Origin of the sequence: Pseudomonas sp. SWI7 (assembly GCF_006351945.1) — a bacterium.
In the GTDB taxonomy this organism is placed as follows: domain Bacteria; phylum Pseudomonadota; class Gammaproteobacteria; order Pseudomonadales; family Pseudomonadaceae; genus Aquipseudomonas; species Aquipseudomonas fulva.
This window is the reverse complement of the sequence record NZ_CP040930.1, coordinates 2,745,722-2,973,217: the sequence shown is the minus strand read 5'-3', so window position 1 is coordinate 2,973,217 and position 227,496 is coordinate 2,745,722. Positions and strand designations below refer to the sequence as shown.

Here is a 227,496-nt window from a genome sequence, read left to right as displayed (position 1 = left end):
CCTTGCGTAGCGGCCGGGACACACTCATTTGGCTTTCGTTGTGCTGCAGATCATGCAAGGACTGGGTCCAGCCATGACGCAGGCCATGCTCGCAGGCCGCTTCGCGAAAATGCGGTGCCTCGCGGTAGACCTCGTCGCTCCATACCACAGGGTTGGTCGAGTTGTGGCTGAGCGCAGCCGCGGCGTCCTGCTTGTAGAACTCTTCGTGCTGGTAGCGTTCGATCCAGGCCTTGGGATAATTGCTGTACAAGTAATGGCGAGGTGTCTGGGTGGCGATCTGGATGCGAAGCTTGAGGCCCAAAAATTCGAAATCCATGTCCTGAGCGAGATGCACCGCGATGTCGAACAGCTTCCGAGGACTACGCTCGCTCACCAGGGCGTGCAGGTGCTCGGGGTTCCAGTGAAACATGCCAATCTCCAAGGGCGACGCGGCCCAGTCCATATGGGTACGTGACCAGTGTAGATAGATCCAGATCACTGTGTTCATCTTTTTCGCTATAACTGTGCTGTATTTCTGATTACCTTTGTACAGCTCTTGAAGCCGCAAAAACCCAGTGGTTTTTATCCCGGGCGCTTTGCGCGACACTGTGGGGACCCAAGACATGGAGCCCGACATGACCGCCAGCGACGAAAAATTCACCCGCCAGACCTTGCTCGATGTTCAGCCGCTCACGCCGAACCTCTTCAGCCTGCGGGTTACCCGGGATGCGGGTTTTCGCTTTCGCTCCGGTCAATTTGCACGCCTGGGCGTGGCCAAGGCGGATGGCAGTGTGGTTTGGCGCGCCTATTCCATGGTCAGCGCACCCCACGATGAATACCTGGATTTCTTTTCAATCGTAGTGCCGGGCGGTGAGTTCACCAGTGAGCTTAGCCGACTGGGTGAGGGCGATACGCTATTGGTGGAGCGTCAGGCCTTCGGCTTTCTCACCCTTGACCGCTTTGTCGACGGACGCGACCTGTGGTTGCTGGCCACGGGTACAGGCATTGCGCCTTTCATGTCGATTCTGCAGGACTTCGAAGCCTGGGAACGCTTCGACAACATCAAACTGGTGTATTCGGTGCGAGAGGCCAGGGAGTTGGCCTATCTGAATGAAATCGCTGGCTTGGAACAGCGTGAGTACCTGGCCGAGCATGCCGGCAAGTTGCAGTTCATCCCGGTCGTGACGCGTGAGCGACATCCAGGCGCCCTGAATCAGCGCATCACCACATTGATCGAAAACGGCGAGCTGGAAAAAGCCGCGGGGCTTGAGCTGTCACCCGAGCACTCGCGAATCATGCTGTGCGGCAACCCTGAGATGATCGATGAAACGCGCAAGGTGCTCAAGGCCCGCGACCTGCAGTTGAGCCTTAGCAAACGGCCGGGCCAGGTGGCCGTCGAGACGTACTGGTAGCCGACGTGCCGCTACAGGCTACAGGGGTGAAGCGGTGCATGGAGGTTCGCCGCTTCCTGCAGCCTGTAACGGTGAGCTTCAGGGCCGGTTCTGAGCCTTGAGCAGGTCGCGGATCTCGGTGAGCAGGGTCTGCTCGGGCGACGGCGCCGGCGGCACGCTTGGCGCCACGGCCTCTTCGCGCTTGAGCCGATTGATGGCTTTGACGCCCATGAAGATCGCAAAGGCGATGATCACGAAATCGATCACGGTCTGGATGAACTTGCCATAGGCCAGCACCACGGCCGGGACGTCGCCTTGCGCCGCCTTCAAGGTGATGGCCAGGTCGCTGAAGTCAACGCCGCCGATCAGCAGGCCCAGTGGTGGCATGACCACGTCGCCGACGAAGGACGAGACGATCTTGCCGAAGGCCGCGCCGATGATGATACCTACCGCCATGTCGACGACATTGCCTTTGACCGCGAAGGCCTTGAACTCACTGATCATGCCCATGTTTCGATTCCTTTGTAACAAATGGTGAGGTAAACGCAGTGTAAGCCACTTAAACGCTTCATGCGCTGCATTCAGGGGTAGTGACTTCTGTCGCACCGAATAGTTTTGTCGCATCCCAAGGCATTCGGGACACGGTCAGGCTCGGGTATCATGCAGGTTTTGCCCGGAGGCACTCACCCATGGCCAAGGCCAAGCGCTTGTATGGCTGCACCGAGTGCGGCGCGACTTTTCCGAAATGGGCTGGCCAGTGTGGCGAGTGTGGCGCCTGGAACACGCTGGTCGAAACCATGATCGAGAGCGGCGGCGCCGCAGCCCCCAGCACGGGCCGCGCCGGCTGGACGGGGCAGCAGGCGCAGATCAAGACCCTGGCTGAGGTCAGCGTCGAGGAGATACCGCGCTTCACCACCAGCAGCACCGAGCTCGACCGTGTGCTGGGCGGTGGCCTGGTCGATGGCTCCGTGGTCTTGATCGGTGGCGACCCTGGGATCGGCAAATCGACGATTCTGCTGCAGACCCTGTGCAATATCGCCGTCGGCATGCCGGCGTTGTACGTCACTGGCGAGGAATCCCAGCAGCAGGTGGCCATGCGCTCCCGGCGTCTGGGCCTTCCCCAGGACCAGCTCAAGGTCATGACCGAAACCTGCATCGAAACCATCATCGCCACCGCCCGTCAGGAAAAGCCACGGGTAATGGTGATCGACTCCATCCAGACCATCTTCACCGAACAGTTGCAATCCGCCCCGGGCGGGGTGGCGCAGGTGCGTGAAAGTACGGCGCTGCTGGTGCGTTATGCCAAGCAAAGTGGCACAGCGATCTTCCTGGTGGGCCACGTGACCAAGGAGGGCTCGCTGGCAGGCCCGCGGGTGCTGGAGCACATGGTCGATACCGTGTTGTATTTCGAGGGCGAATCCGACGGTCGCCTGCGGCTGCTGCGAGCGGTGAAGAACCGCTTCGGCGCGGTAAACGAGCTGGGCGTGTTCGGCATGACCGACCGGGGTTTGAAAGAGGTCTCCAACCCCTCGGCGATCTTTCTCAATCGCACCCAGGAAGAAGTCCCTGGCAGCGTCGTGATGGCCACTTGGGAAGGTACCCGGCCGATGCTGGTCGAGGTCCAGGCCCTGGTCGATGACAGCCACCTGGCCAACCCGCGCCGCGTCACCCTGGGCCTGGATCAGAACCGTCTGGCCATGCTGCTGGCCGTTCTGCACCGGCATGGGGGCATCCCGACCCACGATCAGGATGTGTTCCTGAACGTGGTGGGCGGTGTGAAAGTGCTGGAAACGGCTTCGGACCTGGCGTTACTCGCTGCGGTCATGTCCAGCCTGCGCAATCGGCCGCTGGCCCATGGCCTGCTGGTGTTCGGGGAAATCGGCCTGTCGGGTGAGGTGCGGCCTGTACCCAGTGGCCAGGAGCGGCTCAAGGAGGCTGCCAAGCACGGCTTCAAGCGTGCCATCGTGCCCAAGGGCAATGCACCCAAGGAGGCGCCTGCAGGGTTGCAGGTCATCGCTGTGACGCGCCTTGAGCAGGCGCTGGATGCCTTGTTCGAATAGTTCACAGGCGAAAAAAAGGGCCGACGATGCGCATCGGCCCGGTACAACACCCACGTGATAGGTCAGTGCTCGGCGACTGCTGCGCGCTTGACCGGCTCACTGCCATGCTCGTCCTGGCCCCTCATCGGCACCTCGTGGCCTTCGGCATCGAACAGCCTGCCATCCTTGAAATAGTCACCGTCGCGCAGTGCGGAGATATCCGAATAGCGAATGGTGCGTTCGTAGCCGGCAGCGAACACCGACTGCTGGTCCGAATTGCCTGCCGTGAAATGGTTGAAGATCAGGTTCAGCAGGATGGCCATGATCGCCGCCGAACTGATGCCTGAGTGGAAGATGGTTTCGAACCAGGTGGGGAACTGGTGATAGAAGGCCGGTGCGGCGATCGGAATCATGCCAAAGCCCAGGGAAGCGGCAACGATGATCAGGTTGACATTGTTCTGGTAGCTGACCTTGGACAAGGTGCGGATGCCGCTGGCTGCCACCGTGCCGAACAACACGATGCCCGCGCCGCCCAGCACGGGGGTAGGCACTGCGGCGATGATGCGCCCCATGATTGGCAGCAAGCCCAGTACGACCAGGATCAGACCGCCGGTGGCCACCACGTAACGGCTGCGCACGCCAGTAACCGCCACCAGGCCGACGTTTTGGGCGAACGCACTTTGCGTGAACGAGCCGAACACCGGTGCCAGGATGCTTGAGGCCATGTCGGCGCGCAGGCCATTGCCCAGGCGCTTGGAGTCGACCTTGGTACCGATGATCTCACCCACGGCCAGGATGTCGGCCGAGGTTTCGACCAGCGTCACCATGATGACGATGCACATCGACAGGATGGCCGCGATGTGGAACTCCGGCATGCCGAAGTGAAAGGGCGTGGGGAAGGCGAAAACAGGGCCTTCGGTAACCTTGCTGAAGTCGGTCATGCCCAGTGCCCAGGCGATCAGCGTACCGACCACCATCGCCAGCAGGATGGACAACCGGGATATCGTCGCGCTACCCAGTTTGCTCAGCAGCAGCACGATGGCAAAGGTAAGCGCCGCCAAGCCGATGTTGGCCATGCTGCCGAAATCAGGTGAGGCACTGTTGCCACCCATTACCCAGCGCGCGGCCACCGGCATCAGCGTCAGGCCGATGGTGGTGATCACGATGCCGGTTACCAGCGGTGGGAAGAACTTGGTGATGCGCGAGAATACCGGGGTGATCAGCAGCCCTATCAGCGAGGCGGCCATTACCGCGCCGAGCACCCCCGGCAGCCCGCCCCCACTTTCACTGCTGAGAATGGCGCCCATGGTGGCGACGCCGGCAAACGACACCCCCTGTACCAAAGGGAGCTGGCAGCCGAAAAATGGCAGACCCAGGGTCTGAAGCAAGGTCGCCAAGCCACCTGCAAACAGCGAAGCGGCGATAAGCATGCCGATTTCTGCGCCATTGAGGCCTGCGGCCTGCCCCAGAATCAAGGGTACGGCGACAATTCCCCCATACATGGTCAACACATGCTGCAGGCCATAGGCCAGGTTGGCACCCAGGCCGAGGTTTTCGTCCTCTGGTCGCTGGGCGGGAGACGTGCTTGTGGACGTAGTCATGGCGCAGGCTCTCTGTTTATTGTTGTGGAGCTACTGTAGTCAGTTATTGCCTACAGGTACTACACAAATTGTATACAATATTTTGATCCAAGCGCCGCAGGGTAAAGCCTCAGGGCGTATGCATCCTTGTTGCAGGAGGCATACCAACCCGAAGCGCTTATGAGAAAAGGGTGTATACAACGATGCCTGCACTAGGCAGGAAGCTGTCTAGATGGACAGGAAAGGACTAACGGTCAAGAAGATAGCCAGCTAATAGATCCTGTTATTCGATCAGTTCGCGCAGCTCACGCATCATTTCGGTGCTGTCAGCAATGTTCAGTTCCACAAGACGGTGCAGGTGGCTCATGGAGTCGATGTCGATGTACAGGCACACGAAGCCCAGCCGCGTGGGTTCTTCATGGCGCAGTTCGACCTGCATTTTCACCCAGGTATCGGCGTCGAGCTGAATAACGGCCTCGTAGTTCTGGGTAGGGTCCGGGGTCCAGTCGGTCGGGCGCTCGACCAACAGGCCTTTGAGGGAGAGATCGATGAGTCTGGCAGGCCAGCGCTGTTCGCCTTGGCGAAGTTCGGCAGGTGCGTCGAAATCGATGCGTTGGAAGCGGCGGCGTTCGGAAGGTGGCGGGGTCATGGCGAGTCCTCATCTGATGTTCAGACTATAGACCAGCCATGATCCCCGGATTCGTCCCTACGTTACTTGACGATATTCACGTCGCTGCAGTTGTAGAAACCCTCACCTGCAGCGTCATCGCGTTGCCAGCGGGTGTAGACCACGCGTCGGCCAGTGTGCTCCTTGAGATCGACGTCGAACTCGTAGTAGCCATTGACAGGCTGGACATCTCCGATTTCCTGTACCAGCTCCAAGTCATCCCATTTCAAAGGCTGCTGGGTGGGGTTGTAGTCCGGCTTGGACACATAGATTTCCCAGTAGCTAGGGTTGTGCGGCGCCATGATTTTGTAGCGCATGTGGGCTTTGTTGTCGTCATCTTTTTTCCAGTCCTGGACGTGCCAATCGGCAGGGACGTCCAGGCCGCTCTTGTCATTGACCTGCGCAGCCTTCGTTTTCGTGTCCGTCAGGCTATTGCCTGCCGAGCACAGCTGACCATCTGGAATGGCTTTTTTGACAGCCTCCTTATTGCGGAAATCAACGACGTTCTTCGACACCTCATGCCATTGATTGAACTGGTAAACAGCCTGTTGCGCATTGTTGCCAAACTTTTTATAGACATGTTGGTAAGCAGCCTTGCACCCAGCGCTCTTGATGTTGGAACCGTCGACTGGCCAGTTGTAGTCACCTTGTTGATAACAGTAGTACTGCCTGGAAATAGGCACCTCCACGGCGCCATGCATCGGCTCTACAGGTGCGGCATTGACGTGCATACTGCCTGCCGCAAGGCTGGCTGCGATGATGAGATGAAGTGAGTTCATGGCGACTTCCTTGCTCTGAGTTGGAAGTTCAAAGGTCGGCCAATCGGCCCTGGCGGGACAACTGGCAGAACTACCAGGTATTCGGCAGTGCAGTACCGCTCTACCACGTGGCGTTGCGCTGTAGATCGGCATGCAATTGGAGATGGTAAAGGCGACCAGCAGGCCCTAGACTCAGTGTGCTGACCATTCCAACCTCTCAGCTGGAAGCCAACTATGAACAATAACAACAGCCTGCTACGCCACCTCCCGTGGCTGGTGCTGGCAGTCCTGGGAGCCTGCGCGCTGGGTGTCGTCGCCCTGCGCCGTGGCGAAGCGATCAATGCCTTGTGGATCGTGGTCGCGGCAGTGGCCATTTACCTGGTCGCCTACCGCTATTACAGCCTGTTCATCGCCACCAAGGTGATGCAACTCGATCCGCGCCGCGCCACCCCTGCGGTGCTCAACAATGACGGTCTGGACTATGTTCCAACCAACAAGCACATCCTCTTCGGCCACCACTTCGCGGCCATCGCCGGCGCAGGTCCCTTGGTCGGGCCAGTACTGGCGGCGCAGATGGGCTACCTGCCCGGCACCCTGTGGCTGATTGCCGGTGTGGTACTGGCAGGTGCCGTCCAGGACTTCATGGTCCTGTTCCTGTCCACCCGCCGCAACGGCCGTTCACTGGGCGACATGGTGCGTGAAGAGATGGGCCGCATACCGGGCACCATCGCCCTGTTCGGCTGTTTCCTGATCATGATCATCATCCTCGCGGTGCTGGCGCTGATCGTGGTCAAGGCCTTGGCCGAGAGCCCCTGGGGCATGTTCACGGTGATGGCGACCATCCCGATCGCCATGTTCATGGGCGTCTACATGCGCTATATCCGCCCCGGCCGCATCGGTGAGATTTCCATCATCGGCGTAGTGCTGCTGCTTGCTTCCATCTGGCTGGGCGGCCAGATTGCTGCGGATCCGGTCTGGGGCCCAGCTTTCACCTTTACCGGTGTACAGATCACCTGGATGCTGGTGGGCTACGGCTTCGTCGCCGCCGTGCTGCCGGTCTGGCTGGTGTTGGCCCCGCGTGACTACCTGTCGACCTTCCTCAAGATCGGCACCATCGTGGGCCTTGCCATCGGCATCCTGATCATCGCCCCTGAGCTCAAGATGCCAGCGTTGACCCAGTTCACCGATGGCACCGGCCCGGTCTGGAAGGGCACGCTGTTCCCGTTCCTGTTCATCACCATCGCTTGTGGCGCGGTATCGGGGTTCCATGCCCTGATCTCGTCGGGCACCACGCCCAAGCTGCTGGATAACGAAACCAACGCCCGCTACATCGGCTACGGTGGCATGCTGATGGAATCGTTCGTGGCGATCATGGCCATGGTCGCGGCTTCGGTGATCGAGCCGGGCGTGTATTTCGCCATGAACAGCCCGGCTGCCGTGGTAGGTGCAGACACGGTTTCGGTGGCGCAGACGGTCAGCAGCTGGGGCTTCTTGATTACGCCTGAGCAGCTTGAGGCGGTTGCCCGTGACATTGGCGAGCACACCATTCTGGCCCGCGCCGGCGGTGCGCCGACATTGGCCGTGGGTATCGCGCAGATTCTTCACCAAGTGTTGCCAGGCGAGAACACCATGGCGTTCTGGTACCACTTCGCCATTTTGTTCGAGGCCTTGTTCATCCTCACCGCCGTGGACGCCGGTACTCGTGCCGGGCGCTTCATGTTGCAGGATTTGCTGGGCAGTTTCGTGCCGGCGCTCAAGCGCACCGAGTCGTGGGGCGCGAACCTGCTGGCTACTGCCGGTTGCGTGGCCATGTGGGGCTACTTGCTCTATCAAGGCGTGATCGACCCACTCGGGGGTATCAACACCCTGTGGCCGCTGTTCGGCATTTCCAACCAGATGCTGGCCGGTATCGCATTGATGCTGGGCACCGTGGTGCTGATCAAGATGAAGCGCCAGCGCTACATCTGGGTCACCCTGCTGCCAGCCACCTGGTTGCTGATCTGCACCACGGCGGCCGGCCTGATCAAGCTGTTCGATCCCAACCCAGCCGTGGGTTTCCTGGCCTTGGCCAAGAAATACAGCACCGCGCTGGACGCTGGGCAGGTACTGGCACCGGCCAAGGACATCGGGCAGATGCAGCACGTGATCTACAACGCTTATACCAACGCCGGGCTAACCATCCTGTTCCTGCTGGTGGTGTTCAGCATTCTGTTCTTCGCGATCAAGGTGGGTTACGCCGCCTGGGGTCGCAAAGAGCGGACCGACAAGGAAACCCCGTTCCAGGCACTGCCTGACGCTTGAGAGGACTGCTGCGATGTTCAATGACCTGGGTCGGCTGGGCAAATACCTGGGGCAGGCTGCACGCTTGATGGTGGGCATGCCTGATTACGACAATTACGTCGAACACATGAACAAAACGCATCCGGACAAACCGGTCATGACGTACGAAGCGTTCTTCCGAGAGCGCCAGGAAGCGCGTTATGGTGGCAAGTCCGGGCCCAAATGCTGTTAAGCCACAAGCGTTGAGCTGTACCGGCCTCACCGTCGGCAGCCTGCGTTCATCGACCAGCCTGCTCCCCTTGGGGGCAGCCACTGGCGGTCAACGCAGGCCTGTCGCGGTGGGGCCTGTGTTTTTTCCGAACAGGAGATGTTCTGCGTGCAGACCCCGATTCCCGTAACCGTACTGACCGGCTTTCTCGGTGCCGGCAAGACCACGCTGCTCAAGCACATGCTCAAGGCCGAGCATGGCCTGAGGCTGGCCGTGATCGAAAACGAGTTCAGCGAAGCAGGCATCGACAGCCAGTTGCTCGGCGACGAGCCGGTGCAGGTCATGACCCTGGCCAACGGCTGTGTGTGCTGCAGCATTCATGGCGACCTTACCCGTGCTCTGTTCCTGCTGCTGGAGCGGCTCGACGCCGGCGAAATCGCCTTTGATCGGCTGGTGATTGAGTGCACAGGGTTGGCCGACCCTGCGCCAGTGGCACAAACGTTCTTCATCGACGAAGAGCTGCGCGAGCGGTACATCCTGGACGGCATCATCACCCTGGTCGACGCCGCCCATGCCGACGTCCATCTGACCCAGACCATCGCCCAGGCCCAGGTGGGCTTTGCCGATCGCCTGCTGCTGAGCAAGACCGACCTGGTGGAGCCGGCCACCGTGCAAGCCCTGCGCGAGCGCCTGGCCCGCATCAATGGGCGGGCAGCCCTGCATGTGGTCGAACAAGGCTGCATCGACCTGGGTGCACTGCTCGATGTACGCGGCTTCAACCTCAACCCAGACCTGGGCGTCAACCTCAAACCCACCCTGCGTCCAGTGCTCAAACCCGCCACCCCGGACCGTATCGCCACCTTGGTGTTGCGCACCGACAAGGCGCTGGATATCGACCGCCTCAGCGACTTCATGAATGGCCTGTTGGAAAACCATGGCACGCAGTTGTTGCGTTACAAGGGCGTGCTCAATATCGCGGGCGAGGACCGCAAGCTGGTGTTCCAGGGCGTGCTCAAGCTCTACGGGTTCGACTGGGACGCTGAATGGGCAGAGGCCGAACCGCGCGAGAGCGTCATGGTGTTCATTGCCGACGACCTTCCCGAAGCTACGATTCGGGCCGGCTTCGAGGCGCTGACGGCCGAGTGACGGGCTGAGCCTGGGCGCCGAACCAACCCGGCCAGGAGCTTCGATGGCGGGTGTGCTGCTCCACGCAAGGGATCAGGCGCTGGGCCAGCACGTCGGTTTGCCGCACCGCCTTGGCCGTGCGGTACTTGGCACTGTGGATGCACTCACGATCGCCAAACTCGCACCGGTTCAACGTGGTACCGCCGCAGGGCCCGTTCGCCAGGCCCTTGGGGCAGGTCTCGGGGCAGGTGTACAAGGTGTCTTCAAGGCGGCAACGACCGCAGGTGTCGCAGCCAAGCAGGGGCCGCTTTACGGCCCGCTCCAGGCTGTGCAGCACCTGGGCGCCCAGGCCTGTCGTCCACATCGGCTGGCGAACCGCCCACCCGAACAGCTGACTCACCGGATTGCTACGGCTGAACAGCAGGCCATGCATGCCATGCATGGCGTGGTAGCGGGCTTTCTGCGCAAACGAGGCCACGACACGTGACTCTCCCTCGCGCCACGCCGCCTGCGGTGGATGAAACGTCACCGCCGGTAGGCCAGGCATTTGCCAGCTGGCCTGCCAGGCAGGCGCCCATTGCTCCAGCGTGGTCACGTGCGCCTGCCAGTGCTCAAGGCGTGCCTCCAAGGCAAGCAGCTGGCTGGGCTCATGAATGCCCGACAGGTGCACGCCGGCGTAGCCCATCAGCTTCACCCCAATGACCTGCAGGGCCAGGCGGTCGATGCTGCGCGCCTGGGCAAAGGCCTTGGATTGCGCCGTCTCGGCTTCCAGCATTTGCCGCATCGACGGGGTGACGGTCACGCCTGCGACATGATCGAGCATGCCCGCGCGGCCTTGGGTAAGGCTCATGAGACAGGCCAGCAGGGGTTTAGGCGCGCGTTGGCGGCGCATCCAGTGCATGGCCTCCTGATGCTTGGCGGCATCGAAACCTAGCTGCAGGATGAAAAAGTCGGCACCGGCTGCCAATTTCTTTTCAGCCTTCAGGTACTGAGCGGCACCTTCCTCCTCTCGGTACTTGAACGGGTTGAGTGCTGCGCCCAGCCACCAGTGTGGATAGGCCTGACGGGCGATCTGCAACGCTGCGACCGATTCCAGGTACCGCACCGGGCGCTCGCCTGGCGTATGGCCTGGCAGGCGATCCCCTGTCAGCATCAGCAGCTGGTGCTGGCCTGCAGCGTCCATGCGCCGCATCTGGGCGAGCAAATGGTGGCGCTCCCGGTCCTTGCCGGAGAAGTGAGGCAGGGCGGGCACCGGGTGCTCGAAACAGGCCAAGGCGTCCAGGGGAGACATGTCAAGCGGGCTGCTCACTCGGTCACCGATGGCAAGTGTCATCGGCCAGCCACACACTTGCCCACGGGCCATTATTGCGTCCATCGCCGCAAAACGCTCTGCTGACGGTTTGGGGACGAACTCCATGACGCAAGCGAATTGCTGCTCTTGCAGGGCGGTTTTGAGCACGCTCATGACGGACACCGGGTGTTGGCAGGCTGGCATTGTGCGCCAGCCCTGCGAGCGGGTCATGCCCGGGTGCGCAGGGCACTGATCTGATCAAGACATGGCAATGAGCCGCGGGCGCGCCCAATGTGAGTGAACATGAGAAAAACTTGGGTTGATCTCAAATTTATTGAGTTTGTTTCAAACGCCAATCGATCTGAAAATGCCGCCATCATTTCTGCACACTGGGGAACACACATGGCACTGGCGCACAACCTGGGCTTTCCACGCACGGGCAACGACCACGCGCTGCGCGCACGTCATTGGCAAATGCAGAAAGACGCCGGGATCGAGCTGTTGCCTGTGGGCGATGTGGACTGGCAGGGTGGGGCCGTGCGCGACCCTCGCACGCCAGTGACGCAGCCTTTCACCCAGCTTGCCGATCAGCTGCTGAAGGAAGTGGCCCAGGCCAGTGCGCTTGGCCACACCGTCAAACCTGTTCTTGTCGGCCCTTTGACCTATTTGTGGCAAAGCGCGGCGCAAGACGGGCACAGCCTGGTGCTGGAATGTGTAGACGAACTGCTTCCGCACTATGACGACGTTCTCAATCGTCTGGCCGAACTAGGCGTGCAGTGGGTGCAGATCGATGAGCCGATCCTTGCCCAGGCGCTGCCGCAGGACTGGAAAAACGCCTACGAGCGGGTTTACAACATTCTGCAGCGTGCCCCGTTGAAGAAGCTGATCGCGACATGGGCCGGTGGCTTGCAGGGCAACCTTGGCCTGGCCGCGAACTTGCCGGTGGACGGCTTGCACATCGACCTGGTGAGTGACCCTGAACAGCTGACGACCACCCTGGACCGTCTGCCTGCCTACAAGGTGCTGTCGCTGGGCCTGGTCGATGCAGAAAACGATGCCCAGCATGCCCTGGACAGCAAGTGGCACTGGCTGTGTGAAGCCAATGAGCGTCTGGGGGAGCGACTGTGGATCGGTACGGCCTGTTCACTGCTGCACAGCCCGCTGGGCGTCGCCGTGCAGGCCTGTGAGGATGTCGCCCGGCTGGCCAAGGCGCTCAATGACCCGATCAAGGCGACGCCACCCACGTTCGATGCCCTGCAGGTGGCCAGCGCCTGATCGTGCATGGCAGGTGCCGCTGCGCACTGGCGTGCTTAGCGGCCCCCGGGTGCCCGTGGCTCGGTTGTTCAGCGCTCGATCGCCAGGGCCACGCCTTGTCCACCACCGATACACAGCGTGGCCAGGCCTTTCTTGGCATCGCGCTTGATCATCTCGTGCAGCAAGGTGACCAGCACGCGGCATCCGGATGCACCGATGGGATGACCCAGCGCAATCGCCCCACCGTTCACGTTGACCCGCGAAGCATCCCACGCAAGCGCCTTGCCAACCGCCAGCGCCTGGGCCGCAAACGCCTCGTTGGCTTCGATCAGATCCAGGTCGGCCAAGTGCCAGCCTGCCTTGCCCAGGCAGCGTTCAGTCGCAGAGACAGGGGCGATCCCCATTACGGCAGGGTCGACTCCAGCGCTGGCATAGGCCGTGATCCTGGCCAGCACGGGCAAGCCCAATGCCTGGGCCTTTTCAGCGTTCATCAGCAGCACTGCCGCAGCCCCATCGTTGAGGCTGGAGGCATTCCCTGCCGTCACGCTGCCATCCTTCTTGAAGGCAGGACGCAGTTTGGCGAGGGATTCGACCGTGGTGTCCGAGCGTGGCTGTTCGTCTTGAGCGAAAACCTTGGGCTCGCCTTTTTTCTGGGGCAGCAAGATCGGGGTGATTTCAGCCTCGAAGCGGCCAGCGGCGATGGCTGCCACCGCCTTGCGCTGCGACTCGGCCGCAAAAGCGTCCTGCTGTTCGCGGCTCAGCCCGTACTCTTGCACCAGGTTTTCGGCAGTGATGCCCATGTGGTAATCGTTGAACGCGTCCCACAGGCCGTCGCTGATCATGCTGTCGATCAACTGACCATGGCCCATGCGCTGGCCGGTGCGGGCAGAAGGCATGACATAAGGGGCGAGGCTCATGTTTTCCTGGCCGCCGGCGATCACCACCTCGGCATCGCCGCAGCGAATGGCCTGGGCGCCCAGGTGCAGTGCCTTGAGCCCCGAGCCGCAGACCTTGTTCAGGGTCAAGGCAGGCACGCTGAACGGCAGGCCTGCCTTGATGGCTGCCTGACGAGCAGGGTTCTGCCCGACGCCGGCCGTCAGCACCTGGCCCATGATCACCTCGTCGACCTGCGCCGGATCCAGCCCGGTTTGCTCCAACAGACGCTTGATCACGGCTGCCCCCAGGTCGACGGCCGGGACGCCAGCCAGGGCGCCCTGGAAGCTGCCGATGGCGGTGCGGGTCGCGGCGACGATCACCACTTCGTTCATGTTGTTGTTCTCCGTCTGAAGGTGAGGGCACCCAGCATCGGCCCATTTTGCTCATTTGTTAAGTTTGTTTTTGTTGCCTATTGATAGGAAAACCGAATCAATGCCTAGGCGCAGGAAGAGGGCGTCCGGACAGGGCGCTCCGTCGCCAGTCGGCCACCGATTTTGCATCGCTGCGCTCAACCCTTAAGATGTGTCGCCTGACCTGCGGGGTGAGTCTTACCCCTCAGTCCACTTTTGAAAACGCCCTGCGTGGCGTTATCGTGCATAAACCAGACGAGGTACAGACATTGGCCATCATTCATCCTAAGGTCCGCGGTTTCATCTGCACCACGACTCATCCCAAGGGCTGCGAGCTCAACGTCCGTGACCAGATCGAAGCCACCCGCAAACGGGGCGTACGCGAGGATGGTCCGAAGAAGGTGTTGGTCATCGGTGCCTCCAGTGGCTACGGCCTGGCGGCGCGCATCACTGCCGCCTTCGGTTTCAAGGCCGACACCCTGGGCGTGTTCTTCGAAAAGCCAGGCACCGAAACCAAAGCCGGCACCGCCGGCTGGTACAACGCGGCGGCGTTCGACAAGTTCGCCAAGGCCGAGGGCCTGTACAGCAAGTCGATCAACGGTGACGCCTTCTCCGACGAAGCGCGGGCCAAGGTCATCGAGCTGATCAAGAACGACATGGGCGGCAAGGTCGACCTGGTCATCTATTCGCTCGCCTCACCGGTGCGCAAGCTGCCACAGACAGGCGAACTGGTGCGCTCGGCGCTCAAGCCGATTGGCCAGCCGTACAAGTCGACGGCCATCGACACCAACAAGGACGCCATCATCGAGGCCAGCATCGAGCCGGCCACCGAGCAGGAAATCGCCGACACCGTGACCGTCATGGGTGGCCAGGACTGGCAGCTGTGGATCGATGCCCTGGCCGGTGCCGATGTGCTGGCCGAAGGCGCCCGCACCGTCGCCTTCAGCTACATCGGCACCGAAATCACCTGGCCCATCTACTGGCACGGCGCCCTGGGCAAGGCCAAGCAGGACTTGGACGACACTGCTCTGCGCCTGGACCAGAAGCTGGCGGCTGACGTAAAGGGCGGCGCCAATGTGGCTGTGCTCAAGTCGGTCGTGACCCAGGCCAGCTCGGCCATCCCGGTGATGCCGCTGTACCTGTCGATGGTGTTCAAGATCATGCAGGAGAAGGGCGTCCACGAAGGTACCCAGGATCAGCTCGATCGCATGTTCCGTGACCGTATGTATCGCACCGACGGCGCGCCAGCGCAGGTCGACGAGAAAGGCCGTCTGCGCCTGGACGACTGGGAACTGCGCGATGACGTGCAGGACGCCTGCAAGGCCATGTGGCCACAGGTGACTACCGAGAACCTGTTCGAGCTGACCGACTATGCCGGTTACAAGAAGCAGTTCCTGAACCTGTTCGGCTTCGAGCGCACTGACGTCGACTACGACGCAGATGTGGCGACCGAAGTGCAGTTCGATTGCGTCCAGCTGTAATCGAGCGCTCTGGGTTCAGATTACCGGGGCTGCCAGGCAGCCCCGGTATTCATGCTGCGATGCCGACCTCCAGGGCGCAGTCCACTGGATGGCAGCCCCTCATCAAGCCTTGCGCGACAGCGGCAGTGTCTCGAACTTGACGCCTGCCAGGCCATACGCGATCAGCGCACGGATATTCCCATGGTCTTGGCCCTCGGGTGTGGCCTGCACATCTCGATAATGCTCGCCAAAAGCCAGCAGCGCTTCACGATCACTCAATCCCTCGAGCAACGCCAGGCCCAAGGTCTTGCATGAACCTTCGTTCTGCCCGGCTGCGTTTTCGACGTCACCGTTGCTGAAGGCCCGGGGCTGATAGGCATAGTGTTCGGCAATGAATGCCAGGGTGTCGGCGAACACATGTTCACCACTGTCCAGGCTGGCGCGCAGGGTAGTCAGATCAGTCACGGGGTTTTCCTTGTTCGAATGCGGCCTGCTGCTGGGGGCTGGCCTCTTTCTGGTACTGGGCCTTCCACTCGCCGTAAGGCATGCCGTAGACGGCTTCGCGCGCCTCGTCCAGGCTCAGGTCCAGCTGGCGCTCGTCGGCTGCCGCCTTGTACCACTTGGACAGGCAGTTGCGGCAGAACCCGGACAGGTTCATCAGGTCGATGTTCTGCACGTCGGTGCGTGAACGCAGGTGTTCCACGAGCCGGCGGAAAGCGGCGGCCTCCAGTTCAAGCTGTTGCTGTGGGGTCATGGGCTTCTCTCAAATGATGCGGTTTTTCAGGTGGCGGCCACCATTGATGACCACTTGGCTGCCGGTGCTGTACTGACTGGCAAGCAGGTACTTGACCGTCTCGATCAGCGGCCCGGCGCCCGGTTCGAATTCCAGCAGTGCCTTCTTCAGTGTCTGTTGGCGATAGGCTTCGTCGCCGCCCTCCTTGAGGATCAGCAGCCCAGGCAGAATACCGTTGACGTGCACCGTGGGCGCGTACTTTTCGGCGAACGACAACACCATGTTCTGCAGCGCGGCCTTGGTGGCGGCATAGCCGATGTGGCTTTTGCTGCCGCGCGAGGATGTCTCGTCGCAGACGTGGATGATGTCAGCCTTGTCGACCTTGGCCAACAGCTCGCCCAAGGCCAGGTTGAGATGATAGGGCGCTTCGACATGAAGGCGGAACATGGTCTCGAGGTTGGCCAGGCCATCGTCGAGCCACAGCGAAGCGTTGTGGATGACGGCGCGCAGGCCATCGTAATGGCTGTAGAGGTAGTCGACCAATGCCTGGCGATCGGCCACCTGGCACAAGTCTGCCGTGAACGGGATGATGTTGGGGTGTGGCGATTGCGGCTGGACGCTGCGGCTGGCACTGACCACCGTATGGCCGGCCTGGGCCAGTTCCATGGCCAGGGCCAGCCCGACGCGTTGGCTGGCTCCGGTTATCAGGATAGGGCTGTTCATGTTCGGGGCGGTCAACTGTATCTGTCGAGGGTTGCCGCCCAGCATACCCCAACTGCCCAGCGCGTGTGAGGCCTGCGCCTACCGGCTACGCCAGGCGTGTTCACGTGTTGACGAACCCTGCAGCCAGCCCGCCAGCAGGTGCGTTGAAAGGGGGATGAACAGGTACACCATCAGGGGGGTGAGCGCCAGGGTGCTCACAAGCACGCGTGGCAACAGGTCCATGCCTGCCAACCAGTGACCGAACAGCATATTGAAAGCCAGTGACACCGGAAAGAACGCCAGCCAGATCGCCGTGGCCTGCTTCCAACGGGGTGGTTTACGCACCAAGGCAGTGCCGAACCAGTCGTTTATGCCACTGACCCGTGCCTCTCTGGGGCGCTCGAACAGCCCGTTGCCCCGCTTGAGCCAGGCGCGCCGGGAAGCCGAATGTTCCCAGGCATGCAGGGTCGGCTCGTCACTGAAGCGGAAGATGATCTGAAACTCATCGCCGTCGCGCGGCGGTGCGAGAATCCCTGAGCCCAGGTAGCCGGGGAAGTCGGTGGCCAGCTGTTCGCCCTCATGGAGCCAGGCCAGCAATTCTTCGTAGCGGCCGTCGGCGGCGCGCCGCGACACCATCAAGGTGACGGGGGATCTAGACATCGTGTATCTCCTGACGACGAGGCTGGCGGGTAGCTGGCCCCTTGGCTGTGTCGGCCGGGGTGGTGGTCGACTCAGTTAGGCATGCAAGAAGTGGGCGCGGATTATGGCGTATCGCCCGGGCAGGCGTAAGTCATAGGGTGGGTAAACACGGCGCGTTCGTCGGGTGTGGGCTTCAGCCGGGCATTTGCGTATGCAACTCAGGGTGAGCCAGCCGGTGCTTGTGGAGAATGAAATCGCGCAGGCGTTCGATGTCTTCCTGGGCAGTGCCACTCAGGTCATAAGCGGCCTTCGATCCGTCGATACGCCGGCCGAGCTTGCCGTGAAGCTCGATCGGGCAGACCCCGTCCGGGGCGAATCGGAGTGTGAAGACATCAGGGGCGTCAGGTAGGTCGCGCACTTGCACAAGCACACCTTTGACAGAAATGTCACACACCCAGAGCCCGCTGTCGTCACCATGGGCGTCGAGCAGCGCACAGGGCGGATCAAGGGTCAGTCGCCAGGGTCGCAGCCTGGGGCCTATCTCGAAAATGTCAGGCGCGCCCAGTTGCAATTGCAGCGTATGGAACTCGTCTTCGATCAGCTGCAGCGGAATGCTGATCTGCTGGTTGTCGACATGGGCCTGCAAGGTGACTTGCTCATGCGCGACCAGGCGCGTCAACAGCCCCTGGATGCGGCTGTCCCCATTGACCAGGAGGCTCGTCATGGCTTCGGCCATGTCGAACTGCGGGGAGTGCTGGACATCCTGGATATAGTCCAGCTCATCCTGGGTCAAAAGCGTGTCGGGGGGCATCTTGAAACTCGATGTGGAGGGTTCTACAACCCAGTTGACTCCAAAAAACAACCGGGGTTCAGGTCTGGTCACCGGCTTTCTGACGAACGCGCAGCTCGGCCAGTTCGCGTTCCATTTCCACTTGCCGGGTAACGTCCTTCTGAACGCCGATAAAATACAGACGCTGGTCAGCCGCATGCCTTAACGGGGTAATCGAAAGCTCGTTCCAGAACCCGGTGCCATCCTTGCGGTAGTTACGCAGCACTTCACGGCAGGCCCGGCCCTCTGCCAACGCCTTGCGGATGCGCGCGCGGCCCAGTTGGTCGCGGTCGTCTCCCTGCAGGAATCGGCAGTCCTGGTACAGGATTTCATCTCGGCTGTAGCCGGTTAGGCGCTCGAAAGCCGCGTTCACGTAGATGAGGATGGTGTCGTCGCCTTCCTGTTCGGCGACCACGATACCGTCGTCCGAGGCATCGACCATCGATTGCAGCAACTGCGCAGTGATCATGTGTAGGTCATGCAGTGAAGGGATGAGGGCCACGGGCATTACCACGGCCTTGTGCCAGCGCTGGGTGCTAGTATCCTACGATTTCACTCAGTATCGGAAACCTTTTCCCTGATGAAAGTCGTCATTATTTCCGGATCGGTGTACGGCACCGCCGAAGAAGTCGCCCGTCACGCCGAATCGCTGCTCAAGGCTGCTGGCCTGGAGGCCTGGCACGCCAACCGAGCCTCTTTGCCCGACCTGCAGGCGTTCGGCCCGCAGGCAGTGCTGGCGGTGACCTCCACCACCGGCATGGGCGAGCTGCCCGACAACCTCATGCCCCTCTATAGCGCCATTCGCGACACCCTACCGGCCGCCTGGCGTGGCCTGCCGGGTGCAGTCATCGCCTTGGGCGATTCCAGTTATGGCGATACGTATTGCGGCGGCGGCGAACAGATGCGCGAACTGTTTGCCGAACTTGGCGTGCACGAGGTGCTGCCCATGCTGCGGCTCGATGCCAGCGAGAGCGTGACACCGGAAACCGATGCCGAGCCGTGGCTGGCTGAACTGGCCCAGGCACTGAATGCCTGACGTTTTGCAGGACGGGAACGCAGCCGGCAACCAGGCAGGCTGCGCCTACCGCTGGTGCAGGTGACTCGCTCAGTCATCAAGCTGGCTGGCAACGCAAGTTCAAGCGCCTCGGCCGCTGGCTAGACTGTGTCTCGACATAGAGAGCACATGCAAGTGCCGAGGTGACATGCAATGACAGCAGCCTTGCCCTATCGCGTCCATATTCCTTAACCCGGTGCCTTCCGATGCCCATGGCCGAAATTCCATTGTGCGTCTGGCGTACCCGGGGACAGAGTTTCACATTCCGGGGCCAGAGCATCCGCTACTGGACCGCAGGGCAAGGAACGCCCCTGCTTTTGCTACATGGTTTTCCTACAGGGAGCTGGGACTGGCATTACCTGTGGGGGCCTCTGGCCCAGCGCTATCGGGTGGTGGCCTGCGACATGCTAGGGTTCGGCGATTCGGCCAAACCGGTTGATCACGTCTATAGCCTGATGGAGCAGGCCGACTTGCAGCAGGCCTTGCTGGCTCACCTGCAGATCGAGCAGCCGGTGGATGTGCTGGCTCATGACTACGGCGGTAACGTGGCTCAGGAACTGCTGGCTCGGCATCATGAACAGCGTGCCAGTATCGCCAGCTGCGTCTTTCTCAACAGCGGCCTGTTTCCTGAAGGCTGTCGCATGCTGCTGCTGCAGAAGCTGCTGCTAAGCCACCTGGGGTGGTTGGTGGCGCGTTCGTTCAGCCGTGATGACTTGGTGCGTCACCTGACCCGTGTCTACGGGCCGTGTACCCACCCGAGCGAAAGCGTGCTCGACGACTTCTGGAGCATGCTGGCTGCCAATCGCGGCACGCGCGTGCTGCACAGGCTTGCCGGTTACGTGCCTGAACGCATGCGCCACCGTGATCGCTGGACACAGGCGCTGCAAGGGACGGTGCCGTTGCGTCTGATCGCTGGCGCAGTCGATCCCCTTTATGGCGCGCACATGGTCGAACACTACCGTCGGCACGTACCGACCGCCGATGCCGTGCTGTTGCAGGGTATTGGTCATCATCCGCATACCGAAGCGCCGCAACAGGTGTTGCGTCATTACCTGGCGTTCAGGGAGCCCGCCCAGGCGTTCGGCTTGCTCAAGGTGGCCCAGTCCTGACCCGTTGAAGCGGCAACCAGGCCCTTGAGCACTAAATCGCAGGCAAAAAAAACCGCTGCCTTTCGCAGCGGTCAATCGAGACGTCAGATCAAGGAGCTTCAAAATCTACGTCGATACACCTGGCTGACACCGCGAGCGGGGGGAGAGCCCTCGGTGGCAGCCAGTGATCCGATAATAAGCAATTGAATCCGCTGGAAAAACCGCATACGGCGACATTCACCGTTACATACCAGGCAACAGTCTGCAGTACTCAAGGCGCTGGGCAGTGCCCCATGCGCCAGCTTGTCTCGCGCGTGGCAGCCAGTAGCCGCTGCGCCGCAGGGCCTTGTTCATCGGCCTGGAACATCGACGTGGGCCCCACCACCGTCATCACCGCAGCGATCTGCCCCATGGCGTTGAAGATCGGTGCTGACAGCGCATCCACACCCGGCATCAGCAGCCCGTGGATGTGGTGCAGGCCGCGTTCACGTATACCTGCCAGTACCTGCTGATAATCATCAGGCCGCTGCTTGAGCTGGGTCAGCTCGCGCGCCATCAGGTCCACGGTTTCCCGCTCAGGCAAATGGGCCGCGAACACCAGCCCGGTGGACGAGGTCAGCAGCGGCAATACCGAGCCGATCTGCGTCACCACGGTGACGGCGCGCACGGCCGGTTCGATGCTTACCACGGTCGCCCCCTGGTTGCCCCACACCGCAATGAAGCAACTCTCGTTCAATTCATCACGCAGCTGGGAGAGCGGCAACGCGGCGACTTTCAGTACATCGATGCTGCCCAGCGCGGCCATGCCCACGCGCAATGCTTCGCGCCCCAGACCGTAATGATTGGTGGCCGCATTCTGTTCGGCGAACCCGCTGGCAATCAAGGCTTGCAGGTAACGATGCACCTTGCTCGCCGGCATCTGGACATGCTCTGCGAGCCTGGACAGTGACGTAGAAGGCGAGAGTTCGGCCAATGCCTTGAGGATGTCGGTGCCCACCTCGGCTGAGCGGACCTTCTGCTTGCCGTTGTCGGTAGGGGAGCTGGCTTTGGCCATCGGTAGGATCATCCGCGAGTCATCGAGTCGCGCCTTTATAGCTTGACGCCTGGCGCAGAGCAAATTACGTTATTCGTAATCTGATTACGATAAAAACAATGCAGATGCGCCGCCGTTCCCTCGGGCAGCAGCAACTGCTCCCACAGGCCGCCCCGGCCCGGAGGCATCGATGAATCGCGACCCTGCACCTGACCTTCACTACCTCAGCGGTTTCGGCAACGAATTCACCAGCGAAGCGTTGCCAGGCGCATTGCCGGTCGGGCAGAACTCGCCTCAGAAAACTCCCTATGGGCTCTATGCCGAGCTGCTCTCCGGCACAGCGTTCACCATGGCCCGTCATGAGCTGCGCCGCACCTGGATGTACCGCATCCGGCCGTCGGCCGCTCACCCGCGTTTCGAGCGCCTTGCGCGCCAGCCTCTGAGCGAGGCGTTGGGTACGATCACGCCCAACCGCCTGCGCTGGAACCCGCAGCCCATCCCGCAAACGCCGACCGACTTCATCGAGGGTTGGGTGCCCATGGCGGCCAATGGCCCTGCTCATGCGCCTAGCGGTGTGAGCATCTACATCTACTGCACCAACCGCTCCATGGAGCGCGTGTTCTTCAACGCCGACGGCGAGCTGTTGCTGGTGCCTGAGCAAGGTCGCCTGCGCATCGCCACCGAGCTGGGTGTCATGCAGGTCGGCCCGCTTGAAATTGCAGTGATTCCCCGCGGCATGAAATTTCGCGTCGAGCTGGTCGATGCCCAGGCGCGTGGCTACCTTGCCGAAAACCACGGCGCGCCCCTGCGCCTGCCGGACCTGGGGCCCATCGGCAGCAATGGCCTGGCCAACCCTCGCGATTTCGAAACGCCGGTGGCCGCTTATGAACAAACCACCGGGCCGGTGCAGCTGGTACAGAAATTCCTGGGGGAGCACTGGGCATGTGAACTCCAGCATTCGCCGCTGGACGTGGTGGCCTGGCACGGCAGCAACGTGCCTTACAAATACGACCTGCGCCGCTTCAATACTTTGGGCACCGTCAGCTTCGACCACCCGGACCCCTCGATCTTCACCGTGCTCACCTCACCGACCAGTGTGCACGGCCTTGCCAACATGGACTTCGTGATCTTCCCGCCGCGCTGGATGGTGGCCGAGAACACCTTCCGTCCACCGTGGTTCCACCGCAATCTGATGAACGAGTTCATGGGGCTGATCGACGGTGCCTACGATGCCAAGGCCGAAGGCTTCGTGCCCGGTGGCGCCTCCCTGCACAGCGTCATGAGCGCCCATGGCCCGGATGCCGAGACGTGCGACAGGGCCATCGCCGCCGAGCTTGCCCCGCACAAGATCGAGAACACCATGGCGTTCATGTTCGAGACCAGCCAGGTGCTGCGCCCGAGCCAGTACGCCATGGCCTGCCCGCAGTTGCAGACCGACTACGACAGCTGCTGGGCCACCTTGCCCAGCACCTTCAACCCGAACCGGAGATAACCCATGAACCAACACGCTATCGCCCGCAGTTGGGTGAGCCATGCCAATGGGCACAGTGACTTCCCGCTGCAGAACCTGCCCTTGGGTATCTTCAGTCGTGGCAGCGAGGCCAGACGCTGTGGCGTGGCCATCGGCGATGCCATCCTCGACCTTGAGGCGGTGCTGGGCTTGGGTTTGTTCGAAGGTCAGGCCAAGGCGGCGGTACTCGCTACGCAGGGCGGCACCTTGAATGGGTTCTTCGCACTGGGGCGCGGAGCGCGCGTGGCGCTGCGTGAACGGCTGCTCGAGTTGCTCGGTGAGCAGTCCGAGCACCAGGCAATGCTGGAAGGGGCGCTTTACCCCGCCAGCACTTGCCAGATGCACGTGCCGGCCCAGATCGGCGATTACACCGACTTCTACGTGGGCATCGAGCACGCCCGCAACATCGGCAAGTTATTCCGCCCCGACAACCCCTTGCTTCCCAACTACAAGTACGTGCCCATCGGCTATCACGGCCGTGCATCGACCATTCGCCCCTCCGGGACGGATGTTCGCCGGCCCAAGGGCCAGACATTGCCCGCCGGGCAGAGCGAACCGAGCTTCGGCCCGTGTGCGCGGCTGGACTACGAGCTGGAGCTGGGCATCTGGATCGGGCAGGGCAATGACATGGGCCAGGCCATCCCCATCGGCGATGCCGCCGAGCACATCGCGGGCCTGTGCCTGCTCAACGACTGGTCGGCGCGAGACATCCAGGCGTGGGAATACCAGCCACTGGGGCCGTTCCTGTCCAAAAGCTTCGTGACCACGATTTCGCCCTGGGTCGTCACGGCCGAGGCGCTGGCGCCCCTGCGCTGCGCTCAGCCGGCCAGGCCGCAAGGGGATCCCCAGCCGCTGTCCTACCTGCTCGACAAGCGTGATCAGGCAGCCGGTGCATTCGACATCGAACTGGAGGTGCTGCTGCTCACCGAACGCATGCGGGAGGAGGGGGCTACGCCGCACCGCCTGGCCCTGAGCAACACCCGCAGCATGTACTGGACGGTGGCCCAGCTGGTGGCGCACCACAGTGTCAACGGTTGCCAGTTGCAACCCGGCGACCTGTTCGGTTCCGGCACCCTGTCAGGTGCCACCCCAGGGTCCTATGGCAGCTTGCTGGAAATCACCGAGGGCGGTAAGCACCCGGTGGAGTTGCCCAATGGCGAAGTGCGCAAGTTTCTGGAGGACGGCGACGAAGTCATCCTGCGGGCACGGGGTGTGTGCGACGGTGAGGTGAGCATCGGGTTCGGCGAGTGCCGTGGCCGGGTCATCGCGGCCAACTGAGGAGCGCAGGCATGGAGCTGTATACCTATTACCGTTCCACCTCGTCCTACCGGGTGCGGATTGCCTTGGCCCTCAAAGGGCTGACCTTCCGTGCACTGCCCGTCAATCTGCTGCAAGGCGAGCATCGGCAAGCCGGTTACCTGGGTATCAATCCCCAGGGCCGGGTACCCACCCTGCGTACAGACGGTGGCGAGCTGCTGGTGCAATCCCCAGCGATCATCGAGTACCTGGAAGAGGCCTACCCGCAGCCCGCCCTGCTACCGGAAGGTGCAGCGCAGCGCGCCCAGGCCCGCGGGGTGGCGGCGATCATCGGCTGCGACATCCACCCCCTGCACAACGTCAGCGTGCTCAACCGCTTGCGTGAAGCGGGCCAGGATGAAGTGCAGATCAACCAATGGATCGGTCATTGGATAAGCCAGGGGCTGGGGGCTGTCGAGCAGGTGATCGGCGAGGGTGGGTATTGCCTGGGCGATACCCCTGGCCTGGCGGATGTCTACCTGATACCGCAGCTTTATGCCGCCGAGCGATTCGGGATCGACCTAGGGCGTTACCCGCGCATCCGCAGAGTGGCGGCGTTGGCGGAGCAGCATCCGGCGTTCATGCAGGCTCATCCTTCGCGTCAGTCCGATACACCGCGGTGAGCCGCGTTCGATTGGTGATCAATGAAGGGAGCGGCTTGTCGAGGGCAATTGCTCCAGACGCTCGTTCAATACGAGTCGCTGCACAGGGTCTTCCGTGAGCAGCAACGCATGTTCCAGGTCGAAGCGTTCGGCGTGCGGGCAATCGAGTTGCCTGTACAGGCTTGCCCGGGCCAGGTAGTCGCCAACCTGGGCGGGCCCCAGTTGCATGACGCGCTCGGCATCGATCAGCGCCGCGAGTGGGGCATCATTACTGGTGTGCAGGTGGCGCAAGTTGCGTGACAGCCGTTGCAGCATCTGCATCGCGCTGGCCGGGCGCAGGTGCTCGGCGCTCAACGCGGTGCCAGGGCCGTACTGGCGGATCAGCAGCTCCCGGCAATCATTGGGGTAAAGACGCCGACCGCCGCAGGGGTCGAGCAAATGGTCGGCACCCGGCACGCGCAATAGGAAGTGCCCCGGGAAGCTGACTCCTTCGAGTGGAATGGACAAACGTTGCGCAAACTCCAGTGCCAGGATGGCCAAGGCCAACGGTTGGCCGCGTCGCCTTGTCAGCACATGGTTCATCAAGGCAGCGTGCGGACGCAGCGGCAGGTATTCATCCTGTTGGAAACCTAACGCGTTGAGCTGGCGCAAAAGCGGCTGGGCAAGTTCAGTGGCCGCCACCATGGGCAGGTGAATGCTGATGGTGTGCTGCATGTTCTGGCAGACGGCCTGGCAGGCATCAGGGTCGACGCTTGGGTCATGTTCGGCGGCGATCCACAGCGCAGCTTGCAGCAGGGCGGCAGGCTTGTTTTCAAGGCAGGCCAGGCAGGCTTGACGTGGCTTCATGGGCTTCTCCACTCACCCTTGAGTAATAGCCGGCCAGAGCGGTTTCGTCCAGTTGTCCGGTAGCCCGGCCTGCCCGGTTCAGGTGCCTATACTGGATGCTGCACCTCATGGGGGAGCCAGGCCATGTTCGCACTGATGCAAAGCACCCGTACTCAGTCACTGCATGTGTTCAACGATCCGCAGACAGGCCTTGAAGCCGTCGTGGTCATTCACAGCGAGCGGTTCGGGCCGGCCATGGGCGGTTGTCGCTACCTGGCCTACACCGATCATGAGAGTGCCATCACCGATGCAGTCACCCTGGCCCAGGGCATGAGCTACAAAGCGGCAATGGCGGGCCTGCCGTTCGGGGGCGGCATGGCGGTCATTTTGCGCAGTCCGCATGTGAACGACCGCGCCGCCCTGTTCGAGGCACTCGGCCGCTGCATCGATAGCTTGCAAGGGCGACTGCTCATTGCCCTGGACAGCGGCACCTCGACGCTGGACATGGATTGCCTGGCGCAGGGCACCCCCCATGTTGTCAGCACGACGGCGCTGGGTGACCCTGCCCCACATGCGGCGATGGGGGTATTCGCGGGCCTGCGCGCCACCGCCCATGCACGGCTGGGCAGCCACAACCTGGAAGGGCTGCGTGTTGCCGTTCAGGGACTGGGGAGCGTGGGGTATGCGCTGGCCGAACATCTGCATGCATCCGGTGCAGACCTGCTGGTCAGCGACCTGGAGCCAGGCCGGGTGCGACTTGCAGTGGAGCAGTTCGACGCACAACCGATTGCCCACGATGCGCTACCCAGTACACCGTGCGACATCTTCGCCCCGTGCGGCGTAGGCCCGGGATTGAATGGGCAAAGTGTGATGCAGTTGAGGTGCGCGGCGGTGGCAGGCGCTGCGAATAACCAGCTGGCATCGCTGCATGTTGCCGATCAGTTGGAGGGGCGAGGAATTCTCTATGCGCCTGATTACGTGATCAACGCAGGCGCCCTGATCTACTCGGCGTTGGCTCATAAGGGCGAAAGAGCGGAGGCGATCACCGCCCATATTGCCCGTATACCTGCCCGACTCACCGAAGTGTTCGGCCATGCCCAGGCTGAAAAGCGTTCACCTGCACGTGTGGCGCAGGCGCTGGCGGAACGTTTGCTGTACGCGTGATTTCCGCGCCCTTAGGCAATCAAGGCACCAGCGATCGCTATTGAGCAGCATCGCTCTCGAGCAGTTCACCCAGCGCGTCAGGCTGGCTCTTGAACGCCCTGGCAAACACGTCGCGGTTCTTCGCCATGTAGATACCAGTTTCTTCTACCTGCTGCTCGCTCAATGATGGCACGGCCTTGTGCAGCACCTCTGCCAGGCGCTCAGCCAGTTCGAGCATCTTGTCGTGACGGTCTGCTTCGGCTTTATCCATGAACAAGCGCTCCGGGTCGCGGCTGCTGCGATACACCACTTCGACGGCCATTCATCACCTCTATGCCTTTTTGCTGTTAACAATTTACTGTATCTATATACAGTAATGGCATTCTCCGAATCGCGCAACCCTGAATTTCCCGGGTGCTGCGCGTGTCCTGCGTCACTCGACCACCTTCCAAGCCCCTGTGCCTGGCCCTTTAACTGCATGGCACAAGCGTCATACGGGTAGCGCATCATTTTTTGGATAGCTTTGGGGAGTCGTTGATCGTGAACATCAAATGGGCAGAAAAACTGCGCAAAGGCTTGCATGGTTCAGCCGATTCGCTGGGCAACCTGTGCGTCGAAGGCTTTCACTACCTGGCCTTATTCGGCATCGGTGCGATAACCGCCTATGCCGCTGTGGTGACCTTCCTGGACATGCTCGGCAAGGGTGGGATCAGTGTGGATGACATCCTGCTGCTGTTCATCTACCTGGAGTTGGGCGCCATGGTAGGCATCTATTTCAAGACCAACCACATGCCCATCCGCTTTCTACTGTACGTGGCCATCACGGCGCTCACCCGCCTGTTGATTGGCGACGTGTCGCACCACAAGGCGCCGGATGTAGGCTTGCTGTACGTGTGCGGGGGCATTCTGCTGCTGGCATTGGCCATTCTGGTGGTGCGCTACGCGTCGTATCGCTATCCGTCGACCAAGGCCCTGGATGCCAGCGGCAAGGATGTGGAAGAGGGCAAGTAACCCTCAGTTGGCCACGACGTTGCGTGCTTGGCCGCCACCGGGGCGCGTGAGGGCGGCGAGCACTTGCATGGGGTTCTGGCTGCGGTCTATCGCCAGACCCAGGCGGATGCTGTCGATGACCCGTTGCAAACGAGCAGGGTCGTTGCGTTGCGCCTGGCTGATCAAGCGTTTGGCGGCAATGCCCGCCTCGTCAGACAAGGTGAGCATGATGCTCCCGTCTAGCGCCTCGATGCTCAGGTTGACCCGGTACTGGGGGCTGAACGCTGCACTGATCTGATCGAATGGGTTGGTCATGATGGCGCTTCTGCAACGTGATGATGCAGAAATTGACTGGCGGGGGCAGGAGCAGGTTCCAACCGTTTATCGGTCGTGACAGGCGCAGTAGTGCAAAGCTGAGCCCCTGCGGCTGGATAAGGCAAGGGCCGCTGCGCGGCCCTATTCTGGTCAGGTGATCAAGCCTCCGGATCGCTCAGCTCCAGCACGCCACGCTTGCTGCGCAACTTGCCGTACAGATGCTCCAGCGCGTGGGTCAGCTTAATAGCCGCGCCTTCCACCGCCTGGTCAAGCGAATTGGCCGTATGGGTCACCGAGATCGGCTGATGGCCTTTGGGGCGAGCCTCCATCTGGCAGCGCTTGTCCTGTGGTCCGGGTTTGCCGCCGTTTTCATCGCGCAGGTGCACCTCGATACGGGTGAGGTCTTCCTCGTAGCGCTCCAGCGTGTCTTGCACCGTGTTGCGGACCCACTCGTCGAGCCGGGCATTGCCATCGATGTGGTTGCTGCTGTTGACCTGGATTTGCATGATTCAATCCTTATTCAGCTTGCTCGCGTGGAGACGCCAGGCCCTTGAGACCCTTGGAATTTCTGCGCCTCTTGACTCTAAGGTCAGGCAAGCGAACAGCGAATTCAACCCCCGCGAAAAAATAAATGTCTTGTAGCAAAGCCGATTGCTCACTTTTGCCCGGCATGCTGTCGGCCAAGCTTTGCATATGAGAATCCATATCATTATTATTGCTGGCCTGACCCTTTCCGGACTTCGTCATGACCCGTAAACCCGCCAGCCTCACGCCCAGCTATCGTCTGGCCGTGGCTTCACGCAGCCTGGCGGCGTTGCTCGGCGGTTACCTGTTGGCGTCTACGGCCAGTTTCTGCGTGGCAGTGTCGCTGCCCGTGGCGCCGGTCGACGCCACGCTGATCGGCCTGATGCTGTCGTTCGTGTTCTACGTGCTGGCATTCATCGGTTGCTTTGCCTGCCGTGATGCCTGGCGAGCGTGGCTGGGCGTGTTGATACCGAGCCTGGTGCTCGGGCTGCTTGGCGCACTGGTCCATTGGATGAAATTGCCATGAAAGAAGGCTTCCGCCAGGCGATGGCCTGGCTGCACACCTGGACGTGCCTGCTGTTCGGCTGGCTGCTCTTTGCCATCTTCCTCACCGGCACCCTGTCGTACTTCAAGGAAGAAATCACCCACTGGATGCAGCCTGAGATAAGCCATCACGCCGCCAGCCCGCAGGCCGCACTGGAGGCGGCGCAGCGCTACCTGCAACGTCAGGCGCCCGCTTCGCAAAGCTGGTTCATTCGCCTGCCCAATGAGCGTGAAGCAGGGGTGAAGGTCGGGTATCGGGATGCGAACGGCGGGCCGCGCGGTTTCGTCACCCAGACCCTCGATGCCAAGACCGGCGAGCCCGTCACGGCGCGCGACAGTCGCGGCGGTGAGTTCTTCTACCGGTTCCACTTCCAACTGCAGATGCCTTATCCGTATGGCCGCTGGCTGTCGACATTCTGCGCCCTGATCATGCTGCTGGGCCTGGTCACCGGCATCATCACCCACAAGAAGCTCTTCAAGGAATTCTTCACCTTTCGTCCTGGCAAAGGCCAGCGTTCCTGGCTGGACGGTCACAACGCCATTGGCGTGCTGGTGCTGCCGTTTCACCTCATGATCAGCTACAGCAGCCTGGTGCTGTTCATGTACCTGGTCATGCCCGCAGGGCTGATGGCGCATTACGGCGATGACACCTCGAAGTATTTCAATGATCTGTTTGGGGGAGGGGAGGCGCCCAAGGCAGCCCAGGTCGCCGCGCCGCTTGCACCACTGCCGGGTCTGTATGCCCAGGTCCAGGCGCTGCAACCAGGGGCGCGGGTGGGCAACATTCGGGTCGAGAACCCGGGCGACAGCAACGCCCGGGTCACCTTCACTCAATCTGCCGCCGACCACGTTGCCTATCGTCGCAGTGCCAACTGGACCTTCGACGGCGCCACAGGCGCGCTGCTCGAACAAGGCAAGCCCGAAAGTGGCGCCATGCTGACGGCATTCAGTTTCGCCGGGTTGCACATGGGCAATTTTGCTGGCCCTTGGCTGCGATGGCTGTATTTCTGCTTCGGGCTGGCGGGCACCGCTGTAATCGGGACCGGCCTGGTGATGTGGTTGGACAAGCGCCAGCTCAAGCATGCCAAAGCCCCACGCGTTCCACGTGAGCTGCGTCTGGTGGAAGTGCTCAATATCGTCAGCATGAGTGGGCTGCTGTTGGCAGTGGCCAGCTTTTTCTGGGCTAACCGGCTGCTGCCGGTGGCGCTTGAAGCCCGTGCCGACTGGGAGGTCAACGCGTTTTTCATCACGTGGGGCCTGGCGCTGGCGCATGCCATTGCGCGTAGCGGTCGCCGGGCCTGGGGTGAGCAATTGGCACTCGGGGCGCTGGCCTTCATGCTGTTGCCCCTGCTCAACGCGCTGACCACGGCGCACGGGCTCGACCACGCCATCATCGATGGCGACTGGAGTATGGCGGGGTTCGACCTCACCGCACTGGGCTGCGGCGTATTCCTGGCCTGGCTGGCAAGCAAGAAGCTGCGCCCTGCGGTGGCCTCGGCCAAGCTTTCCCGTTCACGCGCCAGCCAGGTTGGCCATGAAACGGCGCAGGCCCGATGATGTTCGGTATCGCCTTGATCGCCTTTGCGGGTTTCGCCGCCTTGTGCCTGGCCATGTCCAAGCACTTCGAAACGCTGTTGGGGCGCACGCCTGGTCCAGGACAACCGCAGCTATTACGCGTGACCGGCTGGCTCATGCTGCTGGTCTCGTTGGTCCTTGCTGTGCAGTCGCGGGGCTGGGCTCACGGCCTGGTGGAGTGGACGGCCGTGGTGATGGCAGGTGTGACCTTGTGGGTGTTCGCGTTGCCGTATCTGCCGCGCTTGCTGGTCGGCATGGCCGCCGTCAGCGCATTGCTGGGGCCGTTGCTGGTCCTGTCAGCCGGGTGATGCCATGAGCCCCACGACGCAGAACGATGGCTCGGACGGTGAATCGAGCGCTCGTGCCCGCTTTATCCAGGTCTTCATGGCCCAGCGCGCGCGCATGGAGGCGCTGGTCAGTCGCCGGGTAGGCTGCCGGGCCACCGCGTCCGACCTGGTCCAGGAACTGTTCTTGCGCTTCTGGGGGCGTGCGCAGGTCAAGGTCGAAGCCCTGGACACCTACTTGATGCGCTGCGCCGGCAACCTGGCCATCGATCACTTGCGCAGCGAGAGCAGCCGACAGCGTGCTGTCGCTGATGCTTCACAGGACAGCGCGCACCTTGTGAGCCAGACGCTGGAGCAGACCCTGGAGGTGGATGACGATCTGCAACGTATCGAAAACGCCTTGCGTGCGTTACCCGAGCGTACCCGGCAGATCTTTCTGCTCAACCGTGTCCACGGTTGCACGTACAGCGAAATAGCACTCGCCATGCAACTGTCCCAAAGCGCCGTGGAAAAACATATGATGCGTGCCCTGCAAGCCTGCAAGGCCAGTGTCGCCCTGGCCGCGCCCTTTCCACGACGACCACGGGGCACGCCGTGACGACCACGTTAGCTGCTGTCACCCAGGCACAATCCGATGCCGCCCTGCAGTGGCTTGTACGCATCAACGGGCAGCCCGAGCAGGCCCGCTGCGCGGCGTTCAGGCGTTGGCTGCTGGCCGATCCCCGGCACCCGGTTGCGTACGAGCAGGCGCAGGCGCTGTGGAACCACAGTGCTTCCGCTGCCGCGACCCTGGCCGATGAAGACCGGCTGGCCCTGCAACACTACCTCGACCGGATGACGCCGCCTGCTACGAGGCGCCCCAGGCGTTGGCGTGCAGGGGCGCTGGCCATGGCCGCTTGCCTGATCATGGCCATTGGCATGCTCCTTGGGTGGCAGCCCGGGCACTGGCTGCTGGATCTGCGCGCCGACTACAGTACGTCGGCCGAACGGCGCGAAGTGACCTTGCCGGACCACTCGGCGGTCACGCTGGACGCCCACAGTGCAATTGCCGTGCATTTCGACAAAGGCCAGCGACGCGTGCGGTTGCTGCACGGCGCCGCGTTCTTCAAGGTCACCCACACTGGCGAGCCTTTTGTGGTGCAGGCCGCGGATGGGCAGGTGCGAGTGCTGGGCACCGAGTTCGAAGTACGCGAGCAGGGCGCCGCCACCCAGGTCACCGTACGCGCCGGTCGCGTAGCGGTCCGCCCATCCAAGGGAGCCGTGGCCCGTGAGCTGATTGCCAACCAGCAGGTGAGCTACAGCGCGGGGCAGGTCAGCCACACGTTGTCGGTCGACAGCGAGCAGCGTCTGGCATGGCGCGAGGGTTGGCTGACCTATTCCCAGGCGCCGCTGGCGCAAGTGGTCGAGGAGCTGGGTCGCTATTACCCCGGTCACATCGTGCTGCTCAACGAAGCATTGGGACACCGTGAAGTCAGTGGTAGTTTCCCCATTGCCGAACCGCTGCAGGCGCTGGACTCACTGGGTGCAGTGTTGGGCTTTTCGCGTCAGACGGTGCTTGGGCGGTTCACGGTTATCCGTTGAATGCTGGTCGTTATGCACCTGATGCCATGCTCTCAAAAAAACTTCATCCCGCAGGTGAGGTATCACCACCCCTCAACCGTGTAGTGCGTGGAAGTGCGATTCATTCGCACTCAACACCCTCTCTCAGGTCAGCGTCCATGAAGTCTACCTTGCGTTGCGTTCCCCTCTGGCTCGGTCTTGCAGTACTCCCGCCGTTCGTCTACACCCCAGCGGTGAGTGCGGCGCAACGCGCGCAAGCTTACACCTTCGACCAACCCGCCCAGCCACTGCTCCAGGCCCTGGACGCCTTCAGCCGCGTCACCGGGCAGAGCGTGGTCCATACCCTGACGCTGCCTGCCGTGCAGGCGCCTGCGCTGCGCGGGGCCTTGAGCGCCGAGCGAGCGTTGCAACGCTTGTTGGGTAATGCCGGGCTGATCTGGCGACGGGTCGATGCCCATACCTTCACCCTGGAGGCGCTGGACACCGCAGGTGCCTTGAACCTGCAGGCCACCACCGTGACTTCGCAGCTCGACAGCTCAAGCTATCAGCCGCCGGCCACCACCTCGATCATGCGTGGCCAGGGCCCCACTCAGGACATCCCCCAGGCGATCAACGTGGTGCCTGCCCAAGTGCTGCGCGACCAGGCGCCGCGCAACCTTGACGATGCCCTGGCCAATGTCAGCGGCATTACCCAAGGCAACAATTTCGGCGGTACCTCCGACACCGTCATGAAGCGCGGCTTTGGCGACAACCGCGACGGCTCGATCATGCGCGATGGCATGCCGTTGGTGCAGGGCCGCAGCCTCAGTGCCAGCACTGAGCGGGTCGAGGTGCTCAAGGGGCCGGCTTCGCTGCTGTACGGCATCCAGGATCCAGGCGGCGTGATCAACGTGGTCAGCAAGCGGCCGCAGTTGCAGGCCTACAACGCCCTGACTGCACGCGGCTCGACCTATGGCGATGGCAAGAACGGCAGCGGTGGCGGGTTCGATAGCACCGGCGCGCTGGGGGACAGCAACATGGCCTACCGCCTGATTGCCGACCATACGGACGAAGACTACTGGCGCAACTATGGCGTGCGCCGCGAGACGCTGCTGGCCCCCTCGCTGGCCTGGCTGGGCGAGGATACCCAAGTGGTGGTGGCCTACGAGCACCGTGAGTTTCTCTACCCGTTCGACCGCGGCACGGCCTTCGGTAACGACGGTCATCCGCTTGACATCCCAGCCACTCGGCGCCTGGATGAGCCGTTCAACGATATGCAGGGCCGCTCCGACCTCTACAGCCTGCAACTGGACCATCAGCTTGCCGACGACTGGAAACTGCACCTGGGCTACAGCTTCAACCGGGAAACCTATGACGCCAGCCAGGTACGCGTGACCGGGGTCAACCCGCGCACCGGCACACTGTCGCGCAGCATCGATGGCACGCGCGGTGCCATGAGCCGGGACCAGTTCGTCACGGCGAGCCTGGCTGGCACGGTCCAGTTGGCAGGCCTGCAGCATGACCTGCTGGTGGGCCTGGACCATGAAGACCGCAAGGTGTACCGCGCCGACCTGATCCGCCAGACGCCGCGCACCTCCTTCAGCTACCTGAACCCCGTGTACGGGCGTGAAGTGGAAGGCAGCACGGTACGCGCCTCCGACAGTGACCAGACCGACAAGCTGCGCACCGACGCCCTGTTCATGCAGGATGCGCTGCACCTGGACGATCACTGGATCCTGGTGGCCGGTGGGCGCTTCCAGCAATATGACCAGTACGCCGGTCGCGGGCGCCCGTTCAATGCCAACACCGACATCAGTGGGCAAACCTGGGTCCCCCATGCGGGGGTGGTGTACAAGGTCGATGAGCAACTCTCGTTCTACGGCAGCTACAGCGAGTCGTTCAAGCCCAACTCGACCATCGCGCCACTGGCCGGCAACGTGGTGCTCGACGGCGCCATCGCCCCGGAAGAGGGTAAGTCGTGGGAGCTTGGGGCCAAGCTCGACGTGCCGGGGCGTATCACGGGTACCCTGGCCTTGTTCGACATCACCAAGCGCAACGTTCTGGTGTCCAACTTCGATTCGAGTACCCGCGAGACGGTTTACAGCAATGCCGGTGAAGTGAACTCCCGGGGCGTCGAGCTGGACCTGACCGGCCAGTTGAGCGAGCGCTGGAGCCTGATCGGCAGCTACGCCTTCACCGATGCCAAGGTCACCCAGGACCCGGCCCTCAAGGGCAACCGCCTGCAGAACGTGGCGCGGCACGGCGCTTCGTTGTCCGCCGTCTACGATTTCGGCAGCCTGTTCGGTGGCGACAGCCTGCGCGCCGGTGCCGGGGCTCGTTATGTGGGCGAGCGTACCGGCAATGCGACCAACACCTTCGACCTGCCGTCCTACACAGTGGCCGACGCCTTCGCCAGCTACGAGACCCAGCTGGACGAGCACACCGTTCGCCTGCAACTGAACGTCAAGAACCTGTTCGACAAGGTGTACTACAGCTCGTCGGTGAACCAGTACTTCGTGGCGGTGGGCGATGCGCGGCAGGTGAGCGTATCGGGCACCTTCGAATTCTAGCGACCGGCCCTTCGGCCCAGGGCTTGGCGATACTCCCCAGGCGTGGCCGCCAGCACCTGGCGGAAGCGATTGCTGAAATGGCTGGCACTGGCGAACCCGCAGGCCAGGGCCACCTCGCCCAAGGGCGCATGGCCCAGCCGCAGCAGCAGGCACGCCCGGTGCAGGCGCCGGGCCAGCAGGTATTGATGGGGTGGCAAGCCGAAGCTCACGCGAAACATGCGTGCGAAATGGTACTCGGACAGGTTGCACCGCACGGCCAGCTCGCCAAGGGTAAGGGCATGCTCCAGGTGTGCCTCGATGTAGTCGATCAACTGGCGGCGCTGGCTGGGCGCCAGCCCACCCTTCAGGCGCAGACCTTGGCGCAGGCCCACCTGGCTGAGCACGGCATGGTCGACGATCTCGTGCGCCAGGCTGCTGGCCAGCAAACGCTCGGCCGGCTCGTTCCAGTCAAGGCCTGACAACTGGCGAAAGCGCAGGGCCTGCCCGGGGTCGTCCAGGAAGGTCGCCTCCTGCAGTTGCAGCGCCCGCGGTTCCCGGTCGAGCAGGCGTACGCACCCCAGCGCAAACTGCGCTGGGCTCACATACAAGTGGGCCATGCGGATGGCCCCGTTGATCACCCAGTTCGACTCGTGCTCGGCCGGCAATACGCACAGCTTGTCCGGAGCACCTTTGTCGGCCGGGCGTTGGCGTCGAAAGGTGCCGGTACCGTCGGCCAGGTAGCAGGACAGGGTGTGGTGGCTGGGTGCCTGGTAGTCGCGGGCATCGTCGCGGTTGCGCCACAGCGCAGCCGCCAGCCCATCGCCCAGGTGCGCGCTGAGCTCCAGCCGGGCGTTGGGTGATGCATGCATGACATTGAACACTTGCAGCTGGGTGAATGGCGTCATCGGGGCCTACCTCTGCTGCACATGCTACTGCGGCCAAGGACTGGTGACAGCGCCCTGATGCGCAAAAGCGCAAGTTTATGCAAGCAGGGCAGGGACACCGAGCGAAATACTGGCGATGCCCGGTACCCAGGCATGCCTGCCTTGGCCGGGACACCCGTGGACGGCCCAAAGGAAACACACCATGAACCTGTCGCTCTACCTGCTCACCGTGCTGATCTGGGGTACGACCTGGATTGCCCTGAAATTCCAGCTGGGTGGGGTCGCCATCCCGGTATCCATCGTCTATCGCTTTGCCTTGGCAGCGCTGATCCTGTTTGCCGTGCTGTTGCTCACCCGGCGCCTGCAGCCCATGGGGCGGCGCGGCCACCAGATTTGCCTGGCCCAGGGGTTGTGCCTGTTCTGCATCAACTTCATCTGCTTTCTCAGCGCCAGCCAATGGATCGCCAGCGGCCTCATTGCCGTGGTGTTCTCCACCGCCACCTTGTGGAACGCGATCAATGCCCGGCTGTTTTTTGGCCGGCAGGTAGCCCCGCATGTACTTGGCGGTGGGGCCCTGGGTTTGCTGGGCCTGGGCCTGCTCTTCTGGCCGGAGCTGTCGCACCATGCGGCCAGCCGCCAGACCCTCTATGGCCTTGGCCTGGCACTGCTCGGCACCTTGTGTTTTTCGGCAGGCAACATGCTCTCGAGCGTGCAGCAGGCGGCCGGGCTCAAGCCCATGACCACCAACGCCTGGGGCATGGCGTATGGGGCAGGCATGCTGGCGATCGCCTGCCTGTTGGGTGGGATTCCCTTCGAGATGGAGTGGAGCACACGCTACGTGGGCTCACTGCTCTACCTGGCGGTGCCGGGCTCGGTGATCGCGTTCACGGCGTATCTGACCTTGGTCGGTCGCATGGGGCCGGAACGCGCGGCCTACTGCACGGTGCTTTTCCCGCTGGTGGCCCTGAACGTGTCGGCGGCCGTCGAAGGCTATCAATGGACGCCCACCGCCTTGCTTGGCCTGGTGGCGGTGATGGCGGGCAATGTGCTGGTGTTTCGCAAACCCAAGGCTGCGCGTAGTTCCGAGGTGCCACGGCCTGCCTAGGCCTGGTCATGAAGCCGGGCCGCACTGGTGGCGGCCCGTGCGCTCAGCAACGCCCGTGCTCAGCCTTTCCACACCTGAGGGTTGACCAGGTCCCTCGGCCGCTCGCCCAGCAGCGCCGCGCGCAAGTTGTCGATGGCGCGGTTGGCCATCGCCTCGCGCGTCTCGGCGGTCGCCGAACCAATGTGGGGCAGGGTCAGGGCATTGGGCAGGCTGAACAGCGGGGAGTCGGCCAGGGGTTCCTTTTCATACACGTCCAAGCCGGCACCTCGGATCGTGCCGTCCTGCAGGGCCTGGATCAATGCTGCTTCGTCCACCACTGGCCCGCGGGCGATGTTGATCAGAAACGCCGAGGGCTTCATCAGCTTCAGCTCGCGGGCGCCGATCAACTGGCGCGTGGCATCGGACAGCGGCACCACGATGCAGACGAAGTCGGCTTCGCCCAGCAGTTGCTCGAGGCTGCGCATCTGCGCACCCAGTTCCTGCTCCAGAGCCGTCTTGCGGCTGTTGCCGCTGTAGATGACCGACATGTTGAAGCCCAGACGACCCCGCCGCGCAATGGCGGCGCCGATGTTGCCCATGCCGACGATGCCCAGGGTCTTGCCATGTACGTCACTGCCGAACAGCGCAGGCCCTACGCTGGCCTGCCAATGGCCGGCCTTGGTCCAGGCGTCGAGCTCTGCGGTCCGCCTGGCGCAGCCCATGATCAAGGAAAAGCCCAGGTCGGCCGTACTTTCAGTGAGCACGTCCGGTGTATTGGTGAGGGCGATGCCCCGTTCGTTGAAGTAGTCCAGGTCGTAGTTGTCGTAGCCCACTGACACGCTGGACACCACTTCGAGCTTGCCAGCCCCTTCGAGCTGGGCACGCCCCAGCTTGCGGCCCACCCCAATCAGGCCGTGGGCATGCGGCAGGGCTTCGTTGAACTGCGCGTTGACGTCACCGCGTTTGGGATCGGGCATGATCACGGTGAAATCGTGCTGCAAGCGCTCGGCCATGGCCGGGGTGATCCGGCTGAAGGCAAGGACGGTCTTTTTCATCGTTCACCTGAAGGCAAAACCCTGAAGCTACAGGTTGTGCGCAGCAGGCTGCAACCCTTGCCGGTGGTGGCTCAATGCGCTTTCAGGTCGGCTTCATGGGCCGCGAGGATTTCCGGCAGCGAGTTGCGCAGGTACTCCACCCAGGTCTTGATCTTGGCGTCCAGGTACTGGCGCGACGGGTAAATGGCATACAGGTTGAGTTCCTGCAGCCGGTATTGCGGCAGGATTCGCACCAGGGTGCCGTTGCGCAAGCCTTCGATGGCCGAATAGATCGGCAATACCCCCACCCCCATGCCACTGCGAATGGCCGTGCGCATCGCATCGGCCGTGTTGACCATGAAGGGTGAGCTGGTGATGTTGACCATTTCCTGGCCTTCGGGACCATCGAACAGCCATTTTTCAAGCGGTATCACCGGGCTGACCATGCGCAGGCAGGCATGCTTGAGCAGATCGGCCGGCTTCTGCGGCACGCCATGACGGGCAATGTAGGCCGGCGACGCGCAGACGATGCTGTAGGTGATGCCCAGCCGTTGTGACACGAAGCCTGAGTCCGGCAGCTCGGTGGCCAGCACGATGGACACGTCGTAACCTTCGTCGAGCAGGTCGGGCACGCGGTTGGCCATGGTCAGGTCGAAGGTCACGTCCGGGTGCGATTCGCGGTAGCGGGCGATCGCATCGACCACGAAATGCTGGCCCACCCCGGTCATCGAGTGCACCTTCAACTGCCCGGCCGGGCGGGCATGGGCGTCGCTGGCCTCGGCCTCGGCTTCTTCGACGTAGGTCAGAATCTGTTCGCAGCGCATCAGGTAGCGCTTGCCGGCTTCGGTCAGCGCGATGCGGCGGGTGGTGCGGTTGAGCAGGCGTGTTTGCAGATGCGCTTCCAGGTTGGAGACGGCCCGCGACACGTTGGCGGTGGTGGTATCCAGCTGGCCCGCTGCGGCCGTGAAGCTGCCGAGCTGGGCCACGCAACTGAAGGCACGCATGTTTTGCAGGGTGTCCATGGGTCACTCTCGATCTAGAGGACAAAATTGTGTCACGAAGTCGCGCAACCAGGATGAAAAGTTGCGTTCGACCAAAGGCTGATTATCGCTGTTTCAGTAACAAAGATTCGCAGGAATCAGCGCTTATCGCCAGTGTGGCCGCCCCCTAGAATTGCCCAGCCCCTCCACCTCTTCCTCGGGATATCGCAGCTGTGCCGCGTTGCATCATCGGAACGCTCCAAGCGTTCAGTGCCTGTGCCCTTGCCCTCACCTTGAGCGGCTGTATCGGAACCTGGGGCATTGCCCCGCAGACCCAAACGCTGCCAGCCAACACCCTGAGCCCCAGTGCAGCCATCGAGCAGGCCGCCGCCGACGCCCACTGGCCCGACCAGCAATGGTGGCGCGCCTACCGCGACCCCCAACTCGATCACTGGATAGCACTGGCGCTGGCCGCCAACCCCAGCCTGGCCATCGCCGCAGCACGGGTGCGTCAAGCGCGGGCCCTGGCTGGCCTTGCCGAGTCGGCCGAACACCTGCAAGGTACCGGTCGGGCGACGCTCAACCGGCACAATTGGCCTGACGATCCCTTCTATGGCCCGGGTGATTTGTCCGGTGCCACCACCTGGGATAACAACGCAAGCCTTGGCCTGAGCTACGCCCTTGATCTGTGGGGGCGCGAGCGCAATGCCAGCGAGCAGGCCGTGGACCAGGCCCATCGACAGGCCGCAGAGGCCAGGCAGGCCCAGTTGGAGCTGCAGCACACGGTGGTGAGCGTGTACATCGAGCTGAGCCTGCACTACGCCCGGCGCGACATCATCAAGGCTCAACTGGCGCAGCAAGAGCAGATTCTGGACCTGGCCCAGCGTCGACTGGACGCTGGCATCGGTACTCATCTGGAGGTCAGCCAGGCTCAGGCGCCGCTGCCGGAAACCCATCGCCAGCTCGACAGCTTGGACGAGGATATCGCCCTGGCCACTCATCAGCTGGCGGCCCTGGCGGGTAAGGGGCCAGGGGAGGGCGCGCAGCTGCAGCGCCCCAGCCTGACCCTTGCCGCACCCTTGACGCTGCCTTCCAGGCTACCCGCCGAACTGGTCGGCCAGCGCCCCGATGTGGTCGCCAGCCGCTGGCAGGTCGCGGCCCAAGCGCGGGGGATCGACATGGCCCATGCCGGCTTCTTCCCCAACGTGGACCTGGTCGGCAGCCTGGGTTTCGTGGCCACCGGCGGCGGCCCGCTGGCATTTCTCACCGGGCGCAAGTTCAACTACACCGTCGGCCCGGCCGTCACCCTGCCGATCTTCGATGGCGGGCGTCTGCGCGCGCAACTGGGGGCCGCCGCCGCCGACTATGATGTGGCCGTGGCGCGCTACAACCAGACGGTGATCGGCGCGCTCAAGGACATCTCCGATCAGCTGGTGCGTCGTGAGTCGATGCAGGCGCAGGCGCACTTTGCGGCCGAGTCGGTCGCCGCGGCGCAGAAAACCTACGACATCGCCATGGTCGCCTACCAGCGGGGCTTAACTGACTACCTGAACGTGCTCAACGCGCAGACGCTGCTGTTTCGTCAGCAGCAGGTTCAGCAGCAGGTGCAGGCCGCGCGCCTGATCGCTCACGCCGCGCTGGTGACTGCGCTGGGCGGCGGTCTGCAAGCCGGCTCGGATGTGCCGGACGAAGAACGCCAGGCGCCGCCAGCCACGCCAGCACCTCTCGCCCTACTCAACGCCAAGCCGAGTGAGCGCCCATGAATACCTGGGGTTTACCCCTGCGCTGGTTGCAGAGCCTGCAATGGCGGCGCGGTTTCCAGGCCTGGGTGCGGACCGATGGGGTCACCTGGGTGTACATCTTCAAGGTGCTGGCTGCAGCCTTCATCACCTTGTGGCTGGCCATGCGCCTGGAGTTGCCGCAGCCGCGCACCGCCATGATCACCGTGTTCATCGTCATGCAGCCGCAAAGCGGGCATGTGTTCGCCAAGAGCTTCTACCGGGTGCTGGGCACCTTGGCGGGTTCTGTGATGATGGTCGCATTGATGGCCGTGTTCCCGCAGAACACCGAACTGTTTCTGCCCAGCCTGGCCGTCTGGGTGGGCCTGTGCTCGGCAGGCGCCATGCGCTACCGCACTTTTCAGGCGTATGGCTTCGTGCTTGCCGGCTACACGGCGGCGATGATCGGCCTGCCGGTGTTGCAGCACCCGGACCAGGCGTTCATGGCAGCGGTGTGGCGAGTGCTGGAGATTGCCTTGGGCATCCTGGTGTCCACGTTCGTCAGCGCCGCCATCTTGCCGCAATCGGCCAGTGCTGCCATGCGCAACGCCCTGTACCAGCGTTTCGGTGCGTTCGCGGCCGTGGTGGTCGAAGCCTTGCGTGGCGACAGCCAGCGTGAGCGTTTTGAAAGCAGCAACGTGCGCTTCGTGGCCGAGGCGGTGGGGTTGGAAAGCCTGCGCAACGTCACTGCCTTCGAGGACCCGCACATGCGGCGGCGCAGTGGCCGGTTGGTACGCATGAACAGCGAATTCATGGCCATCACCACACGCTTCAACGCCCTGCACCGCCTGATCGAGCGGCTTCGCGCACGTGGGCCCGTGCAGATCGTCAGCGCCATCGAGCCTGGCCTGCACACCCTCGTCGACCTGCTCGAACCCTATGTGGGACGCGCGTTGACCGATGCCGACGCCTTGCGCCTGACCCTTGAGCTTGGTGCCTACCGCGAAGGGTTGCAGGCCCAGGTCCGCAGCTTGCGCGCCGAATACCTGGCCACCGCGCCCTGCGAAGCCGACCTGCTGGATTTTCACACGGCGTTCGAGTTGCTCTACCGCTTCGTGGACGAGATGTACAGCTACGCCGAAACCCACGCCTCCCTGGCGGTGCACAACCACGCGCGAGAGCAGTGGGACGAACCCTACGTGGCGCAGACCAGCACCCTGGTATGCCTGGCAGCCGGGCTGCGCTCGGCAGCGGTGCTGTTGCTGCTGGGCAGTTACTGGCTGATCAGCGACTGGCCAAGCGGCGCCATGATGACCTTGATCGCCACGGTTACCGCTGGGCTGTCGGCGGCTTCGCCCAACCCCAAGCGGCTGTCGTTCCAGATGGCGTGCGGCACGGCGATAGGCGCGGTGATCGGGTTTTTCGAAACCTTCTTCGTGTTTCCCTGGATCGACGGCTTCCCTTTGCTGTGCATGGTCCTGGCCCCGGTGTTCGTGCTGGGTGCGTTTCTCTCGTCGCGCCCGGCCTACTCGGGCTACGGTATTGGCCTGCTGGTGTTCTTCGCCATCGGCTCGGTGCCCAACAACCTGACGGTGTATGACCCGTACAGCTTCATCAACGACTACATCGCCATGGTCGTTGGCATGTTCGTGTGCGCGGCTGCCGGCGCGATCATCCTGCCGCCCAATAGCCGCTGGTTGTGGAGCCGGCTGGAGCAGGCCCTGCGTGAACAAGTGCTGTTTGCTATCAGCGGGCGTCTGCGCGGCATCGGCACGGCCTTCGAAAGCCGCACGCGCGACTTGCTGCACCAGGCCTATGGCCTGGCGGCCGGCAAGCCGCAGGTGCAAAGCCAGTTGATGGGCTGGATGTTCAGCGTGCTTGAAATCGGCCATGCGGTCATCGAGCTGCGCAAGGAGCAGGCACGGGCACCCGTGCACCCGGCCTATGCCGAGTCCCAGCCGTGGCGCCAGGCTATCCGGGTCATGGGCCGCGCCCTGGCGCGGTTGTTCTTGCAGCCCAGCGCCGGGAATCATGAGCGTGCCCTTGTGGCGGTGGACCATGCCATTTCCCGGGTGCAGGCCACCGACGAGCCGTTTGCGCGGCACTTCGACACGTCGGTGTTACGCCGTGTCCAGAGCTACCTGCACTTTATCCGCTCATCCCTGCTCGACCCCCACTCACCGCTTGCGCCACCCAAAGGCTTGCCCCATGCCTCGTGAAATCGCCTTCCACGGCGTGTACATGCCCACCCTGACCGTGATGTTCCTGTTTGCGCTAGGCCTGGCCTGGGGGCTTGACCGGTTCATTGCCAGCGTTGATGGCTACCGCTTCTTCTGGCACCCGGCGCTGCTGCGCCTGAGCCTGTTCGTCTGCCTGTTCGGCGCCCTGGCGCTGTCGCTCTACTGGTGAGAATCCTTCGATGAAAAAGTTCTTCAGCCTTGTCGCTACGTTGCTGGTCCTGGCGGCCGCCGTGGTGATCGGTCGTCAGCTGTGGCTGCATTACATGACCACCCCCTGGACACGCGATGGCCGGGTGCGTGCCGACATCATCAACGTGGCGGCCGATGTGCCTGGCTACGTGGTCGATGTGCCAGTCAAGGACAACCAGCGGGTCAGCAAGGGCGACCTGTTGATCCAGATCGACCCGGAACACTACCGGTTGGCGGTCGAACAGGCCAAGGCCTTGGTGGCCGCCCGCAAGGCCACCTGGGAGATGCGCCGGGTCAATGCCAGACGCCGAGCCGACCTGGACAACCTGGTGATCTCCAAGGAAAACCGCGACGATGCCAGCAACATTGCCAGCGCTGCGCTGGCCGAGTACCAGCAGGCCCAGGCGGCGCTGGCGGCTGCCGAGTTGAACCTCAAGCGTACCCGGATCGTGGCCACGGTCGATGGCTATGTGACCAACCTGAACGTTCATAAGGGCGATTACGCACGTACCGGCGAGGCGGTGATGGCGGTGGTCGATGAGGCGTCATTCTGGGTGTACGGGTTTTTCGAAGAAACCAAGCTGCCCCATGTGAAGGTAGGCGACCCTGCCGAGCTGCAGATGATGAGCGGGGAACGCTTGCAGGGCCATGTGGAGAGCATCGCCCGGGGCATCTACGACCGCGACAACCCGCAGAGTCGCGAGCTGATTGCCGATGTGAACCCGACCTTCAACTGGGTGCGCCTGGCCCAGCGGGTGCCGGTGCGCATCCATATCGACCAGATGCCCGAAGGTTACTTCCTGGCAGCGGGGACTACCTGTACGGTGGTGGTCGATCCGCAGTGAAGCACTCGGCAGCCTGCCGCTGCAGCGCGTTGCGCCTGGGCGGCACGTTTCTGCAAGTCCCGCAATCACCTGAAGGTCCGGCTCCTCAAGCGGGACATTGAGCCGGCCCGACCAAAACCGGCACCTGCACCTGATCGATCACCTTGGCACTGATCGAAGGGTCCAGCAGTCGCCCCAATCGCGACAGATGACGGTGCCCCATGATGATCAGTTCGCAGTTCAGGGCCTGGGCCTTGGCCACGATGACCTCTACAGGCCGACCGGCCACCATGCTGCCGTGGCAGGCGAAACCCGCCTGCTGCAAGTCACGGACCGCCTCGCCCAGGGCATGGTCGGCCTGTTGCTGTTCCTCGCACGCGGCAGGGTACTGCGCTTGTTCGTCGGCCGTGTAGGGCGCCGGTTGTTCGTGCACGGCAAAGGAAGTATCGATGGCCAGCAGTACATGCAAGGTATGGTCTTCAGGACGACACCAGCGGCGGGCCAGGGCGAGCAGCGCTTGGGTAGCAGGGGAGGCGTCGATGGCGATGAGCACGGGGCTTGGCATACGGAATCCTTGATCGTGGGGGTGGCTGGGCTGCCGGCCAGGGCCGAGCCTGCTGCTGCCATTGTCGACCTCACCCAGGCTGCGAATAAAGGCCCTGCCACGCACGAGCACATTGCGTCGGGCGCAATCGAGCAACCTGCTAACATCGCCCTTTCCCAACGTCGTCTCGGAAAACGACCATGCAACTGCCTGACATGAACCTGCTGGTCGCCCTCGACGTGCTGCTCGATGAGGGCAGCGTGGTGGGCGCGGCACAACGTATGAACCTCAGCCCAGCCGCCATGAGCCGCACGCTGGGGCGCATACGCGAGGCCATGGGCGACCCCATCCTGGTGCGCGCTGGCCGCGGGCTGGTGCCCACGCCGCGCGCCCTGGCCCTGCGCGAGCAGGTGCATGGCCTGGTGGAGCAGGCCGGGCAGGTGTTTCGCAGCCGTGAAGGCGTCGACCTGTCCAAACTGCACCGTGCCTTCAACGTGCGTACCAACGACCTGTTCATTGCCCTCTACGGGGCCAAGCTGCTGCGCATGATGCTGGCCGACGCGCCCAATACCGTGCTGCGTTTCGTGCCCGAAGGCAGCAGTGACGACGATGCCATGCTGCGCAACGGCCACATCGACCTGATCGTCAGCTCCTCCGTGGAGCTGGGGCCGGAGATCAAGGTGCAGAGTTTGTTCAGCACCTACTTCGTCGGCCTGGCGCGCATGGAGCATCCGGTCTTCGACCAGGACATCACCCCACAACGCTTCGCCGCGTTCCCGCAGATCAGCGTGTCGCGCCGGGGCCGTGCCAACGGTCCGATCGATGTGGCCCTGGCCAACCATCGGGTCGAGCGCCGGGTGGCGCTGATTACCACCAGCTTCCACTCGGCGATGTTCTCGTTACCTGACTCGGACCTGATCCTGCCGATCCCGGCCAACATCCTGAACAGCGTCCAGCGTCTGAAGCTTCCCCTGCGCTCCTTCGAAATTCCCGTACCCCTTGAAAAAGTGAACGTGATGCAGGCCTGGCACCCACGTTTTGACAACGACCCGGCCCACCAGTGGCTGCGTCAGACGATCAAGGCCTGTACCCGAAGCGACCCTTGAACATGGAATCATTGCGTTTGACGCAATATAAAACTGCCAATAATTCAGTTTTCGTCAGCATTCACCCTGCCTAAAATCGCTCCAGTCGTAAAATTGTTGCTGGAGATGTCTCTAAATGAATGCCGTTTCTGCCTCAGCGAGTGGGCTGGCTACCACGCCTGCACCGGCCGCCCCCGCACAGGGCGCATTCGGCCTGCAGGTGGTGGTCGGGCTGTTCGGCGTGTTGCTGGCGGTACTCTGTGCGGGCCTCAACGAGTCCGTGACCAAGATTTCCCTGGCCGATATCCGCGGGGCCATGGGCATCGGTGCCGATGAAGGGGCCTGGCTGCTGGCGGTGTACAGCGCAGCCTCCGTCTCGGCAATGGCCTTTTCGCCCTGGTTGGCGACCACCTTTTCCTTGCGGCGCTTCACCTTGGCAGCCATTGGTACCTTCGCGGTGCTGGGTCTGCTGCAACCCTTCGCCCCCAACGTGCACAGCCTGATGCTGCTGCGGGTGCTGCAAGGGCTCGCCTCGGGTGCACTGCCGCCGATGCTGATGAGCGTGGCGCTGCGTTTCCTGCCCCCTGGCATCAAGGTCTACGGCCTGGCGTGCTACGCCTTGACGGCCACCTTCGGCCCCAACCTGGGTACACCGCTGGCTGGCCTGTGGACCGAATACGTCGGCTGGCGCTGGGCGTTCTGGCAGATCATCCTGCCGTCGCTGGTGGCCGGTGGCTGCGTGGCGTGGGGGTTGCCGCAGGACCCATTGCGCCTGGAGCGTTTCAGGCAGTTCGACTGGCGTGGTGTGCTGCTTGGGTTGCCGGCGATCTGCGGTATCGTGCTGGGGCTGTCCCTGGGCGATCGCTGGGGCTGGTTCGATTCGCCGTTGATCTGCTGGCTGCTGGGCGGTGGGCTGCTGCTGTTGGTGCTGTTCATGTTCAACGAGTGGTCCGAGCCCCTGCCGTTTTTCCAGCTGCGCTTGCTGGGCCGGCGCAATCTGGCCTTTGCCCTGCTAACCGTCGCAGGCGTACTCATCGTGCTGTCGGGTGTGGGTAGCCTGCCGTCCGCCTACCTGGCCCAGCTCCAGGGCTACCGGCCCGCCCAGACCAGCCCGCTGATGCTGCTGGTGGCCATGCCACAATTGATCGCCCTGCCGCTGACCGCCGCGCTTTGCAACATCCGCGCAGTCGACTGCCGCTGGGTGCTGGGTATCGGCCTGGCAATGCTGGCCGCGTCCTGCATCGGCAGCAGCCTGCTCACCAGCCAGTGGATCCGCACCGACTTCTACCCGTTCTACCTGTTGCAGGTGTTCGGCCAGCCGATGGCGGTCCTGCCGTTGCTGATGCTCTCGACCACGGGCATGAGCCCCCAGGAAGGCCCCTTCGCCTCGGCCTGGTTCAATACCGTCAAGGGCTTGTCCGCCGTCGTGGCGGGCGGGCTGCTGGATGCCCTGGGCACGCTGCGTCGGCATTTTCATTCCAATCACCTGGTCGACAGCCTTGGCAATGCCCCGTTGCTGGACGACCACGCTGCCAGCCTTGCCAAGCGTATTCATGACCAGGCGCTGGTACTGACCTCGGCCGACCTCTACCTGGTCCTGGCCGTCATTGCCGTGGCCCTGATCTGCCTGATCCCTGTCATGCCCACCCGGGTCTATCCGCCGCGCGCGGTGGCCTGACCCCCGTCTGAATTCGAGAAACGCCAAATGACCATCCACCGTAAAACCCTGTTCATCGGCGCTGTGCTGGCCGTGGCCGTGCTGGCCGCCCTTGTCGGCCCCTGGCTGGTGGGCAGCGATCACCGGCAGAGCACCAACGATGCCTACGTGACCGCCGACTACACCGTGGTCGCGCCCAAAGTCGCTGGCTTCATCACGCAGGTGCTGGTCGAGGACAACCAGCAGGTCAAGGCCGGCCAACTGTTGGCCACCATCGATGCCCGTGACTACCAGGCTGCCCTGGACGCTGCCCAGGCGCAGCTGCTGGTGGCCAAGGCCCAGAGCACCGATGCCCGCGCCACCCTCGACCGCCAGGACGCGCTGATTGCCCAGGCCCAGGCAGCGGTGAAAGCCGCCGAAGCCGAGGCGGCGTTCGCCGATCATGAGGTGCGCCGCTACGGGCGCCTGGCCGAGCAGGGCGCCGGTACCGTGCAAAACGCTCAGCAAGCGCGCAGCGCCGTGGACCAGGCCCGTGCCCGCCTGGCCAATGCCCGCGCAGCTTCGGTGGCTGCACGCAAGCAGGTGGACATCCTCGCCGCCCAGGTCGCCAGCGCCGATGGCCAGCTCAAGCGCGCCGAAGCCGGGGTGGAAAAGGCCCGGCTGGACCTCTCCTATACCCGCATCACGGCGCCGGTCGACGGCATGGTCGGTGAGCGTGCGTTGCGCACCGGGGCCTACGTCAACCCAGGGGCGCGACTGTTGTCGGTGGTGCCCCTGCAACAGGCCTATGTGGTGGGCAACTTCCAGGAAACCCAATTGACCCACGTGCAGCCTGGTCAGCCGGTCAGCATCAGCGTCGATACCTTTGCCGATGAACAACTCCATGGACACGTCGAAAGCATCGCTCCGGCCACAGGGGTGACGTTCTCCGCTGTGAAGCCGGACAACGCCACCGGCAATTTCACCAAGGTGGTCCAGCGTATTCCGGTGAAGATCGTCTTCGATGACGGGCAGCCGTTGTTGACCCGCCTGCGTGTCGGCATGTCGGTCGAAGCGACCATCGACACGACCCGCGATACCCAAGGCGATAAGCTGGCAGGCAGCGGAGTGACAGCCCGATGAACATCGCTCACGCGCAGAGCCCTGCACCCGCCCGCCCACAAGTAGTCAGTTCATCGCGGCCCGTCACGCGTTTCAGGACAAAGACCCCTGCAGCCGTACTGCTCGCTGCACTGCTCACGGGCTGTACCCTTGGCCCGGACTTCCAGCGCCCTGACGCCCAGGCGCCCCAGCAGTGGGACCCGTTGCAGGGTGAACACGCGCCCAGCCAACCTGTGGCCGAGCCCATCCAGTTGCGCTGGTGGGACAGCTTTCACGACCCACGGCTCAGTGCACTGATCGAGCAGGTCGCCACGCGCAACCTCGATCTGCAGATCGCCAGTGCCCGCTTGCTGCAAAGCCGTGCGCTGCGCAGTACTGTGGCCGCCGACCAGCAGCCGTCGGTGGACGCCAATGCAGGCTACAGCCGTGCCCGCAACAGCGCCGAGGGGCTGAGCGACCCCTCGGGCAACGCGGGTAAATCGGCCTTCAACCTGTGGCAGGGTGACTTGGTGGCAGGTTGGGAGCTGGACGTCTGGGGGCGTGTGCGGCGTCAGGTCGAAGCGGCCGACGCCAGTGTCGAGGTCGCCGAGAACGACCGAAACGGCGTCCTGCTGGCCCTGCTCGCCGAAACAGCCGGTGATTACATCCAGCTGCGTGCGGTGCAGCATACGTTGCAGGTGACCGAGGACAACCTCAAGGTCGCGCGGCACAGCCTTGAATTGTCCGAAGACCGTCAGGCCGAAGGCGTGGCCACTCGGCTCGACGTGGCCCAGGCCAACGCCCAGGTCGCCTTGATCGAATCTCGCCTGCCCACTTTGCAGGCACGCCGTGACGATTTGATCAATGCCTTGAGCCTGCTGGCGGCCGAGCCCCCACGCAGTCTGCAGGACAGCCTGCTGCAAGCCGGTGAGCTACCCGACCCGCAGCAGACGTTCGCCATCGGCGTGCCTTCGGAACTGGCCGAGCGGCGTCCGGACATCCGCCAGGCCCAGGCGCGCCTGCATGCTGCCACGGCCAGCATCGGCGTGGCCAAGGCAGATTTTTATCCGCGTATCCGGCTGTCTGGCAACGTGGGCTTCCAGGCCATGCAACTGGCTGACTTCGGTGCCTGGGACTCTCGCCGCTTCGCCTTCGGACCGCAGCTGTCGCTGCCGATTTTCGAAGGCGGTCGCCTCAAGGGCACCTTGGCACTGCGCCAGGCGCAGCAGCAGGAAGCGGCCCTGAACTACCGCAAGGTGGTGCTGGGAGCCTGGCATGAAATCGATGATGTGCTGCGCCTTTACAACGCCAGCCAGCTGCGTCGCGATCGCCTCGCCGAAGCCGTGCGCCAGAACCGCATCGCCCTGGAAACGGCCCAGCGTCAATACGTGGAAGGCGCGGTGGATTTTCTCAATGTACTGACCGTGCAGTCGGCCTTGCTGGCCAGCGAAGAGCAGTGGATCGACAGCGCTGCCGCAGTATCCCAGGCCCTCGTGGGGCTGTACAAAGCGCTCGGCGGAGGGTGGCAGGCGTTCGACAAGGTCTGAGTGCGCGGCGCCGTCACCGCCCTACAGCGTTCGTGACAAGCCAAACCGTTTGCGCAGCACCTTGTCCAGTAAACGCTGCGGCACCAGGCAGGCCATCAGTGGCAAGGCAGTGCTGCCGTTGCCCAGCCGCACCCGTGCTGGCACTGGCGAACGCTGGGTCGCTTTCAGCACGCCCTGGGCAAAGACCGCTGCCGGTGTTGGCCGGTCGAGCGAGGCGCGGGCCCGGGCTTGAATGTGTTCACGCAATGGCCACCATGGCGATTTCGGCGCCAGCACCTGCTGCGCCTGCTGCTGGGCGTGACTGGCGAACTGCGAGGCAATCGCTCCAGGCTGCACCTCCATCACGCGTATGCCCATCGGCGCCAGCTCCAGGCGCAGGGCGTCGCTCAAGGCCTTCACGGCGGCCTTGGAGGCGCAGTAGGCGCCGGCGAACGGCGTGACCAGCACCCCGGAGACACTGCCGATGTTCACCACCAGGCCTTTGGCGCGACGCAACTGGGGGAACAGTGCGCGTGTCACGCCGACCAGCGCGAACACGTTTGTCTGGAACTGGCGCTGCAGGGCGTCGACCCCGCCATCGAGCAGCGGCCCCATGGCGCCGTAGCCGGCGTTGTTGATCAGGATGTCCAGTGCATCGAGCTCTTGCGCAAGCAGGGCCAGGGCGTGTAGGTCGTTGACATCCAGTTGTCGGGCAACGAAGCCCGCAGCGGCCAGGCGCGCTACATCTTCAGCCTGGCGGGCGGTGGCCCAGACCTGATGACCGGCATCGTGAAACGCATCGGCCAGGGCGCGGCCAATGCCGCTGGAGCAACCGGTGATCAGGACAGTCGACATGCAGAAGGCCTTTGGGTCTGGGTAGAGGGGCAGTGGGTGTGCGCCGAGTCGCCGATGCGTCGCCAGCAGTGGGGCATCGACAAGGATTCAGTTGGCAAAGCTGCCTTGCAGGTGCTCGGCCCTGAACGCCAACGTCTGTGCACGGTAGCCCGAGCGTAGCGCAGGCAACGGCAGGCAATCGGACCACTGCGCGCCGGGTTGCAATTCCCCAGGCCCACGGTAGCGCGGTGCATTGTAGGTGTTTTCTGCCAGGTTGACGGTGTCGCCAGGCGCATAGGCCGCCACACGCCAGCGCAGTTCGGTGAGCGGAACCTTGTTGTCGTTCTTCAGGGTGACCTGCAAGGGGCGATCGGCTGGGCATTGGGTGGGGGCATAGGCCAGGCGCATGTCCAGGCGGGCCAGTTGCGAGGTTTCGCGAGTGTCCTGCCAGATGACGAACAAGGCCACCAGGCCCAGACCACCCACCGCAGCCAACGAAATCGGCAAGGCCTTGGCGGGGTAGCGCAGCAACAGCACCAGCCAGGTGAGGATAAGGAGAGCGCCGATGATCATGAGGCTTGCAGACCTTGGTTGCGCGAGGGTTGAAGCATCGTAGCGTGAAATGGGGGAAGGCTCAAAAGGGGAAGGCTTGGCCGGCTGTGGATCGAGCAAGGCGAGGTGGGGGCTCAAGTGCCGGAGCGCGAATCAGCCCCGGGGCTTGAGCCCCCCATCACCGCGCAATCACTGCGAAGCAGCCTTGACCGCGCCACCACACTGCGCCGACTCGGACGTACGCCCGTACACATCCTCAAACCGCTCGATGTCATCCTCGCCAAGGTAGCTGCCCGACTGCACCTCGATGATCTCAAGGGGGATCTTGCCGGGGTTGCGCAAGCGATGCACCGACGCGATCGGAATGTAGGTCGACTGGTTTTCGGTCAGCAGGAATACATTCTGATCGCACGTCACTTCAGCCGTACCCGACACGACGATCCAGTGCTCGGCGCGGTGATGGTGCATCTGCAACGACAGGCTGGCCCCCGGCTTGACCGTGATGTGCTTGACCTGGAAACGCCCGCCCATGTCCACCGAATCGTACGAGCCCCACGGGCGGTATACCTCCAAGTGGTTCTGGGTTTCGCTGCGACCCTGGGCGTCCAGGGTCTTGACCATCTGCTTGACGCCTTGGACCTTGTCCTTGTGGGCAATCATCATGGCGTCCTTGGTTTCGACCACCACGATGTTGTCCAGCCCGATCACCGACACCAGCTTGCCGTTGCCGTGAATCATGCAGTTGTGGCTGTCCTGCACCACCACATCACCCTTGGTGACATTGCCGTGGTCATCCTTGTCGTGCACATCCCACAGCGACGACCAGCAACCCACATCGCTCCAGCCGGCCGACATGGGCACCACGCAGGCTCGCTGGGTCTTCTCCATCACGGCATAGTCGATGGAGTTGTCCGGGCAGCAGGCGAAGCTCGCTTCATCGATGATCAGCGTGGTGCCATCCACCTGGCTGCGCTCCAGCGCCAGCAAACAGGTGTCGTAAATGTCGGGGTCGTGCTTTTTCAGCTCTTCGAGAAAGCGGCTGGCACGGAACAGGAACATGCCGCTGTTCCAGAAATACCCCCCGGCCTGAACGAACTCGATCGCCCGCTGCTCGTCAGGCTTTTCGACGAACTGCGCCACTCGCGCCACGCCTTCGGGCAGCAAGGCATCCTGGCTCGAGCGAATGTAGCCGTAGCCGGTTTCAGGCTTGGTCGCCGGCACCCCAAACAGCACCATCTCGCCGCGCTCGGCGGCCACGGTGGCCAGCGCCAACGCCCGCTGCAGCGCCTTCTGGTCATCGATGACATGGTCAGCAGGCAGCACCAGCATCAACGCGTCACGCCCTTCGTTGACCAGTTTCATGGCGCTCATGGCCACTGCCGGCGCGGTGTTGCGCCCGAACGGTTCGAGCAGGATGCCCTGGGTTTGCAGGTCGAGCGCGGCCAGTTGCTCCTGCACGATGAAGGTGTGCTCCTTGTTACAGACCACAATGGGTGCGTCCATGCCTTCGAACACCAGACGTTCGAGTGTCTGCTGGAACAGCGTGTGCTCGCCGGTCAGGGCCAGGAACTGCTTGGGGAACTGCTTGCGCGACAAAGGCCACAAGCGCGAACCGCTACCGCCAGAAAGAATTACCGGGATCATCGTGTTTCTCCAATCGTCATTGAGGGCAGGGCAATCAGTTGCTGCTCACAGGGCGGGTGACCCATACCGGGGACAGCGTGCTGCCGGAGCCGGTGACATACAGCACGGCCGCTTCGCCGCGCTCCAGGGCCACGGGTTTCACGTCACCGACTTTCCGGTCGCCCTGGAACAGCGCCAGGTCCACCTTCACAGGGTTGATTTCACGCTCGCCGCGGCCATTGGCGGCGACCGGCTTGACCACTTCGGTCTTGCCATCGGCGGTTTTCAGCGCCAGCGTCTGGTTGCTCAGGTTCTGTACCCGTACCAGCGCTTTCTGCTTGTTCTTGAACGGCGGCTCTTCGATCAGTAGAGGCGTACCGGCAGGGCTGTTGACCAGGGTGTAGTACTGGTCCGAGGCCAGCTTGACCGGTACGCGCTGGCTGCCGACCTGAGCGGTGTAGTCACCGCCTGGCAGGAAACTGAAGTCACTGCTGGCCTGGGGGCCGACCGGCTTGATCTGCGTGTTGCCGACGGAGGCGCCAGCCGGTGCGCTGCTTGCGTTGTACAAGCGCACGAAGGTCGAGCCCTTCGGCGCGCTCGGGCCGTAAAGCGCCGCGTCGGCGCCGGCATAAGCCTGTACTGATGCCAGGGACAGGCCGGCTGCGAGGGTCAGGGCTTTGGCGATGGAAGATGGAGTCGTCATGGGCATTGCCTCTTTCGGTCAGTGGGTGGTTCGGGTGGCCGTCAAGGCCAGGTTTTTTTCGGCGTCGCGCGAGTGCTTGAGCTGAGCGACCCAGTGCGGATCGATGCCGTCGAGTTCAGGTTTCATGGGCAGGTAGCGCTCCGGGAATTCCCACACCACCACTTGTGGCGCGGCATGTTGGAAGGCATCGCTTTGCAGGTACTTGAGCATGGGTAGGAAGGGCCCGTGGCCGTCCTCGGCATAGTTGGCCACGTCGCTATGCAGCGCCTGCTGCAGGGCGCCCACGAAGTTCCAGCGGGGGTTGGCGCTGTAGCTGGTGCCCACCAGCGCCACGGGGATCTGCTGGTCGGCGAACAACGCATCCCCTGCGTCCGCTTGAGCTGCAACAGGGCGGGTGGTGCGTTGCTGGAGGGTGTCCGGCGGCGGCAGCAGGTGGGAGAACAAAGGATCCAACGGCAGGAAGTTGGTCAGGTCGCCCTTGTACGGCGCACTGCCCTGGGCCTGGGTGACGAAGGCTTGTGGGCTCGCTTCGAGCAGACGCTGGCGGCTGACGGCCGCAGCCAGCGCTTGTGCCGCCACTTCGGCACCCAGGGGCGTCCAATGGGTATCGGTGCGCAGAAACACCTGGCCGCGGGCCTTGGCCTGTTCCAGCGGGGCCATCAGGTCAGGGGCGAACACATTGGCCTGGCGTGCCTTGGCATGAAACTGGTTGTACAGCTCCCCATGCAGGCTCGCCGGTCGTGTCTGGCCAAGGTGTTCGTCGTACACCCGCGCCTTGGCCGGCACGATCGCCAGCACCAGCTGGCTGCCGTGCCGTTGCAGGGTGTCGCGCACGCCGCGGATCAGCGCCAGGTTCTCCTGCACCAATGCCTCGGCACCGGCGGTGGGCTTGAACTCTTCGTCACTGAACAGCCACTGGTCGCGCCCCAGCACCACGCCTGGCCGCCCTTCGTGGAACAACTTGAAATCCAGGGCGGCCCACACGTTGGTGCCCAGGCGCTTGATCGGAAACGCGGCGTCGTAGTGTTGTTCGGTGGCCTTGGCCAGCTTGCCGTCGAGCAGGCTCATCTGTTCGGTGCGTTCAAAGCCGTGCAAGCTTGAGGTCGACCACAGGCCCATGCCCGTCAACAGGCCGAGGAAAGACAAGCAGTAGGTCATGCGAAGTGTCCGGGTCATCACATCGGCCTCAGAACTGGAAATAGAGAAACGGCGAATAGCTCTGCGCCGACAGCTTCAGGATCGACGCGACAAACAGCAGCAGCACCAGGGTTCGGGTCATCACGCGCGTCCAGCCAAGGCCGAGCGAGCCATCACGGTTGATCTGCACTGGCGTGGCGGTGGGTGATGCGGTGGGCGTGGTTCGGGCGTTACGGTAAACATCGCGCAGGCCGAAGAAGGCCAAGGCCAGGTAGGCGATCACCAGAGTCGCCACTTGCAGGCCGGTCAGCTGAGCGCGGTTGAGTTCGGAAAGCTGCCAGTGGCCGAAGCTGAACATGGCGCCGTACATGCGCGCTGCGACGTGCAGGTTCTCGGCCCGGAACACCACCCAGCCCACCACCACCAGCAGGAAGGTGAAGGCCCACTTGACCGGGTTGAAGCGCTGCGGGTGGGTGTCTATGCCCAATGCCCGTTCGATCGCCAGCCACACGCCATGCCAGGCGCCCCAGAGGATGTAGGTGACGTTGGCGCCATGCCAAAGCCCGCCCAGCAGCATGGTCAGGAACAGGTTGCGGTAGGTGTTGAGCGTGCCTTTGCGGTTACCGCCCAGGGTGATGTACAGGTAGTCGCGCAGCCAGGTGGACAGGCTGATGTGCCAGCGCCGCCAGAACTCGGTGATGGACTGGCTGATGTAGGGCTGGCGGAAGTTTTCCATGAAGCGAAAGCCCATCATCAGGCCCAGGCCGATGGCCATGTCGCTGTAGCCGCTGAAGTCGAAATACAACTGCGCGGTGTAGGCCAGCGCGCCCAGCCAGGCATCGCCGGTGGTGGGCTGCTGCAAGGCGAAGCAATGGTCTGCCACCACCGCCAGGGTATCGGCGATGAACACCTTCTTGACGAACCCTTGCATGAAGCGCGTGCAGCCTTCGGAAAATTTGTCCAGCGTATGCGTGCGGTGGTTGAACTGCTCGACCAGGTCCTTGAAGCGCAACACCGGCCCGGCGATCAGGTGCGGGAAGATCGCCACGAAGGCGGCGAAGTCGATCAGGTTGTCGGTGGCCGGGGTATCCCCGCGGTACACGTCGATGAGGTAGCTGATGGACTCGAAGATGTAGAACGAAATGCCGATTGGCAGCAGCACATGGGTTAGGATGAACGGTTCAAGGCCGAACGAGGTGATGATCGCATTGAGGCTTTCGACGCCGAAGTTGGCGTACTTGAAATAGCCCAGAATGGCCAGGTCCACGCCAACGCCCAGCAGCAGCCAGCGTTGCGCGGGCTTGCTGCGCACACCGGCGGCACCGACGTTCAGCCCGATCCAGTAGTTCCACAGGGTGACGCCGGCGAACAAGGCGAGGAAGTCCACGCGCCACCAGGCATAGAAGAGGTAGCTGGCGATCAGCAACAACGCGTTGCGATAGCGCTGCCCGCTCAGGTAGTACAAACCGAGGAAGATCGGCAGGAACAGGAACAGGAACACGTTGGACGAAAAGACCATCCCGGTTCTCCTAAAGACTCACAGCATCCAGGGCAAAGCGCCCCCCAAACCCCCCACAGATAATCGGGAGGCCACCTAGCTTTGTGCAGGCGGTGTGTCGTCACGACACGCCGCCCCTTGCACGGTCTTGCGTTAGTGCTTGCGCATTGCGCTTGGGTCATACACGCGCGTCATGTCGCCCCCCATGCGGAAGCTGTTGAACGGCTGCATGCCCTGCTTGCGCGCCAGGGTGTCGCCCACGCAGTGGTACAGGGCGCACCAGGGCTCCAGCCAGGCGTACTTGGTGTCGACCTTCAGGTCCTTCATGTCCTGTTTCTCGCCTGCGCGCTCGGCGAAATGACGCGGGTCGCGGGCGCCGGCCAGTACCCCTTCGCCCAGGCGCTGCAAGGCAAAATTGTTCTCGGCGCGCAGGTCCACGCCGTTGGCCTGGGCAAAGCTTGCGATCAATGCCAAGGGCGGCAGGGCATAGTTGTGATAGGCCAGCGCACGTTGCTTGCGTTTGATCTCGTTGGGCAGAAAGCCCTGGTCGTCGACTTGATTGACGCCGACCTTGTATTGCTTCACTGCCCAGTCGAACAGGTCACGGCGGTCGGTGGCCACGGCCGTGGCCATGACCGACCAGGCCGCCCAGTAGCTGTGATTGTTGATCTTCTGCAGCGGCAGGTCGCTCCAGTCGCTAACCGTCTGCTGGGCCAGGCGAGCGAACCATTTCTCGATCAGCTCGGCTTCGGCCTGATGCGCCGCCAATGGCCTGGCGTTGGAGAACTTCAGGCGCAGCCATGACCCGCTCAGGCTGCCCAAAGCCCATTTGCGCATCGATTTGCCGGTGTGGTTGTAGTTCGTGGACATCAGTGCGTCGGCCCGTGCCCAGGTGCCCAGCCACGTCAATGCGCAGTCCAGCTGCGCCGGTCGACCGTCGCGCATGTACTGGGTGACCAGTTTGCTTACCCCCTTTTCCAAGGCAGTGATGTCCTGGGTGGAGGTCCGAAAGGCGTGCTCGGAAGCCACATTGAGCGTGGCCCGCGCCTTGTCCGAGCCTTCGTACTTGCTGCGAAACTGCAGGGCACCGGTATACGGGGTGGGCGGGGCTTCGCAGCGAAAATCGCCGGTACCCGTCTTGAGTTTCTCGATGCCTTCGTAGTAACCCTGAGGTGGCACCAGCGAGGCCTGCGCGGCGCTTGCGAACAGAGCGAGGGCGAGCAGGGCCGGGCGCAGAATCAGTTTGTAATGGGTCATGTTCGCCTCACTGGCCGGCCTGCGCGGTCTGCGCAGGTCCGGCGAAGTCGTTACGTTTGCACAGCTTGGCGTCGAGCTTCTGGGTGCCTTTTTCCGGCCCCTGCACCTCGAAGGCCAGCAGCTTCTGATCGGCCCAGTCCTGGTCCTCGCGCATCTGGAACACGAACCGGCCATCGGTATCGGAGGTTTCGGGTTTTTCCAGCTTGATGTCCTCGTGCCGGCCGTTGAGGTACCAGAGGGTTGCCTGCAGCACCTTCACTGAGGGGTCGTCGAACTTCACGTCCATTTGCAGGTGGCGGTTGACCAGCGGCTTGATCACCCCACCCTTGCCATTGACCATCAGGGTGTTCTTGCCCGGCTTGAGCGTGGTCTTGGCGCTCATCAGCGCCGGGCGGTCGTCGCAGCCGTCGTCGAGCAGGCCGAGGATCTGTCGCCAGATGGTTTCCTGCTCCAGGCTGTAGAGGGGCGAAAATTCCCAGACCAGGATCTTGGGTGGATGCTTGCGGAACTCCTCGCTGCCCAGGTACTGAATCATCGAGCCCTCCAGACCGCCGCCGGGGAAGGCGACGTTGAGCACATCGGCGCCGATGTACTGCTCCAGAAACCCGGCGAAGTTGTAGTTCTTGCCGCTGTGGCTCGTGCCCACCAATGTGATCTGGGCATTGCCCTGGTCGCCGAACAGGTCGTCGTCATCGCCGCTGGCCCCTTTGGGTTCGGTGCTGAACTGGTCCATGTACTGCACCGCGTAGCTAGTGCCGCACAGCTGCCCGGCAACGTTGTGCAAGGTTCCGGTCTTGCCCATGCGCCCGGACTTGACGGTTTCGAATGCCTTGCGCGGGATGCCCTGGAATGCAGGCATCGTGTGCACGGTGTCGGCCACGATACGGGCAGCGCGCTCGGCGCCGTAGGGCGTCCAGTGCTGGTCGCCACGGAAGTAGAAATCCTTGCCCTGGTCGGCGGCAGGCAACTGCTCGTTGGTCAGCGGCGACAGGTCAGGCACGTTGTAGCCCATGGCGGCGAAGCGCTTGAGCATGGCCTGGTAGTTGCCCAGTGCTTTCTGGTAGTCGAACGCGGCTTTTTCTGCCGGCTCAAGCATGTTTCGGTTCACCAAGCCCCGGGTCGGCTGATACACCACTACCAGTTCCACACCGCGTTTCTTGAAGGCGTCGTGCACCTGCTGCAGGCGTTTGTACCCGGCAGGGGAGGTGTCGAATTCGGTGCGCAGGTCTTCACGGGTTCGGAACAACCAGTCGCCCTGGCCCTGCACCAGGGTGGTGAAGTTCTGCTGGTAGCGGGTGGTGTAGCGGCTGGCATCGTGTGCCTGCGGGCACAACTGGCAGCACGGCACCGCCGTGAAGGTAGGGGCCTGCACGGTGTCGGCGCGTGAGCCCTGACTGATGGCCAGGAGGGCGCAGGTGACGCCCAGCACGGTAATCGCTTGTGGAGTCATGGTCCGGGCTTCCTTATTGGATCAATTCGGTCTGGCGCTCGACCGGGTCGATCAGCACGGCTTTGCGCTGGCGTACCAGCAGGTCGAGGATTTCATCCTGGCGCTGGCCCAGCACACCGTTGAAGGTGATCCCGCTGGCTTTGCGCGGCGCCAGCATGGCCACGTCGTACAGCTCGACCGACAACGGCGAGTCGATCGACAGCGGGCCAGAGCCGTTGGCCGCCAGTTGCCCACCCACCAGGATCAACGACACCTTGGTGTCGAACGGGTCGAGGGCAATGTCGCGGTCGGTGTCGGACAGATCCTTGATATGGCCGTAAACGCCCACCAGACCGTTGGCCATGGCGATATTGTCGTACAGCCGGATATTCACGCTGTTGCGCACGCGAATGCCATGGCGTCGGTTGTTGACCAGCGTGTTGCCCCACAGCAAGTTATCGCCGCTTTCGTACAGGGTGATGCCGTCGGTGTGGTTGCGGTAGATCTGGTTGTAGGCCACCAGGTTGTTGACGCTGTTGCGATCGATCACGACGCCTGACAGCTTGTTGTCGAAGCTCTTGTTGTTGAAGATCCAGCTGTCGTTCACCTCCCGCGAAACGATGATGCCGTGCTTCTTGCGCGTGCCATGCACGCTGTTGCCGGCGATGATCAGCCCGTGGGAGCGGTCGTGCGGGTCGATGCCGTAGACGATGTTGTCGCGGTAGGTGTTGTCCTTGACCACGAAGTCGCGCGTCTCATAGCAGTAGAAGCCGTACCACAGGTCGCTGAACTGCGAACCGATGATCCAGCCGGTCGGCTCCGCCCGGCCCATGCGCTTGGCCAGGTTGGGGGTGTACTGGGAAATGCTCACGCCATAGGACTTGGACTTCGCATAGCCCAGGCTGGCCAGGGTGCTGTTGACGATGTAGGTCTCGGTGCCGCCCCAGGACAGCAGAAACGGGCGAAACGCCTGGGGCGAGCGGAACGTGGCCGGGCCTTTGGCCTGCTCGCGCCACCCGGTCACCTGGGTGTCGGTGATGAACAGCTTGCCGTCGTTGACCAGAAATGCCCCGCCTTCCTCGGACAGGCGCAGTTGCTTGACCTTGCCGTCGATCTCCAACGTCCCGGTGCGCCCGACCACGATGGGCAGACGCGCCAGGTACACACCGGGCTGCACCTCGGACAGGTACTGGCGCGGCACCTGGCGGCTCAACTGCGCCAGGTCCACGTGGCCATCGTCGATGAAAATGGCCTGTGGAATGCCGTGTTGGCGCCGCACCCATTCGGCGGCCTTGTTGTCGCCACCGACGAATGCCTTGAGGCTGTCTTCCTGGAACATACGGCGCAGGCTGACCTTGCCCGGCTGGCTGCGGTCGATCTTTTGCTGCACGGCCTGTGCGGTGTAGCCACTGAGGTCAGGGAGCTTGGGTGCGTCCAGCTGCAGCGGCGCTATCGGTGCGCTAGAGACGGTATAGCTGCGCGCCTGTTGCAGTTCCTTGGCCAGCAGGCCGGGTTGCGCCGCCCAGGTCGAACCACTGGCAAGCAGCAGGGCGCAGGCCAGCAGGCTATGGCGAAGATGGGGATGAACGTTCATGGCAATTTCCTCGTGGCCTCAGAAACGCCAGATCACGTCGACGAAGGCGCGGTGCATGTAGCTGTCTGCCTCTTTGCCGTAGGCATCGCCCGGCTTGAATACCCCAGCACGCAGGCGAACCAGAGCCGAAGGCTCGTCGATCGCCTGGCTCATCGAGGCGGGGAGCAGGCCTTGCTTGAAGTACTTGGTCACGACCACGTCCATTTCCTGGCCAAGGTCTTTCTCACCCTCGACCAAGGGCCGGTTGATGCCGTTGTCGTTGACTACGGCGTTGATGCCGCTCGAGCCTATGTTCTGCGCACCGTCCACTCGCCAGAACCTGTGGTAGAGGAAGCTTGCGTCGTAGTCGTCGCGCAGCTGCCAGGAGGCGAACAAGGTGGCGGCCTGCAGGTTGCCCAACTCGCCACGAAAGGCCTCGCCAAAGCGATGCACACGCGATCGGGTGCCGGTGAAGTTGGAGCGGTTGCTTTCAAGGCCGGTCTGCTCGAAGTTGTTGCCGCCCTCGTCACCGCCGCCGCTGCCGCGGGCGTAGGCGGCGCCCACCTGCCACTGCGGGTTCAGGCGCAGGCGTACGCCCAGGTCGGTGGCCCAGGCATTGACGTCGCCGCGTTGGGTACCGGTGGCCACTTGCTGGTCGCCCACCTGGCGGCTGCTGAGGGTGTCGCGGTTGCCGGTCAGCCAGGTCAGGCTGCCCCAGTAGTTGACGTCATGCTCATTGCGCCAGTTGTAGGCATCGCTGTTGGCCTCCAGGCCCAGCCACGTCAGGTCGCCGGTGCGGGTCTTGTCCAGGGCGTCGACGGTTTGGCCGGGGTTTTTCAGGCTACCGCTGTCGTGGGTGTGATGAGCCCGCAGGCCCACCCACTGGCCAGGCGTCCACTGGGCAGCGACATTGCCGTAGAGGTGAGTACGATCCTCGTCCTGCGGGGCCAGGTCGGTCAGGTCGGTTCGGTATTCGCTGAAACGCCGGGCTACACCCAGGTCGGCCTTGAGCAGGGTGGTGTCGAAGGTCCAGTTGAGGGCTTCGATGTTGGTGTCGCGCCACATGCCATCGTCGCTGCGCAACCGTTGCCGGCCCAGTCGCAGTTGCTCGCCGGGGTAGGCGGTCAGGCCGCTGTAGCCCACCCAGAACTCGCGCATGGCCAGGTAGCTCTTGTCCGGTTGACGACTGTCTGCGCCCGTGTCGGTGGTGGTGCCATCGTCGTTCTGGCGCAGGGTATCGGTTTCGATGGTATCGGTGGCAGTGACCGCCTGGCCCATGGCATAAGCGCTCCAGTTGCCGCGCTCGCCGTAGACCCACGGGCGCAGGTCCAGGCCCAGGCCATTGACGTCACCGCCTGGGCGGGTGCCCAGGTCGCGGTCGTCTTCGGACTGGCCAGTGACTTTCACTTCCAGGCCAAAATTGCGTTCGGCCGTGACCTGGGCCAGGCTCGGGCAGGACCACAGCAAGGCAAAGCCAAGGCCGATCCCGGCTTTGACGAAAGGGTTGAGCATCATGGCGCGTCCTCACCGTCTACGTCGTTTTCATCGTCTTGCAGCACATCCAGGGCCAGGGTATTGCTGGCGCCGGGCGTCATGGCCATGCGAGCTTGGGTCTCCCGCGCCAGCGTCTGCTGAGCCTGGCGGCGCGCCTCGGGGGCCAGCTGCTGCTCGATCTGCTGCAACAGCTCGGCCGACTGGGGCGTCGGGTTGGCCTGGGCGAGTTGCGCGAAGACCCATGCATCGGCAGGTTGCGGGCGGATGCCATGCCCCTCGCTGAACAGCTGCGCCAGGGCATAGTCGGCACTGACCTGGCCACCGCGTGCGGCCGCCAGCAGGTTGTCCAGCGCTTTCTGCGGCTCGACGTTGCCCAGGTAGCCACGGCGATAGAGTTGGCCCAGGTAGTAGCGGGCACTGGTCTCGCCGGCCGTGGCGGCGGCCAGCAGGTGACGCTCGGCGCTCTCGGCATCGGCCGGCAGCTGCTTGCCCTCGTAGTACAGGCGGCCGAGCAGCAGGTCCGCCCGAGGCTGCTGCGCATCACGGCCTTTTTTCAGGTAAGCCAGCAACTGGTCGGTGTCCCCCAGTTCAGGGAAGTCGTACAGCAGCTGCGCCAGGCTGACCCAGGATGCCGGGTACGCCGGTGCCACGCGTTCGAGCAACGCCTTGGCAGCTTGCCCGTCGGTCTGGCCCAGGCTGCGGTCGGCCAGCACGCGAGCGACGCTGTCCACCCGGCTGGCAGGCACTGCCCCGCGGGCGTAAGCCGATTCGAGCTGGTGCATCAGGGCGGTCAGCTGTTCGGCCTGACCACGCTTGCGGTACACGGTGGCCAGCTCCACGTAGCACAGGTCGGCAGTCGCCAACCCCGCCTGGCACAGGCTCTGCACTTCGTCCAGGTGCTGGTCGTAAGTGCCCTGCGTACGGTAGAGCAGCACCTGGGCGATGCCCGCTTCCGGGTAGCCCTCGGTACGCCACCGCTCGATCTGCTGCTGCGCGTTGATGGTGGGGAAGCTCTGCGGGTAGGCCAGGTATAGCATGGCCAGTGGCACCAGGGTATTGCCCTGGCCCTGACGGGCGGCAAGCTTGAGCAGCGTTTGCGCTTCTTCGCGCTCGGCCTGGGTGCTGCCCGGCTTGGTCACCAGCAGGCGGCCAAGGCGCGCCTGGGCACGGGGCGAGGTGGCAGCGGCGGCGCGGTAGGTGGCTTCGGCTTGCTCGCGTTGGGCGCTGTCACCGGTGGCCACCTTGATGTCGGCCAGCCCGACCTGGGCATCGCTGTAGCCCAGGTCGGCCAGTGCCTGGTAGTTGCGTTCGGCCACAGCCAGGTCGCCGCGCTTGAGCGCTTCGTTGGCCAGGCGCTGGTCGGGCAGACCGGCGCAACCGGCCAGTGTCACGGTCAGGGCAAGTGCGCACGCCGTGAAAGGGCGTGGGTTGGACCCAGGCAAGGTTGGCATGCTCGTCATCACCTCGCCCTCACAGGCCACGGGCCGACGCACTGCCGATCAGCCAGTCCAGCGAAGGGCCGCGGTTGCTGGCAACCGACACCGGCCGGCCTGCCAGGGCCGCTGGCAGGGCGCTGTCCGGTTTGATCTGTACGCGGATGTCGGCGGCCAGCGCGTCGGGTTCCAGGCTGCTGCTGGCGACGATTTCCCCTGCGCGCACCTGGTCTTCGCCTGCCACCTGGAAGTTGACCCGCGTCCCCGGCTTGACCTCGTCGAACTGGCGGTAGCTGAAGCGGGCCTGGACAGTGGGTGTGCTCGTGCGTGGCACCAGCTCGAAGATCGGTTGGCCCTTGGCGGCGTACTGGCCGTCTTCCACACGCTGGCGGGCGACGATGCAATCGCAAGGGCTGGTGAGGGTGCCGGACAGTTGCTTGCCGAACAGCTCCTGGATTTTGGCGGGGTCGAGCTGGGTGTCGTCCAGGCTGCCCTTGAGCACGTCCAGCATGCTGGTGCTGAAGCTGGCAAGCGGGGCGCCCTTGCTCGTTTGGGCGCCGCTTGGCACCAGGCTGCTGACGGTGCCGTCCCTGGGCATGGTGATGGTGGTGACAGGCACGGCGACGACTGCGGCCTGGGCATGGCTGACGAAGTACAGGCCATACAGCGATTTGGCAACGAAGCCGAACGCTGCCACGCCCGCCACGAACACGCCCAGCGTCACGCTGACCGCCTTGAACCGGGCCAGGGGGCCCTGCCCGCTGCCGGCGTCCTTTTGCTTGCGCGCCTTGGTGAAGTTGTCCCGTTGCAGCGTGCTGAGCACATCGCCCACGGTGATCAGCTCGCCGGACAAGTGGCTGGTGATCAGGTGGCGCAAGGTGGCGATATCGCGCGGCTCCAGGTTCTGGAACTGCACGCCGGCCCGACCGCTGCCTGGGACGTAGGAGCGCACCTGAAACGCCACGTCCATCGACAGCCCCAGGTTATCGACGCTGAACTGCAACCGGCCGTGCAGCACCTGGCCTAAGGCCAGAGGATGCGGGCTATGGAAGCTCAGGCCGCCGGCCGACAGGTCATCCACCTTGGTTTCATGGGGCTGACCCTGGGCGTCGACAAAGCGCAGCCTGGCAGGCATGCGCACCCGTGCGTGCTGGCGCTGGGCTTCGGATTCATGCACGACGTTGACGTTCACGGCGGTATTCATGGCGGTTGTTCCTGTTAGTTCCGATCCGGGGTGGGGTCACACGACCATGAACAGCGCAGCGACGAACAGGCTGGCAGCCGAAAAGGTCATGGCCCGCGAGGACCAGGTGTTGAACCATTGTTGAAAGCTGGCGAGGTCACGCTTGAGGGTGGTGGGCTGGCGCGTCCACGACTGTTTGTCGAGGCGGAAGAACACGTAGATCTTCATCAGCGCGCCGACGATCTGGTTGTAATAGAGAATCACCGGGTAGGCCGGGCCAACGCTGTGGCCCGAGCACAGCAGCATGAAGGTGAGTACCAGGCGGGTGAAACCGATCCACAGCAGGTACACCAGCAGGTAGGCCATGCCGAATTTCAGGCTGGCGATGAGGGCCACTGTCAGGCCCAGCAGGCTGGTCCACATCGAGACCCGCTGATCGAACAGCACGATGCTGGTGAACAGCCCCAGGCGGCGCAGGCCAAGCCCAAGGGCGCGTGAATTCTGCCGAAGGTTGTTGCCGTACCAGCGGTACATCAGCTTGCGGCTGGCCTTGAAGAAGCTTTTTTCAGGCGGATGCTCGACCGTGTTGATGGCCGCATCGGGCACGTAAAACGTGTCGTAACCCAGGCGCATCAGGCTGAACCAGCTGGACTTGTCGTCACCGGTCAGGAACTTGAAGCGCCCCAGGCGCCAGTGCATCAACGCGTCGCTTTCCACGTCGGCGATGAACTCGGGGTTGGTCACCACGCTGGCGCGGAACATCGACATGCGGCCAGTCATGGTCAGCACGCGCTTGGACAGGGCCATGGAACACATGTTGATGTGGCGCTGGGCGAAGCGCAGCTTGTGCCACTCGCTCATGATGTAGCCGCCGCGCACTTCGCAGAACTCGTTGGTGGTCAGGCCGCCGACGTTGGGGAACAGCTTGAACCACGGCACGGTCTTGCGCACCACGCCCTCGTCCAGCACGGTGTCGCCGTCGATCACCGCCACCACGGCATCGTCATCGGGCAGCATGCGGGAAATGGCGCGAAAGCCGTAGGCAAGGCCATCGCGTTTGCCGGTACCTGCGATGCGCACGATGTCCAGGGTGACATGAGGGGGCGGGTTGTACCTGGCCCACAGGCTCTTGACCAGCAGTTCGTCCGACATCTCCACCAGCGAACAGACCACGGTGGTGGGGAAGCCGCAGTCGATCGCTTCGCGAATCACCGAGCTGTACACCTGGGCGGTGGTCAGCGCTTCGATGCGAAAGCTGGTGACCATCAGGTAGACATGGGACGGATCGGCTGCCTGGCCCATCTTCTGCACCTTGCGGCGCAGGTACGGATAGACGCCGTACAGAAAGACCATGCCACGGATGAAGTGGGTGGCGCCCATGGAGTAACGCCAGATGCCAACTGCGCCGACCAGGAAGATGAAGTGCCTGGACTGCGGGTCGAAGATGTCGGCTGGCAGGGCCAGGGCGATCAGCATGAGAAGGCTCATGTAGAACAACCAACCGGCGCACTGCAGCAGCGCTGTCTTAAGCCTTTGCATGTTCAGCATCCGTGAAGAATTCAGGGTAGGGGCGACGCGGGATGGGGCACCGCGTCGCCTGGCCAGGCGTTACCAGCAGATGCCTTCGGTGCGGCCATCGGGGCTGGTGGGCTTGGCCATGAAGCCCACCAGGTCGATCACTTGCTTGCCGGCCGGCGCGTGCTGGGCCAGGGCGCGGAACTGCTCGTCACGGTTGCCGAGCACGATGATGTCGGCGTTGTCGATCACCTTCTGGAAATCGGCATTGAGCAGCGAGGACACGTGCGGGATCTTCGATTCGATGTACTCTTTGTTCGCCCCGTGTACCCGGGCGTACTGCACGTTCTCGTCATAGATGTCCAACTGGTAGCCCTTGCCGATCAGGCGCTCGGCCAGCTCCACCAGTGGGCTTTCACGCAGGTCATCGGTGCCGGCCTTGAAGCTCAGGCCCAGCAGGGCCACCTTGCGCTTGTCGTGGCTGTCGATCAGGTCGAAGGCGTTCTGCACCTGGGACTCGTTGCTGCGCATCAGCGAATCGAGCAGGGGCGCTTTCACATCGAGGCTGGCGGCGCGGTAGGTCAGTGCACGGACATCCTTGGGCAGGCACGAGCCGCCGAAGGCGAAGCCGGGACGCAGGTAGTACTGGGACAGGTTCAGCGCCTTGTCCTGGCAGACCACTTCCATCACTTCGCGGCCATCGACGCCCACGGCCTTGGCGATGTTGCCGATCTCGTTGGCGAAGGTCACCTTGGTGGCATGCCACACGTTGCAGGTGTACTTGATCATCTCGGCCACTTCGACCGACTTGCGGATGACAGGTGCATCGAGTTCTTCGTAGAGCGCCTGGAGCACGTCGCCACTGGCGCTGTCGAGCTCACCGATGACGGTCATCGGCGGATGGTCGTAGTCCTTGATGGCCGTGCTCTCCCGCAGGAACTCAGGGTTGACTGCGACGCCGAAGTCGATGCCGGCACGTTTGCCGGAGCAGTCTTCGAGCAGCGGTATTACCACGTTCTTCACGGTGCCCGGCAACACGGTACTGCGTACCACGATGGTGTGGCGGCTGGCTTTTTCACGCAGCACGAAACCGATCTCGCGGCACACCGATTCGATGTACTCAAGGCCCAGGTCGCCATTCTTCTTGCTGGGGGTGCCCACGCAGATCATCGACACATCGCTGGCCCGGATGGCCTCGGCAAAGTCGGTGGTCCCCCGCAGGCGGCCATTGGCGATGCCCTGCTGCAACAGCGCCTCCAGGCCTGGTTCGACGATGGGCGACTTACCCTGGTTGATCAAGTCGATCTTGGTGGCCGAGACATCGACGCCAATTACGTCATGGCCACGTGCAGTCAGGCAACCTGCACAGACGGCACCTACATAACCCAAACCAAAGATGCTGATACGCATCGCTATCACCTCGTGTGTTATCACGCTGGCACTTGTACTTGCAGGTGCCGAGTGGGGTTGATTAACAACAAATTCAGGGCGCACGGGGGCGTGGCGATTATCGGCATCGCCCCAGGCAATCACATTCAACATTAAACGTATGCGTTTAAAGTGCTTAGTTGAGCACGCCCATTTGAGCCACGCTTAGAAAGTACTTGGGTGCGGTCGGCACGTCTGTTCATGTTTATGTACAGGTGCCGGGTCGCTGGGTGTGCTATTTAAAATAAAAACCATAGCGTTCAATTACCCGCGCTGGGCGTGGCCATTATTGACGTGCTGGGCGCGACATTTTATTGCCAGGGTTTGATATCGAGATGCTGGCAACTTTCCGGTATGGGAATTTATCTTTAGGCCATCTCTTACAACCTACGAACAGCAAAATCGTTACGGCACCTATGAGCAGTAGGGTTGAGAGAAGTTCCGGCCTGAGATTCATTCGTATGCGGGTTTTTTCAGTATTTCGCGAGGGTCATACAATTTCAAATTGATGGCACGAGGCGGTTTGACCTCGGTATATAAAGGGCGAAAATGTTTCGAGATGTTTATATGCCAGCATGAGCGTCGGGTGCGAAAAAAAACTAAAAAAATCGGCCTGAGCGATGGTGGCAATCTGAGATTTTTTGGACCGGTGTTTATTTATTGACGTCAATAAACAGTCCTTTACGGCTGGGTTTCACGATTTCTCGCCATATTTCGTAACGCTTGAAGGCCCTTCGCTTCCTAAGGTTTTTCAGCACCGGGCCGCCAACGTGGCTAGACGTCGTCATCGGCGGCTGTGAACGAAGGATCGTCGCAGTCCATGCGTGGCCGGCCCACGCAGGCGTCTGCTCCCTAACCACATGGAAGAGACGAGGCTTGAAACGATGAAGAACTGCATGCGAATCCTGTCTGCCACCGCCGTCATGCTGGCAGCGGCTCCAGCCCTTGCCGGACCACCCGTTGAAGTGACGTTCAGAAATCTTGGAACCGAGTCGGTGAAACTCCAGCTGACCAATGCGAACGAGACCAGTACGTATCAGATTGCCAGGCCCGCACCACTTCAGGAGGTACAGCCCGGCTCGTCGATTACCTTTAGCGTGCAACGATTGGTGAGCCCCGACACCAACGGCGCCATGTTGCGATATGCGGCAGGGCGTAAAACCTGTGCGTTCAGCACTACGTTTGTGATGATGATGTCCGGTGGCATCAAACAGCCTAAATGGAACAAGACTGCAACCCCTTCCGGTGGGGCAACGTGCACGGCAGTGAACTCTGGATTCAGCGCAAATTATGCCTGGAAGGCTGAATTCACCATGAAGTAAGCGGCTAAAAAGACTCGCATGGCCTGTTGTTTCAAGCCATGCGAGCCCTTGGGATATTCGCGAAACTTTAAAAAGTGAGTAATTGCCGATGCCAAAAATAAGTGATTTTTCTGCTGGTTCGATCCGTGGGGTTGCTTTTACGCGCGCCCCTACCCATCCAGCCCCCAAAAAACAAGAGGCCGCGGTAAGCTCAGGTGCGACTCGCCAAGCGTCCCTTGATCTTTCGCCGTTGGCCAAACAACTTGCCAGTGCCGCTCAGCGGGCGGCTGCGCGTGACAGTCAGCTTAGTCGGCAAGAGCTGGCTACTCTGGCATCCAAGATACAGATGGAGCTAGGCGGAAGTGCATACAGGCTTACCAAGCCCCTTCACGACGCACATGTCCCAGACACGGAGGATCCCGAGTTATTGGCAAGGGCAAGGCAAGCCACGGATTTTCTGAACGGAAAGGGGAGTAATCCTTTCCGGAGACTGACAATTGAACAGCTCGCTCTGATCGGTTACGACGAAGGCGGCGATTTCACCCACAACGAGCGCCTCGCCGCAAGCAGAGAGTTAGGCAAGCGCTATGAAGTGTGGTCCCGGGCGATGGTCGATAAATTGAACGCCGAATACCAGCAGACGGGGTATCAAGATGAGACAACCCGGGAAATTATTGCAACTTACAAGGCGTTGCCGCCCATTCTGGAAGCAGGCTTCGGCAACTACGAAGTCAACATGACCCTGATGATAGGCAAAACCGACCCACCGCGCGGCGATGAAGCCGATTCTCTGATAGACACCCTCCTGAAAACCGCCCGCAAGCTTGAAGACCAGGCAAAGAAGGATCACCCGCCGCTCGAAGGCCCTGACGAACCAGGCAAGCCCGCATGATGCCCGCCGTACAGCTGTGCAATGTCAGCCGGTTTCAGGGTGACGTGCCGGTGCTTCAAGGCATCGACCTGCTGATCCCCAGCGGGCAGACGTGCGCTGTCATCGGCCCGTCCGGTTCGGGCAAGAGCACGTTGCTGAACCTGATCGGGCTGCTAGACCGCCCGTGCGCAGGCCAGGTATGGATCGGCGGTACCGACATGACAGGCGCCAGCGCCGACCAGCGCGCCGTGATGCGCAACCGCCTGATCGGCTTCGTTTTCCAGAGTTTCAACCTGCTGCCGCGGTTGTGCGCCCTGGACAACGTGGCGTTGCCGCTATCGTATCGAGGGCTGCGCTTGCCCGTTGCCCGCCAGCACGCCGAGGTGCAATTGCGTGCCGTAGGCCTTGCCAGCCAGGCGGGCAAGCGGCCCGCCGAGATGTCCGGTGGTCAGCGCCAACGTGTGGCGATCGCGCGTGCGTTGGTGACCGAGCCGAGCCTGCTGGTGGCCGACGAGCCCACCGGGAGCCTTGACGCCCAGACCGGTGAGCAGGTGCTGCACCTGCTGCTGACCCTCAACCAGGAAAGAGGCACGACCTTGCTGGTGGTCACCCATGATGCCAAGGTGGCACACAGGCTGCAGCGCCGTGTGCGCGTCGATCAAGGCAGACTGACCGATGCATGAGCCCTACGGCCCTGGCTGGCAGCAACGTCTGAGCGAGGCAATGGACAACGTGCGGCTAATGGGGCGTCGTGCCTGGCTGGCACTGTTGGGTATCGGCATCGGCTGCGCGTCGGTGGTCGCGTTGCTGAACATGGGGCACAGCGCAGCGCAGCATGCGCGGCAGTTCTATGAAGGCCTTGGCAGTGAGCTGATGGTCGCTGAAGTGCAACGCGAGGGTGCTGCAGGCCCGCGAGCCGAACCTGATCTGACCGCCATGCCGGCATCCGTACAGGCTGGCGTCGCGATCAGCCTGGCGGCGGCCAGCGTTCGCCGTGGCGGCCTGCAGCAGGAGGCGATGATCGTCGGCAGCGGCGCCGGTCTTGCCAGGTTGTTGAGGCTAGGCGTGGACGAAGGCCGCTTGCTATCGGGGCATGACGACAAGGCAACCCACGTGGTGCTGGGCAGTTTCCTGGCCAGGCAGCTGGACGCCAAGACGGGCGATCGGTTGCAGATAGGCGGGTACGTGTATGACGTCGTTGGCCTGTTGGTGGCGACCGGTGACAACCCGCTGTTGCCGGTCATGCTCGACCAGGCCGTGTGGATGCCATTGGCAGGCATGCGCCGATTGATGCCGACACCGGAGGTGAGCCTGATACTGGCATTGGGGCGCGACACGCAATCCCTGACGTTGGCAGCCGATCATCTGTCCGCCTACCTGCAGATGCAATTGCCGCGGCACCAGGTGCTCGTCAGGTTGCCCAGCCAACTGTTGGCGGGCATGACCGCCCAATCGCAAATGCTCACGTGGCTGTTGGCCGGGTTTGCCGGCATCGCACTGTTGCTGGGCGGTATCGGGGTGATGAACGTCATGCTCATGACTGTGGCCGAACGACGCCGGGAAATCGGTATTCGCCTCGCGTTGGGTGCGCGGGCACACGATATCGGCTGGTCATTTCTGCTCGAAGCCGTGTTGCTGTCAGGCACGGGGGCGGTTGGCGGGGCCTTGATCGGCGTATTGGCCGCTTGGGTTTTTGCCCTGCTGTCCGGGTGGCCATCTGGGCTAGCGTTGGGCGCCGTCCCGCTTGGCATGGTCAGTTCAGTGGCCGTAGGGGTTGCCTGCGGGGTATACCCAGCGCTTGCGGCAGCAAGGTTGCAGCCGGTGGAGGCGCTGCGTGAAGACTAGTTGGCTGGCGCTGGCCTGGGTGTTGTCCCTTCCCATCGCAGCCCGGGCAGATGCGGTCAGCGCGTTGGCACTGGCCCGGACTGATCCAGTGCCGCTTCAACTCAATGATGCCGTGGCCTTGGCATTGCGTGAAAACCGTGCCATTCGAAGCGCCCACCTCAAACGTGTGGCGGACAGGTTCGACCTGCGCGTGGCGCGCGATCGATACGCCCCGCAGTTGCTGCTCAAGGCGCGCTACCTGCGTCACCGCGACCAGAACGACCGCCAGCGCGAAGGACAGCTCATACCTGGCGCCAGCCTGCTGACTCCCTACGGTACCCGCCTGGACCTTGACTGGTCTTATGACCACAGCGAGATGCAGGGCCAGCGGCCCCGCCAACGGGACGGGACGAACCTGACGGTGGTCCAGCCCTTGCTGCGGGGCGCTGGCGTGGCTGTCGCCACTGCCCCCTTGCGTCAGGCGCAATTGTCCGAGCAGCTCAACCGATTGGCCCTGCGGGAAACCGTTGGGCAGACCATCAGTCAGGTCATCCTGCTCTATCGAGCCTTGCTCCGTGCCCAGGAGCAGCAAACGATCGCCGACCAGGCCTTGCAGCGTGCCCGGCGTTTGGTCGACGTGAACCGGGCGCTCATCGAAACCGGCCGCATGGCCGCGTTCGACATTGTCCAGACGCAGGCCGAAGTGGCGACCCAGGAGTTGGCTCGGGAGAACAGTCATCGGCAACTGGAGGAAAGTCGCCTGGCACTGGCCCAGGCGTTGGCCATTGACTTGAGCACGCCACTGCTGGCTGTGGATGAGATCGAGCCACGCCAGGTACACCTTGACGCTACCCGCGCGCTCGCCCGGGCCAAGGCTCAGCAACCGGCCTACCTCATGCTGCGACTCACAGGCGAGCAGCTTGCCGTGGACCTGCTGTTGGCCAAGGACCAGCAGCGCTGGGACCTGTCGCTGGTTGCCGGCGCTGGGCAAGCCCACGAAAAGCCCGGCCTGGGGGCCAGCTGGCAGCATTACGTTGGGCTGGAGCTGGCGATTCCCATCGGTGACCTTCAATTGCGACAAGCTCAGGTGCGCACGCAGGTTGCGCTGCAAGAACATGCTCTGGGCCAGGCCGAAACCGACCAACAGCTGCAACGCGAAGTCTTCAACGCTGTGAAGGATATTCAGGGGCGATGGCGACAGTTGCAGATAGCCGGCCGGGCGCTGGCATTATCCCGGCGCAAGCTTATCGTCGAGCAGGAGAAACTGTCGCTTGGCCGCTCAAGCAACTTCGAGGTCCTGAGCTTCGAAAACGACCTTCGCTACGCCCAGCATGCGCGTCTGGATGCGGCTATCGCCTATCTCAATGGTCAGACAAGCCTTGACCTGCTGCTGGGCACGACCCTCGAGCGTTGGGGGGTTGTCCTCCATGACTAACAGGCGCAACGGTCTGCTGCTGCTGTTGCTGAGTGTCGGATTCGGCGTGTGGTTTCAGGGGGCTCGCTCGGTGCAACCTGAGGCGGCGCGATGGGTGCGCATCGCGCCGCAAACGCTCGAGCAACGACTGGGCTTGGTCGGTCGCCTCCAGGCTGCGCGTCAGGTGACGATGAATGCGCCTTTCGAGGGACGCGTGGCAGCGGTTATGGTACAGCCTGGGCAGAAGGTAGGCGCGGGTGACCCACTGTTCACCCTCGATACTGCACAGCTCGACATCGAATTGCGCCTGGCCCAGGCGGCCTGGTTGAAAGCCCGCCGCCACATGGGCGCACTGGAGCACTGGGCCACCGGTCCCGAGGTGGCCAGGGCGAAACGGAACCTGAGCAGTGCCCGCAGCGCGCTGTCCACGAGTCAGCTCAACCTGGAAGAAAACCGGCGCCTTTTCGAACGCGGCATCGTCGCGGGTATGGAAGTTCGCAGCCTGACCCAGTTGGTCGACATGCACGTGCAGGCGGTACTCGAGGCCGAGCAGGCGCTGGACCAGACCCTTGCACAGGGTCAAGGTGACGCCCTTCAGATTGCCCGTATGGAGCTGCTGAACGCTGAAACTCAGCACCGTGCGCTGCTCGCGCTGCATGGGCAACGCACCGTCATCGCGCCTTTGAGCGGCATTGTCGTTCCTGCCAAGACCGCAGGCGTCAATCACGTCGTGCCCTTGCAGCTGGGCAACACGTCGCCCGCGGCGTGCCAATGCTCGAGCTCATCGGCCTGGACCGCTTGCAGGTGTTAGCAACGGTCGAGGAGCAGGACTTGCCCAACGTACAGCAAGGGCAGCACGCGCGGGTCACCGTGGCCGGGCAGCGCCTTGAAGGCAAACTCGGCCCCATTGCTCAGCAACCCAGGGCGCTGGATGGCGCAGGGGCCTGGTATGAGGTGGTAGCCGAACTCGAGCTACCCGCCGAGCCGGCCCGCTCCGGCTTGCGCCTGGGCATGAGCGCGCAGGTGGACATACGTATCTCGAGCAAGGCCCAGGCGTGGGTCATCCCGCCGGAGGCGCTGCAGCGCAACGGCGCAGGTGAGCCCTTTGTGTGGTTTCGTGAGGACCCTGGTCAAGCGCCGAGCGAAATGCCCGTCAGTGTGGAAGGCATAGGGCCGCAAGGGCTCGAAGTGTCAGGACTGGGGGCAGGGTACATCAGGCTGCCCTGACGACCCGTTGCGCTCAGCGCCCTATGCGTCGGGCTGATCCCGCAAGAACACCAGGTGTTCGGCCTTCGACTGCTCGGCGCTGTAGTAATACCCCTGCACGTCGAACTGCTTGAGCTGCGTCGGGTCACTGATGCGCTCTTCGATGACGAAGCGGCTCATCATGCCGCGCGCTTTCTTAGCATAGAAGCTGATGATCTTGTGCTGGCCGTTTTTCAGGTCCTTGAAGTCCACGTTGATCACCCGGGCCTTCAGGGCGCTGCGCTTGACCGCGCTGAAATATTCGTTGCTGGCCAGATTCAGCAGCACATCGTCGCCCTGTTCGGCCAGGGCCTCGTTGAGCCACTCGCTGATGCGCGTGCCCCAGAACGCGTACAGGTCCTTGCCACGGGCGTTGGCCAGTTTGGTGCCCATTTCCAGGCGATAGGGCTGCATCAGGTCCAGAGGGCGCAGCAGGCCGTAGAGGCCGGAGAGCATGCGCAGGTGATCCTGGGCATAGCTGAGGTCGTCTTCAGTCAAGGTCTGGGCGTCCAGGCCGGTGTAGACGTCACCTTTGAAAGCCAGCAGGGCCTGCTTGGCGTTCTCTGGCGTGAAGGTAGGTGTCCAACTGCCGAAACGCGCGGCGTTCAGGCCCGCCAGCTTGTCGGACAGGTGCATCAGTTCGCTGATCTGCGCCGGGCTCATTGCTCGCAGCTGCTCGATCAGTTCCTGGGAATGGTCGAGGTGGCGGGGCAGGGTGAAACGCTCGGTCACCGGCGGGGTGTCGTAGTCGAGGGTCTTGGCGGGGGAAATCACCGTCAGCATCGGATCGGCTCCTGGCATCGTTGAGCGGGGATTCTAAGGGTTGGAAGAGGCAAGTCCAAACTATGGCGACAATAGTCAACGCCCATGGCCGATACAGCGGCTATAGTGCCTGTTTTCCTTGAGCGGAGCCCTGACCGTGCGCCTCGTTACAGCCCTGCTGGCTGGCCTGTTGAGCCTGGCCGTTCAAGCCGCCCCTGCCACGCCGGCCAGCCTGGACCGTGGCCTGTGGCCGGAGCAGCTGGACAGCCCTGCGCTGTTCGATGTGGCATCACGGGCCGAAATACTCTCGTTCGCCCGGGTGCTGCACGAGAACGAGCTGCTCGACGAGAATACCTTGGCAGCTCGCCTGGGCCTGCGGCAGGTCAACGTGCAGAAGGTCAGGCAGGTGAGGGCGCGGCTGTGGCAGCGGCTTTGGCAAGGTTATCAACAAGCGCAACGCAGTTGCGAGCAGGATGCGTCCTTTTGCTATGCGGTGACGTCGATGGCCGAACTGCGCTTGCAAGCGGCGACCTTCGCCACGGATGTGGGTGAGTTCTACACGGGCTGGATCGAGCCCAGCCGGCAATTTCATGAGCAGTACCTGAACGAGCAACTGCGCAAGGCGGCGTTGTTGCCGCAGACCAGCAGCGAAGTACAGCGGCTGTCGGCGGCCGAACGCAACGGCGATGAGCTCAATGACCGGCTGTTTCTGCTCACCTTTGCCGGTGGGCCGGGCGCGGCGGCGGGCACCACAGACGCGTTGACCGCCTACCTGCGCAAGCAGAAGCTCGACGGGACGTTCTTCGTGCTCGGCAGCCGTTTGCAGCAACGTCGTGACGGCGAATCGCTGGCGGCCCTGCGGCGCTTGTATGAAGGGCAGTGCGTAGGCATTCAGGGGTGGGAGTACCGGTCCCACGCGCAGTGGACGGATTGGCAGGCCTCGATCAGCCGCAGCCAGGCACGGGTGCGGGCAGACCTGCCCGAGCAGTACGTGCCGCTGTTTCGCCCGCCCTATGGCCAGCGGCGGGCCGACGGCCAGGCCTTCATGCAGCGCCAGCAGTTGCAGGTCTCGCTGTGGGATATCGATGCGCAGGACGACTCGGGCTTGAGTGCGCAGGCCTCAGCCCAGCGTGTGTTGACCTTGATGCTGCTATGGCGCAAAGGCGTGATCCAGTTTCACGACGCGTTGCCCAAGGCCAGGCCTGCGCTGCAGTGGCTGCTTGAACACACCGCGCAAAGCGGCATTGGTTGGCAGGATTGTCGCGAATACGGACAGGGCGCGCAGCAACCTGACTTCTGACTGTAGACCTGCTTGGCGCTGGCGCCAAGGCCTGTTCGTCAATCAGAAAAATAAAGTTGGCAATCGTATGAAAATGCTTTTTCCGGTCATGGCTTTTGCGGTATGAAGAAACCAGACAGCCGATTCCTGCAGCACAGGTGGCGTCACATGGGTCCACCTGGCCAGATCGCTTCCCGCCCGTAACAACGCGGATACGGGAAGAACGGCAGTCACTCCGCGGCGTAACAGACCACGCCGTGCCGCTTCGACATAAGGTGACCGAGTATGGATGACCAAGGACGCACCCCTTCCTCCAGCAAGCCAATCCTCTATGTGCTCGATACCAACGTCCTGATTCACGACCCCAACGCATTACTCAACTTCGAGGAGCACCACGTCGCCATTCCCATGACGGTGCTGGAGGAACTCGACAAGCTCAAGGCCGGTAAGCAAAGTATCGCTGCCGAATGCCGCCAGGCCATCCGCCTGATCGACCAGACGCTGGGTGATGCCTCGCCCAGCGTGGTGGAGCAGGGGGTACCCATCCAGCGTGGCAAAAGTGGGCCAAAAGGTTATCTGTCCATCCTGATGACCCCGCGCAACGAGCCGAACAAGCTGTTGCCCGAAACCCTCAACGACAACATCATCATCAATCAGCTGCTCGAAGTCAGGGCACGGCGTACCGACCTGGACGTGGTGCTGGTCACCAAGGACATCAACATGCGCCTGAAGGCGCGTGCCTGCGGCATTGCCGCCGAGGACTACAGCACCGACCAGTTGGTCGACGACGTGTCGCTGTTGTCCAAGGGCTACCACTCGGTCACCGGCTCGTTCTGGGACCGGGTCAGCAAGGTCGACACGCGTCAGGAGCGTGGCCGTACCTGGCACAGGGTGCAATTGGCCGAGCCGCTGCCAGCGGTGCACGTGAACGAGTTCATCATCGATGAGCAAGGGTTCGTCGGCTGGATCAAGGGCACGCGCGAGGGCGAACTGCTACTGCTCGACCTGCACCAGGAGCCCTTGCTGCACCAGGAAGCCTGGGGCCTGAAACCGCGTGACATTCATCAGAGCCTGGCGTTGTTGGCGCTGCTCGATCCGGATATCCACCTGGTCAACCTGACCGGGGCGGCGGGTTCGGGCAAGACCATCCTGGCGCTGGCGGCGGCCATCGAGCAGACCATGGTCAGCAAGCGCTACCGGCGCATCATCGCCACCCGTAGCGTGCAGGGGCTCGACCAGGAGATCGGTTTTCTACCGGGCACAGAGGCCGAGAAGATGGAGCCCTGGCTGGGCGCCATCACCGACAACCTCGAAGCCTTGCACATGGACGACGAGAGCACCCATGGCAGTGTCGAGTACATCCTCGAGCGGGTGCCGCTGCAGTTCAAGTCGCTCAACTACATCCGTGGTCGCAGCTTCCAGCAGAGCCTGATCCTCATCGACGAGTGCCAGAACCTCACGCCGCACCAGATGAAAACCATCATCACCCGTGCCGGCGCAGGGTCGAAGGTGGTGTGCCTGGGCAACCTGGCGCAGATCGATACACCATACCTGTCCGCGACCAGTTCGGGCCTGACCTACCTGACCGAACGCTTCAAGGACTTCCCCCACGGCGTGCACATCACCCTGCAAGGGGTGCCTCGGTCGGTGCTGGCCGAGTTCGCCGAGTCCCACATGTAGCCCCGTGCGCCGGGCGGTTCGCCGCCCGGCGGCTTCTGGCCGCGATGCGTCGGCCTGGCCCCTGCTCAAACCTGACCCACCGGTTTACACTCTCTGCTCCCTTCACAGGAGCAGAGCAGTGCTGACACATCTTGATTCCCAAGGGCGGGCCAACATGGTCGACGTCACTGAAAAAGCCGTGACCGAGCGCGAGGCCACAGCCGAAGCGCGCGTGCGCATGTTGCCGCACACCCTGCAAATGATCGTGGACGGTGAGCATCCCAAGGGTGATGTCTTCGCTGTAGCGCGCATCGCCGGCATTCAGGCGGCGAAGAAGACCAGCGACCTGATTCCGTTGTGCCACCCGCTGATGCTGACCAGTGTCAAGGTCGAGCTCAGCGCCGAGGGCAGTGATGCAGTGCGCATCGTCGCCCGGTGCAAGCTGGCCGGGCAGACCGGCGTGGAGATGGAAGCGCTGACGGCAGCCAGCGTGGCTGCATTGACCCTCTACGACATGTGCAAGGCCGTGGACAAGGGCATGGTCATCGAGCAAGTGCGCTTGTTGGAGAAGCTGGGCGGAAAAAGCGGCCCGTACAAGGTGCAAGGCTGATGAAGATCAAGGTGATGTATTTCGCTCGCTACCGGGAGCGGCTGGGACGCGGTAGCGAGTCGCTCGAAGGGACGTTCAAGGATGTGGACGATGTGCGCCTGGCGTTGGTGGGTAGAGGCGAGCCTTATCAGGTGCTGGCCGAGCAAAACCTGATGTGCGCCCGCAACGAGGAATTGTGCAGGCTGGATGAGCCTGTGCAAGAGGGCGATGAAGTGGCGTTCTTTCCGCCTGTAACCGGAGGTTGAGCATGGCCGTTCGGGTACAGGAAGGCGCTTTCGACCCAGGCGTTGAGACCAACGCCTTGCACGCGGCCAACGTGGGTGTCGGGGCAGTGGTCAGCTTCATCGGCTACGTGCGGGACTTCAACGACGGCCAGGACGTGGCGGGTATGATGCTTGAGCATTATCCCGGCATGACCGAGAAGGCCCTGGCCAAGATCGTGGCCGAGGCGCAGCAGCGCTGGCCGTTGCTCAAGGTCGAGGTGCTGCACCGCGTGGGTTACTTGGCGCCCGGTGAGCCGATCGTGTTCGTCGGCGTGGCCAGTGCCCATCGGCAGGCCTCGTTCGAGGCTTGCAACTTCATCATGGATTACCTGAAGACCCGTGCACCGTTCTGGAAGAAGGAAACAACCGGGCAAGGGGAGCGATGGGTGGAAGGACGTCAGAGCGACCAGGACGCGGCGGGGCGGTGGGGGTAGAGGGAGCGATTGACCTTGGGCGTCGCAGAAACGCCCAGGGTTTAGTCATGCAGGCTCAACGCCCAGGGTCGCTGCGCGGCCCATTGCGGCCGATCCGGTGGTCAGGGCCCGGAGCATGGGCATCATCGACCTGACCGCCCGCAACCCGATCACGTGTGCTTGCGCGGCACTGGCTTGAGCAACTCATCAGGCGGCATTTCACACTTGATCTTGCGCCCCAGCAGCGTTTCGATCGCTGGTAACTGGTAGGAATCATCTTCGCCGGCAAAGCTGATCGACACGCCGCTCGTGCCTGCCCGGCCGGTACGGCCGATCCGGTGCACGTAATCGTCAGGGTCTTCCGGCAGGGTGAAATTGATGACGTGGCTGATGCCGTCGATATGAATCCCGCGCCCAGCCACATCGGTCGCCACCAGCACCGTGATACGCCCCTCACGGAAGTTCTCGAGGGTACGGATACGCTTGTGCTGGGGTACATCGCCGGACAACTGCGCGGCATTGACGCCATCGCGTACCAGTTTTTCCTCGATACGGCGCACTTCGTCCTTGCGATTGGCGAACACCATCACCCGTTCCCACTTGTTCTGGGTCACCAGGTTGTACAGCAGCTTGTATTTGTCGCTGCCAGCCACCGCGTAAACGTGCTGCTCGACCGTTTCGCTGGCCACGTTCTCGGGCTCGATCTCGACGATGGCGGGATCGGTCGTCCACTGCTTGGCCAGGTTCATCACGTCATCAGTGAAGGTGGCCGAGAACAGCAACGTCTGGCGCTCGCTCTTGGGCGGCGTCTGGCGAATGATCTGACGCACCTGCGGGATGAAGCCCATGTCCAGCATGCGGTCGGCTTCATCCAGCACCATCACCTCGACCATGTCCAGGTGCACCTCGCCACGCTGGTTGAAATCCAGCAGGCGGCCGGGGGTTGCCACCAGGATGTCGCAGTGACGTGCTTCCAGGGCCTTGAGCTGCTTGTCGAAGTCCATGCCGCCGACGAAGCTCATCACGTTCAGGCCGGTGTATTTGGTCAGGGCGACCGCGTCCTTGGCAATCTGCACTACCAGCTCCCGCGTGGGGGCGATGATCAGCGCGCGTGGCTCGCCCATGTAGCGTTCCTTGGGCGGGGGCGTCTGTTGCAGCTGGGAAATGATCGAGATCAGGAACGCGGCCGTCTTGCCGGTACCGGTCTGGGCCCTGCCGATCGCGTCCTGGCCCCGCAGCGTGAAGCCCAGCACCTGCGCCTGGATCGGCGTGCAGTAGGGGAACCCCAGATCGTGAATGGCGTGCATCAGCTCAGAGGAGAGCTTGAAGTCGTGGAAACGGGTCTTGCCCTCCTGGGGCTCGACCACAAAGTCCTCCGGTTTCCACAGGCTGGCCTGCGGCTTGGGCTTTGGCTTGCGCTCTCGACGCGGTTTGTCACTGGCCGGTTTGGTGGCGGCAGTGTGTTCGATTTGGGCGGCAGGCGGGTTGCGCGCAACGGCAGGGGCCGCTGGCAAATGGGCCTGTGGGGCCGCTGGCGCCGGGGTAGTGCTGGCAGCGGGCGCAGTGGCCTGGGGGGCAATGTCTCCCTTGCCGAATATTTTCTTGAGTGCCTTGAGCACGGTCATCTCGTCAATTGGTTAAGGAATGTACGCCGGGCAGTGTAATGCAAGATCCCCGCTCGGCGTAGTGCAATGGCCTTGAGCGAACCGTGCGCCCAGGTCACTGCAGTTGCGTGGCCAGCCATTGAAGGATGTCATTGAGTTCTTCGACGATCACTTCGTGCTCCATCGGGTACTCGTGCCATTGGGCAGCGACGCCCCAGGTGTTCAGGTACTCGAAGGCCGTGCGCCCCATCGACGGGATCACCACCGGGTCGTGCACACCATGCAGGCACAGGGCCGGGGTGCGTTGCTGGCAAGCACTCAACGTGTGCTCGTCAGCGAAGGTGGGGGCATAGGTGGAAAGGGCCAGCACGCCACCCAGCGCTTCCTGCCACTTTATATAGGCCGTGTGCAGCACGACGGCGCCCCCTTGGGAGAACCCGGCCAGGAAGATGCGCGACAGGCTGATGCCCTTGGCCTGCTCGGCCTTGATCAAGGCGATGACCTGCTCGGCCGAGGCCTCGAGCTCGGCCTCGTCTATGGCCCTGGCCGGCGTCATGGCCTTGATGTCGTACCAGCTGGGCATGGCATAGCCGCCATTGATGGTCACCGGCCGGGTCGGCGCCTGGGGCATGACGAACCGGGCAGTGAGCAGATGCTGCTGCATGAATTCGGCCACCGGTAGGAAGTCGTAACGGTCCGCGCCCAGGCCGTGCAACCAGATCACACAGGCATCTGCGGCTTTTTGGGGTTCGAGAATGAGTGGGTCGGTCATGGCTGCTCCGAAAACGTGCGTGTGGAAGGGGTCGTGCTTGAAAAGAAGGCGCGCGCCCGACGAGCCGGAAAAAGAATGTCGCAACGATGCAACTTTCCCTACTTGACTCGTGCTTAAACGCTCAAGCCGCGCAATCTGGTACGCGGTTTGCACTTCCCTCTGTGATGCAAGGGACAGGCCGAGACGGTAACACCCTTTGCACGCGAAGGCTGTCACAGAACAGCCCATTGCGCCAAGTGACCCAATAACAAGCCAATACGGGTCGGATGCGCCTCAAAAGGGTGCGGTGCAATTCCGGCTCGATACAACAAGAGCGATTTGGAGGTTGTGAATGAAGATGTTGAAAACCACCCTGGCAGTCCTGACCGCTGCCGCTGCCCTGAGCGCCGTGAGTACGGCCCAGGCCGGTGCGACGCTCGATGCGGTAAAGAAGAAGGGCTTCGTCCAGTGTGGCGTGAGTGACGGTCTCCCAGGCTTCTCGGTTCCAGATGCACAAGGCAAGATCGTCGGGATCGACGCCGATGTCTGTCGCGCTGTAGCGGCAGCAGTGTTCGGGGACGCGACCAAGGTCAAGTTCAGCCAGCTCAACGCCAAGGAACGCTTCACCGCGCTGCAATCGGGCGAAGTCGACGTGCTGTCGCGCAACACCACCTGGACCAGCTCGCGCGATGCCGGCATGGGCCTGATGTTCACTGGGGTCACCTACTACGACGGCGTAGGTTTCCTGGTCAACAAGAAGCTTGGCGTATCCAGCGCCAAGGAGCTCGATGGCGCGACCATCTGCATCCAGGCCGGCACCACGACCGAACTGAACGTATCGGACTTCTTCCGCGCCAATGGCTTGAAATACACCCCCATCACCTTCGACACTTCGGATGAGAGCGCCAAGTCCCTGGAGTCTGGCCGTTGCGACGTGCTGACGTCGGACAAGTCCCAATTGTTCGCCCAGCGTTCCAAACTCGCCGCCCCGACCGACTACGTGGTACTGCCGGAAACCATTTCCAAGGAACCGCTGGGCCCGGTCGTGCGCAAGGGTGACGAGGAGTGGTTCAGCATCGTCAAGTGGACCCTGTTCGCCATGCTCAATGCCGAAGAAGCCGGCATCACCTCCAAGAACGTCGAGGCCGAGGCCAAGAGCACCAAGAACCCGGATGTGGCGCGTCTGCTGGGTGGCGACGGCGAGTACGGCAAGGACCTCAAGCTGCCCAAGGACTGGGTAGTGCAGATCGTCAAGCAAGTGGGCAACTACGGCGAGGTGTTCGAGAAGAACCTTGGCCAGAGCACCGACCTGAAGATCGACCGTGGCATGAATGCCCTGTGGAACAACGGCGGCATCCAGTACGCACCACCTGTGCGTTGATGGTTGCACCTGCGGCGGCATCCCGCCGCCGCAGGCGGTCCGCTACCCTTCTCTTCGGGGCATTTCATGCAAAATCGAATTGGCGCACCAAAGGGTTTATCCCTGAGCGATCCACGTGTGCGCGCGTGGCTGTTCCAGCTATTGACCATCGTCTTCGTGGTCGGTCTGGGCTGGTACCTGTTTCACAACACGCAAACCAACCTGCAGCACCGAGGCATCACCTCGGGCTTCGACTTTCTTGACCGCAGTGCCGGCTTCGGCATCGCTCAGCACCTGATTCCCTATGTGGAGTCGGACAGCTATGCGCGGGTGTTCGTCATCGGGCTGCTCAACACCTTGCTGGTGACCCTCATCGGGGTGGTGCTGGCCACACTGCTGGGCTTCATCATCGGTGTCGCCAGGTTGTCGCCGAACTGGATGATCAACAAGCTGGCTACCGTGTACGTGGAAACCTTCCGCAACATCCCGCCGCTATTGCAGATCCTGTTCTGGTACTTCGCCGTGTTCCTGACCCTTCCGGGGCCGCGGGGCAGCATCAACATCGATGACGCTTTCTTTATCAGCAACCGCGGCCTGAACATGCCTGGAGCCTCCATGGCAGAAGGCTTCTGGCCATTCGTGGCTGCCCTGCTGGTAGCCTTGCTGGCAACCGTGTTGATGGCGCGTCGAGCCAACCGGCGCTTCGAAGAAACCGGCCAGCCGTATCACAAGTTCTGGGTGGGGCTGGCGCTGATGATCGCCATTCCGGGTGCCTGTGTGCTGTTGTTCGGCAGCCCCGTGCAGTGGGAGGTGCCGCAGCTCAAGGGCTTCAACTTTGTCGGCGGCTGGGTACTGATCCCTGAACTACTGGCGTTGACCCTGGCCTTGACGATCTACACCGCAGCATTCATTGCCGAAATCGTGCGCTCGGGTATCCGTTCGGTCAGCCATGGCCAGACCGAGGCTGCGCGTTCGCTGGGGCTGCGCGAGGGGCCAACCCTGCGCAAGGTGATCATCCCGCAGGCACTGCGCGTGATCATTCCACCGCTTACCAGCCAGTACCTGAACCTGGCGAAGAACTCGTCGCTGGCCGCAGGCATCGGCTATCCGGAAATGGTCTCGCTGTTCGCCGGCACCGTGCTCAACCAGACCGGCCAGGCCATCGAGGTGATCGCCATCACCATGAGCGTCTACCTGGCCATCAGCATCAGCATTTCGCTGTTGATGAACTGGTACAACAAGCGCATCGCGCTGATCGAACGGTGAGGATACGTCTGTGAATGCTCATGTTTTCAAACCTGACATGCCGCCTCCGGTGAAAACCGTCGGCGTGCTCGCCTGGATGCGCGCCAACCTGTTCTCCAGCTGGCTCAATACCCTGCTTACCCTGTTCGCCATCTACCTGGTCTGGCTGATCGTGCCACCGCTCCTGCAATGGGCGTTGATCGATGCGAACTGGGTGGGCACCACCCGTGCCGACTGCACCAAGGAAGGCGCCTGCTGGGTGTTCATCCAGCAGCGTTTCGGCCAGTTCATGTACGGCTACTACCCCTCCGAGTTGCGCTGGCGGGTGGACCTGACGGTATGGCTGGCGGTGCTGGGCGCAGCGCCGCTGTTCATCCGCAGCTTCCCGCGCAAGGCGGTCTACGGGCTGGGGTTCCTGGTGCTGTACCCGCTGGTGGCCTACACCCTGCTGCACGGCGGGCTGTTTGGTCTGGAGACGGTACCGACCAGCCAATGGGGCGGCCTGATGCTGACGCTGGTGATTGCCACCGTGGGCATCGTCGGGGCCTTGCCCCTGGGGATCGTACTGGCGCTGGGGCGGCGCTCGCGCATGCCGGCGGTGAAAGTGGTGTGCGTGACCTTCATCGAGTTCTGGCGGGGCGTGCCACTGATCACGGTGTTGTTCATGTCGTCGGTGATGCTGCCGTTGTTCCTGCCCGAGGGCATGAGCTTCGACAAGCTGCTGCGGGCCATGATCGGGGTGATCCTGTTCCAGTCGGCATACATCGCCGAAGTGGTGCGTGGCGGCCTGCAAGCCATCCCCAAAGGGCAGTACGAAGCCGCCGCCGCCATGGGGCTGGGCTACTGGCGCTCGATGGGGCTGGTGATCCTGCCCCAGGCGCTCAAGCTGGTCATCCCCGGCATCGTCAATACCTTCATCGCCCTGTTCAAGGACACCAGCCTGGTGATCATCATCGGCCTGTTCGACCTGCTCAACAGCGTCAAGCAAGCTGCCGCCGACCCGGCCTGGCTGGGCATGGCCACCGAAGGCTATGTGTTCGCCGCCTTGGTTTTCTGGATTTTCTGTTTCGGTATGTCCCGCTACTCCATGCACCTGGAGCGCAAGCTGGACACTGGCCACAAGCGTTAGGAGTTTCGAAATGAGTGAAGCGATCAAGCAGCCTGCCGGCCCCGAAGGCATCATCCAGATGCAGGGCGTGAACAAGTGGTATGGCCAGTTTCATGTGCTCAAGGACATCAATCTCAATGTTCGCCAGGGCGAGCGCATCGTGCTGTGCGGGCCCTCGGGTTCGGGCAAGTCCACCACCATCCGTTGCCTGAACCGTCTGGAGGAACACCAGCAGGGGCGGATCGTGGTCGACGGTGTGGAACTGACCAACGACCTCAAGCAGATCGAGGCCATCCGCCGCGAAGTGGGCATGGTGTTCCAGCACTTCAACCTGTTTCCGCACCTGACCATCCTGGAAAACTGCACCCTGGCGCCCATGTGGGTGCGCAAGATGCCCAAGCGCAAGGCCGAGGAAATCGCCATGCACTACCTGGAGCGAGTGCGTATCCCCGAGCAGGCGCACAAGTACCCCGGGCAGTTGTCTGGCGGTCAGCAGCAGCGCGTGGCCATCGCCCGGGCGTTGTGCATGAAGCCCAAAATCATGCTGTTCGATGAGCCGACCTCGGCGCTGGACCCGGAAATGGTCAAGGAAGTGCTCGATACCATGGTTGGCCTGGCCGAAGATGGCATGACCATGCTGTGCGTGACCCACGAAATGGGCTTTGCCCGCACCGTGGCGAATCGGGTGATCTTCATGGACAAGGGCGAGATCGTCGAGCAGGCGTCACCGGACGATTTCTTCGACCGGCCACAGAGTGACCGCACGCGCTTGTTCCTCAGTCAGATTCTGCACTGATGCAGTAGAGGGGCGATTGGCCTGCGTAGCGCCGCAGGCCAATCGCAAGCGCCCACATGTTGGGCACTTGCGTTACTTTTCTTCCTGCTTGGCCACCGGCGCTGGCGGTGGCCGCAGGCCTACCTCGGCGATCAGCTTGAGCTGCTGACCGTTGCGCATCACCTCGATGGTGATCTTTTCGTTGGGCTTGATGCGCGCCACCTGGTTCATCGACCGGCGGCCATCGCCCGCCGGCTCGCCGTTAATGCTCAGGATCACATCCCCTAACTGCAGGCCGGCCTTGGCCGCCGGGCCTTCGCGGAAAATGCCCGCCACCACGATGCCTGGCCGGTCCTTCATGCCGAACGACTCGGCAAGCTCTGTGCTGAGCGGCTGAACTTCGATACCCAGCCAGCCCCGGATGACCTGGCCGTGCTCGACGATCGACTTCATCACCTCAAGGGCCAGCTTTACTGGAATAGCAAAGCCGATGCCTTGCGAGCCACCCGACTTGGAGAAGATGGCGGTGTTGATGCCGATCAGGTTGCCGTTGGCATCCACCAGGGCGCCGCCCGAATTGCCCGGGTTGATCGCCGCGTCGGTCTGGATGAAATCTTCGTAGTTGTTCAGGCCCAGCTGGTTACGGCCGGTGGCGCTGATGATACCCATGGTCACGGTCTGGCCGACGCCGAACGGGTTGCCGATAGCCAGCGACACGTCGCCGATGCGAATGGTGTCGGAGCGCCCGATGGTGATGGCCGGCAGTTTCTTCAGGTCGATCTTGAGCACCGCCAGGTCTGTCTCCGGGTCGCTGCCGATCACCCTGGCCAAGGTTTCCCGGCCATCCTTGAGCGCCACGACGATCTGGTCGGCGCCGCTGGTCACGTGGTTGTTGGTCAGCAGATAGCCCTCGGGGCTCATGATCACCGCCGAGCCCAGGCTGGACTCCCAGCGGCGCTGCTTGGGCAGGTTGTCGCCGAAGAACCGGCGGAACTGCGGGTCTTCGAACAGCGGGTGCGAGCTCTTGTTCACCACCTTGGTAGTGTACAGGTTGGCCACCGCAGGCGCGGCCAGGGTGACGGCATCGGCATAGGAGACCGGGCCCTGCACCACCTGTGTGGACTGGGGCGCCTGTTGCAGGTTGACATCCTGGCTGGGCAAGCCGACCCACTCCGGAAAGCGTTGGATGATCAGGGCGGCGATGAGCACGCCAGTGAGCAGGGGCCAGCCAAAGTAACGCAGAGCCTTGAACATGAACGAATCCTGGAAAGAGCCGGGGCCTGGGGCCGCGCATTGGAGCGTGGGCGCGCGATCATACACCGGTTCCCCCAGTGCCGACGACGGCCCATAATGGCCGGCATTATACGGACCTTCGCCAGGCCTTGCGCCTGGCAGGCACCCAGTTTTTTCGAGGAGATTTCCCATGGCCGTCGCGCTGAGTACATTGGTCGAAGAAGCCGAGCGCTACCTGGGCAGCAGCAGGATCCAGGACTATTGCCCCAATGGCTTGCAGGTCGAAGGCCGGCCGCAGGTCGGGCGCATCGTCACGGGCGTGACCGCCAGCCAGGCCTTGCTCGATGCGGCCGTAGAGGCTCTAGCCGATCTCGTGCTGGTGCACCATGGTTATTTCTGGAAGGGGGAAAACCCCTGCATCACCGGCATTCGCCAGCGACGCCTGAAAACCCTGCTGAACAACGACATCAGCCTGCTGGCCTTTCACCTGCCGCTCGACGTCCACCCGGAAGTGGGCAACAACGTGCAGCTGGCGCAACAGCTTCAGATCACCGTCGAGGGCCCGCTGGATCCAGAAAACCCCAAGGTAGTCGGGCTGGTCGGGTCGCTGGCCCAACCCATGACTGCCCGCGATTTCGCCCGACGCGTGCAGGATGTGCTGGGGCGTGAGCCATTGCTGGTCGAAGAAGACAGGGTCGTTCGTCGTGTAGGGTGGTGCACCGGCGGCGGGCAGGGCTACATCGACACCGCGATCGCCGCCGGGGTGGACTTGTACCTGACCGGCGAAGCGTCGGAACAGACCTACCACAGCGCCCGCGAAAACGGCGTGAGCTTCATCGCCGCAGGACACCATGCGACCGAGCGTTACGGGGTGCAGGCATTGGGCGATTACCTGGCACGGCGTTTTGCCGTGGAGCACCTGTTCATCGATTGCCCCAATCCGATCTGACCGGCCTGTCGGCGCAGGCCAGATGATGGATCAGCGGGCTTGAGCGCCAACCCGCAGCCCAAACCCGCAGTCATATGGTTAGACGCTTTCGATCTATCCAGGCGTCTAAATAGAATCATCTGCTGTGATAGAGTGGCTCGCTCGAACACGGCCCGCTGGCCGTCCATAAGATCGTTTTTCGTGAGTAGCCATGGTCGACAAACTGACGCACTTGAAACAGCTGGAGGCGGAAAGCATCCATATCATCCGCGAGGTGGCCGCCGAGTTCGACAACCCGGTCATGCTGTACTCGATCGGCAAGGATTCCGCCGTGATGCTGCACCTGGCGCGCAAGGCTTTCTTCCCGGGCAAGCTGCCGTTCCCGGTGATGCACGTCGACACCCAGTGGAAATTCCAGGAGATGTACCGCTTCCGCGACAAGATGGTCGAGGAAATGGGGCTCGACCTGATCACCCACGTCAACCCAGAGGGTGTGGCGCAGGGCATCAACCCGTTCACCCATGGCAGCGCCAAGCACACCGACATCATGAAGACCCAGGGCCTCAAGCAGGCACTGGACAAGCATGGCTTCGATGCCGCTTTCGGTGGCGCCCGCCGCGACGAAGAAAAGTCGCGAGCCAAGGAACGCGTGTACTCCTTCCGTGACAGCAAGCACCGCTGGGACCCGAAGAACCAGCGCCCTGAGCTGTGGAACGTCTACAACGGCAAGGTCAACAAGGGCGAGTCCATTCGTGTGTTCCCTCTGTCGAACTGGACCGAGCTGGACATCTGGCAGTACATCTACCTTGAAGGCATCCCGATCGTGCCGCTGTACTTCGCCGCCGAGCGCGAAGTCATCGAGAAGAATGGCACCCTGATCATGATCGACGACGAGCGCATCCTCGAGCACCTGTCCGAGGAAGAGAAAGCCCGTATCGTCAAGAAAAAGGTGCGTTTCCGTACCCTGGGCTGCTACCCGTTGACGGGCGCCGTGGAGTCCGAAGCCGAGACGCTCACCGACATCATTCAGGAAATGCTCCTGACGCGCACTTCCGAGCGTCAGGGCCGGGTCATCGATCACGACGGCGCCGGGTCCATGGAAGACAAGAAACGCCAGGGCTATTTCTAAGCTTCAAGCGGCAAGCTGCAAGAGCAGTCGAACGCGCTGCGTTCGAACCTTGTGGATTGCCGCCTGCATGGCCCGCGAGCGCTCCAGAATGCCAAGTGGGTTGATCAACCTAATTTCTAACTAGTTGTACGCCGACAAGCTTGCCGCTTGAAGCTGACAGCTTGGAGCTTGAATGAGATGAGTCACCAATCCGATTTGATCAGCGAAGACATCCTCGCTTATCTGGCTCAGCACGAGCGCAAAGAACTGCTGCGTTTCCTGACCTGCGGCAACGTGGACGACGGCAAGAGCACCTTGATCGGGCGCCTGCTGCATGACTCGAAGATGATCTACGAGGACCACCTCGAAGCCATCACCCGTGATTCGAAGAAGTCCGGCACCACGGGCGAGGAAGTGGACCTGGCGCTGCTGGTCGATGGCCTCCAGGCCGAGCGCGAGCAGGGCATCACCATCGACGTGGCCTACCGCTACTTCTCCACGGCCAAACGCAAGTTCATCATCGCCGACACCCCGGGCCACGAGCAGTACACCCGCAACATGGCGACCGGCGCGTCCACCTGCGACCTGGCCATCATCCTGGTCGATGCGCGCTACGGTGTGCAGACCCAGACCCGCCGCCACAGCTACATCGCCTCGTTGCTGGGCATCAAGCACATCGTGGTCGCCGTCAACAAGATGGACCTCAAGGGCTTCGATGAAGGCGTCTTCGAGTCGATCAAGGCCGACTACCTGGCATTCGCCGAAGCCATCAACCTGACGCCGAGCAGCCTGCACTTCGTGCCGATGTCCGCGCTCAAGGGTGACAACGTGGTCAACCACAGCGAACAGTCGCCGTGGTACACCGGCCCGACCCTGATGGAAATCCTGGAAACCGTGGAAGTGGCGGCCGACCGCAACTTCACCGACCTGCGTTTCCCGGTGCAGTACGTCAACCGCCCCAACCTGAACTTCCGTGGTTTCGCAGGCACCCTGGCCAGCGGCGTGGTGCACAAGGGCGATGAAGTCGTCGTGCTGCCGTCGGGCAAGAGCAGCCGGGTGAAGTCCATCGTCACCTACGAAGGCGAGCTGGAAAGCGCAGGCCCGGGCCAGGCCGTGACCCTGACCATGGAAGACGAGATCGACATCTCCCGTGGCGACCTGCTGGTGCATGCCGACAATGTGCCGCCTGTGACCGACCAGTTCGAAGCCATGCTGGTGTGGATGGCCGAAGAGCCGATGCTGCCGGGCAAGAAGTACGACATCAAGCGTGCGACCAGCTACGTGCCGGGTTCGATTGCCAGCATCACCCACAAGGTGGACGTCAATACCCTGGAGAAGGGCGCTGCCAGCGCCTTGCAACTGAACGAAATCGGTCGCGTCAAGGTGTCCCTGGACAGTGCCATTGCGCTGGACGGTTACGAGAGCAACCGCACCACCGGTGCGTTCATCGTCATCGACCGCCTGACCAACGGCACCGTGGGCGCCGGCATGATCATCGCCCAGCCCGTACTGCCCCATGGCAGCGCCGGGCAGCATGGCAAGTCGGCGCATGTCTCGACCGAAGAGCGCGCCCTGCGCTTTGGCCAGCAACCGGCAACCGTGCTGTTCAGCGGCCTGTCCGGCGCCGGCAAGAGCACCTTGGCCTACGCGGTGGAGCGCAAGCTGTTCGACATGGGCCGCGCCGTTTACGTACTCGACGGGCAGAACCTGCGCCATGACCTGAACAAGGGCCTGCCACAGGATCGCGCTGGCCGTACCGAGAACTGGCGCCGCGCCGCCCATGTGGCGCGCCAGTTCAACGAAGCCGGCTTGCTGACCCTGGCCGCGTTCGTGGCCCCGGATGCCGAAGGCCGTGAGCAAGCCAAGGCGCTGATCGGCAAGGACCGCCTGGTGACCGTCTACGTCCAGGCCTCGCCACTGGTCTGCCGCGAACGCGATCCGCAGGGCCTGTATGCAGCCGAAGGTGACAACATTCCAGGCGAAAGCTTCCCGTTCGATGTACCGCTGGACGCCGATCTGGTCATCGATACCCAGGCCACCAGCGTGGAAGAAGGGGTCAAGCTCGTGCTGGATGTGTTGAGGCAGCGTGGGGCGATCTGACGGCGTTTGACGCTTAGGCTTTATTGCGAGCTACGCTCGCTCCTACGGGTTTTACTTTCCTGCAGGAGCGAGCGCAAGCTCGCCACCTTCCATCTGCACCCAACGCTTGGGCCCCGCCAATATCGCCTCCTCGCTCAGCAAACATCCATTCAGCGCCGACTTCAGCGCATCAACGTCCAGCCGCTGGCCGATGAACACGATTTCTTGACGGCAATCACTCACGTTTTCATCCCATTTTCCCATGCTCGCTTGGCGCCGATAGGCTTCCAGCGGCCACTGAGGTTGCTCGACGAAGCGCCACCAGCGCCCTTGGTATTCCCATTCGAACCGGCCACCACTCAACGCTCAACAGCAACCCGATTTCAAACCCGGCTGGCCGGGCTGGCCGATCAGAAATCGCCTTTATCGCGCAGCAGGTGGCCGTTTGTCCCGGCTGTTCGAACAAGCTTCGCAGACGTAGTGGATGGAAGGACGCGTTCGCAGGGGTACGGAATCCTCGCAGTCAGCAGGGCGGGGAACGCCGGGATGGGCGCCACACTAGGTGCTCGAGCGCAGGCTTTGGTCACCGCAAGTCGGTGAACACCGGGAGTTGGTTGGAAGTGCGCCAGGCTACAAGGGTTGCCAGCACCTGCTCAGCGGTTCGCTCATAGGCGGGATCAAGGGGGTAGATCAGGTCTGAACCGTCGGGATGGTCTACAGCCTCGATGGAAATGTTCGAGCTGCGCGTCTTGGTATGCTGTCGTTCCAGTGGCGGACATTATCGTTTGGATCAGCGTCAGGAAGTCGGCTGCGGTGTAGTCGACCAGGCGTTTGGGCGGGAGTTGCTCCACTGGCGTGGCGCGGCCGCAACACCTTTAATTGAGATCATGGCATTTCGCTTCAGGGCCGTGGTTGCAAAGCTCGTAGGATCTTGAACCCTCAAGGGTTTGATGAAACGGCGCACGGGGCGGCCAACCCTCTTTCATAGGATTCAATTGGTAAGTCCCGAACTGTTTTGAAAAGGTCGCGTCGTTGGCATAGGTGCTCCACAAGGCGGACTTGAAATCGGCAAATGTTTCAAACTGTTGGCCACGGAGTTTGGTCTTGATCTGTTCTGGCAGGTGTGTGTTCATTCATGACTCGCTGTAAAGGCAATAGTGTTTTTCGACTGGCGCGGATAGTGCGCGAGTAGTATTCATAATATCGCGCGGGGGGGAATGCTTTCCGGGGCTGACTGAATGTAGGTGAACGCCGAACCGTAGGATTTTTTCTGGGGTTTGGGATGGTGGTTGATAGGCCCTGGTTGTCCAGAGCCTTATGGCTTCAAGGAGTTTTGAAGCTTTCTTTTTCATTGGCTAATCGCCAAGCCTTGACAATTTCCAATACTTCGCCAGGTGCTCCGGTATTGCTCCCAACAGGCCTGAAGAATAAGTCGCTACCACTGGGATGCTCGGTAATGCGTTCAAAGTGCTCAAGTAGTGGGTCGAGTATACGGTCTGGCTCATCTTCGATCGCACGGTTTATCTCGAGTAAGAAGTCAAGGAATTCCTGTTCGGTATAATCGCGATAACTGCCTTTTAAGATCATGGCCTTTTCCCATAATGAATGCTGTTATGAATGAGAGGTGTCAGAATGACTATATTGTTCATGTCGTATACGCCACCATTTTGACTAATGGGGATCACATGGTGTAACTCATAAGATCGCTTGCTTTTGTATTCATCTTGCTTATCCACCCTGGGTGAATAGCCGTGCTTTCTCATTCGGCGAAGTTCTTGAGGGCTGAAGTGTTTAGACAAATCTGGGTCGTTAGCTATCTCCTTCCAAAACCGTCTTCTAAAAGCATCGAAACTCTTGAACTCCCTACCTCTGAGTTTATCCGCGATCTGAGCCGGGACGGGAGCACCTTCCGGGCGTCTCGCATCCTGGCGCCAGGTTTCGGAGGGGACGGCACCTGTTCCCACAGATGTACCCGACTCATACCTCGGACTTTTCAGCACTACCAACAGAGGCGGCAGCCCTGAATCCGCGGGGAACGTGACAATCAGCCGTTCCTGGTCCAGCAAGTCCAAGGCGGGATAGCTTTCCGCTTCGGGGGTAACAGGGTTCAGGCTGGACCCTGTGTACACAATGATCCCTTCTGGTACCTGTGGTAAACCGGTGGGGCCGCCCAACTCAGCCCCCGGTGGACTAGCCGGCGTCCAGGTCAAGGTGCGCTGCGGGTTCTCCAGCGCCACGATGTAGACACCTCGTGCGCTATCCCATCTGGCGGCGCGGACAGGGACCGAAGCGCGACCAGCTGTTATGTGCAACTTGAGGTCAGTACCTTCTTCGCTGCCCGATAGCAGGTACGGAAGGTCCAGTTGCGGTAATGACAAGGAAAGCGCTTCTAGGTCTGGACCCTCTGGCGGCACCAAATCTCTCAGCGGGATACCGATCAGGTATTGCCGGTCGCTGTTGCCCAGATTGGATGGCCATGCCAGAGACATGGTCGCGACAAGCGCCGTGGTGCCGGTGGCCAAAACACTGGCTATCGCTGTGCGTATTGCGGCTTGCAGGCCTGCATATGCGGTTGACAGGTTGCCGAACGAGGCTGACCCGATCGGCAGTACCAATGGCAACGAAGCAGCATCGCGGGCGGGGTAAGCATATGTTCGGCGCACGCGTTCTTCCTGCTGCTTGCGCATCGCCTCGGCCTGCTGCCTGGCTTTGTCTGCACGGCGTTCAGCTGCAAGTTTTCGCGCAGCTTTTTTTGCCTGTCGCTCTGCCAGCGCTTCCTTGACCTTACGTTCAGCTTCAACCCGCTGGGCTGCTCTGGCGGCCCTTGCTGCCTCCTTGGCCTGCTGAGCCTGCTCCCTGCGCAAGCGGAGCATTTCGGCTTTTTCAGCTGCCTCTCTGGCTTTGCGTTCTGCTAGGACCTTTCGTTGGGCCTTTTTTGCCAGTCGCTCTTCCCTGGGGCGTTCAATTGCCTGAAGCTCCCCAGGAACCCACTTGTGTATGAAGGCTTGCTCCTTCGCCCGGAGATCTGCCTGAGCTTTTCGCCTGGCTGCTTCCGCTTCGGCCTGCTGCTGAGCAGCTTGGTCTGCAGCGGCCTGCTGACGAGCTGCTTGCGCCGCAGCGGCTTGTGCCTCAAGCAGAGCGCTTTGTTCGATTGCATGTCTTGCCAACAGCTGCTCTGCAACCTGGGTACGTTCAAGCAGGTTCTGAGTAGCGCTTGCGTAACGCTCCAGAAACCGTATGGATTCGGTGAGCGACATTGCCAGGTGGTAGTCTTTCCACAACGGGCCGGCCCGACGGTTGCGTTGTTCATCTACAAGGTGCTGCAAAGCTTCTGTTTGCGGCTTGGACAGCGGGCTTGTGATCTTGGGGTTGGATGAGGAAAAGGCGGGGATGGCCTGGCGTTTGGCGGCGATCAACGCGTGCGCGGCGGCAAGGTGCGCGGCGAGGTTGTCGGTCAGCTGCTGCCCTTCCAGTCCAACGGTACTGACTATTTCGTGCTGGAGAAAACTTGGCAGGCCGTCGAATTGGATGGCTCTTTCCACGTGGATCTGGCCAAGCCTTCTGGTCACAACTTCAGGCAGGTCGATGCCGGGCTCTTCAAGCTCGATACGATCCAGCGCGGCAGCCAGTGGCGCAAGATCCGCCGCATGCACTGCCAGTGCGCTCGCTTTGAGGTGCAACCTGTAAGAGCCATCGGCAGACCTGTTCAGCCGTGAGTACAGTTCGTTGGCGAACGCCTCCCCTTTTTCTGTAAAGACACCCGGGTCATAGATCCGGGTCATCATCGAGTCCGTGCGCTTGTAGAAAGAGGGTGCCCCGTAGAAGCTCACAGCATCCGGCAAGTCCTGCAAGTAGCCCCTACGCGTGTCGCTTATCAGTTCCGTAAGCCGTCTTTGTTCCTCCTTCAACTGGCCGAGCGTGGTGGTTGCTGAGGCGCTTGCGGCCTCGGTTATGCTCGATCTCTGCTGTGCTATTTGCGCGGGCAATGCCTGAATGGAGGCGGCATACTTGGCATCATGGTCCTGCTCGATGCCCTTGCGCTCGATATCGAGCACGCGGCTGGGGGCTAGTTCGTGTGTGTCTATTACACGAGGTGGGCTGGTGCCACGTGGGCGCCCTGCATCCAAGCCCCAGCCACCGAAGCCGAATCCACCGCCTCCGCTGATTGGGGCCAGTGGCATCCGGTCCGGGGCGGTGTCGCTGATCCAAAGTGCCTCGGTCAAGTACAGCGGGGGGTGTACGTAAGTGGGTTCAAGTACAACGGGGTTGTTTTTGGCCATGTAGTCAGCTCCTGATCTCTACATGGCCAGCTTTTCGTAAGGCAACCTTCGCAGATATCGGCTGCCGGGTAATCAATCCGTAAGACACTTCCCTCGCGATGGAAGGGCGTATCTAGCGATGGTTCTCCCATACCGGAACCACGCGTCTTTCCTTCACCGCCTTATAGGAAAAACTCGAATAGATCTCCTTCACTCCCGGCAGACGCTGAAGCACCTCACGGGCAAATTCTCCGAAGGCCTCCAAGTCCCTGGCCACGATTTCCAGCAGAAAATCGTACCGCCCGGAAATGTTATGGCAGGCGACAATCTCGGGTATCTCCATCAGTCGCTGCTCGAACGCCAGCGCCATCGGTTTGGTATGGGAATCCATCATGATGCTGACGAAGGCAGTTACCCCGAACCCTAGCGATTTGGAGGAAAGCATGGCCTGATAGCCGGTGATATAGCCGTTCTCTTCCAGCAGCTTAATCCTGCGCCAGCAGGGCGAAGTGGTCAGCGATACCCTGTCGGCGAGCTCGGCGACGGTGAGGCGAGCGTTATTCTGCAAGGCCGCGAGCAGTGCGCGGTCGATGCGGTCCAAGGGTGCAGGCATGCTTTGCCCTCAAGTACTCACATTTATTGTTTTTGTTCCAAAACAGCGACGCTGGCTTGGTCATTTTGGAAAAATTCTGGGGTTGCCCTGGCATAAGCTTAGATCAAACCAACAAGAGGCTGTTGCCATGCGCGACTCCCGTCACGACAACGGTTTTTCAACGCGTGCCATCCATCACGGTTACGACCCGCTCGCGCACGGCGGCGCACTGGTACCGCCGATCTACCAAACCGCTACCTATGCCTTTCCAACCGTCGAATACGGCGCGGCGTGCTTTGCCGGTGAACAGGCCGGGCATTTCTACAGCCGTATCTCCAACCCCACGCTGAATGTGCTCGAAGCGCGCATGGCGTCGCTTGAGGGCGGGGAGGCGGGCCTTGCACTGGCATCGGGGATGGGCGCCATCACGTCCACGCTCTGGACCCTGCTGCGCCCGGGCGATGAGTTGATCGTCGGGCGGACCGTGTATGGATGCACCTTTGCCTTCATGCACCACGGCATCGGGGCGTTTGGCGTGACGATCTGCCACGTCGACCTCAACGATACCGACGCACTGCGCGCCGCGCTCAGTGACAAGACGCGCATGATCTACTTCGAGACCCCCGCCAACCCGACCATGCGGCTGGTCGATATTGCCGCCGTGGCCGAAGCGGTACGCGGCCGTGATGTGCTGGTGGTGGTCGACAACACCTACTGCACGCCTTACCTGCAAAGGCCGCTGGAACTGGGCGCTGATCTGGTCGTGCATTCGGCCACCAAGTACCTCAGCGGCCATGGCGATATCACCGCCGGCTTGGTGGTGGGCCGTCAGGCGCTGATCGATCGGATTCGTCTGCAGGGGCTAAAGGACATGACAGGGGCGGTGCTGTCGCCTCAGGACGCCATGCTGCTGATGCGCGGAATAAAGACCCTGGCCCTGCGCATGGACCGGCATTGCGAAAACGCCCGGCAGGTCGCCGAGTACCTGTCGCGTCAGCCGCAGGTGGAGCTGATCCACTACCCAGGCTTGCCGACGTTCGCACAACACGACTTGGCCAAGCGGCAAATGCGCCTACCCGGCGGCATGATCGCTTTCGAGCTCAAGGGCGGCCTTGATGCTGGACGCCGCTTCATGAATGCGCTGGGCCTGTTCGCACGCGCCGTGAGCCTGGGGGATGCCGAGTCGTTGGCCCAGCACCCGGCAAGCATGACCCATTCTAGCTACACGCCCGAAGAGCGGGTGCAGCACGGTATCTCCGAGGGGCTTGTGCGTTTGTCGGTAGGGCTTGAGGACATTGAGGACCTGCTGGCAGACGTGCAACAGGCGTTGCGCGCCTGCTCATGAGGTGCGAGGAAGCGCTACCCGATGCCTTGTCCAGACTGGGCGAGGGCATTCTGGCGGTGCTGGCGAAAGAGCCAGCGTATCCAAGAGGAGCGTCACCATGAAAGTATCTGCATACCCACTCGATCTGATCATTCGCCATGCTGGCGGAGATGACGATGAGGGCGGTCATTCCTGGCGCAAGCCTTGACCTGAAGGGCGTTCCCCGCCCTTGCAGGGGGCGCCTGGTCGATGTTGATCGTGCATTGAAAAAGGCCTCTTTCGAGGCCTTTTTCAATGTTCAGTGCTTCAGACCATAGCTCTCGTCGAGCATGCCCGGCGAGTTGGGCGTTTTCGGCGCGTAATCGCGCGGCACTTCGGCGGTATCCCTGGGCGGCGTCAGGCGACTGTGCGGGCCATGGGAGCTTTCCGAGTGCAGCGCTGCCAGCAGGCGTTGACGCGTCACTTCGTCCAGGGCCAGGTTGTTGGCGCCATCGGCCAGGTGATCTTGAACATCCTGATAGCTCTGATTGAGCTTTTTGACCAGTACGGCGGTGCTGTTGAAGTGCGTCACCACCTGGTTCTGGTAGCTGTCGAAACGCTGTTGGATGTCATCGAGCTGGCGCTGGCTGCTGCTGGGCGCAGCGTTGGGCAACAGGCGCGCCACGACGAAACCGACGACCACACCGATGACCAGGGCCAGGGTAGGCAACAACCAAACAAGGAGCGAGAGTTCCACGAGTCCTTCCTCTATAAACGGCTTTGCTTTACGTTAACGGCTCAGACCTGCGCTGTATACCGCGAGCGATCGCAAATCAGAACAGAATTCCTCACCTAGACGAATCGACCTCCCCCAAGGTCACGGAGTAGTGCCTTGCTTGTCCGCGAAACCCCTCTGTTCATCGACGGCCCCAGTGGCCCGCTCGAAGCCCTCTACCTGGACGTGGCAGACGCCCGTGGCGCCGTGCTGATCTGTCATCCCAACCCGGTCCAGGGCGGCACCATGCTCAACAAGGTGGTTTCGACATTGCAACGCACGGCCCGGGACGCCGGGTACGTGACCCTGCGTTTCAACTACCGCGGCGTTGGGCAAAGCGCCGGCAGCCATGACATGGGTGAAGGCGAGGTGGCTGACGCCCAGGCCGCGGCCGCCTGGCTGCAGGCGGCGCATCCCGGGCTGCCCCTGGTGTTGATGGGCTTTTCCTTCGGCGGCTTCGTGGCGACCGCCCTGGCTGGCCGCCTGGAAGCCGAAGGCACTGCCTTGCAGCATCTGTTCATGATCGCTCCGGCCGTCATGCGCCTGACCGATCAATTCCCCGTGCCGCAGCGGTGCCCGGTGACCCTGGTGCAACCCGATGCCGACGAGGTCGTTTCACCGGCGCTGGTTTACGATTGGTCCGACAGCCTGTCACGCCCCCATGAGCTGCTGAAAGTGGCAGAATGCGGACACTTCTTCCATGGCAAGCTGACCGACCTCAAGGATCTGCTGCTGCCGCGACTTTCGAACCGAGCCAAGCCTGAATAAGCGAACACCCATGACCACGCGTATCCTTACCGGTATCACGACCACCGGCACTCCGCACCTGGGCAACTACGCCGGTGCCATCCGCCCGGCCATCCGAGCCAGCCAGCAGCCTGGCGTGGACTCGTTCTACTTCCTGGCCGACTACCACGCCCTGATCAAGTGCGACGATCCGCTGCGCATCCAGCGCTCGCGTCTGGAAATCGCCGCCACCTGGCTCGCCGGTGGCCTGGATCCGGACAAGGTGACCTTCTACCGCCAGTCCGACATTCCGGAAATCCCCGAGCTGACCTGGCTGCTGACCTGCGTGGCGGCCAAGGGCTTGCTCAACCGCGCCCATGCCTACAAGGCATCGGTGGACAAGAACGTCGAAAACGGCGAAGACCCGGATGCCGGCGTCACCATGGGCCTGTTCAGCTACCCGGTGCTGATGGCGGCGGACATCCTGATGTTCAACGCCAACAAGGTGCCGGTTGGTCGTGACCAGATCCAGCACGTGGAAATGGCCCGCGATATCGGCCAGCGCTTCAACCACCTGTTCGGCCAGGGCAATGAGTTCTTCGCACTGCCGGAGGCGGTCATCGAGGAAAGCGTGGCCACCTTGCCCGGCCTGGATGGGCGCAAGATGTCCAAGAGCTATGACAACACCATCCCGTTGTTCACCAGCGCCAAGGACATGAAGGATGCCATTTCGCGCATCGTCACGGACTCGCGCGCGCCGGGTGAAGCCAAGAACCCGGACGACGCGCACCTGTTCACGCTGTTCCAGGCCTTCTCCACACCTGAGCAGTGCGCCGAGTTCCGAGCCGAGCTGGAGCAGGGCCTGGGTTGGGGCGAAGCCAAGCAGCGACTGTTCCAGTTGCTCGACGGCCAGCTGGCCGAAAAACGCGAGTATTACCATCAGCTGATCGCGCGGCCTGCGGACCTGGAGGATATCCTCCTGGCAGGCGCGGCCAAGGCGCGCGCCATCGCCACGCCGTTTCTGGAGCAATTGCGCGAAGCCGTTGGCCTGCGCTCGTTCCGCAGCAGCGTACAGGCCACGGCGAACGTCAAGAAGAAGGTCGCCAAGAGCGCGCGCTTCGTCAGCTTCCGCGACGAAGACGGGAGCTTCCGCTTCCGCCTGTTGGCTGCCGATGGCGAGCAACTGCTGTTGTCGCGCAGCTTTGCCGATGGCAAAAGCACAGGTGCCGTGAGCAAGCAGTTGCAACAAGGCGATGGGGTGGATATCCGCGCCGAGGGATTGGGCTTTGCTGTGTGGCTCAAGGATCAGCCGGTTGCCGACGGTGCGCCGTTCGACAGCGAACAAGCCCGTGATGCTGCCATCGAGCGTCTTCGCGCAGCGCTTGAGCCGCAACAGGACTGACCGACGGGTGGGAGGTATCCGCCCACTGGTACTGTGATCAGGGTAGCCTCATCGGGTCTCTGGTGCCGGTATGAGGCATATTGACGCAAGTCGCATTGCCATTAGGCGGGCCGCTCGCTACAGTGACGGCCCGTTTTTTGTTGCCTCGCTAACGAATCATGACTCCCCTAGAACGCTATCAAGCAGATCTGAAACGTCCCGATTTCTTTCATGACGCGGCGCAGGAAACTGCGGTGCGTCACCTGCAGCGCCTGTACGACGACCTGGTGCAGGCCCAGAACAACAAGCCGGGTGTATTCGGCAAGTTGTTCGGCAAGAAGGAGCAGACCCCGGTCAAGGGCCTGTACTTCTGGGGCGGGGTAGGGCGAGGCAAGACCTACCTGGTCGACACCTTCTTCGAAGCGCTGCCGTTCAAGCAGAAGATGCGCACGCACTTCCACCGCTTCATGAAGCGTGTCCACGAGGAGATGAAAACCCTAAAGGGCGAGAAGAATCCCCTGACCATCATTGCCAAGCGCTTCAGCGATGAGGCCAAGGTGATCTGCTTCGACGAGTTCTTCGTCTCGGACATCACCGACGCCATGATCCTGGGCACCTTGATGGAGGAGCTGTTCAAGAACGGCGTTTCCCTGGTGGCCACTTCCAACATCGTGCCGGACGGCCTCTACAAGGATGGCCTGCAGCGTGCGCGCTTCCTGCCGGCCATCGCCATGATCAAGCAGTACACCGATGTAGTGAACGTCGACAGCGGTGTCGATTATCGCCTGCGCCACCTGGAGCAGGCCGAACTGTTCCATTACCCGCTCGACGAGGCGGCGCAGCAGAGCATGCGTGCCAGCTTCAAGGCGCTGACGCCCGAGTGCACGGCAGCGGTCGAGAACGACGTGTTGATGATCGAGAACCGTCCCATTCATGCGCTGCGCACCTGCGACGATGTGGCCTGGTTCGACTTCCGCGCCTTGTGCGATGGGCCGCGAAGCCAGAACGACTACATCGAACTGGGCAAGATCTTCCATGCGGTCCTGCTGAGCAACGTCGAGCAAATGGGCGTGGCAAGCGATGACATCGCGCGTCGCTTCATCAACATGGTCGACGAGTTCTATGACCGTAACGTCAAGCTGATCATCTCGGCCGAAGTGGAACTCAAGGACCTGTACACCGGTGGGCGCTTGAGCTTCGAGTTTCAGCGCACGCTGAGCCGACTGCTGGAAATGCAGTCTCATGAATTCCTGTCCCGCGCGCACAAGCCTTGAAAACCTGGGGCTGCCTTGCAGCCCATCGCCTAACTGCCGGCGATGGGCTGCAAGACAGCCCGATTGCGCTCAGGCCTCTTGCATGAACTGCTGGCGATACTGATTCGGTGACAGGTCGGTGTGCTGGCGAAACAGCCGGGCGAAGAAGCTGGCATCGTCATAGCCCACCTCGTAACTGATGGTCTTGATGCTCTTGCGCGTGCTCGACAACAGCCCCTTGGCCGTCTCGATGCGCAAGCGTTGCAGGTAATGCAGCGGCTTGTCCCCGGTTGCGCCCTGGAAACGGCGCATGAAATTGCGAATGCTCATGCCGTGGTTGCGGGCTACGTCCTCGAAGCGAAACTTGTCGGCGAAATGCTCTTCCAGCCAGTGCTGAATCTGCAGGATGATCAGGTCCTGGTGCAGCTTCTGGCCGCCAAAGCCCATGCGTCCCGGCGTGTAGTTGCGCTGCACCTCGTACAGGATGTCGCGCGACACGGCCCGCGCCACATTGGCCCCGCAGAAGCGCTCGATCAGGTAGATGTACAGGTCGCAGGCTGACGTGGTGCCGCCAGCGCAGTACAGATTGTCCGCATCGGTCAGGTGTTTGTCCTGGGTCAGGCGTACGTGTGGGAAGCGCTCGGCAAAACTGTCGAAGAAACGCCAGTACGTGGTCGCTTCCTTGCCGTCGAGCAGGCCTGACTCGGCCAGCCAGAACACGCCGCTGGCCTCTGCACACAGCACGGCGCCCCGCGCATGCTGTGCCTGCAGCCAGGGCAGCACCTGCGGATAACGTTGCAACAGGTTGTCAAAATCGTCCCAGAACGCCGGAAGGATGATCACATCGGCATCATCCAGGCCGCCGTCCACCGGCAGCTGCACGTTGCTGAAGCTCTCTACCGGCAACCCGTCAGGGCTGACCAGGTGGATCTCGAACATGGGTTGCAAGCCCAGGCCAAGCTGCTTGCCGTAGCGCAAGCTGGCCAGGTGAAAGAAGTCCTTGGCCTGCATCAAGGTCGAAGCGAATACCTTGTCAATGGCCAGGATGCTGACGCGCCGCAACGACGCGGAGGGTTGGGTAAACATCATTGTCATTGTTCTTATAGGATGGAGTGGTCAATCACTGGCTGGATCGTCTTATTTTTTACGGGTCATGTCTAGCCTGGTAGACAGCGCCGCCCGCTTCGCGGGTAAACCCGAGAAGCAAGCGGCGTTGGGTGCGTGCTCAGGGCGCGGGGTTGGGTTGATCCTGGTGGATGGCCTCGATGGCTGCCAGCAGTTCGTCATCGAGGCTGAGTTCGAGGCTGGCCAGGTTGCTGTCCAGTTGCTCGAGGCTGGTGGCACCGATGATGTTACTGGTCACGAACGGTTGACGGGTAACGAAGGCCAACGCCATCTGCGCCGGATCGACACCGTGTTCCCGGGCCAGCTGTACATAACGCTCGCAAGCGGCCACTGTCTGTGGGTTGGAATAGCGCGCAAAGCGGCTGAACAGGGTCAGACGCGCCTTCTCCGGGCGGGCGCCGCCGTCGTATTTGCCCGAGAGCATGCCAAAGGCCAGGGGCGAGTAGGCCAGCAGGCCGCACTGCTCGCGAATGGCGATTTCGGCAAGCCCCACCTCGAAGCTGCGGTTGAGCAGGTTGTAGGGGTTCTGGATGGAGACGGCCCGAGGCCAGCCACGGGTTTCGGCCAACTGCAGGAATTTCATGGTGCCCCAGGGGGTTTCGTTGGACAGCCCGATGTGGCGGATCTTGCCCGCGCGCACCTGCTCGTCGAGCACCTCCAGGGTTTCTTCCAGTGGGGTGAAATGGTCTTGCGGCAGGTGCTGGTAGCCCAGCTTGCCGAAAAAGTTGGTGCTGCGCTCAGGCCAGTGCAGTTGGTAGAGATCGATGCGATCAGTCTGCAGGCGCCGCAGGCTCTCTTCCAGTGCCGCGACAATGTGTTGCCGGTTGTGCCTGAGTTGACCGTCGCGGATATGGCTGATGCCATTGCCGGGGCCGGCCACCTTGCTGGCCAGTACCCAGTCGTCCCGATCGCCCTGGCGGGCGAACCAGTTGCCGATGATGCGCTCGGTGGCGGCATAGGTTTCCGGGCGCGGGGGTACCGGGTACATCTCTGCAGTGTCGATGAAGTTGATGCCTGCGGCCTTGGCCCGGCCAATCTGTTCGAATGCCTGGGTCTGATCGTTCTGTTCGCCCCAGGTCATGGTGCCCAGACACAGCGCGCTGACTTCGAGGTCGGTGCGACCCAGCTGACGGTAGTCCATCGGTTGCTTGCTCCTTGGCTATGGTCATTCATCAAAGCAGGTTGATATTTTTCCCGCAATCTGGATAATTCAGCCCCTCTCCGCGTGGCGGAAGTGATGCACCATCACGCAGGAAGAACCCCGTCGAACATTGGCGTGCCTGACCCGAGCCCCCAAAAGCGTCAGCGTTCGGCTGCGCGCTTGCCCTTGGCAAGCTGTGCACTATCCAGTAAGATTCGCCGTCTATTTTTCGCTGGGCGGCCTCTGAGGCTTTAGAGAATGAAAACTTTTACTGCTAAACCGGAAACAGTAAAGCGCGAGTGGTTCGTAGTCGACGCCGCTGGCCAGACCCTGGGTCGTCTGGCTACCGAAATCGCTAGCCGTCTGCGTGGCAAACACAAGCCAGAATACACCCCTCACGTTGATACCGGCGACTACATCGTCGTCATCAACGCCGAGCAGGTTCGTGTGACGGGTGCCAAGTCTTCCGACAAAATGTACTACTCCCACTCCGGTTTCCCAGGTGGTATCAAGGAAATCAACTTCGAGAAGTTGATCGCCAAGGCCCCTGAGCGTGTTATCGAGACTGCGGTCAAAGGCATGCTGCCGAAGAACCCGCTGGGTCGCGACATGTACCGTAAGCTGAAAGTGTACGCGGGTGCTGCTCACCCACACACTGCTCAGCAGCCTCAAGAACTGAAGATCTAACGGGATAGTTCATTATGTCGGCGACTCAAAATTACGGCACTGGCCGTCGCAAGACCGCAACCGCTCGCGTATTCCTGCGTCCGGGTACTGGTAACATCTCCATCAACAACCGTTCTCTGGACGTGTTCTTCGGTCGCGAAACCGCTCGCATGGTTGTTCGCCAGCCACTCGAGCTGACCGAAAGCGTTGAGAAATTCGACATCTACGTCACCGTTTCCGGTGGTGGTGTCAGCGGTCAGGCCGGTGCGATCCGTCACGGTATCACCCGCGCTCTGATGGAATACGACGAAACCCTGCGTGGCGCACTGCGTCGTGCTGGCTACGTCACCCGCGACGCTCGTGAAGTCGAGCGTAAGAAAGTGGGTCTGCGTAAAGCGCGTAAGCGTCCTCAGTACTCCAAGCGTTAATACCGCTTCGGCAGTCGAAAAAAGCCCGGTTCCTTGGAACCGGGCTTTTTTTTTGCCTTGAATAATTCACCCGCTCGGCGGTGAGCGTCTTTCCCATAGACGTAGATCAAGCAAAGCGTGGGTAGTGGCCGTGCAGCCCGGTAATCACCTTGTCAGTGTGTGGTTTTGTTACTTACCATGGCGACCAATTTTTAGCGCCACTGACACAACCTAGGTACGAGCCTGGTTCAACAGGCCAAGCAAGCTGATGGGAGAGGACTGAATGAGCAATGACGGCGTCAACGCAGGCCGGCGCCGCTTCCTCGTAGCCGCGACATCCGTGGTCGGGGCAGCGGGAGCAGTGGGGGCTGCGGTACCGTTCGTGGGGTCATGGTTCCCCAGTGCCAAGGCGAAAGCTGCAGGTGCACCGGTAAAGGTCAACATCGCCAAGGTCGAGCCAGGGCAGCAGATGGTTGCAGAATGGCGAGGGCAGCCTGTATTCATCGTGCGGCGAACGGCTGAGATCCTCGGCAATCTCAAGAAAATAACCGGCGAACTGTCAGACCCCGATTCCCAGGCATCGGACCAGCCGACCTACGTCGATCCGCAGGTACGCTCCATCAAGCCGGAGATCCTCGTGCTGGTTGGTCTGTGCACGCACCTGGGTTGCTCGCCGACGTTCCGCCCTGAAGTGGCCCCTGTCGACCTCGGACCCAAATGGGTCGGAGGTTATTTCTGCCCCTGCCATGGTTCCCACTACGACATGGCGGGGCGAGTGTACAAGTCGCAGCCGGCACCGCTGAACCTGCCGGTGCCGCCGCATGCCTACGAGTCCGACGAAATCATCGTCATCGGTATCGACCAGGAGAACGCATGATGAGCAAGTTCATGGACTGGATCGACGCGCGTTTCCCTGCCACCAAGATGTGGGAAGACCACCTCAGCAAGTACTACGCGCCCAAGAACTTCAATTTCCTGTACTTCTTCGGCTCTCTGGCCTTGCTGGTGCTGGTCAATCAGATCGTCACCGGGGTCTGGCTGACGATGAGTTTCACGCCTTCGGCCGAAGAGGCATTCGCCTCGGTCGAATACATCATGCGTGACGTGGAGTACGGCTGGATACTGCGCTACTTGCATTCGACGGGTGCGTCGGCCTTCTTCATCGTCGTCTACCTCCACATGTTCCGCGGCTTGCTGTATGGCTCCTACCAAAAGCCCCGGGAGCTGGTATGGCTGTTTGGTATGCTGATCTACCTGGCGCTGATGGCTGAGGCGTTCATGGGCTACCTGCTGCCATGGGGGCAGATGTCGTATTGGGGCGCACAGGTGATCATCTCCCTGTTCGGGGCCATTCCCGTCATCGGCGATGACATCACCCAGTGGATTCGCGGCGACTACCTGATTTCGGGCATCACGCTCAATCGCTTCTTCGCCCTGCACGTGGTGGCCTTGCCGATCGTCATTCTGGGCCTGGTGGTGCTGCACATCCTGGCCTTGCACGAAGTCGGCTCGAACAACCCTGACGGCATCGACATCAAGAAGCACAAGGACGAAAACGGTATCCCGCTGGACGGCATTCCGTTCCACCCGTACTACACCGTCAAGGATATCGTCGGAGTGGTCGTGTTCCTGTTCGTGTTCTGCGCCGTGGTGTTCTTCTTCCCGGAAATGGGCGGATACTTCCTGGAAAAACCCAACTTCGAACAGGCCAACGCCTTCAAGACCCCTGAGCACATCGCGCCGGTGTGGTACTTCACGCCGTTCTACGCCATCTTGCGCGCCGTACCGGACAAACTGATGGGCGTGATCGCCATGGGCGCTGCCATTGCCGTGCTGTTCGTGCTGCCCTGGCTGGACCGCAGCCCCGTTCGCTCCATGCGCTACAAGGGCTGGATAAGCAAACTCTTCCTGCTGGTGTTCTGCGTCGCCTTCATCGTCCTCGGCGTGCTGGGGGTACTGGCGCCGACGCCTGGGCGTACCTTGCTGTCGCAGGTGTGCACGTTCCTGTACTTCGCCTACTTCCTGCTGATGCCGTTCTACACAAGGCTCGAGAAGACCAAACCGGTTCCGGAAAGGGTGACTGGCTGATGAAAAAGTTGATTGCTGTAATTCTCCTGGCAGTGATGCCTGCATTCACCCTTGCTGCAGAGCATGGCGTGGAACTGGACAAGGTCGATATCGACCTGAGCGACAAGGCGGCGATGCAGGACGGTGCGCGCACGTTCGCCAACTACTGCATGGGTTGCCACAGTGCCAAGTTTCAGCGCTATGAGCGTGTGGCCGATGACCTGGGCATACCCCACGATGTGATGCTTGAGAACCTGGTGTTCACCGGGGCAAAGATTGGCGACCACATGCAGATTGGCATGAAGCCCAGCGATGCCAAGACTTGGTTCGGTGCCGCGCCGCCCGACCTTACCCTGGTGGCGCGGGTCAGGGGTGCCGACTGGCTGTACAGCTACCTGCGCAGTTTCTACGAGGACCCATCGCGGCCCTACGGCGTGAACAACAAGGTCTTCCCCAACGTCGGCATGCCGAACGTGCTGGTTGGCCTGCAGGGAAACCAGGTGATCGGCTGCAAGCAGGTGCAGACGGTGGTGGATGGCAAAAAACAATTTGACCCATTGACCGGCACGCCGTTGACCCATGAAGCCTGCGATCAGCTGACCATTACGCCGAATTCCGGTACCCTGACCACCGAGCAGTTCGACGAGAAGGTCAAGAACCTGGTGACCTTCCTGGCCTATTCGGCCAACCCGGTCAAACTGGAAAGTCAGCGCATTGGTACTTACGTATTGCTGTACCTGGCTTTCTTCTTCGTATTCGCCTATTTGCTCAAGCGTGAATACTGGAAGGACGTGCACTGATCACGCAGTAACCTCTGGTTGTTGAACGCGCCTGTGGCGCACTGGCAGTTATGCCAGTGCGCCACAGGCGCGTTTTCATTTACAGTTTTTACAAGCATCCCTCGAGAGGAGGCGCCACATGGGCGTAACCAATGGGTTAGCCTGCTATTCCGACCCTGCCGATCAATACTCGCATCGGGTTCGCCTTGTGTTGGCCGAAAAGGCCGTTGACGCGCACATCATCGACGTCGATACCGGCAAGATCCCGCCGCGGCTCGCCGAACTGAACCCGTATGGCAGCGTGCCGACCTTGGTGGATCGGGATTTGGTTCTGTACGAGTCGACCGTGATCATGGAATACCTGGAGGAGCGCTATCCGCACCCTCCGCTGATGCCGGTCTATCCGGTCGGGCGTGGCAATAGCCGGTTGCTGATGCACCGTATCCAGCGAGACTGGTGCAGCCTGGCCGATCAGATTCTCGACCCACGCACCAGTGAGGCTGCCCGTGCAGAGGCTCGCAAGGCACTGCGCGAAAGCCTGACCGGTGTCTCGCCGCTGTTTGCCGAGTTCGCCTGTTTCATGAGCGATGAGCAAAGCCTGGTCGATTGCTGTCTATTGCCCATACTCTGGCGTCTGCCGATGATGGGTATCGAATTGCCGCGGCAAGCCAAGCCGCTGCTGGATTACATGGAGCGACAGTTCGCCCGGGAATCATTCCAGGCAAGCCTGTCGTCCGTTGAACGCGAAATGCGCACGCTTTGAGGAGCTGTTGATGAACTCCAGTCGCCCCTATCTGGTTCGAGCACTGTACGAGTGGATCGTCGACAACGATTGCACACCCCATATGTTGGTCAATGCCGAGTACCCGAAAGTACAGGTGCCGGACGGTTTCGCCAGTGATGGCCAGATCGTCCTGAATGTGTCGCCAAGCGCTGTGCGCAGTTTGCACATGGACAATGACGCCGTCAGCTTCGAAGGCCGTTTTGGCGGTGTGCCCCATTCATTGTTCGTGCCCATTGGCGCGGTGCTGGGTATCTATGCCCGCGAGAATGGACAGGGCATGGTCTTCGAGTTGGAGTCTTCGATGATGGAGGACGACGAGATCGAGGACGATCAGGAGCAGCCTGATGATGATGGGCCGCCAGAAGGCGGCGGGCAGCCTCCGCGCCCAAGCGGGCGGCCAAGTTTGAAAGTGGTGAAATAAAAAAAGGCGATCCGCAAGGATCGCCTTTTTAGCATGGGCAATAGACGAGGTGCGCGCTGGTCCGCGCTGCCTGCGGGCTCACATGTTCAGTCGATGTACTCGAACAGTTTCACGATCTTCTGCACGCCAGACACGCTCTGCACGACAGCAGTGGCGGCATTGGCCTCCTGCTGGGTGACGAGGCCCAACAAGTACACGATGCCATTCTCGGTGATCACTTTGATCCGCGAGCTGGGTACTGCTGTATCGGTCAGCATCTGGGTCTTGATCTTGGTGGTCAACCACGCGTCGTTGTTGCGTGCCAGGATGGAGGAGGGCTGCATGACCTGCAGTTCGTTATGCACCTTCTTGACGCGCTGGACCTGGCTGGCCGTCTGTTCGGCAAGGCTCTTGAGTTCGGCGCGTGGTGTCTGGCCAGCCAAGAGCACGATGCCGTTGTAGCTGCTGACGACGATGTGCGAGCCCTTGTCCAGGTCTGGGCTGGCCTTGGCGATATTCACCGAGGCCTTGGTCTCGATCAGTGAGTCGTCGATCTTGCTGCCAATGGTACGAGTGCCTCGGTCATCCTCGATGGGCGAATTACGAGCAGAGTTGAGTACCGAACTGCAGCCGGTGACGCTCAGGCACAAGGTCAAGGCCACAAGGCCAATGCGCATAGGGGTCATTCTTCACTCCCGAACAGTTGGCTGTCGATCAGATCGCACAGGCAATGGATCGCCAGCAGGTGGACTTCCTGGATGCGAGCGGTCACCGTCGAGGGTACCCGAATCTCGACGTCCTCTGGCAGCAAGAGCGAGGCCATGCCCCCGCCGTCGCGGCCGGTCAATGCTACGACAATCATTTCGCGGTCATGTGCGGCCTGGATGGCCTGGATGACGTTGGCGGAATTGCCGCTGGTAGAGATGGCCAGCAGAACATCCCCAGGTTGGCCCAGGGCGCGGATCTGCTTGGAAAATACCTCGTTGTAACTGTAGTCGTTGGCAATCGAGGTCAGGGTCGAGCTGTCGGTGGTCAGCGCGATCGCTGGCAGGCTGGGGCGTTCGCGCTCGAAGCGGTTGAGCAGCTCCGAGGAGAAATGCTGCGCATCGCCGGCCGAGCCGCCATTGCCGCACGCGAGCATCTTGCCCTCGTTGAGCAGTGCGTTGACCATGACCAGGCTGGCCTGCTCGATGTGCGGTGCCAGGATGTCCATTGCCTGTTGCTTGGTATCGATGCTGGCCTGGAACAGCCGGCGGATTCGGGATTGCATGTCCATCTGGTGACCTTAAATGGGGCGGAGGCCGGCGCGGCACGCGACGGTAATCAGCCCGCGAAACATAGAGCAAAAAGAACGGAGTGGGTTCAGCATTCGAAGGCGTTTTTCAACCATTCGAGCGGCTTGCCAGCATGATGGCTGCCTTGCAGGGCAACCACGTCGAAGCGGCAAGGACAGTTGCCCCATTGAGGCTTCTGATGCAGGAACAGGCTGGCGGCAAGCACCAGCCGCTTCTGCTTGCGCTGATCGATACTGCCGAGGGCGCCACCGAAGCGTGCGTGCAACCGATAGCGGACTTCGACGAATACTACTGTATCGGCGTCGAGCATGACCAGATCAAGCTCGCCTCCTTTGCATCGCCAGTTGCGGGCAATCAGCTTGAGGCCATGCCCTTGAAGGTACTCAAGGGCCTGGTTTTCCGCCGCTTGCCCGGCATGGCTTGGCGAGGCAGGGGGCATCAACGGGGCGTGTCGGGGAGGCGCTTGACCTGGCCACCGGCAAACTCTGCCCACGGCAGCTGACGCTCAACGCGTTGGCTGGCATTGATGCCCAGGTTGCCAGACAGGCCCTGGATACGGCTGTCAGGCAGAGCCTTGAGCTGCCCCAGGCGCGGGGCCAGGCTGTAGGCGTCCACCCCCATGGCATACAGGCGACCCAGGCTGCCGGCAGCTTGCGGCCATTGCTGTACCACCTGCTGGCGGAGGCTGTTGCTGCTGTCGAGCAACCATGGGGTTTCACAGAAACGGATGCCGTTCATGTCGTTGTACTGGTTCACATCGCCGCTGGCGCTGTACAGGTTGGAGGTGGCATAGACCGGCACATCACCTGCGTACTGGAAGTTCAGGGTCGGCTTGATTTGCTGTGCCTGCTGTGGGGTGGCTGCGAGGAACAGGAAGTCGATGTCCTGGCGACGCGCGGGCTGGGCAGCGATGCTGCCGCCCACGGTGCTTTGCACGCTCTTGGCGCGACCTTCGCTTTGGCGCAGCTGGAACAGGTCGGCAATCTGCTGGGCCAGTGCCACGGGCTGGGCAATACGCTCTGCAGCCAGCAATGTGCCGCCGTTGCTCTCCCAGTCCTGACGGAACGCGGCCAGTACACGGTCGCCCCATTCCCCGCTCGGCACCATGGCAACGGCACGGACCATGCCGTCTGCGCGCGCCCTGCGGGACACCTCGCGGGCTTCGTCCTCGGCGGCAAGGCCAAATTGGAACAGTTGAGGCGGCGCTTTCTGACCGGCGTCGGCGTAGTTCAGTGCCAAGGTTGTGATCGGAAGCTGCGGTTTGGCAGCCAGTTGCTTGACCAGCGGTTTTTCCAGCGGGCCAATGACAAGCTGCACGCCATCGGCCTGGGCCTGGCGGTAGAAGTCGTCCAGCGACCCTAGGCGGGAGCTGTCGACCATCTGCACGGACGGGGCAGGCTGCCCGGATTGCTGGGCCTGGAAGTGGGCAGCCATGAAGCCGTCACGCAGCGCACGCGCCACGCCAGCCAATGGGCCTTCCTGGGGAAGTAGCAGGGCGATGCGCGTCAGAGGCTGGCTAGCCAGCTCCTTGAGCTTGGTCAGAGCGGTTGGCAACTGTTTCGCGGCAGGATGATCCGGGTGCTGTTTGACCCAGTCGTCGATCGCTGCCTGTTGCTGTTCCAAGGTACCAGCGCCCTTGACGGTCAGGGCCAAGCTGGACCAGCCTGCCAGGACAGGATCGCTGGTGGGCTGTTGCAGTTGCTCGTTCGACAGCGAGGCGACCAGTGACCAGATGGCATCGTGGTTGGCGCTGGCAGCTTGCCCGCTGAGCAGCGGTGCCAACAGCACGCGCTGCTGGGCGGCGGCCATGGCCTGCCCGTCGGCCTCCAGGGCGGCGGCGTGTACCGAATAGGTACGCACTTGCTGTTGCGCAGGCAATTCGGGCACGTGCTGCAGGCTGGGGTGCTGCAATGCGCTCAGGGCCGCCTTGGGTTGATTGCGGCTCATGGCAAGTTCGGCCGCCAGCGTAACGGCGAACACCTGCTGGGCTGGCTTGAGCGTCTCTACCTGGACTTGTTCGAGAATGCGTGCGGCGCGCGGGAAGTCCTTTTGCTGGTAGGCCATGTCTGCGGCGCTCAGGCGCAGCAGTGCGGCATCTTCGGCAGACTTGCTGGAGGTCGCCCTTTCGAGCAACTGCTCGATGCTGGCATCCGGCGTACGGGGGAGCTCGCCAAGGCTGGATGAGGGCGAACTGGCGCAAGCTGCCAGCAGGGCAGCGAGACAGAAGGCTGTGAGCAGCCGCAGGCAGGCGATCATGTAATTGTCCTGTTACTCGATCAAGTTGGCTGGCGATTGTACCCAAGCGCTGGCTGGGGCGCGATGTCGCCGTGTGAAAGCATCACTATAGGCCTGCTGCCGCGCAGCGGCGTTCAACTTCTTTGCGCGCTGTTGCGGGTGCTCGGGCTACAATGCCCGCTTTGATTTCAATCGCAGGTGCGTGCAGTGACTGATGTGGCCGGGGCTTCGACCGCCCCCGTGGGAACGCTTTATGTGGTGGCAACACCTATCGGCAATCTTGACGACATGAGTGCCAGGGCGCTGAAGGTGCTGGCAGGCGTGTCCCTGATTGCTGCCGAGGACACGCGCCATTCGATCCGCCTGCTTCAACACTTCGGCATCGACACTCCGCTGGCCGCCTGTCACGAACATAACGAGCGGGACGAGGGGGGGCGCTTTCTGACCCGGCTATTGGCCGGCGACGATGTGGCGCTGGTGTCTGACGCAGGCACCCCGTTGATTTCGGATCCGGGTTATCACCTGGTCCGGCAGGCTCGCAGTGCAGGCGTACCCGTGGTGCCGGTACCTGGCGCCTGTGCCTTGATCGCCGCACTGTCGGCGGCAGGCTTGCCTTCGGATCGTTTCATCTTCGAAGGTTTCCTGCCGGCCAAGGCAGCGGGGCGCCGCGCCCGTCTGGAGCAGGTCAAGGAGGAGCCGCGTACCTTGATCTTCTATGAGGCGCCGCATCGCATCCTGGAGTGCCTGGACGACATGCAGGCAGTGTTTGGCGCAGATCGCCCAGCGGTGCTGGCGCGTGAAATCACCAAAACGTTTGAAACCCTCAAGGGCCTGCCTTTGTCCGAGTTGCATGCGTTCGTGGCCGGCGACAGCAATCAGCAGCGGGGTGAATGCGTGGTATTGGTAGGCGGCTGGAGCGCCCCGGAAGGCGAGCAGGGGATTGGCACCGAGGCGCAGCGGGTACTTGACCTGCTGCTGGCCGAGCTTCCGCTCAAGCGGGCCGCGGCGCTGGCGTCGGAAATAACGGGCGTACGCAAGAACCTGCTGTATCAAGTTGCGCTGGAAAAACAGAAAGAGCAGTAGTGGCTAATTGATATATGTGGCGGTAACGCTTGTTCTTGGCAGCATCTGCCGGTACTCTTTGCGCCGGAGAGTCGATCGGACAGTCGCTGCCCGTTTAAGTTCCACCGCATTGCGGTGTCGCTGGCGGGGGGAGGAAAGTCCGGGCTCCGCAGGGCAGAGTGCCAGGTAACGCCTGGGAGGCGCGAGCCTACGGAAAGTGCCACAGAAAACAACCGCCTAAGCACTTCGGTGCCGGTAAGGGTGAAAAGGTGCGGTAAGAGCGCACCGCACGGCTGGCAACAGTCCGTGGCTAGGTAAACCCCACTCGGAGCAAGACCAAATAGGGTTCCATCAGGCGTGGCCCGCGTCGGAACCGGGTAGGTTGCTAGAGGCGTCCAGTGATGGCCGTCGTAGAGGAATGACTGTCCTCGACAAAACCCGGCTTACAGATCGACTCTCCACCTTTTCCTTCCTGCTTGAATCGATAGCAGATCTCATCTGGTAATGCCGAAAAAATCTTACTCTTGATAAATCACTTTAAGTTCGGCCCGCATCGGGTTGTGCGCGTTTGATTTCTCAAGTCTTTTTATTCCCCAGATAGTCTTTCCACATTCCTTTAACGCGCTAAATCTCGGTCATGTAAGGCTTTTCCTTCCGAACGTGCCTTGACGGTGCTGCGGGCGGATTCCTATAGTGTGCGCAAGTGGCAGAAAGTGGGATGAAGTGGGTTTTCTGACACAAAAAAGCTAATATTGTGGGGAATCGCAGCCGTGTTTCGCGGAGCCAATGCCGTCAGTCTCGATGCCAAGGGCCGTCTCGCCATGCCGAGCCGGTATCGTGACGAGCTCGATTCGCGTTGCAACGGGCAGCTGATCGTGACCATCGATGCTGTCGATCCCTGTTTGTGCGTCTACCCGCTCGATGAGTGGGAGCAAATTGAAGCCAAGTTGCGAGCCTTGCCGTCGCTTCGTGAGGAAAACCGCCGCCTGCAGCGCTTGCTAATCGGTAACGCGGTCGACCTTGAGCTTGATGGCAGTGGTCGCTTCCTGGTGCCGCCCCGCTTGCGTGAGTACGCCCGGCTGGACAAGAAGGCGATGCTGGTGGGGCAACTGAACAAATTCCAGCTGTGGGATGAGGAAGCCTGGAACACGGTTTCGGCAGCCGACCTCGCAGCTATCCAACAACCGGGCGCCATGCCCGACGAATTGCGTGACCTGATCCTGTGACCATAGATAGCGGCTTCAACCACATTACCGTCCTGCTCGACGAAGCTGTCGAGGCACTGGCCTTGCGCGCCGACGGTTGCTATCTGGACGGCACCTTTGGCCGTGGCGGACACAGTCGGTTGATTCTCAGCAGGCTCGGCCCACAAGGGCAGCTACTGGGCTTTGATAAAGATCCACAAGCGATTGCCACAGGGCAAGCGCTGGCGGCCGAAGACGGCCGCTTTGTCATTGTGCAGCGCAGCTTTGCCGAGCTGGGTGCAGAAGTGGCCGAACGCGGCCTGCACGGCAAGGTGAGCGGGATACTGATGGACCTGGGTGTGTCCTCACCTCAGCTCGACGACCCGGAACGTGGCTTTAGCTTTCTCAACGACGGGCCGCTGGACATGCGCATGAATCCCGATCAGGGCATCAGCGCCGCCGAATTCATTGCCACCGCGCCGGTCGAGGAAATCGCCCGCGTGTTCAAGGAGTATGGCGAGGAGCGCTTTGCCGGCCGTATGGCCCGTGCCGTCGTCGAGCGCCGTGAAAAGCAGCCGTTCACCCGCACCGGTGACCTTGCCGAGGTTCTCAAGGTAGCCAACCCTGCGTGGGAGAAGGGCAAGAACCCTGCCACCCGCGCGTTCCAGGGCCTGCGTATCCATGTCAACAACGAACTCGGTGACCTGGAAACCGGGCTGCAAGCGGCTATCGACGCGCTGGAGGTTGGCGGTCGCCTGGCCGTGATCAGCTTCCACTCGCTCGAAGACCGGATCGTCAAGCTGTTCATGCGCAAACTGGCCAAGGGCGAAGCTGACAACCTGCCGCGCAACCTGCCCGTGCAGCACAAGGTGTTCGAGCCCAAGATCAAGCTGATCGGTAAAGCCCAGTTCGCCTCCGATGCAGAGCTCAAGGCCAACCCCCGCTCACGCAGTGCGGTGATGCGTGTTGCGGAGAAATTGCGGTGAGCAAGTTGTTCGCCAAACCTCTGCCGGGCGGCAGCTTCCTCATGCTCATGCTGTTCGTCGGCGTGCTGGGCTCGGCCATTGCCGTGTCGTATAGCGCGCACTGGAACCGGCAATTGCTCAATACCCTGTACGGGGAGCTGAATGAGCGGGACAAGGCCCAGGCCGAATGGGGCCGGTTGATTCTGGAACAAAGCACCTGGACGGCGGCCAGCCGCATCGAAAACCTGGCCACCGAGCAGCTCAAGATGCGTGTGCCAGCCGCTGACGAAGTGCGGATGGTGGCGCCATGATGAAGCTCGAAGGCGCACTCTACCCCTGGCGGTTCCGCGTAGTCGTTGGCCTGCTGGCGCTGATGGTCGGCGCCATTTGCTGGCGCATCATCGACCTGCAGGTCGTCGACCGCGATTTCCTCAAGGGGCAGGGCGATGCGCGCAGCCTGCGTCACATTCCTATCCCTGCGCACCGTGGCTTGATCACAGACCGCAATGGCGAGCCACTGGCGGTCAGTACGCCGGTCACCACCCTGTGGGCCAACCCCAAGGAAATGCAGGCTTCGCGCGATCGGTGGCCGCAGTTGGCAACCGCCCTTGGGCAGAATCCACAGCAGCTCACCGAGCGCCTGACCCAGCAGGCCAACAAGGAATTCATCTACCTGGTCCGCGGCCTGACGCCGGAGCAGGGGCAGCATGTGCTGGACCTGAAGGTGCCAGGCGTCTATGGGCTGGAAGAGTTCCGCCGCTTCTACCCCGCTGGTGACGTGACCGCCCACATGGTCGGTTTTACCGACCTGGATGATCACGGTCGCGAAGGTGTCGAGCTGGCCTATGACGAGTGGCTGGCCGGTGTGCCGGGCAAGCGGCAGGTGATCAAGGACCGGCGCGGTCGCCTGATCAAGGACATCCAGGTCACCAAGAACGCCAAGGCAGGGAAGACCTTGGCGTTGTCGATTGACCTGCGCCTTCAGTACCTGGCTACCCGCGAACTGCGTAACGCCATCGCCGAGCAGGACGCCAAGGCCGGTAGCCTGGTGATCATGGACGTCAAGACCGGTGAGGTTCTGGCGATGGTCAACCAGCCTACCTACAACCCTAACAACCGCCGCAGCATGTTCCCGGCGGCCATGCGCAACCGGGCCATCATCGACGTGTTCGAGCCTGGTTCCACGGTCAAGCCCATCTCGATGAGTGCCGCACTGGAAAGTGGCCGCTGGAAGCCCACCGACAAGGTCGAGGTTTACCCGGGCAGCTTGCAGATCGGTCGCTACACCATCAAGGACGTGTCCCGAAGCGAAGGTCCGATCCTCGACCTGACCGGCATTCTGATCAACTCCAGTAACGTGGGCATGAGCAAGATCGCCTTCGATATCGGCGGCGAAGCCATCTACCGGGTCATGTCTCAGGTCGGGCTGGGTCAGTACACCGGCCTGGGTTTCCCGGGTGAGCGCGTCGGCAACCTGCCCAACCACCGGGAATGGCGCAAGGCCGAAACAGCCACGCTGTCGTACGGCTACGGCGTTTCGGTCACCGCCCTGCAGCTGGTGCATGCTTATGCAGCCTTGGCCAACGACGGCAAGATGGTGCCGCTGTCGATCCTCAAGGTGGACAAGGCGCCCGAGGCCGTCCAGGCGATTCCCAAGGATACCGCAGAGACCGTGCAGGGCATGCTCCAGCAAGTGATCGAGGCGCCGCGCGGCGTATTCCGTGCCCAGGTGCCGTTCTATCACGTGGCCGGCAAGTCCGGTACCGCGCGTAAAGCCACGGTGGGCTCCAAGGGCTACACCGAAAATGCCTATCGCTCGCTGTTCGCAGGTTTCGGTCCGATGAGCGATCCGCGTTATGCGATCGTCGTGGTGATCGACGAGCCCGGCAAAGGCGGGTACTTCGGCGGTCTGGTATCGGCACCTGTGTTCAGCAAGGTCATGTCCGGCACCCTTCGGTTGATGAACGTGCCGCCAGACAACCTGCCGCCCCCTGCGCCGGCAGCGCCGGCAAGCCAATCGCAAGTCAATGCAGCAGCTGCCAACGGAGGGCGTGGATAATGACAATGCCATTGAGCAAGCTCTTCGCCCATGCCAGCCGCGATCCGCTGATTCGTGAACTGACCCTCGACAGCCGCAACGTGCGCCCAGGCGACCTGTTCCTGGCGGTGCCTGGGGCCAAGGTCGACGGCCGCGAGCATATCGCCGACGCGCTGGCCCGTGGCGCTGCCGCCGTGGCTTACGAGGAACAGGGCGCCACGGTGCTGCCGCTGACCGATGTACCGCTGATTCCAGTCAAAGGCCTGATCGCCCAGCTGTCGGACATCGCCGGGCGCTTCTATGGCGAGCCCAGCCGCCAATTGAACCTGGTGGGCGTGACTGGCACCAACGGCAAGACCAGCGTTACCCAACTGGTAGCACAGGCGCTCGATCTGTTGGGCCAGCGTTGCGGCCTGGTGGGTACCCTGGGGACGGGTTTCTACGGCGAGCTGAAAAGCGGCCGCCTGACCACGCCTGACCCGATCGCCGTGCAGTCGACCCTGTATGACTTGAAAAAACAAGGCGCCAAGGCCGTGGCCATGGAAGTGTCCTCCCATGCCCTGGAACAGGGGCGTGTAGCGGCCCTGGCGTTCGACATCGCGGTGATGACCAACCTGTCCCGTGACCACCTCGACTACCACGGCAGCATGCAGGCCTACGAAGCGGCCAAGGCCAAGCTGTTTGCCTGGCCAAGCCTGCGCTGCCAGGTGGTCAATCTGGACGACGACTTCGGTCAACGCCTTGCTGACGCCTACGCTCGCAAGCCGATGGCCGATCGCATCGATACCCGGCTGATCAGCTACAGCCTGGAGCACCCCGACGCCTCGCTGTATTGCCCCGAGGCCACGTTCGACGACGATGGCGTCTGCGCCACCCTCGTCACCGCCCAGGGCGAGCGCACGTTGCGCACGCAGCTGCTGGGTCGCTTCAACCTGAGCAACGTATTGGCGGCCGTGGCGACCTTGCTGGCATTGGATTACGCGCTGGACGAGATCCTCAAGGTCATGCCGCAGCTGCACGGCCCTGTTGGCCGCATGCAACGCCTGGGCGGCGGCGAAAAGCCCCTGGTGGTGGTCGATTACGCGCACACGCCCGATGCCCTGGAAAAAGTGCTCCAGGCCCTGCGCCCTCATGCCCACGGGCAACTGCTGTGCCTGTTCGGCTGTGGCGGCGACCGTGACCGGGGCAAGCGCCCGCTGATGGCAGAAGTGGCCGAGCGCCTGGCCGACCGGGTGCTGGTGACCGACGACAACCCGCGGACCGAAGACCCGATGCGCATATTCGACGATATTCGTCCCGGCTTTACGGCGCCGACCGAGGTGGCGTTCGTGCCCGGTCGCGGCGAGGCCATCGCCCAGCTGATCGCCGGTGCCCGCGCCGCCGACGTCATCGTGCTGGCCGGCAAGGGACATGAGGATTATCAGGAAATCAACGCGCAGCGGCATGCGTTTTCCGATTTGACCGAGGCCGAAAAGGCACTCGCAGCCTGGGAGGCCCCCAATGCTTGAGGCGATGACGCTCAGCCAGGTGAGCTCCACCTTGCACGGCCGCCTGACCGGCGCCGATGCTCGCTTCGATGGCGTCAGCATCGACAGCCGTAGCGTCGTGCCGGGGCAGCTCTTCGTTGCCCTGACCGGCCCGCGCTTCGACGGCCATGACTACCTGGCAGACGTCAAGGCCAAGGGCGCCGTGGCGGCGCTGGTAGAGCGCGAAGTGCAAGGCGTCGACCTGCCGCAATTGGTGGTCGCCGATTGCCGCCTGGCCCTTGGCCAGCTTGGAGCACTCAACCGGGCCGCCTTCGACAAGCCCGTGGTGGCCATTACCGGGTCCAGCGGCAAGACCACAGTCAAGGAAATGCTCGCCAGCATTTTGCGCACGCGCGGCCTGGTGCATGCCACACGAGGCAACCTGAACAATGACCTGGGCGCGCCCCTGACCTTGTTGGAAATTGCCCCCGAGCATAGCGCCGCCGTCATCGAGCTGGGCGCCTCGCGCATCGGCGAGATTCGCTACACCGTGGGCCTGACCCAGCCTCAGGTGGTGATCATCAATAATGCCGGCACCGCGCACGTGGGTGAATTCGGCGGCCCGGACAAGATCGTCGAGGCCAAGGGCGAAATCCTCGAAGGGCTGGGTGAGGGCGGTACAGCCATTCTCAACCTGGCCGACAAGGCCTTCGACACCTGGCGCACGCGTGCTGGCGATCACCGGGTCGTGAGCTTTGCGCTCGACGATCCCCGTGCCGATTTCCATGCCAGTGGCATTGGCCGTGATCCCCGCGGTTGCCCGTCCTTCACCCTGCACGGGGCCGGCGAGCAGGTGCAGGTGCAACTCAACGTGCTGGGCGTGCACAACGTCAGCAACGCCCTGGCCGCCGCCGCCGCTGCCCATTCCGTGGGCATCAGCCTGCAGGGTATTGCCGCAGGCCTGGCTGCGGTTCAGCCGGTCAAGGGCCGCACCGTGGCGCAGGTCACCCCGCGCGGTGCTCGTGTGATCGATGACAGTTACAACGCAAATCCCACCTCCATGTGTGCCGCCATTGATATACTCGCCGGCTTTTCCGGACGCACCGTCCTGGTGCTTGGAGAAATCGGCGAGCTGGGTCAGTGGGCGCAGGAAGGTCACCGTCAGGTGGGTGACTACGCACGCGGCAAGGTCGACGCCTTGTATGCGGTGGGTGCCAACATGGCGCACGCCGTCGAGGCGTTCGGGACCCATGGCCACCATTACGCTACGCAGGCCGCGCTGATCGAAGCAGTCAGTGCCGAAAATGCCAGCGATACCACTATCTTGATCAAGGGCTCGCGCAGCGCTGCGATGGAAAACGTCGTGGCTGCACTGTGCGGTGCCAGCGGGGAGAAACATTAATGCTGCTGCTGTTGGCCGAGTATCTGCAACAGTTCCACAAAGGCTTCGCGGTCTTCCAGTACCTCTCCCTGCGCGGGATTCTCGGGGTGCTTACCGCGTTGTCGCTGGCGCTGTGGCTGGGGCCGTGGATGATCCGTACGCTGCAAATTCGCCAGATCGGCCAGGCCGTGCGCAATGACGGGCCGCAGTCGCACCTGTCCAAGTCCGGTACGCCGACCATGGGCGGGGCGTTGATTCTGTCTGCCATCGCCGTCAGTACCTTGCTGTGGGCCGACCTGACCAACCGATATGTCTGGGTGGTGCTGATCGTCACCCTGGCCTTCGGTGCCATCGGCTGGGTCGACGACTACCGCAAGGTCATCGAGAAGAACTCCCGTGGCCTGCCAAGTCGCTGGAAGTACTTCTGGCAGTCGGTGTTCGGCCTGGCTGCGGCGGTGTTCCTCTACAAGACCGCCCCGACCAGTGTCGAGACCACCCTGATACTGCCGTTCATCAAGGACGTCACCATTCCCCTGGGCATCGGTTTCGTGGTGCTGACCTATTTCGTCATCGTCGGCTCCAGCAACGCCGTGAACTTGACCGATGGCCTGGATGGCCTAGCCATCATGCCGACCGTGATGGTCGGCGGGGCGCTGGGCATCTTCTGCTACCTGTCGGGCAACGTGAAGTTCGCCGAGTACCTGTTGATCCCGTACGTGCCCGGCTCCGGTGAGCTGATCGTGTTCTGCGGCGCACTGATCGGTGCTGGCCTGGGCTTTCTGTGGTTCAACACCTACCCGGCACAAGTGTTCATGGGCGATGTGGGGGCATTGGCGCTGGGCGCGGCGCTGGGCACCATCGCCGTGATCGTGCGCCAGGAGATCGTGCTGTTCATCATGGGCGGCGTGTTCGTGATGGAAACCCTGTCCGTGGTCATCCAGGTCGCTTCGTTCAAGCTGACCGGCAAGCGCGTGTTCCGCATGGCGCCGATTCACCACCACTTTGAACTCAAGGGCTGGCCAGAGCCACGCGTGATCGTCCGATTCTGGATCATCACCGTGATCCTGGTGCTGATTGGCCTTGCCACCCTGAAACTGAGGTAGATGCGCGTGTCACTGATCGCTTCCGACCAATTCCGCATCGTTGTCGGCCTCGGCAAGAGCGGCATGTCCCTGGTTCGCTTCCTGGCGAGCCGGGGCATCGCCTTTGCGGTCGCCGATACCCGCGAGCAACCGCCGGAACTGGAAACCCTGCGCCGTGACTACCCGCAGGTGGAAGTACGCTGTGGCGAGCTTGACGTGGACTTCCTGTGCCGCGCCAGCGAGCTGTACGTCAGCCCAGGCCTGGCCTTGGCTACGCCGGCGCTGCAACAAGCCGCTGCCCGTGGGGTCAAGCTGTCCGGCGACATCGAGCTGTTCGCGCGCAACGCCAAGGCACCCATCATCGCCATCAGTGGATCGAATGCCAAAAGCACCGTCACCACCCTGGTCGGCGAAATGGCCGCCAGGGCGGGCAAGCGCGTGGCGGTCGGCGGCAACCTTGGCACACCGGCCCTCGACCTGTTGGCCGATGACGTGGAGCTGTACGTGATGGAGCTGTCCAGCTTCCAGCTGGAAACCACCGACCAGCTCAATGCCGAAGTCGCCACGGTGCTGAACATCAGCGAAGACCACATGGACCGCTACAGTGGCCTGCCGGCCTACCACCTGGCCAAGCACCGCATCTTCCGTGGTGCGCGGCAGGTGGTGGTCAATCGCCAGGACGCGCTCAGCCGTCCCCTGCCGGTCGAAGGCCGTCCCTGCTGGACCTTTGGCCTGGGCGAGCCCGACTTCAAGGCGTTCGGCCTGCGCGAGGTGGACGGCGAGAAATACCTGGCCTTCGCGTTCCAAACCCTGATGCCGGTTCGCGACCTCAAGGTGCGCGGCGCCCATAACCAAAGCAATGCGCTGGCCGCACTGGCCCTGGGCCATGCTGCGGGCCTGCCCTTCGAGCCGATGCTGCAGGCGCTGCGTGAATTCACGGGGCTCGCTCACCGCTGCCAGTGGGTACGTGAGCGCAACGGCGTGAACTGGTATGACGACTCCAAGGCCACCAACGTTGGCGCCGCACTGGCAGCCATCGAAGGCCTGGGTGCCGATACAGCAGGCAAGCTGGTGCTGATTGCCGGAGGCGACGGCAAGGGCGCCGATTTTGCCGCGTTGCGCGAACCGGTCCGGCGCTACTGCCGCGCCGTGGTGTTGCTGGGCCGTGATGCCGAACGCCTGGGCCAGGCCCTGGGTGATGCTGCGCCGCTGGTGCGGGTGGCCTCCCTGGACGACGCCGTTCAGCGCTGCGCCGAGCTGGCACAGCCCGGTGATGCCGTTCTGCTGTCGCCAGCCTGCGCCAGCCTCGACATGTTCAAGAACTTCGAAGAACGCGGGCGCCTGTTTGCCCAGGCAGCGGGAGCACTGGCATGATCTTCGGCATCCTCAAGCCCTATCCGTCGCCGCTGATCAGCGGCCGTGGCATCGACCTGGACTTCCCCCTGCTGGCCGGTTGCCTGGCGCTGCTGGGCCTGGGCCTGGTGATGATCACTTCCGCCTCCTCGGAAGTGGCCGCCGTTCAGTCCGGCAACCCGCTTTACCACATGTACCGGCACCTGGTTTACGTTTTCCTCGGGCTGGTCGCCTGTGGCGCGACCATGATGGTGCCAATTGCCACCTGGCAGCGCATGGGCTTCATGATGCTCCTGGGGGCCTTCGGCCTGTTGGTCATGGTGCTGGTGCCCGGGATCGGGCGTGAGGTCAACGGCTCGATGCGCTGGATCGGCTTCAGCTTCTTCAACGTCCAGCCGTCTGAAATCGCCAAGGTATTCGTGGTCATCTACCTTGCCGGCTACCTGGTACGCCGTCAGACCGAGGTGCGGGAAAGCTGGATGGGCTTTTTCAAGCCGTTCATCGTGCTGCTGCCCATGGCTGGACTGCTGCTGATGGAGCCGGACTTCGGCGCCACCGTGGTGATGATGGGGGCGGCGGCTGCCATGCTGTTCCTGGGTGGGGTGGGGCTGTTCCGATTCAGCCTGATGGTGGTGCTGGCGGTTGTCGCGGTGTTCGTGCTGGTGCAGGCGCAGCCCTATCGAATGGCGCGACTGATCACCTTCACCGACCCCTGGTCCGATCAGTTCGGCTCCGGCTACCAGTTGACTCAGGCCCTGATCGCATTCGGGCGTGGCGAGTGGCTTGGCGTGGGCCTGGGCAACAGCGTGCAGAAGCAGTTCTACCTGCCTGAAGCGCACACCGACTTCGTGTTCTCGGTGCTGGCCGAAGAGCTGGGAGTGGTGGGCTCGCTGGTCACCATCGCGCTGTTCGTCTTCGTCACTGTCCGTGCGCTGTACATCGGGCTCTGGGCCGAAAAAGCCAAACAGTTCTTCGCCGCGTACATGGCCTTCGGGCTGGCCTTCCTGTGGATTGGTCAGTTCCTGATCAACATTGGCGTGAACGTCGGTTTGCTGCCGACCAAAGGCCTGACCCTGCCGTTCCTCAGCTATGGCGGCAGCTCGCTGGTCATCTGTTGCGCGTGTGTGGGGCTGCTGCTGCGCATCGAATGGGAAAGCCGTACCCACCTGGGCAGCGAGGAGCACGAATTCAGCGAAAGCGATTTTGCCGAGGAGCCTGCCCATGGCCGCTGAAGGCAAGAACGTATTGATCATGGCTGGCGGAACCGGCGGTCACGTGTTCCCGGCGCTGGCCTGCGCGCGCGAGTTCCAGGCGCGTGGCTATACCGTGCACTGGCTGGGTACCCCGCGAGGTATCGAGAATGAATTGGTGCCCCAGGCCGGCCTTGCCCTGCATCAGATTCAGGTCACCGGCCTGCGTGGCAAGGGCAAGCTGTCGCTGCTCAAGGCCCCATTGACCCTGGTCAAGGCCGTGCTGCAGGCCCGGCGCATCATCCGCGCGCTCAAGCCTGCCTGTGTGCTGGGCTTCGGCGGGTACGTCACAGGCCCCGGCGGCGTGGCAGCGCGCCTTTGCGGGGTGCCGCTGATCATTCATGAGCAAAATGCCCGCGCTGGCACCGCCAACCGTTTGCTGGTGCCTCTGGCTGCACGGGTGTGCGAAGCCTTCCCCGACACCTTCCAGGCCAGTGAAAAGCGCCGCACCACAGGCAATCCGGTGCGTGCGGAACTGTTCATGGATGCCGAGCGCCCTGCGCTTGGCCAGCGCCAACCGCACCTGCTGGTACTCGGCGGTAGCCTGGGCGCGGAACCCTTGAATACTTTGTTGCCTAAGGCGCTCTCCGAAGTGCCCGAAGCCGTGCGCCCCAAGGTGTTCCACCAGGCGGGCAAGCAACATGCGTCGATCACCGCCGAGCGATACCGCGAAGCGGGTGTCCAGGCGCAGGTCGAGCCCTTCATCAAGGACATGGCCCAAGCCTATGGCTGGGCCGACCTGGTGGTCTGCCGTGCCGGGGCCCTCACCGTCAGCGAGCTGGCGGCAGCGGGCCTGCCCTCGATGCTGGTGCCCTTGCCCCATGCGATCGACGACCACCAGACCCATAACGCCCATTATCTGGCCCGCGAAGGCGCTGCCTTCCTGATGCCACAAGCGACAACTGGCGCAGCGCAGCTCGCTGAACGCCTGAACGAGGTGCTGATGCAACCCGAGAAACTGACTGTCATGGCCGGTACCGCAAGACGCCTGGCCAAACCTGCTGCAACCAGCACCGTCGTCGATATCTGCCTGGAGGTGGCCCGTGGTTGAGAGCCAGAAAGCCATGCCCCAGCCCAAGATGGGCCGTATTCGCCGTATCCACTTCGTGGGTATCGGCGGTGTCGGCATGTGCGGTATCGCCGAGGTGCTGCTGAACCTGGGCTACGAGGTTTCCGGTTCGGACCTCAAGGTCTCGCCTGTGACCGAGCGCCTGGAGTCGTTCGGCGCGCAGATCTTCGTCGGCCATCGTGCAGAGAACGCTGCGACCGCTGACGTGCTCGTGGTGTCGAGCGCCATCAACCCGGCCAACCCTGAAGTGGCAACCGCCCTGGAACGCCGCATTCCGGTGGTGCCACGCGCCGAGATGCTGGCCGAACTCATGCGCTACCGCCATGGCGTGGCCGTGGCCGGGACCCACGGCAAGACCACCACCACCAGCCTGCTGGCCTCGGTATTCGCCGCCGGTGGGCTGGACCCCACGTTCGTCATCGGTGGCCGTTTGACCGCAGCGGGCACCAATGCCCAGCTGGGCACCAGCCGTTACCTAATCGCCGAAGCCGATGAAAGCGACGCCAGCTTCCTGCACTTGCAACCGATGGTCGCCGTGGTCACCAACATCGACGCCGACCACATGGCCACCTACGAAGGGGACTTCAACAAACTGAAGAAGACCTTCGTCGAGTTCCTGCACAACCTGCCGTTCTACGGCCTGGCGGTGATGTGCCTGGATGACCCGGTGGTGCGCGAGATCCTGCCCCAGGTCAAGCGCCCGACGGTCACCTACGGCTTCAGCGAAGAAGCCGATATCCGCGCCATCAACGTCCGCCAGCAAGGCATGCAGACGCATTTCACCGTCTTGCGCCGCGACTGCGAGCCGCTGGAAGTCTCGGTGAACATGCCCGGCAACCACAACGTGCTCAATGCACTGGCGACCATTGCCATCGCCACTGACGAAGGCATTCCCGACGAAGCCATTCTCCAGGGGCTCTCCGGGTTTCAGGGCGTCGGCCGTCGGTTCCAGGTGTACGGTGAGCTGCCCGTGGAAGGCGGCAGCGTGATGCTGGTGGATGATTACGGTCATCACCCCACTGAAGTGGCCGCGGTGATCAAGGCCGTGCGTGGCGGCTGGCCAAGCCGCCGCCTGGTGATCGTCTACCAGCCGCACCGCTACAGCCGCACCCGCGACCTGTACGACGACTTCGTCCAGGTGCTCGGTGACGCCAACGTGCTGCTGCTGATGGAAGTCTACCCGGCTGGCGAAGAGCCGATCCCCGGGGCCGATAGCCGCCAGCTGTGCCACAGCATTCGCCAGCGCGGCAAGCTGGACCCGATCTACATCGAGCGCGGCGCCGAGCTGGCGCCGTTGGTTCAGCCGTTGCTGCGTGCCGGCGACATCCTGATCTGCCAAGGTGCCGGCGATGTCGGTGGCCTGGCTCCGCAATTGATGAAAAGCCCGCTGTTTGCCGGCGCCGTGCAGGAGACGTCTAAATGACCAGCGCCTACGACCTATTGCCCAGCACCTTGGACGTCAAGGCGTTCGGCCGCGTCGCCGTGCTCTATGGGGGCAAGAGCGCCGAGCGGGAAGTCTCGCTCAAGTCCGGCGCCGCCGTGATAGGTGCGCTCACCGAAGCCGGCGTGGACGTCGTCGCCATCGACGTGGGCGATGACCTGCTTGCGCGTCTGCAAAGCGAAAAAATCGACCGTGCCTTCATCATCCTGCACGGCCGCGGCGGCGAAGACGGCAGCATGCAGGGGTTGCTCGAGTGCCTGGGCATTCCCTACACCGGTAGCGGCATCCTGGCTTCGGCCTTGGCGATGGACAAGCTGCGCACCAAGCAGGTGTGGCAGAGCCTGGGCATTCCTACCCCGCGGCATGCGGTATTGGCCAGCGAAAGCGATTGTTTGCGTGCCAGTACGGAACTGGGCTTCCCGCTTATCGTCAAACCTGCCCATGAAGGCTCCAGCATCGGCATGGCCAAGGTGAACAGCGAGCAGGAACTGGTTGCCGCCTGGCGAGATGCCGCCAACTACGATTCTCAGGTACTCGTGGAACAGTGGATTCACGGCCCGGAGTTCACCATTGCGGTGTTGCGCGGGCAGGTACTGCCGCCGATTGCCCTGGGAACCCCCCACGTGTTCTACGACTACGACGCCAAATACATCGCCAACGATACCCAGTACCGCATTCCCTGTGGGCTCGATAGCGCCAAGGAGCAGGAACTGATCGATCTGACCGCCCGCGCTTGCGATGCCATCGGCATCGAAGGCTGGGGGCGGCTGGACGTGATGCAGGACGAGCAGGGCCGGTTCTGGCTGCTCGAAGTCAACACCGCACCAGGCATGACTGATCATAGCCTGGTGCCCATGGCGGCCCGCGCGGCCGGCTTGGACTTCCAGCAACTGGTGCTGGCGATCCTGGCCGAAAGCGTGGCGACGCGAGGTTAATCATCATGCAGGGCGCAATGGTACGTCAGCAGCAACCCGTTACCGGCCGCAGCAAGCCGGTGCCGCGTGGTGCCAGCCGGCTGGTGGCCGACGAGCCCGTATCGGCGCGCCTGCCGCGTCCAAGCCTGGGCGGCCTCAAGCGCCTGCTGTGGCCGGTGTTGCTGGTAGCCGCAGGCTTCGGTGCCTACGAGGGGGCCATACGGCTCATGCCGTATGCCGACCGGCCGATCACCAAGATCGACGTGCAGGGCGACCTGACCTACATCAGCCAGCAGTCGGTGCAGCAGCGTATCGCCCCCTATGTGGCCGCAAGCTTCTTCACCGTCGACCTGCCGGCGATGCGCAAGGAGCTTGAGCAGATGCCCTGGATCGCCCATGCCGAAGTGCGCCGGGTATGGCCGGACGAAGTGGTGATTCGCCTCGAGGAACAACTGCCGGTGGCACGCTGGGGTGACGCGGCCTTGCTCAATAACCAGGGCCAGGCCTTCACACCGCGCGAACTGGCCAACTATGAGCACCTGCCACAATTGGCCGGCCCCCAGCGGGCCCAGCAGCAGGTCATGCAGCAGTATCAGATATTGAGCCAGATGCTGCGCCCCCTGGGCTTCTCCATTGCGCGCCTGGAGTTGCGCGAGCGAGGCAGCTGGTTCCTGACCACGGGCGCGAGCAGCGCAGGGCCTGGTATCGAGCTGCTGCTGGGGCGCGACCATCTGGTCGAGAAGATGCGCCGTTTCATTGCCATTTACGACAAGACGCTTAAAGAGCAGATCGCCAACATCGCCCGCATCGATCTGCGATATGCCAACGGGCTTGCCGTTGGCTGGCGGGAACCGATTGCACCGACGACGGCCCAACCCGCCGTTGCGAAGAATTAGAGAGAGGCAGGACCATGGCAAACGCGCATAGCGGCAAAATGATCGTCGGGCTGGACATCGGCACTTCCAAGGTAGTGGCCTTGGTAGGTGAGGTGGGCGAAGACGGCACGCTGGAAATCGTCGGGATCGGCACACACCCGTCCCGCGGCCTGAAAAAAGGCGTGGTGGTGAACATCGAGTCCACCGTGCAATCGATCCAGCGCGCCGTTGAAGAAGCTCAGCTGATGGCGGGCTGCCGCATCCACTCGGCCTTCGTGGGCGTTGCAGGCAATCACATCCGCAGCCTGAACTCCCATGGCATCGTCGCCATTCGCGATCGCGAAGTCAGCTTGGCCGACCTTGAGCGTGTGCTCGATGCCGCCCAGGCGGTGGCCATTCCGGCGGACCAGCGGGTGCTTCACACCCTGCCGCAGGACTACGTGATCGATAACCAGGAAGGCGTGCGCGAACCGCTCGGCATGTCGGGCGTGCGCCTGGAGGCCAAGGTTCACGTGGTGACCTGCGCCGTCAATGCCGCCCAGAACATCGAGAAATGCGTGCGCCGCTGCGGCCTCGAAATCGACGACATCATTCTCGAGCAACTGGCATCGGCCTATTCGGTACTGACCGACGACGAGAAAGAGCTGGGCGTGTGCCTGGTCGACATCGGCGGCGGCACCACCGACATCGCGATTTTCACCGAAGGCGCCATTCGCCACACCGCCGTCATTCCGATTGCCGGCGACCAGGTGACCAATGACATTGCCATGGCCCTGCGTACGCCCACACAGTATGCCGAGGAAATCAAGATCCGTTATGCCTGCGCCTTGGCCAAGCTGGCAGGTGCAGGTGAAACCATCAAGGTGCCAAGCGTTGGCGACCGTCCTCCGCGCGAACTGTCGCGCCAGGCATTGGCCGAAGTGGTCGAGCCGCGCTACGACGAACTCTTCACCCTGATCCAGGCTGAACTTCGCCGCAGCGGCTACGAGGACCTGGTGCCTGCTGGCATCGTCCTGACCGGTGGCACCGCCAAGATGGAAGGCGCGGTCGAGCTGGCCGAGGAAATTTTCCACATGCCGGTACGCCTGGGCGTGCCGCACAGCGTGCGCGGCCTGAGCGACGTGGTACGCAACCCGATTTATTCCACCGGTGTGGGCTTGCTTACCTACGGGCTGCACAAGCAGACCGAAGACCTGCCCTTGACCGGCAACAGCAGCAGCAACAACAGCTATAGCGATGAACCGAAGGCCCCGGTGCTTGAGCGCTTCAAGCGGTGGGTACAAGGCAACTTCTAAGTTTCAAAGCAGTAGTGGTAGGCGCGACAACTAGAGAACTGTAAGGAGAGGGAAAATGTTCGAGCTCGTAGACAACGTCCCGCAAAGCCCGGTCATCAAGGTGATCGGCGTAGGTGGTGGTGGTGGTAACGCCGTCAATCACATGGTCAAGAGCAGCATCGAAGGCGTGGAGTTCATCTGCGCCAACACCGATGCCCAGGCGCTCAAGAACATTGGTGCGCGCACCATCCTGCAATTGGGCACTGGCGTGACCAAGGGCCTGGGTGCTGGCGCCAATCCGGAAGTCGGTCGTCAGGCCGCGCTGGAAGACCGTGAGCGCATCGCCGAAGTGCTGCAAGGCACCAACATGGTGTTCATCACCACCGGCATGGGCGGCGGTACCGGTACCGGTGCAGCGCCGATCATCGCCGAAGTGGCCAAGGAAATGGGGATCCTCACCGTGGCAGTGGTGACCCGTCCGTTCCCGTTCGAGGGCCGCAAGCGCATGCAGATCGCCGATGAAGGCATCCGCATGCTGGCCGAAAGCGTCGACTCGCTGATCACCATCCCCAACGAGAAACTGCTGACCATCCTGGGCAAGGACGCAAGCCTGTTGTCCGCGTTCGCCAAGGCCGATGACGTGTTGGCCGGTGCCGTTCGCGGTATCTCCGACATCATCAAGCGCCCGGGCATGATCAACGTCGACTTCGCCGACGTGCGCACCGTGATGGGTGAGATGGGCATGGCCATGATGGGCACCGGCTGCGCCAGTGGCCCGAACCGTGCTCGCGAGGCGACCGAGGCTGCGATCCGCAACCCGCTGCTCGAGGACGTCAACCTGCAGGGCGCCCGTGGCATCCTGGTCAACATCACCGCAGGTCCGGACCTGTCCCTGGGTGAATACTCCGACGTGGGTAGCATCATCGAAGCGTTCGCCTCGGACCATGCCATGGTCAAGGTCGGTACCGTGATCGACCCAGACATGCGCGACGAACTGCATGTCACCGTCGTGGCCACCGGCTTGGGTGCGCGTATCGAGAAGCCGGTCAAGGTGGTGGACAACACTCTGCAGACTGCCCAGCAGGCCTACGAGGCGTCCAACCCTGCCCCTGCGCGTCAGGAGCAGCCAGCCGTCAACTACCGTGATCTGGAGCGCCCGACCGTCATGCGCAATCAGGCGCACGCGGGTGCGGCAGCGGCGGCCAAGCTGAACCCTCAGGATGACCTGGATTATCTGGATATTCCGGCCTTCCTGCGTCGTCAGGCTGATTAATGAAATTTATCAGGGCTATGAAGGTGATTGGTATTCATCAAAGGTTGGGTCTGGTATTATCGCCAGCCTTTGTTGATAACTGTTCGCAATTTGCGCTGAAGCGGCCAATGCCATGATTAAACAACGCACCCTGAAGAATACCATCCGTGCCACAGGTGTCGGTCTGCACTCTGGGGAGAAGGTCTACCTGACCCTCAAGCCTGCACCTGTTGACACCGGCATCGTCTTCCGCCGCGCCGACCTCGACCCTGTGGTCGAGATCCCGGCGCGTGCGGCCAATGTCGGCGAGACAACCATGTCCACGACGCTGGTCAACGGTGACGTCAAGGTCGATACGGTCGAGCATCTGCTCTCCGCCATGGCGGGCCTGGGCATCGATAACGCCTACGTCGAGCTCTCCGCCTCGGAAGTACCGATCATGGATGGCAGCGCCGGACCTTTCGTATTCCTGATACAGTCTGCCGGCCTGGAAGAACAGGACGCAGCCAAGAAGTTCATCCGCATCCTGCGTGAGGTAACGGTGCAAGAGGGCGACAAGCGCGCCACCTTCCTGCCTTTCGAGGGGTTCAAGGTGAGCTTCGAGATCGACTTCGATCACCCGGTGCTTCGCAACCGGACCCAGAGCGCAAGCGTCGACTTCTCCAGCACCTCGTTCGTGAAGGAAGTCAGCCGCGCCCGCACCTTTGGCTTCATGCGTGACATCGAATACCTGCGCAAGCACAACCTTGCGCTGGGCGGCAGTGTAGAAAACGCCATCGTGGTCGATGAGGAAGGCGTGTTGAACGAAGACGGTCTTCGCTACGAAGACGAGTTCGTCAAACACAAGATTCTCGACGCCATTGGCGACCTGTACTTGCTGGGCAACAGCCTGATTGGCGAGTTCAAGGGCTTCAAGTCCGGTCACGCGCTGAACAACCAGCTGTTGCGCAAGCTGATTGCCGAAACCGATGCCTGGGAAGTGGTCACTTTCGAAGATGCCAGCACGGCGCCGATCTCGTATATGCGTCCTGTCGCGGCTGTGTAAGCTCGAACACTCTCTAGTTCATTGAGGCCACCTTCGGGTGGCCTTTTTTATGGCTTGCTTATGGGCAGAGACACCCATCAATCCATCCAGATGGCCCGAGCCGACCGTGTAAGTCGGGGCAGCGTCGGACTGTATCCTGCGGCGCCGAGGCGGCAAAGGCATCGACTCAGGCTTCGATGGTGGATGCGATCCATCGGCTTGGCCCTGGGGCTGCCCTTGCGCGCGGCTCTTTCATCCTCGATATGATCCAGGCGCGCATGCACCTGTGAGTATTGGCGGCCATCCAAACCCGGCGCCGCCGAGGATGGCTCGCACCATCAGGCTGAACAGCGCAGTCTGTAACGCCTTCAAAATCTTGGTTGCTGCCGCCCGAAGCCCCCTGGCAAATCGGTCAGTCCTTGGCCTGCGCATGCGCCGCCAGGCGCTCCAGTGCGGCCCGCAATTTCGCGTCAGTGATGCCTTCGGCCGTCTGCAGCAGGCTCTCGGCCGCGCTGTTGGACAACTCGGTCGCATGCCCGCCGCGTTTGGCGGGTACCAAGGGTGGTTGCACCTTGAAAAGAATACGCCTGAGGTTGCCGAACGCATCGGTTGCCTGCAACGCCGCCATCAGGCGCTTTTGCTGGTAACGCAGGCGCGTGGCCCAGTGCCCATCGGTTACCACAAGCAGTAAGGTACCGTCACGCCATGACGCCACGTGGCAGTGCTCGCGTGCAGCCGGCTGCAACTGGCCTTCGACCAGGCGTTGCAGGTGCTCCAGGCGCTCGGCCTGGTTGAGCAACAGGCGCAGCGGGCGAACCTGGCGCAGCAACGCCGAGGGCAGCTGGGCGGGGGAGGGTTTGTAGGCCATGGGTATACGCATGAGGTTACAAGTAGGGCAGTCTAACACTTCAGCGTCTGTCCCGATCACCCGGCGGTTGAGCCCACTGGCCAAGCGCTGCGCCTGGCGCTACCGGGGCCAGGCCCTGCAAGGCAGCGCGCACAGGCGAGTCTTGAACGCTTTCATCTTTCCAGGTCTTGAACTCAGGGGAAATGCCCCTATCTAAGACACGCCCCTGTAAAAGCGCTGTGCCAGCATCGTGGAATCCACCACTTTCATCACCATCGTTTCCGGGTAGAATGCTCGTTCGCATGCGGCCTTAGGGCTGCACGGGCGACTCATGGGGCCGCCCTCCATCCCTACGTGTGGAAGATCCTGCCAATATGTTTGCGCCTTTGTTAAAGAAACTTTTTGGAAGCAAGAACGAGCGTGAAGTCAAACGCATGCTCAAGACGGTGAGTATCGTCAATGCCTTCGAAGAGAAGATGGTGGCCCTCTCCGACGAGCAGCTGCGTGGCAAGACTGCCGAGTTCAAGGAGCGTTTGGCCAAAGGCGAAACACTGGACCAACTGCTGCCCGAAGCCTTCGCCGTCGCCCGTGAGGCTGGCAAGCGCGTAATGGGCATGCGTCACTTCGACGTTCAGCTCATTGGCGGCATGACCCTGCACGAGGGCATGATCGCGGAAATGCGCACCGGTGAGGGCAAGACCCTGGTCGGTACCTTGGCCGTCTACCTCAATGCATTGTCCGGCAAGGGCGTGCACGTGGTCACCGTCAACGACTACCTCGCCCGTCGTGACGCCAACTGGATGCGCCCGCTGTACGAGTTCCTCGGCCTGTCGGTCGGTATCGTCTCGGCCTTCCAGCCGCCGGAAGAAAAGCGCGCAGCCTACGCTGCCGACATCACTTACGGTACCAACAACGAATTCGGTTTCGACTACCTGCGCGACAACATGGCGTTCAGCCAGGACGAGAAGTTCCAGCGTGAGCTGAACTTCGCAGTGATCGACGAAGTGGACTCGATCCTCATCGACGAAGCCCGTACGCCGTTGATCATTTCCGGCCAGGCCGAGGACAGCTCCAAGCTGTACATCGAGATCAACCGCCTGATCCCGCGCCTGACCCAGCACATCGAGGAAGTCGAAGGCCAGGTCACCCAGGAAGGCCACTTCACCATCGACGAGAAGACCCGCCAGGTCGAGCTCAACGAAGCCGGTCACCAGTTCATCGAAGAAATGCTGACCCAGGTCGGCCTGCTGGCCGAGGGCGAGAGCTTGTACTCGGCGCACAACCTGGGCCTGCTGACCCACGTCTATGCCGGTCTGCGCGCGCACAAGCTGTTCCACCGCAACGTCGAGTACATCGTGCAGGACGGCCAGGTGCTGCTGATCGACGAGCACACCGGGCGTACCATGCCGGGTCGTCGCCTGTCCGAAGGCCTGCACCAGGCCATCGAGGCCAAGGAAAACCTCAACATTCAAGCCGAGAGCCAGACCCTGGCCTCCACCACGTTCCAGAACTACTTCCGTCTGTACTCGAAACTGTCGGGCATGACCGGCACCGCCGATACCGAGGCCTTCGAGTTCGCCCAGATCTACGCCCTGAACGTGATGGTCATTCCGCCGAACAAGCCCCTGGCGCGCAAGGACCACAACGACCTGGTGTACCTGACCGCCGAAGAGAAGTACGCCGCGATCATCGCCGACATCAAGGAAACCTTGAAGCAAGGCCGGCCGGTGCTGGTGGGTACGGCCACCATCGAAACCTCCGAGCACATGTCCAACCTGCTGCACAAGGAAGGCATCGAGCACAAGGTTCTGAACGCCAAGTACCACGAGAAGGAAGCCGAGATCATTGCCCAGGCCGGTGCGCCAGGCGCGCTGACCATTGCCACCAACATGGCCGGTCGCGGTACCGACATCCTGTTGGGCGGCAACTGGGAAGCTGAAGTGGCCGCACTGGAAAACCCAACGGCCGAGCAGATCGCGCACATCAAGGCCGACTGGCAGAAGCGTCACCAGCAGGTGATCGAGTCCGGTGGCCTGCACGTCATCGCCTCCGAGCGTCACGAATCGCGTCGTATCGACAACCAGCTGCGCGGTCGTTCCGGTCGCCAGGGTGACCCGGGTTCCAGCCGCTTCTACCTCTCGCTCGAAGACAGCCTGATGCGCATCTTCGCCTCTGACCGGGTGAAGAACTTCATGAAGGCGCTGGGCATGCAGTCGGGCGAAGCCATCGAACACCGCATGGTCACCAACGCCATCGAAAAGGCCCAGCGCAAGGTCGAAGGCCGCAACTTCGATATCCGCAAGCAGTTGCTCGAATACGACGACGTGGCCAACGAGCAGCGCAAGGTCATCTACCACATGCGCAACAGCCTGCTGGCCGCAGAGAACGTGGGCGACACCATCGCCGAATTCCGCAAGGAAGTACTCGACGCCACCATCAGCCAGCACATCCCGCCGCAATCGCTGCCTGAGCAGTGGGACGTGGCCGGCCTGGAAGCCTCGCTGTCCAGTGACTTCGCCATGAAGTTGCCGATCCAGCAGTGGCTCGACGAAGACGACCACCTCTACGAAGAGACCCTGCGCGAGAAGCTGCTGCACGAAATCACCACGGCCTACACCGAGAAAGAAGACCAGGCCGGGATGGAAGCACTGCGCACCTTCGAGAAGCAGATCCTGCTGCGTGTGCTGGACGACCTGTGGAAGGACCACCTGTCGACCATGGACCACCTGCGTCATGGTATCCACCTGCGCGGCTACGCCCAGAAGAACCCGAAGCAGGAGTACAAGCGCGAGTCGTTCACCCTGTTCCAGGAACTGCTCGAGTCGATCAAGCGCGATGCCATCCGTGTGCTCTCGCACGTGCAGGTTCGCCGCGAAGACCCTGCCGAGGAAGAAGCACGCCTGCGCCGCGACGCCGAAGAGTTGGCCAGCCGCATGCAGTTCGAACACGCGCCCGCACCTGGTCTTGAAAGCGAGCAGTTGGCCGAGGAGGGCGCTGAGGTAGCCGTGGCTGCCGAGCCTGTGCGCAACGAGCAGAAACTGGGTCGCAACGAGCCGTGCTGGTGTGGTTCGGGCAAGAAATTCAAGCACTGCCACGGCCAGATCGAGTGATCTGACCGCAAGGCCGTCACAGGGCGCACGGCGCCGTGCTGGCTGCTCACTGCCAAGGGGCTACTGCGCAGCCCATCGCCGACACGCCAGCGCCGCCCTGAGCTGCGTCGATTCAAGCCATGCGGTATGCCCGGTTCGCCCGGGCTTGCCAAAGATGGGCCGCACAGCGGCCCTTTTTTTCACCACACGTATTTTCTAGGAGCGCTCCAATGGCTGTTGGTCTTGGTCCTTTGCCTACGCTGCACCCCGTCCCGGGTTTCGAACTCGGTATTGCCTCCGCCGGCATCAAGCGCCCGGGGCGCAAGGATGTGGTGGTCATGCGCTGCGCCGAGGGTTCGAGTGTGGCCGGTGTGTTCACCCTCAATGCCTTCTGCGCCGCCCCCGTGATCCTGGCCAAGCAGCGGGTGCAGGGTACCGTACGCTACCTGCTGACCAACACGGGCAATGCCAACGCCGGCACGGGCGCCCCCGGCTTGGAAGCGGCGCAGCGGACCTGCGCGAAACTCGCCGAGCTTGCTGGTGTGTCCGCCGAGTCGGTTTTACCGTTCTCCACCGGTGTGATCGGTGAGCCACTGCCGGTGGAAAAGATCGAAGGTGCCTTGCAAGCTGCCCTGGACAACCTGTCGGAAAACAACTGGGCTGAAGCGGCCACCGGCATCATGACCACCGACACCTTGCCCAAGGGCGCGAGCCGTCAGTTCCAGCACGACGGCGTGACCGTGACCGTGACCGGTATCAGCAAGGGCGCGGGCATGATCCGCCCGAACATGGCGACCATGCTGGGCTACATCGCCACCGACGCCAAGGTCGCGCCAGGCGTGCTCAAGGACCTGATGCTGGACGGGGCCAACAAATCGTTCAACCGCATCACCATCGACGGTGATACCTCGACCAACGACTGCTGCATGCTGATCGCCACCGGCCAGGCCGACCTGCCGGAAGTCACCCAAGCCAGCGGAGCCCTGTTCGAAGCTTTGAAAAAGGCTGTGTTCGAGGTCTGCATGGAGGTGGCACAGGCCATTGTCCGTGACGGTGAGGGGGCGACCAAGTTCGTGACCGTGCAGGTCAACGGCGGTGGCAACCCTCAGGAATGCCTGGACGTCGGCTACGCCGTGGCGCATTCGCCGCTGATCAAGACCGCACTGTTCGCCTCCGATCCCAACTGGGGCCGCATCCTCGCAGCGGTTGGGCGTGCCGGCGTGCCCGCGCTGGATGTGAGCCTGATCGATGTCTACCTGGATGAGGTGTGCATTGCCAGCCAGGGCGGTCGTAGCCCGAGCTATACCGAAGACCAGGGCGCCCGGGTGATGGCCCAGGAAGAAATCACCATCCGTATCGACCTTGGCCGTGGCCAGTGCAGTGAAACCATCTGGACCACCGACCTCTCTCACGAATACGTGAAAATCAACGCCGAGTACCGCACCTGATGCAGCCGGGGCCGCTCGCGGTCCCGATGTTTCAATGCCAAGGGAGCAAAACCATGAGCTTTATGCCAACCCCATTGCCCACGGCTGGCGTGACGGAGTGTGACCGATGAAACGGGTTCACGTCGTTGCAGCCGTGATTCGGGGCATGGACGGGCGGATACTCATCGCCCGCCGCGCCGACACCCAACACCAGGGCGGCCTCTGGGAGTTTCCGGGAGGCAAGGTTGAGCCCGGTGAAAGCGTCGAGGCCGCGCTGGCGCGTGAGCTCGACGAGGAGCTGGGCATCCAGGTAACGCGCTCGCGGCCCTTGATCAAGGTCAGTCACGACTACCCCGACAAACACGTACTGCTCGAGGTGCGCGAGGTCGAGGCCTTCAACGGTGAACCCCATGGCGCCGAAGGGCAACCGCTGGCCTGGGTCGCGCCCCGTGAGCTGCCGGACCATGCGTTTCCCGAGGCCAACAAGCCCATCGTCAACGCTGCCCGGCTGCCGGATCAATACCTGATCACACCCGACGGCCTGGACGTGCCTGACATGCTCAAGGGTATCCAGAAGGCCGTGGCCAGTGGCATCCGGCTGATCCAGTTGCGTGCACCGGACATGTACGACCCCAAGTACCGCGATGTGGCGGTTGATGCGGTGGGGTTATGCGCGGGCAAGGCCCAGCTCATGCTCAAGGGGCCTCTGGAGTGGTTAGGCGACTTCCCGTCGGCAGGCTGGCACCTGACGGCAGCGCAGTTGCGCAAGTATGCCGACAAGGGGAGGCCGTTCCCGGTCCAGCGCTGGCTTGCCGCCTCCTGCCACACTGCCGAGGAGCTTGCCCTGGCCCAGCAGATGGGGGTCGACTTCGTCACCCTGTCGCCGGTCCAGCGTACCGAAAGTCACCCAGAGGCCGCGCCGCTTGGCTGGGAACAGGCCCAGCACCTGATTGCCGGGTTCGACCAACCGGTGTACCTGCTCGGTGGCGTGGGCCCAGCGGACCGCGAACAGGCCTGGCTAGCCGGGGCGCAGGGCGTTGCGGGTATCAGGGCGTTCTGGCCGACCCTCTGACGCCGGACCGGTGCGGCAAGCGCTTGGCGTCAGCCTTGAGGTTTTTCGGCCGGCTGCCACAGGACCTCGGCAATGCCTTGCCGCCTGCCGATGATACGGGCGGCAACGAACAGCAGGTCCGATAGGCGGTTGATGTACGCCAGGCCGACACCCTCCAGCGGCTCTACGGTATTGAGGTGCTGGCAGCGTCGCTCGGCGCTGCGTGCCAGGCTGCGGCACACGTGTGCTTGGGCGACCAGGGCCGACCCGCTGGGCAGGATGAAATTCTTCAGTGGGCCCAGTTCGTCATTCCACTCATCGATGGCCGCCTCCAGCCGCTCCACCTCTGCCGTGGTCAGGGCCTGGTAACTGGGCATGGCCAGCTCCCCGCCCAGGTCGAACAGGCGGTGCTGGCAGGGCGCCAGAACGCGGCTGACTTCGTCCAGACCTTGTTCATCCAGGCCGGCCAGCAACAGGCCAAGCTGGCTGTTGAGGCTGTCTACTTCGCCGATGGCTTCGATGCGTGGATGATCCTTGGGCACACGCCGGCCATCGCCCAGGCCGGTTTCACCTGTGTCGCCAGTGCGGGTATAGATTTTGGACAAGCGGTAGCCCATGTCATTGCTCCGTGGTGACCGGCAGCGGCGGATGCGGCTGGCCGAGGGGCAGGCGCAGGGTGAAACAGGTCCCCTGCCCAGGCGTGGAATGCACCTCCATCTGCCCCTTGTGGTTATTGGTGATGATGAAGTACGACACCGAAAGCCCAAGACCGGTGCCCTGGCCGATTTCCTTGGTCGTGAAGAAGGGCTCGAAGGTGCGCTTGCGCACGGCTTCGGGCATGCCCACGCCATTGTCCTCCACTTGGATTTCTGCCCAGGGCGGCGCAAGCCGTGTGCGCAAGATGATACGTCCTGGCTCGCAAGGTGCCGGGCGCTGGTGAATGGCCTGGGCGGCGTTCTTGAGCAGGTTGAGCAATACCTGCTCCAGTTCGTTGGCGGTGCAGGGCACAGGCCCCAGCGCCGGGTCGAACTGGCGCACGATGGCCTGGCCTTTGAAGTCGAAACCAATGGCCAGGTCGAAGTCGTTGCCTGCTATGTCCACCGCCTGGTCAATCAAGGCAGGGAGGTCGCAGGGCGCCAGTTCGCGCGTGCTGCGACGGCTGAAACTGAGCATGTGGGTGACGATCTTGGCGGCCCTGGCCCCCGCTTGCTGGATGCCATCGAGCAACTGAGGCACTTCGCGGCTTTGCAGGTAGGCGTTGACCGTGGTCAGGTCGATGCCCAGCGCGTGGGCTTGCTCAAGATTGCGCGGCAGATCAGGTGACAGGCGGCGGCGGATATTCTGCACGTTATGCAGGATGGCCCCGAGCGGGTTGTTGATTTCGTGGGCCATGCCGGCCGCCAGGCCACCGACCGAGAGCATCTTTTCCGACTGCACCATCATTTCTTCGAGCGACAGACGTTGGGTGATGTCATCGATCCGGATCACCACGCCCCGGCCTCCACCGCCGGTGAGTGGGTAGAAGGTCAATGCGTAATGCCGCGGCTCATCATCCTTGTGCCAGGTAACACGCTCGATTTTCGCCACCCGGTGCCGCTCCACCGTGTCCTTCAACTGTGGCAAGAAGGGTTTTAGCGGTGCGAAGGCGATGAACACCGGTTGGTTGAGCGCCTCGTTGAGGGTCGTGCCGGATAACGCCGTTGCCTCTTGGTTCCACTGGGTCACGTACAGCTGCTCGTCCAAGGCGATCAGGGCCGACGGCATGGAGTCGATGATGCTGTTCAGGTAGTTCTGAAAGCCTGTGAGCTTTTTCTCGATCTTGCTGCGCACCTGCACTTCGAGCTCGAGCTTGCGGTTTGTATGACGCGTTTGCTCGGCAAGCCCCTGGGCCTGGTCGTAGGCACTCTGGAACTCGTCCCGGGCACGCTTGAGCTGGTGCTCCCGGGCTTCGATGCGCGAGAGCATCGTATTGAAGGCATTGGCCAGGCTACCGATCTCGTCGTCGTTGCCGCGTCGGGCCCGCAGCGCGTAGCTCTCCTCACGGGTAACCTGGCGGCTGAGCTCTTCGAGCTGGTTGATCGGCTGCGTGATCAGGCGTTTGATCTGCCGGGCGATGAAGAGCCACAACAGCACGCTGAACACCAGAATGGCCAGGCTCGCGCTGAGCGTGCCGGTGTAGAAGGCGGTGGGCAGCTCGCTGCTGGCTACCAGTAGCAAATGCCCCGGCGGGCTACCGGCCCGTGGCAGGCGAATCAGCTGCGTGCTGCGAAACTCCATGAATCGCCAGCCTTCTATGTTGCGAAACCGCTTGGGCAGTGTGAGGGGGGCGCCATGCTGCAATTGGGCGAGCATGCGCCCGTCGCTGCCATACAAGGCGGCGGCGCGCAGCGGCGCATAGCTGTCCAGTTCATCGAGCAGCGCCTGGGCCGAGGTGGGGTCGTCTGCCGCGCGGGTCGACAGCTCAGGATTGGAGACCAGCCGGCCGATGGTCTGGAGCGCTTGCGGTGCCATGCTTTCCTGGGTGATCCAGTAGGCGGCGCTGATGAAGGTCAGGTTCGCCACCAGCAGAATGGTCACCAGCAAGACCAGCAAAGCTGCCAGCAGCTTCTGCCCGACGGGGAGGTTCTCCAGGCGTTGACGCAGCGTCATGGGCAAGGCGATGTCCGTGTGGGTTCAAGGGCCGCGTCAGTCGCAGGGCAAGCCCCGCACGCGCAAGTTATCGACCAGGCATTGGAGCAGGTGTTCCAGATGCGGCAGGTGCAGTCCATGTCGGCGGGCTGCCTGGCAAGCATAGCCAAGCAGGTACTGCACCTCGGTACGCCGGCCAGCCCGCACATCCTGGTACATCGAAGCGTAGTTGGTGGCAGTGGCCAGGAGGACCCGTTGCACGTCCTGTTCAAGGTCCTTAGCGGCCTGCGGCTGGCCGCACCGACGCAACAGACGCTCGAGCTCAACGCACAGTGCCTGCACCTGATCGAGATGGCCCAGCAGGCCCCCGTTGCGGCATTGGTGCAGCACGGTCAGCGGGTTGATCGCGCAGTTGATGGCCAGCTTGCGCCAGAGTCGGCTGAGGATATCGGGGCTCCATTGGGCAGGGATACCCGCTGCTTGCAAATCCTCGAGCCACGGCGGTGGAGCAGGATTGCCCGGGTCCCCCAGCCAGTTGTACCCCTGCCCGGCGAAGCGCACCTGCCAGTCACGTTCCCGGTAGGCGCCCTCGGTGCTGGAGACGAAGATGCAGCGGGCCTGCGGCACCTGCCTGGCCACCTCGTCCTGGCTACCCAGGCCGTTTTGCAACAACAGCACCTCGGCGCCGGGCACAAGACGGCTGGTCACGCTGGCCACTGCCGGCGCCGCGTCATAGGCCTTGCAGGCCACCAGCAGGCGGTGGATCGGCCCATCACTCTGGGCTGTCTCGGCCGGTATGGCGTAGTGGGCGGTCAGGTCCTGTTCCAGCAAGCCAAGGCTGCCCACTTGCTGGTAAGCCTGCAAACGCGTGCTGTCACGCATGATCAGGCGCACGGCCTTGCCGGCCCGCGCCAGACGACAGGCCCACAGGCTGCCCAGGCTTCCTGCGCCGAGAATGTGCCAGGTGCTGCTCATATGCGTTTCGCAACCGTTATAATGAGCCCGCATTTTAACCGTCAAACCCAGCGCGCTCCATCTTCAGTCCGAGCGCGCTTTTATTTTGGGAGAGTAACCATGCCGTCGTTCGACGTGGTATCGGAACTGGACAAGCACGAAGTGCAGAACGCGGTCGACAATGCCATCAAGGAGCTTGACCGCCGCTACGACCTCAAGGGCAAGGGCAGCTTCGAGTTCAAGGATAAAGAGCAGACCGTCATGCTCACGGCCGAGGAAGAGTTCCAGCTCGAGGCGATGATCGAAATCCTGCGCCTGGCCCTGGTCAAGCGCAAGATCGACGTCAAGTGCCTGGAAACCAAGGACCCCTATCCGTCCGGCAAGGAGAAAAAGCAGGAGGCCAAGTTCCGCGAGGGCATCGACAAGGACCTGGCCAAGAAGATCGTCGCCACCATCAAGGATGGCAAGCTCAAGGTCCAGGCCGCCATCCAGGGCGAGCAGGTACGGGTCACTGGCAAGAAGCGCGATGATCTGCAGGAAGCCATCGCCTTGCTCCGTACCAAGGAATTTGACATGCCGCTGCAGTTCAACAACTTCCGCGACTGATCCGGGCCGCCGGAACCCCCGTGCACTCACGGCTGTCCATGGGGGCCTGGCCGCTGAAATGCAGGCGGCCTGACGTATTGTGCAATCGCCGTTCGGCATCAGGAGATGAATATGGATTTGAGTGCTGAAGTCGATCAGCTGGTCCGCCAATCCGAAACCTGGATTCCCATGATCATGGCGTACGGCAGCCGCCTGCTGCTGGCGCTGGTGACCCTCGCCATCGGCTGGTGGGTGACCAACATCGTCAGCGACCGGCTGGGAAGGCTCGTGGGCCTGAAAGTCCACGACCCGGCGCTGCAGAACTTCATCCGCACGCTGGCCAACATCGTGTTGAAGATCCTGCTGGCCATCAGCGTGGCCTCGATGATCGGTATCGAGACGACCTCCTTCGTGGCGGCCATCGGTGGTGCTACCCTGGCCATCGGCCTGGCGTTGCAAGGCAGCCTGGCGAACTTCGCAGGCGGCGTACTGATCCTGCTGTTCCGCCCGTTCCGCATCGGTGACTGGATCGAGGCGCAGGGCGTGAGCGGTACCGTGGACAGCATCCAGATTTTCCACACGGTGCTGCGTACCGGCGACAACAAGACCGTGATCCTGCCCAACGGCTCCCTGTCCAACGGGATTATCACCAACACCAACCGCCAACCCACCCGCAAGGTGGTGTTCGACGTGGGGGTGGACTACGAGGCTGACTTGCAGAAGGCGCGCAACGTCCTGCTGGAGCTGGCCCAGGACCCACGTGTGCTGGCCGACCCCGCCCCTGTGGCGGTGGTGTCTACCCTGGGTGACAGCTCGATCACCGTCTCGCTGCGTCTGTGGACCAAGACCTCGGACTACTGGGACGTGATCTTCATGCTCAACGAGCAGGCACGTGACCGCTTGAAGGCGGAAGGAATCGACATTCCGTTCCCGCAGCGGGTCATTCGCGTGGTGCAGGAAACGGCCGCGCAGTAAGGCCTCAGCACAGGCTGGCATCGATCGAGCCCGCCCTCCGGGTTCAGCAGCGTCCTTCACAGGGCCTGCTGGGCGCGCAGGGCGGGCTTCGTTGCTCAAGGGGATCTATTCGCGCGCTTACACTTGCTCACAGTCAGTCATCGGGATTTCTGGCATATAGCCTCGTCCCACCGTCATCTTCGTAAACCATCATGAAACCACTGCTGTACATCACCCCGCTGCGGGCCTTGTTGTTTGGCCTGACACTCGCGCTGTTCGAGCTGCTGACCTACCTGGCCAGCGACGCCGTCATGCCGGCGATGCCCGTTGTGGTGGGCGAGCTCAAGGCCGGCCCCGAATACATTCCCCACGCGCTCAATCTCTACCTGCTCGGGGGTGTCTTGCTGCAATGGCTGATCGGGCCGTTGGCCGATCGCTACGGCCGCCGACCGCTGCTGCTCACCGGTTGCGCATTCTTCGGCCTGGCGTGCCTGGGCACCTTCTGGGTCCATGACATTGGCCTGTTCAACCTGCTGCGTCTGCTGCAAGGCATCGGACTGGGTTTTGTGGTCACGGTCAGTTATCCCGCACTCAACGAGGCATTCAGCGAGGCGGATGCCGTGCGCATGATGGCCTTGCTGGCCAATATCGCCTTGCTGTCGCCACTGCTGGGGCCTTTGGTGGGGACGCTGATGCTGCAATGGCTGGACTGGCGCTGGTTGTTCGTGGCGTTTGCCATTGGCGCTGTGGTTGCCTGGTTGCTGCTGTATCGGTTGATGCCCGAAACCTTGGGTGTGGAGCGGCGCGACGGCTCGCGCCTGGCCTTCACCCCGATCCACCTGTTGCCGTTGCTGGCCGGGTACGGGCAGCTGCTGTCGAACCGGCGTTTCGTCGCCGGCAGCGCCGCCCTGGGCCTGGTTGGTCTGCCGTTGATCGGCTGGATTGGCCTGTCCCCGGTGCTGCTCATCCACGATGAAGGGCTAAGCACGCTCGCCTATGCCCTGTGGCAGTTGCCGGTGTTTGGTGGGCTGATTCTGGGCAACCTGATCATCAACCACATTGCCGACCGTCATCCGCTGCCGACGTTGGTGCGCGGTGCGCTGTGGCCTTATGTGGCAGGGCTCTGCCTGATGGTGGTGGCAACCTGGGTATGGCCGAGCGTTATCAGCCTGGTGGCAGGTCTTTCGCTCTACGCACTGGGCCTGGGTATCGCCAATGCCGTGCTCTATCGCATGACATTGTTCGCAAGCACTCAAAGCAAAGGCCTGGTCTCGGCCATGCTCGGCATGATCACCATCGCGCTGCTGGGATTAGGCGGGGCCTTGCTGGCCATGATCGGTGCCGGGGCGAGCCTTTTGCACTTTGCCGTGGCGGCCAGTGTGGCAGGGGGGCTAGCCCTGTGGCCGCTGTGGTCGCTGTTGAGGGCGCGCAGTGCCCAAGCGGCTGTGATGCCTTAGGCGGTACACATGCCTTGCCCTCGCAAGGCAGGCGGTTCAGGGCTGCTCGGAGGCCGGGGCAGGTGGGCTGGCCGACTGGCCGGGCGTGCTGTCCTGGCGCCACTGCAAGGCGATCAGGATCAAGGTCGGCACGCCAAGCAGCGCGGTGATCAGGAAGAAATCGTGGTACCCGAACTTCTCCACCATGACGCCGGAATAGCCACCGATCAAGCGTGGCAGCAGCAACATGATCGAGCTCAGTAGCGCATACTGGGTGGCCGAGAACTTGAGGTTGGTCAGGCTCGACAAGTAGGCGACAAAGGCTGAAGTCGCCATGCCGGAGCTGAAGTTGTCCAGCGAAATGGTCACCACCAGCATTTCCAGATTCGGGCCCATGTCCGCCAGCATCAGGAACAGAATGTTGGTGCCGGCTGACGCCACACCACCGATGAACAGAATGGGCATGATGCCGAAGCGCACGATGAGCAGGCCGCCCACGCCGGCGCCCACCAAGGTCATGATCAGACCGAAAATCTTGCTGACACTGGCGATCTGGTCCTTGGTAAAGCCCATGTCGATGTAGAACACGTTGGCCATGACGCCCATTACCGTGTCGGACATGCGGTAGGTGGCGATCAGCCCGAGTAGCAGCAGGGCTTGCCAGCGGTAGCGCACGATAAAGTCATTGATGGGCGTGAGCACCGGCGCAAGGCCGCGGCGGCCAAGGCTCGACAGGCAAGCCCAGGACAGCAGCACGTACAGGATCAAGCGCAGGAAGGCGCGGTCCTCGAGCAGCAGGTCCAGGGGCGTGGCGTCGCCCGAGATCACGCTCGACCAGCCTGTATTGAACATCTGCGTGAAGCTGGCCGGCACCGACACCAGCAGGATGATGAGCACGAACACCGAGGCCAACTGGTGGGCCAACCCGTAGCGGGCTGCCGAAAGCTGGGTGCGCAGGGGCACGGGTGGCTCGCGCATGACCAGGGTCGTGAAGAGGGCCGGAAGCATCATGACTGCGAACATCACATAGGTGCCGGCCCACGCCTTGTGCAGGTAGCTGAACCCGGTGGAGCCAAACCATTCGGCAAAGAACAGCGCGCCGGCGGTGGCGAGCAGGGCGGCGACGCGATAACCGGCCATGTAGCTGGCGGCCAGGGCCGCCTGGCGCTGGTCATCGGCGATCTCCAGGCGGTAGGCATCCACGGCGATATCCTGGGTGGCCGAGGCAAAGGCCACCAGGACGGCCAGGGCGATCAGCCACGAAAGGTGCTGTTGCGGGTCGCACAGGCTCATGCCGACCAGGCCCACCACGACCAGTGCCTGGGACAGCAGCAGCCAGGAACGGCGACGCCCCATGCCGCCCAGAAGCGGTAAACGCCATTGGTCCAGCAGCGGCGACCACACCCATTTGAAGGCATAGGCCAGGCCGATAAGGCTGGCATAGCCGATGGTTTCCCTGGCTACGCCGGCTTCGCGCAACCATACGGAGAGGGTCGAGAACACCAGCATGTAAGGCAGGCCGGCCGCGAAGCCGAGCAGCAAAAGCACCAGGGTTGACGGGCTGGCATAGGCAGCGAGCGCAGCGCGCCAGGTTTTACGGGGCATGGACCAACATCTGCCTCAAGTTTCCAGGACAAAGCGCGCACTCTAACCGCTGTGCTCCATCGGGCGCCAGCCATGGCGCGTCATATCCACGCGATTGTTGGCCACGTGCACGCCTTCGGCACGCAAACGGGCCCGTTGCTCATCGCCCGATGGCGTACCTGAAGGCAGGCTCAGGCGACCGCCTGCGCCCAGCACCCGATGCCAAGGCAAACGCGTGCCCTCAGGCAACTGGGACAGCGTGCGGCCCACCCACCGGGCGGCCTTGCCAAGCCCGGCAAGCTCTGCCAGTTGGCCATAGCTCACCACGCGCCCGACAGGCACCTGGCCGAGCACTGAATACAATGCCGTCCGTCGGCCCTCTGCAGTTTCCAAGGTATGCTCCATCGCGTCGAACACCAGGCCCTCCCTGGGGTGTACATGAAACCTGACCAACGGCCGGCAAATGAGAGTGGAACTCATCGGCGCGTGGCAGGTCTTTGCTTGCTCTTGCCGGTTGCATCTGGATAATGCCCGGTTTTCTCGCCAAATCGAACCTGTAGCCCGCTTATGTCCTTCAAATTACTGCTCTCACTGCTCGCCGCCTCCTGCTGCGTCTCCTCGGCGTTCGCCGATACTGTCTGGATGAAAAATGGCGACCGCCTGAGCGGCAAGATCAAGGTCTTCGACGGCGGCAAGCTGCTGCTCGAAACGCCTTACGGCGGTTCGATCGCCTTGGACTGGAAACAGGTGAAGACCCTTGAAAGCGACCAGGAGCTGCTGGTCAAGCAGGATGCCTACTCCGGCGAGAAGGCCAAGTCGCTCCAGGCTGCCGAGGCAGGCAAAGTGACCCTGGCCAACGGCGAGGCACCCAAGACGGTGGACCTGGCGAGCATCGAGCAGATCATGAAGCCCAAGCCGGTGGTCGAGGACCTGGTCTGGAAAGGCAATGTCGATGTGGCGCTGGACTACAAGCGGGCCGAGAACGACACCGACGACTACGACGTCAGTTTCAAGACCACTGCACGCCATGGGCGCTGGCGTCATAACGCCGAAGGCGAGTACAACCGCGAGACCAAGGACGATGTCACCACCACCGACAACTGGAGCGCCGAGTATGCGCTGGACCGCTTCCTGACCGAGAAATGGTTCTGGCAGGGGCGTGCCGAGTACAAGCGTGACCGTATCGAAGACCTCGCCCGCCAGCGCACGGTGGGTACTGGCCCTGGCTACCAGTTCTGGGACGACGAGCTGGGTGCCTTCTCGCTGGGCTCGCTGATCAACCGTACCGACTTCGAGTACCAGGACGGTGACAAGGACAACTTCTATTCCGCCGCCGTGAAGTGGGACTACACCCGCTACCTGATCGGCAAGAAGGTGCAGCTGTTCACTAACGGCGAGCTGGCAAAGCCCCTGGGCAATGTCGCCGACTATTCCCTGGACGCCGAAGTGGGCCTGCGCTACAAGGTCACCGACTGGGCGTCGCTGAACCTCAAGGCCGAGAAGGACATCATCAGTGGCACCCGCGAGAGCGACCTGGACAAGACCCGCTACACTGCAGGCTTTGGCGTTACCTGGTAAGCCGTCGGGGTTAAGCTGGGCGATTGGAGTCAGGCCTGCCCTTGTCGGTCTTGTGCCTGCCATCACCGCCTGCTGCCTGCAGGGTTTCATCGAGGGGTTTCGAAGTGAGTGAGAACGCCGTCCGTCCTGCCCGGGAATTGTTGCTCAAGGAATACCGGGGGGTCTTGTCGACCCATTCCAAGTCCATGCCTGGTTTCCCGTTCGGTTCGGTCGTGCCCTATTGCCTCGATGCAGAGGGCAGGCCGCTCATCCTGATCAGCCGTATCGCCCAGCACACGCATAACCTGCACAAGGACGCCAAGTGTTCGCTGCTGGTGGGCGAGCGTGAGGCGCAGGACGTGCAGGCGGTCGGGCGACTGACCGTCATGGCCGAGGCGAGCAAGCTGCAGGACCCGGCCAGCATCGAGGCAGCGGCCCTGCGCTATTACCGCTACTTCCCGGACGCGGCCGACTACCACCAGGCTCACGACTTCGATTTCTGGGTGCTTGAGCCGGTACGGCATCGCTACATCGGTGGCTTCGGTGCCATCCACTGGCTCGACAAGGTGACCTTGGCCAATCCGTTCGCCGGCAAGGTCGAGAGCGGCATGATCGAGCACATGAACAGCGACCATGCCGTGGCCATCGCGCACTATGTGCAGCTTGCCCAGCTTCCCAGCCACATGCCTGCGCAGTTGGTCGGTATCGACAGCGAAGGGATGCACCTGCGCATCGGCCAGGCGATCCACTGGTTGGCATTTCCGACTCATTGCAATACGCCGACACAAGTGCGCGAAGCCTTGGTTTTTCTGGCCCGCGCCGACCGCTGGCCGGCTTCGAGCGAAATACCTGCTTGAAAAGCGGAGCACACGCATCCATTTGTAGGTCTTACTGCAAGGGTGTCTTGCGACGAGGAATGCTTTGATGCGTGTTTTTCTACTGCTGCTTCTGCTGTTTCCAGTGCTGGAGCTGTTCGTCTTCGTGAAAGTCAGCGGTGCCATCGGGTTCTTCCCCGCATTGCTGCTGATTATCGCCGGCTCCGCCCTCGGGGTCTTGGTCATGCGAGTCGCCGGGTTGGCCACGGCCCTGCGTGCGCGTGAAAGCCTGCAACGCGGTGAGCTGCCTGCCGAGGACATGTTCCATGGCATGATGCTGGCGGTCGGCGGCGGGCTGCTGATGATCCCCGGTTTCATCAGCGACGTGCTCGGCCTGCTGTGCCTGTTGCCCTTCACCCGCCGTCTGGCGGCTCGCAAGATGCGCGAGCGTGCCCAGGCCCAGGCGACCCGCCAGCGAGCGTTTCAGGATGACCCTTTGCAGGGCCAGCCCCCGCGTGACGGGGGCCATCGGCCCAATGTGATCGAAGGCGAGTACGAGCGCCGCGATCAGTGAGAACAGGGCCGCCAAGCGGCCCTTTTTCATACCTAGGCAAAAAAAATTCCCTGCCAAGCCTTGTAATCGATTCGGACGGCCTCATGTAGTGGTCACCGCAAGGTTTCTGGTGGTGACACCAGACATGACTCAGGCCGTTTGCTCGTTGCGAGCGGCCTTCCGGCAACGCCGGACAGCATCAACCCGCCGGTGTCGACACCGGCCGATGAAAACCACAATTTGGGAGAGATCGACAATGAAGCTTCGTCCTCTGCATGACCGCGTCGTCATCCGTCGCAGCGAAGAAGAATCGAAAACCGCTGGCGGTATCGTCCTGCCAGGTTCGGCCGCTGAAAAACCAAACCGCGGCGAAGTCGTCGCCGTCGGCACTGGCCGCGTCCTGGACAACGGCGAAGTACGTGCACTGGCCGTGAAAGTGGGTGACAAAGTGGTTTTCGGCCCGTACTCGGGTAGCAACACCGTGAAAGTCGACGGCGAAGACCTGCTGGTCATGGCCGAAAACGAAATCCTGGCCGTTGTTGAAGGCTGATTTCCACCGACTTCCCGTTACTCCAAAGATTTATCAAGGATTAAACGATCATGGCTGCTAAAGACGTAAAATTCGGCGATTCCGCTCGCAAGAAAATGCTGGTTGGTGTCAACGTTCTGGCTGACGCGGTAAAAGCGACCCTGGGCCCGAAAGGCCGTAACGTGGTACTGGCCAAGAGCTTCGGCGCGCCGACCATCACCAAGGACGGCGTTTCCGTCGCCAAGGAAATCGAGCTCAAGGACGCCTTCGAGAACATGGGCGCCCAGTTGGTCAAGGAAGTCGCTTCCAAGGCCAACGATGCAGCCGGTGACGGCACCACCACCGCGACCGTGCTGGCTCAGTCGATCGTCAACGAAGGCCTGAAGGCCGTCGCTGCCGGCATGAACCCGATGGACCTCAAGCGCGGCATCGACAAGGCGACCTCCGCCATCGTTGCCGAGCTGAAGAACCTGTCCAAGCCATGCGCCGATTCCAAGGCCATTGCCCAGGTCGGTACCATTTCCGCCAACTCCGACAGCTCCATCGGTGAAATCATCGCCGAAGCCATGGAGAAGGTCGGCAAGGAAGGCGTCATCACCGTCGAGGAAGGTTCGGGCCTGGAAAACGAGCTGTCGGTCGTCGAAGGCATGCAGTTCGACCGCGGCTACCTGTCCCCGTACTTCGTCAACAAGCCAGACACCATGGTTGCCGAGCTGGACAGCCCGCTGCTGCTGCTGGTCGACAAGAAGATCTCCAACATCCGTGAGCTGCTGCCAGTACTGGAAGCCGTTGCCAAGGCCGGCCGCCCGCTGCTGATCGTTGCTGAAGACGTCGAAGGCGAAGCCCTGGCTACCCTGGTCGTCAACAACATGCGCGGCATCGTCAAGGTTGCAGCGGTCAAGGCACCAGGCTTCGGCGACCGTCGCAAGGCCATGCTGCAGGACATCGCCGTCCTGACTGGCGGCCAGGTCATCTCCGAAGAAATCGGCCTGTCCCTGGAAACCGCTACCCTGGAACACCTGGGCAACGCCAAGCGCGTTACCCTGTCCAAGGAAAACACCATCATCATCGACGGCGCTGGCGCTGAAGACGATATCCAGGGTCGCGTCAAGCAGATCCGTGCTCAGATCGAAGAAACCTCTTCGGACTACGACCGTGAGAAGCTGCAAGAGCGTCTGGCCAAGCTGGCCGGCGGTGTTGCCGTCATCAAGGTCGGTGCTGGCACCGAAGTCGAAATGAAAGAGAAGAAAGCCCGCGTCGAAGACGCACTGCACGCTACCCGTGCAGCGGTCGAGGAAGGCGTGGTGCCTGGCGGTGGTGTTGCCCTGGTGCGCGCCCTGTCTGCAATCGTTGACCTCAAAGGTGACAACGAAGACCAGAACGTCGGTATCTCGCTGCTGCGCCGTGCGGTCGAATCCCCGCTGCGTCAGATCACTGCCAACGCCGGCGACGAGCCAAGCGTTGTGGCTGACAAGGTCAAGCAGGGTTCGGGCAACTACGGCTACAACGCTGCGACCGGCGAGTACGGCGACATGATCGAAATGGGTATCCTGGACCCAGCCAAGGTTACCCGTTCGGCACTGCAAGCTGCTGCTTCGATCGGCGGTCTGATGATCACCACCGAAGCCATGGTTGCTGACCTGCCGGAAGACAAGCCAGCAGGCGGCGGCATGCCTGACATGGGCGGCATGGGTGGCATGGGCGGCATGATGTAAGCCAGCCTTACCCTCGCTATACCCCTAAGCCCCGGCTCGCAAGAGCCGGGGCTTTTTCGTTCAGGGCTCGGCACTCGACCGGGGGGCACTGACTCAGGCAGGGTTGGGCTCGGCGGCTGGCCTGTCTGCTGCCCGTCTGCGGTACAGCACCAGGTAGTAGGCACCCAGGCCGATCAGCCAGCAGAACACGGCCGTCCACACGTTGTGGGACAAAAAGTGCGCCCCTTGCATCATCCTGCCCACCGACAGGACCGTACCGGCGATCAGGGCGGCCGCAAATGCCACGCGCGCGAGGCGCGGTTTACGATCACGCAACGCGAAAAACAGCGCGAACAGGCAGAACCCCGTGGTCGCGTGACCGCCCGGCCAGCACAGCCCCGGCTTGTCGGTAGCAGGCCTTGGCTCGAGCAGCTTGCTGTAGGTTTCCGAGCCGCCGAACTGCGTGAGGCTCCAAGGGCACTGCACCTGCGTCAGTTTCTTAAGCGGTGTGACGAAGGCGGTGGACACCCCCAGTGCGAGCACCAGGCAGCCCAGTTCGCGGCGCCAGCTGTACAAACCCTTGACCAAGAAACTTGCCGCGAACACAGCCAGTGCCAGTACGCCCAACACGATTACGCCCTGCTTGACCCGGTCATGCAGGATGTTCTCCAGCAGGTAGCTGTGGCGACCGATGAACTGCCCGGTGGCGGTATCGAAGAACAGGTTGGCTATGTCCATGTCCACCGACGTCCATTCGAGCGCCACCAGCCCAAGCATGATGGCCATTGGAATACCCAGGTACAGCCACAGGTTCAAGGGGCGAGGGCAATTTGATTGCTGCATGGCGGCTCCAGGGCGCGAGAAGGTCGCGCATTGTCAGGCCGCTTCTATGCTGTGTCCGTGAAGGTTCGGTGAAAAAAACGTCAAGCCGCCTGAATTCATCCAAAGGCTGGCACCCCGCAGGCTTAGGCCTTAAGCTGCGCCTGCCGCGCATCACCGCGAGCAGCGTCGCACAGGAGAAATTCATGCGCATCCTCTTGGTTGAAGACAACCGCGATATTCTGGCCAACCTTGCCGATTACCTCGGCATGAAGGGCTATACCGTCGACTGTGCCCAGGATGGGTTGTCGGGCCTGCACCTGGCAGCGACCGAGCACTATGACCTGATCGTGCTCGACATCATGTTGCCGGGCATCGATGGCTATACGCTGTGCAAGCGCCTGCGCGAAGACGCACGCCGCGACACGCCGGTGATCATGCTCACCGCCCGCGATCAGCTGGACGATCGGCTGCAAGGCTTCCGTTCCGGCGCCGATGACTACCTGCTCAAGCCCTTCGCCTTGTCCGAGCTGTCTGCGCGTATCGAAGCCGTGCTGCGCAGGGCGCAGGGTGGTGGACGTCGCACGCTGCAGGTTGCAGACCTGAGCTACGACCTCGACACACTCGAGGTCAGCCGGCAAGGCCGCCTGCTCAAGCTCAACCCGGTCGGCCTGAAACTGCTGGCGGTGCTCATGCAGAAGAGCCCGCACGTGTTGCGGCGCGAAGTGCTCGAAGAAGCCCTGTGGGGCGATGACTGCCCCGACAGCGACAGCCTGCGCAGCCATGTACACCAGTTGCGCCAGGTGATCGACAAACCCTTTGAAAAACCCCTGCTGCATACCGTCCATGGCGTCGGCTATCGCCTCGCCGAGGGCCGCGATGGAGTTTAAACAGAGCCTTGCCCAGCGCATCATCATTGCCTTTGCGTTGATGAGCGCGCTGGTGGCGGGGGCTTTCGCCGTGGGTATCGTTTCTACCGTGCACCTGGTGGAAGAACGCCTGATTTCGTCGGTGCTCGGCGGTGACTTGCAGCGTCTGTTGCGCATGGACAGCGTCAGCGACTGGAGTCACCGTCCGCGACCGGACCAACTGTTCTACTTCAGTGGCGGGCGGGACGACTTCGAGTTGCCAAAGGACCTGCGCCATCTGGACCGGGGTTTCCACGAGGTCTTTCGCGATCAGCTTTCGTATCACGCCATGGTGGAGATCGTGGACGGTCGTCGCTACGTGCTGTTGCAGGATCAAAGCGACTTCGAGGAGCGAGAACGGCTGCTGTTCGCGGTGGTGGTCGTAGGGTTCGTATTGAGCCTGGTGCTCGCCGTGATTCTGGGCTGGTTGGTAGCGCGTCGGGTGATGGCGCCGGTCATCCGCCTGGCGCGCCAAGTGCGCCATCGCGATCAGCTGTTGGGGTTGGCGCCACCATTGGCGCCTGATTACGCCGCCGACGAGGTCGGGCAGTTGGCAGTGGCCTTCGACGACACCCTGGGCCGTCTGCGCGATGCCTTGACGCGCGAGCGCCTGTTCACAAGCGACGTCAGCCACGAGTTGCGTACGCCGCTGATGGTGCTGGCCACCTCGTGCGAGCTGCTCATGGAAAACCCGGCACTGGACGCGCGCTCGCGCAGTCAGGTCGAACGGGTAGCCCGCGCCACCGAGGAAATGCGCGAGCTGGTAAAAACCTTCCTCATGCTGGCCCGGGCTCAAAGAGACGAAGGCGCTGTGGCTTCGCGGGCAACCCTGCGCGAGGTGGGGGACGAATTGATCGGTGTATGGCGCGACACCATCGAACAAAAGGGGCTGACGCTGCATTACGAAGGCCGTGGTAACGCAGGTCCGGTCTTGTACAACGCCACCTTCCTGCAATCGGTCATGGGCAACTTGCTGCGTAATGCTGCCCATTACACCGACAGCGGTTACATTCGTCTGACCCTGCAAGCCACGCATTTCACCGTGGAAGACAGTGGGGTAGGCATCCCGGAGGAGCAGCGCGAAGCCATGTTCAAGCCCTTCGTGCGGGGGGATGAGCGCCGAGGTGAAGGGCTTGGCCTGGGCTTGTCGTTGGTCCAGCGCATTTGCGATGACCAAGGCTGGCAGGTCACCCTGACCTCGACCCACCCCCATGGCTGCCGTTTCCAAGTGGACCTCAGCAGCACCGTAGCCAAGGGCGAGCTGAACACACTTTCGTAATAGCCTGTAAGAAATATCCTATTGAAGAACGCTTTTTTCACAAGGCCATAACCTGATTCCAACGCTTGGCTGCTTAGTCTGGCCGCCATTGGAATCAGGAGATGCCCGATGCGTAGCCCCATCAACCTCGAGTTTTCCCGTAAATACGACAAGGCCCATGCCCAACAGTATTTTTTGAAGCACCAGGCTGGCCTTGCCAGGCGCCTTTCCCATAAGCGCGATGAACAGTTGGCTCGACGGGCCCTGATGCTGGCGGGCGAGCCGGGCCTGGTCCTGGACCTGCCCTGCGGGGCGGGTCGCTTCTGGCCACTGCTGGCGGAAAAAGCCAACCGCGTGATCATCGGAGCAGACAATTCTGCCGACATGATCGAGACGGCATGCGCGGCCCAACCACCGGAAATCGTGGCCCGGGTACGACCTTTGCAGACCTCGGCCTTTGCCATCGAATTGCCGGACAACGCGGTGGACAGCATCTTTTGCATGCGTCTGTTTCACCATATTGGCGAAGCGGCGCACAGAAAAGCGATTCTCAATGAATTTCATCGGGTTAGCCGAGACAGCGTGATTGTGTCGTTGTGGGTGGATGGCAATTTCAAAGCCTGGCGGCGCAGGAAGCTCGAGCGGCGTCGCGGCGCCGAGCATGGACCGGAAAGTTACCAGAACCGTTTTGTGTTACCCACCGAAACGGTTGAGGCGGAATTCGCTGCCGCGGGTTTCAGAATCCAGGAGCGTCTCGACTTCCTGCCGTTTTATGCCATGTGGCGTGTGTATGTATTGCGCAAGGGTTGAGGCGCATTGACGGCTCTCGAGGGCAGCGCCCTGTGCGTGATCACCCATGTGACAGGTGCCGCCATTCGTCGTTCAAGCGTGCAAAGGGGCGTAGGTTGCACTACGTTGATGAGGTAGCGTTTGGCAGCGCTGTCAAAGGGTTAGGGCAATGAAACTAGAAATAGCTCGAACTTTGTTCCTGGTTGGGGGCCTGGCGCTCACTACCGTTGCGGTGGCAGCGTGGGAACAACCAAAAACAGTGGTATTCAGCCAATCGGAGCTGGCTGAACAATGTGCACTGCCGCGCGAGGTAAAGCCGCAGCAGCAGGCCAAGGTGCAGCCTGATCATGACCTGCTGCTGTTCCTGTTCGGCATGCGCCAGGGCCTGCGGCCGTTCGGCTAAGCCGCAGGGCATGGCCTGACGCACATTTCAGATTAGGTGCAGGTGATTGTCCCAGAAGCCTGAAGGCAGGTTCAGGGGCTGGCCGACAAGCTGGTGCTTGCGGCAATCATAGAACCGGCAACGGCCTTGGCCAGATGTCACGACGAACCCGTCCTTCACCGCACCAACCCCGGCACAGTCGGGCATGGGCGCATCCAGACGAACGGCGCCGCTGTCCAGGTCCCAGACGAACAGGCGGTTAGCCCGTGGTGCTGTCAAGGCCACCAGACGCAGTTCGTCGTGAATGGCCACGCTGGCGGTGTACTGGGCCATGGCCTGTAGCTGGTGTTGCGCAACGGGGAAAGCCTGGAAAGGCTGGCCCGGCCGTTTGATCGCCAGTAGCTCGGCAGTATCCGAGGCATCCCCCATGAACTGCTGGCACGCGGCAATGGTCCCGTCGCGTGCTACCGCCAGGTGACGAACACTGTTCATCTGCTGGGCCAGGGTTTCCTTGCTCAACAAGGTGCCGTCGCGCTGCATCAGCACCAGGCTCGGCTCCATGGCATCAAGGTTCATTTCCACCCGGCTTTCGGCTTCGGTACGGATGCCACCGTTGGCGACTACCAGCGTTTCGCCGTCCGGCAGCCAGGCGACTTCGTGCGGACCAATGCCGTGGGTGCTGAGCTCGCCTGTGCGCACCAGGCGCTCGTCGTCGAAACGGTAGACCCCCAGCACGCCACGGCCAGGGTCACGGGTATCGTTTTCGGTGGTGTATAGCCACTGTCCGTCCTTGTGGAGCACGGCATGACCATAGAAATGCCGGTCGGGCGGCGATACCACCGTCTGCAGCAGCTTCCCGTCGCGCAGATCGACCAGGTAGCTTTCGGTCCCTGGGCGGCGAGCCACGAACAGGGCGACGGGCCGGTCGGGGTGATCGATGATGGCATGGCAACGCTGGGCGACCTGGGTGCTGAACACCTGGGTGCCGTCCAGGCGATAGCCCACGGCGTAGTGCTTGCCGTCGGCGTCGTCGCGTGCCGAGAGCAGCAAGGGCTCGCTACCTTTGTTGCGCAGAAGCGTCCAGCCGCCCAAGGTAAGGGCACTGAGCACAACGCTACCGAGTTTCAGGGCCTGGCGTCGCAGCATGATCAGTCACCGTCGTTGGCGTTGAAACCCAACTGAATGTTAAGTGCCTTGGCCAACTCACCTTCATGCAGGCGGTGTACCACGTTGAGGCTGTCGTAGATCTGGTTGAGGGTCTGCTGGCCTGCATCGTCGGCCAGCAGCTCGCCCAGGGTTTTCTGATTGTCGGCCAGCAACTTCAACGATGTGGCGTAGGCATCGTCTATCTTTTGCGCAAGCGCCTTCTGATCGCTAGGCAGCAGCCCGCGCAGCCCTTGATTGTCCACACCCACCCAGACCGCCTGGGCCGCCTTGAGGCTGGCCTGGAGGCTGTTCATGGAGTTGTGGCTACGCCAGGCTTCAGCCTGCAGCGGCTGTGGGATGCCTTTGCTTTGCCGCCCCATGGGCGCACCCAGCTTTTTCTTCAGCGAGTCCAAAGCGGTCACCTGTGCGCGCAGCAGGTCGGCGATGGCCTCGTGCGAATCGGCGTAGCGCTGGTTGGGGAACTTGGTCATCTGCGAGAGCATGCCATCAGTGCTGTTCCAGCCCTTGAGAATTTCCTCGGCCAGCCCCTTCTGGTGCTCGGCGATGGCCACCAGCATCGGGCAGTATCGCGCCTTCTGCTCGGCCGTGGCGATGTCCGGCTTGCTGTCGAACAGGATGTACTCATAGGCCGACAAGCCGCGGACGACAACGCTGGCCTTGGCCAGGGAGGCCGCATCGACAGGCTTGTCCGCATTGACCAATTGCTCGACCTGACGGCCGACCAGGTTCTTCTTGTCAGGCCAGAACTGTACCTGCCACGCACGGTTGCCTTCGGCCAGTGGACCCACCAGCAAGGGTTGCAGTTCGGCCCAGGCCTTTTGCGCATTGAGGAAATCGGCGCGCGCCTTTTCCAGGGTCTCCTTGCCTTCACAGAAAGCCAGGGCGCTGGCGGCCAGCATGCGGTCGGCTTCGACCCAGCGGCTGTAGGTGGGCAGGATCACCTGCTTGGCGATGGCCGCGGAGGTGACGGCCTGCGGATCCTGCGGCGAGCAGGCGCCAAGGGCCAGGGCAGCGAGGCTGGTAAACAACAGTTTGGGTCGGAACATGGCCGGCTCCTGTGCATGTTTAAAGTGAGTTCAGAAAAGCCAGCAGCGCAGCGCGCTGCTCGGCATCGAATGTAAGGACGAAATCGCGTGCTGCCTGGGCTTCGCCGCCGTGCCACAGCACCGCTTCGAGCAAGTTGCGCGCGCGTCCGTCATGCAGAAATTGCGAGTGACCGCTGACCGTTTCGCTCAGGCCGATTCCCCAGAGCGGGGCCGTGCGCCAGTCCTGGCCGTTGGCGGCAAATTCGGTTCGTTCATCGGCAAGGCCGGGCCCCATGTCATGCAGCAGCAGATCGGTATAGGGCCGGATGGTCTGACCGGCGAGCTCCGGCTCGGCGGCATCGCTGGCGGTGGTGAACTGAGGAATGTGACAACTCTGGCACCCGGCCTCGTGGAACAGGTTCTTGCCTGCAAGCACCTGGGGGTCAGACACATCCCGCCGGGCCGGTACTGCAAGGTTGCGTGTATAGAAGGTGACCAGGCGCAGGATGTTGTCACTGACTTCCTTTTCGCCTGCCACGCCGTCGCCATTGGGCGCTGCGCGGCATTCGACCTGCGCCTGGGTGCAGTCGTCGTTGGGCTGCAATGTCGTCGTCAGGCCCATGTCGCCGGCGAACGCATGCGCGTTCTGCTGGTTCACGTTGGGCTGGCCCGCTTTCCACCCAAAGCGGCCAACAACTGAACGTCCCTGAGCGTCGTCCCATACGCGGTTGGCGCGCCCACGAATCCCGTCGCGATTGCGGTCGTCCGGGTCTTCGTTGGCCAGCAGGTCGGCCTCGGGGATCGCCTCGAGCAGGCCCAGGCCGATCATCGGTGGCGCCACGCGTGCCGAAAAGCGCGTGTCCGGGTGCATCGCCCCATAGCCCAGCTGAGTGATCTGCAACGCAGGCATGCGCAGCTCGACCTGATAGCCATCCTTGAACGAGACCGTCTGCGGGGTGTAGGTCATGCGCACCTTGCCTTCAGGCACTACGCCAGGAATGGCCATGTCCTGAAGCTGGGTGCCGTACACAGGTTCCGGTACCACCCCGAGCCGTTCGATGACCTTGGCCAGGTAGGGCTGGTCAGGTATCGACAGGCGCACGAGCATGCCAACTGCATTGCTGGCATCTGTTGCGGGGGGGTGGCCACGCCCGTCGCGCACATGGCAGTTCTGGCAGGCGTTGGTATTGAACAAGGGGCCCAGGCCGTCGCGCGCCGTTGTGGTAGAGGGGGCGATGACCCACGGGTTGCGAAAGAAACTGTTGCCCACGGCAAAGTCCAGGCGCCGCTCAGGGGAGAGATTGGCAGCGGGCTGCGAATACGCATTGCGGTCACTGCGCAACACGGTCGTCTTGCCACCTGACAGCGCTTCGCCCGGCTCGGCCTGGGTGAAACGCGGAGCGTCATCACAGGCAGCGAGGGCAAAGACCAGCAGCAGAGGGGCAAGTCGGGACAGCGGCAGGGACATGCAGAATCCTGGGCCTGAACGTAAAAACCGGCGTGCAAGCTTATCAGGCCCAGGATCATTGAATAAGAGCAATTTGCGTTTGCTGGATGAAATCGTCTTGGCAGGTGCTTATGCCATGAAGAGTTTGAACTGGCGATTGACCAGGCTGACGATGAGGTTCTTGCTACCGCCTTCATGATTATCGCCCGGGACCTCCATCACTTCTTCGCTGGTGTATTCCATGGACGAGGCGGTCAGGTATTTCACTACATCCTTGTGGGCGGGCTGCCAGTAATCCTGAAAAACCCAGATGTTGGTCTCTGCACCTGGCCCCAGAATCAAGCGCAGCGCCTTGTAGTTCTCTTTGGATTTACCGATCCAAGGTACCGCGAGCGAGCCGTTCCAGGCGTGCTGGGCGCCAATTGCCAGGCTTTGGCTACGGCTCTCTCCGTCAACCAAAGTCAGGGTATAAGGCGTGTTGTTGGCAATGGAACGCAGGTAGGTGACGCTGGCCATGGTGTATCTCCTTTATGGATGAGTACTCGGACGTGGCAAGGGGGCGCTCGGGGCGCGGTATACGTAGGCCGCGAGCAAGGTGATTTCATTGAAGGGCGGTTCGAGGGTGGCTGGATCGAAGCGACCCAAGGGTTGCAGGCCATACTCGTGAGCCACGGCTTCGAACAGTCGTCGGTCGCTTTCGTTGGGGTCGTACAGGTAGACCTTGCCTGACCCTGCCAATACACGGCACATTTCCTCGGCCACCGTGTGGGTGATCGGCGCGCCCATGAGGGTGACATGCGGGACGGAGTGATCGTCGATCGGGAACTTGGGCGCGTCGTACTCATACACCAGGATCAAGTTGGGAATCGGCCCGCCAGCAAATGGGCCGTTGGAGATGCGCTGCCCTGCTTTGTTGAGGTTATAGGCGTTGTGAAATCCTGTGATCAGGTTCGCGCCTTCAGCGCGCTGCACGATCCGGCCCTCTCCCCAGACATCGAGAATCTGCAGCATTGGCTGCCTCCCTGTTGGCGATTGAATGATGCGTACAGGGTGGTCGATCATCGGCCTGCCAGGCAGCGGGAAGCGCTGCCGCAGACATGAAAACGCCCGGCTCTAGGCCGGGCGTCGGGTGTTGCACAAGGGTGGGATCAGAACTCGTGGTCGGCTGTGTCAGGGTTCAGGTTGTCGATACCCAGTTTGCCGGCTGCCTGTTCGATGGCACCGGTCTGCTTGACCAGGGCTGCAATCGCATCACGCACGATCTGATTGCCGGCGGTGTTGTCGGCAGCGATCAGTTGGTCGTAGTGCTCGCCTTTGAGGGCGTGATCGACGATCACCTGGATCTTCGCTTCGGTGGCTTCCAGGTCTGCGCGCAAGGTCGCATCGGCGGCAGGGTCGGCCTTGGCCACCAGTGACGACAGGCTAGGCCCGGTCAGCTTGGTGCCATCGGGGCGGGTGTACTCGCCCAGATAGACGTTGCGAATGCCCTTGGCATCGTAGAAATGCGAGTAGTGAGTGTTGTCGCTGAAGCAGTCGTGTTCGTCCTCGGGCGAGTTCGCCTCCAGGGACACCTTCATGCGCTCACCGGCCAGCTCACCGAGCGACAGGCTGCCCATGCCGAACAGCATCTTGCGCAAGCCGTCGGTGGCAGGCTCGGCTTCGAGCTTGGCGCGATAGTTGTCGGTCACGTTCGGCGCCCAGTTGGCAACCATCTCGTCGAGATCGGCGACCAGCAGGTCGGTGACGGCCTTGAGGTAGGCACGGCGGCGGTCGTTGTGACCACCCGTGGCACCCTGGCCTTCGAGGTAGTCCGACGCCGGACGGTTACCCGCACCTGGGCCGGTACCGTTCAGGTCCTGGCCCCATAGCAGGAATTCGATGGCGTGGTAGCCGGTGGCGACGTTGGCTTCGGAGCCGCCCAACTCGTTGAGGCTGGCCAGCTTCTCCGGGGTGATGTCCTTGACGTCGATCTTCTCTTCGCCCACCTGGATCTCGGTGTTGGCGATGATATTGGCACTGGCTGCCGGGTTGCCCAGGGCGTGCTCATAGCTGGTGTCGACGTAGTCGATCAGGCCTTCGTCCAGGGGCCAGGCGTTCACCTGGCCTTCCCAGTCGTCGATGATGGTGTTGCCGAAGCGGAACACTTCGCTTTGCAGGTATGGCACGCGCGCAGCGACCCAGGCGTCCCTGGCGGCCTTGAGCGTCTGATCGTTGGGCGTGGCGAGGAATGCGTCCACGGCGCTCTGCAGGGTTTTGGCGGTGCTCAGCGAGTCGCTGTACACGGCATGGACCATCTCGGCGTAGTGCTTGACCACGGCCTTGGCAGCGGCTTCGTCGACAGCCCCCGGCGTTGCTGCAGGGGTGCTGGCGGCAGCGGGCGCCTGGGCTTGCGGCGCGGCGGTCTTGTCGTCCTTGCCTTCACCGCAACCGGCGAGAGCGATGGCAATGGCCAGCAGACTGGCAGAGGCCAGGGGCGTTCGAATCATTGTTGGTTTCCTGCGTCGTGTGGTTGGACCATGGATGAACCGTGCGCGATGGCACGTTGAACCGACACATCATGCGAAAGATTTGCATTTGCTGTAAAGGGTCCAGCCTGCGATTCATGTAAAAGCAGGTCACGACGTGTCATCTGTGCACTCAGAGCACGGAAACCTGATTGCGCTGGGCCTGCCTGAGGAAGCTGGTCAGTTCCCGGGCCGACAGCGGTTTGCTGTAGTGGTAGCCCTGGCCCTCGTGACAGCCTTGGGCAATGATGTAGGCTTCCTGTTCGGCGGTTTCCACGCCTTCGGCAATGACCTGCATGCCCAGGCTTTTGCCCAACTGGATGATGGCGCGCACGATGGTCGCGTCATCGTCGTCATCGAGCAGGTCCTGCACGAAGCTCTTGTCGATCTTGATCTTGTCCAGGGGCAAGGACTTGAGGTAACTCAATGACGAGTACCCGGTCCCGAAGTCGTCGATGGCGATCAGGGCGCCCGAGCGGCGCAGGCTCAGCAGGTGTTGGGCCGCGGTGCTGATGTCCTCCATCAGGCCAGTCTCGGTCACCTCCAGTTCCAGGCTGCGCGGGGGCAGGCGATAGGCCTGGAGCAAATTGTTCACCACCCGCGGCAGTTCGCTGTGGTGAAGTTGGACGGTGGACAGGTTGACCGCCATGCGCAGTTCGCTGAAGCCCAGGTCGTGCCATTCGCGCAATTGCTGGCAGGCCTGGTCGAGCACCCACTCGCCGATCCCGATGATGCTGCCGTTCTGTTCGGCCAGCGGTATGAACTGATCGGGCGGCACCATGCCCAGTTCCGGATGCTGCCAGCGCAACAGCGCCTCGACCCCTACAACGCGATGATCGCGATAGCTGATCTGGGGTTGATACACCAGGTACAGCTGGTTGCGTGGCAGGGCCTCGCGCAGGTCCTTTTCCAGCTCACGGCGCCGACGCATCTCGGTGTCCACGCTCGCGATATAGAACTGGTAGCGATTGCGTGAGCGCGCCTTGGCCAGGGTCATGGTCTGTTCGGCTTTTTGCAGGAGTTTTTCGGTGCTGTCGCCGTCTTCCGGGAACAGGGTGATGCCAATGGTTGCGCGCAGCCGGATCTGCTGGTGGTGGTCCAGGTCGAAGGGCACTTCCAGGTCATCCAGGATGCTTTGCGCAAGCTCTGCCGCTTCGTAGGGCTGTTCGATGTTGGCCTGCACCAGTGCGAACTGGTCGCCCCCCAGCCGCGCCAGCGCGCCCAGTCGTCCGCTGTGGGCCCTCAGACGATCGGCCAAGGCCAGCAGCAACTGGTCGCCTACCTGGTAGGTGAACTGCTCGTTGATGCCCTTGAAATCATCCAGGCCTACGCATAGCACGGCCACCCGGTGTTGCAGGCGCCCACCGTCCACCAGAATCTTGTCCAGTTGCTGCTGCAGTTGCTGGCGATTGGGCAGGCCGGTGAGGAAGTCGTACTGGGCCATGCGCTGCAGACTGTTCTCGGCCTCATGGCGCAGATGGGTATTGCGCTCGATCGATGCCAGCAACTGGTTGGCGGTGTTCACCCAAAGGCCGAGCTCGTTCTTCTCATGGCCTTTGATCAGTGGGATCTGATGCTGGCTGGGGCGATCCGGATTGATCTGGGTGAGGTGTTCGATGATTTTGGAGAGTGGCTTGGTCAACAGCCAGTGGTAGACCAGGTACAGCACCAGCCCCATGGCAAGCGCTCGAAGCACGCCGGAGATGAAGATGATCACGGCATTGATCAGAAAGTCTTCGCCATAGGCCGCCGTATCGAGGGTGATGTTGAGGTCGCCGTAATATTCACTGTAGGGCCCCCGGCCTACCAGCTGCGTGGAGTAGCTACGCTCCTGGCCAAGAATCAGGTCGGTGAGCCAACGCAGGGGCATGTCCTGCAAGGGTCGGGACTTTTCTGCCAGCATCGTCTCGTTGGGGTGGCCGATGGAGGCCATTCGAACCGACTCGTCCTGAAACAGGCCTTCCATGACCTGCATGCCCATTTCTCGGTCCAGGCTGTAGACCGCCTGTGTGGAAGGATCGCGGAACATGTCGAGGATACGCTGGGCGTCATTGTTGACGGCCTGGCGTGTCTTGTAGGTGTCATAGACGATTTGCGCACAGCTGAGCACGACGCCGACCGCTAGCGCCGCCAGGAGCACGACCCTTAGCAACTTGACCGACAAGCTGTTACGCAATTCCAGCTTCAAGGGAGGTTCCTTAATCCATGCAAATGACATTATTTTGCCATCAATCACGACCCTTCACTACGGGAGGGTCATTAGCAGTGTATCGGTTGAAGCCCTGGGTAACTTGAGTGGGCCTCGTCAAGAAACCGGAAGTTTGATGTTAGCGCGCTATGCACACTGAGCAAGTGCCACATCGCCGAACAGCAGGCATAAAAAAGCCCGGCACGTGCCGGGCTCTCAGAGCGTTACGAGGCTCAGGCCTTGAAGGTCTTGCCTTCGAACTGCTCGGCCACGAAGGCCCAGTTGACGAGGTTCCAGAACGCCTCGACATACTTCGGCCGCAGGTTGCGGTAGTCGATGTAGTAGGCGTGCTCCCAGACATCGCAGGTCAGCAGCGGGGTATCGTCGCTGGTCAGCGGGTTGCCGGCACCGATGGTGCTGGCCAGCGCCAGGGAACCATCAGTTTTCTTGACCAGCCAGCCCCAGCCGGAACCGAAGGTGCCGACGGACGTCTTGGTGAACTCTTCCTTGAACTTGTCGAAGGAACCGAAAGCGGTGTTGATGGCTTCTGCCAGGGCGCCGGTCGGCTGGCCGCCGCCGTTTGGCGACAGGCAGTTCCAGTAGAAGGTGTGGTTCCACACTTGAGCGGCGTTGTTGAAGATGCCGCCCGACGAAGAGGTGACGATCTCTTCGAGGGTCTTGCCTTCGAATTCGGTGCCCGGGACCAGGTTGTTCAGGTTCACGACATAGGTGTTGTGGTGCTTGTCGTGGTGATACTCCAGGGTTTCCTTGGAGATGTGCGGCTGCAGGGCATCGTGGGCGTAGGGCAGCGGCGGCAATTCAAAAGCCATGGTAGATCTCCTGATTCAGGTCTAGTTCGCGGTTTGCGCAGGGCCGATCACGGGCGGCCCTATGTGCGTCGGCGAGTTTGTACTCTTTGCGACGCAAGGGCTGGATCATAGCACCAAGCCTTGGCGCATAACCACGCAACAAACATAGGGATTAGAGGTTCCAGGCGCCTTGGCGGGCAGCGACCGGTGGCAGTCGTTTCCAGACCGGACAGGCAGGTAAGTCGCCCGTTGGCACCCACGAGCCCGCACGATCAGTTGAAGATCAGTTGCGCTGCCACGGCGAACATCATCACGGCCACCATCAGGTCCAGCAGTCGCCAGGTGCCTGGCCGTGCCAGCCAGGGCGCCAACCAGGCCGCCCCGATCGCCAGGGTCGAGAACCACAGCAGCGAAGCACTGGCAGCCCCGGCCACGTAGGCGCCCGGCGCCGTCTGCTGGGCCCCGAGCGAGCCGATCAGCAGCACGGTGTCGAGGTAAACGTGGGGGTTGAGCAAGGTGACCGCCAGGGCACTGAGCAGCACGGCGCGCCGTGAGCGCATGCCTTGGCCCTGCTGGTGCTGCAGGCTCTGGTCGGAAAAGACGCTGCGAAGCGCCTTGGCCCCGTACCAGATGAGGAACACCGCGCCCCCCCAGCGGGCAACGCTCAGCAGCGTCGGGTTATGGGCCAGGGCCGTGGCAAGGCCGAAAACACCTGCGGCGACCAGCAGGGCATCACACAGGATGCACAGCGCTGCCACCGGCAAGTGATGCTCGCGGCGCAGGCTTTGCGCCAGGACGAATGCGTTCTGCGTGCCGATGGCCATGATCAGGCCCAGGGCGACCAGCAGGCCATTGAGATAACTCTGCCACATGGAAGACGACTCCTCGAAAGATGCTGGCCAGTGTGACAAGTTGCGGGTTATAAGAAAAATCAATAAAGCTCACTGGGCATTAGGAAAATCGATGTTCGACTACAAGTTGCTCGCGGCGCTTGCTGCTGTCGTCGAGCAAGGCGGTTTCGAGCGTGCCGCGCAGGTGCTGGGCCTGTCTCAATCGGCCGTGTCGCAGCGCATCAAGCTGCTGGAGGCGCGCGTGGGGCAGCCGGTACTGGTTCGCATCGCGCCGCCTGGCCCGACGGAGGTAGGCCGGCAGTTGCTCAACCATGTGCAGCAGGTACGCCTGCTTGAGCGCGACCTGCAGCGTCAGGTGCCCGCGCTCGAAGACGGGGGCATGCCGGAGCGTCTGCGCATCGCGCTCAATGCCGATAGCCTGGCCACTTGGTGGGCCGGCGCCGTGGGGCAATTCTGCGCCGAGCACAAGGTGCTTACCGATTTGGTGGTCGAGGACCAGGAAGTGGGTCTCAAGCGCATGCGCGCCGGCGACGTGGCCGCCTGCCTGTGCGGCAGCGAACGCCCAGTGGCCGGCGCGCGCAGTCTTGCGCTGGGGGCGATGCGCTATCGGGCCTTGGCCAGCCCTGCCTTCATGAAGCAGCATTTTGCCCAGGGATTCGATGCCCGTCGCCTGGCCCGCACGCCCGCGATCGTCTACGGCCCCGACGATTTCCTGCAGCACCGCTACCTGGCCTCTTTGGGCATGCAGGACGGTTTTCTGCATCATTTATGCCCCTCATCCGAAGGCTTTTTGCGCATGACCGAAGCGGGGTTGGGCTGGGGGCTGGTGCCCGAGTTGCAGGCCCGCGAGCAACTGGCCAGCGGCCAATTGGTGGAAATCTGCAGCGATACCCCGATCGATGTACCGTTGTACTGGCATCATTGGCGTAACGGCGGGCAACTGCTGGCACAGCTGACCGACCACCTGCGCCACAGCGCCCGGCACTGGCTGGTGCCGTTGTAGCGCCTAAGGGCGTCAAAGGCTTCTGAACATCAGGCAAGGCGGAGTGTTACATGCGAATTCTGGTCACTGGCGCAAGTGGCTTCATCGGCGGGCGTTTTGCGCGGCTGGCCCTGGAGCGGGGGCTGGATGTGCGGGTCAGTGGCCGGCGCGCCGAAGGTGTGGAGCACCTGGTGCGGCGTGGCGCGCAGTTCATTCCGGGCGACCTTGGCGACGCGGAGCTGGCCCGGCGCCTGTGCCAGGGCGTCGAGGCCGCGGTGCATTGCGCCGGTGCAGTGGGGCACTGGGGCCCCTATCAGGCGTTTGCCCAGGGCAACGTGGTGGTGACCGAGAACGTCGTCGAAGGCTGCCTGAAGGAACACGTGCGTCGCCTCGTGCACCTGTCATCGCCTTCGATCTACTTCAATGGCCGTTCACGCGTGGCCATTGGCGAGGATCAGGTGCCCGGCCGGTTTGCCAATCACTACGCCAGGACCAAGTTCATTGCCGAACAGAAGGTGTTCGGCGCCCAGGAGTTCGGCCTCGAAGTGTTGGCGCTGCGCCCGCGTTTCGTCATCGGCGCAGGCGATACGAGCCTGCTGCCGCGGCTGGTGCACCTGCAACGCAAAGGCAGGCTGGCGATCATCGGCAACGGCTTGAACAAAGTCGACTTCACCAGTGTTCACAACCTGAACGAGGCGCTGTACAGCGCAGTGTTCGCGGACGGGCGCGCGCTTGGGCAAGCGTACAACATCAGCAATGGCCAGCCCTTGCCGCTGTGGGATGTGATCAACTATGTCCTGCGCCAGCTTCAGCTCCCTCAGGTCACCCGCTACCGAGGTTATGGGCTGGCCTACGGCTTGGCCGCGCTCAACGAGGCAGCGTGCACCCTGTGGCCGGGGCGGCCGGAGCCTACGCTGTCACGCCTGGCCATGCAGGTGATGAGTCGCGATTTCACCCTGGACATCACCCGCGCCAGTCAGTACCTGGACTATCAGCCCACCACCAGCGTATGGGCGGCATTGGATGAATTCTGCACGTGGTGGAAACACCAGCCGCCTGGCCGGTAAAGCGTTCAGCTCGACGTCGGGCATCACCGGGCTGCGCGCGCGGTTTATAATCCGGCTTATTTGCAACCTGTGGGGTGGGATGCTCATGCGCTTTGATGCTCGCGATGATTTCGATGATGTACCGGCCTTGCGCGCAGGGACGCAGGATGACGATGAGTTGCTGCCAGCTCATGTCTCGCGCAGTCGCCGTCAAGCGGCCAGGGCGCCGAGCACCGGCCCATTGTGGGCGATGCTGGTGGCCGCGTTCATCGCCCTGGGCTGTCTGGGATGGTGGAGCTATCGGCAGATCTCCCTGATGGAGCAGCAGCTGGTCGCCACTCAGGAGAGCTTCGCGCGCATCAGCGAAGACGCGGCAGGGCGTTTGCAGGCAATCAGCGGCAAGGTCGAAGCCAGCGCGTCGTCCAGCAACAGTGGCAGTGAAGCCCTCAAACAGCAGATCAGCCAGTTGCAGGCCAGCCTGGCCGAGCAAGGCAAGCAGCAGGCAGGTGTAGCGGGCCAGGCCGGGGACCTGGGCAAGCGCCTGGAGCAGGTTCTGGCGGACACCCGTGAACAGCAAAGAGCGGTCACCGAGCTGCAAACGCAGTTGCAGGCACAGTTGAAGGCGGTGAACGGCGAGTTGGCAGCGCTCAAGTCGGGCCAGGTCGATGGGGGCAAGCTCGACGGGCAACTCAAGAGTCTGAGCGAGGAGGTGGCCGCGCTGAAAAAACAAGGCAATCCCACGGCCGCCATCGAAAGCCTGCAGCAGGATGTGCTGGTGCTCAAAAGCCAGCTGGACAACCGCCCGAACACGGCGGCCGGCGGGGGCGCATCGGTGCAGGAGTTCGACGCGTTTCGTGGTCAGATGACCCGTAACCTGAACAACGTCCAGAGCCAGCTGCAGAACCTGCAACAGCAGATCAACGCCAGGCCATGACTGGGAAGGGCAGGGGCCGGGCCCTGGCCCCTGTCTCAGGCCTTACAGGCGTGGGTAGTCGATATACCCCACCGGTCCCTGGCCATAGAACGTTTCCGGATGAGCTTCGTTCAGTGGGGCATCGTCAGCCAGGCGTGCAGGCAGGTCCGGGTTGGCGATGAACGGCACACCAAAGGCCACGGCATCGGCTTTGCCATCGGCCAAGGCCGCATTGGCACTGGCTTTGTCGAAACCTTCGTTGACGATATAGACGCCACCAAATGCGTCTTTGAGGGCAGGGCCCAGGCTGTCGTCGCGCTCCCGCTCCCGTGAGCAGATGAAGGCAATGCCCCGCTTGCCCAGCGCTCGCGCCACATACGTGAAGGTCTGGGTACGGTCGGCATCGCCCATGTCATGGGCATCGGCGCGCGGCGCCAGGTGCATCCCAACGCGCTGCGCCCCCCATACCTGGACTACGGCATCGGTGACCTCCAACAGCAGGCGCGCCCGGTTTTCCAGCGAGCCGCCGTACGCGTCGGTGCGCTGGTTGGTGCTGCTTTGCAGGAACTGGTCGAGCAGATAGCCGTTGGCGCCATGGATCTCGACACCGTCAAAGCCTGCGGCCTTGGCGTTTTCGGCGCCAGTGCGGAAGGCCTCGACGATGTCGCTGATCTCTTCGGTATCCAGGGCCCGAGGCGTGGGGTAGTCGCTGAGCGGGCGAACCAGACTCACGTGCCCCTTTGGCTGGATGGCACTGGGTGCGACCGGCAACTGGCCATCGAGGTAGCGTGGATGGGAAATGCGGCCCACGTGCCACAGCTGCAAGAAGATTCGGCCGCCTGCGGCATGCACGGCATGGGTGACGTGGGTCCAGCCCCTGACCTGTTCAGCACTCCAGATGCCCGGTGTGTCCGGGTAGCCCACGCCCATGGGGCTGACCGACGTCGCCTCACTGATGATCAGACCGGCACTGGCGCGTTGTACGTAGTACTCGGCCATCAGTGCATTCGGCACGCGGCCGGCGTCTGCGCGGCAACGGGTGAGTGGGGCCATGATGATACGATTGGGCAGTTCCAGATCGCCCAAGGTGATTGGATCGAATAGCGTGGTCATGACGTATACCTGAAAGTCAAAGGGAGTCGCGCAATTGTTCGAGCAATGCTTCGATGATGACTTCGTTGCGCTTGAACAAGTGCCATTGGCCGATTTTCTGGCGGATGACCAGGCCTGCTCGCTGCAGGATCGCCAGGTGCGCCGACACAGTCGATTGGGACAACCCGCAGCGCCGCTCGATCTGCCGGCACAAACCCCTTGGTCAGTACTGTGGACCTGCTCGAGAAACTGGGCTGCCGGCGTTTTCAACCAGCCGAGTACTTCCCGCCTCACCGGGTGGGCGAGGGCTTTCATGATGTCGTCCAGGTCAAGCGGCATGGCTCATCTCGCAGCGGTGCATCGGGTCAGCGCGAACCCTACATCGTGATTTTGCGATATACAAAGATTCAAGTGTTCCGAGCGAGTAGCCAGACGGTATATCGCTCGGCGGCGATATGTCCCGAGCAAGTGATAGACTGGCGCCATGAATTATCTTGCACACCTGCACCTGGGAGGGTCGGCTCCGCAGCAATTGCTGGGCAGCCTCTACGGGGACTTCGTCAAAGGTTCGCTGGAAGGGCGGTTCCCGCCGCAGCTCGAAGCGTCCATCCGACTGCATCGACACATCGACAGTTTCACCGACGCCCACCCTGTGGTGCTCGCTTCCCTGGCGCGCTTTGCGCGGGTGCGGCGGCGGTTTGCGGGGATCGCTCTGGACGTCTTTTTCGACCACTGCCTGGCGCGGCACTGGCCCGAGTATGGGCGCCAGCCGCTGCGTCAGTTCACCCAGGCGTTCTATCAGGTGCTGTTAGCCGAGCCCGCCCTGCCGGGCCGGTTGGCCCACATCGCGCCGTCCATGGCGCAGTCTGATTGGCTGGGCTCGTATGCTGACTTTGCCACGCTGGAGCAGGTGTTTGCCGGGATCGCCCGGCGCTTGTCGCGGCCTGAAGGCCTGGTAGGGGTCATGGACGAGCTTGATCGCCTGTACGTGCCGTTGCTCGATGATTTCCGCGAATTCTACCCGCTGGTACAAGCGTTCGCTGCCAGTCATCGGGCACAGGCCAGCCCGTGCGTTGATTGACGGATCTGCTGCATTCAGGCAGCAGTCGCACACTGCCTGCGAAGTGCCGGTGGCTCTGGTGTGCCGTAGAGCGCCTGATGGATCGAACGCTGTGCCTGGAGCCCCAGCAGCGTGCGGCCCTTGCCATGACTTGCCAGTGGCTCGAGCAGGTGAATGCGCACTTGACCGCGAGGTTGCGCGAGCAACCGCAGCAGGTGTGACAGCAGGTCGTCATCTCCCACGAAGGGTGCAAAGGGGTCGATCTGGCCCCGCCGCTGGTATTGGATTGCCACCGGTTGCACGGCGATGCCCTGGTCGATGGCTGCCGCCAGCAGGCGCCCATGGAACGTCCCCAGCTGGTGCCCGTCGGTGGTAGTGCCTTCGGGAAACAGCAACAGGGGGTGACCTGTGACCAACCGCTGACCGATGTGCACGCGCAGCTGCTGGCCATCGCTGGCACCGCGCTTGATGAACAAGGTGCCTGCCTGCTCGGCTAACCACCCGGCAAGCGGCCAGTGCCGGACCTCGGCCTTGGACAGAAATGACACAGGGGCCAGCATGCCCAACAGGGGGATGTCGGTCCAGGACACGTGGTTGCTGACCCACAGCATGGGGCTGCTCGGCAGCTTCCCCGTCACGCAGACGTCGAACGGCAGTGCTGCCACCAAGCGCCGCATGAACAGCCGTGTCCAGCGTTGCCGGCGCGCGAGCGACGCTTTGATGCCAAGGTGCCGCCCGATGACGAGCAGGCTGGCCATCAGCAGCCCCAGCGCCACCACCAGCAGCACCTGAGCCAGGCGCCCCACCTGCCGCAGACGGCCCCTCACACAGCGGCCTTGAAGTGACGGGCGTAGCGCGGGCACAGCGCCTCGCGCTTGAGCAGGATGAACACATCGGCGACCTGGAAGTCTTCATCCCAGCACGGTTCGCCACAGACCTTGGCGCCCAGGCGCATGTAGGCCTTGAGCAAAGCCGGCATCTGGGCGCTCACGTTATCCGGCAACGTCAGCGGTGGCAGCGGTTTGCGGGGTTCGGCACGCAGGTCCTGGGTGCACAGGTGGCGTTCGCGCAGGCGCTGCATGACCGCATGCGCCTGCACCCCGCCGTCCTGCATCGAGATGCTGGCGCAACCCATCAGGTAGCGATAACCGCCTTCGTTGAGTACTTCGGCCAGCTCACTCCAGAGCGTAGCAATGGTGCCGCCGTTGCGGTACGGCGCGGCCACGCAGGTGCGGCCCACTTCCAGGATAGGGCCCTGAAGTTGCAGCAGCCCCTGCAGGCGGAACCCTTCCTCGCTGTAGAAGCGACCCAGGCTGCTGGCCGCCTCGTGGTCGAGCAGGCGGGTGGTGGCCACCAGTCGTCCAGTGGTGACATCGCGTACGCCGATATGGCGGCAGTGCGCGTCAAATTCGTCCTGATCCAGGCCGTGCTCAGCGCCCTTGAACCTTGCCTCGAACGCTTCGCTGAAGACCTGATAGCGCAGGGCCTGGGCCTCCTGCAACGCGGCGTGACCCATCAGGCGCTCGGCGTGCAGGCGGTGTCCGGCGCAGGTGTCGGCAACATGAGCGATTCGCGTCATTACGAGTCTCCATAAAACCAGCCATGCAAAGGTGGCCGGTAGGCGTTTATGTGCACGTTCAGGCTAGAAACATGGGATGTCACGGCGATGAAGGTTCGATGATGCTTGCATGAACCGCCCGTTGGCCGTGGCGGCGAACGTGCTGGCGCTTGCTGTGCCAAAGACCTGCGCGGTAAGGTGAGCCGCCTGCATTTTCGAGACCCCTCATGCTGAAGTCACTCCGCCTATGGCCCGCACTGCTGCTTGCGTTGTGCCTGCCCGCACACGCCAATTGGCACCTTGATGGCGAGTCGTCTCGCCTGTCGTTCATCACCGGTACCAATGGCGAAGCGGCGCAGGTGCACCGCTTCCTGGTGCTGCATGGCACGGTGGACCGCAAAGGCGCCGCGAGCCTTCGTATCGAGATGGATTCGGTCAGCAGTGGCGTGCCGCTGCGTGATGAACGCATGCGTGACGCGTTGTTCGACGTCGCGCGGTTTGCCGAAGCGACCGTGCAGGCACAACTGGATCTGCGCCCGATCAACGACTTGGCCAACGGGGCGCAGATCGAACTGCGCCTGCCGCTGACGGTAACGTTGCACGGCCAGTCCCATCGTTACGAGGCCTTGCTGCTGGCCACTCGCCTGGACGAGCGGCGGTTTCAGGTCGTGACCTTGGAGCCTCTGGTGCTGCGCGCCGAGGATTTCGGCCTGATGCCAGGGCTGCAAGCCCTGCGCAAGTCCGCCAACCTTACGGCCATCAACCCGTCCGTACCGGTCAATGCGGTACTGATCTTCACTGCGCGCTGACATGCCGGGCCCGGTCTTCCCCTGGCGGGATGGCAACCAGTTCGAGCTGCTGATCGATGGGCCACACTTCTTTCCCCGCATGCTGTCGGCCATCGAGCATGCCCAGACGCAGGTAGACCTGGAGCTGTACCTGGTCGAGTCCGGGGCCTGCGCCGAGGCTGTGGTCCAGGCGCTGGAACAGACGGCCCGCCGCGGGGTGCGGGTGCGCTGCCTGTTCGATTATTACGGGTCGCTGGCCTTGAGCGCCAAGCTGCGGCAACGTCTGGTGGATGCCGGCGTGTACCTGCGCTGGTACAACCGGCTGCACTGGAAACGCGGGCTGCGCAACCTGTACCGCGACCATCGCAAGTTACTGGTGGTCGACGAGCAGTGGGCGGTGGTCGGCGGTACCGGGGTGACCGACGAGTTCTGGCAACCGGGCCAGCCCAGCAGCGAATGGCATGAGGTGATGGTGCTGATGCAAGGCCCGGTGGTGAGCGACTGGCAATTGCTGTTCGATCGCCAGTGGCAGGCCAACCATCGCCGCACGGCCTGGCGCCCTGCCGAGGGCTTCGGCCTGCCGCGCCTGCCCAAGGTGCCTGCGCAAGGGCAGGGCATGGGCCGGGTGGCGTACGCCGACGCCCGTCAGCATCAGGACATCCTGCATGCATTGGTGCGTGCCCTCAACAGCGGCAAGCAGCGCATTTGGCTGGCCACGCCTTATTTTCTGCCGACCTGGAGCGTACGCCGCTCGCTGCGCCGCGCAGCGGGCAAGGGCGTCGATGTGCGGTTGCTGCTCACCGGCCCGCGCACCGACCACCCTTCGGTACGGTATGCCGGCCACCGGTACTATCCACGCCTGCTGCGCGCCGGAGTGCGAATTTTCGAGTATCAGCCGTGCTTCCTGCACCTGAAGATGGTGGTGGTGGACGATTGGGTCAGCGTCGGCTCCTGCAACTTCGACCATTGGAACCTGCGCTTCAATCTGGAGGCCAATATAGAAGCGTTGGACCTGCCGCTGACGACCGCAGTGGTCGCCAGTTTCGAGCGCGATTTCGCCCTGAGCGAGGAAGTCGACCTCGCGCACTGGAATGCCAGGCCGTTCTGGCGCCGGGTCAAACAGCGCATCTGGGGATGGCTGGACCGGTTGGTGGCCAACGTGCTCGACCGGCGCGACTGAGCGCAGCTATCGTGCAATGACGGTTCACAGGCAATCGATGGAGTGGATGCGATGACGGCTAAGAAGATACTCATGCTGGTGGGCGATTACGTCGAAGACTACGAGGTCATGGTGCCCTTCCAGGCGCTGAGTATGGTCGGGCATACCGTGCACGCCGTGTGCCCGGAAAAGGTAGCGGGCCAGACCGTGCGCACGGCTATTCACGACTTCGAAGGCGACCAGACCTACAGCGAAAAGCCAGGGCACCAGTTTGCCCTGAATCAGGATTTCGTCAGGGCCCGTGCCGAAAGTTACGATGCCCTGGTGATCCCGGGCGGGCGGGCGCCTGAGTACCTGCGCCTGAACGAGAAAGTGCTCGACCTGGTGCGAGCGTTCGACCAAGCAGGCAAGCCCATCGCCGCCGTGTGCCACGGCGCCCAGTTGCTGGCCGCCGCCGGTGTGCTCAAAGGCCGGGAGTGCAGTGCGTACCCGGCCTGCGCTCCGGAGGTGCGCCTGGCAGGCGGCACCTATATCGACATTGCGGTGGACCAGGCCCATGTGGACGGCAACCTGGTCACCGCGCCCGCCTGGCCGGCACACCCTGCGTGGCTGGCGGCGTTTCTGAAGGTGTTGGGCACCCGTATCCTCTGACCCAACAGGCCGACCGGCCCGTGGGTCAGCCGACTTGCTCGACCCAGTCGTTGAGGTTGTAATAGTTGGTCACGCGGGCGATCTTGCCGCAGTGGATATAGAAGAACGCGCCGGCCGGCAGGACATAGGTCTGGCCGGTGGCCACAGGCAGGCCTTCGTCATCGGCCACGTACTGGCCGTGCACGGTGAATTCCGCCGCTGCGCGACTGCCATCGGCATTTTGCATCACCACGATGTCGGCAAGGCGCTCGCGGTAACACCGGTTCATCTTGTCCATGAAGGCGGCGAACCTGGCCTTGCCCATCTGCCGCTCACCCTGGTTGATGTCGTGAATTACATCCTCGCTGAGCAGGGCCAGAAACCCTGGCATGTCGCCTGCGTTGAAGGCAGCGTAGTAAGCGTTTACCAATTCGGTAGCGGTCATGGAACATTACCTGTCGTGTAGGGAAAAGGCGTGTCGTTGGCCTGGATGATAGGGTTTCCCCTCAAGCCCGGCTTAGCCGAGCGCGTCATCCACATCGACAAAACGACCGCCAAGCATGCAAATACGCCTACTGCACGGCGCCGCCATCGCGCCTTATATCGATGACCTCGCTCGTCTGCGCCTGACCGTGTTCCGCGAGTTCCCCTACCTCTACGACGGTTCGCCCGAGTACGAAGCCGACTACCTGGCCACCTATGCCCGTTCCGGTCGCAGCCTGGTGGTGCTGGCCGTGGATGAGGACAAGGTGGTGGGCGCGTCGACGGGCCTGCCCCTGGTCGACGTCGCGCCCGAGTTTCAGGAGCCGTTCGTGGCCCAGGGTCGCGACCCGGCCAGCGTCTACTATTTCGGCGAGTCCGTGGTTCTGCCGCAATACCGAGGGCAGGGGCTTGGGGTACGCTTTTTCATCGAACGCGAATCCTACGCCCATAAACTGGCCGAGTTCGATTACTGCGCGTTCTGCGCCGTGGAGCGGCCCGGTGTACATCCGCGCCGCCCAACCGATTACAAGCCCTTGCATGGGTTCTGGCGCAACCGTGGTTTTCTGCATGACCCGTCCCTGCGTACCCGGTATGCCTGGCGCGACCTGGACGAGCAGGAAAGCTCGGACAAACTCATGTCGTTCTGGCTCAAGGAACTGCCCTTTTGATCCGTGTCGCGGCCTGCCAGTATGCCATTGAGCTGCACGAAACCTGGGAGGCCTATGCCGACCACCTGCAAGGTTTGTGTGCAGAGGCGGTGGAGGCTGGCGCGCGTCTGTTGCTGCTGCCCGAGTATGCAGGGCTGGTACTCAGTGGGCAGCTGACACCCGAGCAGCGGGGGGACCTGAACGCTTCCATTGCAGGCATCCAGCCGTTGATCGAGCCGTGGAAGGCCTTGTGTGCGGGCCTGGCCAGGCGTTGGGGCATCTACCTGCAACCAGGCACGCTGCCGGTACTGGACAGCGACGGCGCCTACCGCAACCGCGCCTGGCTGTTTGGCCCCAAGGGTGTGCTAGGGCATCAGGACAAGCTGATGATGACCCGCTTCGAGCGGGAACAGTGGGGCATTGCCGCAGGCCAAGGGCTGACGGTCTTCGACACCGATCTGGGCCGTCTTGGCATCCTGGTCTGTTACGACAATGAGTTCCCGCTCTTGGCCCGTCGGTTGGCAGAACGTGGCGCCGACCTGATCCTGGCGCCGAGCTGCACCGACACCGAAGCCGGCTATCACCGTGTACGGATCGGGGCTCAAGCACGCGCGTTGGAGAACCAGCTGGCCGTGTTGCAGAGCCCGACCGTGGGGCTGGCCCCTTGGTCGCCGGCACTGGACGAGAACCTGGGCCGGGCAGGGCTGTTCGTGCCGCCTGATCGTGGCATGCCGGGGGATGGGGTGATGGCATTGAGCGAATCGCTCGACCCGCAGCGCAGCCGTTGGCTGATGTGTGACCTGGATCTGGAGGCCGTGCGCCGGGTCAGGCAGCAGGGGCAGGTATTCACACGCAGGGACTGGCCCGAACAATTCGAACGTCTTTGAACGCAACAGCGGCGGGCCCTGGCATCAAGGTCCGCCGCTGCAGGTTGGCTGCGCATTGACTGCGCACGCGAGCGGCCGGTGACAGCGCCGTCGCTGTTGCCTTGGGTTACTTCACTTCGACGGCCAGGCTCTGGGCGATCTTGTTCTGCCACAAGGCGGGGCCTGTGATGTGCACCGACTCACCGTTGCTGTCCACGGCCACGGTCACTGGCATGTCCTTGACCTCGAACTCGTAGATGGCCTCCATGCCCAGCTCGGCAAAGGCCAGGACCTTGGACTTGCGGATGGCTTGCGCGACCAGATAGGCGGCGCCACCTACGGCCATCAGGTAAACGGCCTTGTTGTCCTTGATCGCGTCGATGGCGGTCGGGCCGCGCTCGGACTTGCCGATCATGCCCAGCAGACCGGTCTGCTCCAGGATCTGGCGGGTGAACTTGTCCATGCGCGTGGCGGTGGTGGGGCCAGCAGGGCCGACCACTTCGTCGCCTACCGGGTCGACCGGACCAACGTAGTAGATGAAGCGGCCCTTGAGATCCACCGGCAGTGCTTCGCCGCGGTTGAGCATTTCGACCATGCGCTTGTGGGCGGCATCCCGGCCGGTCAGCATCTTGCCGTTGAGCAGGATGGTTTCACCCGGTTTCCAGCTGGCCACTTCTTCGGGCGTGATGCTGTCCAGGTTGACACGTCGGGCGCTTGGGCCAGCTTCCCAGACGATCTCGGGGTAGGCGTCCAGCGACGGCGCTTCCAGCTGCGCCGGGCCCGTGCCGTCGAGCACGAAGTGGGCGTGGCGAGTGGCCGCGCAGTTTGGGATCATGCACACCGGCAGCGAGGCGGCGTGGGTCGGGTAGTCCATGATCTTGACGTCGAGCACGGTGGTCAGGCCACCGAGGCCCTGGGCGCCGATGCCCAGCTGGTTGACCTTCTCGAACAGCTCCAGACGGATTTCTTCCAGGCGGTTCTGCGGGCCGCGTGCCTTGAGCTCATGGATGTCGATGGACTCCATGAGCACTTCCTTGGCCATGACCGCGGCTTTTTCGGCGGTGCCGCCGATGCCGATGCCCAGCATGCCAGGCGGGCACCAGCCAGCGCCCATGGTCGGAACGGTCTTGAGCACCCAGTCGACGATGGAGTCGGACGGGTTGAGCATGGCCATCTTGGACTTGTTTTCCGAACCGCCGCCCTTGGCTGCAACATCGACCTCGACCTTGTCGCCGGGGACGATGGAGTAGTGGATGACGGCCGGGGTGTTGTCCTTGGTGTTCTTGCGGGCGCCGGCCGGGTCGGCCAGGATCGATGCGCGCAGGACGTTTTCAGGCAGATTGTAGGCGCGGCGCACACCCTCGTTGATCATGTCGTCCACGCTCAAGGTGGCGCCGTCCCAGCGCACATCCATACCCACGCGCACGAACACGGTGACGATGCCGGTGTCCTGGCAGATAGGCCGGTGACCGGTGGCACACATGCGCGAGTTGATCAGGATCTGGGCGATGGAGTCGCGCGCAGCCGGCGACTCTTCGCGCAGGTAGGCCTCGTGCATGGCCTGGATGAAATCGACGGGGTGGTAGTACGAGATGAATTGCAGGGCGTCGGCAACGCTCTGAATCAGGTCGTCTTGCTTGATCACGGTCATGCAGCGCGCTCCTCTTAAAGACGGGAACATTCAGTGAGACGTTCGACGGAGCCGACCAGCCTGTCGAAACGCCTTGCAAAGGCGCGCCGACAGCCTGCCGACGCAAAAAAGGCGCGGCAGTATAGCGCGCCTGCCCCGGTGAAACACCTGCGAGTGGTCAGGACCATGGTCTGGCCGGTGGCCGGCATCCTTTTTGCTGCTCGGCACAGTACAGGGCATTAGAATCGACGGGCACGCGGTCGCGTCCATCGGCACAAGGGGTTTGAAGAGGTGAGTGAACATGCCCGAACTTAGCGTGGGCACGCGTTGTTGGACAGTGCCGACTGGCGCCAACTTGCTCGATGCCTTGAACGAGGCAGGGCTTGATGTGCCCTACAGCTGCCGTGCAGGGCGCTGCCATGCGTGCCTGGTACGGTGCGAGCACGGGTTGCCCCTCGATGCCCTGCCAGAAGCCCTGGCGTTGGACAGGCATGCCGTGGGCTGGCGCCTGGCCTGCCAGTGCCGCGTGGTAGAAGACTTGCGCGTGGACGTGTTCGATCCCTTGCGCGACGGCGTAGGCGGCGTTGTCAGCGAACTGGACTGGTTCGGTGATGTGTTGCGGTTGCGCCTGCGGACCGAGCGCAGCGTCCGCTACCAGCCAGGCCAACACGCGGTGCTCTGGTTGGGTGGGGTGGCGCGGCCTTATTCACTGGCCAGCCTGCCGGGTGAGGATGATTGCCTGGAGTTTCATATCGATTGCCATCGTCCCGGTGCTTTCTGTGACCAGGCACGGGCGCTGGGGGTGGGCGATGCGTTGCGCCTTGGCGAAGTCAGGGGTGGGGCATTGCATTACGACCTTGACTGGCAGGACCGGCCGTTATGGCTACTGGCTGCCGGTACCGGGCTTGCACCGCTATGGGGCATCGTGCGCGAAGCGTTGCGTCAAGGGCATCGGGGGGAGATCCGGTTGCTGCACGTGGCCCGCGACCGCGCAGGGCACTACCTGGCAGCACCGTTGCAGCAGTTGCCAGGTGTGAGCGTGGAACTGGTGGTGACAGCGCAGCTGGAGGAAACACTGGCGGCGCTGCGGCCTTCATCGAGACAGACCTTGGCCCTGCTGTGCGGCGCGCCCGCCAGCGTCGAACGGTTTGCCCGAAGGCTGTTCATCGCCGGCGTGCCGAGGGGGCAGGTGTTCGCAGACAGCTTTGTCGAGCACGTCTGAGCCGACGTGTCTGCAGTGCCTGCACAGGGCCGCTTGCTCACGGGGGAACGCGCGCGAAGCGACCCTGGCTCGTCAGCCGATCAGCCGACCAGCGGATCACCGACATGCAGGATCTTCATGCCGTTGGTCCCGCCGATGGTGTGGTAGCTGTCGCCCTTGGTGAGGATCACCCAGTCACCTTGCTCGACCAGCCCACGCTTGAGCAGCTCGTCCACGGCGGCCTGGCTGACCTTGTCGGCCGGCAGCGATGCCGGGTCGAAATCGATCGGGTACACACCCCGGAACATCGAGGCACGGGCCTGGGTAGCGCGGTGCGGAGACAGGGCGAAGATCGGTACGTGCGAGCGCAGGCGCGACATGATCAGCGGGGTATAACCGCTCTCGGTCAGGGCGATGATCGCCTTCACGCCTGGGAAGTGGTTAGCCGTGTACATGGCTGCCAGGGCGATGCTTTCGTCGCAGCGCTCGAACGTGGTGTGCAGGCGGTGGCTGGAGCGCTGGCTAGTTGGGTGTTTCTCGGCACCCAGGCAGATGCGCGCCATGGCCTGGACGGCTTCGATCGGGTATGAACCGGCGGCGCTTTCGGCCGACAGCATCACGGCGTCGGTGTTGTCGAGCACGGCGTTGGCCACGTCGGACACTTCGGCACGGGTCGGCATCGGGTTCTGGATCATCGACTCCATCATCTGGGTCGCGACGATCACTGCCTTGTTGTTGCGGCGGGCGTGCTGGATGATCTTTTTCTGAATGGCGATCAGCTCGGCGTCGCCGATTTCCACGCCCAGGTCACCACGGGCAACCATGACGGCGTCGGAGGCTGCGATGAGCTTGTCGAGGGTTTCGTCGTCAGCAACCGCTTCGGCGCGTTCGATCTTGGCCACCAGCCAGGCGCTGCCACCAGACTCGTCACGCAGCTTGCGGGCGTATTCCATGTCGCTGGCGTCACGCGGGAAGGACACGGCCAGGTAGTCCAGGTCCATCTCGGCAGCCAGCTTGATGTCGGCCTTGTCCTTCTCGGTCAGGGCCGGTGCAGTCAGGCCGCCACCTTTGCGGTTGATGCCCTTGTGGTCCGACAGCGGTCCACCGATGATCACCACGCAGTGCAGGGCGTCGGCGGTCGCGGTTTCGACGCGCATGACCACGCGGCCATCGTCGAGCAGCAGTTCGTCGCCAACGCCACAGTCCTTGACCAGGTCGGGGTAGTCGATACCGACGATGTCCTGGTTGCCTTCGGTCAGCGGATGAGCGGTCGAGAAGGTGAAGGTGTCACCGACTTTCAGTTCGATGCGCTTGTTGGCGAACTTGGCGATGCGGATCTTCGGACCCTGCAGGTCGCCGAGCAAGGCCACGTGACGGCCATTCTTGGCAGCGATTTCACGGATCAGGCGGGCGCGTGCCTTGTGCTCGTCCGGAGTGCCATGAGAGAAGTTCAGGCGAGCCACGTCCAGGCCGGCGAGGATCAACTGTTCGATCACTTCCGGCGAATTGCTGGCGGGGCCAAGGGTGGCGACGATTTTGGTACGGCGGATGGTCATGCACAGACTCCTATAGTGAAGCGCAGCGAGAGGCTACTCCTGAATCGGGCTGTAGTCATCGTTAGGTTGCACTACCTGGCTTTGGAAAACTGTGCAGGTGACAGTCGCGCGCATTTGCTGGCTGGCGTGGTCGGGCCACTGCACGCGATACGTGCCGACCGTTGAAGAATCCGATGGGCCGGCCGATACGCTCTTCAGCAAAGGAGACTCCCATGCGCATGCTGATCGTTTTAGCCCTCGCGGCCAGTGCCGTCGGGTGTACCCGCTGGTCCATGGACCACCATCTCAACAATGCCTACCGCGCTTATGATCGCGGTGATTGCCAGCGGGTAATGTTGGAGCTGTCCCAGGTCGACCGCACCAGCCGCGCCCGGCCTTTCATCCACCCGGAAGTGGCGTTGCTGCGCGGGCAGTGCCTGGAGCGGCAAGCGTTGTACGTGGATGCCGCACAGACCTACCAGTACCTGATCCAGCGCTATCCGGGCAATGAATATGCCTACCGTGCCCAGGCGCGTCTGCAAACATTGGAGAAGCTGGGTCATTACCGGGGTGGCGAGCCGGCCGTGACCAGGCCAGCGCCGAGCGTACCTTGGCGCTAATGCCAAGGAGTGCTGTATTGACGGGGAGATTTGTCGCAGCGTGCGCTAACCTGTAACTCAACTGATACAACAACCGCCAGTACCAGGCGTTCCTGGCATCGCGGACGGACTGACCTTGACGCTATTCAATAAACGACATATCGACCGCCACCAGTTGCCTTTTGTCCTGAAGGTATTCAATCGCTTCAATGGGCAGGAGATGGGCCAGCTGGGCAATGCCTCTGAAAACGGCATGATGCTGATCAGCGAGCTGCCGGTCATGGTGGGCCCCGATTACGAATTGCAGTTGCGCCTGCCGTTGACGGGGGGTGGGCATCAGTTCGTCAACCTTACGGCCAGTTGTCTGTGGTGCCGCGAGGACCAGACGCCTGGGTACTACGATTCGGGCTTCATGTTGTTGCAGGCGCCTCGCGAATACGACGACTTTGTGCGCTCCTTGCAGGAGTACTTCAGTTTTCGCGCCTCCTCTACCTCGGTTTGACAGGTCGGTATTGCCGATTGCTGACGCCCGTCCATGAGATCGGTCCGGGTCAGTAGGGGCTGTGTAGCACGGCCTACTGGCCCCAAGTCGCTTCATTGGCCCGACGTCAGGCCCGGCTCAACGCGTTAGAATCAGGGCGAACCTGCAACAGGACGGCCCTGTGACTTCAAGCATTTTCTGGCATGACTACGAAACCACCGGCATCAACCCGCGCTGCGACCGGCCCGTGCAGATGGCAGGGGTGCGTACCGACCTCGACCTGAATGAAATCGCCGAACCGATCAACCTCTATTGCCGCTTGTCGGATGACATATTGCCGCATCCTGCTGCCTGCCTGGTGACGGGCGTCACGCCGCAACAGTTGGCCGAAAAAGGACTCGGCGAGGCCGAGTTCATGGCGCGCGTGCATGCCGAACTGGCGCAACCCGGTACCTGCGGTGCCGGCTACAACACGCTGCGTTTCGACGACGAAGTCACGCGCTACAGCCTATACCGCAACTTCTTCGACCCTTACGCACGCGAGTGGCAGGGCGGTAACAGTCGCTGGGACCTGATCGATATCGTCAGGACCGCGTTCGCGTTGCGTCCCGATGGCATTCAATGGCCCCAGCAGGAAGGGCGCATCAGTCTGCGCCTTGAGTTGTTGAGCAAGGCCAACGGCCTCGAACATGGCCACGCACACGAGGCACTCTCCGATGTTCGGGCGACCATTGCCCTTGCCCGGCTGATACGCGAGAAGCAGCCAAAGTTGTACGACTGGTTGTTTCAGCTTCGCAGCAAGCACAAGGTCATGGAGCAGATACGGCTGCTGCAGCCGATGGTGCATATTTCTGGACGTTTCAGTGCTGCGCGTCATTACTTGGGCGTCGTGTTGCCTTTGGCCTGGCACCCTAAAAACCGCAATGCATTGATTGTTTGCGATCTGCATCAGCAAACCCTGCCGCTGATTGAAGAGCGCGCCGAAACTTTGCGCCAGCGGCTCTATACCCGTCGAGAAGCCCTTGGCGAAGGCGAGCTCCCTGTACCGCTCAAACTCATCCAGATCAACCGCTGCCCGGTGGTGGCGCCCCTTTCTGTATTACGACCGGCTGATCAAGCGCGTCTGGGGATTGACCTGGACGCATTACAACGACGCGCCGAGGCATTGGTCCGTCAACAGGATCAATGGCAGGAAAAACTGGCACCTATTTATACGCAAGACGGTTTTGCGGCCAGTGACGATCCTGAACAGCAATTGTATGAGCGGTTTCTCGGCGAGCGTGACCGGCGGTTATGCGATCAAGTGCGTTCGCTGGCGCCCGCCCAGTTGGGCGCCGGGCAGTGGATGTTCGATGATCCACGCTTGGCCGAATTGCTCTTTCGCTACCGTGCACGTAACTTTCCCGACACCTTGAACGATGAAGACAGGGCGCGATGGCAGGATTTTTGTAGGCAACGTCTGACTGACCCCCGCTGGGGTGCGCCCAATACCCTGGGTGATTTCGCCCAGGCCCTGGCCGCAGCCTGGCCTGGCGCGGGTGAAGCAGGACAGCAAGTGCTGACAGCCTGGCAACTGCATGCCAACGCGTTGCAAACGCGGTTTGCCGTCAATTGAAAGCCCATAAAAAAACGCCGGTTATTAACCGGCGTTTTTTACGTATATCAAATAGCGAGCAATGGACAATCAGTCCAGCAGGGTTGCCCAGCTTTCTACCTCGTCACCGCCCCATTGAGCTTTCCACTCTTTCAGGGTTTTGTGGTTACCACCTTTGGTTTCGATGACTTCACCGTTGTGCGGGTTTTTGTATTGCTTGACCTTGCGCGCGCGTTTGGTGCCAGTGGTTTTCACGGCGCCACGCGGCAGTTTGCTCATCTTGGCATCAGGGTCGAGCAGGGCAATGATGTCACGCAGCGACTTGGAATATTCGCCCATCAGGGTGCGCAGTTTGCCTTCGAACTCCAGTTCTTTTTTCAGCTTGTCATCCTGAGACAGGTTGGCCAGGCGGGCCTGAAGTTCCTTGATGGCTTCTTCGGTAGCACGGTACTCGTTGATCAGGGACATGGAGTGTTCCTTAATGCGTGTTCGGAAATGTGTGGAGCAATAGTAAACAGGCAATTCTCGCAAGTAAACATATGATTGATGTATTAACAGTTGATTAGCTGTGACAGTAATTCTCCACGTGAACAAAAATTTACATAGGTTGCCGTTTCATCCATAAACCTTGTCGGAAGATTCCCGCCTGATAGGCACAGCGGCCCTATGCAGCACGTCGCAATCATTACTGCGTTTTTCTCAGCGTGCCGCTAGAATAAGCGCCTTTGCGAGTTCTGGAGTCTTATTCATGCGCACCTACCGTCTGGTGATCGCTTGCCCCGACCGTGTCGGCATCGTGGCGAAAGTCAGTAATTTCCTGGCCTTGTACAACGGCTGGATCACCGAAGCCAGCCATCACTCCGACGAGCAGACTGGCTGGTTCTTCATGCGTCATGAAATTCGCGCCGAGTCGCTGCCCTTCGGTATCGAGGCGTTCCGCGAAGCGTTCGCGCCCATCGCCGAAGAGTTCTCCATGACCTGGCGCGTGACCGATTCTGCCCAGAAAAAGCGCGTCGTGCTGATGGCCAGCCGCGAATCCCACTGCCTGGCCGACCTGCTGCACCGCTGGCACAGCGATGAGCTCGATTGCGACATTCCCTGCGTCATTTCCAACCACGACGACCTGCGCAGCATGGTCGAGTGGCACGGTATTCCGTTCTTCCACGTTCCAGTAGACCCCAAGGATAAAGCCCCGGCGTTTGCCGAGGTGTCACGCCTGGTGCAGGAACACGCAGCCGATGTGGTCGTGCTGGCGCGGTACATGCAAATTCTGCCGCCGCAACTCTGCCAGGACTATGCTGAGAAGGTCATCAATATCCACCATAGCTTCCTGCCATCGTTCGTCGGCGCCAAGCCGTACCATCAGGCGGCGCTGCGTGGCGTGAAGCTGATCGGTGCGACCTGCCACTACGTGACCGAAGAGCTGGACGCCGGCCCCATCATCGAGCAGGACGTGGTGCGGGTTACCCATGCCGACAGCATCGAGGACATGGTCCGCTTCGGGCGCGACGTGGAGAAAATGGTGCTGGCTCGCGGCCTGCGCTATCACCTGGAAGACCGGGTTCTGGTGCACGGCAACAAGACAGTGGTGTTCGACTGATAGCAGGGCTGCTATACAAGCCTCTTGAGCAACGTGAGGATCGACCAATGGGACGGCGCGGTACGCCTACAGCCTCTCCACCCCCTGTAGTGGGCCAGGGTTGCCTGGCCCGCTACGATCCAGACGCGTTGCAGGACACCGACGGCACCGACTTCCCCGGTGCCGCTGCGCTTTGGCAAGCGCTCAACCCACCTGACGCCGCCAGCGCTCCAGCAGCGGACGTGCCAGCAGGCACACGAACACAGGCCCTCCGGCGAGCAGATACAGGTAGTAAGTGATTGCGCGCCAGATCAGGATCGCCGCTGCCGCCGTCGAGCTGCCCACCATGGGTGTCAGCAGGCTGGCCGAGGTCAGCTCGGCAGCGCCTGCGCCGCCGGGCATCATGCTGAACTGACCGGCGCTGAGCGAGAGCATCTGGACCAGGAAACTGGGGATCCAGGCCAGCTCCACGCCCAGGCCCTTGACCACTAGGTACAGCACGCTAAAGCGCAGCCCCCAGTGGACGCACGTCAGGCTGAACACCAGAAACAGGGTGCGCTTGGGTAGCTGCCAGGTTTGCGCCAGTGCCTGCACGAAACGAAGCAGCTTACGGGCCCAGCGCCGTTTGCGCGGTGCGCTGGTACCCAGGCGCTGCAGCAGCCTGCCATTCAGCCGCATCACCTTGCGCCGGTAGCGCAGCAACGCCACCACGCCTGCCAGCGCCGCGCACAGCAGTGCCGCACTGCCCAGCAACATGCTTTCCTGGCTGCGCCCCAGGCTGTGAAACAACGCATAGCCGGCGATCGCCAGCATGGCGCAGAAGAAAAACACCAAGTCATTGAGCTGATCCATCGCGAACACCGCGCCGCTGCGGGCTGCGCTGATGCCCTCGCGGGCCAGCAAGGCCATCAGGGTCAGGGGACCGCCGCCACCACCTGGAGTGGTACAGATGGCGAATTCGGTGGCCATGACCACACCCAAGGTGCGCACCCGCGACACGCGCACTGCCTGATCGCCTAGCAGCAGGCGCATCCGGCAGGCGTTGATCACCCAGCACAGCAGAATCATGCCCACCAGCGTCATCAACAGCTGCGGGTCGAAGCGGCTCAGCTTGGGCAGCAGTTCGCTGCCGCCCAACAGTGCCGGCACCAACGCTGCGCCCAGCAGCGCCAAGCCCAGCAGCAGCCAGCGGTTCATGCTGCCACCTGCCGCTCCAGCCAGGCTGACTTGGTCAAGGGTTCGCGCCCGTCTTCGATCAGTTTTTCAAGGGTGCGCAGCCAGTAGTCCCGTGAGTATTGATGGCGCATGTCCACCGGGTGCAGCCCCAGGCGCAGGGTGTTAGCACCTTGCCAGCGTCGACATTGCCAGTCGCTGAGCACCCGCGACACACCACGGCGCCAGGCGCTGCGCGCGCTCCAGACCAAACCGGGTGCATCGATGGCGGTAAAGTCCGGCAGGCGATAGAGGTGCTGCGGGGTGCTGGTGTATTTGAGCGGCAGTTGGCGCAGCGCTTGCCGCGTGCCCTGGCTCATCAACCACGCGGGGGCCACGAAGCCTGCTACAGGCCAGCCTTGACGGTCGAACAACGCCAGGCCGTCTTGTAGCCGGGCGATGGCCTGGTGTTCGTCCAGCGCGTAGAACTCGCCTTCATGGGTATAGATCCGCCGCATGAAGTAGTCCACGGGCGTACGCGGCGTGGGGCCCTCATCGGCATGGGCGTAACCGTGCAGGGCCAGCTCGTCACCCGCGGCCAGACGGCGATCGAGCAACTGGCAGAAGCCGGGAGACTGAGTCAGCAGGTTGCGCCGATGAAAGTCGGGCACCACCAGCCAGGTCATGGGCACGTTACCCAATGCATCGACCGCCTGCACGAACGGCTCGTAATCTGGCCACGTCTCTGGGGCCACATCATGCAGCACCAGCATCACGCTACGGGAACGGGTACCGGACTCAAGCATGTGCCCGCACCTGCTGTTGATGGCCAAGTACAGCCTGGTAATGCTCAAGCAGGCCATTGACCACGTTGTCCCATGAGTAATGCTGCTCTACATGTCGCCTGGCCTGTGCACCGAGCTTGCGCGCCCCGGCTTCGAACGCCTCGCGCACCGCCAGGGCCATTGCCCGGGCATCATTGGGTTGGCACAAGCGCCCGCACTGGTCGTTGACGATTTCGCCGAAGGCGCCGGCACGCACTGCAACCACGGGCGTGCCACTGGCCATGGCTTCGAGGATGACCAGGCCGAAGGTTTCCTGGTCGCCGGCATGCACCAACAGGTCGGCGCTGGCCATCAGGCGAGCCACCTGGTCAGGTGGGCAGAACTGGCCGATCACGCTGACGTTGTCGGGCACATTGGCGGGCATGTTGGACCCCACCAGCAGCAGGTGATACCCGCGCCCCAGCTGCCGCATGCAGTCGAGCAGCACGGGCAGGTTCTTCTCCCGAGAGCCTCGGCCTGCATAGATCAGCAGCCGGCAGGTGTCGGCGATGCCCAGTTCGGCCCGCACCTGTGGATCGCGGCGTGCGGGGTTGAAGGTTTCCAGGTCCACGCCCAGCGGCTGCACGTGAACATCACGTACCCCCAGGCGGCGGAGCTTGTCTGCCATGACCTTGCTCGGTGCGAGCACGCGGTCGAAATTGCCATACAACTTGCTGACATAGGCCTCGACGTTGGGCGTGAACCAATTACCCATGCGGTTGCTCACCAACAGCGGCAGGTCGGAGTGATAGAAACCAATGACCGGTACGTCCAGCTGACGGCGCGCTTCAAGCGCCGCCCAGGCGGTCAGGTACGGGTCGCCGACCTCGATCAGGTCTGGCTTTAGCGTGCGCAGCGTGTTGCACCATGGCGCCAGGCGTACCGGAAAGCGGTAGCCTTTGCCAAAGGGCAGGGGTAGTGCAGGCACATGATAGACACCGCCTTCATGCCGAGCGCTGGCGCCGGGGATCAACAGGCTGTGACGGACACCTTGTAGGGCATCCAGGCGGTGGTGTTTGGCATCAAGGTAAGTGCGTACGCCGCCGCTGGCCGGGGCGTAGAACATGGTGATGTCGGCAATGTGCACGATCTGCATCCCTCCGGGATCGTCTTTCGGGTCTGTCATCGCGCGGTAACGAAACCGGCGTTGACATGCCATGAAGTTGACCTTTCAGAAGGATAGTTTGTTCGATCAGCTTGTGCGGTTGATCGCCCGGCAGCCGAGCGCCAGGCAAAGGCGCTCGGCGGGTCGGTGCCGGCTTCAGATACGGAAGGTGCCGACCAGGTGTTTCAGACGGCTGGCCTGCTGTTCCAAATCGGAACAGGCACGCAGCGTCGCCTGCAGGTTTTCGACGCCTTCCTGATTGAGCATGTTGATTTCGTTGATATCCATATTGATGGCTTCGACCACGGCCGTCTGCTCCTCGGTGGCCGTGGCCACGGACTGGTTCATGCCATCGATTTCGCCAATGCGCACGGTGACACTGTCCAGCCGCTCACCGGCCTGGTTGGCGATCTGCACACTGTCCAGGCTGTGGCGCTGGCTCTGGTCCATGGTATCGACCGACTCGCGGGCGCCCACTTGCAGCTCCTCGATCATGCCCTGGACCTGCTGCGCGGATTCCTGGGTGCGATGGGCCAGATTACGCACTTCGTCGGCCACCACTGCGAAACCACGACCCGCTTCACCGGCACGCGCGGCCTCGATGGCGGCGTTGAGCGCCAGCAGGTTGGTCTGCTGGGAAATGCTGGTGATCACTTCGAGAATCTGGCCGATGTTGACGGTTTTACTGTTGAGCGTCTCGATGTGGGCGCTGGACGTCACGATCAAGTCGGAAAGCCGGTTCATGGCGGCGATGTTGCGATCGACCACTTGCTGGCCTTCTTCAGCCAGACGCCGTGCAGAACTTGCATGCTGAGAAGCCTGCGCCGCATTGCCGGCGATCTCCTGGGCGGCAGCGCCCAGCTCGTTGATGGCGGCCGCCACGCTGTTGGTGCGGTTGGATTGTTCGTCGGAATTGGTCATCGACGAATTGGACGCACTGATCACACGCAACGCGACTTCGTTCACCTGCTCGGTGGCCGAGGACACTTCACGGATCGAGCCGTGGATACGCTCGACGAAGCGGTTGAAGGCGTTGCCCAGGATGCCGAACTCGTCGTGATGGTGGATGCGCAGGCGCTTGGTGAGGTCGCCTTCGCCCTCGGCGATGTCCTCCATGGCCCGTGTCATGGTGTGCAGCGGCTGCATCAGCACACGGATCAGCAGCCCCAGCAGGGCGATGATGATCACCACGGCCACCACGGTGGCGATCACGGCGGAGGTGCGGAACGTGCTGAGCATCGCGAAGGCCTTGTCCTTGTCCACCGACAGGCCGATGTACCAGTTGGCCGAAGGCAAGCCGGTCACCGGTGTGAACGTCAGCAGGCGGGCATGGCCGTCACTTTGCACTTCGGTCAGCTCAGGGGTGAGCTTCGGTGTGCGCTCGGGGAACAGGTCTGACAATGATTTCATCACCAGGCCTTGATCCGGGTGGACCAGGATCTTGCCTTGGTCGTTTACCAGGAAGGCATACCCCATGCCGCCGAAGTTCAGCGAGTTGATGATTTGCGCCAGGCCGTCCAGTGCCAGGTCACCACCGACCACTCCCACCGAATCGGCCACCTTGTCGAGGATGCCGATCACCATCTTGTTGGTGGTCATGTCGATGTAGGGTTCGGTCAGCAGGGTGCCGCTGGCACTCATGCCATCCTTGTACCAGGGGCGTGTGCGGGGATCGTACCCGTCAGGCATCTTTGCATCCGGGCGCACGCTGAAGCTGCCATCGACCCTGCCCAGGTAAACGGTAAGGAAACTCGATATCAGCGCCTGCTGGCCCATCAGGGTTTCAGCATTGGCCGGTTGCTGGGCGATATTCTGCGCCAGGTTCTCGACCAGTTTGATACGTCCCTCGAACAAACTGCGGATGTTGGTCGACGTAGAGGCGCCCATCTCAGTCAGGTAGTCCTGAAGGTCCTCGCGAATCGCATTACGCTGCAGGTAGTCGTTGTAGAGGGTGAACAGGCTGAATGCGAGGATCACGATCAGTGATGCTGCCAGCAGAATCTTGTGGCTGAAACGAAGGCTTTTGTTCATGAAATCATCGGGTCCGCTAAGGTTTTGTATCAGGCGTTCGCAGCTGTAGGGCCCAGCCAGTGCAACATCCCGAAAAGTCCTTTTTCGGTTGTTCTCTCTGAGTAAGGCGAATATCACCCAGAGGTATCGGCCGAAGTAAGACAAAGCTTGAGCAGAGGATTAAAGAGATGTCGGAATCTTCATTTATCGTTGTAGGATCAAGCCCTGATGGCCAGCCCGTAGGGCAAGCGATGCGGCTTGCCAACCGGCACGGGTTGGTGGCGGGGGCCACCGGTACCGGCAAGACCGTGACCCTGCAACACTTGGCCGAGGCTTTCAGCGATGCCGGCGTGGCGGTGTTCGCGGCCGACGTCAAAGGCGACCTGTGTGGGCTAGGCGCCAAAGGCGCGCCTGAGGGCAAGGTGGCCGAGCGCATCGCAGGGATGCCTTGGTTGCACCACCAGCCACAGGCCTACCCAGTCAGCGTGTGGGACATCGCGGGCCAGTCGGGGCATCCGTTGCGTACCACGATCAGCGAAATGGGGCCTTTGCTGCTAGGCAACTTGCTTGAGCTCACCGATAGCCAACAGGCGGCGCTGTATGCCAGTTTCAAGGTGGCCGATCGCGAAGGCTTGCTGTTGCTGGACCTCAAGGACCTCAAAGCGCTGCTTGGCCACCTGAAGGACAACCCGCAGGTGCTGGGCGAAGACAGTGCGCTGGTTACCGGCGCGTCCGTGCAGGCGTTGCTGCGCCGGCTGGCCACCCTGGAGCAGCAGGGGGCAGAGGCGTTGTTTGGTGAGCCGGCATTGCAGCTCGAAGACATTCTGCGGCCCGACCCGGATGGGCGAGGGCGCATCCATTTGCTCGACGCCAGCCGCCTGGTGCATGAGGCACCCAAGGTCTACGCCACGTTTCTACTGTGGCTGCTGGCCGAACTGTTCGAGCAACTGCCCGAGCGTGGTGATGCCGAAAAACCGGTGCTGGCGCTGTTCTTCGATGAAGCGCACCTGCTGTTCAAGGACACGCCCAAGGCCTTGCAAGACCGCCTGGAGCAGGTGGTGCGGCTGATTCGCTCAAAAGGGGTCGGGGTGTATTTCGTCACCCAGTCCCCAGCCGACCTGCCCGATGCAGTCCTTGCCCAGTTGGGCCTGCGAATCCAGCATGGCTTGCGGGCGTATACGGCCAAGGAGCAGAAGGCGCTACGCGCCGTAGCCGAGGGCTTTCGCCCCAACCCTTCATTCGATGCGTTGTCCTCGCTGACCGAGCTGGGCATCGGCGAGGCACTGGTCGGCACGCTCGAGGACAAGGGAACACCTGCCAGTGTGCAGCGAGTGCTGGTCGCCCCACCGCAATCGCGCATCGGCCCGTTGAGTGAGGCCGAGCGCAGTGCACTGATTGCGCGGTCCCCCTTGGTTGGCCGTTATGACAAACCCATAGACCGGGAGTCGGCTTACGAAAGGCTCAACCAACGCAAGGGCGAAGCGGTGGAGCCCGCGCCGCAACCCAAGGCTGATGACAGCAGTTTCGCTGAAAAGGCGGGCGAATTTCTGCAAGGCGCGGCCGGGCAGGCGATCAAGTCGGCGATGCGTCAGGCTGCCAATCAACTGGGGCGGCAGCTGGTGCGCGGGCTGATGGGCTCGTTGCTGGGCGGGAAAAAGAAGTAGCTGCGCGGTGTGAAACCATCGCCCATAAAAAAGGCGCCCGACGGCGCCTTTTTCTATGGGCTGAGGTCAGCCGATTGCCTTGGACGCCAACCAGAACAGGCCGGCGGCAAGCCCCATCGAGGCGGGCAGGGTCAGCACCCACGCCATCAGGATGGTCTTCACCGTACCGCCCTGCAGGCCGCTTTTGTTGGCGACCATGGTGCCAGCAACGCCGGAAGACAGCACATGCGTGGTTGAAACCGGCAGCGCGAACACGTTGGCCATGCCAATGGCGCAGGCCGCGGTGATCTGCGCCGACATGCCCTGGGCATAGGTCATGCCCTGTTTGCCAATCTTCTCGCCGACGGTCAACACCACGCGGCGCCAGCCAACCATGGTGCCCAGGCCCAGGGCCAGGGCAACGGCCACGATCACCCAGAACGGAGCGTACTCAGTGGTGGAGGTCAGGTCCTTGCGCAGCTTTTCCAGGTCGGACTTTTCACGCGCATCCAGGCCCGGCAACTTGCCAACCTTTTTCGCGGTGTCGTCCAGGCACAGCAGGTAACGGCGTACTTCTACACGCTTGTCCGCGTCCAGGGCCCGGTAGTCGGTCACGCCCTGCAGCGAGGACTGCAGCGCGGCGATGGTCGGCTCGGTCTGCTGGGGATTGCAGCTGAACTGTTCAGGCAGGTCACTGGCCTTGGCCTTGCCCAGCGCCAGGAATTCGCCCAGCGTGGCAGCGTTGCGCTCGTAGAACTGGCTCATGTGCAACGTGGCATCACGGGTGCGTTCGATCTGGTAGGTGGTGCTGTTCAGGTCGAGCACGAACTTGGCCGGTACGATGCCGATCAATACCAGCATGATCAGGCCAATGCCTTTCTGACCGTCATTGGAGCCGTGCACGAAGCTCACGCCCATGGCCGAAATCACCAGCACCAGACGATTCCAGAAAGGCGGGTGCTTCTTGTCGTCCAGTTTGCGGCGTTGCTCAGGCGTCTTGTGCATCTTCGACAGCGGGCGCCACCATTTCAGGCCAAGCAGGACCAGCGCGGCCACGGCAAACCCGGCGATCGGCGAAACCACCAGGGACATGGCGATATCGATGGCTTTCTGCCAATTGACGCCGTCACCCAGCGGAATGTCGTTGATGAGCGCGTTGGCCAGGCCCACGCCCAGGATCGAGCCGATCAGGGTATGCGAACTGGACGCAGGAATACCGAAGTACCAGGTGCCCAGGTTCCAGGTAATGGCTGCGGCCAGCAGCGAGAAGACCATGGCCAGGCCGTGCCCGGTGTTCACATTGATCAGCAGCTCTACCGGAAGCAGGTGCACGATGGCATAAGCCACCCCGACCCCACCCAGCAGAACGCCAAGGAAGTTGAACACGCCGGAGAAGAACACGGCCAGGTGTGGTGGCATGGCTTTGGTGTAGATGACGGTGGCTACCGCGTTGGCGGTGTCATGAAAGCCATTGATGAACTCGAAGGCGAGCACGAAGGTCAAGGCGAGCAGCAAGCTCACCAATACCCAGGCATCCAGTCCGCTGAATAAATCGATCATGAAGGTTGTCTGGCGGTCGTAGGGGGGCCGGATTATGCCAGAAAACGTTGGCAATCGATGCACCCGCGGCAGCCGCTGATCATGTCGCCCAGGTCAGAAATTGCCGTCTGCCACTGCAGGTCGGTCAACATTATCGAAGCCAAATGTGTTCAACGTCAGCGAAAAATCAGCAAAATGCGCGGAAGGTGAGGCGGTTAATCGTTTTAAACGCCCGTATGAAATTTGTGAAATTCCATTACAACCATTGCGCCAGAGCAATTACGCGCTCTGGGCACCCCTAGCGCTTTGACGATTGGGCAAAGGGCTAGGGGTTAGCGCTGCGCAATTCCTTCTCCATGCGTTCCAGCTCCTGGCTGAACGCCTGGTCGCGCATGTTGGCGCGTTTGCGCCAGGGTTTGCGTTCCGGTTCCGGCTGTGCCGCATAGGTGGTCACTTCGCCGCCATACACATCCTTGAAACGCTCAGCCTGGCGCTCGAGTTCTGCGCGCAGTTCTTCTTTTGTCACATGCAGTACCTGAATTGAATTGGAAAGAGGACCGCCCTGTCGGCGTAAACCGTTAGACGATATCGACACTTAACTTGCCGGCGGGACCTGGATCGACGCGTCGTCCAACTAGACGACCGGAGTATATCAACACTCGAATAAGGCCAGTGTGATGGGATTGGCCCGACGGGCAATCAAAGACATGTCGATATTAAGAAAACCACAACGTGTGAAAGTTCGATATCGCACGCGATGCACACCGCAAAAACAAAACGGCCCCACCAATTGGCAGGGCCGTTGCCTGGGACTTCTACGGTGGGTACCTGACCAGTCTCTCCAAAGAAGCCACAAGTGGCACTGGAAAGGTATAAGCAAACGTGTCGCCGGTCAATTGCGATTATCGGCCGGTTGTTCGATAATCGCACAAGTCGGCGATTTTGTTGAGGTGTGCGATGAATGACGATAAAACAGCCCGTGACAGTGCTCTGCCCGAACCAACACGCAGTCCGGTACCCGCCCTGGCCCCGCCAATCGTGGCATCGCCGGCCAAACGCATTCAGGCGTTCACCGGCGATCCTGACTTCATGACCTCCCTGGCGCGTGGGCTTGCCGTCATACAGGCATTTCAGGAACGCAAGCGGCACCTGACCATCGCGCAAATCAGCCATCGCACCGAAATACCTCGGGCGGCAGTGCGCCGATGCCTGCATACGCTGATGAAGCTGGGCTACGCGACCACCGACGGGCGTACCTACTCCTTGCTGCCCAAAGTGCTGACGCTCGGCCATGCGTACCTGTCATCGACACCCCTGGCCATTTCCGCGCAGCCTTACCTGGACCGTATCAGCGACCAATTGCACGAGGCGGCCAACATGGCGACCCTCGAAGGGGACGACATTCTGTACATCGCCCGCTCGGCGACGGTAGAGCGCCTGATCTCGGTAGACCTGTCGGTCGGTGGACGGCTCCCGGCGTACTGCACGTCCATGGGCCGCATCCTCCTGGCGGCCATGGACGACACCAGCTTGCGCGAATACTTCGATCGTGCCGACCTCAAGGCCCGCACCAGCCGTACCCTGCACGACGCCCCGTCGCTGTTCGCCTGCATCGAGCAAGTGCGTAGCCAGGGATGGTGCGTGGTCGACCAGGAACTCGAACAAGGCCTGCGCTCGGTGGCCGTGCCCGTCTACGACGCCTCAGGCCAGGTACTGGCGGCGCTGAACGTCAGTACCCACGTCGGGCGTGTACCGCGCAGTGAACTGGAGCAGCGGTTTCTTCCCGTACTACTGGAAGCCAGCCAAGAGCTCAGCCATCAGCTGTTTGGATAAGCGCGAAGGCTTTAGGATCATTACAGCCTGCTGACAAAGCGTTCGATAATCGCCCAGTTCAGCCTTGAGCTAATTGTGACGGCCCCGCCTTTGTCCCTAACCTGATGCCCACCCGGCGGACAGGTTGCAGTGACCCGATTGTGCCTGTATCGCCGGCGCCCATGGTCACTGCAGGAGACGCAAGATGCGCGAGGTCTATATTTGTGATGCCGTTCGCACGCCCATTGGCCGGTTTGGTGGCGCCCTTGCCAGCATCCGGGCTGACGACTTGGCGGCGGTACCGCTCAAGGCATTGATCGCGCGCAACCCGGGTGTGCACTGGGCGCACCTGGACGAGGTGTTTTTCGGTTGTGCCAATCAGGCGGGCGAAGACAACCGTAACGTGGCACGCATGGCGTTGCTGCTGGCCGGGCTGCCTGAATGCGTGCCGGGTGTCACCCTCAACCGCTTGTGCGCTTCGGGCATGGAGGCCGTCGGCGCGGCGTTCCGCGCCATCGCCTGTGGCGAAATGGAGCTGGCCATCGCGGGCGGCGTGGAGTCGATGTCGCGAGCGCCGTTTGTCATGGGCAAAGCGCAAAGCGCTTATTCACGCACCATGCAACTGGAAGACACCACCATCGGCTGGCGTTTCGTCAACCCGCTCATGAAAGCGCAATACGGCGTGGATGCCATGCCGCAGACGGCGGACAACGTAGCTGACGACCATGGCATCTCCCGCGCCGACCAGGATGCGTTTGCCTTGCGCAGTCAGCACAAGGCCGCAGCGGCGCAAGCTGCCGGGTTTTTCGCCGAGGAAATCGTGCCGGTGTGCGTCGCGCACAAGAAGGGTGAGACCTGGGTAGAGCACGATGAGCACGTGCGACCCGATACCACCCTTGAGGCCTTGGCCAGGCTCAACCCCGTCAATGGCGTGGGCAAAACGGTGACGGCGGGCAATGCATCGGGGGTCAACGATGGCGCGGCAGCGATGATCCTGGCGTCTGCCGAGGCCGTGCACACCCATGGCCTGACCGCTCGCGCCAAGGTACTGGGCATGGCCAGTGCGGGGGTGGCCCCGCGGGTCATGGGCATCGGGCCGGTGCCTGCGGTACGCAAGCTGATCGAGCGACTGGGCATCGACATCAGCGCATTTGATGTCATTGAACTCAACGAGGCCTTCGCCAGCCAGGGGCTGGCCGTTCTTCGCGGGCTAGGGGTGGCGGACGATGCGCCCCAGGTCAACCCCAACGGCGGTGCCATCGCACTGGGCCACCCGCTGGGCATGAGTGGTGCGCGCCTGGTACTGACGGCGCTGCACCACCTTGAGCGCACAGGAGGGCGCAAAGGCTTGGCCACGATGTGCGTAGGTGTCGGTCAAGGGCTGGCGCTGGCCATTGAACGGCTTTGAGGGAGCCTGCGCCCGGGTGCCTCAGAGATGAGGGCAGCCGGCAGCGCCTCGCTGCACTTGATTGCACACCACGCGGAACGACTGTGTAACCAGGTATGTCTAGACTTACCTTGTATTCCTCCAGGAGCACGACTGACATGACCACCCCTCACTACACTGGCGAGGAGCGTAGCAAACGCATCTTCGCCATCGTCGGCGCCTCTTCAGGCAACCTGGTGGAATGGTTCGACTTCTATGTCTACGCCTTCTGCGCCATTTATTTTGCTCCGGCGTTCTTTCCCTCAGATGACCCGACCGTGCAACTGCTCAATACCGCCGGTGTGTTTGCCGCGGGCTTTCTGATGCGGCCTATCGGCGGCTGGATCTTCGGCCGTCTGGCCGACCGCCACGGTCGCAAGAACTCGCTGATGATCTCGGTACTGATGATGTGCTTCGGGTCCTTGGCCATCGCCTGCCTGCCCACTTACGCCAGCATTGGCACATGGGCGCCGGCATTGCTGCTGCTGGCGCGCTTGATTCAGGGCCTGTCGGTGGGGGGTGAATACGGCACCACGGCGACCTACATGAGCGAAGTGGCGCTGCGTGGCCAGCGGGGCTTCTTTGCATCGTTCCAGTACGTGACCCTGATTGGCGGCCAGTTGCTGGCAGTATTGGTGGTGGTGATCCTGCAGCAGTTGCTGACCGAAGACGAGCTGCGCGCCTGGGGCTGGCGAATTCCCTTCGTGGTCGGTGCGATCGCTGCCGTCATCTCCTTGATGCTGCGCCGCTCCCTGCACGAAACCAGCAGCGCAGAAACGCGCCAGGACAAGGACGCCGGCAGTATCCGCGGTTTGTTCGGCAATCACCTGGCGGCCTTCATCACGGTGCTGGGCTACACCGCTGGCGGCTCGCTGATCTTCTACACCTTTACCACCTACATGCAGAAGTACCTGGTCAACACGGCTGGCATGACCGCCAAGCACGCCAGCTACGCAATGACCGGGGCGCTGTTCCTGTTCATGGTGATGCAGCCGTTCTTCGGCATGCTGTCCGACCGCATCGGCCGGCGTAACTCCATGCTGTTGTTCGGCGCGCTGGGCACGGTGTTCACGGTGCCATTGCTCATGGCGCTCAAGACGGTCAGCAGCCCCTTCATGGCGTTCGTGCTGGTGAGCCTGGCGTTGTGCATCGTCAGCTTCTACACCTCCATCAGTGGTCTGGTGAAAGCCGAAATGTTCCCGCCCCAGGTGCGGGCCTTGGGCGTGGGGCTTGCCTACGCGGTGGCCAACGCCGTGTTTGGCGGGTCGGCGGAGTACGTGGCCCTGGGGCTCAAGACCTTGGGCATGGAAAACACGTTCTACTGGTACGTGACCGCCATGATGGCCATCGCTTTCCTGTTCAGCCTGCGCTTGCCAAAACAAGCCAAGTACCTGCACCACGATCATTGACGAGCTCGACACAGAGCATGAAGCGCGGCGGGCCGTCCGCGGTATCGGGACGGCCTGTCGAGGTTGTCACTGCCGCACGGCCTTACGCACCGCCACCGGGCCGGCGGCGCGCTCGATCTGACGCTTGAGGGCAGGGCACAGGCCCATCATGAAGGCCGCTTCGGCCACCACGAACAGCGGCCCGATGATCAAGCCGCTGATGTCATCGACGAACGCTGGCTTGCGCCCCTCGTAATGATGACCGACGAACTGGATGATCCAGCCCACCACGAATGCACCCACGCCCACCGACAGCCACAGCGCCGTGGTCTGCACCGCCAGCAGGTGACCTAACCACAGGCACAGGCCCAACAGGGCGCCCATCACCAGGCCGAAGCGAAGCTCCAGGCGCAGGTAGAACCAGGTGGCCGCCGCCGAGACAAGCAGGGCAGGAGACAGCCAAATGCCGCCCAGCGACCCGCCTGGCCGAGACAACAGAATGGTCACGGACAGGACAATCAGAGGTATGCCGACGAAATGAGTGACGATGTTGCGTGGGTCGCGGTGATAGCCCGCGTAGCGGATCAGGTGCTCGGCGAGGGTGCTCATGGTGCTGCCTCCTGGTGGGCTTGCCGGGGTGTGCCCGATATAGCTCAGGATAGCTGTGGTCACCATCATCATCAGCCTGGCGAATGCCAGGGCCGCGCCTTGCTCATCACCCACCGCGTCTGTCGAGGCCTGGCGGGTGGTGAGCAAGCGGGCGGGTATCAGCCGCGGGGCGTCTGTACCGAGGCCTGCTGGTTGGCCTGCCCGGTGCGCTCGTACCAGCCGCCACCGAGTGCCTTGTACAGGTTGACTTCGCTGGTCAGCTGCGAAAGGCGGTCACCGATCAGCGCCTGCTGCGCACTGAACAGGTTGCGCTGGGCGTCGAGGAACGTCAGGTTGCTGTCGATGCCGATACGGTACCGACGCTCGGCCAGGCGGTAGTAGTCCTGGTTGGCTTGCACCAGGTCCCGCTGGGCTTGCAACTGCTCCTCGAAGGTCTTGCGCGCGGCCAGCCCATCGGATACTTCCTGGAACGCAGTCTGGATGGACTTCTCGTAGCGGGCGACGTTGATGTCCTTCTGGATCTTGGCGTAGTCAAGGCTCGCTTTCAGGCTGCCGGCGGTGAAGATCGGCAGGTTGATCTGCGGCTGGAACAGCCAGGTGCCCGACCCACCCTTGAACAGCCCGCCCATGTCGGTGCTCAAGGTGCCCGCATTGGCCGTCAGGCTGATGCTGGGGAAGAAGGCCGCGCGGGCAGCGCCGATGTTGGCGTTGGCCGCCTTGAGCAGGTGCTCGGCCTCCTGGATGTCAGGGCGGCGCTGCAACAGGTCCGACGGCAGGCCTGCCGGTACTTCGGCCAGTTGATCGGCGTCCAGGCGCAGTGGTTCAGGCAGGTTTGTGGGGATGCCGGTCCCCAGCAGGACAGTCAGGCTGTTCACGTCCTGGGCGACCAGGCGCTGGTACTGCGAGTACTTGACCCGGGCGCCTTCGACAGCCGTGCGGGCCTGGCTCAGGTCCAGCGCCGACGCCACGCCCACCTCGTTGCTGCGCCGGGTGAGGTTGTAGCTTTCCTGGTAGTTCTTCAGGGTTTCCTCGGTCAGCTTGAACAGCGCCTGGTCGGCCTGCCAGGTGTAATAGGCGTTCGCCACGCTCGCCACCAGGCTGATCTGGGTGGAGCGACGCGCCTGCTCGCTGGACAGGTAGGTCTCCAGCGCCTGTTCCGAAAGGCTGCGCACGCGGCCGAACAGGTCGAGTTCATAGGCACTGACGCCCAGGGTTGCCGAATACTGGCTGGTGATGCCCGACTGGCCAGTCTGCGACATGTTCGCCGGGATGCGTTGACGGCTGCCACTGCCGTTGGCCGACACCGCCGGGAACAGGTCCGCACGCTGGATGCGGTACTGGGCGCGGTAGGCGTCGATGTTCAGCGCCGCGACGCGCAGGTCCCGGTTGTTGACCAGCGCGGTCTGGATCAGTTGCTGCAGCGCCGGGTCGTTGAAGAACTGCCGCCAGCCCTGTTCAGCGGCAGCGACGTCCGCCGACTGGGTGGGCGAGTAGGCCGGGCCTTGCGGCCACTGCTCAGCCACCGGTGCTTCCGGGGTCTGGTAGTCGGGAATCAGCGAGCAGCCGCCGAGGATGAAAGCGGTGACTGCCAGGGACAACAAAGACTTGGTCATTGCCCAGCCTCATAACGTGGAGTTTCAGGGGTGTCATCTTTTTTCGGCTCTTTGCTGCCGAACAGCGACGACACTGCGACGAAGAACAACGGTACCCAGAAGATGGCCAGCACGGTCGCACTGATCATGCCGCCGATCACGCCGGTACCAATGGCGTGCTGGCTGCCGGCGCCAGCGCCGCTGGCGATGGTCAACGGTACCACGCCGAGGATGAAGGCCAGCGAGGTCATGATGATCGGGCGCAAACGCATGCGGCACGCCTCGATCGCCGCGTCGTACAGGCTGCGGCCCTGCTCGTGCAATTCCTTGGCGAACTCGACGATCAGAATGGCGTTCTTGGCCGCCAGGCCGATGGTGGTCAAGAGGCCGACCAGGAAGTACACGTCATTGGACAGCCCGCGCAGGCTGGTAGCGATCAACGCACCGATGATGCCCAGTGGCACCACCAGCACCACGGCGATCGGAATCGACCAGCTTTCGTACAGCGCTGCCAGGCACAGGAACACGAACAGCAGCGACAGGGCGAACAGGGCCGGCATTTGCGAACCAGACAGCTTCTCCTCGTAGGACATGCCCGTCCAGGAGAAACCTACGCCGCTTGGCAGTTCGCCGGCGATGCGCTCGACCTCGGCCATGGCCTCACCGGTACTGTAGCCAGGGGCAGGCGCACCGAGGATTTCCATGGCTTCTACGCCGTTGTAGCGCGAGAGCTTGGGCGAGCCGTAGGTCCATTCACCTTTGGCGAACGAAGAGAACGGCACCATTTCGCCATCGGCGTTGCGCACATACCACTTCTGCAGGTCTTCCGGGCTCATCCGGGCATTGGCTTCGCCCTGGATGTAGACCTTCTTGACCCGGCCGCGGTCGATGAAGTCGTTGACGTAGCTGGCACCGAAGGCAATCGACAGGGTGTTGTTGATGTCCGAGATGGTCACGCCCAGGGCGCTGGCACGCTCGTCATCGATGGTCAGCTGGTACTGCGGTTCGTCGTTCAGGCCATTGGGGCGTACACCGCTGAGGATCTTGCTTTGCGAAGCCTTGGCCAGGAACTGGTTGCGGGCCTCCATCAGCTTGGCATGGCCGACACCGCCGCGGTCCTGCAGGAACACGTCGAAGCCTGTGGCGTTACCCAGCTCGAGCACCGCTGGTGGTGCGAACGCGAAGACCATGGCGTCGCGGAAGCTGAAGAAGTGCTGCTGCGCCCGCTGGGCAAGACCGAACACGCTGTTTTCCGCCGTACGCTCACCCCAGTGCTTGAGCATGATGAACGCCATGCCCGAGCTCTGGCCGCGGCCTGCGAAGTTGAAGCCGTTGACGGTGAACACCGAGGATACCGTGTCGGCTTCGTCCTTGAGCAGGTATTCGCGCATCTGGTCGACCACTGCCTGGGTACGCTCGGCACTGGAGCCGGCCGGCGTCTGCACCTGGGCAAACAGTACACCCTGGTCTTCCTCGGGCAGGAACGCGGTTGGAATGCGGGTGAACAGGAAAATCATGCCGGCCACGATCAGGGCATAGCCCAACAGGAACGGAATCTTGTTGCGCAGGATGGTCCCCACGCTGCGCTCGTAGCCGTTGACGCTGCGATCGAAGCTGCGGTTGAACCAGCCGAAGAACCCACCCTTGGCCTCATGGTGCTGGCCCTTTTTCAAAGGCTTGAGCATGGTGGCGCACAGCGCCGGGGTGAAGACCAGCGCCACCAGCACCGACAGGCCCATGGCCGAGACGATGGTGATGGAGAACTGGCGGTAGATCACACCAGTGGAGCCCCCGAAGAACGCCATGGGCAGCAGTACGGCCGACAATACCAGGGCGATACCCACCAGCGCGCCCTGGATCTGTTCCATGGAGCGCTTGGTCGCCTCCTTGGGCGGCAGCCCTTCTTCGGACATCACACGCTCGACGTTTTCCACCACCACGATGGCATCGTCCACCAGCAGGCCGATGGCCAGCACCATGGCGAACATGGTCAGGGTGTTGATGCTGAAGCCTGCGGCGGCAAGGATGCCGAAGGTGCCCAGCAAAACCACCGGTACGGTCATGGTGGTGATGATGGTGGCGCGGAAGTTCTGCAGGAACAGGTACATCACCAGGAACACCAGCACGACGGCTTCGATCAGGGTATGGATGACCCCGCTGATCGATTCGGTGACCACCGGCGTGGTGTCATACGGGAATACCGCCTTGACCCCTGGCGGGAAGAACGGCTCCAGGTCGGCGATGGTCTGGCGCAGGGCCTTGGCCGTATCCAGTGCGTTGGCGCCCGTGGCCAGCTTGACGGCCAGGCCCGAGGCGGGCTTGCCGTTGAACTGGGCGCTGACGGCATAGTTCTCGCCGCCAAGGCTGACCTGGGCCACATCGCCCAGGCGTACCTGGGAGCCGTCGTTGTTGACCTTGAGCAGGATCTTCTCGAACTGCTCGGCAGTCTGCAGGCGGGTCTTGCCGATGATGGTGGCGTTGAGCTGCGTCCCAGGCACGGCTGGCAGGCCGCCGAGCTGGCCGGAGGAGACCTGAACGTTCTGGGCAGCCACGGCGGTCTTGACGTCCACCGGGGTCAGCTGGAACTTGTTCAATTTGGCCGGATCGAGCCAGATGCGCATGGCGTACTGGGCGCCGAACACCTGGAAGTCACCCACACCGGCCGTACGCGAGATCGGGTCCTGCATGTTGGAGACGATGTAGTTGGCCAGGTCGTCCTTGGTCATGCTGCCGTCTTCGGACACCAGACCGATCACCATCAGGAAGTTCTTCACGGCCTTGGTGACGCGGATACCCTGTTGCTGCACTTCCTGCGGCAGCAGGGGGGTGGCCAGGTTGAGCTTGTTCTGCACCTGCACCTGGGCGGTGTCGGGGTTGGTACCCTGCTCGAAGGTGGCAGTAATGGTCATGCTGCCGTCGGAGTTACTTTCCGACGACACATAACGCAGGTTGTCGATACCGTTGAGCTGCTGTTCGATCACCTGCACCACCGTATCCTGCACGGTTTGCGCCGAAGCGCCCGGGTAGGTCACGGCAATGGCGATGGCCGGTGGGGCGATGCTGGGGTACTGGTTGATCGGCAACTTCAGGATCGACAAGGCGCCGACCAGCATGATCACCAAGGCGATCACCCAGGCGAAGATCGGGCGATCAATAAAGAACTTCGACATGGTTTACTCCGCTTTGGCGTCTGCTTTCGCTGCGTTGCCCTGGTTGGGGCTGTCCGGCTTCTTGACGTTGGTGGCTTCGCTGACCTTGACCTCGGCACCTGGACGCACGTACTGCAAGCCTTCGGTGATCAGGCGGTCGCCTGGGTTCAGGCCTTCCTCGATCAGCCAGTCGCTGCCCACGGTACGGCTGGCCTTGAGCTGGCGCAGTTCGACCTTGTTGTCCTTGTTCACCACCAGCGCGGTAGGGGCGCCCTTGAGGTCGCGCGTCACGCCCTGCTGCGGTGCCAGGATGGCATTGGCGTTCACGCCCGCCTTGAGCCGTGCATGCACGAACATGCCAGGCAACAGGGTGTGGTCAGGGTTGGGGAAGATGGCACGCAGGGTGACCGAGCCGGTGGTTTCGTCCACGGCCACTTCGGAGAACTCCAGGCGCCCTTCCTGCTTGTACAGGGTGCCGTCTTCGAGCACCAGTTGGACCGACGCTGCGTTGTCGCCAGCGCGCTGCAGTTGGCCGCTTTCCAGCTCGCGCCGCAGCTTGAGCAGCTCGGCAGTGGACTGGGTCACGTCGACGTAGATCGGGTCCAGTTGCTGGATGGTGGCCATGGCATTGGTCTGGCCGCTGTTGACCAGCGCGCCTTCGGTTACCGCCGAACGACCGATGCGGCCGCTGATGGGGGCCAGGACCTTGGTGTAGCGCAGGTCGATCTGCGCACTTTTGAGCGAGGCCTCGGCTTGCAGGCGCTTGGCATTGGCGTCGTCGTATTCCTGCCGGGAAACCGCCTGTTCCTCGATCAGCTGCTTGTAGCGATCAGCCAGAGAGCGGGTAGCCTGCAGGTCTGCCTGGGCCTTGCTCAGGTTGGCTTCGTAGACGGCCGGGTCGATCTGATACAGCTGTTGACCCTGCTTGACCTCGCTGCCTTCCTTGAACAGGCGCTTGAGGATGATCCCGTTTACCTGTGGACGAACTTCGGCGATCCGGTAGGCATTGGTGCGGCCTGGCAGCTCGGTGGTCAAGGTGAAGGCCTGCGGCTGTAGGGTCACTACGCCGACTTGAGGCGCCTGCTGCTGCTGTTGCTGCTGCGCGGCTTGGTCTTCTTTATTGCAGCCACTGAGCAGGGTTGCGAGGGCTACGGCTGAAACCAGGGCGGTAACGGCTGGCTTGAATTGCATGAGAATCCTCGGATCGCAGGAGCAGGGAGACGCTCAAGAGTAATGGAATGTCTTGATCTGGATAAATGGCTATCCGGTGGATAAATAGCTTGCTAAGGAATATACTTACATTCATGGTTGTTTGTAAATACCGCCGGGTTGTCCATGGCTACCGCCACAGCCCTTGATTAGCTTGATCCGCCAGGTGCCCCTAGAGGCGCCCCGGAGCCTTCCCGCACGCGTCGCCGCGTTCGGGCCAGATGAGGTTGTACTGCCATGGTCCGTCGAACCAAAGAGGAAGCCCAGGAAACTCGCGCCCAGATCATCCAGGCGGCAGAGAGGGCTTTCTACAAGCGCGGGGTTGCGCGAACCACCCTTGCGGACATCGCCGAACAGGCGGGCGTCACGCGAGGTGCAATCTACTGGCACTTCAATAACAAGGCCGAGCTGGTGCAGGCACTGCTCGACAGCTTGCATGAAACCCATGACCATCTCGCGCGCGCCAGCGAAAGCGAGGACGAACTCGACCCGCTCGACTGCATGCGCAAATTGCTGCTGCAAGTGTTCAACGACCTGGTGCGCGACGCCAGGACACGCCGTATCAATGAGATTCTGCATCACAAGTGCGAGTTCACCGATGACATGTGCGAAATCCGCCAGCAGCGCCAGGTGGCAGTAGTGGACTGCCACACAGGCATTACCCTGGCCCTGGCCAATGCAGTGCGCCGTGGCCAACTGCCGGTGGAGCTGGATGTGGAGCGGGCAGCGGTGGCCATGTTTTCTTACGTTGACGGGTTGATCAGGCGCTGGCTGTTGCTGCCCGACAGCGTGGACCTGCTGGGCAACGCCGAGAAATGGGTCGACGCCGGGTTGGATATGCTGCGCTTGAGCCCGGCGATGCGCAAATGAGACTTTGTGAAGGTTTGTGAGGGCTAGTCCCCAGGGACGTGCCAGTGATCAGCACCTGAGCTTCCCTGCGGGCCACCTCAATGCCCGCGCAGTGGCCGATCCGGCAGCAGCACCGCCACCACCAGTGCAATGACGCCGACCCCTGCACTGGCCATCAACAGATGCCGGAAAGTGATCGCCAAGTGTGCCTGCAGTTCAGGGCTCACTTGGTTGGCCTTGAAGGTACCCAGCAACGGATTGTCCAGCAACGCGAACCCGCCTTGGTGCAGCAAGGCCAGCAGCAGGCTCGACATGCAGGCCACGCCCATGGCGCCACCGAGGGACCGAAACAGGTTGGTGGTGCTGGTGGCGACCCCCATGTCCTGGGCCTGCACGGCATTCTGCGTGCCTACCAGTGACGTTGGGAACTGCATCCCGCACGCGATCCCTGTCAGCAGCATGAACAGTGCACTGGCCAGCCCGGCCTGCGGCGGCGTGATCGCCAAGGCGAAGATAGACACCGGCATCAGCAGGGCGCCAGTAAGGATCTGCGGCTTGTAGCGGCCAAGCCGCGTTGTCAGACGTCCTGCGGTAAAAGCACCGATGGGTAGCCCCATGGCCAACGGCAGCAGATGCAAGGCGGCGCTGTCGGCACCGGCACCGGTGAGGCCCTGGTAGCGCAAGGGCATCAGCATGGTCAGGGAAATGGCCTGGAAGCTGGCGAAGAAAATCACGCCCCAGCACAGCACCGCGGCGCGATTGCCGAATAGCGTCAACGGCAGAAGTGGCTCGACGCAGCGGCGCTCCTGGAGGATGAACAGGATCATGGCGATCACGGCGCAGGTGAACAGGCCTAGCACGGCGGGCGCCGTCCAGGCCTGCCCCTGGCCGACCAGGGTGATCCCGAGCAGCAGGCTGCCCAAGCCCACGATCAGCAGCAGCGCGCCCGGATAATCCACTTGTGCGGGCCGATGCTGCACGGGCAGACCGGCCAGGGCGCGGTGGATAGCCCAGAGCGCGGCGATGCCCAGCGGCACGTTGATCCAGAACACCCAGCGCCAGGACAGGTACTCGGTCAGCCAGCCGCCCAGTACCGGCCCCGCCACGCTGGCCAGGGCATACATGCTGCTGAAATAGCCCTGATAGCGGCCTCGTTCGCGCGGGGGCACGAAGTCGCCGATGATCGCCTGGCTCACCGATACCATGCCGCCTGCGCCGATGCCTTGCAGCACTCTGGCCAGCACCAGTTGCGGCATGTCCTGAGCCAGCGCACAGCCGATCGAGGCGACAGTGAACACGCCGATCCCGGTCAGGATCATGCGACGCCGCCCATAGAGATCGCCCAGCTTGCCGTAGATCGGGACGGCCACTGTCATGGCCACCATATAGCCGGAAATGACCCAGGCCAGCAGACCGACATCATTGAACTGCGCGGAGATCGCAGGCAATGACACTGCCACGATGGTTTGATCCAGTGCGCCGAGAAAGATGGCCAGCATCAAGGCGGTCAGGATCTGGCGCAGGGCAATCGCAGGCAGGGCAGGGGGCACGGCAGTTCCTTGGTTTGAGTGGGCTTCATCCGAACGATCCCGCAGGCTACAGCTACGCGCCATCAAGACCAGGGCACGCCTGCACAGGGGCAGTGAAAGCATGGCAGTGTAACCTGAGTTACGTAGCTTCCTATGTACTCTGAGCATCGCCTATGCACGATCGGCATCAACGCATTCATCCAGCAGAGGCTGGCCCCGTGATATCTTTGGTATGCCAATCCCGCGCTAAGCCCCTGTTTGCACTAGCTTGGTGCGACCTCTCGGGGGTTAATCGGATTCCCCTGGCTCCTACACCTTTATTCCTCTGCCTGCATGTGGAGCATGACCGCGACTTGAGTGGTCCATGAATTGTGCAGGTACGCCCGATACAGAGGCCGGTAGTTACCGTTCAGAAATTTCTACAATTGCGGAGTGATCATGCCCAAGGCTTCCCACCAAGATCTGCGTATTGCCTTCCGCGAGCTGCTCGCTTCAGGTTCGTGCTACCACACCGCCTCGGTGTTCGACCCCATGTCTGCGCGCATTGCCGCGGACCTGGGTTTTGAGGTCGGCATCCTCGGAGGTTCGGTGGCATCGCTGCAGGTACTGGCTGCGCCGGATTTTGCCCTGATCACACTCAGCGAATTCGTCGAGCAAGCCACGCGAATTGGTCGCGTGGCCCAGTTGCCGGTGCTGGCAGACGCCGACCACGGATACGGCAATGCGCTGAACGTGATGCGCACTGTCACGGAGCTGGAGCGTGCCGGCGTGGCGGCGTTGACGATCGAGGATACGCTGTTGCCGGCCCAGTTCGGGCGCAAGTCCACCGATCTCATATCGGTAGAAGAAGGCGTGGGCAAGATCCGCGCGGCGCTCGAGGCGCGCGTCGATTCGTCCCTGTCGATCATCGCCCGTACCAACGCCGGCGTGCTCAGCACCGAGGAAGTGATCGTGCGGACCCAGAGCTACCAGAAAGCGGGTGCCGATGGCATCTGCATGGTAGGGGTGAAGGACTTCGACCAGCTCGAACAGATCGCCAGCCACCTGACCGTACCCTTGATGCTGGTGACCTACGGCAACCCCAACCTGCATGATGACGCGCGTCTGGCAAGCCTGGGCGTGCGCATCGCCGTCGACGGTCACGCGGCTTACTTCGCCGCCATCAAGGCGACGTACGACTGCCTGCGCCAGCAGCGTGGCCAGCAGCACAAGTCCGATAACTTGAGCGCCACCGAGCTTTCGCATACCTACACCCAGCCCGAGGACTACATCCGCTGGGCCAAGGAATACATGAGCGTCGAGGAGTAAGCAGGCGCTTACAGGTCCCAGTCCCAGGCCGGCTCCTCCTCGAAGCGCTGGACGAGAAAGTCCAGCAGGGTGCGCAAGGTCGCGGGCATGTGCTTGCGTGAGGTATAGACCGCCGTCAGGTCCAGGGTCTGCGGCCTGGCCTCGGGAAGCAGGCGCACCAGTTCTGCGCTGCGCAGGGCGGCAGCCGCCTGATAGGTGGGGAGCAGGGCGATGCCGGCGCCTGCTGCTACCGCCTTTTGCAATGTCAGGGACTCGTTGGCGCTGATGTTGCCCTGAACCGGCACCGCGACCTGCTGGCCGTTGACCTCGAACTGCCACACCCCATTGCCGTAATAGCTGTGCGTCAGGCAATTGTGGTGTGACAGGTCCTCGACCCGCTCGGGTGTGCCGTGCTCGGCCAGGTAGGCGGGCGCGGCGCAGATCACCGAGCGGCATACGCTCAGGCGGCGGGCAACCAGGCTAGGGTCCAGGTCGTTGCTGTTGCGGATGGCCAGGTCGATGCGTTCGTCCACCAGGTTCACGGTGCGATCGAGCATCTGCAGGTCGACTTTTACCAATGGGTACTGACGCACATAGGCGGCCACGGCATCGGCCAGCTGCGCCTGTCCAAATGACGTACTGACGCTGATACGCAATGTCCCCCGTGGTGTCTGGTCTTGCTGTTGTACGGCTCCTTGCAGTTCGCTGGCCAACTCCAGCAATTGCCTGCAGCGCGGCAGGAGGTCCTGGCCTGCGGCAGTCAGGCTGAGCCGGCGCGTGGTGCGCTGCATCAGCCGCGCGCCCACCCACGCTTCGAGCTGTGCCAGGTACCGAGAGACCACGGGGCGCGAGAGCTGCAGGTGCTCGGCCGCCGCCGACTGACTGCCAAGGTCCACTACCGTGACGAAAACGCGCATAGCTGTTAAACGATCCATCATTTGCCCGATTTCAGAAACAAACCATGTGCAAGCATGGCATTTTTCTGCAGGGTGTCGCCCCTTAAGCTGCAGGCATTTCCACTCTGACGGATGCCTGCGATGACACTCCTTTCTCCCTTGCGTGGCCTGGTGCTCGGATGCCTGGCCTGTGCCGCCCCACTGCTGGCCGCCGCTCCCTTGCAATTGGACGTGTACAACCCTGGCGCCGATGCGCCGTTTGCGGTCAGCTCGGTGATCGTGAGCGGCCCGCGTGACGCCGTGTTGATCGATGCACAATTTGGCACTGATCACGCCCGGCAACTGGTGCAGCGTATCCGTGCGAGTGGCAAGCGCTTGACGACGATCTACATCAGCCAGGGTGACCCCGATTATTACTTCGGCCTGGCAACCTTGACCCAGGCGTTCCCTGACGCCGAGGTGTTGGCTTCGGTCGCCACGGTCGAACACATCCGCAACACCATGGAGGCTAAACTGGCGTACTGGGGGCCTGAAATGGGGGCGCAAAAACCTGAGCGGCTGGTGCTGCCCAAGGTGTTGACAGGCAACCGCCTGCTGCTCGAGGACCAGGTGCTGGAGGTGCGTGGCCTTGAAGGACCGCAGCCGGACCGCAGCTTTGTCTGGATACCTTCGATCAAGGCAGTGGTTGGCGGGGTCGTGGTTTCGCAGAACATTCATGTGTGGATGGCCGACACACAATCGGCGTCCTCGCGTGCCCATTGGCTGCAAACCCTGGCGGACATCCAGGCGCTTGCGCCGCAAACCGTGGTGCCAGGGCACTTCGTCGGTGCCAGTGATTACTCACCGCAGTCCGTTGGCTTTACCGTCGATTACATCCGCACCTTCGAGGCGCAGGCGCGCGCAGCAAACGATTCGGCTGCGCTGGTCGAGGCCATGAAACGACGCTATCCGGGGTTGGGCGATGAGAGTGCGCTGGCGCTCAGCGCCAAGGTGGCCAAGGGCGAGATGCAGTGGCCCCTCCAGTGACGGTGCGCGCGTACGCAATGCAGCGCTGCGGTGACCTTGGTCTTGCTACACCGCGCTGGACCGCAGCCGGGCCATGTCACGAATAGGCGGTGCGCCGTAGAGCCGGCTGTACTCACGGCTGAATTGCGAAGGGCTCTCGTAGCCCACTCGATAGGCCGCCACGGCGGCCTCAAGGCCATCGTTGAGCATCAGCCGCCGGGCTTCTTGCAAGCGCAGTTGCTTCTGGTACTGCAGCGGGCTCATCGAAGTCACCGCCTTGAAGCGATGGTGCAGGGTGGAAACGCTGAGGTTGACCTCGCGGGCCAGGTCCTCGATGCGCAGTGGCCGCTGATAGTTGTCGTTGAGCCAGCTGATGGCCTGGCACACGCGGTGGGTCTGGCTGTTGGCCAAGGCAATTTCGTACAGCCGGTAGCCCTGCGGGCCGCGCAGCAGGCGGTAGAGAATCTCCCTGCGCACCAGCGGTGCCAGCATGGCGATGTCGCGTGGCGTGTCGAGCAGGCGGAGCAGGCGCAGCAAGGCATCGAGCAGCGCGCTGTCAGTTTTTTCCACGTACAGGCCGCGCCCATACGGGCGATTGGGTACCAGCATCGGACCGCTGTCGGCGATCAGCTGGCTGATCTCGGCAGGGTCCAGGTCCATGCGCAACCCCAGGCTCGGGCGCTGCGGGCTGGCGTCGAGCTTGACCGCGCTCAGCGGCAAGGTGACCGAAACCACCATGTAGTGCAGCGGGTCGTAGGCGTACTGTTCGTCCCCGAGGAACAGGCTTTTGCTGCCCTGGGCCAGAATGCACAGCGCAGGTTGCGCCAGCGTAGGTACCGAGCGAATGTTCTCGGTGTAGCGCACCAGGAACAGGTTGTCGATGGCCGAGGCCGGCCCATAAGGGTCGCCTGCATGGCGAGCGATCAAGTCGGCCAACTCCTGGCGCTGGACCTCCAGGTGCGGATCAAGGGACGGGGCGATGGACATGGGGCTTTCCTCTGCTGACCGACGCAGAATAGGTTTGGGCAACCGCCGAAGCTAGTCGAATACTGCAGATCGATTGCCTGATCCTGCCGCGATGCAGAATCAGGCAATCGGTGTGCAGTAATGGCCTAACGCGCAAACGCGCCCAGGCCCTAGCCTTGCAAGCCAGGTATTCGACTGCTGCTTCAGGGAGAGTGTGCAATGAGGCTACAACAACCGGTCACCCACCTTGCCTTGATTCGCGCCAGCAGCGGGCGCTCGGCCGAACTGGGCGCACGCTTGCGCGACCTGTTGGTGCCATCGCTGGACATCCCGGGTTGCCTGAGTTTTTCGGTGCAACGCTCGCAGGCTGATGACGACCTGTGGTTATTGAGCGGTAGCTGGCAGGATCAGCAGGCGATGAATGGTTACTTCGCTTCGCCAACGCTGAATGTGTTCGGCGAGTTGGTACAGTCCCAAGTGGTGAGCAGTCTGGATCTGCACACGTTTGGTTGAGCCTGTTCAACGGGCGCCCAGGCCAATGATTGCCGCATCATCAAGCCAGTGGGTACCATCCAGGTTTCACCCACAAGGCGTATGGCAAAGATGGCACGTAGAGAGTTTCCCCAGTTCGAAGCCGTGTCGGCAATGGTGCCGGCCGAAGGCGGTGGCTACCACGCAGCCATTGCCGTCAAGGCCATGGGCATGGGCGGTGCACCGCGCTTTCACAAGGTGCTCGATGGGCAAGTGTTCAAGGGCGCCGTGGCTGCCGACGAGGCGGCCACGGGCGAATTGCAACGCCTGCAAGGTGTCAGCGAAGCGGGTGAGCTGATCTGGTGATCAGGCTTTGGGCCTGGGCATCTTGAACAGGTTGCCCAGCTCGAAATAGTCCGCCGGGCCACCGCCACGCAGGATAGGCTCGGCCGCTGCGGTATCGTAGATGCCGTCCTTGAGCAGGCGCTCGGCGATGTGCACCGCCACCACTTCGCCCAGGATCAACCAGCTGGGTACCAACGCCTGGTCGGCGCGCTGCAGTTGCACGATCTGCGTCACCTTGCATTCGAACGCCACAGGGGTTTCCCCTACCCGTGGCACCTTTACCACGCTCGACGGCGTGGCCGTCAGGCCGCTGAGTTCGAACTCGTTCACCTCAGGCGATACCGCCGAGCAGCTCAGGTTCATCTGCTCGGCCAGGGGGCGGGTGGCCAGGTTCCAGACGAATTCACCGGTTTGCTCGATATTGTTCAGGCTGTCTTTGCGCCCGACGCTGCAGAAACCGATGATCGGTGGAATGTAGTTGAAGGCGTTGAAGAAGCTGTAAGGCGCGAGATTCAAATGGCCTTGCTGGTCCTGCGAGGATATCCAGCCGATCGGACGAGGGCCGACGATGGCGTTGAACGGATCATGGGGCAGGCCATGGCCTTTGGCGGGTTCGTAGTAATACATCTGCGCTGGGCTTGCCGGCCCACCTCCTGGTTTGAGAGGCGACCAGTGTGCCAAGCCTGAGGCCAACTGGGAATGCTGGAGCCCGGCGAAAGCCGGGCTGAGTGCGCATGGCTACTATCAGCTAATGCGATGGGCGTTGGTGCGGTCGAAACCGTCTTCGGCGAAGCGCTGGCCACCGGTGCGGTCGAAACCGTCTTCGGCGAAGCGCTGGCCACCAGTGCGTTCGAAACCGTCTTCGGCGAAGCGCTGGGCACCGGTGCGGTCGAAACCGTCTTCTGCGAAGCGCTGACCACCTGTGCGGTCAAAGCCGTCCTCGGCATAGCCGGTGGCCTGAGCAGGCGCCGCTGCGAAGGTATGCGCATGGGTGCGATCGAATCCATCTTCGGCGGATGCGCCTGCGGCAAATGCGAAAAGGGCGAGGGTCAGGATGAATTTGCTTTTCATGGGGATGCTCCAGAGTAGGTGTGTCGTTTCGATAAAATGAATGCTACGCCGATTAATGCGATTAAAAAGCGCTAAAAATCGTGCTTAATAATCTATTTATACGATTGATTGGAGCGCGCACCTGGGCTGGAACGCAGGCAGCCCGGGGAGTTTCGAGGCGCAGGTACTGGCGCTTTTGCTGATGGGGTAATGTGCCGGAGTGTGATTAATGGGCCATTAAGCCAAGCGCGTCGGACGAACGTCGTGCCAGTGCGGGAAGGGAAGGTGCAAGCTGGGCCTGCAGAGGAGGGCTGGCGCCTGGATGATCCGACGAGGCCCGGCGTGGCCAAACGAAATCGGGCGCCCTCTAGGCGCCCGAAGCAGTGCTAAGCGTGGGATGGGCTTAGTCGGTGGTGATCCGCGAATGCTGCTTGGTGTCCTTCATGGTGGCGTACACCAACAGCGAGCAGGCGATGCAGCCTGTGACGTACCAGTAGAAGCCGCTTTCCATGCCGGCGCTCTTGAACCACAAGGCCACGTATTCGGCAGTACCGCCGAAGATGGACACGGTAAGCGCGTAGGGCAGGCCAACGCCCAGGGCGCGGATTTCGGTGGGGAACAGCTCAGCCTTCACCACCGCGTTGATCGAGGTGTAGCCACTGACGATGATCAACGCGGCCATGATCAGAAAGAACGCGCCCCACCAGGTCTGGATGGTGTGCAGGGTGCTGAGGATCGGCACCGTGAACAGCGTACCGAGCACCCCGAAGGCAATCAGGATAGGGCGCCGGCCGATCTTGTCCGACAGCCCACCCACCAGGGGTTGCAGGCACATGAACAGGAACAGCGTCGCGGCCGAGATGGTGGTCGAATCGCTGATGCTCATCCCGACTGTGTTGACCAGGTATTTCTGCATGTAGGTGGTGTAGGTGTAGAAGGCCAGGGTACCGCCCATGGTCAGGCCGACCACGGTCAGCAGTTCCTTGGGGTGGCGCATCAAGGTGCGCATCAGGCTTTCCTTGGCTTTCTCCTTCTTGGTGAACGACGCGGTTTCTTCCATGCCCCGTCGCAGGTAGAGGGCCACCACCGCACACAGGGCACCGATCACGAACGGCACACGCCAGCCCCAGGCGTACAACTGCTCGGTGGTCAGGGTCTGTTGCAGAACGATCAGTACCGCCAGGGCGATGAGCTGGCCCGAAATCAGCGTCACGTACTGGAAGCTGGAGAAGAAGCCTCGACGCTCCTTGCTGGCCATTTCGCTCAGGTAGGTGGCCGAGGTGCCGTACTCACCGCCCACCGACAACCCTTGCATCAAGCGAGCGACCACCAGCAGGACCGGCGCTGCCACACCGATGGTTTCATAGCCGGGTGTGAGGGCGATCACCAGCGAGCCTGCGCACATCAGCAGCACCGAGGCCATCAGTGCAGCCTTGCGGCCCTTGCGGTCGGCGTACATGCCCATCAGCCAGCCACCGATCGGGCGCATCAAAAAACCCACCGCAAAAATGGCGGCGGTGTTGAGCAGTTGAGCGGTGGAATCGCCGGCCGGGAAGAAAGCCTTGGCGAAATACAGCGAGAACGCTGCATAGACGTACCAGTCGTACCATTCGACCATGTTGCCGATCGAACCGCTGAAGATCGACTTGAGGCGACTGGCAGTGGTTCTTGGCGCGGCAGGCGTTGCGGCCGCCCCGGTAGGCAGGGAGGTAGCGTTATCCATCAGGGACACCTTCTCATTGTTGTTGTGAAAGCGCGCAGGGCGCAGCTTGCAGTAGCTTTTGCAGAAGGTGTGCCAAAAAGAGGCGCGATTGCTTCGTTTAGGTGCGCGCTTGTGTGAAACCCGTATGAATCATGGCGTTGAGCCGAACGTGCGACGCACTGAGGGAGAGATCCGCGGCAGGCCGGTTCACTTGCATAGGCAAGATCCCGCTCATTAGGGCGTAGACGTCGGCGAGTTTCCGCTTACGGTGCGTTGACGAATTCGTCCCGAACCAGCCCATGCCGCTGCATTTTCTCGTTCAAGGTACGGCGGGGCATTTGCAGGTCCTGCATCACCGCCTTGATCTCACCGGCATGTTGGCGCAGTGAAGCACGCAGGCACTGCGCCTCGAATGCTTCCACGCGCTCAGCCAACGACTGCCCGGCAGGCGCCTGTTTTGGCATGGGCGAACCAAGTCCCAGCACGTGGCGCTCCGCCGCGTTGGCCAGTTCACGCACATTGCCTGGCCAATCATGGGTCAGCAGTTGAGCCAACTGCGGGCCCGACTGCGGCAGGGCCGTACGGCCAATGCGGGACGCGGCTGCCTGTGCGAAATGCTCGAACAACAGGACGATATCTTCCCGCCGTTCCCGCAGGGGCGGCAGGCGCAGCTCTGCAACGTTCAGGCGGTAGGCCAGGTCCTCTCGAAAGCGTCCGGCCCGGGCTTCGTCGAACAGGTCGGGCTTGGTGGCGGCAATAATGCGCAGGTCTACGCGGATGCTCTGATTCGCACCCAGGCGCTCGATGTTCTGGTCCTGGATCACCCGCAGCAACTTGGCCTGTTGCGCCAGGGGCATGCTTTCGATTTCATCGAGAAAGACCGTGCCACCATCGGCATATTCCAGCCTGCCGATGCGTTTGCCCTGGGCGCCGGTGAAGGCGCCGCTTTCATGGCCGAACAGCTCGGCCTCGAACAAGGCTTCGGGAATGGCCGCGCAGTTGAGCGCAACGAAAGGTTTGCTGGCGCGTGGGCCAAAGTCGTGCAGGCAGCGGGCGACCTGCTCCTTGCCGCTGCCGGTTTCGCCGCGAATCAGCACGTTCACCGGCAACGCGGCCAAATCCAGTACCTGGCGGCGCAACTGCTGCATGCCTGGTGATACCCCAAGCAGCGTGGTTTCAAGGCGCGTCCTGAGGTCTGCCTGCTGATGCAGGCGTCGATTTTCCAGCACCAATTGGCGTTTTTCCAACGCCCGGCGAAGGCTGCCGAGCAGGTGCTGGGGGGTGAAGGGCTTTTCCAGGAAATCGTAGGCGCCGCTGCGCATGGCCTCGACCGCCATAGGCACGTCACCGTGACCGGTGAGCAGGATCACAGGCAGGTCCGGATCGTCGGCCTGCAGCCGTTCGAGCAGTTGCAGGCCGTCCATGCCAGGCATGCGCACATCGCTGATGATCACGCCTGGATAGTCCCGGCCAATGTGCACCAGGCCGTCCTCGGCACGGGCAAAGACCTGGACCTCGAAGCCCGACAGGCTCAGCCATTGCTCGACTGCCGTACGGATACTGGCTTCATCGTCTATGACCATCACTGAGTTCAACATGCAGGCTCCTGATCGCGAGGCAAGGTGATGCTCAGGCGCGCGCCGCCCGGTACGTTTTCGGCCAGCAGCTGCCCACCGGCGTCGTGCACGATGCCATAGGAGATCGCCAGGCCCAAGCCCAGGCCGTCCCCTACGGGCTTGGTGGTGAAGAAGGGGTCGAAGATCCTGGGCAGGTCCTCGGCCGCGATGCCGCCCCCCGAATCGAGCACGCTCAAGCGCCAGTGCTGCGCATCGGGCTCGATGCGGATTTCCAGGCGCCGGTAGCGCTTGTCTGCCATGGCGTCCAACGCGTTGCTCAGCAGGTTGATCAGCACCTGTTCCAAGCGGATGGCATCGCCGCGCACCCACGCCGGACGCGCCAGGTACAGGGCCAACTGCACGTCCAGGGCATGCAGGCGTGCCTGCAACAAATCCAGCGCCTGGTCGACCACGCCGGCCAAGTCCAGGCGCTCGCGCAAGCCACCGGGGCTATTACGGGCAAACGTCTTCAAGTGCCCGGTCAGCGACGCCATGCGCGTCAACATCTGCTCCAGCGGCTCCAGGGCCTGGCGAGCCTCGTCGTAACGCCCGTGGTCCAGCAGCAGTTTCAGGGTTTCAAGCTGCATGCGCTGGGTCGTGAGGGGCTGGTTGATTTCGTGCGCCATGGCAGCGGACATCTGCCCCAGGGCAGCCAGCTTGGCCGTTTGCACCAGGCCTTCCTGAGCCGTGCGCAGCTCGCGGGTGCGCTCCTCGACCTGGCGCTCGAGCTCCTCGCGGCTGCGTTGGCGCAGGCGCGACAGGCGCAGGCGCTGGCTGACCAGCAAAGCAGCGAATACCAGGCTCAACCATACCGCTGCAGCACCCAGGCCAGCATTGCGCGCGTCGGTACCGACCTGGGGCCTGCGCAGCAGGTGCAGGGTCCATTGCTCGCTTTCCAGCGGCAGGCTTTCCCACAGGAACTCGGTCTCGCCTTGCGGTGCCTGCACCCGGCTGAGTGTGCTGTTTTCAGCGAAACGCGTCAGCACCTGGTGCATCAGCGGTATCAGCGGGTGTTTGTCGTACTGGCGGGTCTGCGCCAGTTCGGCCCGGTCGGCGCCGTCCAGCGGGCGCAATTCCCGGTAGCGCCAGCCGTCCTGGTTGGCGATGAAGGTAATGCCACGGGCATCGCTGACCAGCAGGATGTCGCTGCCCTGGCGCCATTCTCGCTCGAGCTCGGGAAATTCCAGCTTGACCACCATGGCGCCGAGAAAACGGCCCTGTTCGTCATTCACCGCGCTGGACAGAAAGTAGCCAGGCACCCCGCTGGTCACGCCAACGGCATAGAAGCGGCCGTTACCCAGGCTACGGGTTTGCTTGAAATAAGGGCGAAAGCCGTAGTTGGAGCCCACGTAACTGGTTGGCAGCCGCCAGTTGCTGGCCGCCACGGCCAGCCCGTTGCGGTCGAGCAGTTCGAGGGTGGAGGAGTTGGCTGCACCGTTGATGCGCTCGAGTTTGCGGTTCAGGGCAGCCTGCGTTTGCTCCTGGACCGGGCCGCGCAACGCGTCGATCAGTTCCGGGTCCAGGGCCAGCACCGCTGGCAGGGCCCGATAGCGGTCGATGAGGGTGTGCAAGGCATTGGCGTACAGCCCCAGTTGCTGGCTGGCCCGGCGGGCGTCCGCCTCCATGGCCTGGCGTTTGGCCTGGTGCATGGCCCAACTGGCACAAAGCACGGTACCCAGCACGATCACCAGGGTGATCAGGCCCAGACGCAGGGCGCGAAAGGAAAAAGGCATTGGGAGCAGATCCGCATGGGTGGGGAAGGGGCCCGCTTTGGCGGAACCGGAGCGCTGCACCGCCGCTCCGGTCTCTCCGCGAAATGGCCGTCAAGGGTCGACACTTACAGCAGTTCAAAGCCCTGCTGTTGCACCGCCTCGGAATCCAGGCCCACCTGGACGTTGAAGGTCCCGGGCTCGGCAACGCGCTGCAGCTGGCCATTGTAGAACTTCAAGTCTTCTTCGCTGATGCTGAAGGTCACGGTCCGTGTTTCGCCGGACTTGAGCATGAGCTTCTGGAAGTTCTTCAACTCCTTGACCGGGCGACTCATCGAGGCGGACACATCCTGCACGTACAACTGAACCACCGTCTCGCCGGCCACCTTGCCGGTATTGCGCACCACGACGCTGGCTTGCAACGTGTCCCCGCGCTTGAGCTTGTTGCCTGAAAGCGCGAGCCCCGACAGTTCGAACGTGCTGTAGCTCAGGCCGTAGCCGAAAGGATACAGCGGCCCATTGGGTTCTTCGAAGTACTGCGAGGTGTAGTTGCCGGGTTTGCCAGGCGTGAACGGACGACCGATACGGGTGTGGTTGTAGTACATAGGAATCTGCCCGACCGAACGTGGGAACGTGATCGGTAGCTTGCCGGAGGGGTTGTAGTCGCCGAACAGCACGTCGGCGATGGCGTTACCGCCTTCGGTACCGGCGAACCAGGTTTCGAGCAGGGCGTCGGCCTGCTCGCGCTCCCAGCCGATGGACAGCGGCCGGCCATTCATCAGTACCAGTACCAGCGGTTTACCGGTGGCCTTCAAGGCCTCGATCAACGCGCGCTGGTTGGCCGGCACCTGCAGCGTGGTGCGGCTGGAAGATTCATGGGACATGCCGCGCGATTCGCCGACCACGGCCACGACCACATCCGCCTGCTGCGCGGCCTTGACCGCTTCGTCGATGAGCACTGCAGGTGGTCGAGGGTCGTCGACGATTTCCGGCGCATCGAAGTTGAGGAAGTTCAGGTAGTCGAGAATGGCCTTGTCACCGGTGACGTTAGAGCCCTTGGCGTAGACCAGCTTGCCCTTGCCCTCGATGGCGCGGCGCAGCCCTTCGCGCACCGTGACCGAGTGGTTGGGCCGCCCGTCGGCCGCCCAGCTGCCCATCATGTCGATCGGAGCGTCGGCAAGGGGACCGACCAGGGCGATGGTGGCGTCTTTGCTCAGCGGCAGTGTCTGCTTGCGGTTTTCCAGCAGCACCAGGCTGCGGCGCGCCACGTCGCGCGTGGCGTCGCGGTGCAGGCGGTCCTCGCCGTAGTAGTCCTTGAGGTCGTTCTGCGCCGCGCCGATGCGCACGTAGGGGTTCTTGAACAGGCCCATGTCGTACTTGGCGCCCAGTACTTCGCGTACGGCCTGATCCAGCTCCGCCTGGCTCACGTCGCCCGCCTTGAGCAACCCTGGTAGCTCTTCGCCGTACAAGGTGTCGTTCATGCTCATGTCGATGCCCGCCTTGATCGCGAGTTTGGCAGCCTCGCGACCGTCGCGCGCCACGCCATGGCGGATCAGCTCCTGGATGGCGCCATGATCGCTGATGGTAACGCCCTTGAACCCCCACTCCTTGCGCAGCACGTCGTTCATCAGCCAGGTGTTGGAGGTGGCCGGCACGCCGTTGATCGAGTTCAGCGCAACCATCACCCCACCGGCGCCGGCATCGATCGCAGCGCGGTAGGGCGGCAGGTAATCGTTGTACATCTTCGGCAGGCTCATATCGACCGTGTTGTAGTCACGCCCGCCTTCCACCGCGCCGTAAAGGGCGAAATGCTTGACGATGGCCATGATGCTGTCCGGGTTGGCCGGGCTGCTGCCCTGGAACGCGCGGACCATCACCTGGCCGATCTTCGCCGTCAGGTACGTGTCTTCGCCAAAGCCCTCGCTGGTGCGACCCCAGCGCGGATCCCGGGCGATGTCGACCATCGGCGCGAAGGTCATGTCCAGTGCGTCGGCAGCCGCTTCGATGGCCGCCGTGCGGCCGACCTTGGCGACGGCGTCCATGTCCCAGGTGGCGGCCATGCCCAGGCCGATGGGAAAGATGGTGCGCTCGCCATGTACCGTGTCGTAGGCGAAGAACATCGGGATCTTCAACCGGCTGCGCATGGCCGCGTCCTGCATCGGCCGGTTTTCCGGTGCCGTGCGCGAATTGAACGTGCCTCCGATGCGTCCGGCGGCGATCTCCTCGCGGATCTTCTCCCGGGGCATTTCGGGGCTGATGCTGATCAGGCGCAACTGCCCGATTTTTTCGGCCTCGGTCATCTGGCTGATCAGATGGTCGATGAAGGCCTGTTTGTTCTCGAGCGGCGGCGCGGAAGTGGCGGCGACAGCCGCCTGGCTGACGAGGCCCATGGCCAGGCCCAGCAGAGACAGTTTCATCATGAATTCCGTAAGGGGGCCGATGCACGGTCAACGGTGACACACGCACGGGCGAAGTTTTCGGGCGGCTGTTGTTGTACGATTTGCACGCAGATCTTCCTGCGGCGGATTATGCCTGAATCCGTCGCGTGCTGACGAAGCCCCGTACACCGGGAAAACAACTATAAGAACGCTCACGAGAACACGGCATGACCCCGCTTGAACCCTACTACCAGCGTCAGCTCGCTGAAGCCATGGCCGGTGTTGGCCGGCGCACGGATGTCGCGTTGCTGGCAGTGCTCGCCCGCCGCGCCGATGATTACGCGTATTTCCCACTATTCTGGTCGGCCGTGCTGGCGCTGGCGCTGCCTGGCTTGCTGCATGGGGTGCTGGGCTGGCCCAGCGTGCGCGGCCTGATCGTCGCCAACGTGCTGCTGTTCGTCGGCCTGTGCGTGCTGTTGCGCAGCCCGCGCCTTGAACGCTTGACCGTACCGCGGGCCTGGCGCCGCTGGCGAGCGTCGCGTCTGGCCACTCGTCAATTTCTCGACCTTGGCGCTCAGGCCTTTACAGGTGCCGGATGCGTCATGATTTTCGTCAGCGAGGCCGAGCAGTACGCACGGTTGCTGATGGACAAGCAGGTCGCGCTTTGCCTTGATGACGCGGTGCGGGTCGCGCTCACTGACCGTCTAGCCAGCCAGGTTCGCCAAGGGCAAACCTTGCAGGGCATGATCGAGTGCGTCGAGGCGTGCGGCCTTCTCCTTGGCCAGCAGGCGCCACGCGCGCTTGCGTGCAGGCGTTTGCCCCAGCCGCTGGTAATCCTCGACTAACGCAACCCTGGCCGACTGCGCGGGGGTGTAGAATACGGCCCCCGCTATTGGAGGTACCGTTTGCCCATGTCTGCCCTTTCTACTCCACCGGATGCGCGCGTCCAGTTTCTCGACCTGCTTCGCACCGGCTTGCAGGGCAACACTGTGGTCAAGCTGGTACTGGCGCGGCCTGTGGGCACCGACCCGACCCTGCAACGCATTATCGCCAAGCCCTTGCTGGTCAAGGGGCAGGCGAACCTGTCCCTGGTCTACCGTCACCAGACCCGCGATATCACCCGCAACCTGCCGCTCGATGATGCTCTGCAATGCATCGCCGAGCTGCTGCCAGAACATTTTCGCAACGCTCACCTGTTCGATGCAGAGGGTGAACTGCAATTGACCTTCAGCAAGAAGGGCAAGCCCATGCTGCAGCGTCATGGCGCCCAGGCGCCCCGGGAAACCGTTGGCAGCAACGGGCATGACCGCGAGAAAAAGCGCTACCTGGACATTGCCCGACCGTTTTTGCGTGACCTTGGCGTAACGGATGGCCAGGGCGCACTGATCCCTTCGATGTCGCGCAAGTGGAAGCAGATCAACAAGTTCATCGAGGTTTTCGACCACGCCCTGGCCAATGCGCCCTTGTCGAGCGAGCAGCGCTTGCGGGTGGCCGACTTCGGCTCGGGCAAGGGGTATCTGACCTTCGCCATGCACGATTACCTGCGCAATACGCTGGGCCGCGATGCCCAGGTAACGGGGGTGGAGCTGCGCCAGGACATGGTCGAGCTGTGCAACGCTGCCGCCGCGCGGCTCGAACACCCAGGGCTCGAGTTTCAATGCGGGGATGTGCGCAGCGTGGTGCCCGATGCCATCGAGGTGATGATCGCCCTGCACGCCTGCGACGTGGCGACCGACTACGCCATCCATACCGGCATCCGCTGCAACGCGGCGATCATCATGTGCTCACCGTGCTGCCACAAGCAGATCCGCCCGCAGTTGCACAGCCCAGGTCTGTTGCAGCCGATGCTGCAATATGGCCTGCACCTGGGCCAGCAGGCCGAAATGCTCACCGACAGTCTGCGCGCACTGTACCTGGAGGCCTGCGGCTACGAGACCAAGGTGTTCGAGTTCATATCGTTGGAGCACACCAACAAGAACAAGATGATCCTGGCCGTCAAGCGGCGCCAGCCAGCGGATCAGTCAGCCTTGCTGGAAAAGATAGAACAGCTCAAGGCGTTCTATGGCGTGAAGGCGCATTGCCTTGAAACGTTGCTGCGGGCGGATGGTTTGCTTTGAACCTGATGCGCTCCAGCCTTGGATATGCTCATCCATGCTTCGCTGCTCATGAGCGCGTTCTGATGCTGCAGGCATGCTTGATCACTCAGCTTGAGCAATCAATTGCACAGTCGTGCTTGCCAGCCCCAGCGGATGCGTCTGGGCGTCGAAGAAGTGCAGGGCCGTGTCCGGCATGTCTTCGAAGCGGCTGGTGAAATGACGCTTCTGATTGATGACCGATGCCTCTCCCAATGGGCGTATGGCAATGGCCAGGTGGCTGGGCCGGGCTGAGCGAATGGCTTCGAGCAGGTGCCGGTCGTTGCTGTCCAGATGCTGGCCGAACAGGCACATGCCTTGGTGTTCACCGGCCAACTGGCCGAGGCTCCAGCTGAGGTAGTCCGAATGCCGGATGGCACGCAGTTTTTCGTCGCTGCGCTCTTCGTTGACGAACAGCGGCACTTCACCTGGCACATTCACGGCGAACCCTTCGAGCATTTCAGCGCTGCTTGCACTGCGTTGCCGGGTCGTGCCGTCAGGCAGCTTGAGCAGGTGCATGCCACCGTGCAGGTGCAGCACCCGAGTGCCTTTATCCGTCGTTCGGCGCACGTCGAAAAAACCCTGCTCGTCGAACAATTCGGCGAAGCCCTTCGGGTCGTGCTGCACGGCCCAGACCAGCAGCAGGTCATAGTTGCTGGTATAGACGTTGCGGTAGCCGCGCAGGGCCTGGTTGAGGGTGGTCAGGGCGGCTTCGGGCATGGCCGACCAGGGCATGTGCACGCTGCGCACGGCGTGGATCAGCGCCTCCTTGATGGAGTAATAGCGGTTAAGCGGCGCTGTCGAGTTGATGGCCAGCGCAGCGTTGGTGCGCACCGTAGTGTTGAGGGCGGTCAGCACCGGTTCGAACAGCTCAGTGCCCAACGACTTGAACAAGGCCTGATCGCTGATGGCCAAGCCCTTTTTGCGCCCGGCCCGTTGCGCCTCCTCATACAGCGAGAAGTACCCGAACGGCTTCCAGAAGGCCCGGCTTGCGCCGTTGCCGACCAGTAGGGTTTCGCAGGGGTACTGGTCGGCAAGGTCTGACCAGGCGGGGAGAGTGGCGTCGAGTGCGGGCATGCTGAAGTCCGTAAAGCGGGATCCGGCAGACTTTACCACGCCAAGCCCAGGTCATGAGTGCGCCGTGCCAGAGCTGGCAGCACCGTGTAGGGTGCATTGGTGAGGGTGAGGGCATCTGCAGAGGATTGAAAGTGAACACGAGCGGACTTCATTCCCTCCAAGGTATTGAGTGGTCACGGTGCAGTGCCTAGCCAGCACCGCCCACACCGACACATAGATCGTCATGTCTTTACCTGAACAGGAGATCCCTCATGGACACCTATCATGTAAGCCCTGCCAACGACGGGTGGGAACTGAAGAAGGCAGGTGCTGCGCGTGCCTCGAAACACAGCGCGACCAAGCAAGAACTGGTGGGGTCGCTGGCCACCTTCTTTGAGGGCAAGACCGCCTCGGTGAAGATCCACAAGGCCGACGGCACCCTCGAGGAAGAGCGCACCTACCCACGTTCCGCTGACCCGCGGCGCACCAAGGGTTGATACCGATCAGCGCCGCGCTGCTTGGCATCGACATGCACCAGTGCCATGGGCGCGGCCTCTACAAGTGGTTGCTTGCAAGCTTTCTGATCGGCAAGCGCATTCGCGCCAGTGTCGCGGTCCAGGCCTATCAGGTACTGGTCGATACCCACGGCCTGGACACACCGGGCAAGCTGGCGAGGTGCCCGCATCACACGTTGGTGAAGCTGCTGGGTCAGGCCGGTTACGCACGCTACGACGAATCCACGGCCCGGCGGCTGCATCGGTTGGGCAAAGGGCTTGAAGCGGAAATGGACCACGTGCTGCTGGACGACGCAGTGGACATGGCGCACGTAAACGCTTGGCTGCTGAGGTTTGAAGGCGTGGGGCCCAAGACGCTCGAGATTTTCATGCGGGAAGCGGCGCCGGTACTGCAGCATCAACGTGCGCAATGAGGATGGGCGGTAGAGGAAGCGTAAGCCATGTGAACGCTGGCTTGAAGGTGGAGCGGGTAGAGGGAATCGAACCCTCAACTAAAGCTTGGGAAGCTTTCGTTTTGCCACTAAACTATACCCGCATCTGAGCTGCACTTTTTACCAGAACGTTCGGCAAATTAGAAGCCCGCGTTATAAAAAAACGTCATTTCCCTCCGTTTTCCCGTGCTCCCCTCCATGCGCCTAAGGCTCGCCTACACGGCAGCGATTTCCTCGCGCGTGAGTTCACGGTATGCCCCTGGCGGCAGGTCCAGGTCCAGCGCGATGGCGCCCATGCGCTCCCGGTGCAGCTTGACCACCTTATTGTCGTAGAACCCGAACATGCGTTTGACCTGATGGTAGCGCCCTTCGACGATGGCGAGCCGGGCCAGGCGCGGCCCGAGGATCTGCAGGTCGGCCGGTTGGGTCGTCAGGTTTTCGAAAGCAAAGTGGAAACCCTCCTGAAACCGGGCCACGTAGTGCTCGCCGATCTCGTCCTGGGTTTCGACCAGGTAATGCTTGGGCAGCTTGGTGGTGGGTTGGGTCAGCCGCCGGGACCACTGGCCATCGTTGGTCAGGATCATCAGCCCGGTAGTATTGAAGTCCAGGCGCCCGGCAATATGCAGACCCTGCGCAAGCGCGTCGGGCAGCAAATCCATGACGGTCGGATGCTGGGGGTCGTGGGTGGCGCTGACGCAACCGGCCGGCTTGTGCAGCATCAGGTAGCGTGGCGGGTGGCCCGCCTGCAGCACCTCATCGTCCAGCTCGACCCGGCTGAACGCCCGCACTTCCGTCAGCGGGTCGCTGGTTACCTGGCCATCGACGCGCACGCGACGTTGAGCCAGCATCAGGCGCGCATGCTGGCGGTTGCAGGTCGGCAGGTTGGCAAGAAAACGATCAAGGCGCATGGGTGAAACCAGCAGGCGATGCCAATTGGGCCTCGACGCCCGCGCAGCTTGGGCACAGGCAGGCACGGTCGCGCAGTTCGGCAGGCAGGGCCTGCAGCACGGCCGGGTCGATGCGCACACTGAAGCACCAGCAGGCCTGGGTGGCCTGGGCAGGGTCGGCCAGGGTGCACTGGTTAAGGGCACCGCAGGCGGGGCAGTATTGATCGTCGTTCATATCAGGTTTCAGTGCAGACACGGTTGCGGCCAGCCTGTTTGGCACGATAGAGGGCGCCGTCGGCGCGGGTCAGGAGGGTATGCAACGTGTCGCCTGACTTCAGGTGGCTGACCCCGATGCTGGTGGTCAGGCGCAGCGGCTGGTCTTCGTAACTGAAGGTCAGTTGCTCGGCGCGGCGCCGGATCTTTTCGGCAGCCTCGTTCGCCTGGCAAGCATCGGCCTCACGCAGCAGCACGATGAACTCCTCGCCTCCCCAGCGGCAGAGTATATCGGACTGGCGAATGCTGCCTTGCAGGACATTGGCAAATTGGCGCAGCACTTCGTCGCCTGCCAGGTGACCATAGGTGTCGTTGAGCACTTTGAAGTGGTCCAGGTCGATCAGCAACGCCACCAGCGGACTGTTGTCACGCTGGGCCTCGCGCAGCGCCTGGGCGGCCAGCAGGTCGAAGCTGCGTCGGTTGGGCAGCCCGGTCAGGCTGTCGAGCGTGGCCAGGGCTTCGGTGCTGGCCTGGTGGCGGCGCACCATCGCATGCACCAGGGCCACCACCACGAGGGTGATCATGGCGCAGATCGCCAGGTTCAGGTACAGCGAATGACGAATCCGGTCCAGCGCCCCGGTCTCGCGCTTGTCCACCAGCAGGTACCAGTCCAGTTCCGGCAAGTGGCGTACGTTCAGAAAATGGCTGTGGCCTGCAAGGTCACGGTATTCATGACTGCCCTCGCCAGGCACCGGCTGGTGTGCGAGCACGCCGCCCAGGTCTGGGCTGTCGACCAGCGACTGGCCGACGCGCAGGCCCTGCGGGCCACCACCCGAGCCTGTCATCAACACCTTGCCCTGGGCGTCGACGAAGACCACGGATCGCTGATAGCGATGTTGGTACTGGTCGATCATCCTGACCACGGTCGAAACGCTCAGCCCTACCCCCGCAGCGCCGATGAAGCGCTGCTGATAGTCGTGCACCTTGTAGTTGATGAACACGGTGAGGTTGTCCTGGTTGGCCATGTCCAGGTCTACATTGATCTCGTAAGGCGCTGCCTGG

The 227,496-nt window shown here is 62.5% G+C and carries 215 protein-coding genes, 1 tRNA gene, 1 other RNA gene and 4 pseudogenes (2 of these 221 only partly in view); 119 read left to right on the top strand and 102 right to left on the bottom strand.

The features are described from left to right. Positions 1-409, bottom strand: the 5' portion of a protein-coding gene (locus FH041_RS13700) for an autoinducer binding domain-containing protein (RefSeq protein WP_027914391.1). Its footprint begins 299 nt before the window's first position; only the first 409 of its 708 coding nucleotides appear in the window; it begins with the start codon at positions 407-409; the stop codon falls past the left edge of the window. A gap of 205 nt (positions 410-614) precedes the next feature. Between FH041_RS13700 and FH041_RS13695 the strand changes: the two genes are divergently transcribed. Continuing rightward, positions 615-1,391, top strand: a complete 777-nt coding sequence (locus tag FH041_RS13695; RefSeq protein ID WP_027914392.1) for a ferredoxin--NADP reductase — start codon at positions 615-617, stop codon at positions 1,389-1,391. A gap of 78 nt (positions 1,392-1,469) precedes the next feature. Here the strand turns inward: FH041_RS13695 and mscL are convergent, their stop codons facing one another. Next, a complete protein-coding gene (gene mscL / locus FH041_RS13690) occupies positions 1,470-1,880 on the bottom strand; it encodes a large-conductance mechanosensitive channel protein MscL (RefSeq protein WP_023534347.1) in 411 nt (136 codons plus the stop codon). Between the two features lie 179 nt (positions 1,881-2,059). On the opposite strand from mscL, the gene radA reads away from it, so the two are divergent. Beyond that, positions 2,060-3,430, top strand: a complete 1,371-nt coding sequence (gene radA, locus FH041_RS13685) for a DNA repair protein RadA (protein WP_023534442.1) — start codon at positions 2,060-2,062, stop codon at positions 3,428-3,430. A gap of 62 nt (positions 3,431-3,492) precedes the next feature. On the opposite strand, the gene FH041_RS13680 is transcribed toward radA, so the two are convergent. The 3 genes from FH041_RS13680 to FH041_RS13670 form a co-directional block, all read right to left on the bottom strand. Beyond that, positions 3,493-5,010, bottom strand: a complete 1,518-nt coding sequence (locus FH041_RS13680) for a nucleobase:cation symporter-2 family protein (protein ID WP_027914393.1) — start codon at positions 5,008-5,010, stop codon at positions 3,493-3,495. A gap of 262 nt (positions 5,011-5,272) precedes the next feature. Further along, positions 5,273-5,638: a PilZ domain-containing protein gene (locus tag FH041_RS13675; protein ID WP_027914394.1), complete on the bottom strand. Its 366-nt coding sequence runs from the start codon at positions 5,636-5,638 to the stop codon at positions 5,273-5,275. Between the two features lie 62 nt (positions 5,639-5,700). Beyond that, a complete protein-coding gene (locus tag FH041_RS13670) occupies positions 5,701-6,435 on the bottom strand; it encodes a lytic polysaccharide monooxygenase auxiliary activity family 9 protein (RefSeq protein WP_165919226.1) in 735 nt (244 codons plus the stop codon). A 213-nt stretch (positions 6,436-6,648) separates the two neighbouring features. On the opposite strand from FH041_RS13670, the gene FH041_RS13665 reads away from it, so the two are divergent. The 3 genes from FH041_RS13665 to yjiA all read left to right on the top strand — a co-directional run bounded on the left by FH041_RS13665 (position 6,649) and on the right by yjiA (position 10,048). Next, entirely contained in the window at positions 6,649-8,715 is a 2,067-nt protein-coding gene (locus FH041_RS13665) for a carbon starvation CstA family protein (RefSeq protein WP_023534399.1), read from the top strand. Positions 8,716-8,728: 13 nt separating this feature from the next. Continuing rightward, positions 8,729-8,926, top strand: a complete 198-nt coding sequence (locus FH041_RS13660; RefSeq protein WP_023534469.1) for a YbdD/YjiX family protein — start codon at positions 8,729-8,731, stop codon at positions 8,924-8,926. 144 nt (positions 8,927-9,070) lie between these two features. After that, entirely contained in the window at positions 9,071-10,048 is a 978-nt protein-coding gene (gene yjiA / locus FH041_RS13655) for a GTPase (protein ID WP_140174707.1), read from the top strand. On the opposite strand, the gene FH041_RS13650 is transcribed toward yjiA, so the two are convergent. After that, complete coding sequence (locus tag FH041_RS13650; RefSeq protein ID WP_140174704.1) at positions 10,008-11,492, bottom strand: methylenetetrahydrofolate reductase C-terminal domain-containing protein; 1,485 nt, start codon at positions 11,490-11,492, stop codon at positions 10,008-10,010. The genes yjiA and FH041_RS13650 overlap by 41 nt on opposite strands. Before the next feature lie 228 nt (positions 11,493-11,720). Here FH041_RS13650 and FH041_RS13645 point away from each other — a divergent pair, with 228 nt between their 5' ends. Continuing rightward, positions 11,721-12,593: a 5-methyltetrahydropteroyltriglutamate--homocysteine methyltransferase gene (locus FH041_RS13645; RefSeq protein ID WP_042139756.1), complete on the top strand. Its 873-nt coding sequence runs from the start codon at positions 11,721-11,723 to the stop codon at positions 12,591-12,593. A 68-nt stretch (positions 12,594-12,661) separates the two neighbouring features. Here FH041_RS13645 and FH041_RS13640 read toward each other — a convergent pair whose 3' ends face one another. Beyond that, positions 12,662-13,840 carry an acetyl-CoA C-acetyltransferase gene (locus FH041_RS13640; protein WP_140174702.1) on the bottom strand — a complete coding sequence of 393 codons (1,179 nt, stop codon included), beginning with the start codon at positions 13,838-13,840 and terminating at the stop codon, positions 12,662-12,664. 287 nt (positions 13,841-14,127) lie between these two features. Between FH041_RS13640 and fabV the strand changes: the two genes are divergently transcribed. Beyond that, the gene (fabV, locus tag FH041_RS13635) at positions 14,128-15,339 is read left to right on the top strand and encodes an enoyl-ACP reductase FabV (protein WP_140175127.1); all 1,212 of its coding nucleotides are present in this window, start codon (positions 14,128-14,130) and stop codon (positions 15,337-15,339) included. 102 nt (positions 15,340-15,441) lie between these two features. Here the strand turns inward: fabV and FH041_RS13630 are convergent, their stop codons facing one another. From FH041_RS13630 to FH041_RS13605, 6 genes are all read right to left on the bottom strand, one after another. Next, positions 15,442-15,783, bottom strand: a complete 342-nt coding sequence (locus FH041_RS13630) for a HopJ type III effector protein (RefSeq protein ID WP_110607116.1) — start codon at positions 15,781-15,783, stop codon at positions 15,442-15,444. After that, positions 15,776-16,072, bottom strand: coding sequence for a DUF1244 domain-containing protein (locus FH041_RS13625; protein ID WP_027914401.1), 297 nt, complete (start codon positions 16,070-16,072; stop codon positions 15,776-15,778). The genes FH041_RS13630 and FH041_RS13625 overlap by 8 nt, the downstream gene beginning before the upstream one ends. A gap of 9 nt (positions 16,073-16,081) precedes the next feature. Then, complete coding sequence (folM, locus tag FH041_RS13620; RefSeq protein WP_027914402.1) at positions 16,082-16,819, bottom strand: dihydromonapterin reductase; 738 nt, start codon at positions 16,817-16,819, stop codon at positions 16,082-16,084. Between the two features lie 33 nt (positions 16,820-16,852). After that, positions 16,853-17,413, bottom strand: a complete 561-nt coding sequence (locus tag FH041_RS13615) for an antibiotic biosynthesis monooxygenase (protein WP_059183330.1) — start codon at positions 17,411-17,413, stop codon at positions 16,853-16,855. A 172-nt stretch (positions 17,414-17,585) separates the two neighbouring features. Next, positions 17,586-18,203, bottom strand: a complete 618-nt coding sequence (locus tag FH041_RS13610) for a hypothetical protein (RefSeq protein ID WP_023534363.1) — start codon at positions 18,201-18,203, stop codon at positions 17,586-17,588. A 58-nt stretch (positions 18,204-18,261) separates the two neighbouring features. After that, positions 18,262-18,690: a PAS domain S-box protein gene (locus FH041_RS13605; protein WP_140175125.1), complete on the bottom strand. Its 429-nt coding sequence runs from the start codon at positions 18,688-18,690 to the stop codon at positions 18,262-18,264. A gap of 111 nt (positions 18,691-18,801) precedes the next feature. On the opposite strand from FH041_RS13605, the gene FH041_RS13600 reads away from it, so the two are divergent. Together FH041_RS13600 and FH041_RS13595 are read left to right on the top strand one after the other, a co-directional pair. Then, positions 18,802-19,257 (top strand): flavodoxin, encoded by a 456-nt coding sequence (locus FH041_RS13600; RefSeq protein WP_104925848.1) that lies wholly within the window; start codon positions 18,802-18,804, stop codon positions 19,255-19,257. Positions 19,258-19,481: 224 nt separating this feature from the next. Continuing rightward, a complete protein-coding gene (locus FH041_RS13595; protein ID WP_111475208.1) occupies positions 19,482-20,384 on the top strand; it encodes an alpha/beta fold hydrolase in 903 nt (300 codons plus the stop codon). Between the two features lie 250 nt (positions 20,385-20,634). Here FH041_RS13595 and FH041_RS13590 read toward each other — a convergent pair whose 3' ends face one another. Then, positions 20,635-21,417 carry an IclR family transcriptional regulator gene (locus FH041_RS13590; protein ID WP_027914407.1) on the bottom strand — a complete coding sequence of 261 codons (783 nt, stop codon included), beginning with the start codon at positions 21,415-21,417 and terminating at the stop codon, positions 20,635-20,637. Between the two features lie 169 nt (positions 21,418-21,586). Between FH041_RS13590 and hmgA the strand changes: the two genes are divergently transcribed. Genes hmgA through maiA form a run of 3 tightly spaced genes read left to right on the top strand, consistent with a single transcriptional unit; the run spans position 21,587 to position 24,825 of the window. Beyond that, entirely contained in the window at positions 21,587-22,888 is a 1,302-nt protein-coding gene (gene hmgA / locus FH041_RS13585) for a homogentisate 1,2-dioxygenase (RefSeq protein WP_088522893.1), read from the top strand. Positions 22,889-22,891: 3 nt separating this feature from the next. Beyond that, a complete protein-coding gene (gene fahA / locus FH041_RS13580; RefSeq protein ID WP_028687626.1) occupies positions 22,892-24,184 on the top strand; it encodes a fumarylacetoacetase in 1,293 nt (430 codons plus the stop codon). Between the two features lie 11 nt (positions 24,185-24,195). After that, the gene (gene maiA, locus FH041_RS13575) at positions 24,196-24,825 is read left to right on the top strand and encodes a maleylacetoacetate isomerase (RefSeq protein ID WP_049696522.1); all 630 of its coding nucleotides are present in this window, start codon (positions 24,196-24,198) and stop codon (positions 24,823-24,825) included. 18 nt (positions 24,826-24,843) lie between these two features. Here maiA and FH041_RS13570 read toward each other — a convergent pair whose 3' ends face one another. Next, entirely contained in the window at positions 24,844-25,650 is an 807-nt protein-coding gene (locus tag FH041_RS13570; protein WP_028687628.1) for a SirB1 family protein, read from the bottom strand. Positions 25,651-25,773: 123 nt separating this feature from the next. On the opposite strand from FH041_RS13570, the gene FH041_RS13565 reads away from it, so the two are divergent. Beyond that, entirely contained in the window at positions 25,774-26,793 is a 1,020-nt protein-coding gene (locus tag FH041_RS13565) for a Glu/Leu/Phe/Val dehydrogenase dimerization domain-containing protein (protein WP_027914413.1), read from the top strand. A gap of 37 nt (positions 26,794-26,830) precedes the next feature. Here FH041_RS13565 and FH041_RS13560 read toward each other — a convergent pair whose 3' ends face one another. Further along, a complete protein-coding gene (locus FH041_RS13560) occupies positions 26,831-27,094 on the bottom strand; it encodes a YebG family protein (protein ID WP_140174700.1) in 264 nt (87 codons plus the stop codon). A 218-nt stretch (positions 27,095-27,312) separates the two neighbouring features. Here FH041_RS13560 and FH041_RS13555 point away from each other — a divergent pair, with 218 nt between their 5' ends. Next, positions 27,313-27,783: a phosphate-starvation-inducible protein PsiE gene (locus FH041_RS13555; protein ID WP_027914415.1), complete on the top strand. Its 471-nt coding sequence runs from the start codon at positions 27,313-27,315 to the stop codon at positions 27,781-27,783. A gap of 3 nt (positions 27,784-27,786) precedes the next feature. On the opposite strand, the gene FH041_RS13550 is transcribed toward FH041_RS13555, so the two are convergent. Beyond that, on the bottom strand, positions 27,787-28,077 hold the full coding sequence (locus FH041_RS13550; RefSeq protein ID WP_027914416.1) for a DUF3509 domain-containing protein: 291 nt from the start codon (positions 28,075-28,077) through the stop codon (positions 27,787-27,789). 158 nt (positions 28,078-28,235) lie between these two features. Further along, positions 28,236-28,583 carry an HPF/RaiA family ribosome-associated protein gene (locus FH041_RS13545; RefSeq protein ID WP_027914417.1) on the bottom strand — a complete coding sequence of 116 codons (348 nt, stop codon included), beginning with the start codon at positions 28,581-28,583 and terminating at the stop codon, positions 28,236-28,238. Positions 28,584-28,822: 239 nt separating this feature from the next. On the opposite strand from FH041_RS13545, the gene FH041_RS13540 reads away from it, so the two are divergent. From FH041_RS13540 to FH041_RS13515, 6 genes are all read left to right on the top strand, one after another. Next, positions 28,823-29,128: a DUF3649 domain-containing protein gene (locus FH041_RS13540; protein ID WP_027914418.1), complete on the top strand. Its 306-nt coding sequence runs from the start codon at positions 28,823-28,825 to the stop codon at positions 29,126-29,128. Continuing rightward, positions 29,125-30,702 (top strand): PepSY domain-containing protein, encoded by a 1,578-nt coding sequence (locus FH041_RS13535; RefSeq protein ID WP_140174698.1) that lies wholly within the window; start codon positions 29,125-29,127, stop codon positions 30,700-30,702. The genes FH041_RS13540 and FH041_RS13535 overlap by 4 nt, the downstream gene beginning before the upstream one ends. Then, positions 30,702-31,028 (top strand): DUF3325 domain-containing protein, encoded by a 327-nt coding sequence (locus FH041_RS13530; RefSeq protein WP_088522899.1) that lies wholly within the window; start codon positions 30,702-30,704, stop codon positions 31,026-31,028. Before FH041_RS13535 ends, FH041_RS13530 begins: the two co-directional genes overlap by 1 nt. 4 nt (positions 31,029-31,032) lie before the next feature. Next, positions 31,033-31,602 (top strand): RNA polymerase sigma factor, encoded by a 570-nt coding sequence (locus tag FH041_RS13525; protein WP_049696520.1) that lies wholly within the window; start codon positions 31,033-31,035, stop codon positions 31,600-31,602. Continuing rightward, a complete protein-coding gene (locus FH041_RS13520; RefSeq protein WP_125921926.1) occupies positions 31,599-32,585 on the top strand; it encodes a FecR family protein in 987 nt (328 codons plus the stop codon). Before FH041_RS13525 ends, FH041_RS13520 begins: the two co-directional genes overlap by 4 nt. A 137-nt stretch (positions 32,586-32,722) precedes the next feature. Continuing rightward, on the top strand, positions 32,723-35,113 hold the full coding sequence (locus tag FH041_RS13515; protein ID WP_088522900.1) for a TonB-dependent siderophore receptor: 2,391 nt from the start codon (positions 32,723-32,725) through the stop codon (positions 35,111-35,113). On the opposite strand, the gene FH041_RS13510 is transcribed toward FH041_RS13515, so the two are convergent. Next, complete coding sequence (locus FH041_RS13510; protein WP_027914424.1) at positions 35,110-35,997, bottom strand: helix-turn-helix domain-containing protein; 888 nt, start codon at positions 35,995-35,997, stop codon at positions 35,110-35,112. The two genes, FH041_RS13515 and FH041_RS13510, sit on opposite strands and share 4 nt — an antisense overlap. Positions 35,998-36,178: 181 nt before the next feature. On the opposite strand from FH041_RS13510, the gene FH041_RS13505 reads away from it, so the two are divergent. Further along, entirely contained in the window at positions 36,179-37,081 is a 903-nt protein-coding gene (locus FH041_RS13505) for a DMT family transporter (RefSeq protein WP_027914425.1), read from the top strand. A 59-nt stretch (positions 37,082-37,140) separates the two neighbouring features. On the opposite strand, the gene FH041_RS13500 is transcribed toward FH041_RS13505, so the two are convergent. Both FH041_RS13500 and FH041_RS13495 read right to left on the bottom strand, forming a co-directional pair. Then, the gene (locus FH041_RS13500) at positions 37,141-38,115 is read right to left on the bottom strand and encodes a D-glycerate dehydrogenase (RefSeq protein ID WP_023534454.1); all 975 of its coding nucleotides are present in this window, start codon (positions 38,113-38,115) and stop codon (positions 37,141-37,143) included. 71 nt (positions 38,116-38,186) lie between these two features. Then, a complete protein-coding gene (locus FH041_RS13495; protein WP_027914427.1) occupies positions 38,187-39,116 on the bottom strand; it encodes a LysR family transcriptional regulator in 930 nt (309 codons plus the stop codon). 191 nt (positions 39,117-39,307) lie between these two features. Here FH041_RS13495 and FH041_RS13490 point away from each other — a divergent pair, with 191 nt between their 5' ends. The 4 genes from FH041_RS13490 to FH041_RS13475 are packed head-to-tail and all read left to right on the top strand — an operon-like array spanning position 39,308 to position 44,066. Next, positions 39,308-40,837, top strand: a complete 1,530-nt coding sequence (locus tag FH041_RS13490) for an efflux transporter outer membrane subunit (RefSeq protein WP_140174696.1) — start codon at positions 39,308-39,310, stop codon at positions 40,835-40,837. Then, positions 40,834-43,011, top strand: coding sequence for an FUSC family protein (locus FH041_RS13485; protein ID WP_027914429.1), 2,178 nt, complete (start codon positions 40,834-40,836; stop codon positions 43,009-43,011). Before FH041_RS13490 ends, FH041_RS13485 begins: the two co-directional genes overlap by 4 nt. Next, a complete protein-coding gene (locus FH041_RS13480) occupies positions 43,001-43,201 on the top strand; it encodes a DUF1656 domain-containing protein (RefSeq protein ID WP_027914430.1) in 201 nt (66 codons plus the stop codon). Before FH041_RS13485 ends, FH041_RS13480 begins: the two co-directional genes overlap by 11 nt. A gap of 10 nt (positions 43,202-43,211) precedes the next feature. Continuing rightward, complete coding sequence (locus FH041_RS13475; protein WP_027914431.1) at positions 43,212-44,066, top strand: HlyD family secretion protein; 855 nt, start codon at positions 43,212-43,214, stop codon at positions 44,064-44,066. 85 nt (positions 44,067-44,151) lie between these two features. Here FH041_RS13475 and FH041_RS13470 read toward each other — a convergent pair whose 3' ends face one another. Next, positions 44,152-44,610 carry a universal stress protein gene (locus FH041_RS13470; protein WP_049696517.1) on the bottom strand — a complete coding sequence of 153 codons (459 nt, stop codon included), beginning with the start codon at positions 44,608-44,610 and terminating at the stop codon, positions 44,152-44,154. Between the two features lie 179 nt (positions 44,611-44,789). Here FH041_RS13470 and FH041_RS13465 point away from each other — a divergent pair, with 179 nt between their 5' ends. The 4 genes from FH041_RS13465 to FH041_RS13450 all read left to right on the top strand — a co-directional run bounded on the left by FH041_RS13465 (position 44,790) and on the right by FH041_RS13450 (position 49,958). Next, positions 44,790-45,695, top strand: a complete 906-nt coding sequence (locus FH041_RS13465) for a LysR family transcriptional regulator (protein WP_023534365.1) — start codon at positions 44,790-44,792, stop codon at positions 45,693-45,695. 115 nt (positions 45,696-45,810) lie between these two features. After that, positions 45,811-47,352 carry an MFS transporter gene (locus FH041_RS13460; RefSeq protein WP_027914433.1) on the top strand — a complete coding sequence of 514 codons (1,542 nt, stop codon included), beginning with the start codon at positions 45,811-45,813 and terminating at the stop codon, positions 47,350-47,352. A gap of 27 nt (positions 47,353-47,379) precedes the next feature. After that, positions 47,380-48,453, top strand: coding sequence for an HlyD family secretion protein (locus FH041_RS13455; RefSeq protein WP_132578105.1), 1,074 nt, complete (start codon positions 47,380-47,382; stop codon positions 48,451-48,453). Then, entirely contained in the window at positions 48,450-49,958 is a 1,509-nt protein-coding gene (locus tag FH041_RS13450; RefSeq protein WP_081783964.1) for an efflux transporter outer membrane subunit, read from the top strand. Before FH041_RS13455 ends, FH041_RS13450 begins: the two co-directional genes overlap by 4 nt. A gap of 21 nt (positions 49,959-49,979) precedes the next feature. Here the strand turns inward: FH041_RS13450 and FH041_RS13445 are convergent, their stop codons facing one another. The 14 genes and pseudogenes from FH041_RS13445 to FH041_RS13380 all read right to left on the bottom strand — a co-directional run bounded on the left by FH041_RS13445 (position 49,980) and on the right by FH041_RS13380 (position 67,578). Further along, a complete protein-coding gene (locus tag FH041_RS13445) occupies positions 49,980-50,792 on the bottom strand; it encodes an SDR family oxidoreductase (protein WP_132578103.1) in 813 nt (270 codons plus the stop codon). 87 nt (positions 50,793-50,879) lie between these two features. Beyond that, a complete protein-coding gene (locus FH041_RS13440; RefSeq protein ID WP_027914437.1) occupies positions 50,880-51,344 on the bottom strand; it encodes a hypothetical protein in 465 nt (154 codons plus the stop codon). A 113-nt stretch (positions 51,345-51,457) separates the two neighbouring features. After that, positions 51,458-52,967: pseudogene (locus FH041_RS13435) on the bottom strand (mannose-1-phosphate guanylyltransferase/mannose-6-phosphate isomerase). A gap of 34 nt (positions 52,968-53,001) precedes the next feature. Further along, the gene (locus FH041_RS13430; protein WP_049696512.1) at positions 53,002-53,649 is read right to left on the bottom strand and encodes an alginate O-acetyltransferase AlgF; all 648 of its coding nucleotides are present in this window, start codon (positions 53,647-53,649) and stop codon (positions 53,002-53,004) included. Positions 53,650-53,667: 18 nt separating this feature from the next. Then, the gene (locus FH041_RS13425; RefSeq protein WP_027914440.1) at positions 53,668-54,825 is read right to left on the bottom strand and encodes an alginate O-acetyltransferase; all 1,158 of its coding nucleotides are present in this window, start codon (positions 54,823-54,825) and stop codon (positions 53,668-53,670) included. A gap of 10 nt (positions 54,826-54,835) precedes the next feature. Beyond that, positions 54,836-56,305: an MBOAT family protein gene (locus FH041_RS13420; protein WP_059183321.1), complete on the bottom strand. Its 1,470-nt coding sequence runs from the start codon at positions 56,303-56,305 to the stop codon at positions 54,836-54,838. A gap of 132 nt (positions 56,306-56,437) precedes the next feature. Further along, positions 56,438-57,541, bottom strand: coding sequence for a mannuronate-specific alginate lyase (locus tag FH041_RS13415; protein WP_028687644.1), 1,104 nt, complete (start codon positions 57,539-57,541; stop codon positions 56,438-56,440). A 7-nt stretch (positions 57,542-57,548) separates the two neighbouring features. Further along, entirely contained in the window at positions 57,549-58,991 is a 1,443-nt protein-coding gene (locus tag FH041_RS13410; RefSeq protein ID WP_059183319.1) for an alginate O-acetyltransferase, read from the bottom strand. A gap of 13 nt (positions 58,992-59,004) precedes the next feature. Then, positions 59,005-60,564 (bottom strand): mannuronan 5-epimerase AlgG, encoded by a 1,560-nt coding sequence (algG, locus tag FH041_RS13405; RefSeq protein ID WP_059183318.1) that lies wholly within the window; start codon positions 60,562-60,564, stop codon positions 59,005-59,007. Positions 60,565-60,582: 18 nt separating this feature from the next. Next, positions 60,583-62,058, bottom strand: coding sequence for an alginate export family protein (locus FH041_RS13400; RefSeq protein WP_059183317.1), 1,476 nt, complete (start codon positions 62,056-62,058; stop codon positions 60,583-60,585). Next, positions 62,055-63,488: an alginate biosynthesis TPR repeat lipoprotein AlgK gene (gene algK, locus FH041_RS13395; RefSeq protein ID WP_059184115.1), complete on the bottom strand. Its 1,434-nt coding sequence runs from the start codon at positions 63,486-63,488 to the stop codon at positions 62,055-62,057. The genes FH041_RS13400 and algK overlap by 4 nt, the downstream gene beginning before the upstream one ends. A 19-nt stretch (positions 63,489-63,507) precedes the next feature. Continuing rightward, positions 63,508-64,674, bottom strand: coding sequence for an alginate biosynthesis protein Alg44 (locus FH041_RS13390; protein WP_140174694.1), 1,167 nt, complete (start codon positions 64,672-64,674; stop codon positions 63,508-63,510). A gap of 36 nt (positions 64,675-64,710) precedes the next feature. After that, positions 64,711-66,192, bottom strand: coding sequence for a mannuronan synthase (gene alg8 / locus FH041_RS13385; RefSeq protein ID WP_161780414.1), 1,482 nt, complete (start codon positions 66,190-66,192; stop codon positions 64,711-64,713). 69 nt (positions 66,193-66,261) lie between these two features. After that, the gene (locus tag FH041_RS13380; RefSeq protein WP_023534285.1) at positions 66,262-67,578 is read right to left on the bottom strand and encodes a nucleotide sugar dehydrogenase; all 1,317 of its coding nucleotides are present in this window, start codon (positions 67,576-67,578) and stop codon (positions 66,262-66,264) included. A 902-nt stretch (positions 67,579-68,480) separates the two neighbouring features. Here FH041_RS13380 and FH041_RS13375 point away from each other — a divergent pair. From FH041_RS13375 to FH041_RS13345, 7 genes are all read left to right on the top strand, one after another. Continuing rightward, positions 68,481-68,918 carry a hypothetical protein gene (locus tag FH041_RS13375; protein ID WP_028687189.1) on the top strand — a complete coding sequence of 146 codons (438 nt, stop codon included), beginning with the start codon at positions 68,481-68,483 and terminating at the stop codon, positions 68,916-68,918. A gap of 88 nt (positions 68,919-69,006) precedes the next feature. After that, entirely contained in the window at positions 69,007-69,789 is a 783-nt protein-coding gene (locus FH041_RS13370) for a hypothetical protein (protein WP_140174692.1), read from the top strand. Continuing rightward, positions 69,786-70,451, top strand: a complete 666-nt coding sequence (locus FH041_RS13365; RefSeq protein WP_059183313.1) for an ABC transporter ATP-binding protein — start codon at positions 69,786-69,788, stop codon at positions 70,449-70,451. Before FH041_RS13370 ends, FH041_RS13365 begins: the two co-directional genes overlap by 4 nt. Beyond that, entirely contained in the window at positions 70,444-71,613 is a 1,170-nt protein-coding gene (locus tag FH041_RS13360) for an ABC transporter permease (RefSeq protein ID WP_088522905.1), read from the top strand. Before FH041_RS13365 ends, FH041_RS13360 begins: the two co-directional genes overlap by 8 nt. After that, on the top strand, positions 71,603-73,027 hold the full coding sequence (locus FH041_RS13355) for a TolC family protein (protein ID WP_088522906.1): 1,425 nt from the start codon (positions 71,603-71,605) through the stop codon (positions 73,025-73,027). The genes FH041_RS13360 and FH041_RS13355 overlap by 11 nt, the downstream gene beginning before the upstream one ends. Continuing rightward, a complete protein-coding gene (locus FH041_RS13350; RefSeq protein WP_165919225.1) occupies positions 73,020-73,817 on the top strand; it encodes an HlyD family secretion protein in 798 nt (265 codons plus the stop codon). The genes FH041_RS13355 and FH041_RS13350 overlap by 8 nt, the downstream gene beginning before the upstream one ends. Beyond that, complete coding sequence (locus FH041_RS13345) at positions 73,778-74,233, top strand: HlyD family efflux transporter periplasmic adaptor subunit (RefSeq protein ID WP_088522907.1); 456 nt, start codon at positions 73,778-73,780, stop codon at positions 74,231-74,233. The genes FH041_RS13350 and FH041_RS13345 overlap by 40 nt, the downstream gene beginning before the upstream one ends. Before the next feature lie 21 nt (positions 74,234-74,254). Here FH041_RS13345 and yaaA read toward each other — a convergent pair whose 3' ends face one another. After that, on the bottom strand, positions 74,255-75,034 hold the full coding sequence (gene yaaA / locus FH041_RS13340; protein WP_059183308.1) for a peroxide stress protein YaaA: 780 nt from the start codon (positions 75,032-75,034) through the stop codon (positions 74,255-74,257). 136 nt (positions 75,035-75,170) lie between these two features. On the opposite strand from yaaA, the gene FH041_RS13335 reads away from it, so the two are divergent. From FH041_RS13335 to moaE, 5 genes are all read left to right on the top strand, one after another. Further along, on the top strand, positions 75,171-76,313 hold the full coding sequence (locus FH041_RS13335) for a polysaccharide deacetylase family protein (protein WP_059183307.1): 1,143 nt from the start codon (positions 75,171-75,173) through the stop codon (positions 76,311-76,313). 264 nt (positions 76,314-76,577) lie between these two features. Further along, on the top strand, positions 76,578-77,972 hold the full coding sequence (locus FH041_RS13330) for a PhoH family protein (RefSeq protein WP_023534350.1): 1,395 nt from the start codon (positions 76,578-76,580) through the stop codon (positions 77,970-77,972). A gap of 118 nt (positions 77,973-78,090) precedes the next feature. After that, positions 78,091-78,561: a cyclic pyranopterin monophosphate synthase MoaC gene (moaC, locus tag FH041_RS13325; protein ID WP_023534451.1), complete on the top strand. Its 471-nt coding sequence runs from the start codon at positions 78,091-78,093 to the stop codon at positions 78,559-78,561. Then, positions 78,561-78,806, top strand: coding sequence for a MoaD/ThiS family protein (locus FH041_RS13320; RefSeq protein WP_027914453.1), 246 nt, complete (start codon positions 78,561-78,563; stop codon positions 78,804-78,806). The genes moaC and FH041_RS13320 overlap by 1 nt, the downstream gene beginning before the upstream one ends. 2 nt (positions 78,807-78,808) lie before the next feature. Further along, positions 78,809-79,258, top strand: coding sequence for a molybdopterin synthase catalytic subunit MoaE (moaE, locus tag FH041_RS13315; protein ID WP_027914454.1), 450 nt, complete (start codon positions 78,809-78,811; stop codon positions 79,256-79,258). A gap of 149 nt (positions 79,259-79,407) precedes the next feature. Here the strand turns inward: moaE and rhlB are convergent, their stop codons facing one another. Together rhlB and FH041_RS13305 are read right to left on the bottom strand one after the other, a co-directional pair. Beyond that, complete coding sequence (gene rhlB / locus FH041_RS13310) at positions 79,408-80,856, bottom strand: ATP-dependent RNA helicase RhlB (RefSeq protein WP_027914455.1); 1,449 nt, start codon at positions 80,854-80,856, stop codon at positions 79,408-79,410. A gap of 100 nt (positions 80,857-80,956) precedes the next feature. Next, on the bottom strand, positions 80,957-81,613 hold the full coding sequence (locus FH041_RS13305; protein ID WP_027914456.1) for an alpha/beta hydrolase: 657 nt from the start codon (positions 81,611-81,613) through the stop codon (positions 80,957-80,959). 331 nt (positions 81,614-81,944) lie between these two features. Between FH041_RS13305 and FH041_RS13300 the strand changes: the two genes are divergently transcribed. The 4 genes from FH041_RS13300 to FH041_RS13285 all read left to right on the top strand — a co-directional run bounded on the left by FH041_RS13300 (position 81,945) and on the right by FH041_RS13285 (position 86,101). Further along, positions 81,945-82,973, top strand: coding sequence for an amino acid ABC transporter substrate-binding protein (locus FH041_RS13300; RefSeq protein ID WP_049696504.1), 1,029 nt, complete (start codon positions 81,945-81,947; stop codon positions 82,971-82,973). Between the two features lie 66 nt (positions 82,974-83,039). Next, a complete protein-coding gene (locus FH041_RS13295) occupies positions 83,040-84,218 on the top strand; it encodes an amino acid ABC transporter permease (protein ID WP_104925865.1) in 1,179 nt (392 codons plus the stop codon). Between the two features lie 10 nt (positions 84,219-84,228). Then, positions 84,229-85,326, top strand: coding sequence for an amino acid ABC transporter permease (locus FH041_RS13290; RefSeq protein WP_023534443.1), 1,098 nt, complete (start codon positions 84,229-84,231; stop codon positions 85,324-85,326). Between the two features lie 10 nt (positions 85,327-85,336). Beyond that, positions 85,337-86,101, top strand: a complete 765-nt coding sequence (locus FH041_RS13285; protein ID WP_027914459.1) for an amino acid ABC transporter ATP-binding protein — start codon at positions 85,337-85,339, stop codon at positions 86,099-86,101. 72 nt (positions 86,102-86,173) lie between these two features. On the opposite strand, the gene algW is transcribed toward FH041_RS13285, so the two are convergent. Then, complete coding sequence (algW, locus tag FH041_RS13280; RefSeq protein ID WP_027914460.1) at positions 86,174-87,334, bottom strand: Do family serine endopeptidase AlgW; 1,161 nt, start codon at positions 87,332-87,334, stop codon at positions 86,174-86,176. Between the two features lie 169 nt (positions 87,335-87,503). On the opposite strand from algW, the gene FH041_RS13275 reads away from it, so the two are divergent. The 3 genes from FH041_RS13275 (at position 87,504) to cysN (ending at position 91,449) form a co-directional block, all read left to right on the top strand. Continuing rightward, complete coding sequence (locus FH041_RS13275) at positions 87,504-88,262, top strand: Nif3-like dinuclear metal center hexameric protein (protein WP_140174689.1); 759 nt, start codon at positions 87,504-87,506, stop codon at positions 88,260-88,262. A 190-nt stretch (positions 88,263-88,452) separates the two neighbouring features. Beyond that, on the top strand, positions 88,453-89,370 hold the full coding sequence (gene cysD / locus FH041_RS13270) for a sulfate adenylyltransferase subunit CysD (protein WP_023534492.1): 918 nt from the start codon (positions 88,453-88,455) through the stop codon (positions 89,368-89,370). A 177-nt stretch (positions 89,371-89,547) separates the two neighbouring features. Then, on the top strand, positions 89,548-91,449 hold the full coding sequence (gene cysN, locus FH041_RS13265; protein WP_027914462.1) for a sulfate adenylyltransferase subunit CysN: 1,902 nt from the start codon (positions 89,548-89,550) through the stop codon (positions 91,447-91,449). A 51-nt stretch (positions 91,450-91,500) separates the two neighbouring features. Here the strand turns inward: cysN and FH041_RS13260 are convergent, their stop codons facing one another. From FH041_RS13260 to FH041_RS13235, 6 genes are all read right to left on the bottom strand, one after another. Next, positions 91,501-91,791 carry a GTP-binding protein gene (locus tag FH041_RS13260; RefSeq protein ID WP_028687193.1) on the bottom strand — a complete coding sequence of 97 codons (291 nt, stop codon included), beginning with the start codon at positions 91,789-91,791 and terminating at the stop codon, positions 91,501-91,503. A 220-nt stretch (positions 91,792-92,011) separates the two neighbouring features. Continuing rightward, positions 92,012-92,119, bottom strand: coding sequence for a hypothetical protein (locus tag FH041_RS23015; RefSeq protein WP_254286605.1), 108 nt, complete (start codon positions 92,117-92,119; stop codon positions 92,012-92,014). A 184-nt stretch (positions 92,120-92,303) separates the two neighbouring features. Beyond that, positions 92,304-92,561, bottom strand: a complete 258-nt coding sequence (locus FH041_RS13250) for an S-type pyocin (protein WP_104925867.1) — start codon at positions 92,559-92,561, stop codon at positions 92,304-92,306. Between the two features lie 190 nt (positions 92,562-92,751). Then, the gene (locus FH041_RS13245; RefSeq protein ID WP_028687194.1) at positions 92,752-93,015 is read right to left on the bottom strand and encodes a bacteriocin immunity protein; all 264 of its coding nucleotides are present in this window, start codon (positions 93,013-93,015) and stop codon (positions 92,752-92,754) included. Further along, positions 93,012-95,708, bottom strand: a complete 2,697-nt coding sequence (locus tag FH041_RS13240; RefSeq protein WP_050437991.1) for an S-type pyocin domain-containing protein — start codon at positions 95,706-95,708, stop codon at positions 93,012-93,014. The genes FH041_RS13245 and FH041_RS13240 overlap by 4 nt, the downstream gene beginning before the upstream one ends. Before the next feature lie 112 nt (positions 95,709-95,820). After that, on the bottom strand, positions 95,821-96,300 hold the full coding sequence (locus FH041_RS13235) for an Lrp/AsnC family transcriptional regulator (protein WP_028687195.1): 480 nt from the start codon (positions 96,298-96,300) through the stop codon (positions 95,821-95,823). 127 nt (positions 96,301-96,427) lie between these two features. On the opposite strand from FH041_RS13235, the gene FH041_RS13230 reads away from it, so the two are divergent. Further along, positions 96,428-97,624 (top strand): methionine gamma-lyase, encoded by a 1,197-nt coding sequence (locus FH041_RS13230; protein WP_140174687.1) that lies wholly within the window; start codon positions 96,428-96,430, stop codon positions 97,622-97,624. A 277-nt stretch (positions 97,625-97,901) separates the two neighbouring features. Here FH041_RS13230 and FH041_RS13225 read toward each other — a convergent pair whose 3' ends face one another. Further along, the gene (locus tag FH041_RS13225) at positions 97,902-98,339 is read right to left on the bottom strand and encodes a YhcB family protein (protein WP_023534478.1); all 438 of its coding nucleotides are present in this window, start codon (positions 98,337-98,339) and stop codon (positions 97,902-97,904) included. A gap of 135 nt (positions 98,340-98,474) precedes the next feature. On the opposite strand from FH041_RS13225, the gene FH041_RS13220 reads away from it, so the two are divergent. From FH041_RS13220 to zapE, 3 genes are all read left to right on the top strand, one after another. Further along, a complete protein-coding gene (locus tag FH041_RS13220; protein WP_027914465.1) occupies positions 98,475-99,125 on the top strand; it encodes an alpha/beta hydrolase in 651 nt (216 codons plus the stop codon). A gap of 10 nt (positions 99,126-99,135) precedes the next feature. Then, a complete protein-coding gene (locus tag FH041_RS13215; protein WP_140174685.1) occupies positions 99,136-100,485 on the top strand; it encodes a tryptophan--tRNA ligase in 1,350 nt (449 codons plus the stop codon). A gap of 158 nt (positions 100,486-100,643) precedes the next feature. Further along, a complete protein-coding gene (zapE, locus tag FH041_RS13210) occupies positions 100,644-101,738 on the top strand; it encodes a cell division protein ZapE (RefSeq protein ID WP_027914467.1) in 1,095 nt (364 codons plus the stop codon). Between the two features lie 69 nt (positions 101,739-101,807). Here zapE and FH041_RS13205 read toward each other — a convergent pair whose 3' ends face one another. Both FH041_RS13205 and FH041_RS13200 read right to left on the bottom strand, forming a co-directional pair. Next, positions 101,808-102,704 carry a GlxA family transcriptional regulator gene (locus tag FH041_RS13205; protein WP_162832347.1) on the bottom strand — a complete coding sequence of 299 codons (897 nt, stop codon included), beginning with the start codon at positions 102,702-102,704 and terminating at the stop codon, positions 101,808-101,810. A 238-nt stretch (positions 102,705-102,942) separates the two neighbouring features. Beyond that, positions 102,943-103,983, bottom strand: coding sequence for an NADP(H)-dependent aldo-keto reductase (locus FH041_RS13200; RefSeq protein WP_028687197.1), 1,041 nt, complete (start codon positions 103,981-103,983; stop codon positions 102,943-102,945). A 258-nt stretch (positions 103,984-104,241) separates the two neighbouring features. Here FH041_RS13200 and rplM point away from each other — a divergent pair, with 258 nt between their 5' ends. The 7 genes from rplM to FH041_RS13165 all read left to right on the top strand — a co-directional run bounded on the left by rplM (position 104,242) and on the right by FH041_RS13165 (position 109,107). Next, the gene (gene rplM / locus FH041_RS13195; protein WP_003260798.1) at positions 104,242-104,670 is read left to right on the top strand and encodes a 50S ribosomal protein L13; all 429 of its coding nucleotides are present in this window, start codon (positions 104,242-104,244) and stop codon (positions 104,668-104,670) included. Between the two features lie 14 nt (positions 104,671-104,684). After that, positions 104,685-105,077, top strand: a complete 393-nt coding sequence (gene rpsI, locus FH041_RS13190) for a 30S ribosomal protein S9 (RefSeq protein WP_003251821.1) — start codon at positions 104,685-104,687, stop codon at positions 105,075-105,077. A 262-nt stretch (positions 105,078-105,339) separates the two neighbouring features. After that, positions 105,340-105,933 (top strand): ubiquinol-cytochrome c reductase iron-sulfur subunit, encoded by a 594-nt coding sequence (gene petA / locus FH041_RS13185; RefSeq protein WP_023534417.1) that lies wholly within the window; start codon positions 105,340-105,342, stop codon positions 105,931-105,933. Beyond that, entirely contained in the window at positions 105,933-107,144 is a 1,212-nt protein-coding gene (locus FH041_RS13180) for a cytochrome bc complex cytochrome b subunit (RefSeq protein ID WP_028687198.1), read from the top strand. The genes petA and FH041_RS13180 overlap by 1 nt, the downstream gene beginning before the upstream one ends. After that, on the top strand, positions 107,144-107,923 hold the full coding sequence (locus tag FH041_RS13175; RefSeq protein WP_027914471.1) for a cytochrome c1: 780 nt from the start codon (positions 107,144-107,146) through the stop codon (positions 107,921-107,923). Before FH041_RS13180 ends, FH041_RS13175 begins: the two co-directional genes overlap by 1 nt. Before the next feature lie 118 nt (positions 107,924-108,041). After that, positions 108,042-108,665: a glutathione S-transferase N-terminal domain-containing protein gene (locus tag FH041_RS13170; RefSeq protein WP_028687199.1), complete on the top strand. Its 624-nt coding sequence runs from the start codon at positions 108,042-108,044 to the stop codon at positions 108,663-108,665. A 10-nt stretch (positions 108,666-108,675) separates the two neighbouring features. After that, on the top strand, positions 108,676-109,107 hold the full coding sequence (locus FH041_RS13165) for a ClpXP protease specificity-enhancing factor (RefSeq protein WP_027914473.1): 432 nt from the start codon (positions 108,676-108,678) through the stop codon (positions 109,105-109,107). Between the two features lie 86 nt (positions 109,108-109,193). On the opposite strand, the gene FH041_RS13160 is transcribed toward FH041_RS13165, so the two are convergent. From FH041_RS13160 to FH041_RS13145, 4 genes are all read right to left on the bottom strand, one after another. Next, positions 109,194-109,772: a BON domain-containing protein gene (locus tag FH041_RS13160; protein ID WP_027914474.1), complete on the bottom strand. Its 579-nt coding sequence runs from the start codon at positions 109,770-109,772 to the stop codon at positions 109,194-109,196. Continuing rightward, positions 109,769-110,362 carry a phosphoheptose isomerase gene (locus FH041_RS13155; RefSeq protein WP_012274070.1) on the bottom strand — a complete coding sequence of 198 codons (594 nt, stop codon included), beginning with the start codon at positions 110,360-110,362 and terminating at the stop codon, positions 109,769-109,771. The genes FH041_RS13160 and FH041_RS13155 overlap by 4 nt, the downstream gene beginning before the upstream one ends. 86 nt (positions 110,363-110,448) lie before the next feature. Next, positions 110,449-110,820 carry a YraN family protein gene (locus FH041_RS13150; RefSeq protein WP_027914475.1) on the bottom strand — a complete coding sequence of 124 codons (372 nt, stop codon included), beginning with the start codon at positions 110,818-110,820 and terminating at the stop codon, positions 110,449-110,451. Beyond that, positions 110,820-112,637 carry a penicillin-binding protein activator gene (locus tag FH041_RS13145; RefSeq protein ID WP_027914476.1) on the bottom strand — a complete coding sequence of 606 codons (1,818 nt, stop codon included), beginning with the start codon at positions 112,635-112,637 and terminating at the stop codon, positions 110,820-110,822. Before FH041_RS13145 ends, FH041_RS13150 begins: the two co-directional genes overlap by 1 nt. A 267-nt stretch (positions 112,638-112,904) precedes the next feature. Here FH041_RS13145 and rsmI point away from each other — a divergent pair, with 267 nt between their 5' ends. The 18 genes from rsmI (at position 112,905) to lpxC (ending at position 132,267) form a co-directional block, all read left to right on the top strand. Next, positions 112,905-113,699, top strand: coding sequence for a 16S rRNA (cytidine(1402)-2'-O)-methyltransferase (gene rsmI, locus FH041_RS13140; RefSeq protein ID WP_219857988.1), 795 nt, complete (start codon positions 112,905-112,907; stop codon positions 113,697-113,699). Between the two features lie 67 nt (positions 113,700-113,766). Beyond that, positions 113,767-114,140, top strand: an RNA gene (gene rnpB, locus FH041_RS13135) — RNase P RNA component class A. 308 nt (positions 114,141-114,448) lie between these two features. Then, positions 114,449-114,904, top strand: a complete 456-nt coding sequence (gene mraZ, locus FH041_RS13130; protein WP_023534344.1) for a division/cell wall cluster transcriptional repressor MraZ — start codon at positions 114,449-114,451, stop codon at positions 114,902-114,904. Then, positions 114,901-115,848, top strand: coding sequence for a 16S rRNA (cytosine(1402)-N(4))-methyltransferase RsmH (gene rsmH, locus FH041_RS13125; protein WP_023534295.1), 948 nt, complete (start codon positions 114,901-114,903; stop codon positions 115,846-115,848). The genes mraZ and rsmH overlap by 4 nt, the downstream gene beginning before the upstream one ends. Beyond that, on the top strand, positions 115,845-116,138 hold the full coding sequence (gene ftsL / locus FH041_RS13120; protein WP_023534348.1) for a cell division protein FtsL: 294 nt from the start codon (positions 115,845-115,847) through the stop codon (positions 116,136-116,138). Before rsmH ends, ftsL begins: the two co-directional genes overlap by 4 nt. Continuing rightward, positions 116,138-117,886 carry a penicillin-binding protein 2 gene (locus tag FH041_RS13115; RefSeq protein ID WP_161631443.1) on the top strand — a complete coding sequence of 583 codons (1,749 nt, stop codon included), beginning with the start codon at positions 116,138-116,140 and terminating at the stop codon, positions 117,884-117,886. The genes ftsL and FH041_RS13115 overlap by 1 nt, the downstream gene beginning before the upstream one ends. Continuing rightward, positions 117,883-119,373 (top strand): UDP-N-acetylmuramoyl-L-alanyl-D-glutamate--2,6-diaminopimelate ligase, encoded by a 1,491-nt coding sequence (locus tag FH041_RS13110; protein ID WP_373456113.1) that lies wholly within the window; start codon positions 117,883-117,885, stop codon positions 119,371-119,373. Before FH041_RS13115 ends, FH041_RS13110 begins: the two co-directional genes overlap by 4 nt. Continuing rightward, on the top strand, positions 119,366-120,733 hold the full coding sequence (gene murF, locus FH041_RS13105; protein ID WP_028687201.1) for a UDP-N-acetylmuramoyl-tripeptide--D-alanyl-D-alanine ligase: 1,368 nt from the start codon (positions 119,366-119,368) through the stop codon (positions 120,731-120,733). The genes FH041_RS13110 and murF overlap by 8 nt, the downstream gene beginning before the upstream one ends. Beyond that, entirely contained in the window at positions 120,733-121,815 is a 1,083-nt protein-coding gene (gene mraY, locus FH041_RS13100) for a phospho-N-acetylmuramoyl-pentapeptide-transferase (RefSeq protein WP_015271711.1), read from the top strand. The genes murF and mraY overlap by 1 nt, the downstream gene beginning before the upstream one ends. A 6-nt stretch (positions 121,816-121,821) precedes the next feature. Beyond that, entirely contained in the window at positions 121,822-123,168 is a 1,347-nt protein-coding gene (gene murD / locus FH041_RS13095; RefSeq protein ID WP_049696557.1) for a UDP-N-acetylmuramoyl-L-alanine--D-glutamate ligase, read from the top strand. Beyond that, positions 123,165-124,379: a putative lipid II flippase FtsW gene (ftsW, locus tag FH041_RS13090; RefSeq protein ID WP_023534433.1), complete on the top strand. Its 1,215-nt coding sequence runs from the start codon at positions 123,165-123,167 to the stop codon at positions 124,377-124,379. The genes murD and ftsW overlap by 4 nt, the downstream gene beginning before the upstream one ends. Further along, positions 124,369-125,448, top strand: coding sequence for an undecaprenyldiphospho-muramoylpentapeptide beta-N-acetylglucosaminyltransferase (gene murG, locus FH041_RS13085; RefSeq protein WP_088522915.1), 1,080 nt, complete (start codon positions 124,369-124,371; stop codon positions 125,446-125,448). Before ftsW ends, murG begins: the two co-directional genes overlap by 11 nt. 13 nt (positions 125,449-125,461) lie before the next feature. Continuing rightward, on the top strand, positions 125,462-126,889 hold the full coding sequence (gene murC / locus FH041_RS13080) for a UDP-N-acetylmuramate--L-alanine ligase (protein ID WP_173645895.1): 1,428 nt from the start codon (positions 125,462-125,464) through the stop codon (positions 126,887-126,889). Continuing rightward, the gene (locus tag FH041_RS13075; RefSeq protein WP_027914482.1) at positions 126,886-127,842 is read left to right on the top strand and encodes a D-alanine--D-alanine ligase; all 957 of its coding nucleotides are present in this window, start codon (positions 126,886-126,888) and stop codon (positions 127,840-127,842) included. Before murC ends, FH041_RS13075 begins: the two co-directional genes overlap by 4 nt. Before the next feature lie 5 nt (positions 127,843-127,847). Beyond that, positions 127,848-128,717, top strand: coding sequence for a cell division protein FtsQ/DivIB (locus FH041_RS13070; RefSeq protein ID WP_027914483.1), 870 nt, complete (start codon positions 127,848-127,850; stop codon positions 128,715-128,717). A 14-nt stretch (positions 128,718-128,731) separates the two neighbouring features. Further along, positions 128,732-129,991 carry a cell division protein FtsA gene (ftsA, locus tag FH041_RS13065; protein ID WP_125921916.1) on the top strand — a complete coding sequence of 420 codons (1,260 nt, stop codon included), beginning with the start codon at positions 128,732-128,734 and terminating at the stop codon, positions 129,989-129,991. 55 nt (positions 129,992-130,046) lie between these two features. Continuing rightward, positions 130,047-131,243 (top strand): cell division protein FtsZ, encoded by a 1,197-nt coding sequence (ftsZ, locus tag FH041_RS13060; protein WP_012274054.1) that lies wholly within the window; start codon positions 130,047-130,049, stop codon positions 131,241-131,243. A gap of 112 nt (positions 131,244-131,355) precedes the next feature. Next, complete coding sequence (gene lpxC, locus FH041_RS13055; protein WP_023534425.1) at positions 131,356-132,267, top strand: UDP-3-O-acyl-N-acetylglucosamine deacetylase; 912 nt, start codon at positions 131,356-131,358, stop codon at positions 132,265-132,267. Between the two features lie 391 nt (positions 132,268-132,658). On the opposite strand, the gene FH041_RS13050 is transcribed toward lpxC, so the two are convergent. Further along, on the bottom strand, positions 132,659-133,114 hold the full coding sequence (locus FH041_RS13050; protein WP_027914484.1) for a DUF721 domain-containing protein: 456 nt from the start codon (positions 133,112-133,114) through the stop codon (positions 132,659-132,661). A gap of 353 nt (positions 133,115-133,467) precedes the next feature. Here FH041_RS13050 and secA point away from each other — a divergent pair, with 353 nt between their 5' ends. The 3 genes from secA (at position 133,468) to FH041_RS13035 (ending at position 138,681) form a co-directional block, all read left to right on the top strand. Next, the gene (gene secA, locus FH041_RS13045) at positions 133,468-136,203 is read left to right on the top strand and encodes a preprotein translocase subunit SecA (RefSeq protein ID WP_023534287.1); all 2,736 of its coding nucleotides are present in this window, start codon (positions 133,468-133,470) and stop codon (positions 136,201-136,203) included. Between the two features lie 209 nt (positions 136,204-136,412). Further along, positions 136,413-137,630 (top strand): bifunctional glutamate N-acetyltransferase/amino-acid acetyltransferase ArgJ, encoded by a 1,218-nt coding sequence (argJ, locus tag FH041_RS13040; protein ID WP_027914485.1) that lies wholly within the window; start codon positions 136,413-136,415, stop codon positions 137,628-137,630. Between the two features lie 106 nt (positions 137,631-137,736). After that, positions 137,737-138,681, top strand: coding sequence for a Nudix family hydrolase (locus tag FH041_RS13035; protein ID WP_028687206.1), 945 nt, complete (start codon positions 137,737-137,739; stop codon positions 138,679-138,681). Between the two features lie 29 nt (positions 138,682-138,710). Here FH041_RS13035 and FH041_RS13030 read toward each other — a convergent pair whose 3' ends face one another. Genes FH041_RS13030 through FH041_RS13020 form a run of 3 tightly spaced genes read right to left on the bottom strand, consistent with a single transcriptional unit; the run spans position 138,711 to position 142,263 of the window. After that, the gene (locus FH041_RS13030; protein WP_027914487.1) at positions 138,711-139,277 is read right to left on the bottom strand and encodes a cob(I)yrinic acid a,c-diamide adenosyltransferase; all 567 of its coding nucleotides are present in this window, start codon (positions 139,275-139,277) and stop codon (positions 138,711-138,713) included. 1 nt (position 139,278) lies between these two features. After that, positions 139,279-141,309, bottom strand: a complete 2,031-nt coding sequence (locus FH041_RS13025) for an ATP-binding protein (RefSeq protein WP_027914488.1) — start codon at positions 141,307-141,309, stop codon at positions 139,279-139,281. A gap of 36 nt (positions 141,310-141,345) precedes the next feature. Continuing rightward, on the bottom strand, positions 141,346-142,263 hold the full coding sequence (locus FH041_RS13020; RefSeq protein ID WP_125921915.1) for a putative 2-dehydropantoate 2-reductase: 918 nt from the start codon (positions 142,261-142,263) through the stop codon (positions 141,346-141,348). Between the two features lie 99 nt (positions 142,264-142,362). On the opposite strand from FH041_RS13020, the gene FH041_RS13015 reads away from it, so the two are divergent. The 3 genes from FH041_RS13015 to FH041_RS13005 all read left to right on the top strand — a co-directional run bounded on the left by FH041_RS13015 (position 142,363) and on the right by FH041_RS13005 (position 145,238). Further along, positions 142,363-142,848, top strand: a complete 486-nt coding sequence (locus FH041_RS13015; RefSeq protein ID WP_110607306.1) for a YajQ family cyclic di-GMP-binding protein — start codon at positions 142,363-142,365, stop codon at positions 142,846-142,848. 111 nt (positions 142,849-142,959) lie between these two features. Beyond that, positions 142,960-143,802, top strand: coding sequence for a mechanosensitive ion channel family protein (locus FH041_RS13010; protein WP_140174683.1), 843 nt, complete (start codon positions 142,960-142,962; stop codon positions 143,800-143,802). A gap of 191 nt (positions 143,803-143,993) precedes the next feature. After that, positions 143,994-145,238, top strand: coding sequence for an MFS transporter (locus tag FH041_RS13005; RefSeq protein ID WP_049696494.1), 1,245 nt, complete (start codon positions 143,994-143,996; stop codon positions 145,236-145,238). 36 nt (positions 145,239-145,274) lie between these two features. Here the strand turns inward: FH041_RS13005 and FH041_RS13000 are convergent, their stop codons facing one another. Together FH041_RS13000 and FH041_RS12995 are read right to left on the bottom strand one after the other, a co-directional pair. Then, entirely contained in the window at positions 145,275-146,822 is a 1,548-nt protein-coding gene (locus tag FH041_RS13000; protein WP_027914493.1) for an AmpG family muropeptide MFS transporter, read from the bottom strand. 42 nt (positions 146,823-146,864) lie between these two features. Beyond that, complete coding sequence (locus tag FH041_RS12995; RefSeq protein ID WP_088522941.1) at positions 146,865-147,206, bottom strand: MGMT family protein; 342 nt, start codon at positions 147,204-147,206, stop codon at positions 146,865-146,867. A gap of 162 nt (positions 147,207-147,368) precedes the next feature. Between FH041_RS12995 and FH041_RS12990 the strand changes: the two genes are divergently transcribed. The 5 genes from FH041_RS12990 (at position 147,369) to groL (ending at position 151,970) form a co-directional block, all read left to right on the top strand. Further along, the gene (locus tag FH041_RS12990; protein WP_027914495.1) at positions 147,369-148,379 is read left to right on the top strand and encodes a DUF481 domain-containing protein; all 1,011 of its coding nucleotides are present in this window, start codon (positions 147,369-147,371) and stop codon (positions 148,377-148,379) included. 104 nt (positions 148,380-148,483) lie between these two features. Next, on the top strand, positions 148,484-149,215 hold the full coding sequence (locus tag FH041_RS12985; RefSeq protein WP_027914496.1) for a HugZ family protein: 732 nt from the start codon (positions 148,484-148,486) through the stop codon (positions 149,213-149,215). A 67-nt stretch (positions 149,216-149,282) separates the two neighbouring features. Then, entirely contained in the window at positions 149,283-149,747 is a 465-nt protein-coding gene (locus tag FH041_RS12980; RefSeq protein WP_027914497.1) for an FxsA family protein, read from the top strand. Between the two features lie 235 nt (positions 149,748-149,982). Next, a complete protein-coding gene (locus FH041_RS12975) occupies positions 149,983-150,276 on the top strand; it encodes a co-chaperone GroES (protein ID WP_003251905.1) in 294 nt (97 codons plus the stop codon). Positions 150,277-150,326: 50 nt separating this feature from the next. Next, positions 150,327-151,970, top strand: coding sequence for a chaperonin GroEL (groL, locus tag FH041_RS12970; protein ID WP_027914498.1), 1,644 nt, complete (start codon positions 150,327-150,329; stop codon positions 151,968-151,970). Positions 151,971-152,063: 93 nt separating this feature from the next. Here the strand turns inward: groL and FH041_RS12965 are convergent, their stop codons facing one another. Further along, positions 152,064-152,792 carry a phosphatase PAP2 family protein gene (locus tag FH041_RS12965; RefSeq protein WP_027914499.1) on the bottom strand — a complete coding sequence of 243 codons (729 nt, stop codon included), beginning with the start codon at positions 152,790-152,792 and terminating at the stop codon, positions 152,064-152,066. A 182-nt stretch (positions 152,793-152,974) separates the two neighbouring features. On the opposite strand from FH041_RS12965, the gene colR reads away from it, so the two are divergent. The 4 genes from colR (at position 152,975) to FH041_RS12945 (ending at position 156,126) form a co-directional block, all read left to right on the top strand. Then, complete coding sequence (gene colR / locus FH041_RS12960) at positions 152,975-153,658, top strand: two-component system response regulator ColR (RefSeq protein WP_023534349.1); 684 nt, start codon at positions 152,975-152,977, stop codon at positions 153,656-153,658. Beyond that, the gene (locus FH041_RS12955) at positions 153,648-154,955 is read left to right on the top strand and encodes a HAMP domain-containing sensor histidine kinase (RefSeq protein WP_027914500.1); all 1,308 of its coding nucleotides are present in this window, start codon (positions 153,648-153,650) and stop codon (positions 154,953-154,955) included. The genes colR and FH041_RS12955 overlap by 11 nt, the downstream gene beginning before the upstream one ends. Positions 154,956-155,063: 108 nt before the next feature. Continuing rightward, entirely contained in the window at positions 155,064-155,744 is a 681-nt protein-coding gene (locus FH041_RS12950; protein WP_027914501.1) for a class I SAM-dependent methyltransferase, read from the top strand. Positions 155,745-155,892: 148 nt separating this feature from the next. Continuing rightward, on the top strand, positions 155,893-156,126 hold the full coding sequence (locus tag FH041_RS12945) for a hypothetical protein (protein WP_023534390.1): 234 nt from the start codon (positions 155,893-155,895) through the stop codon (positions 156,124-156,126). 27 nt (positions 156,127-156,153) lie between these two features. Here FH041_RS12945 and FH041_RS12940 read toward each other — a convergent pair whose 3' ends face one another. The 9 genes from FH041_RS12940 to FH041_RS12900 all read right to left on the bottom strand — a co-directional run bounded on the left by FH041_RS12940 (position 156,154) and on the right by FH041_RS12900 (position 166,117). Then, a complete protein-coding gene (locus tag FH041_RS12940; protein ID WP_027914502.1) occupies positions 156,154-157,251 on the bottom strand; it encodes a DUF1513 domain-containing protein in 1,098 nt (365 codons plus the stop codon). A 2-nt stretch (positions 157,252-157,253) separates the two neighbouring features. Next, entirely contained in the window at positions 157,254-158,318 is a 1,065-nt protein-coding gene (locus tag FH041_RS12935; protein WP_027914503.1) for an imelysin family protein, read from the bottom strand. Between the two features lie 19 nt (positions 158,319-158,337). Further along, positions 158,338-159,765 carry a di-heme oxidoredictase family protein gene (locus FH041_RS12930; RefSeq protein WP_027914504.1) on the bottom strand — a complete coding sequence of 476 codons (1,428 nt, stop codon included), beginning with the start codon at positions 159,763-159,765 and terminating at the stop codon, positions 158,338-158,340. A 108-nt stretch (positions 159,766-159,873) separates the two neighbouring features. After that, entirely contained in the window at positions 159,874-160,260 is a 387-nt protein-coding gene (locus FH041_RS12925) for a hypothetical protein (RefSeq protein WP_027914505.1), read from the bottom strand. Between the two features lie 12 nt (positions 160,261-160,272). Further along, a complete protein-coding gene (locus FH041_RS12920; RefSeq protein WP_027914506.1) occupies positions 160,273-160,755 on the bottom strand; it encodes a hypothetical protein in 483 nt (160 codons plus the stop codon). Between the two features lie 137 nt (positions 160,756-160,892). After that, positions 160,893-162,230, bottom strand: a complete 1,338-nt coding sequence (locus FH041_RS12915; RefSeq protein ID WP_027914507.1) for an imelysin family protein — start codon at positions 162,228-162,230, stop codon at positions 160,893-160,895. Between the two features lie 151 nt (positions 162,231-162,381). Then, positions 162,382-164,436, bottom strand: a complete 2,055-nt coding sequence (locus tag FH041_RS12910) for a bifunctional diguanylate cyclase/phosphodiesterase (RefSeq protein WP_027914508.1) — start codon at positions 164,434-164,436, stop codon at positions 162,382-162,384. Between the two features lie 233 nt (positions 164,437-164,669). Further along, positions 164,670-165,266: a superoxide dismutase gene (locus tag FH041_RS12905; RefSeq protein WP_027914509.1), complete on the bottom strand. Its 597-nt coding sequence runs from the start codon at positions 165,264-165,266 to the stop codon at positions 164,670-164,672. A gap of 251 nt (positions 165,267-165,517) precedes the next feature. Then, positions 165,518-166,117 carry a LysE/ArgO family amino acid transporter gene (locus FH041_RS12900; RefSeq protein WP_027914510.1) on the bottom strand — a complete coding sequence of 200 codons (600 nt, stop codon included), beginning with the start codon at positions 166,115-166,117 and terminating at the stop codon, positions 165,518-165,520. 91 nt (positions 166,118-166,208) lie between these two features. Between FH041_RS12900 and FH041_RS12895 the strand changes: the two genes are divergently transcribed. The 3 genes from FH041_RS12895 to FH041_RS12885 all read left to right on the top strand — a co-directional run bounded on the left by FH041_RS12895 (position 166,209) and on the right by FH041_RS12885 (position 169,058). Then, positions 166,209-167,099 carry a LysR family transcriptional regulator ArgP gene (locus tag FH041_RS12895; protein WP_027914511.1) on the top strand — a complete coding sequence of 297 codons (891 nt, stop codon included), beginning with the start codon at positions 166,209-166,211 and terminating at the stop codon, positions 167,097-167,099. Positions 167,100-167,149: 50 nt separating this feature from the next. Further along, positions 167,150-168,145, top strand: a complete 996-nt coding sequence (locus tag FH041_RS12890; protein WP_104925874.1) for an NAD(P)-dependent oxidoreductase — start codon at positions 167,150-167,152, stop codon at positions 168,143-168,145. An 85-nt stretch (positions 168,146-168,230) separates the two neighbouring features. Beyond that, positions 168,231-169,058: a hypothetical protein gene (locus tag FH041_RS12885; RefSeq protein ID WP_028687212.1), complete on the top strand. Its 828-nt coding sequence runs from the start codon at positions 168,231-168,233 to the stop codon at positions 169,056-169,058. Positions 169,059-169,100: 42 nt separating this feature from the next. Here the strand turns inward: FH041_RS12885 and FH041_RS12880 are convergent, their stop codons facing one another. Together FH041_RS12880 and FH041_RS12875 are read right to left on the bottom strand one after the other, a co-directional pair. Then, positions 169,101-170,150 carry an alkene reductase gene (locus tag FH041_RS12880; RefSeq protein ID WP_027914514.1) on the bottom strand — a complete coding sequence of 350 codons (1,050 nt, stop codon included), beginning with the start codon at positions 170,148-170,150 and terminating at the stop codon, positions 169,101-169,103. A 16-nt stretch (positions 170,151-170,166) separates the two neighbouring features. Next, positions 170,167-170,468 (bottom strand): annotated as a pseudogene (locus FH041_RS12875) (ArsR/SmtB family transcription factor). 145 nt (positions 170,469-170,613) lie between these two features. On the opposite strand from FH041_RS12875, the gene FH041_RS12870 reads away from it, so the two are divergent. Continuing rightward, positions 170,614-171,210: an ACP phosphodiesterase gene (locus FH041_RS12870; RefSeq protein WP_027914515.1), complete on the top strand. Its 597-nt coding sequence runs from the start codon at positions 170,614-170,616 to the stop codon at positions 171,208-171,210. Positions 171,211-171,224: 14 nt separating this feature from the next. Here FH041_RS12870 and FH041_RS12865 read toward each other — a convergent pair whose 3' ends face one another. Together FH041_RS12865 and FH041_RS12860 are read right to left on the bottom strand one after the other, a co-directional pair. Further along, positions 171,225-172,016 carry a 1-acyl-sn-glycerol-3-phosphate acyltransferase gene (locus tag FH041_RS12865; protein ID WP_028687213.1) on the bottom strand — a complete coding sequence of 264 codons (792 nt, stop codon included), beginning with the start codon at positions 172,014-172,016 and terminating at the stop codon, positions 171,225-171,227. Next, the gene (locus FH041_RS12860; protein ID WP_028687214.1) at positions 172,013-172,768 is read right to left on the bottom strand and encodes a GNAT family N-acetyltransferase; all 756 of its coding nucleotides are present in this window, start codon (positions 172,766-172,768) and stop codon (positions 172,013-172,015) included. Before FH041_RS12860 ends, FH041_RS12865 begins: the two co-directional genes overlap by 4 nt. A 206-nt stretch (positions 172,769-172,974) precedes the next feature. On the opposite strand from FH041_RS12860, the gene FH041_RS12855 reads away from it, so the two are divergent. Genes FH041_RS12855 through FH041_RS12845 form a run of 3 tightly spaced genes read left to right on the top strand, consistent with a single transcriptional unit; the run spans position 172,975 to position 175,345 of the window. Continuing rightward, on the top strand, positions 172,975-173,556 hold the full coding sequence (locus FH041_RS12855) for a YceI family protein (protein ID WP_027914518.1): 582 nt from the start codon (positions 172,975-172,977) through the stop codon (positions 173,554-173,556). Between the two features lies 1 nt (position 173,557). Further along, entirely contained in the window at positions 173,558-174,715 is a 1,158-nt protein-coding gene (locus FH041_RS12850; protein WP_027914519.1) for a phosphatidylserine/phosphatidylglycerophosphate/cardiolipin synthase family protein, read from the top strand. A 51-nt stretch (positions 174,716-174,766) separates the two neighbouring features. After that, entirely contained in the window at positions 174,767-175,345 is a 579-nt protein-coding gene (locus FH041_RS12845) for a DJ-1/PfpI family protein (RefSeq protein ID WP_027914520.1), read from the top strand. 25 nt (positions 175,346-175,370) lie between these two features. On the opposite strand, the gene FH041_RS12840 is transcribed toward FH041_RS12845, so the two are convergent. Then, positions 175,371-175,769, bottom strand: a complete 399-nt coding sequence (locus FH041_RS12840) for a nuclear transport factor 2 family protein (RefSeq protein WP_028687215.1) — start codon at positions 175,767-175,769, stop codon at positions 175,371-175,373. Positions 175,770-175,884: 115 nt separating this feature from the next. Here FH041_RS12840 and FH041_RS12835 point away from each other — a divergent pair, with 115 nt between their 5' ends. Both FH041_RS12835 and FH041_RS12830 read left to right on the top strand, forming a co-directional pair. Beyond that, a complete protein-coding gene (locus tag FH041_RS12835) occupies positions 175,885-176,475 on the top strand; it encodes a GNAT family N-acetyltransferase (protein WP_028687216.1) in 591 nt (196 codons plus the stop codon). Beyond that, a complete protein-coding gene (locus tag FH041_RS12830; protein ID WP_027914523.1) occupies positions 176,472-177,341 on the top strand; it encodes a carbon-nitrogen hydrolase family protein in 870 nt (289 codons plus the stop codon). Before FH041_RS12835 ends, FH041_RS12830 begins: the two co-directional genes overlap by 4 nt. Before the next feature lie 106 nt (positions 177,342-177,447). Here the strand turns inward: FH041_RS12830 and FH041_RS12825 are convergent, their stop codons facing one another. After that, a complete protein-coding gene (locus FH041_RS12825; RefSeq protein WP_028687217.1) occupies positions 177,448-178,971 on the bottom strand; it encodes a fumarate hydratase in 1,524 nt (507 codons plus the stop codon). Between the two features lie 280 nt (positions 178,972-179,251). On the opposite strand from FH041_RS12825, the gene FH041_RS12820 reads away from it, so the two are divergent. Then, positions 179,252-180,172 carry an iron-sulfur-binding ferredoxin reductase gene (locus tag FH041_RS12820; protein ID WP_027914525.1) on the top strand — a complete coding sequence of 307 codons (921 nt, stop codon included), beginning with the start codon at positions 179,252-179,254 and terminating at the stop codon, positions 180,170-180,172. Between the two features lie 80 nt (positions 180,173-180,252). On the opposite strand, the gene pyk is transcribed toward FH041_RS12820, so the two are convergent. Beyond that, the gene (pyk, locus tag FH041_RS12815) at positions 180,253-181,707 is read right to left on the bottom strand and encodes a pyruvate kinase (protein WP_027914526.1); all 1,455 of its coding nucleotides are present in this window, start codon (positions 181,705-181,707) and stop codon (positions 180,253-180,255) included. Between the two features lie 212 nt (positions 181,708-181,919). Here pyk and FH041_RS12810 point away from each other — a divergent pair, with 212 nt between their 5' ends. The 3 genes from FH041_RS12810 to sbcB all read left to right on the top strand — a co-directional run bounded on the left by FH041_RS12810 (position 181,920) and on the right by sbcB (position 184,381). Continuing rightward, a complete protein-coding gene (locus FH041_RS12810) occupies positions 181,920-182,306 on the top strand; it encodes a hypothetical protein (protein ID WP_027914527.1) in 387 nt (128 codons plus the stop codon). Positions 182,307-182,421: 115 nt separating this feature from the next. Beyond that, positions 182,422-182,787, top strand: coding sequence for a PilZ domain-containing protein (locus FH041_RS12805; RefSeq protein WP_033695024.1), 366 nt, complete (start codon positions 182,422-182,424; stop codon positions 182,785-182,787). A 160-nt stretch (positions 182,788-182,947) separates the two neighbouring features. Continuing rightward, positions 182,948-184,381: an exodeoxyribonuclease I gene (sbcB, locus tag FH041_RS12800; RefSeq protein WP_049696488.1), complete on the top strand. Its 1,434-nt coding sequence runs from the start codon at positions 182,948-182,950 to the stop codon at positions 184,379-184,381. A 69-nt stretch (positions 184,382-184,450) separates the two neighbouring features. Here the strand turns inward: sbcB and mvaT are convergent, their stop codons facing one another. After that, entirely contained in the window at positions 184,451-184,828 is a 378-nt protein-coding gene (mvaT, locus tag FH041_RS12795) for a histone-like nucleoid-structuring protein MvaT (protein WP_023534419.1), read from the bottom strand. A 280-nt stretch (positions 184,829-185,108) separates the two neighbouring features. Between mvaT and purU the strand changes: the two genes are divergently transcribed. Next, entirely contained in the window at positions 185,109-185,960 is an 852-nt protein-coding gene (purU, locus tag FH041_RS12790; RefSeq protein WP_027914530.1) for a formyltetrahydrofolate deformylase, read from the top strand. Between the two features lie 183 nt (positions 185,961-186,143). Here purU and FH041_RS12780 read toward each other — a convergent pair whose 3' ends face one another. From FH041_RS12780 to FH041_RS23245, 5 genes and pseudogenes are all read right to left on the bottom strand, one after another. Further along, positions 186,144-187,136, bottom strand: a complete 993-nt coding sequence (locus FH041_RS12780; RefSeq protein ID WP_088522922.1) for a lysylphosphatidylglycerol synthase transmembrane domain-containing protein — start codon at positions 187,134-187,136, stop codon at positions 186,144-186,146. After that, positions 187,133-187,897 carry a DUF2334 domain-containing protein gene (locus tag FH041_RS12775; protein ID WP_027914532.1) on the bottom strand — a complete coding sequence of 255 codons (765 nt, stop codon included), beginning with the start codon at positions 187,895-187,897 and terminating at the stop codon, positions 187,133-187,135. Before FH041_RS12775 ends, FH041_RS12780 begins: the two co-directional genes overlap by 4 nt. After that, a complete protein-coding gene (locus FH041_RS12770) occupies positions 187,890-189,011 on the bottom strand; it encodes a glycosyltransferase family 1 protein (RefSeq protein ID WP_027914533.1) in 1,122 nt (373 codons plus the stop codon). The genes FH041_RS12775 and FH041_RS12770 overlap by 8 nt, the downstream gene beginning before the upstream one ends. 165 nt (positions 189,012-189,176) lie before the next feature. Continuing rightward, a pseudogene (locus FH041_RS23250) lies at positions 189,177-189,773 on the bottom strand (methyl-accepting chemotaxis protein); the annotation flags it as partial. Positions 189,774-190,082: 309 nt separating this feature from the next. Beyond that, positions 190,083-190,907 (bottom strand): annotated as a pseudogene (locus FH041_RS23245) (cache domain-containing protein); the annotation flags it as partial. A gap of 311 nt (positions 190,908-191,218) precedes the next feature. Between FH041_RS23245 and FH041_RS12760 the strand changes: the two are divergent. Continuing rightward, positions 191,219-192,694 (top strand): helicase HerA-like domain-containing protein, encoded by a 1,476-nt coding sequence (locus FH041_RS12760; RefSeq protein ID WP_027914535.1) that lies wholly within the window; start codon positions 191,219-191,221, stop codon positions 192,692-192,694. 66 nt (positions 192,695-192,760) lie between these two features. Here the strand turns inward: FH041_RS12760 and FH041_RS12755 are convergent, their stop codons facing one another. Continuing rightward, on the bottom strand, positions 192,761-194,233 hold the full coding sequence (locus tag FH041_RS12755; protein ID WP_140174682.1) for an inorganic phosphate transporter: 1,473 nt from the start codon (positions 194,231-194,233) through the stop codon (positions 192,761-192,763). Positions 194,234-194,537: 304 nt separating this feature from the next. Then, entirely contained in the window at positions 194,538-194,738 is a 201-nt protein-coding gene (locus tag FH041_RS12750; RefSeq protein WP_027914536.1) for a hypothetical protein, read from the bottom strand. 431 nt (positions 194,739-195,169) lie between these two features. Here FH041_RS12750 and pcaR point away from each other — a divergent pair, with 431 nt between their 5' ends. From pcaR to FH041_RS12730, 3 genes are all read left to right on the top strand, one after another. Then, the gene (pcaR, locus tag FH041_RS12740) at positions 195,170-196,045 is read left to right on the top strand and encodes a pca regulon transcriptional regulator PcaR (RefSeq protein WP_177438153.1); all 876 of its coding nucleotides are present in this window, start codon (positions 195,170-195,172) and stop codon (positions 196,043-196,045) included. A gap of 184 nt (positions 196,046-196,229) precedes the next feature. Next, on the top strand, positions 196,230-197,432 hold the full coding sequence (gene pcaF, locus FH041_RS12735; protein WP_027914538.1) for a 3-oxoadipyl-CoA thiolase: 1,203 nt from the start codon (positions 196,230-196,232) through the stop codon (positions 197,430-197,432). A 137-nt stretch (positions 197,433-197,569) separates the two neighbouring features. Next, positions 197,570-198,859 carry an MFS family transporter gene (locus tag FH041_RS12730; RefSeq protein WP_023534482.1) on the top strand — a complete coding sequence of 430 codons (1,290 nt, stop codon included), beginning with the start codon at positions 197,570-197,572 and terminating at the stop codon, positions 198,857-198,859. Between the two features lie 66 nt (positions 198,860-198,925). Here the strand turns inward: FH041_RS12730 and FH041_RS12725 are convergent, their stop codons facing one another. The 4 genes from FH041_RS12725 to FH041_RS12710 all read right to left on the bottom strand — a co-directional run bounded on the left by FH041_RS12725 (position 198,926) and on the right by FH041_RS12710 (position 205,379). Further along, positions 198,926-199,447, bottom strand: coding sequence for a DUF962 domain-containing protein (locus FH041_RS12725; RefSeq protein ID WP_027914539.1), 522 nt, complete (start codon positions 199,445-199,447; stop codon positions 198,926-198,928). A 158-nt stretch (positions 199,448-199,605) separates the two neighbouring features. After that, entirely contained in the window at positions 199,606-201,060 is a 1,455-nt protein-coding gene (locus FH041_RS12720) for an AdeC/AdeK/OprM family multidrug efflux complex outer membrane factor (protein WP_027914540.1), read from the bottom strand. Then, entirely contained in the window at positions 201,057-204,209 is a 3,153-nt protein-coding gene (gene ttgB / locus FH041_RS12715; RefSeq protein ID WP_140174680.1) for a multidrug efflux RND transporter permease subunit TtgB, read from the bottom strand. Before ttgB ends, FH041_RS12720 begins: the two co-directional genes overlap by 4 nt. Before the next feature lie 3 nt (positions 204,210-204,212). Further along, positions 204,213-205,379 carry an efflux RND transporter periplasmic adaptor subunit gene (locus FH041_RS12710; protein WP_027914542.1) on the bottom strand — a complete coding sequence of 389 codons (1,167 nt, stop codon included), beginning with the start codon at positions 205,377-205,379 and terminating at the stop codon, positions 204,213-204,215. Positions 205,380-205,634: 255 nt separating this feature from the next. On the opposite strand from FH041_RS12710, the gene ttgR reads away from it, so the two are divergent. Then, positions 205,635-206,267 (top strand): efflux transport transcriptional regulator TtgR, encoded by a 633-nt coding sequence (ttgR, locus tag FH041_RS12705; RefSeq protein ID WP_023534320.1) that lies wholly within the window; start codon positions 205,635-205,637, stop codon positions 206,265-206,267. A 77-nt stretch (positions 206,268-206,344) separates the two neighbouring features. On the opposite strand, the gene FH041_RS12700 is transcribed toward ttgR, so the two are convergent. Further along, positions 206,345-207,796 (bottom strand): MDR family MFS transporter, encoded by a 1,452-nt coding sequence (locus tag FH041_RS12700; protein ID WP_027914543.1) that lies wholly within the window; start codon positions 207,794-207,796, stop codon positions 206,345-206,347. Positions 207,797-208,213: 417 nt separating this feature from the next. Here FH041_RS12700 and FH041_RS12695 point away from each other — a divergent pair, with 417 nt between their 5' ends. Beyond that, complete coding sequence (locus FH041_RS12695) at positions 208,214-209,083, top strand: oxaloacetate decarboxylase (protein WP_027914544.1); 870 nt, start codon at positions 208,214-208,216, stop codon at positions 209,081-209,083. Positions 209,084-209,091: 8 nt separating this feature from the next. Here FH041_RS12695 and FH041_RS12690 read toward each other — a convergent pair whose 3' ends face one another. Then, positions 209,092-209,997, bottom strand: coding sequence for a LysR family transcriptional regulator (locus FH041_RS12690; RefSeq protein ID WP_027914545.1), 906 nt, complete (start codon positions 209,995-209,997; stop codon positions 209,092-209,094). A gap of 102 nt (positions 209,998-210,099) precedes the next feature. Here FH041_RS12690 and FH041_RS12685 point away from each other — a divergent pair, with 102 nt between their 5' ends. Beyond that, positions 210,100-210,984, top strand: coding sequence for an MBL fold metallo-hydrolase (locus FH041_RS12685; protein WP_027914546.1), 885 nt, complete (start codon positions 210,100-210,102; stop codon positions 210,982-210,984). A 45-nt stretch (positions 210,985-211,029) separates the two neighbouring features. Here FH041_RS12685 and FH041_RS12680 read toward each other — a convergent pair whose 3' ends face one another. Continuing rightward, on the bottom strand, positions 211,030-211,950 hold the full coding sequence (locus FH041_RS12680) for an AraC family transcriptional regulator (RefSeq protein WP_027914547.1): 921 nt from the start codon (positions 211,948-211,950) through the stop codon (positions 211,030-211,032). 198 nt (positions 211,951-212,148) lie between these two features. Here FH041_RS12680 and FH041_RS12675 point away from each other — a divergent pair, with 198 nt between their 5' ends. Continuing rightward, on the top strand, positions 212,149-212,442 hold the full coding sequence (locus tag FH041_RS12675; protein WP_027914548.1) for an antibiotic biosynthesis monooxygenase family protein: 294 nt from the start codon (positions 212,149-212,151) through the stop codon (positions 212,440-212,442). Positions 212,443-212,523: 81 nt separating this feature from the next. Then, on the top strand, positions 212,524-212,766 hold the full coding sequence (locus FH041_RS12670) for a hypothetical protein (protein ID WP_033695025.1): 243 nt from the start codon (positions 212,524-212,526) through the stop codon (positions 212,764-212,766). Here FH041_RS12670 and FH041_RS12665 read toward each other — a convergent pair whose 3' ends face one another. From FH041_RS12665 to bglX, 6 genes are all read right to left on the bottom strand, one after another. Continuing rightward, complete coding sequence (locus FH041_RS12665; protein ID WP_027914549.1) at positions 212,767-213,372, bottom strand: flavin reductase family protein; 606 nt, start codon at positions 213,370-213,372, stop codon at positions 212,767-212,769. 117 nt (positions 213,373-213,489) lie between these two features. Then, positions 213,490-213,816 (bottom strand): hypothetical protein, encoded by a 327-nt coding sequence (locus tag FH041_RS12660; protein ID WP_140174678.1) that lies wholly within the window; start codon positions 213,814-213,816, stop codon positions 213,490-213,492. Positions 213,817-214,198: 382 nt separating this feature from the next. Next, a complete protein-coding gene (locus FH041_RS12655; protein ID WP_023534430.1) occupies positions 214,199-215,518 on the bottom strand; it encodes an MFS transporter in 1,320 nt (439 codons plus the stop codon). Between the two features lie 242 nt (positions 215,519-215,760). Next, complete coding sequence (locus FH041_RS12650) at positions 215,761-217,095, bottom strand: sigma-54 dependent transcriptional regulator (protein ID WP_049696482.1); 1,335 nt, start codon at positions 217,093-217,095, stop codon at positions 215,761-215,763. Beyond that, positions 217,089-218,846: an ATP-binding protein gene (locus FH041_RS12645; RefSeq protein ID WP_049696481.1), complete on the bottom strand. Its 1,758-nt coding sequence runs from the start codon at positions 218,844-218,846 to the stop codon at positions 217,089-217,091. The genes FH041_RS12650 and FH041_RS12645 overlap by 7 nt, the downstream gene beginning before the upstream one ends. Before the next feature lie 104 nt (positions 218,847-218,950). Next, positions 218,951-221,242, bottom strand: a complete 2,292-nt coding sequence (gene bglX / locus FH041_RS12640; RefSeq protein ID WP_049696480.1) for a beta-glucosidase BglX — start codon at positions 221,240-221,242, stop codon at positions 218,951-218,953. Positions 221,243-221,427: 185 nt separating this feature from the next. On the opposite strand from bglX, the gene FH041_RS12635 reads away from it, so the two are divergent. Continuing rightward, positions 221,428-222,045, top strand: a complete 618-nt coding sequence (locus tag FH041_RS12635) for a membrane protein (protein WP_049696479.1) — start codon at positions 221,428-221,430, stop codon at positions 222,043-222,045. A 66-nt stretch (positions 222,046-222,111) separates the two neighbouring features. Further along, positions 222,112-223,317, top strand: coding sequence for an SAM-dependent methyltransferase (locus tag FH041_RS12630; RefSeq protein WP_049696478.1), 1,206 nt, complete (start codon positions 222,112-222,114; stop codon positions 223,315-223,317). Between the two features lie 81 nt (positions 223,318-223,398). Here the strand turns inward: FH041_RS12630 and FH041_RS12625 are convergent, their stop codons facing one another. Further along, on the bottom strand, positions 223,399-224,409 hold the full coding sequence (locus tag FH041_RS12625) for a DUF4917 family protein (RefSeq protein WP_049696477.1): 1,011 nt from the start codon (positions 224,407-224,409) through the stop codon (positions 223,399-223,401). 251 nt (positions 224,410-224,660) lie between these two features. Here FH041_RS12625 and FH041_RS12620 point away from each other — a divergent pair, with 251 nt between their 5' ends. Then, positions 224,661-224,885 carry a DUF2188 domain-containing protein gene (locus tag FH041_RS12620; protein ID WP_028687226.1) on the top strand — a complete coding sequence of 75 codons (225 nt, stop codon included), beginning with the start codon at positions 224,661-224,663 and terminating at the stop codon, positions 224,883-224,885. Next, positions 224,882-225,316: a DNA methylase gene (locus tag FH041_RS12615; protein ID WP_173645883.1), complete on the top strand. Its 435-nt coding sequence runs from the start codon at positions 224,882-224,884 to the stop codon at positions 225,314-225,316. The genes FH041_RS12620 and FH041_RS12615 overlap by 4 nt, the downstream gene beginning before the upstream one ends. A 48-nt stretch (positions 225,317-225,364) precedes the next feature. On the opposite strand, the gene FH041_RS12610 is transcribed toward FH041_RS12615, so the two are convergent. The 4 genes from FH041_RS12610 to FH041_RS12595 form a co-directional block, all read right to left on the bottom strand. Further along, positions 225,365-225,438, bottom strand: a tRNA-Gly gene (locus tag FH041_RS12610). Between the two features lie 111 nt (positions 225,439-225,549). After that, entirely contained in the window at positions 225,550-226,242 is a 693-nt protein-coding gene (locus tag FH041_RS12605) for a pseudouridine synthase (protein WP_027914559.1), read from the bottom strand. After that, the gene (locus FH041_RS12600; protein ID WP_028687227.1) at positions 226,232-226,456 is read right to left on the bottom strand and encodes a cysteine-rich CWC family protein; all 225 of its coding nucleotides are present in this window, start codon (positions 226,454-226,456) and stop codon (positions 226,232-226,234) included. Before FH041_RS12600 ends, FH041_RS12605 begins: the two co-directional genes overlap by 11 nt. A gap of 1 nt (position 226,457) precedes the next feature. Continuing rightward, a protein-coding gene (locus tag FH041_RS12595) for a diguanylate cyclase domain-containing protein (protein ID WP_027914561.1) crosses the window boundary here: on the bottom strand, positions 226,458-227,496 show its 3' portion. Its footprint extends 434 nt past the window's final position; 1,039 of the gene's 1,473 nt are visible here — the last part of the coding sequence; its start codon lies beyond the right edge, outside the window; it ends in the stop codon at positions 226,458-226,460.

Coding starts and splice junctions, on each gene's coding strand:
- FH041_RS12990 (WP_027914495.1), top strand. CDS start 147,369: ATGTCCTTCAAATTACTGCTCTCACTGCTCGCCGCCTCCTGCTGCGTC.
- FH041_RS12925 (WP_027914505.1), bottom strand. CDS start 160,260: ATGGCCAGCGTCACCTACCTGCGTTCCATTGCCAACAACACGCCTTAT.
- FH041_RS13000 (WP_027914493.1), bottom strand. CDS start 146,822: ATGCCCCGTAAAACCTGGCGCGCTGCGCTCGCTGCCTATGCCAGCCCG.
- FH041_RS13050 (WP_027914484.1), bottom strand. CDS start 133,114: ATGGCCTACAAACCCTCCCCCGCCCAGCTGCCCTCGGCGTTGCTGCGC.
- FH041_RS13165 (WP_027914473.1), top strand. CDS start 108,676: ATGAACTCCAGTCGCCCCTATCTGGTTCGAGCACTGTACGAGTGGATC.
- FH041_RS13415 (WP_028687644.1), bottom strand. CDS start 57,541: ATGACCCATTACAAACTGATTCTGCGCCCGGCCCTGCTCGCCCTCGCT.
- zapE (WP_027914467.1), top strand. CDS start 100,644: ATGACTCCCCTAGAACGCTATCAAGCAGATCTGAAACGTCCCGATTTC.
- FH041_RS13240 (WP_050437991.1), bottom strand. CDS start 95,708: ATGGCCAAAAACAACCCCGTTGTACTTGAACCCACTTACGTACACCCC.
- FH041_RS13510 (WP_027914424.1), bottom strand. CDS start 35,997: ATGACGCCATTCACCCAGCTGCAAGTGTTCAATGTCATGCATGCATCA.
- FH041_RS13155 (WP_012274070.1), bottom strand. CDS start 110,362: ATGGACATGCAATCCCGAATCCGCCGGCTGTTCCAGGCCAGCATCGAT.
- FH041_RS13515 (WP_088522900.1), top strand. CDS start 32,723: ATGAAGTCTACCTTGCGTTGCGTTCCCCTCTGGCTCGGTCTTGCAGTA.
- FH041_RS12630 (WP_049696478.1), top strand. CDS start 222,112: ATGTCTGCCCTTTCTACTCCACCGGATGCGCGCGTCCAGTTTCTCGAC.
- secA (WP_023534287.1), top strand. CDS start 133,468: ATGTTTGCGCCTTTGTTAAAGAAACTTTTTGGAAGCAAGAACGAGCGT.
- FH041_RS13460 (WP_027914433.1), top strand. CDS start 45,811: ATGAATGCCGTTTCTGCCTCAGCGAGTGGGCTGGCTACCACGCCTGCA.
- FH041_RS12905 (WP_027914509.1), bottom strand. CDS start 165,266: ATGGCTTTTGAATTGCCGCCGCTGCCCTACGCCCACGATGCCCTGCAG.
- algK (WP_059184115.1), bottom strand. CDS start 63,488: ATGCCAACCTTGCCTGGGTCCAACCCACGCCCTTTCACGGCGTGCGCA.
- FH041_RS13525 (WP_049696520.1), top strand. CDS start 31,033: ATGAGCCCCACGACGCAGAACGATGGCTCGGACGGTGAATCGAGCGCT.
- cysN (WP_027914462.1), top strand. CDS start 89,548: ATGAGTCACCAATCCGATTTGATCAGCGAAGACATCCTCGCTTATCTG.
- murC (WP_173645895.1), top strand. CDS start 125,462: ATGCCCCAGCCCAAGATGGGCCGTATTCGCCGTATCCACTTCGTGGGT.
- pcaR (WP_177438153.1), top strand. CDS start 195,170: ATGAATGACGATAAAACAGCCCGTGACAGTGCTCTGCCCGAACCAACA.
- FH041_RS13485 (WP_027914429.1), top strand. CDS start 40,834: ATGAATACCTGGGGTTTACCCCTGCGCTGGTTGCAGAGCCTGCAATGG.
- FH041_RS13300 (WP_049696504.1), top strand. CDS start 81,945: ATGAAGATGTTGAAAACCACCCTGGCAGTCCTGACCGCTGCCGCTGCC.
- FH041_RS12945 (WP_023534390.1), top strand. CDS start 155,893: ATGAAACTAGAAATAGCTCGAACTTTGTTCCTGGTTGGGGGCCTGGCG.
- FH041_RS13075 (WP_027914482.1), top strand. CDS start 126,886: ATGACCAGCGCCTACGACCTATTGCCCAGCACCTTGGACGTCAAGGCG.
- FH041_RS12885 (WP_028687212.1), top strand. CDS start 168,231: ATGCGCTTTGATGCTCGCGATGATTTCGATGATGTACCGGCCTTGCGC.
- ftsZ (WP_012274054.1), top strand. CDS start 130,047: ATGTTCGAGCTCGTAGACAACGTCCCGCAAAGCCCGGTCATCAAGGTG.
- FH041_RS13275 (WP_140174689.1), top strand. CDS start 87,504: ATGGCCGTCGCGCTGAGTACATTGGTCGAAGAAGCCGAGCGCTACCTG.
- FH041_RS13215 (WP_140174685.1), top strand. CDS start 99,136: ATGACCACGCGTATCCTTACCGGTATCACGACCACCGGCACTCCGCAC.
- FH041_RS13430 (WP_049696512.1), bottom strand. CDS start 53,649: ATGACGACTCCATCTTCCATCGCCAAAGCCCTGACCCTCGCAGCCGGC.
- ftsW (WP_023534433.1), top strand. CDS start 123,165: ATGATCTTCGGCATCCTCAAGCCCTATCCGTCGCCGCTGATCAGCGGC.
- FH041_RS12950 (WP_027914501.1), top strand. CDS start 155,064: ATGCGTAGCCCCATCAACCTCGAGTTTTCCCGTAAATACGACAAGGCC.
- FH041_RS12820 (WP_027914525.1), top strand. CDS start 179,252: ATGCCCGAACTTAGCGTGGGCACGCGTTGTTGGACAGTGCCGACTGGC.
- FH041_RS12930 (WP_027914504.1), bottom strand. CDS start 159,765: ATGTCCCTGCCGCTGTCCCGACTTGCCCCTCTGCTGCTGGTCTTTGCC.
- FH041_RS13665 (WP_023534399.1), top strand. CDS start 6,649: ATGAACAATAACAACAGCCTGCTACGCCACCTCCCGTGGCTGGTGCTG.
- FH041_RS12840 (WP_028687215.1), bottom strand. CDS start 175,769: ATGACCGCTACCGAATTGGTAAACGCTTACTACGCTGCCTTCAACGCA.
- pcaF (WP_027914538.1), top strand. CDS start 196,230: ATGCGCGAGGTCTATATTTGTGATGCCGTTCGCACGCCCATTGGCCGG.
- FH041_RS13675 (WP_027914394.1), bottom strand. CDS start 5,638: ATGACCCCGCCACCTTCCGAACGCCGCCGCTTCCAACGCATCGATTTC.
- FH041_RS13285 (WP_027914459.1), top strand. CDS start 85,337: ATGAGTGAAGCGATCAAGCAGCCTGCCGGCCCCGAAGGCATCATCCAG.
- FH041_RS13445 (WP_132578103.1), bottom strand. CDS start 50,792: ATGTCGACTGTCCTGATCACCGGTTGCTCCAGCGGCATTGGCCGCGCC.
- FH041_RS12655 (WP_023534430.1), bottom strand. CDS start 215,518: ATGGATAACGCTACCTCCCTGCCTACCGGGGCGGCCGCAACGCCTGCC.
- FH041_RS13540 (WP_027914418.1), top strand. CDS start 28,823: ATGACCCGTAAACCCGCCAGCCTCACGCCCAGCTATCGTCTGGCCGTG.
- FH041_RS12600 (WP_028687227.1), bottom strand. CDS start 226,456: ATGAACGACGATCAATACTGCCCCGCCTGCGGTGCCCTTAACCAGTGC.
- FH041_RS12980 (WP_027914497.1), top strand. CDS start 149,283: ATGCGTGTTTTTCTACTGCTGCTTCTGCTGTTTCCAGTGCTGGAGCTG.
- rsmI (WP_219857988.1), top strand. CDS start 112,905: ATGAGTGCCAGGGCGCTGAAGGTGCTGGCAGGCGTGTCCCTGATTGCT.
- rpsI (WP_003251821.1), top strand. CDS start 104,685: ATGTCGGCGACTCAAAATTACGGCACTGGCCGTCGCAAGACCGCAACC.
- FH041_RS12880 (WP_027914514.1), bottom strand. CDS start 170,150: ATGACCACGCTATTCGATCCAATCACCTTGGGCGATCTGGAACTGCCC.
- FH041_RS13670 (WP_165919226.1), bottom strand. CDS start 6,435: ATGAACTCACTTCATCTCATCATCGCAGCCAGCCTTGCGGCAGGCAGT.
- FH041_RS13640 (WP_140174702.1), bottom strand. CDS start 13,840: ATGAACGAAGTGGTGATCGTCGCCGCGACCCGCACCGCCATCGGCAGC.
- FH041_RS12995 (WP_088522941.1), bottom strand. CDS start 147,206: ATGGAGCATACCTTGGAAACTGCAGAGGGCCGACGGACGGCATTGTAT.
- FH041_RS12895 (WP_027914511.1), top strand. CDS start 166,209: ATGTTCGACTACAAGTTGCTCGCGGCGCTTGCTGCTGTCGTCGAGCAA.
- murF (WP_028687201.1), top strand. CDS start 119,366: ATGCTTGAGGCGATGACGCTCAGCCAGGTGAGCTCCACCTTGCACGGC.
- FH041_RS13360 (WP_088522905.1), top strand. CDS start 70,444: ATGCATGAGCCCTACGGCCCTGGCTGGCAGCAACGTCTGAGCGAGGCA.
- ttgB (WP_140174680.1), bottom strand. CDS start 204,209: ATGTCGAAGTTCTTTATTGATCGCCCGATCTTCGCCTGGGTGATCGCC.
- alg8 (WP_161780414.1), bottom strand. CDS start 66,192: ATGCAAAGGCTTAAGACAGCGCTGCTGCAGTGCGCCGGTTGGTTGTTC.
- FH041_RS13465 (WP_023534365.1), top strand. CDS start 44,790: ATGCAACTGCCTGACATGAACCTGCTGGTCGCCCTCGACGTGCTGCTC.
- FH041_RS13370 (WP_140174692.1), top strand. CDS start 69,007: ATGCCAAAAATAAGTGATTTTTCTGCTGGTTCGATCCGTGGGGTTGCT.
- FH041_RS12760 (WP_027914535.1), top strand. CDS start 191,219: ATGTCGGAATCTTCATTTATCGTTGTAGGATCAAGCCCTGATGGCCAG.
- FH041_RS12810 (WP_027914527.1), top strand. CDS start 181,920: ATGCGCATGCTGATCGTTTTAGCCCTCGCGGCCAGTGCCGTCGGGTGT.
- FH041_RS13380 (WP_023534285.1), bottom strand. CDS start 67,578: ATGCGTATCAGCATCTTTGGTTTGGGTTATGTAGGTGCCGTCTGTGCA.
- algW (WP_027914460.1), bottom strand. CDS start 87,334: ATGTTCAAGGCTCTGCGTTACTTTGGCTGGCCCCTGCTCACTGGCGTG.
- FH041_RS12855 (WP_027914518.1), top strand. CDS start 172,975: ATGCTGAAGTCACTCCGCCTATGGCCCGCACTGCTGCTTGCGTTGTGC.
- FH041_RS12920 (WP_027914506.1), bottom strand. CDS start 160,755: ATGCTGCAGATTCTCGATGTCTGGGGAGAGGGCCGGATCGTGCAGCGC.
- mraY (WP_015271711.1), top strand. CDS start 120,733: ATGCTGCTGCTGTTGGCCGAGTATCTGCAACAGTTCCACAAAGGCTTC.
- cysD (WP_023534492.1), top strand. CDS start 88,453: ATGGTCGACAAACTGACGCACTTGAAACAGCTGGAGGCGGAAAGCATC.
- FH041_RS12670 (WP_033695025.1), top strand. CDS start 212,524: ATGGCAAAGATGGCACGTAGAGAGTTTCCCCAGTTCGAAGCCGTGTCG.
- FH041_RS12675 (WP_027914548.1), top strand. CDS start 212,149: ATGAGGCTACAACAACCGGTCACCCACCTTGCCTTGATTCGCGCCAGC.
- FH041_RS13455 (WP_132578105.1), top strand. CDS start 47,380: ATGACCATCCACCGTAAAACCCTGTTCATCGGCGCTGTGCTGGCCGTG.
- FH041_RS13615 (WP_059183330.1), bottom strand. CDS start 17,413: ATGTCTAGATCCCCCGTCACCTTGATGGTGTCGCGGCGCGCCGCCGAC.
- FH041_RS13610 (WP_023534363.1), bottom strand. CDS start 18,203: ATGCCCCCCGACACGCTTTTGACCCAGGATGAGCTGGACTATATCCAG.
- FH041_RS13505 (WP_027914425.1), top strand. CDS start 36,179: ATGAACCTGTCGCTCTACCTGCTCACCGTGCTGATCTGGGGTACGACC.
- FH041_RS12845 (WP_027914520.1), top strand. CDS start 174,767: ATGACGGCTAAGAAGATACTCATGCTGGTGGGCGATTACGTCGAAGAC.
- FH041_RS12620 (WP_028687226.1), top strand. CDS start 224,661: ATGGACACCTATCATGTAAGCCCTGCCAACGACGGGTGGGAACTGAAG.
- FH041_RS13235 (WP_028687195.1), bottom strand. CDS start 96,300: ATGCCTGCACCCTTGGACCGCATCGACCGCGCACTGCTCGCGGCCTTG.
- FH041_RS13600 (WP_104925848.1), top strand. CDS start 18,802: ATGAAAGTCGTCATTATTTCCGGATCGGTGTACGGCACCGCCGAAGAA.
- FH041_RS13145 (WP_027914476.1), bottom strand. CDS start 112,637: ATGATCGCCTGCCTGCGGCTGCTCACAGCCTTCTGTCTCGCTGCCCTG.
- FH041_RS13530 (WP_088522899.1), top strand. CDS start 30,702: ATGTTCGGTATCGCCTTGATCGCCTTTGCGGGTTTCGCCGCCTTGTGC.
- FH041_RS13695 (WP_027914392.1), top strand. CDS start 615: ATGACCGCCAGCGACGAAAAATTCACCCGCCAGACCTTGCTCGATGTT.
- petA (WP_023534417.1), top strand. CDS start 105,340: ATGAGCAATGACGGCGTCAACGCAGGCCGGCGCCGCTTCCTCGTAGCC.
- FH041_RS13500 (WP_023534454.1), bottom strand. CDS start 38,115: ATGAAAAAGACCGTCCTTGCCTTCAGCCGGATCACCCCGGCCATGGCC.
- bglX (WP_049696480.1), bottom strand. CDS start 221,242: ATGATGAAACTGTCTCTGCTGGGCCTGGCCATGGGCCTCGTCAGCCAG.
- FH041_RS13480 (WP_027914430.1), top strand. CDS start 43,001: ATGCCTCGTGAAATCGCCTTCCACGGCGTGTACATGCCCACCCTGACC.
- FH041_RS12685 (WP_027914546.1), top strand. CDS start 210,100: ATGACACTCCTTTCTCCCTTGCGTGGCCTGGTGCTCGGATGCCTGGCC.
- FH041_RS13535 (WP_140174698.1), top strand. CDS start 29,125: ATGAAAGAAGGCTTCCGCCAGGCGATGGCCTGGCTGCACACCTGGACG.
- FH041_RS12775 (WP_027914532.1), bottom strand. CDS start 187,897: ATGCTTGAGTCCGGTACCCGTTCCCGTAGCGTGATGCTGGTGCTGCAT.
- colR (WP_023534349.1), top strand. CDS start 152,975: ATGCGCATCCTCTTGGTTGAAGACAACCGCGATATTCTGGCCAACCTT.
- FH041_RS13645 (WP_042139756.1), top strand. CDS start 11,721: ATGGCACTGGCGCACAACCTGGGCTTTCCACGCACGGGCAACGACCAC.
- FH041_RS13475 (WP_027914431.1), top strand. CDS start 43,212: ATGAAAAAGTTCTTCAGCCTTGTCGCTACGTTGCTGGTCCTGGCGGCC.
- FH041_RS13320 (WP_027914453.1), top strand. CDS start 78,561: ATGAAGATCAAGGTGATGTATTTCGCTCGCTACCGGGAGCGGCTGGGA.
- FH041_RS13680 (WP_027914393.1), bottom strand. CDS start 5,010: ATGACTACGTCCACAAGCACGTCTCCCGCCCAGCGACCAGAGGACGAA.
- FH041_RS13650 (WP_140174704.1), bottom strand. CDS start 11,492: ATGAGCGTGCTCAAAACCGCCCTGCAAGAGCAGCAATTCGCTTGCGTC.
- FH041_RS12975 (WP_003251905.1), top strand. CDS start 149,983: ATGAAGCTTCGTCCTCTGCATGACCGCGTCGTCATCCGTCGCAGCGAA.
- FH041_RS13150 (WP_027914475.1), bottom strand. CDS start 110,820: ATGCCCCCTGCCTCGCCAAGCCATGCCGGGCAAGCGGCGGAAAACCAG.
- moaE (WP_027914454.1), top strand. CDS start 78,809: ATGGCCGTTCGGGTACAGGAAGGCGCTTTCGACCCAGGCGTTGAGACC.
- FH041_RS12780 (WP_088522922.1), bottom strand. CDS start 187,136: ATGAACCGCTGGCTGCTGCTGGGCTTGGCGCTGCTGGGCGCAGCGTTG.
- FH041_RS13375 (WP_028687189.1), top strand. CDS start 68,481: ATGAAGAACTGCATGCGAATCCTGTCTGCCACCGCCGTCATGCTGGCA.
- FH041_RS13590 (WP_027914407.1), bottom strand. CDS start 21,417: ATGGCCAAAGCCAGCTCCCCTACCGACAACGGCAAGCAGAAGGTCCGC.
- FH041_RS13025 (WP_027914488.1), bottom strand. CDS start 141,309: ATGACGCTGCGTCAACGCCTGGAGAACCTCCCCGTCGGGCAGAAGCTG.
- FH041_RS13250 (WP_104925867.1), bottom strand. CDS start 92,561: ATGAACACACACCTGCCAGAACAGATCAAGACCAAACTCCGTGGCCAA.
- FH041_RS13010 (WP_140174683.1), top strand. CDS start 142,960: ATGGATTTGAGTGCTGAAGTCGATCAGCTGGTCCGCCAATCCGAAACC.
- FH041_RS12605 (WP_027914559.1), bottom strand. CDS start 226,242: ATGCGCCTTGATCGTTTTCTTGCCAACCTGCCGACCTGCAACCGCCAG.
- FH041_RS12755 (WP_140174682.1), bottom strand. CDS start 194,233: ATGATCGATTTATTCAGCGGACTGGATGCCTGGGTATTGGTGAGCTTG.
- FH041_RS13170 (WP_028687199.1), top strand. CDS start 108,042: ATGGGCGTAACCAATGGGTTAGCCTGCTATTCCGACCCTGCCGATCAA.
- FH041_RS13470 (WP_049696517.1), bottom strand. CDS start 44,610: ATGCCAAGCCCCGTGCTCATCGCCATCGACGCCTCCCCTGCTACCCAA.
- ttgR (WP_023534320.1), top strand. CDS start 205,635: ATGGTCCGTCGAACCAAAGAGGAAGCCCAGGAAACTCGCGCCCAGATC.
- maiA (WP_049696522.1), top strand. CDS start 24,196: ATGGAGCTGTATACCTATTACCGTTCCACCTCGTCCTACCGGGTGCGG.
- pyk (WP_027914526.1), bottom strand. CDS start 181,707: ATGACCATCCGCCGTACCAAAATCGTCGCCACCCTTGGCCCCGCCAGC.
- FH041_RS13160 (WP_027914474.1), bottom strand. CDS start 109,772: ATGACCCCTATGCGCATTGGCCTTGTGGCCTTGACCTTGTGCCTGAGC.
- FH041_RS13330 (WP_023534350.1), top strand. CDS start 76,578: ATGGATGACCAAGGACGCACCCCTTCCTCCAGCAAGCCAATCCTCTAT.
- FH041_RS12890 (WP_104925874.1), top strand. CDS start 167,150: ATGCGAATTCTGGTCACTGGCGCAAGTGGCTTCATCGGCGGGCGTTTT.
- FH041_RS12690 (WP_027914545.1), bottom strand. CDS start 209,997: ATGGATCGTTTAACAGCTATGCGCGTTTTCGTCACGGTAGTGGACCTT.
- FH041_RS13495 (WP_027914427.1), bottom strand. CDS start 39,116: ATGGACACCCTGCAAAACATGCGTGCCTTCAGTTGCGTGGCCCAGCTC.
- radA (WP_023534442.1), top strand. CDS start 2,060: ATGGCCAAGGCCAAGCGCTTGTATGGCTGCACCGAGTGCGGCGCGACT.
- FH041_RS12915 (WP_027914507.1), bottom strand. CDS start 162,230: ATGATTCGAACGCCCCTGGCCTCTGCCAGTCTGCTGGCCATTGCCATC.
- FH041_RS12850 (WP_027914519.1), top strand. CDS start 173,558: ATGCCGGGCCCGGTCTTCCCCTGGCGGGATGGCAACCAGTTCGAGCTG.
- FH041_RS13550 (WP_027914416.1), bottom strand. CDS start 28,077: ATGACCAACCCATTCGATCAGATCAGTGCAGCGTTCAGCCCCCAGTAC.
- FH041_RS13420 (WP_059183321.1), bottom strand. CDS start 56,305: ATGGTCTTTTCGTCCAACGTGTTCCTGTTCCTGTTCCTGCCGATCTTC.
- rplM (WP_003260798.1), top strand. CDS start 104,242: ATGAAAACTTTTACTGCTAAACCGGAAACAGTAAAGCGCGAGTGGTTC.
- ftsA (WP_125921916.1), top strand. CDS start 128,732: ATGGCAAACGCGCATAGCGGCAAAATGATCGTCGGGCTGGACATCGGC.
- FH041_RS13175 (WP_027914471.1), top strand. CDS start 107,144: ATGAAAAAGTTGATTGCTGTAATTCTCCTGGCAGTGATGCCTGCATTC.
- FH041_RS13345 (WP_088522907.1), top strand. CDS start 73,778: ATGCTCGAGCTCATCGGCCTGGACCGCTTGCAGGTGTTAGCAACGGTC.
- FH041_RS13005 (WP_049696494.1), top strand. CDS start 143,994: ATGAAACCACTGCTGTACATCACCCCGCTGCGGGCCTTGTTGTTTGGC.
- purU (WP_027914530.1), top strand. CDS start 185,109: ATGCGCACCTACCGTCTGGTGATCGCTTGCCCCGACCGTGTCGGCATC.
- FH041_RS12900 (WP_027914510.1), bottom strand. CDS start 166,117: ATGTGGCAGAGTTATCTCAATGGCCTGCTGGTCGCCCTGGGCCTGATC.
- FH041_RS13450 (WP_081783964.1), top strand. CDS start 48,450: ATGAACATCGCTCACGCGCAGAGCCCTGCACCCGCCCGCCCACAAGTA.
- FH041_RS12660 (WP_140174678.1), bottom strand. CDS start 213,816: ATGAAAAGCAAATTCATCCTGACCCTCGCCCTTTTCGCATTTGCCGCA.
- FH041_RS12860 (WP_028687214.1), bottom strand. CDS start 172,768: ATGACGCGAATCGCTCATGTTGCCGACACCTGCGCCGGACACCGCCTG.
- FH041_RS13015 (WP_110607306.1), top strand. CDS start 142,363: ATGCCGTCGTTCGACGTGGTATCGGAACTGGACAAGCACGAAGTGCAG.
- FH041_RS12770 (WP_027914533.1), bottom strand. CDS start 189,011: ATGCAGATCGTGCACATTGCCGACATCACCATGTTCTACGCCCCGGCC.
- FH041_RS12635 (WP_049696479.1), top strand. CDS start 221,428: ATGACCCCGCTTGAACCCTACTACCAGCGTCAGCTCGCTGAAGCCATG.
- FH041_RS12725 (WP_027914539.1), bottom strand. CDS start 199,447: ATGAGCACCCTCGCCGAGCACCTGATCCGCTACGCGGGCTATCACCGC.
- FH041_RS13020 (WP_125921915.1), bottom strand. CDS start 142,263: ATGAGCAGCACCTGGCACATTCTCGGCGCAGGAAGCCTGGGCAGCCTG.
- FH041_RS13390 (WP_140174694.1), bottom strand. CDS start 64,674: ATGAATACCGCCGTGAACGTCAACGTCGTGCATGAATCCGAAGCCCAG.
- FH041_RS13545 (WP_027914417.1), bottom strand. CDS start 28,583: ATGCAAATCCAGGTCAACAGCAGCAACCACATCGATGGCAATGCCCGG.
- FH041_RS13605 (WP_140175125.1), bottom strand. CDS start 18,690: ATGATCACTGCGCAGTTGCTGCAATCGATGGTCGATGCCTCGGACGAC.
- mscL (WP_023534347.1), bottom strand. CDS start 1,880: ATGGGCATGATCAGTGAGTTCAAGGCCTTCGCGGTCAAAGGCAATGTC.
- FH041_RS13425 (WP_027914440.1), bottom strand. CDS start 54,825: ATGACCCGGACACTTCGCATGACCTACTGCTTGTCTTTCCTCGGCCTG.
- FH041_RS12825 (WP_028687217.1), bottom strand. CDS start 178,971: ATGACCGTGATCAAGCAAGACGACCTGATTCAGAGCGTTGCCGACGCC.
- FH041_RS13560 (WP_140174700.1), bottom strand. CDS start 27,094: ATGGCCGTCGAAGTGGTGTATCGCAGCAGCCGCGACCCGGAGCGCTTG.
- groL (WP_027914498.1), top strand. CDS start 150,327: ATGGCTGCTAAAGACGTAAAATTCGGCGATTCCGCTCGCAAGAAAATG.
- yaaA (WP_059183308.1), bottom strand. CDS start 75,034: ATGCTGACGGTGATTTCCCCCGCCAAGACCCTCGACTACGACACCCCG.
- FH041_RS12835 (WP_028687216.1), top strand. CDS start 175,885: ATGCAAATACGCCTACTGCACGGCGCCGCCATCGCGCCTTATATCGAT.
- FH041_RS12730 (WP_023534482.1), top strand. CDS start 197,570: ATGACCACCCCTCACTACACTGGCGAGGAGCGTAGCAAACGCATCTTC.
- folM (WP_027914402.1), bottom strand. CDS start 16,819: ATGCTGGGCGGCAACCCTCGACAGATACAGTTGACCGCCCCGAACATG.
- FH041_RS13180 (WP_028687198.1), top strand. CDS start 105,933: ATGAGCAAGTTCATGGACTGGATCGACGCGCGTTTCCCTGCCACCAAG.
- mvaT (WP_023534419.1), bottom strand. CDS start 184,828: ATGTCCCTGATCAACGAGTACCGTGCTACCGAAGAAGCCATCAAGGAA.
- FH041_RS12695 (WP_027914544.1), top strand. CDS start 208,214: ATGCCCAAGGCTTCCCACCAAGATCTGCGTATTGCCTTCCGCGAGCTG.
- FH041_RS13295 (WP_104925865.1), top strand. CDS start 83,040: ATGCAAAATCGAATTGGCGCACCAAAGGGTTTATCCCTGAGCGATCCA.
- FH041_RS12955 (WP_027914500.1), top strand. CDS start 153,648: ATGGAGTTTAAACAGAGCCTTGCCCAGCGCATCATCATTGCCTTTGCG.
- FH041_RS12965 (WP_027914499.1), bottom strand. CDS start 152,792: ATGCAGCAATCAAATTGCCCTCGCCCCTTGAACCTGTGGCTGTACCTG.
- FH041_RS13030 (WP_027914487.1), bottom strand. CDS start 139,277: ATGGGCTACCGCTTGTCCAAAATCTATACCCGCACTGGCGACACAGGT.
- murG (WP_088522915.1), top strand. CDS start 124,369: ATGGCCGCTGAAGGCAAGAACGTATTGATCATGGCTGGCGGAACCGGC.
- FH041_RS13400 (WP_059183317.1), bottom strand. CDS start 62,058: ATGATGCTCAACCCTTTCGTCAAAGCCGGGATCGGCCTTGGCTTTGCC.
- FH041_RS13350 (WP_165919225.1), top strand. CDS start 73,020: ATGACTAACAGGCGCAACGGTCTGCTGCTGCTGTTGCTGAGTGTCGGA.
- FH041_RS13200 (WP_028687197.1), bottom strand. CDS start 103,983: ATGGACTACCGTCAGCTGGGTCGCACCGACCTCGAAGTCAGCGCGCTG.
- FH041_RS13660 (WP_023534469.1), top strand. CDS start 8,729: ATGTTCAATGACCTGGGTCGGCTGGGCAAATACCTGGGGCAGGCTGCA.
- hmgA (WP_088522893.1), top strand. CDS start 21,587: ATGAATCGCGACCCTGCACCTGACCTTCACTACCTCAGCGGTTTCGGC.
- FH041_RS13565 (WP_027914413.1), top strand. CDS start 25,774: ATGTTCGCACTGATGCAAAGCACCCGTACTCAGTCACTGCATGTGTTC.
- FH041_RS12870 (WP_027914515.1), top strand. CDS start 170,614: ATGAATTATCTTGCACACCTGCACCTGGGAGGGTCGGCTCCGCAGCAA.
- FH041_RS12625 (WP_049696477.1), bottom strand. CDS start 224,409: ATGCCCGCACTCGACGCCACTCTCCCCGCCTGGTCAGACCTTGCCGAC.
- FH041_RS13595 (WP_111475208.1), top strand. CDS start 19,482: ATGCCCATGGCCGAAATTCCATTGTGCGTCTGGCGTACCCGGGGACAG.
- FH041_RS13070 (WP_027914483.1), top strand. CDS start 127,848: ATGCAGGGCGCAATGGTACGTCAGCAGCAACCCGTTACCGGCCGCAGC.
- FH041_RS13305 (WP_027914456.1), bottom strand. CDS start 81,613: ATGACCGACCCACTCATTCTCGAACCCCAAAAAGCCGCAGATGCCTGT.
- FH041_RS12650 (WP_049696482.1), bottom strand. CDS start 217,095: ATGTTGAACTCAGTGATGGTCATAGACGATGAAGCCAGTATCCGTACG.
- FH041_RS13365 (WP_059183313.1), top strand. CDS start 69,786: ATGATGCCCGCCGTACAGCTGTGCAATGTCAGCCGGTTTCAGGGTGAC.
- FH041_RS12935 (WP_027914503.1), bottom strand. CDS start 158,318: ATGTTCCGACCCAAACTGTTGTTTACCAGCCTCGCTGCCCTGGCCCTT.
- FH041_RS12710 (WP_027914542.1), bottom strand. CDS start 205,379: ATGCAATTCAAGCCAGCCGTTACCGCCCTGGTTTCAGCCGTAGCCCTC.
- FH041_RS13245 (WP_028687194.1), bottom strand. CDS start 93,015: ATGATCTTAAAAGGCAGTTATCGCGATTATACCGAACAGGAATTCCTT.
- FH041_RS13230 (WP_140174687.1), top strand. CDS start 96,428: ATGCGCGACTCCCGTCACGACAACGGTTTTTCAACGCGTGCCATCCAT.
- FH041_RS13625 (WP_027914401.1), bottom strand. CDS start 16,072: ATGACCCCACAGCAACAGCTTGAACTGGAGGCCGCCGCTTTCCGCCGG.
- FH041_RS12940 (WP_027914502.1), bottom strand. CDS start 157,251: ATGCTGCGACGCCAGGCCCTGAAACTCGGTAGCGTTGTGCTCAGTGCC.
- FH041_RS12720 (WP_027914540.1), bottom strand. CDS start 201,060: ATGACCAAGTCTTTGTTGTCCCTGGCAGTCACCGCTTTCATCCTCGGC.
- FH041_RS13115 (WP_161631443.1), top strand. CDS start 116,138: ATGAAGCTCGAAGGCGCACTCTACCCCTGGCGGTTCCGCGTAGTCGTT.
- lpxC (WP_023534425.1), top strand. CDS start 131,356: ATGATTAAACAACGCACCCTGAAGAATACCATCCGTGCCACAGGTGTC.
- FH041_RS13440 (WP_027914437.1), bottom strand. CDS start 51,344: ATGATCATCGGCGCTCTCCTTATCCTCACCTGGCTGGTGCTGTTGCTG.
- FH041_RS13035 (WP_028687206.1), top strand. CDS start 137,737: ATGAAACGGGTTCACGTCGTTGCAGCCGTGATTCGGGGCATGGACGGG.
- FH041_RS13570 (WP_028687628.1), bottom strand. CDS start 25,650: ATGAAGCCACGTCAAGCCTGCCTGGCCTGCCTTGAAAACAAGCCTGCC.
- algG (WP_059183318.1), bottom strand. CDS start 60,564: ATGAACGTTCATCCCCATCTTCGCCATAGCCTGCTGGCCTGCGCCCTG.
- FH041_RS13410 (WP_059183319.1), bottom strand. CDS start 58,991: ATGACTCCACAAGCGATTACCGTGCTGGGCGTCACCTGCGCCCTCCTG.
- FH041_RS12665 (WP_027914549.1), bottom strand. CDS start 213,372: ATGTATTACTACGAACCCGCCAAAGGCCATGGCCTGCCCCATGATCCG.
- fahA (WP_028687626.1), top strand. CDS start 22,892: ATGAACCAACACGCTATCGCCCGCAGTTGGGTGAGCCATGCCAATGGG.
- argJ (WP_027914485.1), top strand. CDS start 136,413: ATGGCTGTTGGTCTTGGTCCTTTGCCTACGCTGCACCCCGTCCCGGGT.
- FH041_RS12645 (WP_049696481.1), bottom strand. CDS start 218,846: ATGCCTTTTTCCTTTCGCGCCCTGCGTCTGGGCCTGATCACCCTGGTG.
- FH041_RS12680 (WP_027914547.1), bottom strand. CDS start 211,950: ATGTCCATCGCCCCGTCCCTTGATCCGCACCTGGAGGTCCAGCGCCAG.